We start from the raw sequence: 164,711 nt of genomic DNA on the forward strand, positions 1-164,711 counted from the left end.
TGTGCAGAAGACGTTTCAGCGCCCGGTCCGCGGAAGCGGCCGGCGCCGATGGGTGGTCGTATAGGCCCCGATTCTCGGGCCGTCAACTCCTTCGTGAAAATCGTGCGACAGGCCGATCGGTCGGATGAGCCGGGACGGGTGGGATGGTCGGCCGGGGTCGCACGAGCACAGCCAGATGCGTGGCGATGATGCGCCCGCAGGTGCGAGAGCGCTTGACGCGTGGCGGCAACTTACGGAGAACGCCCCGGCCTCCGACGAGCGGATTAGGCCGATCGGTCGGGTTCCCGGGCCGCAGCGAGGTCCCACGCGAACGATGCTCTGCGGAGGAATCGCTCTGTCGCACTCCCATCATCGACCGGCGATCCACCGGCCCGTCCTCACGCTCGGAAAAGATGCGCGGGCGCGGATCAAGCATCAGAGACCCCTGGTGCTCTGGCTGACCGGCCTGTCGGGCGCCGGCAAATCGAGCATTGCCGACCGGGTCGAGCAGAAGCTCTGGCGATGCGGCTGCCACACCATGCTGCTCGACGGCGATGCCCTGCGATCCGGGCTCAACCGGGACCTTACCTTCTCGGACGCAGCCCGGGCGGAGAACATCCGCCGGACCGCGGAGGTCGCCAGGCTGATGCTGGAAGCCGGCCTGATCGTGATCTGCTCCCTCATCTCGCCGTTCCGGCGCGAGCGGCTGGAGGCGCGCAGACTGTTCGGTGCGGACGAGTTTCTCGAGGTCTTCGTCGACGCGCCCCTCGAGGAATGCATGCGGCGCGACCCGAAGGGCCTTTATGCCCGTGCGGTCGCGGGCGAGATTCCCGACTTCACCGGCATCTCCTCGCCCTACGAGGCGCCCGAATCACCCGAGATCCACCTGCGGACCGATCTCGACGACGTCGACACCCTCGCCGAGCGGGTTCTGGATGCGCTGCGGCAGCGGGGTGCCATCGCCCGCACCGCATGAGGCGACTGCGCGGGACGCGCTGGTCCGATACCGCCTCGCGACTTATGTTGCAGCGCAGCATGCCCGCGAGAATGGGAGCGAAGCGATGGTCGAACTGGTCCCCGTGGCGGAGGCGGCGGGTTTCACGGCGGGTTGCCTCGCCATCCATGCCGCCCGGGACTGGGCCGAGGCCCTGACGCCTGTCCTGGCCTACCTTGTCTTCGCCCTGGCGGTGTGTCTCCTGATCGTCGCCGGCATCCAGCACGCGGACGATCCGGACCAGCTCGTCGCCATGATGACCCAGGCGATGGCGACCTACTGAGGCGCCGCGCTCAGGCGGCCGGGGGCGGTTCCGCGGCCTTCGCCTCCTCAGCGCATTTCAGGCAGAGCTGGCGCTTGGCGAGCAGGGCCGCGACGGCGTACATGCCCTCGAAGCTGACGACGTGGCCGCATTCCAGCACGTTGAGCACCCGCTGATCGGGATGATCGCGCTCCCCTGACGGATAGCAGCGGATCGCCGTCACGCGGCGCATCGGGATCTCAGCCTGCATGGCGATGCCCTGGAACCTCTTCTCGGGGCGGCGGGGACCGCGACCCACGGCGCCCGGGCTCCGTGCCCGGGTCGTGCTGGCCGCTCCATAGCATGGACCGGGCCGGGACGCATGGGGTTAGGCCTTCGGGTGGGGTCGGGACCCTGGGCCGGTCAGGGGATGGCGCGCCTCGCGGTCGGCCCTGTGGCGGTCGGGCCGCCTGGGTCCGTCCGCCGGCTCAGCTTGTGCTCGCGACAGGATGGCGTAAGAGTCCGGCCTCCCGACGTGCCTCAAGGGGAAGGCACATTCTGTTTTTTCGAGAGTCCCGGTGCATGGCGAGTGACGGGTCGATCCGTGAGGCGCAGGAAGCCGGGAATGGCCGGGCCGAGCTGCCGTACCGGCTGCGGCAGCAGGCCCTGATGGGCGCCTTCGCCCGCATGGCCCTGCAGACCCGCGACCTCGACGCCCTGCTGCATCGCGCGAGCGAGCTCTGCGCGGAGGGACTCGGCGCCGCATGCTGCCAGGTGCTGGAATACCGTGCCCGCGACCACGCCTTCGTGATCCGGGCCTGCACGGGCCTCGAGCCCGACCGGGTCGGGACCGAGATGACGGCGGCCGACGAGGCGACGCCGGCGGCCTACGCCTTCCGCACCGGTGCCGGGGTGCTGGCGAACGGCCTTCGCCCCGGCACCGGCGCCGCGCGGGACGGCGCGCGGCTCCACCGGCCGGACGCGCAGCTGCCGCAGGTCCTCGCGGCGGCCGATCGCTGCCACGCCGTCAACGTGCCGATCGCCCTCGGCGACGAGAGCCGGCGCGCCTACGGCGTGATCGAGGCCTGGGGGACCGAGGGACAGGGCTTCGACCGGTCGGATCAGGAATTCCTCGCCGGCTTCGCCGGGCTGATCGGCATCGCGGTCGAGCGCCACCAGGGCGATGCGCGGCTGCGCGACGCCCTCGACCATCAGGTGCAGCTGACCCGGGAGATGAGCCACCGGGTCAAGAACAGCCTCGGGGTGGTGGCCGGCCTGCTGCGGCTGCAGGCCCGCGACGCGCATTCGGACGAGGTGCGCCACGCCCTCGAGGATGCGGGCGCGCGGATCGCCACCGTGGCGGAGGTGCACGATCATCTCTGGCGCGGCATCCACCAGGTCGGCATGGTCGACCTCGCGGATTTCCTGCGCGAACTGGTGGCGAAGCTCCAGGAGGAGGCGCCCGGCCACGCGCTCGCCTGCGAGGCGGACCCGAAGGTGATCAGCGCGGACCAGGCGATCCCGATCGGGCTCGTGGTCAACGAACTGGTGACCAACGCGGTCAAGCACGCCTACCCCCAGGGCACCGGGCCGGTGCGGGTGAGCCTGGCGGTGCGGGCGGACGGCCTGCGCCTCCGCGTCCGCGACGACGGCGTCGGCCTGCCGCCGGGCTTCGAGGTGTCGACGCGCCAGCGCTCGCTCGGCCTCAAGATCATCGGCAGCCTGATCCGCCAGCTCGACGGGTCCTTGAGCACCGTGGCGGACGGGCCGGGGGCGGAGTTCGTGCTCGACATCCCGCTGGCCTGAGCGCTCGCCCGGGCTCCTGTCGACGACAGCAGGACAGGCCCGCCGCCTCGCAATCCGAGGCGGCGGGCCTGTCCCGGTCGCGGCGGGGCGCCTCAGCGCTTGCCGAGCAACTCCATCGGCGTGCGGTAGGTCTCGCGCGCCGTGACGATCGAGGCCGCCGCGACCGCCGCCGTGGCGGTGACGAAGGCCGCGACCGGGACCCAGCCGGTCGGGCCGGTGCCCAGCAGCGCCGCGCTGATGACCGGGGCGAAGCCGCCGAGGGCGAAGCCGATCTGGGTGCCGATCGCCATGCCGGACAGCCGGACCTTGGTGTCGAACATCTCGCCGTAGAGCGACGGCCACACCCCGTTGGCGGCGCTGTAGACGACGCCCGAGAGCAGGATGCCGAAGCCGAAGATCAGCGGCAGGTTGCCCTGGCTGATCGCCCACATGTAGGGCCAGATCAGCGCCGCGGAGCCGAGCGCGCCGACGATGAAGACCGGGCGGCGCCCGATGCGGTCGGACAGCGCCGCGAAGGCGGGAATCGCGCCGAGCGCCACGACGTTGGCGAGGATCAGCACGGTCAGCATCGTCGACCGGTCGATCTGCATCGTGTTGACGGCGTAGGACAGGGTGAAGACGCTGAAGATCGTGCTCACCACCGAGACGAGCGCCGCGAAGATCACCCGCAGCACGTCGGCCCACTGGGTGCGGAACAGGATCGCGACCGGCAGGCCCTCCGTCTCGGGGGCGTGCGCCTGCTGCTCCTTCTCGAAGACCGGGGTCTCCGGCAGGGTGCGGCGGACCCAGAAGCCGACCGCGACCACGACGGCGCTGAGGAAGAACGGGATGCGCCAGCCCCAGGACAGCATCTGGGCCTCGGGCAGCTGCGTGACCGGCAGGAACACCAGCGTGGCGAGGATCAGCCCGGCCTGCGTGCCGCTCAAGGTGAAGCTGGTGAAGAAGGCGCGCCTGTCGGCGGGCGCGTGCTCGAGGGTCATCGAGTTGGCGCCGGCCTGCTCGCCGGCCGCCGAGATGCCCTGGAGCAGGCGGGCGATGACCAGCAGGATCGGCGACAGGATGCCGAGCTGGTCATAGGTCGGCAGGCAGCCGATCATGAAGGTCGAGAGGCCCATCAGGAGCAGCGTGAAGGTGAGCACCTTCTTGCGGCCGAAGCGGTCCCCGATATGGCCGAGCGCCACCGCGCCGAGCGGCCTTGTGATGTAGGCGACCCCGAAGGTCGCGAACGAGGCGATCGCCGCCGCCTGCGGGTTGTCGGGCGCGAAGAACAATTTCGGGAAGATCAGCGCCGCGGCGGTGCCGTAGATGAAGAAGTCGTAATACTCGACCGCGCTGCCGATCCAGCTCGCGAGCGCGGCCTTCCTGGGGGTTTTCACGGTCTCGGGCTCGGCGAGCACCGCGCCGGTCACGGGGAAGACGGAGGAGGTCATCGGGCGTTTCCTGCGGGAGGGGAGAGAGAGGACGAGGCCTGTTGGCTCAGGCGGCTGTGCTGGGGGCGGTCTGCCCGAGTTCGGCGAAGTGCCGGAGCATCCGCTCCGGGTTCGGGGTCAGGCCGGTGATGAGCCGGAACGCCTCGACCGCCTGGAACACCGCCATGCCGCCGCCGTCGAGGGTGCGGCAGCCGATCCGCCGGGCCTCGCGCAGGAGCGCGGTCTCGAGCGGGAAGTAGACGATCTCGGCGACGAACAGGCCGGGATGGAGGTCTTCCGCCGGAAGCGGCAGGCCCGGATACTTGTCCATGCCGGTCGGCGTGCAGTGGACGAGGCCGTCGGCCGCCGCGACCTCGGATGCCAGATCGGTGCAGGCCCGCGCCCGGCCGGGGCCGAAGCGCTCGCACAACGCGGCGGCAACGGAGGCCGCGCGCGCCGGGTCGATGTCCGACAGGACGAGGTCCTGCACGCCGAGGGTCAGGAGGGCGTGGGCCACCGCCGCGCCGGCGCCGCCGGCGCCGAGCTGCACCACCCTGTTCAACGCCACATCCGGCAGGCCGCGCCGGAACGCCTCGGCGAACCCCCACCAGTCGGTGTTGTGGCCGATGCGCTTGCCGTTACGGAGCACCACGGTGTTGACGGCGCCGAGCGCCGCCGCGTCGGGCGACAGATCGTCGAGGTGCGGGATCACCGCCTGCTTGCACGGATGGGTGATGTTGAGGCCCGAGAAGCCCATCCGCTCGGCGGCCTGCAGCAAGGCGGGCAGCGCCTCCGGCCCGAGGCCCAGGCGCTCGAGGTCGATGGTCTGGTAGAGCAGGCGCAAGCCCTGCGCGTCGCCCTCGTGCTCGTGCATCGCCGGCGTGCGGGAAGCCTGGATGCCGCTCCCGATCAGGCCGGCCAGGATGGAGGGACGGGCAGCGCCCATGGCGCGGGCTCCTCTCGAAGGTGCGTTCCTCGGATGGCGCATTTGCATCGCGCTTGAATCCAAATGTACGAACCAGTACGTTCAAGTCAACCCGAAAAAGCGGCGGGCCATGGGGCCGCCGGTGCGGGCTCGACGGAACCGGCCCCATTTGCGATGGAGAGCCGGCGGTCACGGAGGGGGAGAGCACGATGAGGAAGTCGATCGCCACGGTGTCGTTGAGCGGCACGCTGATCGAGAAGCTGGAGGCGATCGCGGCGGCGCGCTTCGACGGGGTCGAGATCTTCGAGAACGACCTCCTGTTCCACACCGGCGCCGCCCGCGACGTGCGCCGCTACGCCTCCGACCTCGGCCTCTCGATCGACCTGTTCCAGCCGTTCCGCGATTTCGAGGGCGTCTCGGACGAGCAGCTGACGCGCAACCTCGACCGGGCCGAGCGCAAGTTCGACCTGATGGAGGAACTCGGCGCGCCGCTCGTCCTGGTCTGCTCCAACGTCGGCACCGAGGTGTCGGACGACGACGCCCGGATGGCCGATCAGCTCTACCAGCTCGCCGAGCGGGCGGCGAAACGAGGCCTCAAGATCGGCTTCGAGGCCCTGTCCTGGGGCACCAAGGTGCGCACCTACGACCGGGCCTGGCGCATCGTCGAGCGGGCGAACCACCCGCATCTCGGCCTGATCCTCGACAGCTTCCACACCCTCGCGCTGCCCGACGACTGGTCGGGCATCGCCGGGCTGCCGGGCCAGCGGGTGTTCTTCGTCCAGCTCGCCGACGCGCCGCGCATCGGCATGAACCCGCTGACCCTGAGCCGCCATTTCCGCTGCCTGCCGGGCCAGGGCGACCTCGACGTGCCGGGCTTCCTCCAGGCGGTGCTGGCCTGCGGCTATACAGGCACGATCTCGCTCGAGATCTTCAACGACGACATGCGGGCCGCGCCCCCGCGCCAGACCGCCGCCGACGGGCACCGCTCGCTGCTGTTCCTGGAGGAGCGGGTGCGCCGCACCGAGGAGGCGGCGGCACAAGGCCCCTCCCCTGCCGGTTCTCCCATCAAGCGGCCCCGCCGCCGGGTCGAGCTGTTCGATCCGCCGCTGCCGCCGGCGATTTCCGGCCACCGCTTCATCGAGGTGGCGGTGGACGAGCGCTGCGAGGGGGCGCTGGCGCATCTGCTGGGTCAGCTCGGCTTCACGCGGCTCGGCCGGCACCGCAGCAAGGCGGTGACGCTCTACGGCCAGGGCGAGATCCGCATCGTGCTCAACCGCGAGCCGGATTCCTTCGCCTCGTCCTACTTCCTGATGCACGGCCCCTCGGTCTGCGCCCAGGCGATCGCTACCGACGACGCGCTGGCGGCCCTCGGCCGCGCCGAGGCCTACGGCGCCGCCCGATTCGGCGGGCGGATCGGGCCGGACGAAAATTCCTTCCCGTCGATCCGGGCGCCGGACGGCAGCCTCATCATCCTCACCGATCCCCAGACCGGGGGCGATTTCGAGCGCGACTTCGTGATGGAGGAAGGCGCCGAACCGGCGGGCCTGCTGACGCGCGTCGACCACGTCGCGCAGGCCCTGCCCGACGGCCACCTCGATTCCTGGGTGCTGTTCTACCGCGCGGTCCTCGGCCTGGAGCCGGAGGACGCGGTGGTGCTGCCCGACCCCTACGGGCTGGTGCGCAGCAAGGCGATGTCGAACGCCGAGCGCACCATGCGGCTGCCGCTCAACATCTCGGAGAGCCGCAACACCGCCACCGCGCGCCTCGTCACGAGCTTCGCGGGCGCCGGCGTGCACCACATCGCGCTCGCCACCGACGACATCTTCGCGGCGGCGGAAGGCCTGAAGGCCGCCGGCGTGACGCTGCTGCCGATCCCGGCCAACTACTACGACGACGTGGCGGCCCGCTTCGGCCTCGACGACGCGCTGATCGCCCGGATGCAGAGCTTGAGCATCCTCTACGACCGGGTCGGCGAGGGCGAGTTCCTGCACCTCTACACGACGCCGTTCGAGGAGCGGTTCTACTTCGAGATCGTGCAGCGCAAGGGCGGCTACGACCTGTACGGCGCGCCGAACGCGCCGGTGCGGATGGCGGCGCTGGCCGCGTTGCGGGGGCCGAACCTGTCGCAGGTGCTGCGGTAGAACTTGGTCTCGGCCGTCGAAGACTTAGCGCGATCCCCCTCTCCCGTCTGGGAGAGGGGTTGGGGGATCGAAGAGCCCGCGTGAGGATGGCTCGGCGTCCGAAGTGTTCCGAAGTGTTCCGAAGTGTCGAGCCGGGCGGTGGCACGGTTCGATCTTCTTGCGGAAGCCGAGCCACCCTGCGCGGTCTTCGATCGCCCCTACCCTTCTCCCGAACCTTGCAGCGATACCGGGCAAGCCCGGCATCGCCTGGAGAGGGGATCCCGCGATTTACCGGATTCGTGTGTTTGTTCGACGAAGCGAATCTAAGCGCTCAGTTCTTCTTTTCGTCCGCCTTCGGCGCCGCCGCGGTCTTCTCGATCTTGGCGCCCTCGCGCAGCTTGGTGATGATGTCCTGCTGCGTCTTGCGGGTGAGGTAGGCCTCGACCTGCTCCTTCATCTCGTCGAAGCTCGGCACCGGCTTGGTGCGCTTCTCCTCGACCTTGATGACGTGCCAGCCGAACTGGGTCTTGACCGGGTCCGAGAGCTTGCCGGCCTCGAGCTTGAAGGCCGCGTCGGCGAAGGGCGCGACCATCCGCTCCTTGGTGAACCAGCCGAGATCGCCGCCCTCGGCCTTGGAGCCGGGGTCCTTCGAGGTCTCGGCCGCGACCTTGGCGAAGTCCTCGCCGCCCTTCAGGCGCGCGGCGATCTTCTTGGCCTCGGCCTCGTTGTCGACGAGGATGTGGCGGGCATGCACCTCCTCCTCGGGCTTCATCGCCTTGACGGTCTCGTCGTAGAGCGCCCGCTCGGCCTGCGGCGTCACCGCCTTCTTGGCCTCGCGCTCGAGGTACTCGTCGAGGAGGAGCTTGTCGCGGAAATAGGCGAGCTTGCGGACGAAGTCGGGGTTCTCGCCCACCTTGGCCTTTTCGGCCGCCTGGGCGCCGATCTTCAGGTCGACCATGTAGTCGACGAGCAGCCCCTGCTTCTGCGCCTCGTCGACGCCGGGCAGCGACAGGGCCGGGTCGTCGGCCGCCACCGCGAGGTCGCCGGCGGTGATCGACGCGCCGTTGACCTTGGCCACCACCGTGTCTGGCGACGGGGCGGCGGTGGGAGCGGCGGCAGGCGCCGGCGCTTGCGCGAGCGCGGCGCCCGGCAGGAGTCCCGGCACGAGGAGCCCGAGGGCGAGCGCGCCGTTGCGCCAGAGGGGGGAGAGGGTCGGCATGGCGTGATCCTTGAAGCCCGATCCTTGGGGCCCGTGCGCGAGGTCGGTTGAAACCGGCGGACAGGTGGCAAAGATCGGCCGACAAGACAAGCGGCGTGCACGCCGCAGCGGCAAGGCCGGGGCAATCGACGTCCCCGCGGATCGGCGACCCGCGGGGGGTGAGCGCTCAGAAGCCGGTCGAGGCGACCTCGACCCGGTCGCCGCGGCGGGAGAACGCCACGGAGGCGGCGGCGCCGTCGCGGGTGCCGGGCACCGAGAAGCTGACGACCTGGTCGGAGGCGAGCGTCGTGACGACCCGCAGCGGCGTGGCCGCGGCGGAGTCCGTCGGCGCCAGGGTGGCGACGACCCGCAGGCCGTCCTTCTCGATCGTGTAGTAGGCCGAGCCGCGCACCGGCCCGAGATCGAGGCTGTGGGCCTGGCGCGGACGCAGCTCGGAGGCGCCCGCCATGGTGGCGAGGGCGAGGCCGAGAGAGGTGAGGGCGAGGAGACGCATCGGTGGTCCTGGGGGTTCTGTCCGGCGCGGGGAGCGCGTCCGGAAAGCCGGGATTCGCCGGGAGCCGCCAGTATGGACGCGCCATGCTGCGCCGCAATAGAAACATTTTGCAATGCAGCAATGTCAGCAGGAAGGATTGTTTCACTCCGGGGCCGGGACACCGCACGGTCACCCCTGCCGGCCCGTGACCTGCACGGGCCCTGCCCTACCTGCCGGGCGAACCGCCCGCCACACGCGAGCCCCGCATGAGCACCTACCGCTTCGACAGGCTCCTCGCCCCGCATTCCGTGGCGCTGGTGGGCGCGAGCGCGCGGCCGAACGCGTTCGGCGCCGCGATCCTGCGCAACCTGCGCGAGGCCGGGTTCAGGGGACCGATCTGGCCGGTGAACCCGCGCCATCACAGCGTCGACGGCGAGAAGGCCTTCGCCGCCCTCGCCGACCTGCCCGAGCCCGCCGACCTCGTGGTGATCGTGACGCCGCCCGAGACGGTGCCGGACGTGGTCGAGGCGGCGGGGCGCCGGGGCTGCGGCGCGGCCTTGGTCATCACCACCGGCCTCGGCAGCGGGCCGGCTTCCCTCGCCGAGGCCGCCCGGGCGGCCGCCCGCCGCCACTCCCTGCGCCTCGTCGGTCCCGACAGCATGGGGCTGGCGATGCCGGGCGCGGCGCTGAACGCCAGCCTGCTCGCCCGGGCGCCGCTCGCGGGAGACCTCGCGCTGATCTCGCAGTCGCGCACGGTCGCGGCCGGCATCGTCGCCTGGGCGCAAGGACGCGGCACCGGCTTCTCGGGGATCGTGTCGCTCGGCAACGCGCTCGACGTCGACATCGCCGACTGCCTCGACCACTTCGCGGCCGACGTCCACACCCGGGCGATCCTGCTGTCGATCGGCACCGTCGCGGATGCGCCGAAATTCATGTCGGCGGCCCGGGCCGCCGCGCGGGCAAAGCCCGTGGTGGTGCTGCGCTCCGGCCGGCACGACGGCGCCCGCATCCTCGACGGGCGCGCCGCCACCCATACGGGCATTCTCGCCCGCACCGACGCGGTGTACGACGCCGCGTTCCGCCGCGCCGGGCTCTTGCGGGTGCAGGACCTCGACGAGATGTTCTCCGCGGTCGAGACGCTCGGGCGCCAGCGTCCCTTCCCGGGCCGGCGCCTGGCGATCCTCGCCAATGGCCGCGGCGTCGGGGCGATCGCGGTCGACCGGCTGATCGACCTCGGCGGCACCCTGGCGGGGCTCTCGGGCGAGACGCGGAGGCGCCTGGCCGCCGCGGTGCCGGGGACGGAGCCGGAGGCCTGGCGCAACCCGGTCGATATCGGGGCCGATGCCGACGGGCCGCGCTACGCCGCGGCCCTGGAGGCGCTGATCGCCGACCGCGACAACGACGCGGTTCTGGTCATCAACGTGCCGACCGCCCTCTCGGGCGGCAGCGCGGTCGCGACCGAGATCGTCGAGGCCGTGAGGCGCGGCCGCAAAGGGAGCTTTCGCGCCCGGCCGGTCTTCGCCGTGACGGTGGGCGACGAGGTCGCCGGCGAGATCCTGAGCCGGGCCGGCATCCCGCGCTTCGCCACCGATGCCGACGCGGTCGAGGGCTTCACCCATCTCGTGCGCTACCGCGAGGCCCAGGACGACCTCACCACCACTCCGGCCGTGCTGCCGGACGACCTCGTGCCGGATGCGGGTGCGGCCCGGATGATCGTCGAGGGCGTGCTCGCCGAGGGGCGGACCTGGCTCGACCCGCGCGAGATGGCGGACCTGCTCTCCGCCTACGGCATCCCGACCCAGCCGGTGACCCTGGTGCCCGACGCCGATGCCGCGGCGGAGGCGGCCTGGCCGATCATCGCGGCGGGCGGCACGGTGGCGCTCAAGCTCGTCTCGCCGGACGTGGTGCACAAGTCCGATGTCGGCGGCGTGCGCCTCGGCCTGTCGAGCGAGGCGGCTGTGCGGGATGCCGCGGCCGAGATGCTGGCCCGGGTCGCCGCGGAGCGGCCGGAGGCCCGGGTCACCGGCTTCGTCGTCCAGGCGATGCTGCGGCGCACGCAGGCCCGCGAGCTGATCGCCGGCCTCGTCGACGACCCGGTCTTCGGCCCCGTGGTGGTGTTCGGCCGCGGCGGCACCGCCGTCGAGGTCATCGACGACCGGGCGCTGGCGCTCCCGCCCCTCGACCGGCGGCTCGCCGCCGACCTGATCGGCCGCACCCGGGTGGCGCGCCGGCTCAAGGCCTATCGCGACGTGGCCGCCGCGGACGAGGCGGCGGTCGCCCTGGTGCTGGTCAAGCTCGGCCAGCTCGCCGCCGACCTGCCGGAGCTGCGCGAGCTCGACATCAACCCGCTGCTCGCCGACCGCGACGGCGTCATCGCGCTCGACGCCCGCGCCGCCGTCGCGCCCCTGCCGCCGGAGCGCCGCCGCGACGCCGGCACCGGCCCGAGCCACGCCCGCTTCGCCGTGCGCCCCTATCCGCGCGCCTGGGAACGCCGCATCGACCTCGAGGGCCAGGCGATCCTGGTGCGGCCGGTGCGGGCGGAGGACGAGGGTCTGTTCGAGGCCTTCTTCCGGCAGGTGAGCGCCGAGGACCTGCGCCTGCGCTTCTTCGCGCCGGTGCGCGACTTCAGCCACGCCTTCCTGGCCCGCCTGACCCAGCTCGACTACGCCCGCGCCATCGCCTTCGTGGCGATCGAGGAGGCGACCGGCACGATGATGGGGGCGGTGCGCCTCCACGCCGACGCCAACCACGAGACCGGCGAATACGCGATCCTGGTCCGCTCCGACCTCAAGGGCCTCGGCCTCGGCTGGTCGCTGATGGGGCTGATGCTGGACTGGGCGCGGGCCGAGGGCCTGAAGGTGGTCGAGGGCCAGGTGCTGCGCGAGAACACCACCATGCTGGCGATGTGCCGCAAGCTCGGCTTTACGGTAAGGACCGACCCGTCCGATCCCGACCTGATGCTGGTGCGCCGCGCCCTCACGCAGGAGAGTGCCGCGCCCGAAGCCTGAACTCTCCCCGCATGCGCGACACCCACCCCCTCGACATCGTCTCCGGCCTGCTCCTCACCGCCGCCGCCGGCTTCGTCGACGCCGTCGGCTTCCTGCGGCTCGACGGGCTCTACACCTCGTTCATGAGCGGCAACTCGACCCAGTTCGCGGTCTCGCTGGCGCAAGCGGGCCATCCGGTCGCCTGGGAGATCGGCCTCCTGTTCGTCGCCTTCCTGGCCGGCGGGTTCACCGGCAGCCTGGTCTCGCTGCGCCTGCCGGGCCGCTGGGGTTCGGCCGCGGTGCTGGGCCTCGAGGTCGGGCTCCTCGTCGTGGCGCTCTCCACGGTGCTCAGCCCGGCTTTCCAGGGCCCGGCGGCGGCGCTGCTCGCCGCCGCCATGGGGGCGCAGAACGCGGCGCTGCGCCGGAGCGCGGGCTTTCGCCCTGGCGTCACCTTCGTGACCGGCACCCTGTTCAGCCTGAGCCACACCCTCGCCCAGGCCGCGACCGGGACCGGGCCGGCCTTCGGGTGGGTGCCGGATGCCTGCACCTGGCTCGCCCTGGTGGCCGGGGCGGTGGCGGGCGGCCTGGCGTACCGGGGCTACGGGCTCGAGGCACTGGTGGTGCCGGTGATCGGGGTCGGGCTGGTGCTGGCGCTGGCGGTGGGGCGGGCGGTGCGGACGGGGGCGTGATCGACAGCTTTCCCATCCCGAAAGCCGTTTGATAGGCTTTCATCGACAACCGCTCCCACCCGCGACCCCATCCTGAGGTCGCGGGTGGGAGAAGCCGAACGACGCCGGTGGGACGGGCATTGGACGACGATCATCTTTCCCCATCGCGATGCCCCGCCGCGGCGCCCCGCGGCGTCGTCCACCTCCGGCGCGACCGCGCCACCGGCATCGAGGCGGTGACGGCCCGGTTCCTCGGCCACGCCTACGACATGCACCACCACGACGAGTGGCTGGTCGGGGTGACGCATGCCGGGGTGCAGGACTTCTATTGCCGCGGCGCGCGCCGGCAGAGCACGGCGGGGCGGGTGATCCTGATCGAGCCGGGCGAGCGCCACGACGGGCGGGCCGTGACCGAGCCGGGCTTCCGCTACAGCATGCTGTACCTGCCGCAGGGCTGGCTGCGCCGCGCGATGGGCGGCAGCGATGCCGGCCTCGGCTTTCGCCGCACGCTCGCCGACGACCGGCGCCTCGGCGGGGCCATCCGGAATGCCTGCCATGCGGTGTTCGACGCCGCGTCGCCGCTCGGGACCGACGCGGCCCTCGACGATCTCGCCGCCCGGCTGCGCCGCCACCTCGGCGCCGCGGCCTCCGCCCCGGCACCCGAGGGCGACCCCGTAATCGCGGAACGGGCGATGGCCTTCCTGCGCGCCCACACGGCGACCGCGTTCGGCCTCGACGACCTCGCCCGCGCCGCCGGCGCCGCCGACCGGTTCCAGCTCGCCCGCATCTTCCGCCGGCGCTTCGGCACATCGCCCCATGCCTGCCTGGTCGAGCTGCGCCTCGCCCAGGCCCGGGCGCTCCTGCGCGCGCAGGTGCCGCCGGCGGAGGCCGCGCTCGCGGCGGGATTCGCCGACCAGAGCCATCTCGGCCGCTGGTTCCGGCGTGCCTACGGGCTCACGCCTGCCGCCTACAGATCCGGGCGCACGAACGTTCCAGACGTCGCCCTCGGGCTCGGCTAGGCCTGCGCGGATCACCCGCAGGGAGCCTCGACGATGTTCGACACCAAGGTGGCCATCCTGGTCCGCGAGGACCTGGCCGTGTGGCAGAAGCTGAACGTCACCGCCTTCCTGGCGACCGGCATCGCCGGCGCGGCGCCCGAGGCGATGGGCGAGCCGTATCTGGATGCCGCCGGCCGCCGCCATGCCCGGCTGCTGGGCCAGCCGATGCTGATCTTCGCCGCGAGTGCCGAGGTGCTGCAGCGGGCCTGGCAGCAGGCGATCCAGCGCGACCTCACCCGCAGCGCCTATGTCCGGGCGATGTTCGAGACCGGCCACGACGCCGCCAACCGCGAGGTCTTCCGCGCCGAGCCGGCCGACGCGCCCGACCTCGTCGGCCTCGCCCTCCACGGCCCGAAGAAGGACGTCGACAAGGCGACGAAGGGCGCGTCGCTGCATCCCTGACGGGCCGAGGCCACGCCGACGGCCGGCACCGGGACGGTGCACCGGCAGGCGCGTCCGCCGCGTCGTCTCGGGTCCCGGCGGCGGAACCTGGATGACCAGCAGGGCGGCAAGGGGCAAGAGGGCGAGCGGAAGAGTGGAGCGCAAGAGAGGCGAGGGAGAGCGACAGCCCTATGCGCCGTCGCGAGCGGGGAGAGCGGGCCCGATGTGCAACCGCGCCCGCCGCATTGTAGGCTCGCCCCCGAACCCCGGTCGGCCACGAGGAACGCCCCCAGCATGCGCAGAACGCGAGGACGCACGCTCGGCCGCCGCGTCCGCGCGGCGCCGCTGCTCGGCGCGGCGCTGCTCGCAGGCGGGGTGGCGGCGCAGGGCATCCCGGTGCCTGAGCGTCGCTCCGGCTTCGACCAGATGGCCCCCGAGACGCGGGCGATGCAAGCCGACGACACCGCCAATCCGGGTATGCTGTGGGTGCAGGACGGGGCGGAGCTGTTTGCGCGGGCCCCCTCCCCCGCTGCGCCCGCCTGCGCCGGCTGCCACACGGAGGCGGCGATGCGCGGCGTCGCGGCCCGCTACCCGGCCTGGGACGAGGCGACGGCCCGGCCGGTCGACCTCGAGGGGCAGGTCAACCTCTGCCGCACCCGCCACCAGGCGGCGACGCCGCTGCCGCGGGAGGGACGCGACCTCCTGGCGCTCACCGCCTACCTCGCCAACCTCTCCCGCGGGCTGCCCGTCGCGCCCCCGTCCGATCCCCGCCTCGCACCCGCCCGTGCCGAGGGCAAGGCGCTGTTCGAGACGCCGATGGGCCAGCTCGGCTTCTCCTGCGCCGCCTGCCACGATGCCCATTGGGGCCGGCGCCTCGGCGCCAGCACGATCCCGCAGGGACATCCGAACGGCTATCCGCTCTACCGGCTCGAATGGCAGGACCTCGGCTCGCTGGAGCGGCGCCTGCGCAACTGCCTCACCGGCATGCGGGCCGAGCCGTTCACGCCCGGATCGCCCGAGGCGGTGGCCCTTACCCTCTACCTGATGCAGCGCGCCGCGCCCCTGCCCGTGGAGAGCCCGGCCGTGCGTCCGTGACGGTGGCGGCGCGGGATCCGCGCGCGTATCCTCGCAGGCTCCGGGAGGCTCCGCATGGCGCAAGACCACGACTCGCACGATCGCCACGACCATCATCATCACGACCATGACCACGACCACCCGCACGGCAGCGAATTGTCGCCGATGGACCTGCGGGTGCGCGCCCTCGAATCGATCCTGGTCGAGAAGGGTTACGTCGATCCGGCCACCCTCGACACCCTGATCGAGACCTACGAGACCAAGGTCGGGCCGCATAACGGCGCCCGGGTGGTGGCGCGGGCCTGGGTCGATCCCGCCTTCAAGGCGCGCCTCCTCCAGGATGGCAGCGCGGCGATGCGCGAGCTCGACGTCGGCGGGCGGGGCGGCGAGCACATGGTGGTGGTCGAGAACACGCCCGAGGAGCACAACCTCGTCGTCTGCACCCTGTGCTCCTGCTACCCCTGGCCGGTGCTCGGCCTGCCGCCGGTCTGGTACAAGTCGCCGCCCTACCGGTCCCGCGCCGTCATCGACCCGCGCGGGGTGCTGGCCGAGTTCGGCACGGTGCTGCCGGCCGAGACGCGGATCCGGGTCTGGGATTCGACCGCCGAGCTGCGCTACATGGTGCTGCCGATGCGCCCGCCCGGCACGGAAGGCCTCGACGAGGCGGCGCTCGCCGACCTCGTCACCCGCGATGCGATGATCGGCACCGGGCTCCCGCTGAGCCCCGACCAGGGGGCACGCGCATGAACGGCGGACAGGATCTCGGCGGCATGCAGGGCTTCGGGGCGCTCGGCCTCGAGGCGGACGAGCCCCGGTTCCACGCGCCCTGGGAGCGCCGGGTCTTCGCGATGGCGATGGCGATGGGGGCCACCGGCACCTGGAACCTCGACGCCAGCCGCGCCGCCCGCGAATCGCTGCCGCCCGGCGAGTACCTGACCTCGAGCTACTACCGGATCTGGTTCCGGGCGCTGGAGAAGCAGGTGCAGCAGCACGGCCTCGTCGAGGCCGGCGAGCTCGCGGCCGGCGCGGCGATGACGCCGCCGGCCCCGATCGACCGGGTGCTGAAGGCCGAGGAGGTGGCCCCGCTCTTCGCCCGCGGCTTCCCGAGCGACCGCCCGGTGGAGACGCCCGCCCGCTTCGCGGTCGGCGACGAGGTGCGGGCCAAGGTCGTCAACCCGGCCGGCCACACCCGGCTGCCGCGCTACGTCCGCGGCCGCACCGGCCTCGTCGAGCGGATCCACGGCGGCTTCGTCTTCCCGGATTCGAACGCCGCCTTCGCCGGCGAGGCGCCGCAATGGCTCTACACCGTGCGCTTCTCCGCGATCGAATTGTGGGGCGAGGACGCCGATCCGGGCCTGACCGTCTCGGTCAACGCCTTCGAGAGCTACCTCGAGCCGGCCCGGGCGGTCGAAGGGACCTCCCGCGCATGAGCCGCCCGCCGGAAAGCCCGGTCTTCGCCGCCCCCTGGGAGGCGCAGACCTTCGCGCTCGTCGTGTCGCTGCACGATGCCGGCCTGTTCACCTGGTCGGAATGGGCCGCGGCCCTCGGCCGGGCGGGCGACCGGACGGCGGATTACGCGCTCTGGCTCGAGACGATCGAGGGGCTGATCGCCGCGCGCGGACTCACCAGCCCGGCCGCCCTGGAGGAGCGCCGCGCCGCCTTCGCGCGGGCGGCCGCGGCGACGCCGCACGGGCAGCCGATCCTGCTGGAGAACGATCCGGGGGCGTGAAGCCGACGATCTTGTCGAGCCTGACCGCAAGTCGGGCCGGCGCTTCCACAACTCACGACGTCATCCCGGGGCCGCGCAGCGGAACCCGGGATCCACAAGCGCTGACCCCCAAGTATGAAGCGGACCCCATTTCACCTCTTTCCCCAACGTCGGCGGTTATGGATCCCGGGTTCTCGGCTGCGTCGAGCCCCGGGATGACGTTGTGGGGTGGATATGTGGCGGTCGCCTTGTCCGCTTTCGTCACCGAATGGTTATTATCGTGCTGCCCGCCGCAGCGACACGGTCGCCAGCGCCGCCAGGTCCTTCTCGCCGTCGCCATGCGCGAGCGCATCGAGGAGGCTGTCGCGCAGGACGCTCGCCAGCGGCATCGGCACCCGGGCGGCTTCCGCCGCGGCGAGCGCCAGGCGCACGTCCTTGGCGCCGAGCGCGAGGCCGAAGCCGGGGGGCTCGTAGCGGCCCGCGGCGATCGACGCGCCGTAGTTCTTGTAGACCGGGGCGGCGAAGATCGTGTTCGTCAGGAGGTCGAGGAGGTCGGCGGCGCTCACCCCGTGGGCCTGCGTCAGGGCGGCGGCCTCGCCCATCGCCTCGATCGCCGCGACGATCATCATGTTGCCGGCGAGCTTGACCGCGTTGGCCCGGGCCGGCGCCTCGCCGAAGCGCCAGGTCCTGGCTCCCATGGCGTCGAAGAGCGGCTGGGCGCGGGACACCGCCTCGTCCGGGCCGGCCGCCAGGATGTTGAGCTTTCCCGCCTCCGCGACGTCGGGCCGGCCGAACACCGGAGCGGAGACGTAAGCCACGCCCGCCCGGCCGTGCACGGCGGCGAGTTCCTCGGCCAGCGCGACCGAGATGGTGCTGGTGCCGATATGGAGCCCGGGCCTCTCGCCCTGGTCGAGCAGCCCGCCCTCGACGATCACGGCGCGCAGGGCCGCGTCGTCGGCGAGCATCGTCACCGCCGCGTCGCCCCGGAAGGCCTCGGCCGGGGTCGCCACCGGCTCGGCGCCGTGGGCGCGCAGGGCCTCCGCGGCCTCGCCCGAGCGGTTCCAGACCCGGACCCGGTGGCCCGCCCTCACCAGGTTGAGGGCCATCGGCCGGCCCATCCGGCCGAGCCCGAGAAATCCGACATCCATCGCCACACGCTCCCCATCCTTCGGGTTGGGGAGGAGATATGGCGGTAACGCGCGGCGTCAGGCCCTCACACGCCCAGCAAAGCCGCCTTCTCGACACCGAGCACGCCGGCGATCTCGCCGAGGGCCTTGTGCTCCAGCTCGCTGATGCCGCCCTGGTCGGCGACGTCGGCGGCGATCAGGAAGACGTCCTGGCGCTGCTCCAGCGGGCGGTCGGCGATGGCGCCGACGAAACGCAGGTTCTCGACCCGGCCGGCCCGGCTCTTCGCCCGGGCGATCGCCTCGTGCAGCTCCTGCTCCAGCTTCAGCACGCTGTAGGACTTCTGCAGGATCGGGTTGTTGCTGAGGTCCTTGAGCGCCGTCTCGATCTCCTCTTCGTCGATCTCCTGATCGGCCAGGATCACGGTCGCGGCCGCCGAGCAGGCGGCATGGAGGAAGGCGATGTCGCCGGCATAGGACATGACGACCCGGCCGAACCGGGAGAAGGCATCCTGAAACAGCCCCATGACACGTCCTTAGGTGAAAAGTCCTTCGGGCCGGGTGGAGCCGGTCCCTCGTCGCGGCAGATCTGCCATCGATGCATGGACGCGCGCCCAACGACAAGTGCAGCACAACCGCGCCCCACCGCCGGAACGGCCGAGCGTGCCGGCTCTGCGCAGAAAAACCCGGGGGCGTGCTCCGCCCGACACGCTGCCGCGCCGCACCGGCGATCATCCCGGCGCGGGTCGGACGGCAGCTCGCGTGACGGAGGGGCTTGCGGGGATGCCCTACATGGCGATGACCTGGCGGATCGCCTCGCCGCGGTCGAGCCGGTCGAAGCCCTCGTTGATCTGGTCGAGGGTCAGGGTGCCGGTCATCAGCTTGTTCACCGGCAGGCGGCCCTGGCGGTACAGGGCGATGTAGCGCGGGATGTCCCGGGCCGGGACGCAGGAGCCCATGTAGCTGCCGCGCACCACCCGCTCCTCGCCGACGAGGCCGACCGGCGGCAGGGTGAAGGTGTGGTTCGGGTTGGCGAGGCCGGCGGTCGCCGTGGTACCGCCGCGGCGGGTGATCCGGTAGGCGGTGTCAAAGGCCTTGACCGACCCGGCCATCTCGAGGGCGTAATCGACGCCGCCGTCGGTGGCGTCGCGGATCGCCGCCACCGCGTCGGGGTCGGAGGCCAGGAAGGCGTCGGTGGCGCCGAGTTCGCGGGCGATCCGGAGCTTGTCCTCGGACAGGTCGACCGCGACGACGCGGCCCGCCCCGCAGGCGACGGCCCCGATCAGCGCCGAGAGGCCGACGCCCCCTAGGCCCACCACCGCGACGGTCTGGCCCATCTTGACCTGGCAGGTGTTCACCACCGCGCCGACGCCGGTCATCACCGCGCAGCCGAACAGGGCCGCCTCGACGAGCGGCACCTCGGGGTCGATCTTCACGATCGAGCGGCGCGAGATCACGGCATATTCGCCGAAGGCCGAGACGCCGCTGTGGTGGCTCACCTCGGCGCCGTCGCAGCGGATGCGCTTGGCACCCGACAGCAAGGTGCCGCGGGCATTGGCGGCGTTGCCGGGCTCGCACAGGGCGCCCCGCCCCTCGCGGCAGGGTGCGCAGCCGCCGCAGGTCGGCACGAACGACATCACCACGTGGTCGCCGCGCTTGAGGTCGGTCACGCCGGCCCCCGGCTCCTCGACGATGCCGGACGCCTCGTGCCCGAGCGCCACCGGCACCGGCCGCACCCGGTCGCCGTTGATGACCGAGAGATCGGAGTGGCACAGCCCGGCCCCGGCGATCTTCACCAGCACCTCGTCCGGGCCCGGCGGATCGAGCTCGATCGTCTCGATGCGGAGCGGCCGGGTCTCGGCGTAGGGCCGCGCGACGGGGGCGTGGTGCAGCACGGCTGCGCGAAAGCGAAGGGACACGATTTATCCTCCCGGCGGGGCACGTCCGGCGGCCCCGTGCCGGATCAGGCTGGCAGCGGTGCCGCGGCCGGTCAACCGGCCTCCTGAACGCAAACGAACCCCATCCTTATCGTTCGTGCTGACCATAGCACAACCTTGATTAGGATATCAAAAACCACCTTGATTCCAATCTGTTGAAAAATGTAAATTATCCAGTAAATCTCCTTGAGGACCTGACATGACAAAGAAACAACTTAAAACAAGATGCGCAATAGTTATTTTCTATCTCCTGAGCTTAGTTGTGCTGGCAATCATAGATAAAACCAGCTTTTCTCGCGCTGTCTATGGACATTTGAGTGGAGAAATTTATGTGTTTATGAAGGAATTTTCTTCGATGTTAATCGCGGCAGCAGCAGCGTATCTTGCGTATTGCTTTTCTCGAAGGCAAATTTTTATTGCCTCGCTAAGAGAATTATGGAAGATGTCGGTAGAGGCTAAAGGCAAATTATTACAATATACCCACTTACAGTCGCCGACACAGAAAGATTTCGGTGAAGCATACACCGCAATATCAAGCACGATTGATAACATGAGATCAGTTTATAGAAACGTAAAAGAATCTGACGAGCGCGTGGGCTTATTTCCTTTTGAGGCGCTGCACGACATGAGAAAATCGCTTGAAAGAATTGGATTTATAAATGTCACATGGGCCATTAGGAAAAATGAGAGACAAAATATTATTCAAGCCTGGAATTCGTTCAGATTTGTATTTCTAAAGGAATTCCAAGCACCTGAGCCGACCTACTCGATAACCAAAAGAAATTCAAAGGATCCAAGGAAGATAGACTAGAATAGTCATAAAAATTGTAAAGTCAGTCGTCGCACGCGCCGGCCTGCCAGAACGGGCGGCGCGCCTCGGCCAGCGCCTCGCGGCGGGTGAGGCCCACATCCGCCAGGGTCTCGTCAGTCAGGAAGGGCAGGTCGTGCCCGAGGCGGCGGCGGGCGGTCCAGCGCCGCAGCCAGCGCCGCAGGATCGCGATGCCGGAGAGATGCGGTTCGTGCGCGCGGCTCACGGTCGGCTTCCCCGGCGAGCCCGCGACGCGGTGCAGCGGGAACGGGATGACGGTGGCGGCCACGACGAGTCTCCTCCTGTGTCGGACGCTCCCCTGCTACCGGACTGGGTCTGCTCCGTATATTGAGTTCTTCAGCGCGCTTCGTGCGCGACGCTCACGAAGGGGACCATGCGCCACCTGCCGCCCCTGTCCGCGCTGCGCGCCTTCGAGGCTGCGGCGCGCCTCGGCTCGATCACCCGGGCGGCGGACGAGCTCGGGCGCACCCACGGGGCGGTGTCGCGCCAGGTGCGGGCGCTGCAGGACCATGCCGGCACCGCCCTGTTCGAGAAGGCCGGCACCGGCCTGCGGCTGACGCCGGCCGGCGAGGCGTTCCGAACCGTTGTGGCGGGGGTGCTCGACGACCTCGAGCGCGGCTACCAGCGCCTGCGCGATGCCGGGCGCGGCCCGACCGTCCACCTCGCCTGCGGGGCGACCTTCGCGATGCGCTGGCTGGTGCCGCGCCTGTCGGGCTTCTACCGCGAGCGGCCGACGGTGCAGGTGCGGCTCTCGATGACCTCGGCCCGGGAGATCCGCGACGAGGGCGCCGACCTGGTCCTGACCTGGGACCGGCTCGCCCACCCGATCCGCGACGAGGCGCGGGCGATCCGCCTCGGCGACGTGGCCTTCGGGGCGGTCTGCGCCCCGGATCATCCGGCCCTGGCGGATGGAGGGCGGCTCCTCGCCGGGACCCGGATCGGCCACGACTACACCCCGCATTCCTGGCCGGCCTGGGAGGCCGCCTCGGGCTGGCGCGTCGTGGCGGAGCGGGAGATCGCCTTCCCGCATAACGGCCTGTGCATCGAGGCCGCCCTGTCGGGCCTCGGCATCGCCCTGGTCGAGCGGCTCCTGGTGCGCGACGACCTGGCGGCGGGCCGGCTCGTCGCGCCTTGCGGCTTCCACGTCTTTCCGGACGGCTTCGCGGTCCTGCCGGCGGCCGACCGGCCGCTCTCCCCCGCCGCCGCGGCCTTCGTCGACTGGCTGCGGCGCACGCTGGCGGCGGAGGGCTCAGCCTGATGAGCCCTCCGCCCCGGAGGGCAGGGCGCGCTCAGCCCGTGGCCCGCCGCAGGAGCCGGCCGTGGATCCCGTCCGGCACACCGCCGTCGCGCTCGGCGAAGCGGCGCGCCTCGTCGGGCGGCAGCGGCCGGCTGAACAGGAAGCCCTGGACCTCGGTGCAGCCCTCCTGGCGGATGCGGGCGAGCTGGTCCGGCGTCTCGATGCCCTCCGCAGTGATGCCCATGCCGAGCCGTTCGCCGATGCCGACGATCGCCCGCACGATCGCGGCGGCGTCCGGGTCGTGGATGTCGCTGATGAAGGAGCGGTCGATCTTGATCTTGTCGAAGGGGAAGCGGCGCAGGTAGCTCAGGGACGAGTAGCCGGTGCCGAAATCGTCGAGCGCGATGCGCAGGCCCATGGCCCGCAGACGGTGCAGGGTGGCGAGGCCGTGCTCGGACTTCGTCATCAGCACGCTCTCGGTCACTTCGAGCTTGAGCCGGCACGGGGGCAGGCCCGACAGTGCGAGTGCCTGGATCACCGCCTCCTCGAGCCCGGTGCGGAACTGCAGCGCCGAGACGTTGACCGCGACCCGCACGTGGTCCGGCCAGGTCGTCGCCTCGCGGCAGGCCTCCCTCAGGGCCCAGGCGCCGAGGGGCACGATCAGGCTGGTCTCCTCGGCGACAGGGATGAAGTCGCCCGGAGGGACCGGGCCGCGCGACGGGTGCTGCCAGCGCATCAGCGCCTCGAAGCTGGTCACGCGGTTCGTCGTCAGGTCGATCACCGGCTGATAGACCAGCCGGAAGTCGCCGCGCCGGATCCCGTCCTTCATGTCGAGGGCGAGCTGGCTGCGGGTGGTCGCGCGGGCCTGCGCCCCGGCGTCGAAGACCCGGTAGGTGCCGCGGCCGGCGGCCTTCGCCTCGTAGAGCGCGATGTCGGCGCGCTTGAACACCTCATCGGCGGGGGTGCCGTCCTCCGGGTGCATCGCCACGCCGACGCTGATCCCGGCATCGACCGCGATCCCGCCGAGGTCGATCGGCTCGGCCACCGCGCGCACCACCCGGTCCGCGAGGGCACCCGCCTCGTCCTGTCCGGACAGGCCCGACAGGATGATCGCGAACTCGTCCCCGCCGCGGCGCGCGACGAGGTCGGCGTCGCGCAGGGCGCCCCGGATCCGGTCGGCGACGGCGCAGATCAGCCGGTCGCCGGCCGGGTGCCCGAGGGCGTCGTTGACCGCCTTGAACCGGTCGAGGTCGCAGGCGAGCACCGCCCGGGCGCGGCCCGCCTCCGGGGGTGCGGCCAGGCGCTCGCGAAAGAGCACCCGGTTGGGCAGGCCGGTGAGGTCGTCGTGGTGCAGCATGTGGGCGATGCGCCTCTCCGCCTCGCGGCGATGCGAGACGTCGATCAGCGTGCCGACCACGCGCTCGGGGCGGCCCTGCGCCGCACGCTGCACGATCCGTCCGCGCACCAGCACCCAGCGGGCCGCGCCGTCGGGACCGCGCAGGCGGATCTCGCATTCCAGGCTCTCGGCCGCGCCCTGCAGGTGCTGGCGCAGGGCCGCGACCATCCGGGCGCGGTCCTCCGGATCGGCGATGGACCGGAAGGCCCCGAGGATCCGGGAGCCGCCCCCGAGCGCGGCGCGCCACTGGTCCGAGATCCAGATGTCGCCGGTCGGCAGGCTCCAGTCCCACAGGCCGTCGCGGCCGCTCTCGAGGGCGAGCGCCAGCCGCTCCTCGCTGAGGCGCAGCCGCGCCTCGCGCGTCCGCAGCACCTCCTCGGCGAGGCGGCGTGCGGTCACGTCGAGATGGAGGCCGACGCAGCGGACCGGCTGCCCGGTACGATCGTCCAGCACGGCGCGGCCGCGGGACTGGATCCAGCGGTGACCGCCGGGCGTATCCGGGCAGCGGACCCGGAAATCGACCGAGAAGGAACGGCCCTCGGCGAGGCCGGCCTGGATGGCGCCCCACACGGCCGGCAGGTCGTCGGGAACGAGGCGGGCCTCCCACTGCGCCACCGAGATCCGGACGGGCGCCTCGGCGGCCGCGGGCGGCACCGGGAGGCCGTGCATCCGCGCGCCCTCGGGCGAGAGGTGGGCGATGCAGCCGCCGGCACCAAAATCCCACTCCCACGCCGCGGCGCCGGCGGCGTCCTGGGCCAGGCGCAGGAGCTTCGTGGTTTCCTCGAGATGCTGGCGCGCCGCCGCGAGGTCGTCGACGTCGAGCGCCGTCGCCAGCCATTCCCGGCCGGCCGGCCCGTCGCCGATCGGCCGCAGCGACAGCAGGTGCCATCGGACCATGCCGTCGCGGTCCCTCAGGCGGCAGCGCAGGGTCTGCGGCTGGCCGCCGTCGCGCGCCTCCCGCCAGGCCCGCGCCACCGCCGGGTCGTCGTCAGGGTGCGCGTCCGGATGCCATAGCGCGGACGGCCCGGGCGGGGCGGCGGGGACCGGGCAATGCGGGTTGGCGTAGACCGCAGCGCCGGTCTCCCGCGACAGGATCCAGATCATCTGCGGCAGCGCCTCCGCGAGGACCCGGTGGCGGCGCTCCTGCTCGGCGCGCCCGGATTCGGCGAGGGTGGCCGCCCGCTGCGCCGCGCGCATCCGGAGCAGGACCAGCGCGGAAAGCGCGGCCCCCAGCCCCGCGAGGGCGGCGAGCAGCGCCACCTGCTCGGTGACCAGCCACCCGAGGACCCCGCTCGCGTCCTCAAGGATCGTCCGGCTCGGGCTCTCGCGCGCCTGCTCCTCCGACAGGATGGAGCGGTGCACGACGATGCCGCAGACCAGGAGGCCCGGCAGCACCAGCCCGAGGGCCGAGGCGAATGCCACGTTGAGGAGCGGAACACGCGTTCCCCGCTTGTGACCCGTGCCGAGCATCGCCCCTGTCCCCGTGACTTCCCGGCGGGGCGCGGACGCAGGCGAGGGCGTGCGCGGAATCCCCTGGTTTCACCCCGTGGAACGCCCGCGGCCCGAAATCAGCCGAGGCGCTGCCGTGCCTTGTCCTAAGGACATACATGACAAAAAGGGTTCACGAGTGGTTTATGACGCTGCTGCCGCTGGATGTCGACCGAGCAGCGTCGGCGTTCTCTCCCAGAGGATTTCGCCTGGGAAAAAGGATGCAGCCCGCGGTAATGTATGCATTTATTCCGGATCGACGCCCCGCCGCGACCTCTCCTGCATGGCCACGAGCCTGCACGGGTGCGGCCTGCCGCGACCGGCCGTCCTGACCGGCGGCCCGTGCGTCAGGCCGTGCCGCCGCTCTGGCCTCGGCCCTGCGCCGACCTGCCGCAGCGACGCCGGACGGCGACTTCCCCGTTCCGTACGTGCGGCAAGTATCCGCACGCGTTGCGCGAAAGACACGGCGCCGGATACACCTGACCCAAACGGCCTAGATTGCCTAATTTTTGAGCAAACGCACAACAAATGGTTTTGCCACGATGCCGCCATACTGCCAGCTTGGCCGCAGTTGGACCGAGGACTCTCTCCCAGTGGCAATGCGCTTCACCCTCAGCAGCCTGACCGTCGCCCTGCTGTCGTCCGGCTTCGCCCACGCCGCCGACCTGGCAGCCCCGGCCCCTGCCCCGGTGGCCGTTGCCGAGCGTTGCAAGGCGACCCTGTCGCTGCCGGCCTATGGCGGCGTGATCAAGCCGAACCCGAACCCGACCTGCTTCACGCTCGGCGGCTTCGGCGACATCTATGTCGGTGGCGCGATCACCGGCTACGCCTACACCCAGAGCAACCCGTTCCCGTTCTCGGCGGCGCCGCTGCCGAGCGACCGGGCGGCGCGGGTGGACTTCACCAACATCCAGGGCTGGATCCAGAAGGCGGACGGGCCGTTCCAGTTCTACGTCCAGGCCGGCGCCTACGCGATCCCGGCCCTCGGCTTCGTGAACTACAGCGCCCTCGACCAGACCGACCTGCTGTTCACGCCGCTGCCGGTCGCCTTCGGCAAGTACGTGTTCAACGACAACTGGTCGATCCAGGGCGGCCGGATGCCGACCCTGATCGGCACCGAGGCGCCGTTCACCTTCCAGAACCTGAACATCTCCCGCGGCCTCCTGTTCAACCAGGAGAACATCATCAACCACGGCGTTCAGGTGAACTACAGCGACGGCCCGTGGTCGGCCTCGGTGGCCGGCACCGACGGCTTCTTCTCCGGCCAGATCAGCTGGCTCACCGGTGCCGTCACCTACAAGCTCGACGACAACAACAGCTTCGGCATCAACGGCGGCCTCAACCTCGACCGCACCAACGTCCTCACCCGCAGCCTGCGCTATCAGTTCGCGACGCCGCTGTTCCAGCAGAACAGCGGAATCCTGTCGATCAACTACACCTACTCGAACGGGCCGTGGACCATCACGCCCTACTTCCAGTACACGAACGTCGCGCGCGACAACAAGATCGGCATCGTCCAGGGCGCCTCGACCTATGGCGGCGCGGTCCTGGCGAGCTACGCCTTCACCGACAACTTCGCGCTCGCCGGCCGCGTCGAGTACATCACCCAGACGGGCGACAAGCTCCTCGGCGGCACCAGCCTGCTCTATGGCGCGGGCAGCTCGGCCCTCTCGTTCACGGTCACCCCGACCTTCACGTTCGACCGCTTCTTCGTGCGCGGCGAGTACTCGCGGGTGCAGCTCTACGACATCACCCGCGGCGACCTGGCTTTCGGAACGCTCGGCACCGGCTTCGGCCGCACCGGCAACCGCAACTCGCAGGACCGCTACATGATCGAGGGCGGCATCACCTTCTGACGGCCTTCCCCCTCCTTCAGCGTTCTTCTCGCACCCGCCCGGTCCCCACCGGGCGGGTGCTCCGCTGTGCGGGAGGCTTGCGCGGGAGCCGCGGGCGGCTACAGACCGGACGCGATCCCCGCGGAGCCCCCGATGAGCTTCCTGCCCGACACCCCGACGCTCTTCGCCTATCTCGCCGCCTGCCTGGTGCTGTTCGTCACCCCCGGTCCCGACATGAGCCTGACGCTCGCCCGCACCATCGGGTCGGGCCGGCGCGCCGGGATCGTCACGGTGCTGGGGACGAGCCTCGGGACCCTGGTCCACACGCTCGCGGCGGTGCTCGGCATCTCGGCGGTGATCGCGGCCTCGGCCACCGCCTTCACGGTGCTGAAGGTGGTGGGCGCGCTCTATCTCGCCTGGCTGGCGATCGACGCGCTGCGGCGCGGCTCTGCCCTGACGGTGCGGGCCGAGACGGTGCGGGACGGGCTGTGGCGCACCTTCTGCCTCGGGCTCGGCGTCAACCTCACCAACCCCAAGGTGGTGCTGTTCTTCCTCACCTTCCTGCCGCAATTCGTGCGCGCCGACGCGCCCGACCCGACCGGGCAGCTCGCCTTCCTGGGCCTCGCCTTCGTGGGCCTGTCCTTACCCCTCGGGGTCCTGATGGTTCTCGGCGCCGCCCGCGTCACCGGCGCGCTCCAGGCCCGGCCGCGGCTGATGCGGGTCATCGACTGGCTGTTCGCCGGGCTGTTCGGGACCTTCGCGGCGCGCATCCTGCTCACGGTGCGCTGACGCCTCACGCGGCGCCGGCGGGATTCGCCGTCGCGACGAGGCGCAGATGGGGCGCGGCCGCCGGCCGTGCCTCGGCGCGGCAGGTCCGGTTGCGGCCCGCGGCCTTGGCCGCGTAGAGCGCGCCGTCCGCTGCCCGGTAGAGATCCGCCAGCGAGCCGGAGGGCGTCGCCTGGGCGAGCCCGATGCTCACCGTCAGGGCGCCGGCCAGGATGCCGGCCGAGCCGACCGACAGGGCGGCCACCTCGGCGTGCAGGCGCTCGGCAACCCGCACCGCCCCCTCCTCGTCGGTGTCCGGGAGGATCACGCCGAATTCCTCGCCGCCGATCCGGCAGACGAGGTCGTGCGGCCGGTGGATCGCCGCCGACAGACTGCCCGCGAGCCCCCGCAGGATCTCGTCGCCGACCGCGTGGCCGTAGCGGTCGTTGAACCGCTTGAAATGGTCGGCATCGACGATGAGCAGGGCGAGGGGCCGGCCGCCCAGGCGGGCCGCCCCCTCCCAGGCCTGCTCCAGCTCCCGGTCGAAGCGGCGGCGGTTCGGCAGCCCGGTCAGCCCGTCCGTCATCGACAGCCGGGCGAGCTCCGCCTCGACGGCCCCGCGGCGCCGCAGCTCCCGCCCGAACAGCAGCGCGAGCAGCACCGCGAGCCCGCAGAGGGCGAGCAACGCGGCGCCGATCATCAGCGCCTTGGCGCGCCAGCCCGCCTCGATCTCCTCCGTGCTGAGCCCGATCGACAGGACGAGCGGCAGGTCGCCGACCTGCGTGAAGGTGAACAGTCGGTGCACGCCGTCGCGGTCGGTCCGCGCGGCGAAGCGCCCGCTGCCCTCGCGCAGGAAGCGCCGGAAGGTCGAAGCCCCCGAGACGTCCGCCCCGACATCGCGGACGTCGTAGGGGTAGCGCATGATCCGGGTGCCGTCCCGGCGGATCAGGTTGATGGCGCCGTCCCGCCCGAGGCCGATCGTCTGGAGCATCTGGGTGAAGTGGGAGAGCTTCAGCGTGCCGACCGCGACTCCGCCGAACGAGCCGTCCGGCTTGGCGATGCGCCGGCTGAAGGCGACCGAGTAGGCGCCGGACATCCGCGACTGGTACGGCTTGCTGATGTAGAGCCCAACATCCGGGTCGCGCTGGTGGACCTGGAAGTAGTCGCGGTCCGCGAAGCTGCCGCCGGCCCCCGACGGATAGCGCGAGTTCAGGATTCCCCTCCCGTGCTCGTCGAACAGCACCAGGATGCCGAGGCCGTCGGCGGTCACGACCCGGTCGAACAGGACCAGCTGCTTCACCGGGTCCGGCGCCCCGTCGAGGAGCGGGCTCTGGACCTTGGCGATGATGCCCTGCAGCGCCAGGTCCATGATCTCGACGTTGCGGGCGATGTCGCGCTCGATCACCCGCAGGAGGTTCTGGGAGGTTTCCTCGGCCCTGCCCCACATCTCCCGCCGCAGGTCGTAGAGCATGAAGCCGGAGACGAGCAGCATGCCGAGGGGGGCCAGCACGCCGAGCCCGATCCACACGCGGACGGTCTGCAGGCCGGCAAGGAGGCGGCGCGGCAACGGCATCGGCGGAGTCTCTCGGGCAGGTGCAGGTCTAGGCGCCCATCTCACACCGGCAAGTCTGAACAGGACTTTCACGGATCGCGCATCGGCGCGCTTCTTCACAGCCTCGACACGCCATGACAGGGTCTAACGGACGCGATCGCTAACGCGGACTTGCCGGGGCGGCCGGGTTTCGATCCATCGCCGGGCCCGCGGCGGCGAGTCATACCGCCGCGCCTTCGAACGGACTCGGTCGCAGGCGCTGGATAAGCCCGAACGGGTTCGAACCGACAGGCGCCAGGACGTCAACGCCGCGGTGCGGCCCACATCGTCGCCGGCCCGCGCCCGGCGAAGCGGCCGGCGGCGAGCCAGTAGACGAGGCCCGCGATCCCGCCGGCGCAGAACAGCAGGGCCGTCACCCGCCCCTCCCCGGTCCCGGCCGGCCCGCCGGCGCCGCGCATCAGCCAAGGCAGGAGCGCAGTCAGCAGGCCGGTGGCGCCGCCGTACCAGGCGAGCGCGCGCCAGCCCAGCACCTCGCCGACGACGGCGTTGAGGGCGGGCGGCACGGCGACGAGGAGCAGGATCGCCCGCCCGAGGCTCAGGGCGCCCTCGATCATGGCGGGATCGGGCGGGTAGCCCTCCGCCAGATCCGACAGCACCGCTTCGAGCCCCGAGAGCCCGAGGGTGCCGAGGAGGTCGCGCAGGACCGGGTCCATGACGACGCCGATTCCGAGGGCGAGGGCGCCGCAGGCGATCGCGATCAGGAGCGCGGTCGCGACCGCGATCAGGCGGCCGAGGGACATCGCTCAGTCGTCGTCGTGGGCGGCGGCGTAGACGCCCTCGGCGCCGATGCCCTCTTCCAGCATCAGCCGGGCGCGGGCACGCAGCTTCTCGGTCTCGCTCTTGAGCTGGCCGCAGGCCGCCAGGATGTCGCGGCCCCGCGGCGTGCGCACCGGCGAGGCGTAGCCGGCATTGAACACGATCTCGGAGAACCGCTCGATCCGCTCCCAGTCCGAGCACTCGTACTTCGAGCCGGGCCAGGGGTTGAACGGGATCAGGTTGATCTTGGCCGGGATGCCCTTGAGCAGGCGCACCAGCTCCCGCGCCTCGGCGTCGGAATCGTTGACGCCCTTCAGCATCACGTACTCGAACGTGATGCGGCGGGCGTTCGAGACGCCCGGATAGTCGCGGCAGGCCTGGAGCAGGTCGCGGATCGGGTACTTGCGATTGAGCGGCACCAATTCGTCGCGCAGGTCGTCGCGCACCGCGTGGAGCGAGATCGCCAGCATGGCGTTGGCCTCGAGGCCGAGACGCTCGAATTGCGGCACGACGCCGGAGGTCGAGACGGTGATGCGCCGGCGCGACAGGCCGAGGCCCTCGTGGTCGCTCATCACGCCGACCGCGTCGATGACGTTGTCGACGTTGTAGAGCGGCTCGCCCATGCCCATGAACACGATGTTCGAGACGAAGCGCGAGCCGTCGACCGGCACGAAGGCGCCCTTCGGCGGGGTCCTGCCCGGCCAGTCGCCGAGGCGGTCCCGGGCGACCACGAGCTGCGCGACGATCTCCTGGGCCGAGAGGTTGCGCACCAGGCGCTGCGTGCCGGTGTGGCAGAACGAGCAGGTCAAGGTGCAGCCGACCTGCGACGAGACGCAGAGCGTGCCGCGGTCGTTGGCCGGGATGTAGACGCACTCGATCTCGGCGCCGCGGTTATGGTCGTGCCGGCCGGTCGGCGGCATGCGGATGAGCCACTTGCGGGTGCCGTCGCGCGACACCTGCTCGCTCACCACCTCGGGGCGGTCGAGGGTGTGGATGCCGGCGAGCTGACCTTTCAGCACCTTGCTGACATTGGTCATCTCGTCGAAGGACGAGGCGCCGCGCACGTTGATCCAGTGCCAGAGCTGGCCGGCGCGCATGCGCTGCTCGCGCTCGGGCACGCCGATGGCGGCGAGCCGCCCCTTCAGGGCCTCGCGGGTGAGGCCGACGAGGGAGGTCGGTCCGGTCGCCTGCAGCGCCTCGGGACGGATCTCGGGCGCCTTCTCGATCGCCGGGGCGGGAACGGCGCGATCCCCGCGCCGGGCGGTGTCGAACGACGCCGTCGCCATGATACTCTCGACCTTCGAATGAAACGGGTATCGGGCGCATATAGGGGCAATCGGGCCGAAACGCGATGGGCCTGCGCCGAATCCCGTGAAAACCGAGGGTGCCAGGAGACGAGGAGCTGCGCCCGTCCGTCTTCACGCGGCTTGCATGATCGCACCGATGAGAGCGATTGCGCCAGCCGTGGCGCTGAACGGTTGCCGCGAGAACATCATCTCCGCCGGACCGTCGCTGCAGGCACGGAGGATGAAATGGCCGGTCTGCGAGCCGATGGGCTGGCGCAAGGGGAAGACGCGCGCCAGCATGCGGGCATTCTCGATGTCGCCGTGAGGCGCGAAGCGGATGGAGATCCGATCGTCCCCTTCGATGTGAAGAACACCGGCGCATACCGAAAAATCAACCGCCAACGCAATGATCTTTGAAAATCCATCGGTCGATACAATAATTGATTCCCCTTCCGAAACAAGCAAGATCTTGCAGGACAGCAAGTCCGTCCGCCTGAGAGTCACCGGCGAGGAAGCGTTTTGAAATTCGTCGGCGCCAATGAAGAAGTTTTTCTTTGTACATTTCCTGCGAGGAGTCATGTTTCTATGTTTTAAATTTTCCACAATAAACGCTGAGAGAAGCTCCCCCAGGTGAAATGCCACATCTCCTCGCAAGTGCGGGTCGTCATGGTACAGGGAGTCTTCGCTGCACCCTTGCGTAAGCGCCAATTGCTCCACAACGGATTGGCCATCGAAGCACGGGATGCCGTAATCGAAGGCGAGCGATGCGTAAAGCGTCCTCAGATCGGCGAGGATCTGTGGCGCACCTCGGAAAGGCATCAGGAACAGGATTGGCTGGCAGCGCCGTTCCTCCAGGAATTCGATGGCTTCCGACAGCACTTGGCGGACCCGATCGAGCGACGTCTCTCCAAACCGTAGCGCCGCCGCGTCGTTGCAGGCAAATTCCAGAACACAGACATCGTACCTGAATCGCTCGCCATGTCTTCGGAACACGAAAAGCTCGGACGTCGACATTCCCACCGAGAAATTCGAAAAGGATGCGAAGCGTGTGCAGGCCGCGAGCGCACTGGCATAGCCGCCGTGGTAGACGCCGTTCGATGTGCCGACAAGGGCGACATCCGGGCGTTGATCATGAAGGCTCTCTGACATGCTCAACGCCGACGCTAACGATTGCGACCGAGAACATGAGGGCAGCCTGCGCCGGAGCAGGCTTCAGGAATGATCCCTGCCACCAGGTCGGTTCGAACCTGATTGAAATCACCGCTCGTCCAGATGTCCCGCGGGCTGGCCTCGCCGAGACGTCCAACCGGCTTTGTTGCCCAGCAGCACGGAAAGACGTCGCCATCATAGGTGGTGCGGAACTCCTTCCAGGGCTGATCACATCGGATCGAGCGGTCGTTCCAGGGTATCCGGAGTTCGTCCCACCGGTCCGCCGGAAAGCCGTCGCTCCAGCGGGCGAAGCCGAGCGTCATGGTGAACAGGGGGAGGTGCCTGGACCGCGCTCGCTCATGCGCCTGATCGACGACGGTTCCCAGCACATCGAGATCAATCCCGTCGATCTGCTGCGAGGTGTAATCGAACGTCCAGTTCTCACGCTCGATGATCCACCTCGAGCCGCCGTCCTTGGGCAGATTGTTGAGCGTCCAGATCTCCACGAAATCGCACCCCAGATCCGCCGCACTATCAAGGACGTCCGGGATTTCGGCGAGATTCTCGTTCATCAGGGTCATCTGGAACCCGATGAGGGGGTAGCGCCGCCCTCCCCGATTGCGCTCCTTGATGAGGGTCCCGACCCTGTCCCGCATGTCCGAGGCATGCACGCCCCGTATCCGGAACAGGACATCCTCGCTGGCGCCGTCCAGAGAGAACCGGATTCGCCTGATCCGGGACGCCAGCAGCCGCTCCGTGTTCCGTGCGTTGAGGAGCGTACCGTTGCAGTTGAACGAAATGACGAACTGCTCGTCGCTCGCATGTCGATCGTAAGGAAACTCAGCCAGGAAATCCCAGAACGTGTCGCTGAGCATCGGCTCACCGAGTCCGGTCAATTCGATCAACTTCGCGTCGGAAATAAATCCGGACAGCTTTCCAAGCATATCCGCACTGAAGTCTTTCTTCTCGACGCGCCCCGTCGCATGGTAGCACATCACGCAGCGAAGATTGCATCGCGACGTGATGGTGATGCTGACGAATTGAGGCGTCGCTGAAACCGGGTCCGTGACGAGTGCGGCACTGTTCATGCCCATGCCCTCATGCATGATCGAGCCTTGTGCCGCGCAGCCGTCCTCAGACCCGTGCTGATCCGGTGCGTTGCCGATGAGGATCCGGTGATGAAGAGTCCTGCTGTAGTCCTCTCGACCTGACCGGGTCGGAGGCTACTGCATGATGACCGCTCTGGGAAGCCGGAAGGCCAGGTTCGGAAAGGTGACGGACGTTGACGCTAAGTCATACGACCATGGTGCGCTGGCCCGTGGGTGTCGGCGGCTCGCCGAAGACCGTCGCTGTGCTCCCTGCGGGGCGACACGACCTTCTGCCTGCACGAAGTCGGCCCTTCCCGACCTTGCCCCGGCTTGCGGATCCTGGATGAGTCCAGGATCTTTCGGGGAAGGGGAAGACGCGCACGTCATCGGGCTGCCTGCGAGGCGCTCGACTTGCCACCGGGTGGGCATCCGGTCCCATGTGCTTACCCAGGCCCCGCCCTACTTGCACTCCTCCCGGGTGCGCTTCATCGCCTCGCCGAAGCCGTCGAGGGCGTATTCGTCCGTCGAGGCGTTGCCGCGCTGGGAGACGGCCTTGACGACGACCTTCTTGCCCCGGCCCATCTCGGCCACGACCTTGCTCTCGTCGGCCGGGTTCTGGACCCAGGCGTTCGAGCCTTTCACGACGAGGGCGTAGCGGGCGGAACCGATCGCCAGGCTCGGATCGGATGCCGTCGAGGCCGGGGCCGGCACGGCGCCGTTCGCCGCCGCGGTGGTGGTGGCCTGGTTGCTGCCGGGCTTGGGCGCGAAGCCCAGCATCACCGCGACCTCGTTGTTCACCTTCTCGCCCTTGCGCACGGTGACGAACAGGTAGGCCGGATCGCGCTTCAGGCTCTTGGGCAGGCGCACCTGCGGCTGGCTGATGGCGTAGCAGATCCGCGCCTTGCCCTCGCCGGCGGCGAACACGTTCCAGTCGCCGAAGGTGCCGATCGGGCTCGCCTGGAGGCTCGGAGGCGCGGCCTCCGCCTTGGGCTTTGGCCGGGCGTCGGCGGGCAGGACGAGGAGGAACAGGCCGGCGGCGGCGAGGAGGGATGCGCGAATCATGCGGGCACTCTAGTCGCGGGTGGTGCGCTTGCCCACCCGATCGCCGGAAAATGCGGCGAAATCAGTGGGCTACGCACCAATTCATCGAATTGCTGCAATGCAGGAATGACCCGGGCCTCCGCCTGGGGCATGGTCCGGGCCGGAAACGCACGCTGAGAGGCCGCGACGATCGCATGACCGCCCCGTCACCCACCGCCGAGTCGTCGTCCGCCGGATCCTCGTCCGGGCTCCCGGAGACCATCCCGGTGCGCGAGGCCCACCGCTTCCCGACCGAGGCGCTGGAGGCCTTCCTCGCCCGGCAGGGGCTGGGGGCGATGCGCGCGCTGCACCAGATGCGCGGCGGGCAGTCGAACCCGACCTTCCTGGTGCTGGCCGAGGCCGGCGAGTACGTGCTGCGCAAGCAGCCGCCCGGCAAGCTCCTGCCCTCCGCCCACGCGGTCGACCGGGAGTTCCGGGTGCTGCAGGCGCTGGCCCGCACCGACGTGCCGGTACCGCAGGCGGTGGCCTACTGCGCCGATCCGGCCGTCATCGGTACGCCGTTCTACCTGATGGAGCGGCTGCACGGCCGGGTGTTCTGGGACCCGACCCTGCCGGAGCTGCCGCGCGAGGAGCGGGCGGGGATCTATGACGGCATGAACGAGGCCCTGGCGCGCCTGCACCTCGTCGACCCGGCGGCGATCGGGCTCGCCGATTTCGGCCGCGCCGGCAACTACTTCCAGCGCCAGACCGAGCGCTGGTCGAAGCAGTGGGTCGCCTCGAAGACCCGCGAGAACGTCGCCATCGACCGCCTGGCCGAGTGGCTGCCGGCCCACATGCCGCCGGACGACGGCGAGACCCGGATCTGCCACGGCGATTTCCGCCTCGACAACATGATCTTCCACAAGACCGAGCCGCGGGTGATCGGCATCATCGACTGGGAGCTCGCGACGCTGGGCCATCCGCTCGCCGATCTCGGCTACAACTGCATCGCCTACAACACCGCCCCGACCGCCTATCGCGGCATGCTCGGGCGCGACCTTCAGGCCATGGGCATCCCCAGCCAGGACGCCTACGTGGCCCGCTACTGCGCGCGCACCGGGCGCCGCGACGGCATCACGCCGTTCCACGTCGCCTTCGCGCTGTTTCGCCTGGCGGTGATCCTCGAGGGCGTGCTCGCCCGCTCCAAGGCCGGCAACGCCTCGAGCGACGAGGCGAGCGAGAAGGGCGCGCTGGGCATCGCGCTGGCCGAGCGGGGCTGGGAGGTGGCGCGGAGCCAGGCTTGACGGAAGATCGTCACCCAGGATATCCGTCGGCCCTCAGCAGAAGGACGAAGACGATGGTTCGCGCGCTCGCATATCCGGGGTTCTCCAGGCGGTGACGTGAGCGCACGCTTTTTCGTCTTCAGGCAACCCCGACGGCGCGAGCCCTCGGGGTTTTTCTTTGCCCGAAGACGGGGTCGCGCCTCCCGAGAGAAGAGGAGAGGTCATGACCACGCATTACGTCCAGTGCGAGCTGTCCCGTCACCGGCTCGTGCAAGTCACGTGGCTTCCGGAGCGCTTCGCCCGTGAGGGCCGCTTCGTGAAGCTCAAGGAGGAGGGCGGCTGGCAGGACGGCTGGCGGGTCGTCACCGCCTATCCGGGCGCGCGGCTCAGCCACGACGTGCTGATGGAGCGCAGCCAGGACTACAAGCGCACCCGCGCCGCATCCGAAATCTGAACCCGCGGGCCGTCCCCGGACAGCCCGTGGCGCCGGGCTCACCCGGCGGCGCCGGCTTCCCGCTCCCGGCGCCGCCGCAGGCGGGTGACGCCGTAGATCGTCGCGAGCCTCAGGCGGGCGGAGCGGACCGGGGGCGCGCTGCGCTCCGCCTTCACCGCCGCGATGGTGCGGAGCGCCGCCGCGACGGAGCGCTCGAGAGCGGCGGTCTCCTCGCCGCGGATGGTTCGGCCGGGCTGCATCCGGAACTCCCCTCCTGCTGTGCCGTGACCGGAGTTGAGCCGGACAATTCGGCACCGGCGGGGCCGGACCGTGGCGGGCGCCGGCCTTATTCACACGTCTTGCGGCTGACGAGGCCGGAGCAGGTGCCAACGGTTAAGCTGTACAGCGCCGCTCCGGCGTAGGCTGCGCGGCACTGTTCACTGCGATTTCAAGATGAATGCCCTCCCCTCTCCCGTGTGGGCTTGCCGATTCACACGTCGCCACTGAAGGCTGACACGGTGTGAAGGCGTGCACTTTCCCCTACCCCTTGTGGGGAGGGGCCAGGGGTGGGGGTGGTGCCGAACGAAGCTCGCGCGCTACGCGGCACCACCCCCACCTCCAACTCCTCCCCACAAGGGGGAGGAGAGGCGCGCTACCTTTGAGGGCGAAGCTTTCAGACAGCGATGTGAATGCGATAGCCCGTGTTGGAGAGGGGATCCCGCGACTGCTTCTTATCAGCGCAAGTCAGACGCCACCCGCATCACACCGCCGACACCATCGGCCAGGCCGCCGAGGCCGCCGCCGCGACGTCGAACAACCCGTCCACGTTCTCGCGCCAGAGCGAGAACGCGGTGGGCGGGCTCAGCGCCAGGACGGCATGGACCTCCCGGCCGCCCGCGCTGAACTCGGCGCCGAGGCGCCGGGCCAGTGCCCGCATCGGGCGGTTGCCGGACAGGCAGCGCAGGTGGAGGCGGTGCATGCCGCCGTTGCGGGCGGCCTGCGTCAGGCGGGCGCCGAGGGCGTGGCCGAGGCCGCGCCCGCGGTGTCCGCGCGCCACAGCGAAGGCGAGTTCCGCCTCCGTGGCCGCGCCGGCGGGGCGCAGTTCGCCGACGCCCCGCAAGGCTCCGTCCGTGAAGGCGCCGAAGACCAGGCCCTCGGCGACGAGGGCACGGGACGCGTAGGCGGCCGCCGCCGTCTCGCTCACCGCCCCCATGAAGCGGTCGAAGCGGGACTCAGGATCGAGGCCGCGAAACAGCGCGACGAGCGCGGTGCTGTCGCTCGGCCACAGGCGCCGGACCAGGGTGCCGGCAGGCGTGTTGAACGCGTGCGAGTAGGGCGCTTGCATTCTCGAGGTGCACTCCGGGCAGGGGGCTGCACATCCTCGAACGTTCCCTCATCCCGGCCGAGGGCCGGGATTGTGCAATGCAGCAGACGGTATGCCGTTCCGATGCTGCGATGCGCAACGGCCGTGCCGTCGGCGCATGCCATCGCCATGATCTCACCGCATTGCGCGGTCCGGCCCACCGCGATAAGCCCCTCGGCGTGACGCAAAGCCCCGCTTCCGCCGCCCGCTTCCCGGTCGCCGCCCGCTACGACGCCTTGGTCGAATCCGGCGCGATCGAGCGCGATCCCGCCCAGACCGACCTCGTCGCCCGCCTCGACGGGGTGATCCGCGACCTCGCCGAGGTGCCGCCGCCGTCGAGCCCCGGCCTCCTCGGCCGGCTGTTCGGGCGCCAGCCGGAGCCGGTGGCGGGGCCGCGCGGCCTCTACGTCTGGGGCCTCGTCGGCCGCGGCAAGACGATGCTGATGGACCTCTTCCACGAGGCCGCGCCGGGACCGAAGCGCCGGGTCCACTTCCACGCCTTCATGGGCGACGTGCACGAGCGGATCCACCGCCACCGCCAGGCGGTGAAGCAGGGCACCGCGCGGGGCGACGACCCGATCGCGCCGGTGGCCGAGGCCCTGGCGGCCGAGGCGCGCCTGCTCTGCTTCGACGAGTTCACCGTCACCGACATCGCCGACGCGATGATCCTCGGGCGTCTCTTCACCGCCCTCTTCGCCCGCGGCGTGGTGATGGTGGCGACCTCGAACGTCGAGCCCGACCGTCTCTACGAGGGCGGGCTCAACCGCGCCCTGTTCCTGCCCTTCATCGACCAGCTCAAGGAGCGGGTCGCCGTGGTGCGGCTCGATTCGCGCACCGATTTCCGGCTGGAAAAGCTCGGCGGCAGCCCGGTCTACCACGTGCCGGCGGACGAGGCGTCTTCGCAGGCGCTCACGAACGCGTTCCGGGCCCTGTCCGGCGCGCCGACGGGGCGCCCGACGACGATCCAGGTCAAGGGCCACGACGTGGCGATCCCCGAGGCCGCCGGCGGCGTCGCCCGCTTCACCTTCGCGGATCTCTGCGCCCGGCCGCTCGGTGCCGCCGACTACCTGGCGCTCGCCGAGCGCTTCCACACCGTGATCCTGGAGGACATCCCGGTCATGGACATGCCCCAGCGCAACGAGGCCAAGCGCTTCATCATCCTGGTCGACGCGCTCTACGACACCCGCACCAAGCTCCTGGCCTCCGCGGCCGCCGAGCCGACCGGGCTCTACCTCGCCGATTCGGGCCGCGAGGCGTTCGAGTTCGAGCGCACGGTGTCGCGCCTGATCGAGATGCGCTCGGAGGAATACCTCGCCCTGCCGCACGGCCGGCCGGACTCGGAAGCCTCCGGCAGCACGACCGGGCTGGTGGAGACGTAACCGCTCTGGCATGCTTCCGAGTATGGAAGCCGTCCCGGCACTACGGAATGTCGTCGTTTATCTGGTCGGTTTCGCCGGCGTCGGCAAGCTGACGACGGCCCTCGCGCTTGCGAAGCTCTTCGACGCACGAGTCGTCGACAATCACTGGATCAACAACCCGATTTTCGGCCTGCTCGACACCGATGGGGTGACGCCGCTGCCGGCCGGCGTGTGGGACCAGGTTGCGAAGGTGCGGAGTGCCGTTCTGGAGACTATCGCGACGCTCTCGGCGCCGGGCGCGAGCTTCATCTTCACCCATGAAGGCTACGACGGCGATCCCGAGGACCACGCGATCTACCGGGCCATGGCCTCGACGGCGGAGCGGCGTGGTGCCCAGTTCGTGCCGGTCCGCCTCCTCTGCGAGGTGCGAGAGCATGCCCGCCGCATCGTGCTGGCGGAGCGCGCAGTGCGGCTCAAATGCGTCGATCCCGACGTGGCGATCGCCGCCCATCGCTCGGCGTCGCCACTTCGCAGCGGGCATCCGAACGAACTGACCCTCGACATTTCCGCTTCCGCTCCGCACGAGAGCGCCGCGCGTATCCTCTCCCATATCGAGGCCATCGCGGGCGGGACGCAGTCCTGACCTCGGCGCAGCGCGCCCTCGCCCTCTTCGCGAGCTGCGACGCCCCGTCTCATCTCGGCTGGTTGCGCGCCCTCGCCCATGGGCGCAGGGCAGGGCCTTACGGACAAGCCTGGGAACCAAGACAAATGACCACCTCCCCTCTCCCGACCGACGTCTCGCCGGAGCGCGCCGTCGCGGCGATCTCGCGCTGGCTCGCGGTGGAGAGCCCCACGGACTCGGCCGAGGGCGTCAACCGGATGATGGACCTCGTCGCCGAGGAGGCCGCCAGCTTGAGCCTCGCCGCGGAGCGGGTGCCGGGCCGCGACGGCTTCGGCGACAACCTGGTCCTGCGGGCCGGCCCGCGCACGACCGAGCCCGGCATCCTGGTCCTCTCCCATCTCGATACCGTGCACCCGGTCGGCACGCTGGCGAGCGACCTGCCCGTGCGGGTCGAGGGCGACCGGCTCTACGGCCCGGGCGTCTACGACATGAAGGGCGGCGCCTGGCTGGCGCTCCAGGCCTTCGCGGCGGCGGCCCGTGCGGGGCGGGTGCGGCGTCCCCTCACCTTCCTGTTCACCAGCGACGAGGAGACCGGCTCGCAATCGACCCGATCGCTGATCGAGGATCTAGGACGGACCAGTGCCGCCGTGCTGGTGACCGAGCCCGGCCGCGACGGCGGCAAGGTGGTGACCGGGCGCAAGGGGGTCGGGCGCTTCGACGTCCACGTGGAGGGCCGCCCTTCGCACGCCGGCACCCGCCACGCCGACGGTCGCAACGCCATCCGGGAGGCCGCCCGGCTGATCCTCGAGATCGAGGGCCTGACCGATTATTCCCGTGGCGTCACCACCACGGTCGGGGTGATCGCCGGCGGCACCGCCGAGAACGTGGTGCCGCAGCATTGCCGCTTCGCCGTCGACCTGCGGGTCGTCACCGCCGCGGACGGGGAGGAATACGCCGGCCGGATCCTGGGCTTGCGCGGCGCGGAAGACTTTCGCGTCACCGTCACCGGAGGCATGAACCGGCCGCCCTACGATTCGGGGGCCGGCGCCGGGCTCTACGCCCATGCCAGGGCGCTCGCCCGGGACGAACTCGGCCTCGATCTCGGCGAGGTGCCGCTCACCGGCGGCGGCTCGGACGGCAACTTCACGGCAGCGCTGGGCATCCCGACCCTCGACGGGCTCGGCATCGACGGGGACGGGGCCCACACCCTGCAGGAATACGCCCTGATCTCCTCGATCGCGCCGCGCATGCGGCTGATGCAGCGGCTCTTGGAGACGCTGTGAGGATCCGGCGCGGCGCGACCTTTCGCGCCCGCCCCGCGTTGCCGGCCCGCGCCCTGCACGGATGCGGGACCGCCACGGATGGCAGGCGAGCATGATCAAGCGCGACAATCCCTGGATGACGCTCTCGCGGGAGCGCCGCTACGAGGACCGCTATCTCGGGGTCGACCTCGACCAGTTGCGCCACGAATCCGGCCGCGAGCACCCGCACGTGGCGCTACGCTTCAAGGTGTTCGGCGTGGCGGTGCTGCCGGTCGATCCCGCCGGGCGGGTCAGCCTGATCGGGCAGTACCGCTACGTGCTCGACCGCTTCACCTGGGAATTGCCCCGCGGCTCGGGCCCGGTCGCCGACGACGCGCTCGCCACCGCCCGGCGCGAACTCGCGGAGGAGACCGGCGACGAGGCGGAATCCTGGCTCGAATTGCTGCGCCTCGACGCCTCGCCGGGCATCTCGAGCGAGCAGGTCCCGGGCTTCGTCGCCTGGAACCTGCGCCGCGGCCCGGCCCATCCCGACCCGCAGGAGAGCCTGCGGGTGCGCCGCCTCCCCTTCGCCGAGGCGGTGGGCGAGGCGCTGGCGGGCGCGATCACCGACGGGCCGAGCGTGGCGCTGCTCCTGTGCCTCGCCGAGCGGGCGCGGCGCAGGGACCTGCCGGAGGATCTGCTGGGCCTGCTGGGGACATAGGCCCGGGGCTCCCTTGAGCCCGGGCCTCACCGCGCCGCCAGCTCCCGCAGCAGCGCCTCGTGGAACCGGTCCGGCGCCTCGACCTGCGGCGAGTGGCCCAGGCCCTCGAACATGACGAGCCGCGCGCCCTTGATCCGCCCTGCGACCTCCGGCCCGAGCCGGTCGTAGCGCCCCAGCGTCTCGGCGAGCGCCGGCGCGGCCCGGTTGGCGCCCGGCGCCGTGCGGTCCTTGGTCCCGGCCATCAGGACCGTCGGCACGCGCAGGCGGTCGAACTCGTGCACCACCGGCTGGGTGAACACCATGTCGGAGGTCTGGGCCTGGTTCCAGGCCACGCGCTCGGCGCCGGGACCGGCATAGAGCCCGGCCTGCATCTCGACCCAGCGGTCGTAGTCCGGCTTCCACTGGCCGTTGTAGTAGAACTTGAGCTGGTAGGCCTTGATGCTGGCGGCGCTGGTCTTGCGCTCGGCCGCGTAGGCCGCGTCGATCGTCTGGTAGGGCACGCCCTTCTGGCGCCAGTCCTCGAGCCCGAGGGGGTCGACCATCACCAGCTGCTCGACGGCGTCCGGGAACATCAGGGCGTAGCGGGCCGCCAGCATGCCGCCCATGGAATGGCCGACGATGGTCGCCTGTCGGATCCCCAGCGCCGCGAGCAGGCCGTGGGTGTTGGTGGCAAGCTGCTCGAAGCTGAACTGCTAGGCGGCAGGCTTCGTCGACTTGCAGAAACCCACCTGGTCGAGGGCGAGCACCCGGTAGCCGTCTCGCGCCAGCACCCCGGCGGTGTCGCCCCAGGTCGCGGCGCAGAAGTTCTTGCCGTGGAGCAGCACGACGGTGCGGCCGTTCGGGCGCTCAGGCGTCAGCTCCATGTAGGCCATCGACAGGTCCTGGCCCTGCGACGCGAAGGCGTGGCGCTTGACCGGGTAGGGATAGTCGAAGCCCTCGAGTTCGGGGCCGTAGGAGGGCGCGGCCGCGGCGGCGGTCGCGGAGAGGAGGCAGGCAGCGAGGAGCGGCAGGCGCATCGGCAGGTCTCCGGAAGGGACGCGAAGCCCTTACAACGCGCCGCCGCCGCGGAGGCATGCGCGCGCCCGAGCCCGCGCTTGCGTTTCCGGCGGCAGGCCGCCATATAGGGCCCGGGAGGTTGGCGAGGGACGTTTCACTCGCCAACCGGGTCAGGTCCGGAAGGAAGCAGCCCTAACGAGACCGAGCGGGTTTTCGTCCAGCCTCCCACCTACCCTTTTCAGGAGCGCGTGCGCCCCCGAGCCTCGGGGGCCGCCCTCACGACCCTGCGACCGCATGGACGAGACCTCCGGCACGCCCTCGATCGACGAGCCGGGTCTCCCCGGGTTCAGCGCCGCTCCCCGCCCGCAGGCCCCCGCCTACCGGGTTCTGGCGCGCAAGTACCGACCCAAGGATTTCGACGACCTGATCGGCCAGGGCGCCATGGTGCGCACCCTGGCGAACGCCTTCGAGGCCGGCCGCATCCCGCAGGCCTGGATGCTCACCGGCGTGCGCGGGGTCGGCAAGACCACCACCGCCCGCATCCTCGCCCGCGGGCTCAACTACGCCCTGCCCGACGCTCCCGACGCCGGGCCGACGATCCGCCTGCCCCGGCTCGGCCTGCACTGCGCCGCCATCATGGAATCCCGGCACATCGACGTGCTGGAGATGGACGCGGCCTCGCATACTGGCATCGACGACGTCCGCCAGATCATCGACGGCATCCGGTACGCGCCGGTCTCGGCGCGCTACAAGGTCTACATCGTCGACGAGGTCCACATGCTGTCCGAGAAGGCGTTCAACGCCTTCCTGAAGACGCTTGAGGAGCCGCCGCCGCACGCGAAGTTCGTCTTCGCCACCACCGAGATCCGCAAGGTTCCGGTCACCATCCTGTCGCGCTGCCAGCGCTTCGACCTGCGCCGGGTCGAGGCCGGGGCGCTGATCGCCCACCTGCAGAAGATCTGCGACGCGGAAGGCGTCGCGGCCGAGGCCGAGGCGCTCGCCGCCATCGCCCGGGCGGCGGAGGGCTCGGTGCGCGATTCGCTCTCGCTCCTCGACCAGGCGATCGCCCACGGCGCCGGCCGCGTCACCGCCGGGACGGTGCGCGACATGCTCGGCCTCGCCGACCGGGCCCGGGTCGTCGACCTGTTCGAGGCGGCGATGCGCGGCGACGTGCCGGCCGCCTTCGCGGAGCTGCGGGCCCAGCACGAGGCCGGGGCCGACCCAGGCGTCGTGCTCTCCGATCTCGCCGAGTTCACCCACCTCGTCACCCGCCTGAAGCTCGCGCCCGATTCGGCCCGAACCGATACCTCGCTCAGCGAGGTCGAGCGGGTGCGCGGCGGCGACTTCGCCGACCGGCTCTCGGTGCGCGCCCTGTCCCGCGCCTGGCAGATTCTGCTCAAGGCGATCCCCGAGGTGCAGACCGCGACCCGGCCGCTGGCCGCGGCCGAGATGGCCCTGGTGCGCCTGATCTACGCCGCCGACCTGCCGACGCCGGACGAGGCGCTGCGGCAGATCAAGGAGGGCGGGAGCCTCGGCCTTCCGGCCCGGGCGCCGGCGGCGGCTGCGCAGGCGGCTGCGCCGGTGGCGCAGGCGATGCGGGAGCTTCCGGCGTCCGCGCCCGTCGCCGCCCTTCGACCGGCGATGGCCACGGCGCCGGCCCTGGCGCGCAGCCTGCCCGATGCGCCCCCGGCCGAACCGGTCCGCCCGGACCCGCCGCCGCGCCCGACCCTGGTCCAGCCTGCCCCGGCCCCGAAACCGGCTGCCAAGGCCGAATCCGGCCCGCGCCTGCGCCGGTTCGAGGACATCGTCGCGCTCGCCGACGAGCGGCGCGACATCGGTCTCAAGATGGCGCTCGAGCGCGACGTGCACCTGGTGCGGTTCGAGGACGGCCGCATCGAGTTCCGCCTCGCCGAGGGCGGTCGGGCAACGCTCGCCAACGACCTCGCCAACGCCCTGAACGCCTGGACCGGCCGGCGCTGGGTGGTGGCCCTGTCGCAGGAGCCCGGCGAGGCGACCCTCGACGCCCGCGCCAAGGCCGCGGTCGCGAGCCGCCACCAGGGCGCCGCGAGCCATCCGCTGGTTCAGGCGGTGCTCAAGAACTTCCCGGGCGCCCAGATCGTCGACGTGCGCGACAAGACGCCGGAGCCGCCGGCCCTCGACGAGGCGCCGCCGCCCGAACCCGACGACGCGGACCCGTAGCCGCGCGCCGGCCGGCACCCCACATCTGTCAGGATCTCTCTCACACCGCGAGGACGCCGCCATGGACATCATGGGACTGATGAAGCAGGCCCAGGCCATGCAGCAGAAGATGGCCGACCTTCAGTCCGAACTCGACACCGTCCAGGTCTCGGGCGCCTCCGGCGGCGGCTCCGTCTCGGTGACGATGACCGCGAAGGGCGACGTGAAGGCCCTCACCCTGGATCCCTCGCTGCTGGTGCCCGACGAGAAGGAGATCCTGGAGGACCTGATCGTCGCGGCGCTCAACGACGCCAAGGCCAAGGCCGAACGCGCGGCGCAGGAGCGGATGCAGGAGCTGACCAAGGGCCTGCCGCTGCCTCCGGGCATGAAGCTGCCGTTCTAGCTCCCTCCCCTCCCCACAACTTGCAGTGATCCCGGGCAAGCCCGGGATCACCTGGGGAGGGGAAATCGCGCATCATTCTCAAGACAGGGCCCGAGTGTCATGCCCCAGGCCGTCGCGGGCCCCGAGATCGAGCGGCTGATCCAGCTCCTGGCCCGCATGCCCGGCCTCGGGCCGCGCTCGGCCCGGCGGGCCGCCCTCCAGCTCATCAAGAAGCGCGAGACGCTGCTGGCACCGCTGGCCGACGCCATGCGGGTCGCCGCCGACCGGATCGTAGTCTGCCACGAATGCGGCAACGTCGACACGCAGGATCCCTGCACCATCTGCCGCGACCCGAGCCGCGACCCCACCATGCTGGTGGTGGTGGAGGACGTCTCCGACCTCTGGGCGCTCGAGCGCTCCGGCGCCGTGACGGCGCGCTACCACGTGCTCGGCGGCGTGCTCTCGGCCCTCGACGGGGTGCGGCCGGAGAACCTGAACTTGAGCCGTCTGGTCGAGCGGGTGAGCGCACCGGCCATGCGCGAGGTGATCCTGGCGCTCAACGCCACGGTCGACGGCCAGACCACCGCCCATTACGTCACCGAGCTCCTGACCCACCTGCCGATCAAGGTCACGCGGCTCGCCCACGGCGTGCCGGTCGGCGGCGAGCTCGACTACCTCGACGAGGGCACCCTGTCGGCGGCGATCCGGCAGCGCACGGCGTTCTAGCCGCACCGCGTCATCGGGTTTGACCCCGCCGACACGAGCCCCTATCTCCCGGAACCATGCGGGCGCGCCGCGGCGCCCGGTTCCCCTTGCATTCTGGCCGTCCCATGACCATCCGTCGTCTCGTCCTCCTGCCGGACGCTCAACTGCGCCAGATCTCGGCGCCGGTCGGCACGATCACAGGCGACGTGCGGAAGCTCGCGGCCGACATGCTCGAGACGATGTACGACGCCCCCGGCGTCGGCCTCGCCGGCATCCAGATCGGCGAGCCGGTTCGCATCGTCACCATCGACACCTCGAAGGAGAAGGAGGAGCGTAAGCCCCTCGTGCTCCTCGACCCCGAGATCGTGTGGTCGTCGGAGGAGACCCGCCCCTACGAGGAGGGCTGCCTGTCGATCCCCGAATACTACGCCGAGGTCGTGCGGCCGGACCGGGTGCGGGTGCGCTTCCGGACCCTCGACGGCGAGACGGTGGAGCAGGAGGCCGACGGGCTGCTCGCCACCTGCCTGCAGCACGAGATCGACCACCTCAACGGCGTGCTGTTCATCGATCACCTGTCGAAGCTCAAGCGCGACCGGGTGATCAAGAAGTTCGCCAAGGCGGCCAAGCGCGAAGCCGCGTAACCGACCATGCCCCTCAAGGTCGTTTTCATGGGCACCCCGGACTTCGCGGTGCCGACGCTGGCCGAGATCGTCGGCGGCGGCCACGAGGTCGTGGCGGTCTATACCCGCGCGCCCGCGCCGGCCGGCCGCGGCATGGCCCTGCGGCCCTCGCCGGTCCAGGCGCTGGCGGAGAAGTTCGGGTTGCCGGTGCTGACGCCCAAGACCCTGCGCAGCGAGGAGGCGGCCGAGACATTCCGCGCCCACGGCGCCGACGTCGCGGTGGTGGTGGCCTACGGCATGATCCTGCCCCAGGCGATCCTCGACGCGCCGCCGCTCGGCTGCCTCAACCTCCACGCCTCGCTGCTGCCGCGCTGGCGCGGCGCCGCGCCGATCCAGCGCGCCGTGATGGCGGGCGACGAGGAGACGGGCGTCGCGGTGATGCGGATGGAGCCCGGCCTCGATACCGGCCCGGTCGGCATGCTGGAGCGGGTGGGTATCACCCCCGACATGACCGCCGGCGAGCTGCACGACCGGCTGATGCCGCTCGGCGCCGACCTGATGGCCCGGGCGCTGGGCGCGCTCGAGCGCGGCAACCTGCAGTTCCGGGCGCAGAACCCTGAGGGCGTCGCGTACGCCCACAAGATCACCAACGAGGAGGCGCGGCTCGACTGGGCGCAACCCGCGAAAGCCCTGCACGACCGGGTGCGCGGCCTGTCGCCGTTCCCGGGCGCCTACCTGACGGCCGATCTCGGCCGCGGGCCGGAGCGGGTGAAGGTGCTGCGGGCGCGACTCGCCGACGGGTCGGGCGAGCCCGGCACGCTCATCGACGCCGCCGGCACGGTCGCGGTCGGCGAGGGCGCGCTCCGCCTCGTCACCGTGCAGCCGGCCGGCAAGGGCGCGATGCCGTTCGAGGATTTCGCCCGCGGCCGGCAGATCGCGCCGGGCGCCCGCCTCGCCTGATGCCCCGCTACAAGCTCGTCGTCGAGTATGACGGCACCGCCTTCGCCGGCTGGCAGCGCCAGGCCGCCGACCGCTCGGTGCAGCAGGCGCTGGAGGAGGCGATCGCCCGCTTCGTCGGCGGGCCGGTGCGGGTCCACTGCGCCGGGCGCACCGATGCGGGCGTGCACGCGACGCACCAGGTCGTCCATCTCGACCTCGACAAGACCTGGCGCACCGACACCGTGCGCGACGCCGCCAACGCGCATCTGCGGCCGGAGCCGGTGGCGGTGATCGCGGCGGCCGAGGTCGGGCCGGATTTCGACGCCCGCCACTCGGCGATCAAGCGCCACTACCGCTACCGCATCCTCAACCGCCGCTCCCCGCCGGCGCTCACCCGCGGCTTCGTCTGGCACGTGCCCTGGGCCCTCGACGCCGCCTTGATGCACGAGGCCGCGCAGCTGATGCTCGGCCGGCACGATTTCTCCGCCTTCCGGGCGGCGGAGTGCCAGGCCAACAGCCCGGTGCGCACCCTCGACCGGCTCGACGTGACCCGGGAGGGCGAGGAGATCGTGGTGACCACCGCCGCGCGCTCGTTCCTGCACCACCAGGTGCGCGGCATGGTCGGCACCCTGATGCTCGCCGGCGGCGGCCGGCTCACGCCGCAGGGCGTGCGCGACGTGCTCGATTCCCGCGACCGCACCCGCTGCGGGCCGCTCGCGCCCTCAGGCGGCCTGACGCTGATCGGGGTGGATTATCCGGCCGAGTTCGGCTAACGTTGCGTCAGCTCGGCACGCTTGGCCAGCTGGGGCGTTTCTGACATCGTTGGCCTGCCGGACCAAACCGCCGACCATGACCGCCATCGCCTTCGATACCTATGCTCTGGTCCGCAGGCTCACGGCGTCCGGCCTGTCGGAGGACCAGGCCGAGGCGATCACAGGTGCGTTGAAGGATGGACGCGAGTCGGATCTGGCCTCGCTCGCGACCAAAGCGGATTTGCAGGCGAGCGAGATCGCGCTGAAGGCGAATCTGCGGGAGACCGAGGCCGCGCTGAAGACGGATCTGCGGGAGGTCGAGGTTTCGCTCAAGACGGACCTGCGAGCGACCGAGGTTCGGCTGGAAGCGAAGATCGCGGACCTCTCCCACCGGCTGGATCTCGGCATGGCGGCTGGCAGCGCCGACCTGAAGCTCCTCGAACAGCGGATGACCGTGAAGCTCGGTGCACTGGTGGCGGCCGCGGTCGGCATCCTGATCGCCGCGATACGCTACCTGCCACCCGCCGCGCACTGAGAGCGATATCCCGACGCCGAGTGACGTCACACCAGGGCGTGTGCCCCGCCGGCGATGCCGGCGATGAGCCCGAAGCAGGCGAGCGTGACGAGCGCTGCGGCGGGGCCGGCCAGGCCGAGGATCGCCCGGGCGGCGCGGGCGTGCAGCCACAGCATCACCACCACGAAGGCGCCGGCATCAAGCGCCGCGAGGCCCGGCGTGGCGAGATCGAGGAGCAGGAGGCAGCCCGGCAGCGCCAGGGCGGCGAGGCCCGCCGCCAGGCACCAGTTGGTCACGACCACGAAGGGCACGTAGGCCCGCGTGCGGTTCAGGCGGCGCAAAACCGCGATCATCGCCAGCGGCACGGCGAGGAAGCCCGCGACCACCGCCGCGAGCACCGACGCGGTGACGTGATCGAGCTGGAACGGCGCGGAGCCGGCCCCGCGCTCCAGGGCCAGCGCCACCGTGACCGCCGGCGCCGTGAGCCAGATCGCCCCGAAGGAGCGCCAGAAGCCGCGCTCGCTCACGTCGAAGTGGCGCAGGGCGTCCGGCCGGCGGCCGATCAGGCCGGCCGTACCGCGCAAGGAGCGGGTCACCTCGTCAGCGCTCACGAACATCGGCGGCCTCCGGTGGGTCGAGGCCACAAGATTCAACTTTCGTCTAATGCCGGTCAAGCCTGATACGGGGCATCGGCCGATCGAGGAAAATAGGTATCGAGCACCCGCCCGTAGATCCTGGCCAGCCGGTCGAGATCCGCCACCGCCACCCGCTCGTCGACCTGGTGCATCGTCTGCCCGACGAGGCCGAACTCGATCACCGGGCAGGCATCCTTGATGAAGCGGGCATCCGAGGTGCCGCCCGTGGTCGAGAGTGCCGGGCGGCGGCCGGTCTCGGCCGCGATCGCGTCGGAAACCTGCTCGACGAAGGCGTCCGGCGCCGTCAGGAACGCGACCGAGTTGGTCGGGCGCACGTCCAGGCTGTAGCGCACGGCGTTGCCGGCCGCCGCGGCGAGACGCCGCTCCAGCTCCGCCGCCAGGGTCTCGGGCGTCCAGAGGTCGTTGAAGCGGATGTTGAAGGTCGCCCGCGCCTCGGCCGGGATCACGTTGGTCGACGGGTTGCCGACATCCATCGTGGTGAATTCGAGGTTCGAGGCGTCGAAATGCGCCGTGCCGGCATCGAGCGGCGCGGCGAGGAGCCCCTGGGCGAGGCGCATCAGGCCCGGGATCGGGTTCTCGGCCCGGTGCGGATAGGCAACGTGGCCCTGCACCCCGTGCACGGTGAGGTTGGCGGTGAGCGAGCCGCGCCGGCCGATCTTGATCATCTCGCCCAAGGCGTCGGGATTGGTCGGCTCCCCGAGCAGGCAATGGGCGAAGCGCTCGCCCCGCGCCCGCGCCCAGTCGAGGAGCTTGACGGTGCCGTTCACCGCCGGTCCCTCCTCGTCGCCGGTGATCAGGAACGCGATCGCGCCGCCGAAATCCGGCCCGCGCTGCCCGAGGAAGGCGAGGGTCGCGGCCAGCATGCAGGCGATGCCGCCCTTCATGTCGACGGCGCCGCGGCCGAACAGCTCCCCGCCCTCGATCTCGGCCCCGAACGGGTCGTGGCGCCAGGACGCCCCGTCGCCCGGCGGCACCACGTCGGTGTGGCCGGCAAACAGCAGGCACGGGCCCTCGCCGATGCGGGCATAGAGGTTCTCGACGTCCGGCGTGCCCGGCTCGGAGAAGACCGGCCGCTCGACCGTGAAACCGGCCTCGGCGAGGATCCCCGCGAGAGTGGCGAGCGCCCCGCCCTCGTGCGGCGTCACGGAGGGGCAGCGGATCAGCGCTTGAGCCAGGGCGACGGGGGAATGGGCGAGAGGGAGGTGGGGATCGGTCACGGCGTGCATCCGCGGCAAGTCGAGCAACTGTCGCCGCGAGCGGTAGCGCCGAATGCCGCCGATGAGAACCGCCGCATGCGCGGCCCATCCTCCGAAGGACTTCCCGGCGGCCGGTATCTCGCTTAACCAGTGCCGGATGACCGCGCTCAGCCCCGACGAGATCGAACGCTACGCCCGCCACATCGTGCTGCGGGAGGTCGGCGGCCCCGGCCAGGTCCGGCTCAAGGCGGCCCGGGTGCTGGTGATCGGGGCCGGCGGCCTCGGCGCGCCGCTGATCCAGTACCTGGCGGCGGCCGGGATCGGCACGATCGGCATCGTCGACGACGACGCGGTCTCGCTCTCGAACCTGCAGCGCCAGGTCATCCACGGCACGCCCGATATCGGCCGGCCCAAGGTCGAGAGCGCGGCCGAGGCGGTCGCCCGGCTCAACCCCAACGTCCGGGTCGAGACCCACGCCACCCGGCTGACGCCGGAGAACGCGGAGGCACTGATCGGCGACTACGACCTCGTCGCCGACGGCTCGGACAATTTCGCCACCCGCTACGCCGTCTCGGACGCCTGCTACCGCGCCCGCCGGCCCCTGGTGACGGCGGCGCTCGGCCAGTTCGACGGCTCGCTGACCACGATCCGCGCCCACGAGACCGGGCCGGACGGCCGGCCGAACCCGACCTACCGCTGCCTGTTCCCGAGCCCGCCGCCGGCCGGCTCGGTCCCGACCTGTGCCGAGGCAGGGGTGCTCGGCGCGCTGGCCGGCCTGATGGGCTCGCTGATGGCGCTGGAAGTCGTCCGCGCCGTCGCGGGCTTCGGCGAGCCGCTGGTCGGCCGGCTGCTGATGGTCGATGCCCGCTCGCTGCGCTTCGAGACGCTGGCTTACGCCTGGGATCCCGGCAACCCGTTGAGCGGGACGGAGACCTAACGCATCGGCGGCAGCGGCGGCAGGGCGGCGAAGCCCTGCTCGACCTTGCCGAGGCAGCACTTCTTGAACTTCTTGCCGCTGCCGCAGGGGCATGAATCGTTGCGGCCGACGTCGCGATAGGGGTTGCGCTCGGGGATCGGGACTCCGTCGTCGTCGAGGTCGGGCAGGTGATCCATGGCCCCTTCGCGGGTATGGTCGAGCGCACCGATCAGGTCGTCGAGGTAGTCGATCAGCAGATCGTCGAAGCGCTCGCGGCTCTTCGGCCGCAGACGCGCTTCCTTGAGGGTCTCCTGCACCGTCTCCCAGCTGACGACGCGGCCGGCGTTGCGGCCGTCCTTGCGCGCCGCCTTGAGACGGGGCACGAGGTCGTCGAAGCCGAGCAGCGCGACCGTGTCCTCCCAGCCCTGCCAGACCTCCTCCGCGTCGGGCAGCGCCAAGCGCTCGTCGTCGAAGCGGACCAGGAAGGCTTTCACCGCCTCTCGGTCGATGCGTGCGTCGGCCGTCAGCAGCGCCAGGGCGTGGAAGAGCTGCATCCGCGCGAGGCCGGCGGGCGCCTCGCCGGCGATGGCGGCAAGCAGGGCGTCGGCGTCGCCGTCGAAGCTGCCGGCGACGAGGCTCGCCAGGGTGTTCGGGTAATCCTCCCCAAGGGCCGCGGATATGGCGTCGTCGTCGCGGCGCAGGAGGCGCATCAGGGGCGCGTGGATCCGGGTGTCCCGGGCCGAGGCCAGGACGTGGATGCCCCAGAACAGCAGGCTCCGCTCGGGCTCGGTCAGCGCCTCGCCTTCGCCGTCGGCGGCGCGGACGAGGATTGCGACCACCGGCTCGGCGATGGATTCCGGCGCCACCAAGGCGCGCTCCAGAGCCTCCTCCGGCAGGTAGGTCGCGGCCGAAAGCTCCCGGATCAGATCGGTATCCGCCATGCCCACCTCCTCCTCCGCTGATCCGGCGTCGTGCGGCGCGCCGCCGGTACGTGTCGGCCTCAACCCCGCAGGGTCGCGCCGGTCTTGCGCGTCACCTCGGCGACGATCTTCTGGCTCACCGCCTCGATCTCGGCGTCGGTGAGGGTGCGGTCCGTCGGCTGCAGCCGCACCGCCACGGCGACGGACTTCTGGTCCTCGCCGATCCCCGGACCCTCGTAGACGTCGAACACCTCGATCCCGGTAACGAGGGTGCGCTCGGCGCCCTGCGCCGCCTTCAGGATGTCGCCCGCCGCGACGGCGCGCGAGACCACGAAGGCGAAGTCGCGGGTGAGCGGCTGAAAGTCCGGCAGGCTCGCCGCCGGCTTCATCTTGGTCGGCCGGTGCTTCGGGAGCGGCAAGGCGTCGAGGGTGATCTCGCACACCACCACCGGGCCCTTCACGTCGAGGGCCTTCAGCACCCGCGGGTGCAGTTCGCCGAAGAACCCCACTTGGTTGCGCGGCCCGAACTGGAGCGTGCCGGAGCGGCCGGGATGGAGCCAGTCCGGCCCGCCGGCGACGACCTGCAGGCCGCCGGTCGGCACGCCGAGGGCGGCGAGCAGCGCGAGCGCGTCGGCCTTGGCCTCGAAGGCGTCGACGGGCCGAGCCGTGCCGTCCCAGTGCCGGCCGGCGCCGCCGTGGCGGGCGGAGCCGCGGCGGAGCGCCGTCGCCTTGGTGGTCTGGCCCTCCGGCTGGTCGGAGGCGAAGCACTGCCCGACCTCGAACAGGGCGACGTCGCCGTATCCCCGGTCGGCGTTGCGCTGCGCGGCGCGGGCGAGGCCCGGCACCAGGCTCGGGCGCATGTCCGAGAGGTCGGCGGCGATCGGATTGGCGAGCGCCAGCTCCGGCCTGCCGCCGCCGAACAGCGTCGCGTCGTTGTGGGCGATGAACGACCAAGTCACGGCCTCGACGAGGCCGCGGGCCGCAAACTCGCGTTTGGCGAGCCGCGTGCGCTTCTGCATCACGGTCAGGACCGGGCGGATGACGGTCGCCTCGATCCGCGGCAGGGGCTTGGGCTCGATCCGGTCGAGGCCGGCGATGCGCACGATCTCCTCGACGAGGTCGGCCTTGCCCTCGACGTCCGGGCGCCAGGACGGCGGGAGCACCTTGGCCCGGTCGCCCGAGCCGGCGACGTGGAAGCCGAGCGCCTCGAGCGTCACCTTCATCTCCGGCCGCGGCAGGTCGAGGCCGGAGAGGCGCCGCACCTCGGTCCACGGGAAGTCGACGATGCGGTCGGTGTCCGGCACCTCGCCCGACACGACAGCCTCGCTGGGTGAGCCGCCGCAGAGGTCGAGCACCATCCGGGTCGCGAGATCGAGGCCCGGCAGCGCGAAGGCCGGGTCGACCCCGCGCTCGAACCGGTAGCGGGCATCCGTCACGATGCCGAGGCGACGCCCCGTGCGGGCGATGGTGAGCGGGTCCCACAGGGCCGATTCGATCAGCACGTCGGTCGTGCCCGCGTCGCAGCCGGAATGCTCCCCGCCCATGATGCCGGCGATCGATTCGACCCCGGCCTCGTCGGCGATGACGACCGTGCCGTCGTCGAGCCGGTAGGTGCGCCCGTCGAGGGCCAGCACCTCCTCGCCGTCGCGGGCGCGCCGCACGGTGAGGTTGCCCCTCACCTTGGCGGCGTCGAAAACGTGAAGCGGCCGGCCGCGGTCGAAGGTAATGTAGTTGGTGATGTCGACGAGCGCATTGATCGGCCGCAGGCCGATCGCGGTCAGGCGCCGGCGCATCCACTCAGGCGAAGGCCCGTTCGTCACGCCCCGCACCAGCCGCAAGCCGAAGAGCGGGCAGAGATGATCGTCCTCGCGGGCGAGGTCGCGGGTGACCGTCACCGGGCAGGCCCCGTCCCCGCGCACCGGCGGGGTGTGCTCGCGCCGCAGGGTGCCGATGCCGGTGGCGGCGAGGTCGCGGGCGATGCCGTGGATGCCGGTGCAGTCGGGCCGGTTCGGCGTCAGGTTGATCTCGATCACCGGATCGTCGAGGCCGGCGAACGCCGCGTAGGGCTGGCCCACCGGCGCGTCGGCGGGCAGGTCGAGGATGCCGTCGTGATCGTCCGACAGGCCGAGCTCGGCACCCGAGCACAGCATGCCGCGGCTCTCGACGCCGCGGATCACGCCGACCGACAGGGTGATGTTCTTGCCCGGCACGTAGGTGCCGGGCGGCGCGAACACGCTGCGCATGCCGGCCCGGGCGTTGGGCGCGCCGCAGACGACCTGCACGGGCGCGCCCTCGCCGGTATCGACGGTGCAGACCCGCAGGCGGTCGGCGTTCGGGTGCTGCTCGGCGGTGAGGACGGCGGCGATGCGGTAGGGCGCGAGCGCCGCCGCCTTGTCCTCGACGCGCTCGACCTCCAGGCCGATGCGGGTCAGCGTCTCGACGATCACGTCGAGGGAGGCGTCGGTGTCGAGGTGGTCCTTGAGCCAGGAGAGGGTGAACTTCATCGGGGCTACCTCTCGGCTCAGGCGAGCCGGGTCTTCGTGATGAGGAGGACGGCCAGGCGGCGGCACTGGTCGTCGTCGAGGGTTTCGAGGTCGGCGATCGTCTTGCGGGCGCGGGCGACGGCGTTGCGGGTCACATCGCGACGGACATCGAGGCTCGGCGGGCTGTAATCCGCCAGGTGCCGGCGCTCCTGCAGATCGGCGAAGGCAGTCCCGATGCCGGCAATCACCGAGCCCAGCTCAGCCGCCTCGCGCCCCGACAGGCGCCGCCGGACCTGGCCGTGATCGAGCAGCCGGTAGATCGGCTCCATCACCGCGGCGTCACGCCGCCACAGGCCGAGCGAACGGGTGCAGACGAAGCAGAGGCCGTGAAACACGGCGTAATAGGCACCGCTGACGGCGCGCCGCATCGCCGCCTTCTCCAGGTTGCGGCGCCCGCGCTGCTCGGCCAGGGCATCGGCGAGTTCCAGGAGGTCGTAGACGAGGGAATTGCCCAGGCGTGGCATCAGGCGTTCTCTTCCTCGTCCCACTCATCCTCGTCGTCGTTCCCGAGGGGCTCGTCACCTGGATATCGGAATTCGAGATAGGGGAAGCGCTCCTCCCCCTTCGCGAGCAGAGCCATCCGAAGCGCCGCATGCGCGGCGTTGGATTCGGCCCCGCCGGTCACGCCCGAGCCAGGCTTGAAATGGGCGGTAACGAACAACGACGGCTCGTCGGCGTGGTTGTAGCCGGCGCGCAGTTCGGCCTGCTCATAGCCGGAGGCGGCGAGGTACTGCGTGAGGACCTCGTCGGTGATCGCTAGAATCTCGCTCTCAATCATGATGCGCCTCTCGGGGCAAGCCGCCTCGTTTACGTAGACGCCTCTGGACGGTGACGTCAGCCGGTCAGGCCACCGACCAGGCTCGGGATGTCGAGGGGCCGGAAGCCGTAATGCTCGAGCCAGCGCACGTCCGCCTCGAAGAACGGGCGCAGGTCCGGCATGCCGTATTTGAGCATCGCGATCCGGTCGATGCCCATGCCCCAGGCGAAGCCCTGCACGCTGTCCGGGTCGAGGCCGCAATTGCGCAGCACGTTGGGGTGGACCATGCCGCAGCCGAGGATCTCGAGCCAGTCGTCGCCCTCGCCGAAGCGGATCTCGCCGCCCTTGCGCGAGCACTGGATGTCGACCTCGGCCGAAGGCTCGGTGAAGGGGAAGAACGAGGGCCGGAAGCGCATCTTGACGCTGTCGACCTCGAAGAACGCCTTGCAGAACTCCTCCAGGATCCACTTCAGGTGGCCGATATTGGCCTGGCGGTCGATCACCAGGCCCTCGACCTGGTGGAACATCGGGGTGTGGGTCTGGTCGGAATCGTGCCGGTAGGTGCGCCCAGGGCAGATCACCCGGATCGGCGGCTGCACGCTGCGCATGGTGCGGACCTGCACCGGCGAGGTGTGGGTGCGCAGGAGCTTGCGCTTCCCGTCCCGGTCGGGCCGCAGGAAGAAGGTGTCGTGCATCTCGCGGGCCGGATGGCCCTCGGGGAAGTTGAGCGCCGTGAAGTTCAGCTCGTCGGTCTCGACGTCCGGCCCCTCCGCGATCGAGAAGCCCATATCGCCGAAGATCGCCGTGATCTCGTCCATCACCTGGGTGATGGGGTGGATGCGCCCGCGGGTCTCCGGGCCCTCGCGCACCGGCAGGGTCACGTCGATGCGCTCGGCACTGAGCCGGGCCGCGAGCGCCGCCTCGGCCAGGGTCTCGCGGCGCGACTGGATCGCGCCCTGGACCCGGTCGCGCAGTCCGTTGATCAGCGGGCCCTGCTCCTTGCGCGCCTCGGGCGACATCGCGCCGAGCGTCTTCAAGAGCTCGGAGACGGCGCCCTTCTTGCCGAGGGCGGCGACGCGCACGCCTTCGAGGGACGCCTCGTCGGCGGCGCCGGCGACCTGCGCCAGGAGATCGGTTTCGAGGCTGGTGAGATCGGTCATGGTCTGCTCAATCGGGGCTCAGCCGATGCCCTGCAACGCGCCGCCCCGCTCCGTCAACCCGGGCGGGGGACCGGCCTTCGCAACGCAAAACGGCCCGCGAGGGCGGGCCGTGCTGTCCGGTCGCGGGGGACCGGAGGACCCGCGCCGGGCGCGGGCCGTGAGGCTCGGGCTTCAAGCCGCCTTGACGAGCTCGGCCGGCAGCGCCGACTTGGCCTTCTCGACCACGGCCACGAAGGCCGCCGGCTCGTGGATGGCGAGCTCCGAGAGCGCCTTGCGGTCGACCTGGACGCCGGACTTGGCGAGGCCGTCGATGAAGCGCGAATAGGTCAGGCCGTGCGGGCGGACCGCCGCGTTGATGCGCTGGATCCACAGCGCGCGGAAGTTGCGCTTCTTGTTCTTACGATCGCGGTAGGCATATTGCATGCCCTTCTCGACCGCCTGCTTGGCGATGCGGATCGTGTTCTTGCGCCGGCCGTAATAGCCCTTGGCGGCCTTGAAAACCTTCTTGTGCTTGGCGTGGCTGGTCACGCCGCGCTTGACGCGGGCCATGGTGATCTCCTGGGGGTTCTACGAAACAGAGTGGCGGGGTGAAGCGTATCTCTGACGAAAACGCCGCGCGTCAGCGGGCGTTCGGCAGGAAGTACTTCTTCACGTTGGCGGCATCGCCCTCGAACAGGGTGGTCGTGCCGCGCAGGTTGCGGATCTGCTTCGTGGTCCGCTTGATCATGCCGTGGCGCTTGCCGGCCTGGGCGTACATGACCTTGCCGGTCCCGGTGATCTTGAAGCGCTTCTTGGCGCCCGACTTGGTCTTCAGCTTGGGCATTTTGCTCTCCTGACGCGAACTCCACCGGGGATCCGCCACGGGCGGGCCCCGACGATCGCGCTCGATCGAAGGTGTGGAGCGACACGAACCGCCACGGCAGCCCTCACGGCCGGGCGGGTCGGCGAGGCGCGCGCTATAACAGAGACGTGAGCAGACCGCAATCGCCGCCTCGCGGCGCGGTTGATTCCTGTGCGGGTCGGGAACAGGCAGGTTCCGGCGATGGCGTTGTGCGCCGCACCGGAACCATAAGCGTGGGAGCGCGGTTTCGTTCATGTCCCGCTCAGGCCCGATCCTGCTTGATCCCCGCCAACGTTGACCTGCCACCGTCTGGCGTCTCAGGAGATTTCGTCGTGCGCATTGCCCAGGTAGCCCCTCTCGCGGAGGCCGTTCCGCCGAAGTTCTACGGCGGCACCGAGCGTGTCGTCTCCTGGCTCACGGAGGAGCTGGTCCGCCAGGGCCACGACGTCACGCTGTTCGCGAGCGGCGACTCGGAGACGAGCGCCAAGCTCGTCGCCTGCTGCCCGGAGGGCCTGCGGCTCGCCGGCATCCGCGACCACGTCGCCAGCCACCTCGCGATGCTCTACCACCTGCGCCGGCGGGCGGACGAGTTCGACGTCATCCACTTCCACATCGACCTCCTGCAGTACCCGCTGTTCGAGGACCTGAACCACAAATGCGTCACCACCCTGCACGGGCGGCTCGACGTGCCGGACTTCATGCCGGTCTACCGCACCTTCACGGGCATGCCCCTGGTGTCGATCTCCGACCACCAGCGCGGGCCGATGCCCGAGAACGCGAACTGGCTGCAGACCATCCATCACGGCCTGCCGGCGGAGAATTGCCGCTTCTCGGCCACCCCGAAGGACGGCGGCTACCTGGCGTTCCTCGGTCGCATCTCGCCCGAGAAGCGCCCCGACCGGGCGATCGAGATCGCCAAGCGCTCCGGCGTGAAGCTGAAGATCGCCGCCAAGGTCGACAAGGCTGACCAGGAATACTGGGACGAGGTCATCGAGCCGATGACCCATCACCCCCTGGTCGAGTATATCGGCGAGATCAACGAGGACCAGAAGCACGAATTCCTCGGCAACGCGCTCGCCCTCGCCTTCCCGATCGACTGGCCGGAGCCCTTCGGCCTGGTGATGATCGAGGCGATGTCGGCCGGCACGCCGGTGATCGCGTGGCGCAACGGCTCGGTGCCCGAGGTGATCAAGGACGGCGTCTCGGGCGTGGTGGTCGAGTCGATGGACGAGGCGGTCGCCGCGGTCGAGACCTGCAAGGCGATGAGCCGCGAGGGCGTGCGCCGCTACTTCGAGACCCGCTTCACCGCGAGCGTGATGGCCCGCTCCTACGTGGCCGCCTACGAGTCGCTGCTCGCCGGCGACCTCGACGCGATCAAGATCCCGGGCCTGACCATCGGCGCCCCCGCCGCCCTCAACGGCGCGGCCAACGGTGCTGCGCTGCGCCCGACCCTCCGGGCGGTCTGATCCCGGCGGTCTGATCCCTGACACCCGTCGACGGACGAAAGGCCCGGCCCTCGCAAGGGGGCCGGGCCTTTCGTTTGTGCGGCGCCTGCCTGAAATCCGGGCCGCCGGGATAACGGATACCCCTGGCACATGCCGCACGATGGCCCACATTCGCTCTAGCGTGGAGCCGGTCTTCGCGAATCGCAGCGGGGAACCGCGCGCCGGCCTGCCGCGTGGACCACCCCGAGATCTCGCCCCCGATCCCCGCGACGCCGCGCGGGCCGAATGCCCAGGAGAGAACCCGTGCCGATGGTCGCGACCGCCCCCGACGACGAGACGCTGCCGCAATACCATATCGAGGCCCAGACCTCGCTGGTCGAGCGCCAGCTGCGCTCGCTCAAGCACGGCGACGCCTTCGCGGTGCTCGACAGCTACGGCGACATCGGCGTCTTCCCGGGACCCGAGGGACTGTACTTCCAGGACACGCGCTTCCTGTCGCGCCTGGAGCTGACCGTCGAGGGCCAGCGGCCGATGCTGCTCGGCTCGGTGGTGCAGGACGACAACGGCGCCCTCTCGGTCGACATGACGACGCCGGACATCCGGCTGGATGCCGGCGACGAGACCAGCATCCCGCGCGAGATCATCGCCCTCGACCGGACCAAGTTTCTCTTTCGCGGCACCTGCTACGACCGCATCGGCCTGCGCAACTACGACACCAAGCCCCGCCACCTGCGCGTCTCGCTGGCCTTCGACGCCGATTTCCGCGACCTGTTCGAGGTGCGCGGCAGCGACCGCGAGAGGCGCGGCCGGCGCAGCGTCGAGGTGACCGCCGCCAACGAGGTGACGTACCGCTACGACGGGCTCGACGGGCGCCGTCGCACCACCCGCCTGCGCTTCGGCCCCAAGCCCGCGCGGCTCGAGGCGCACAGGGCCGAGTTCGAGGTCCGGCTCTCCCCCGGCGGGCGCGCCTCGATCTTCGTGCGCGCCGTGTGCGACACGGTCGATCTCAGCCGGGAGGGCCAGGCGGTGGCGGCGGTGGGCAGCGCCCTGCCGTTCACGGCCGCCGCCTATCCGAGCCCGCGCCGCGAGGAGGGTCATCCGAAGGGCGAGGGCATGACCTTCGCGCTCGCCTACCGCGACGCCCGCCGCGACCTGCGCAAGGCCACCGCCAACATCACCACCATCGAGAGCTCGAACGACCAGTTCAACGAGGCCGCCTGCCGGGCGACCGCCGACCTGTACATGCTCTTGAGCCGCACGCCGAACGGCGTGTACCCCTATGCCGGCATCCCCTGGTACAGCACGGTGTTCGGCCGCGACGGCATCATCACCGCCATGATGACGCTGTGGATCGATCCCGAGATCGCCAAGGGCGTGCTGCGCCACCTCGCGGCGACGCAGGCGACCACCGTCGACCCGGCCGCCGACGCCCAGCCCGGCAAGGTGCTGCACGAGACCCGCAACGGCGAGATGGCGATCCTCGGCGAGGTGCCGTTCCGGCTCTATTACGGCACCATCGACGCGACGCCGCTCTTCGTCATGCTGGCCGGGCAGTACTACGAGCAGACCGGCGACCGGGCGACGATCGCGGCGATCTGGCCCAACATCCTGGCGGCGCTGAAGTGGATCGACGATTACGGCGACCGGGACGGCGACGGGTTCGTGGAGTATGCCCGCGAGACCGAGAAGGGCCTGGCCAACCAGGGCTGGAAGGACAGCCACGACTCGATCTTCCACGCCGACGGCCGCATGGCCCAGGGGCCGATCGCGCTCTGCGAGGTGCAGGGCTACGTCTACGCCGCCAAGCGGGGCGCGGCGAAGCTCGCGCTGCTCATGGGCGAAGGCGTCCTGTCGGAGCGGCTGAAGGGTGAGGCCGAGCGGCTGCGCAAGGCCTTCGACGAGAAGTTCTATCTGCCCGAGATCGGCACCTACGCCATCGCGCTCGACGGCGAGAAGCGCGCCTGCGCGGTGCGCTCGTCGAATGCCGGCCACGCGCTCTTCACCGGCATCGCCTATCCGGAGCGGGCCGAGAGCGTCGCCGCGGTGCTGATGTCGAAGGACGGCTTCAACGGCTGGGGCGTGCGCACCATCGCCAGCGGCGAGGCGCGCTACAACCCGATGTCGTACCACAACGGCTCGATCTGGCCGCACGACAACGCGCTGATCGCGCTCGGCCTCGCCCGCTACGGCCTGAAGGCCGAGGCCGCGCGGGTGTTCGAGGGCCAGCACGGCGCCTCGCTCTACCAGGAGGGGCGGCGGCTGCCGGAACTCTTCTGCGGCTTCATCCAGCGCAAGCAGCGTGGGCCGACCAACTATCCGGTCGCCTGCAGCCCGCAGGCCTGGGCGGCGGCGGCGCCCTTCGCGTTCCTGGCCGCCTGCCTCGGGCTCGAATTGCGCCACGACCGCAACCGGGTCCGCTTCCGCGACCCGATCCTGCCGGCCTTCCTGGACGACGTGCTGATCCGCAACCTGAAGCTCGGCGACAGCCACATCGACCTGCTGCTGCACCGTCACGGCAATGACGTCACCGTCAACGTGCTGCGCCGGACCGGCGACGCGCAGGTCGTCCTGCTGAAATAGCGTGCTGCCGAAGCAGGCAAGCGATGGGCCGGGACATGCCCGGCCCTTCGATGCTCCGTCCGCGCGAGACATGACCGCTCGCGCCTCGGAGCTCCCCGTGATCCGCGTCCCGGAATCCGCCGCCGCGCCCCCGCGCGGCGGGCGCCGTCGCGTCAGCGCGGCGCCAGGATCATGATCATCTGGCGGCCCTCGAGCTGCGGCTCGCTCTCCACCTTGGCGACTTCCTGCGTCTCGGCCTTGACGCGCTCGAGCAGGCGCAGGCCCAGATCCTGGTGCGCCATCTCGCGGCCGCGGAAGCGCAGGGTTACCTTGACCTTGTCGCCTTCCTCGAAGAACCGCTGCACGGCCTTCATCTTGACGTCGTAGTCGTGCTTGTCGATGCCGGGCCGGAGCTTGATCTCCTTGACCTCGACGGTCTTCTGCCGCTTGCGCGCCTCGGCCTGCTTCTTCTGCTCGTTGAAGCGGAAGCGGCCATAGTCGAGAAGCTTGCAGACCGGAGGCACGGAGTTCGGCGCGATCTCGACGAGGTCGAGGCCCGCCTCCTCGGCAACCTGCAGCGCCTCGAAGAAGCCCATGACGCCGCGGTTCTGACCGGTATCGTCGATGAGCTGCACCTCGCGGACGCCGCGGATGTCACGGTTGGCGCGCGGCCCGTCTTTCTGCGGGGCCGGCATGGCTCTCATAGGTCTGCGAATGGCTGGAATCTCCTCAATCACGTCGTCCGGCGGCGGCCCATGGACCGGGCGCTCCCGGTCCCGAACCACCGCGCGGGCATACTCGGGTTAACGGTATCACCTTGGCGAGATCGTCCAATTTGTCAACTCGCCGAGGCGTGTCCTGGTTGCGGGGGAGGCGGGAGCCGGGCCCGGGGGACGCCTCCCCGATGTCTTCCAGCGCCGTGAGGGAGGGCGCTGCGGCCGCCTCAAGGCCCCTCTCCTGCCGGAGCCGGCGTGAGCAGGTCGGCATAGACCGCCAGGGTGTCGGCCAGCATCAGTTCGAGGGAGAAATGCGCCTCGACGTGGCGCCGGGCGCGGCGCACCAGGGCGTCGCGGGCGCTGGCGCCGAGCTGAAGCGCCTCCGCGACGGCGCCGGCCAGAGCCCGAGGATCGCCGGCCGGGACGCGCCAGCCGGTGCGCTCGGCGGCCGGGACCTCCGGCGGGGCGAGCACCGTCTCGGGCACGGCGCCGAGGTCCGACACCACGACCGGGGTGCCGAGGGCCTGGGCCTCGACCGCCGAGCGGCCGAAGGCCTCGGGCTCGGTCGAGGGCACCGCCACCACCGAGGCGGCCCGGAAGGCCGCCGGCATGTCGGCGCAATGGCCGACCCGCCGGACCTGCCCGGCGAGGCCGTAGGCGGCGATCATCGCGTCGAGCTCGCGCACATAGGCGGTGCGGCCTTGCGGATCGCCGGCGAGCACCACCGTGAAATCGGCGAGCCCCTCGTCGCGCAGCGCCGCCGCCGCCTCGATCAGGATGCGGTGGCCCTTCCAGGCGGTGAGCCGCGCGGCGAGCAGCACCACCCGCTCGTGCGGCGCGACGCCCCAGGCCCGGCGCAGGGCCTCGACCCGCTGCGGCGAGACCTGGGACGGGGCGAAGGCGGCGAGGTCGGTGCCGCGGTGGATCACCCGCACCCGGTCGCCGGCGACCTGCGGAAACAGGCGCCGGATCGCGTCGGCGGTGAAGTGGGAATTGGCGATCACCACGTCGCCGCGGGCCATCACCGAATTGTACAGGAGCTTGGCCGGCGAGCGGCCGGCATAGCTGCCGTGATAGGTGGTGACGAAAGGCAGGCGCAGCCGCCGCGCCGCGCCCAGGGCCACCCAGGCCGGCGCGCGGGAGCGGGCGTGGATCAGCTCGACCCGCTCCGCCCGGCAGATGCGCATCAGCCGCCCGACATTGAGCGCCATCACCAAGGGATTCTTGGCTCGGGCCGGGAACGGCACCCAGGCGCCGCCCTTGGCCTGCAACTCGCCCACCAGGCGGCCGCCCTCGGTGGCGACGAGGGCCCGGGCGCCCGCGCCCGCCAGGGCCGCCGCGACGTCGACCGCGGTCCGCTCGGCGCCACCGGCCTCGAGCTCCGGGATGATCTGCAGCACGGTGCGACCCGCCAGCGGGTGGCTCGCGGCCGGGAACGGCGTGGCCTGGCTCGACGGCATGGGACTCCGGGTCAGTGTTCTGATCGCAGCACTCGCGGCGTGACGATGCCTGCTCCGCGCAGGAACCAATTTTGGCAGGAACCCCTGTCGGTCGGCGGGCCGCCGGCCAGATATCGCGTCTCTGTCCGTCGGCAACCGCCGGTGTAGAAGCCGGCCTGTCCGATCCGCATCGGGACGTCCATCAAGGTCGCCCGGCCTTGTTGCGGATCGGTAAACCTTGGGCGCCACCCGCCCACGACCAGGGCGGGGGCCGGAATAACGGGGATAACGACATGCCAGAGCCGGTACGCCCACCCGCCACGATGCTGACCGTCCGGGGACGCCGCCTCGCGACACTAGTGCGGCCGGGGGCCGGCCCGCCGGTGGTCTGGCTCGGCGGCTTCCGGTCGGACATGCGCGCCACCAAGGCCGAGGCCCTGGATGCCTGGGCGGCGGCCGAGGGCCGCGCCTTCGTGCGCTTCGACTATGCGGGTCACGGCGAATCGGAGGGCGCCTTCGCCGATTGCACGATCTCGGACTGGCTCGCCGATGCGGAGGGCGTGATCGGCGCCCTCGCGCCGCACCGCCCGGTGCTGGTCGGCTCATCGATGGGCGGCTGGATCGCGCTCCTTGCCGCGAGGCGGGTCCGCCCCGCCGGCCTGGTGCTGATCGCCCCGGCGACGGACTTCACCGAGGCGCTGATGTGGGAGCAGTTCCCGGAGGAGATCCGCGCTCAGGTGATGCGCGACGGCGTCTGGCGGCGCGAGTCGCAATATTCGCCGGAGCCGACGCCGGTGACCCGCGCCCTGATCGAGGACGGGCGGCGCCACCTGATGCTCGACGGCCCGATCGACCCGGGCTGCCCGGTGCACATCCTGCAGGGGATGGCCGATCCGGACGTGCCGTGGCGCCACGCCCTGCGGCTGGTCGAGCGGCTTCCGGAGACAGGCGTGGTGCTCACCCTGATCAAGGAGGGCGATCACCGCCTCTCCGGCGCGGCCGACCTCGACCGCCTGGTCGCGGCGGTCGAGGGGATCGCGCCTCGCGAGGGCTGAAACCTATCGGGCGGTTCAGTGCACGCTGACCGCCTGCAGGTCGTGCGCCCAGGCATTGGCGAAGGCCGCGTCGCGGCTGTCGGTGAGCAGGATCGGGGCGCCGCTCGCCGAGAGCAGGGCGAACAGGTCGATGCCGGGGGTGAGGTCCGGGGCCTGCGGGAAGAGGCGCTTGACCTCCTCCGAGCGCATGGCGCGGACATAGGCGACGTGGCCCTCGCCGAGGGCCGCGAGCGCGGAAGGGTCGAGGGTCTGGTTGGTGTCGGACATGGGATGCGCCCTCCTCTCAAAGGCAGCAGGACGGTGATCGGCCAAGCCCCGAAGCGGCCCGCCGACCGGTGTGAAGGGGATATGGGGACGGTCAGTCGCCGTCGCGCGCGCCGATGTCGATCCGTCGCACGATGCGCTCCGGCTCGGGCCGGGCGAGGTCGATCGAGAGCAGGCCGTTCGACAGGTCGGCCCCCAGCACCTCCATGCCGTCGGCGAGCAGGAAGGCGCGCTGGAACTGCCGGGCCGCGATGCCCCGGTGCAGGAAGGTCCGGCTCTTGTCGTCGGCCTGGCGGCCGCGGACGATGAGCTGGCTCTCCTCGAGCGTCACGTCGAGCTGGTCGCGGGTGAAGCCCGCCACCGCGAGGGTGATCCGCAGCCGCTCCGGCTCGCGTTCGGTGCGGGGCAGGCGCTCGATGTTGTAGGGCGGGTAGCCGTCATTGGCCGCCTTCGCGACGCGGTCGAGCGCCTGCTCGATCTCGTCGAAGCCCAGCAGGAACGGATGCCCGAACGGCGATGGACGCGTCATGGTCTCGGCGAAGCCCTGTTGCGAAAGGCACTTCGGTCAGGTCCGGGCCCGCTGACGCAGCGCCCGTCGAGGCCGACCGCAACTCCGTCGGCTCCGGTCGAGATATGAGGGGCGGGAGCCGGCCCATCAAGGGGCGGCCGGTCTATCGCTGCATCGCCCCGGTGAGCCGCTGGCTGATGCGCTCGCGCAGGGCGGTCGGCAGTTCGAGGTCGATGACGCGCCAGGTCCAGCCGCGCAGGCGCAGGCGCAGGCGGAAGCGGTTCTCGATCGATCGGTCGGGCGGGTAGCTCACCACCATGCCGCGGAAGCCCCGGGGCTCGGCGGTGCGGAACAGGGCGAAGAGCTGAGCCGGGCTCGCGGCGTGCAGGCCGAGATGGTCCGTCCCTTTCCCGGCGTCCCGCGCGGCCCCGGTGACCTCCGGCCCGGACTCGCCCTGACGGGCGAGGCCGGCGCGCACCGGCCAGCCGTCGTCCAGGAGGTCGATCAGCGTCTCGGGCGTGACGAGAGATTCGACCAGCGGCTCGGCGAGCGCCCCGCTCGCCTCGGTCAGGATGGCGCGATCCCGGGCCGACAGGTCGCGGCGGGCCGCGATGGCGTCGACCGCCGCCGCCAGGGCCTGCTTGGTCAGCGACAGGCGCAGGGTGCGGAAGTTCACGCGCTCGGCCACGGCCGCCGCGTCGTGGGCCTGCACCGCCAGCGACAGGCGATAGAGGGCGACGTAGGGCGAGATCCCGTAGGCGATCCACATCAGCAGGACCGCCAGTCCCGAGAGCCACCAGCGCGTCATGCCGCGCCGCCGGCGGGGTGAAGGGGAGAGTCGGTCACGCCGGGCGTGCGAGATGCGCGAAGGCCGCGATCACCTGCTCGTAGACCGGGCGCTTGAACGGGATGACCAGTTCCGCGAGGTTGGCGAGCGGCTCCCAGCGCCAGCCATCGAACTCCGCCTTGTGGGCGCCGCCGCCCGGGCGCAGGATGTCGATCTCGCGCTCGTCGCCCTCGAACGCGAAGGCGAACCACTTCTGGGTCTGGCCGCGGTAGCGCCCCTTCCAGGGCTTGCCCGCCGCGAAGGTCGGCAAGTCGTAGGAGTACCAGCCCGGCGCCTCGGCGAGCAGGCGCACCGAGGCGGGGGCGACGTTGGTCTCCTCGTAGAGCTCGCGCAGGGCCGCCTCCCGCGGCGCCTCGCCCTCGTCGATGCCGCCCTGCGGCATCTGCCAGGCATGGGCGCCGAGATCGGCCGAATCGTGCCGCCGGTGACCGGCGAAGACCAGCCCGTCGCGGTTGAACAGGGCGATGCCGACGCACGGCCTGTAGGGAAGGCCTGCGAGCGCGGCCTCGGGGCGGTGAAGCGATGCCATGCCGCGACCTTAGAGCAAATTCCCGCCGAGGGGACCGCGGGCACGACGAAAATGCGCCCGCTGCGCGGGAGCCGCCCATGCGCGGACGTCACGGCGCCGCGCGCAACGCCCGGCTCGCCGGCACCAGCAGGATGCCGCGGGATTCGAGGTCCCGCGACCAGCGGGCGATGCGGTCGATCGAGAGCGGCAGGGCGGTGGCCGATCCCAGCGCGAAGCCCGACTTGCGCGCCGCTTCCTCCAGGCGGGCGAGCTCGCGGTCGATGGCGTCGGGGCGCGGCACCGCGTCGACCACGATCTCGGCCCGGGCCACCGGCGCCTTGGCCTTGCGGCCGACCTCGCGGGCGAGGGAGCGCGGCGAGGTGCCGTCGTCCAGGAAGCCGAGGCCGCGGGCGCCGATCTCGCGCAGGACCGGCTCGAGGGCGGCGGCCTCGCCGGTGAGGCGCGCGCCCATGAAGTTCATCACCCCGACCGCCCCGGGCACCCGGGCCAGCACGAAGGCGAGGCGGTCGAGATTCTCGGCCGGCTTCGACCCCGCCAGCAGGGTCTGGGGCCCGGGATCGTTGTCCGGATAGTCGAACGGCTCCATCGGCGCCTGCACCAGCACCTCGTGCCCGGCCTCGCGCGCGCGGGCGGCGCTGCGGGCGACGTCGGCGCCGTAGGGCGCGAAGGCGAGCGTGATGGCCGGGGCCAGGCGCTGCACCGCGTCCTGAGTCGCGGCCTGGCCGATGCCGAGGCCGGAGACCACGAGCGCGATGCGCCCCGCCACCGCCCCGCCCCGCTCCAGGCCCGCCGCCTCGGGGCGGGCATAGACGTCGAGGGGCCGGGCGCCGTCCGGCCCGACCTTCGGCAGCACCCCGTAGCGGCCGCGCTCGGCGAGGCGCGGATCGGGCGCGGGCGCGAGCTGCACCGGCCCGCTGCCGGGGACCCGAATCACCACCGAGTTCGGCGCGCCGGTGCCGTCCGGCCGGTTCACGGCGACGCCGGAGGCGCGCTCGACCTCGCCGGCGCTGCGGCTCGCCGGATCGGGTCGCGGGGCGGGGGCCGGCTCGGGCGGAGGGGTGATCGGCGCCCGGACCTCGATCGGGGCCACGGCGTGGGGCTCGCCCGCGAGCGGATCGTCGGCGAGCACCAGGAAGGCGGCGAGCGCGACGATGCCGGCGCCGAGGCCTGCGGCGGCGAGCACCCGGGGCCGGAGCGCGGCGCGCCAGCGCACGGCGCGGGCTTTCGCCTCGTCCCGCAGCCCGAGGGGACGGGTCAGGATGGTGTCGGACGCGAGCGGCACTGGCGTGAGGTCCCGCGACCGTGTCACCGCGCAAAAAGCGGAAGGCCCGCGGCGCCGGTCGTTCGACCGGTATTGCGGGCCTTCGTGGTTAATGCAGCGTTAAAGCCGGCACCCGATCAGTTCGGGTTCGGGACCGCCGACTTGGCGGTGTTGGCGGCACCCTTCTGCACGCCGTGCAGGAAGTCGACGGCGGCGATGAGCTGCTTGTCCTTGGCCGGGTCCGGCGGGACGTAGGCCGAGGAGCCGCCGCGCTCCTCGGTGTCCTTCTGCTTGAGGTGGCCCTTCAGGCCGGCCTCGCCCTTGGTCTCGTCCTTGCCCTTCAGCTCCTCCGGCACGTCCTGCAGCACCTCCTGGTCCGGCTCGATGCCCTTGGCCTGGATCGAGCGGCCGGACGGGGTGTAGTAGCGCGCGGTGGTGAGCCGCAGGGCGCCGTTGCCGCCGAGCGGGATGATCGACTGCACCGAGCCCTTGCCGAAGGAGCGGGTGCCGAGCACCGTCGCCCGCTTGTGGTCCTGGAGCGCGCCGGCGACGATCTCGGAGGCCGAGGCCGAACCGCCATTGACCAGCACGACGACCGGCTTGCCCTTGGTCAGGTCGCCGGACTTGGCCGAGAAGCGCTGGGTCTCGTCCGGATTGCGGCCGCGGGTGGAGACGATCTCGCCGCGGTCGAGGAAGGCGTCGGAGACCATCACCGCCTGGTCGAGCAGGCCGCCCGGGTTGTTGCGCAGGTCGATGATGAAGCCCTTGAGCTTGTCGCCCGGCAGGTCGTTCGAGATCTTCTCGACCGCGGCCTTCAGGCCGTCGAAGGTCTGCTCGTTGAACTGGGTCAGGCGGATGTAGCCGATGTCGCCGCCCTCGGTGCGCGAGCGGACCGGCTTGATCCGGATCAGGTCGCGGTTGAGCGTGACCTCGATCGGATCCTTGGCCTCCTTGCGGGTGATCTTCAGCTTCACCGGCGAGTTGACGGGCCCTCGCATCTTGTCGACGGCCTGGTTGAGGGTCAGGCCCTGGACCTGGTCGTTGTCGATCATCGTGATGATGTCGTTGGCGAGCAGGCCGGCGCGAGCGGCGGGCGTGTCGTCGATCGGGGTGACGACCTTGATCAGGCCGTCCTCCATCGTGACCTCGATGCCGAGGCCCCCGAACTCGCCCTTGGTCTGGACCTGCATGTCACGGAAGCTCTTGGCGTCCATGTAGCTCGAATGCGGGTCGAGCGAGGTCAGCATGCCGTTGACCGCCGACTCGATCAGCTTCCCCTCGTCGGGCTTCTCGACGTAGTCGGTGCGGATCTTCTCGAACACGTCGCCGAACAGGCTGAGCTGGCGATAGGTCTCGGCCGAGGCGGCGACAGCGCTCGTGCTCGAGAGCAGGTGGGTCTGGGTCGCCACCGTGGCCGTCCCGGCGCCCAGGACGGCTCCGAACAGGACGAGGGAAACTTTGCGCATTATCCGCGAACCTTCTCGCTTGACCCTCTGGCCCACCAAGGATCCGGGTCGATGGAGCCACCGTCTTTCTTGAACTCGACGTACAGGACGGGATCGTTCCGCCCGCCGGCTCCTGCCGAAGGTGCGGAGCCCGTGTCTCCCATCACGGCGACCGGCTCCCCCGCGAGCACGAACTGACCGACCTCGACGTTGATCTGGTCCATGCCCGCCAGGAGGAGATAGTAGCCGTCGCCCGCGTTGATGATCAAGAGACGACCGTAGGAGCGGAACGCCCCCGCATAGGCCACCCAGCCGTCGGCCGGAGAGGACACGACGCCGCGCGGGCGCGTCATGAGCGATATGCCGCGGCTCGTGCCCCCGGTCCCGTCGGGGCTGCCGAAGGTCCGCACCACCTCGCCGCTCACCGGCCGCGGCACCAGGCCGCGCACCTGGGCGAAGGGCACCTTGGGCGCCAGCCGGGCGGGATCGCGCAGGGCCGCCGCCGCGAAGCGCTCGCGGGTCTCGCGGCTCTCGGCCTCCACCGCCTGCTTGGCGGCCTCCTTGGCCGCCTCCTGGGCGGCGCCGGCGGCGCGGCGGGCCGCCGTCAGGTCGCCGTCGAGGCGGTCGACCAGGTCCTTGAGGCTGCGCGCCTGGCCGGCGAGGCCGTTCGCGCGCTCGCGCTCGGCGGTAAGCCCGGTCTCGGCCTCGCCGAGGCGGGCCTGGCGGGCCGCGATCAGCGCGGTCAGGCGCTGGCGCTCGGCGGCCCAGCCCTTAATGTCGGCGCGCAGGGTCTCCTGGTCGGCGGCGATCAGGCCGCGCAGGCGCACCAGCTCGGCGAGGTCGCCCGCCAGGGTCTCGGCCTCGCCCTGCAGTTCGGGCACCACGGCGCCGAGCAGCATCGAGGTGCGGATTGCAGCCAGCACGTCCTCGGGCCGCACCAGCACCGCCGGCGGCGGGCGCCGCCCCATGCGCTGGAGCGCCGCCAGCACCTCCGCGATGACGCCGCGGCGGGCCTCGAGGGAGCGGCGCAGCGCCGTCTCGCTGCCCGCCATGGTCCGCAGCCGGTCCTCGAGCTCGGAGATGCGGCCCTCCGCCTCCTGCGCCTTGCGGGTGGCGTCGAGCAGGGCCTGGTTGAGGCGGGCGCCGTCGCCCTTGATCTCCGCCACCTCGCGCTCGAGCTTCGCCCGGGACTCGGTGCTGGCCTGGAGCGCGCTCTCGATCGCCCGCAGGCTCTCGGCCCGCCGCTCCTTCTCGGCCTGGGTCTTCGCCAACGGATCGGCGGCCGGGTCGGGGCCGCCCTGGGCGCGCGCCGGAAGGGCGCCGACGAGCAGGGCGGCGAGCAGGGCGGGGAGGAGCGCTCGGGTCACGGGGCGCCGCGGTGATAGGGGTGGCCGGAGAGAATCGTCATCGCCCGATAGAGCTGCTCGAGGGCCAGGACCCGGACGAGGCCGTGCGGCAGGGTGGCGGCCCCGAAGGCGAAGACGAGGTCGGCGCGGGCCCTGACACTAGGATCGAGGCCGTCGGCGCCGCCAATCACGATGGCGAGACCGGGCCGTCCGCCGTCGCGCCAGGCGCCGACCTGCGCGGCGAGGTCGGGGCTCGTCACCGCCCGGCCGCCCTCATCGAGGACGAGGGCGGCGGCCCCCGATGGAATCGCCGCCAGGATCGCGCCCGCTTCCTCGGCGCACCGGTCCGGCGCCCGCCGGGCCCGGCTCTCCGGGATCTCGGTCAGCTGCACGGCCGAGAAGCCGAGGCCGCGGCCCAGCGCGTCGGCGCGGCCGCGATATTCCTCGGCGAGATCGCGCTCCGGGCCGCGCTTGAGGCGGCCCACCGCGACGAGGGCGAGCCGCATGGCGGCGTGTCCGTCCTTGCGGGTTGGGACTCAGCCGGCGAGGCGGTCGGCCGGCCGGTCGGCGCCCCAGATCTTCTCGAGATTGTAGAAGTGGCGCACTTCGGGCCGGAAGATGTGGACCAGCATGTCGCCGGCATCGATCAAGACCCAGTCGCAGGCCGGCATGCCCTCGACCCGCGGATTGCCGAAGCCCTTGTCCTTCAGCTCCTGGATCACCCGGTCGGCGATGGAGCCGACATGGCGCTGCGAGCGGCCGGAGGTGATGATCATGGTGTCGGCGATCGAGGTCTTGCCGACGAGGTCGATCTCGACCGTCTCCTCGGCCTTCATGTCCTCGAGGCAACCGAGGGCAACCGACCTCATGTCCGCGGCCTCGGTCGCCTGCGCCGGGGCTTCAGCGGGAAGCTCGGTGTGGCGAGCTTCGTGAGAGATTGCTTCGTTCAGTGCCGACCCCTGTCGATGAGGCACCTTCTGGCGCCACGAGGCGTGAATTGCCCGCGGCGCGCCCGCGGCGCCGATGCCGTATGCTTACGACAGTGGCGTGCCGGTGCCGGATTTTCAAGCTCGCCCTGCGCAAATCGCGGATGGCCGCGCGGCTCACGCTCGAAAGACCGAAGGTTTCGCGGCGGCGCGCAGGGCCGTCGAGGACAGGCCGGAGCGCGGGCCGTGCAGGAAGACCCAGGCCGGGGGGGCCCGCCCGGCCAGGGTGGCGGCGGCGGCCTCGTCGATGCGGGCGCGCGCGAGCGCCCGGGCGGCGGGCGAGGCCATCGCCGCGAGCGTGTAGCCCGGCCGGTCGATCACCGCGAAGGGCATCCTCTCGGCGATCTCGCGCCAGCCGCGCCAGCGGTGGAAGCTCGCCAGGCTGTCGGCGCCCATGATCCAGACGAAGCGGACCTCCGGATGCCTTTCGGTCAGCCAGGCCAGGGTCTCGCGGGTATAGCGAACGCCGAGAGCCGCCTCGAAGTCGGTGACGGCGATCCGCGGATCGCGCGCCATCGCGCGGGCGCCCTCGGCCCGGCGCGCCGCCTCCGGCAGGTGGCTGCGGTCCTTGAGCGGGTTGCCGGGGCTCACCAGCCACCAGACCCGATCGAGGGCGAGGCGCCGGAGCGCCAGCCGGCTGACATGCCGGTGGCCGGCATGGGCCGGGTTGAACGAGCCGCCATAGAGGCCGACCCGCAGACCCGGCGCGAGGGGCGGCAGGCGCACGATCACGCGCGCGGGCCCGGACCGTGTCCCGCCTCAGGCCGTCACGGCCGGATCTGCCCGGTGCCGCGGACCCGGTACTTGAAGGTGGTGAGCTGCTCGACGCCGACGGGCCCGCGGGCGTGCATGCGTCCGGTGGCGATGCCGATCTCGGCGCCGAAGCCGAACTCGCCGCCATCGGCAAACTGGGTCGAGGCGTTGTGGACGACGATCGCCGAATCGACCTCGGCGAGGAAGCGCTCGGCGGCGTCCCGGTCCTCGGTCAGGATCGACTCGGTGTGGTGCGAGCCGTAGGTCTCGATGTGGTCGATGGCGGCCTCGAGCCCGTCGACCACCCGCACCGAGATGATCGCGTCGAGATACTCGGTGCGCCAATCCTCCTCGGTCGCGGGCGCCACCCGCGCATCGGCAGCCTGGACGGCGGCATCGCCGCGCACGGCGCAGCCGGCCGCGATGAGGTCGCTCACCAGGGGGCCGAGATGGGTGCCGGCGCAGGCGCGGTCGACGAGAAGCGTCTCGGCGGCGCCGCAGACGCCGGTGCGGCGCAGCTTGCTGTTGCGCACCACGCCGCGCGCCATGGCGAGGTCGGCCGCCGCATGGACGTAGACGTGGCAGATGCCTTCGAGGTGGGCGAAGACCGGCACCCGGGCCTCGTCCTGCACCCGGGCCACGAGGCCCTTGCCGCCGCGCGGCACGATCACGTCGATCGCGCCGTCGAGCCCGGTCAGCATGGCGCCGACCGCCGCCCGATCCTTCGTCGGGACGAGCTGGATCGCGTCCCCCGGCAGGCCGTGGCGGGTCAGCCCCTCGATCATCGCCGCGGCGATCGCGGTGGCGCTGCGGTGGCTCTCCGAGCCGGCGCGCAGGATCGCGGCGTTGCCGGCCTTGAGGCAGAGCGCGCCGGCATCCGCCGTGACGTTGGGCCGGCTCTCGAAGATCACCCCGACGACGCCGAGCGGCGTCGCCACCCGCTCGATCGTGAGGCCGTTCGGCCGCTCGTAGGTGGCGAGCATGCGCCCGACCGGATCGGGCAGGCCGGCGATGCTCTCGACGGCCTCGGCGATCGCCGCCACCCGGGCCGGATTCAGCGCCAGGCGGTCGAGGGTGGCGGCCGGCAGGCCCTTCGCCGTCGCCTCCGCCATGTCGGCGGCGTTCGCCGCGAGGATCGCGGGCGCGGCGGCCCGCAGGGCAGAGGCGGCCTCGCGCAGGGCCGCGTCCTTGGCCGGGCCCGGAACCACCGCCATCCGACGGGCGGCGGCGCGGGCGCGCCGGCCGATCTCGCGCATCAGCGCGGCGACGTCCTCTTGGGAGGCCTCTTGTCGGGAGGCCTCTTGGCGGGGCTTCAGGCTCAGCACGGACACGGTCGTCATCCTGGCCGCCGCAGCGACCCACTGTCTCGGAGGGGTGACCGTCATGCCACGGCGGGCGGGCGGGCGACAAGGGTGTGGGTCGGGCGCGCGACGGAGATGCCGGGCGCTGCCCGGCGCCGAACGCTGCCGGCCTCGGTCGCACGCCCGGACGGCCGCGCGCGCAACTGTTAGATCATAGTCTAGTTAGAACTTGTCGCGCGCCGTGATGTGTGAAATTTGCAACCTCACTGTTGAGAACACGTTAGAAGTACGACTTGTGCGCTTGATTGGCGACCTCAAGTGAGATCTATTTTCTTCACCGCCATGAGAAGCGGCCTGGGAGTTATCATGACAATCAAGAAGATCGGCGCGGCGATGATGATCGCCGGCAGTGTCGGCGCGTGCGGCAGCATCACGCGAGGCACGACGGAGCCGATAACATTCGTATCGGAACCGTCCGGTGCATCGATGAAGACAAACATGCAGTATGCCTGTGCGGCGACTCCTTGCACGCTTGAAGTCGAGCGCTCGGACGAGTTCGTGGCGACCTTCACCAAACCCGGCTATCAGCCGCAGTCGATTCCAGTGAAGACGAAGATCGTCACGAAGGGCGCGGCGGGGTTCGCAGGGAACTTGCTGGCCGGGGGCGTGATCGGCATGGGTGTCGACGCCTACACGGGCGCCGCGATGGACCACGAGCCGAACCCGGTCATCGCCCGGCTGCGCCCGGCCGGGGGCCTGCGGCGAGGCCCGGCCGCGAACGGCCCGGGCATGTGACCGGCGCGGACCGGCGCGCCCACCCGGGGAGGGGCGCAGCCGCCGTCAGGTGTCCATCTTGAGGGCGGCGATGAACGCCTCCTGCGGGATCTCGACCTTGCCGAACTGGCGCATGCGCTTCTTGCCCTCCTTCTGCTTGTCGAGGAGCTTGCGCTTGCGGGAGATGTCGCCGCCGTAGCACTTGGCGGTGACATCCTTCGACAGGGCCCGGATGGTCTCGCGGGCGATGATCTTGCCGCCGATCGCCGCCTGGACCGGGATCTGGAACAGGTGGCGCGGGATCAGGTCCTTCAGCTTCTCGCACATCGCCCGGCCGCGGCTCTCTGCGCGGGTGCGGTGGACCAGCATCGAGAGCGCGTCGACCGGCTCGGCATTGACCAGGATCGACATCTTGACGAGGTCGCCCTCGCGATAATCCGAGATGTGGTAGTCGAACGAGGCGTAGCCCTTCGAGATCGACTTCAGCCGGTCGTAGAAGTCGAACACTACCTCGTTCAGCGGCAGGTCGTACACCACCATGGCGCGCTTGCCGACGTAGTTGAGGTCGATCTGGGTGCCGCGCCGGTCCTGACAGAGCTTGAGCACGCCGCCGAGATACTCGTCGGGCGTCAGGATCGTGGCGCGGATCCACGGCTCCTCGATGGTGTCGATCTTCATCACGTCGGGCATGTCGGCCGGGTTGTGCAGCTCCCGCTTCTCGCCGTCGGACATGTTGAGGTGGTAGACTACGCTCGGCGCGGTCGAGATCAGGTCGAGGTTGAACTCGCGCTCGAGACGCTCCTGGATGATCTCGAGGTGGAGCAGACCGAGGAAGCCGCAGCGGAAGCCGAAGCCGAGCGCGGCGGAGGTCTCCATCTCGTAGGAGAACGAGGCGTCGTTGAGCCGGAGCTTGCCCATCGCACCGCGAAGGTTCTCGAAATCGGCGGCATCGACCGGGAAGAGGCCGCAGAACACCACCGGCTGCACCGGCTTGAAGCCCGGCATGGCCTGCTTGGTCTGACGCTTGTCCTCCGTGATGGTGTCGCCGACGCGGGTATCGGCAACCTCCTTGATCGAGCCGGTGAAGAAGCCGACCTCGCCGGGGCCGAGCTCGGCGACGTCCTGCATCTTCGGCCGGAAGACACCGAGGCGCTCGACGCCGTAGGCCGCATCCGCCCCCATCATCCGGATCGTCATGCCCTTCTTGAGCACGCCGTCGACGATGCGCACCAGCACCACGACGCCGAGATAGACGTCGTACCAGGAATCGACCAGCAGCGCCTTCAGCGGCGCCGAGCGGTCGCCCTTCGGCGGCGGCAGGCGGGTGACGATCGCCTCCAGCACCGCCTCGATGTTGAGGCCGGTCTTGGCCGAGATCGGCACCGCATCCTTGGCGTCGATGCCGATCACCTCCTCGATCTGCTCCTTGACCCGGTCGGGCTCGGCCGCCGGCAGGTCGATCTTGTTGAGGACCGGGACGATCTCGTGGTTGGCGTCGAGCGCCTGGTAGACGTTGGCGAGCGTCTGCGCCTCGACGCCCTGCGAGGCGTCGACGACGAGGAGCGAGCCCTCGCAGGCGGCGAGCGAGCGCGACACCTCGTAGGCGAAGTCGACGTGGCCGGGAGTGTCCATCAGGTTGAGGACGTAGTCGCGCCCGTCCTGCGCCTTGTACTCCAGGCGCACGGTCTGCGCCTTGATGGTGATGCCGCGTTCCTTCTCGATGTCCATCGAGTCGAGCATCTGCTCGCTCATGTCGCGCGCCGCCACTGTCCCGGTGATCTGGATCAGCCGGTCGGCGAGGGTCGACTTGCCGTGGTCGATATGGGCGACGATCGAGAAGTTGCGGATGTTGTCGATGGGGGACGCGGTCATCGTGTGGCTGTCTCCGGCGCACAGGCGCGGCGATGCGCGTGGCGCACGGCGTAAGGGAAAAGTCGACGGGAGATAGCAGCGGCACCCCGCCGCGCCAAGACGGCGGCCGGACGCACGGGGCGCTACCTGGGTGGCCGCCGGGTACCGCGCTCAGCAGTGGCCGGCGACGGGCCGGCGACCCCAGCCAATCTCATTGATGTGTCTCAGACGAGGTGACCCCCGCCGAGTCATTCCGGGCTCCGCTGCGCGGCCCCGGAATGACGATGGAGGATGTGAATGCCACCGGCTCGATCGATGGCGCTTCTCGACGCCTCACGCCCTCAGCCGGTCCGCCACGTCCTCCGCCAGCGACAGGCTCGAGGTCAGCCCCGGGCTCTCGATGCCGAAGAGATGGACGAGCCCCGGCAGCCCGTGCTCGGCCGGGCCGTCGATGAGGAAGTCGGCGGCCCCCTCCCCCGGGCCGGACAGCTTCGGGCGGATGCCGGCGTAATCGGGCACCAGCGCTCCGTCCGGGAGCGCCGGCCAGTAGCGCCGGATCGCGGCGTAGAAGAGCGCGCCGCGGCCGGGATCGACCTCGTAGTCGGGGGCGTCGATCCACTCGACGTCGGGGCCGAAGCGCATCCGGCCGGCCAGATCGAGGGTGAGGTGGATGCCGAGGCCCCCCTCGACGGGAGCGGGGTAGATCAGGCGGGTGAAGGCCGGGCGGCCGGTGCAGCCGAAATAATTGCCCTTGGCGAGCACGAGGCGCGGCACGCGCGCCTCGGGGTAGCCTTCGGTGACCCGGGCGAGCCCTTGCGCCCCGAAGCTCGCGGCGTTGACGACGGCGTCGACCGTGATCTCCTCACCGTCGCCGAAGCGCGCGACCCAGCCCTCGGGCGCGCGGGTCAGGCGGTCGATCCGGGTGTTGAAGGCGAGCGCTCCGCCCGCCCCCTCGATGTCGCCCTGGAGCGCCAGCATCAGGGCGTGGCTGTCGACGATACCGGTCTCGGTCGAGAGGAGCGCCGCATTGCAGGCGAGGTTCGGCTCGAGCCGCCGGGCCTGCGTCCCGTCGAGGAGGGACAGGCCCTCGACCCCGTTCTCGAGCCCCTGCGCGTGGATCGCCGCGATCTTGGCGCCCTCCGGCTCGGTCGCAGCCACGATCAGCTTGCCGATCTTCGCATGCGGCACGCCGTGGCTCTCACAGAAGGCGTAGAGCCGGCGCCGGCCCTCGACGCAGTGGCGCGCCCGGAGCGACCCGGTCGGGTAGTACATCCCGGCATGGATCACCTCGGAATTGCGCGAGGACACGCCGGTCCCGATGCCGCCCTCCGCCTCCGCCACGATCACCTCGTGGCCGCGCAGGGCCAGTTCCCGACCGATCGCGAGGCCGACCACGCCGGCACCGACGACGAGCACCATCATCGGCCGCTCCTCCGTTTCTTCGTTCTGTCCTACAACAAAAAAGGCCCCTCTCCGGGGAGAGGGGCCCTCGCGGTCATCGCGCGGCAGCGGTTACGCCGCGATCGACATGGTCGGCTCGGCGGCCCGCACGTCGGCGTCGACATGGGCCTCAAAGCGCTTGAAGTTGCTCTGGAACATCTCGACCAGGCTCTTGGCGGTCGCCGCGAAGGCCGCCTTGTCCTGCCAGGTCTTGACCGGGTACAGGATGTGCGGCTCGACGCCCGGCACCGAGGTCGGGACCGCGAAGCCGAAATACGGGTCGCGGCGGAAATCCGCCTTGGCGAGCGAGCCGTCCAGCGCCGCGGTGAGCAGCCGCCGGGTGACCCGGATCGGCATGCGCCGCCCGGTGCCGACGCCGCCGCCGGTCCAGCCGGTGTTGACGAGCCAGCAATCGACGTGGTGGCGGGCGATCAGGTCGCGCAGCAGGTTGCCGTAGACCGAGGGGTGGCGCGGCATGAACGGCGCGCCGAAGCAGGTCGAGAAGGTCGCCTCCGGGCCCTTCAGCCCCTTCTCGGTGCCGGCCACCTTGGCGGTGTAGCCCGAGAGGAAGTGGTACATCGCCTCGGCGCCGGTCAGCTTGGCGATCGGGGGCAGCACCCCGAAGGCGTCGCAGGTCAGCATGACGATGTTCTTCGGGTGCCCGGCCTGGCCGGTGGCGCTGGAGTTGCTGATGAAGGGCAGCGGGTAGGCGCAGCGGGTGTTCTCGGTGCGCGAGGCGTCGTCGAAATCCGGCTGGCGGGTGACCGGGTCGATGACGACGTTCTCCATCACGGTGCCGAAGCGCTCGGTGGTGGAGTAGATCTCGGGCTCGGCCTCCCGCGACAGACGGATGGTCTTGGCGTAGCAGCCGCCCTCGAAGTTGAAGATGCCCTTCGGGCTCCAGCCGTGCTCGTCGTCGCCCAGCAGCGTGCGGTCCGGGTCGGAGGACAGCGTGGTCTTGCCGGTGCCCGACAGGCCGAAGAACAGGGCCGAGTCGCCCGCGTGGCCGACATTGGCCGAGCAGTGCATCGGCATCACGCCCGCCTTCGGCAGGACATAGTTCAGGTAGGTGAAGACCGACTTCTTCATCTCGCCGGCGTAGGAGGTGCCGCCGATCAGCACGATCTTGCGGGTGAAGTCGACCGCGATGACGGTCTCGGTGCGGCAGCCGTGCCGGGCCGGGTCCGCGCGGAAGCTCGGCAGGTCGATGATCGTCAGGTCCGGCACGAAGGTGGGAAGCGTCTCGCGCTCCGGCCGGATCAGCAGGTTGCGGATGAACAGCGAGTGCCAGGCATATTCGGTGAAGACCCGGGCGCGCACGCGGTGGCCGAGCTCGGCGCCGCCGACGAGGTCCTGGGCGAAGAGTTCACGCCCCTCGGCATGCGCCAGGAAGTCCTCCAGCAGGGTCTCGAATTGCGGCCGCGTGATCGCGCCGTTGTTCTCCCACCAGACCTCGTTCTCGGTCTCCGCGTCGCGGACCACGAACTTGTCCTTGGGCGAGCGGCCGGTATGGATGCCGGTCTCGGCCACCAGGGCTCCGCCCGCCGCGAGCTGGGCCTCGCCGCGCTGCAGCGCGTGCTCGTAGAGGCTCGGTGCCTCGAGGTTCCAGTTGACGCGCTTGAGGTTGCGGAAGCCGATCTTGTCGGCGCCGAACGCCTCGTTGAATACGCCGATGTCGTTCACGCCTGCTCCTCCTGGCGCCGACCTGATGAAGCCGGCCGGCTGCCGGCCGCGATCGGGCCGGTGACTGAAAGCTCACGTCCGGTCCGGCGACCGCGCCTGTCCTAGCAGGTCGAGCGCCCCCGGGCCGAGGCCGATCAAGTCGACCTCGACGGGCTGCTTTAGTAGGTGGCGAAACTTCACGGTTCAATCGAATTCGTTTGGCGCGGCCGTGACAAGGCCGACTTTGTGTCAGGACCCGGCGTCAGGAGCCCGGGGCGGACCGGGCCGCGGCGGCCATCGCCACGAGGGTCGGGCGCAACGCGGCGGGACTGGCCAGCCGCTCCGGGAACGTGACCCGGGCTGTGCGCTCGCCGGCCGCGAGGTCGAGCCCCTCCGGGTCGAACCCGGTCAGCCGCCACGGCCCGGGCTCCTCGCCGGCAAGCTGCGTGGCGTAGAGCGCGACGGCGTCGGCATGGTCCTCGTTCATGTGGGCGACGGCGCCGGGCTCGGACTCCGCCAGCGCCTCGAGCCCGGAGAGATCGGTGAGGAGTTCGGCCGCGTTCAGCGTGGCGGCCCGCGCGAAGCCGCCGTTGAGGTGCCCGGCCTGGGGCAGCAGGCGGAAGAACGCGAAGTCGGGGAAATCGGCGTAGAGCGCCGCCTTGGGGTGGCGGGCCAGGAAGCGGGCCCGGACCCGCGGCTCGTCGCTGCGCTCCGCCGTGCCCGTCACGGTCAGGCGCGGATGGGCGAGGGGATCGCCCTTGCCGCCCGGGCTGAGCAGCAGGGAGCAGCGGGCATCGGCCTCGAGGTTGAGGGTGTGAGCCGAGAGCCGCGAGAGCAGCAGGAGCGGCGTTCCGTCGACGTCGGTCGCCACGGTGACGAGGGACGCGAAGGGCGCCCCGCCCCCGCGCTCCAGGGTCGCGAGGGCGCCGGAGCGGGTCTTGCGCAGGAGCGCCTTGGCGAGGCCGATCGCGTCGAACGGGGCCTCGGCGGCCGGCAAGGGCGCGGCCTGCTTCCTGTCTCCCTCCGCCATGCTCGCCCCTCCCCTCGTGCCGGTCGTCGCCGCACCCTGGCGCCGGTGCGGCGGCCCGTCCAGACCGCGCGGCGCCGCGCCCCCCAACCCGGGCACCGACGAGCGGCGGGGGATCCCGGGTTCTCGCCTTCGGCGGGCCCCGGGACGACACGGAGTGTCGGCGACGGGATCGTCTCTTCCGAGATGGGCTGCGTCTGATGGCGCGCCGCCCTCGCCGCGCGCCATCCCGCCCTCACACCCGCATCGGCATCAGCACGTAGAGCGCCGGCGCCCCCTCGCGGTCCTGGATCACCGTCGGCGAGCCCGGGTCGGCGAGGCGGAAGAGCGCGGTGTCGCCGTCGAGCTGGGCGGTGATGTCGAGGAGGTAGCGGGCGTTGAAGCCGATATCGAGGGCGCTCGCCTCGTAGTCGACGTCGAGCTCCTCCGTCGCCGAGCCCGAATCCGGGTTGTTGACCGAGAGCGAGAGGCGGCCGTCGGTCATCGCGAGCTTCACCGCCCGGCCGCGCTCGGAGGAGATCGTCGAGACGCGGTCGACAGCCTTGGCGAACTGGTCGCGCTCGACCGTCAGGCGCTTGTCGTTGCCGGTCGGGATGACGCGCTGGTAGTCCGGGAAGGTGCCGTCGATGAGCTTCGAGATCAGTGTGACGCCCGACGAGAAGCTGAACCGCACCTTGGCGGACGAGATCTCGACGCCGACGGTCTCGCCGCCATCCTCGACGAGCTTCTGGATCTCCGCCACGGCCTTGCGCGGCACGATGATGCCCGGCATGCCGCCGCTGCCCTCCGGCGCCTCCATCTGGACGCGGGCGAGGCGGTGGCCGTCGGTGGCGACCGCCCGCAGCTTGAGCGAGCCCTCCGCGTCGATGGTGTGGAAGAAGATGCCGTTGAGGTAGTAGCGCGTCTCCTCGGTCGAGATCGCGAACTGGGTCTTGTCGATCAGCCGCTTGAGGTCGGCGGCCGGCAGTTCGAAGCGGTGCGGCAGCTCGCCGGCGGCGAGATCCGGGAAGTCGGCCTCCGGCAGGGCGCCGAGGGTGAAGCGCGAGCGGCCGGAGCGGATCAGCATCTGGCCGGTCTCGCCGCTGGTCTCGAGGGAGACCTGGGCGCCGTCGGGCAGCTTGCGCACGATGTCGTAGATGACGTGGGCCGGCACCGTGATGGCGCCGCCGTCGACCACGTCCGCCGGGATCGTCTCGGTCACCTCGATGTCGAGGTCGGTGGCCTTCAGCTGGAGGCCGTCCGGCCCGGAGCGCAGCAGCACGTTCGACAGGATCGGGATCGTGTTGCGCCGCTCGACGACGCGGTGCACGTGGCCGAGCGACCGAAGAAGGGCCGCGCGCTCGACGGTGACTTTCATCAGGGTGATCCGTGTCTCAAACGACCGGCCTCCGCTGAGGCCGGCAAAAGCAACCGTGGCCCCGTGCGGTGCACGGGAGCGGAACTTTGGCGAAGGCGCTCCCCGAAGGCAAGCCGAAGGGGCTCGGCCCGCTCACCGGCCGAACCCCGTCGTCTCAGTCCTGGAGCATCCGCTTGAGCAGCTCGACCTCGTCGCAGAGCGCCGTGTCCTCGCCGATCGCCTTCTCGATCTTGCGCACCGCGTGCAGCACCGTGGTGTGGTCGCGTCCGCCGAAGCGCCGGCCGATCTCCGGCAGCGAGCGCAGGGTGAGCACCTTCGACAGGTACATCGCGATCTGGCGCGGCTTGACCACCGCGGCGGTGCGGCGCTCGGACAGGATGTCGGAGCGCGAGACGTTGTAGCGGCTCGCCACCAGCTTCTGGATGTCCTCGATCTTGACCCGCTTCGGCTCCCGGTTCTTGACGAGGTCGCGGATCGCCGTCTCGGCGGTGTCGAGGGTGACGGGCGCGCCGGTGAGGGTGGCGTGGGCGAGCAGCCGGTTGACGGCACCTTCGAGGTCGCGGCCGTTGGCGGTGATGGCCTTCGCGACGTACTCGGCGACCGCGGGACCCACCTCGAAGGTCGGGTGCGTCGCCCGCACGGCTTCGAGGCGCGATTGCAGGATCGAGGCCCGCAGCGCCTCGTCGAGGGTGCCGATCTCGACCACCAGGCCGCCGGCGAGGCGCGAGCGCACCCGTTCGTCGAGGGCTTCGAGCTCGGTCGGCGGCCGGTCGGCCGCCACCACCACCTGGCGCCCGGCATCGATGAGGGCATTGAGGGTGTGGCCGAACTCGGCCTGGATCGAACGGCCCTGGATGAACTGCACGTCGTCGAGGATCAGGACATCGATCGCCCGGAGCTTCTCCTTGAAGGCGAGCGCGCTCTGGGTCTTCAGCGCATTGACGAAGCCGTACATGAACCGGTCGGCGGTGAGGTAGATCACCCGCCGGCCGGCATTCTTCACGGCGTGGCCGATACCGTGGAGGAGGTGCGTCTTGCCCAAGCCCACGCCGGCGTGGAAGTAGAGCGGGTTGTAGAGGGCCGGACCGCCGTCGTGACGGGCGACCCGCTCGGCGGCGGCGTGCGCCAGCGCGTTCGAGCGGCCGACCACGAAGCTCTCGAAGGTCAGGCGCGCATCGAGGGGGGCACCGCCGAGCTCGCCCTCGGGGGCGCTGCCGCGGGCGGCGCGCTCCGGCTCGGGGATGTCGACCGCCGGGCCGGGGGACGCGGCGGGGCGCGGGGCTGGCTTCACCACCGAAGCGGGTCCGGGCCGGGCCGGCGCCATCGCGCCGCGCACACCGACTTCCAGGCTCTCGATCCCGTCGGCCTCGCTGCGGAAGGTGGCGAGCACCCTGTCGAGGTAGTGCGATTCGATCCAGCTCTTCAGGAACCGGGTCGGGACGGTGAGGCGGGCGACGCCGCCCGAGACGTCCTGCAATTCGAGCCGGGCGAACCAGCTCGCGAACACGTCCTCGCCGAGCTCCGCCCGCAGGCGGCGCTTCACCCGCTGCCAGGCTCCGGCGATCTCGCCGCTGCTGCGGCCGTCGTCACCGTTGCCGCCCCGGCCGGAGCCGACTCCTTCCGCCAAGCTGCCGTCCACACGCATGACTGGTCCCTTCTCGGCCCGGTTGCGGCTGCCCGCTCCCGGCCCGTACGCCGATACGCTTTCTCGCCGCGGCCTCGGACGGAGGCCGGGCACCCGGGTCGAAGGTCGGGAAGTCAACTCCCCCGGGCCTTTTTCCCGCGCTTCGCCCCGGTCTATCAACAACTGGTCTCGTTTCTCTTAAAGGGCCCGGGCCCTGAATTCCGCGTGGCGACGCCGTGGGTTGGCGCGTCGCGCGGGTTCGTCCGGGCGTTGCGGCGCCCGGAGGCGGATCCGGTCGATCGAGAGCGGGGCGAGACCCGCGCGAAGGGCGGGCACAGGAGAAAAACTAGGCCGTCCGGGGGACGCTTCGCAACAGGAACGATCGCCGGCAGGGTGAACCGATCGTTACACGGTTCGCCCACCCACGCCCGGTCCACAGCCTGTCCGGCGGCAAGACGCTGGAATCGTGACCGTTTCGTTGAAGCGCGCGTGCGGCCTACGAAAGAGCCGTGCGGGCTCAACGGCTTGTCGAGAGCGGGGAGGGCCCCGGGGACAGGCCGGTGGAAACCGCCGCCGTGTCGTCCGCGCACTTGACAGCGTCCGCCGGCGCTTCGGGCCAGGGCAGCACCGTCAATTCGGGCCAGAGCGCCCGCATCCGCGCGGCCTTGGCCTCGTAGGCGGGCCGGTTGGCGAGCACCGGGTTTGCTCGCACCACCAGCCCGAACAGGTCGGAGAGGCCGAAGGGCGCGGCGATGGTGAGGGTGTCGTCGGGCTCGAGCCGCACGCCGACGGCGTGCACGACGGCCGCGTAGCGGGCGAGCGCCGCGTCGGCGCTGGCCACGGGCGGATAGGGGCTGCCGAAGCGGGCCTCGAACCAGAAATGGACCCGGGCCTGGTTGCGGATCTCGACCGGGCCGATGCAGGCGGCGAGCGCGGGGGCGGCCCGGCGCAGGACCGCGTCCTCGGCCTCCCAGGATGTGTCGCTGTCGAAGTAGATCAGGTCGTAGTCGCGGATGCCGTGCCGGCGGGGACGGCCGGTCAACGCGTTCCAGACCGTCTGGTAGAGGCAGCCGGCGACGAGGCGCCATTGCGGCAGGGCGAGGGAGCGGGCGGCGTCGAGCAGCCGCATCAGGTCCGGGTCGGCCCGGACGATCGCCGCGAGGCGACGCCGGTGCGCGGCCTCGTCGGCCGTCATGCGCCGGAATGCTCCGCCCGCCCGGCGCTCATGTTCCGGTATATTCCGCCCACGACATCGGCGTCTCGAACACCTTGACGGAGGCCAGCAGCGGCAGCGCCGGCCGGGTCTTCTCCCAGATCCAGACCGCGATGTGCTCGGCGGTCGGGTTCTCGAGGCCCGGCACCTCGTTGAGGCAGTAATGGTCGAGGCGGTCGAGCACCGGCGCGAAGGCGGATTCGACGTCGAAGAAATCGACGACCCAGCCGGTCTGCGGGTCGACCGGCCCGTCGAGGGTCAGCTCCACGCGGTAGGAATGGCCGTGCATGCGGTGGCAGCGATGGGTCGGAGGCACGTTCGGCAGCCGGTGCGCCGCCTCGAACGTGAAGGCCTGGGTGATCTTCATCTGGGGTCGGGTGTGGGGTTTCCGTGGGCAGCCCCATAGCATCGATGGTCCGGCGGGCGAACCCTCAGGGGATCCCGATCAGCTTGTGGGTCTGCAGGCTCAGGCGCCAGCGGGCGTCGCGCAGGCAATGGGCCACGGCGGCCTGCGTGTTGGCGATCCGGTCGGGGCCGTCCATCGGCTGGAGCCAGAGGTGGCGGAAGTCGAGCTCGGCCAGCGCGTCCGGGTCGAGGCCGGCCTGGGGATAGACGAGCTTCAGCTCGTCGCCGCGGGTGAGGCGCAACGGCGCGCCGGCCTTGGGGCTGACGCAGACCCAGTCGATCCCCGCCGGCGCATCTTGCGTGCCGTTGGTCTCGACGGCGCATTCGAAGCCGCGCGCCCGCACGGCGGACAGGAGCGCCGCGTCGAGCTGAAGGAGCGGCTCGCCGCCGGTGAACACCACGTAGCGCCGCCCGCGGGCCCCGCCCCAGCACCGCTCGATCGCGTCGGCCAGGGCCTCGGCGTCGGGAAAGCGCCCGCCGCCCGTGCCGTCGGTGCCGACGAAATCGGTGTCGCAGAAGCGGCACACGGCCTCCGCCCGGTCGGCCTCGCGCCCGCTCCACAGGTTGCAGCCGGCGAATCGGCAGAACACCGAGGCGCGTCCGGCCTGGGCGCCCTCGCCCTGGAGGGTGTGGAAGATCTCCTTGACGGCGTAGCTCATGATGTCGGTCGCCGGACGCCGCCTCTCGGCGTCGCGCGCGTTGCTCCCTGTCGTTCCGGACGGTCGTCCCGCCGTGTCAGATGGGGATCGCATCCGCAAGCGCACCGGGCGCAGGGCCGTTGCGCGCCTGTGGACGGGCCTGGGGACGGACCGGGGAGTGCCGCCTGCCATGCTCCCGCCACGGATGGTGCGTTCATGGGGACGTCGCGCGATGCTGTCAAAAGCGTCGCCGTTGCCCTACAATCACGGTCGGTCCGCCGTGCGGTGCCGGGGGCGGCGCGACCGGACGCCCCGATCAACCGGGGCCGGACGGTCGCGGGAGGCGCCGCGGGGCGCCACCGGCACGACGGGAATCCATCCGAATGCTCACACGTGCGCTGCTGCCGCGCCTCGCAGGACGCCTTCTCGGCTTCGGCGCTGTTCTGGCCGCCGGGACGGCGGGGGCGGTGACCGCGCCGATGCTGGTCGTCGACGTCGATTCCGGCAAGGTGATCTACAGCCAGGGCGCCACCGACCCGTGGTACCCGGCCTCGATCACCAAGCTGATGACGACCTACGTCGCCCTCGACATGGTGCGCCAGGGCCGCGCCTCGATGGACCAGCTGCTCACCATCTCGGAGGCCGCGGCGGCCGAGCCGCCCTCCAAGATGGGCTTCAAGCCCGGCACCCAGCTCACCCTCGACAACGCCCTCAAGATCATCATGGTGAAGTCGGCCAACGACGTCGCCTGGGCGATCGGCGAGAATCTCGGCGGCTCGATCGACGGCTTCGCCGGCCTGATGAACGACACCGCGCAGCGCCTCGGCATGCGCGACAGCCGCTGGACCAACCCCAACGGCCTGCCCGATCCGCGGCAATGGACCTCGGCCCGCGACATGGCGATCCTCGGCCGGGCGCTGCTGCGCGACTTTCCCGAGAACCGCGACCTCTTCTCGATCTCGGCGATCCAGTTCGGCCGGGCCGTGATGCCGAACCACAACGGCCTGCTCGGCCGCTACGCCGGCGTCGACGGGATGAAGACCGGCTTCATCTGCTCGGGCGGGTTCAACGTGGTGGCGAGCGCCAACCGCAACGGCCGGCGCATCATCACGGTGGTGATGGGCCAGCCGAGCGCCCGCGAGCGCGACCTGAAGGCCGCCGACCTGTTCGATTACGGCTTCGGCCAGTCCACCTTCGGCTGGGGCGGCCAGACGCTCAACGACATGCCGGCCTCGGCCAACGCGACGCCGCCCGACATGCGGCCCTATATCTGCGACAAGCGGCGGCCGATGCCGACCGATTCCGACTCCTCGGCGCTCACCGCAAGCGCGGCCGCCGCCGGCGCCAATGCCGACAACGCCAACGCGCAGCTGATGGCCGCCGGCGCGCCGCCCTCATCGGCCCTGGCCTTCGCCACCATGAACAGCGCGGCCCTGCGCAACCGCGCCCTGCCGCCCCGCGCGCCGCTGCAGCCGGTGCTGGTCTGGACCGGCCGCGACCCCGCCGAGAGCGCCATCGCGGCGGCCGACGAGGCCGCCCCGGTCAAGCCCGCCCGGGTGAGGGTGGCCAAGCCGCAGAAGCCCGCGCCGAGCCGCGCGATCGCGGCGACCGGGGCCACCGTGCCGCAGCCCAAGCTCCTCGCCCGCCAGAAGCCCGCGGCTCCGGCCTCCGCTTCCGCCTTCGCCTCCACCGGCCCCGCCACCGCGGTGATCGCCGAGTCGAAGGGCCACAAGGCGGCGAAGCCCGCCGCGAAGGCGGCCAGGGACGGAACCAAGGACGTCAAGACGGCCAAGCCCGCCCCGAAGGCCGAGGCGAAGCCGGCCCAGAAAACCGCCGCCAAGGCGACGGCGCGCAAGAAGGACGACTGAGCCGGTGGCCGACGCCGCGGCGCCGGTCCTCTGCCCGGACGACATCCTCGCGTATCGTCACAGCCGCACCCGCTTCGTGCCGGGGCAGGGTCTTCTCCTCGATGAGGCCTATCGCCTCGCGCACCTGCCCCTGGTCTCGCCCGACCACCCGGGCGTGATCCCGTGGCGGGAGGGGCGCTTCTACGAGCGCGGGCGCCATCCCCGGGTCGTGTCGCTGGTGCTGCCGATCCCGCAAGCGGCGCTGGCCGCGGCGCCGGCCTATGCCGCGCTGGAGCGCGACCTGCGGGAGGCGCCCTTCGCGCGCAAGATCGCCTGGGACGTCGCCGCCCGCCGCGGCGAGCGCCTGCACGCCACCCTGTGCGGCTCCCTGGCGATCGGGCCCGATGCGGTGCCGACCCTCACGCCCGAGCAGCAGGCGGGGCTCGCCGCCCTCGGCCCGGTCGCGGTCGAGCTGCGCGGCCTGTTCTCGGGCAATGTCAATGTCGGCCGGCTCTACCTGCGGGTCTATCCGGAGGCCCGCGACGGCGCGGACGTGCTGGCGGCGATCCAGCGGATCATGGGCCGGCCGGAGACGGGGCTCTACGTCGTCGGCCTGCACGCTCTCACCGACGATCTCGATCCGGCGGAGGCCGCGGGTCTCGCGGCGATGATCGACCGCTGGTGGGACCGGCCGATCCTGCGGCTCACCATCGACGCGCTCTGGCTGCTCTGGGCCACCGACGACCTCGTGCTCGACGGCGGTGTGCTGGCGCGGGTGCCCCTGACGATGGAAGCGGCGCACCGGGATTGACGTTCCGCGGGCGGATGCGCAGTTCGCGCTCATCGCCCGACGGGACCACACCCCATGACCGACATCCCCGGCCGCCCCGCGCCGATCCCGCTCACGATCCTCACCGGCTTCCTCGGGGCCGGCAAGACCACGCTGCTCAACCGGCTGCTTCGCGCGCCGGAACTCGCCGACACGGTGGTGATCGTCAACGAGTTCGGCGAGGTCGGGCTCGATCACCTGCTGATCGAGACGGTGGACGAGGGCATGATCCTGCTCGGCGCCGGCTGCCTGTGCTGCACCGTGCGGGGCGACCTGATCGCGACCCTCGAGGACCTGCTGCGCAAGCGCGACAACGGGCGGATCCAGCCGTTCCGCCGGGTGGTGATCGAGACCACCGGCCTCGCCGATCCGGCGCCGATCCTGCACGCGCTGCTCTATCATCCCTACGTGGCGATGCGGTACGCGCTGCAGGGCGTGGTCACGGTCGTGGACGCGGTCAACGGGGCCGGCACCCTCGACACCCATCCGGAGGCCCTGCGCCAGGTCGCGGTGGCGGACCGGCTGGTGGTGACGAAGGCCGACCTCGCCGGGGACCGGTCCGAGCAGTTGCGAGCGCGCCTCCGGCAGATCAACCCGGGGGCGCCGGTGCTGGGCCCGGACGCTCCGGCGGCCGACCTGCTGGCCGGGCTGTTCGACCCGGACGGCAAGGTCGCTGACGTGCGGGCCTGGCTCGGGGCGGAGGCGGCGCAGCACGATCACCATCATCACGGGCACCATCACCACGACGTCAACCGGCACGATGCGGCGATCCGGGCCTTCCACCTGGTGAGCGAGGCGCCGGTGCCGCGGGCGGCCTTCGAGATGTTCCTCGACCTGCTGCGCTCCGCCCACGGCCCGAAGCTCCTGCGCCTGAAGGGGCTGGTGGCGCTCGCCGACGATCCGGGCCGGCCGGTGGTGGTGCACGGCGTCCAGCACGTCGTGCACACCCCGGCCATCCTGCCGGCCTGGCCGGACGGCGACACCCGCTCGCGGCTGGTGCTGATCGTGCGCGACCTCGACCCGGCCTTCGTGCGCCGGCTCTGGGACGTTTTTCTTGGCCGGCCGGTGCTCGACGCGCCGGACGCCGCGGCGCTGACCGCCAACCCGCTGGCGATCCCGGGGAGCTGAGCCAGCCTCGCACCGGGGCAGATCTCGGCCGGCACGGGTCTTGGACCGTCCGGATCGGCGCGGCCGCTGGGGCCGCGCATCCGTCCCGTTTCGGGACGGACGATCCGGAACGAGGCGCGATGAGCACTCCCTTCACGCTGATCCAGGGCGGCCTGGCGGCCGCCATGTCCCTGCGGGCCGAGCTGCGCCATCCCTCCTCCCTGCGCGAGCCGGAGGTCGAGGCCTGGCGCAGCCTGATGGCCCGCGCGGTCGAGCCGAGCGTCTACGCCGATCCCGACTTCACCCTCACGATGGCGCAGCACCTGGCGGACGGCCAGACCCTGGCGCTGCTCCTCGTCTGGCAGGACGGCCTGCGCGCCCCGACCCTGCGCGGCGTGCTGCCGCTGCGCCTGCCGGCGCGCCAGGGCCTGGCAGGGCAAGCGCAGGTGTGGCGCCTGCCGCTCGCCGGCACCGCCGAGGCGGCGGTCGATGCCGGCCACGCCGTTGCGGTGCTGCGGACCGCCCTCGACCACCTGCGCCAGTCGCGCCTGAGGCTCGTCGACCTGCACTGGCCGGATCTGAGGCCGGACGCGCCGCTGGCGGTGGCCCTCGGCGAGGTCGCGGGCAGCACCGGGCGGCGCCTCGCCATCGGGGCGCAGGGTCCCGCCGGGCCACCGGCGCCGGTGCCCCCGCCGCTGCCGGCGGGCCGGACCTCGCTCGAGCGGGTGCGCGATCCGGTCCGGCTGCGCGACGCCGTGGAGCACTTCCTGATCCTCGACGCCCGGCGCGGCCCCGGGAGCCTGCTCGGCGACCCGGCGGCGGCGACGGCCTTCCGGGTGGTGACGCGGCGCTTCGCCCATCGCCGGCAGGCCTGCGTCGACCTGGTGCGCCGGGACGGCGAGGTGGTGGCGGCCGCGATCCACCTCGCGACCGGGCGCCACGACACGATCTGGCGCCAGGCTGGCCTGCGCCTCGCCGGGGAACCGGCGGCGCCGACCTCCGCCGGGCGCGTCGAGGCGGTGGTGACGGTGGAGGCCGAGGCCGTCACCCGGACGCCGCGCGCGCCCACGCGCCTGCGCCGGCTGCTGCGCCTGCGGGCCTGATCTTGCGGGCCTGATTCGGAGGGACGTCCCGCGGCGCGGGACGACGCCGCTACTCGTCCTCGCCGAACCGGTTGGCGAGGAGGGCGGCGATCGCCGCCATGCAGGCATCCTGGTCGGGCCCGAGGGCGGTGACCCGGATGCTGGTGCCCTGGGCGGCCCCGAGGGTGAGCAGGCCCATGATCGAGCGCCCGCCGACCGTCTCGCCGCCGCGGCTCACCGTGACCTCCGAGCCGAACTTCTCCACCGTCTGCACGAACTTGGCCGAGGCCCTGGCGTGCAGGCCGCGCCGGTTGATGATCGGCAGGTCGCGGGCGCAGGCGCCCTCCGGAACCGGCGGAAGCTCGCCGTCCTCGTCGTCTGTGTCGGCAAAGGGCATCATCGGCGGTGGTACCTGCCCGGAACCGGTTAGGACCGGCTGTCCGCCCGTCGTCCGGCTCTCGCGCGCATCGGGAGTCACGGCCCGATACGGTAATCGGGCCGCGGCAGAAAGCTAGAGCGGGCGGCCGCGAAGGCGAGGGGGATCCGGCGGCCTATTTGCCGGCCAGCACGCGCGAGGCGACGTTGATGTACTTGCGGCCGGCTTCCTGGGCGTGGAGCACCGCCTCGCCCAACGATTCCTCGTCGCGCACGCTGGCGAGCTTGATCAGCATCGGCAGGTTGATGCCGGCCACCACCTCGACCGAGCCGCCATTCATGCAGGAGAGCGCGAGGTTCGAGGGCGTGCCGCCGAACATGTCGGTCAGCACGACGACCCCCTCCCCGGAATTCACCCGGGACACCGCCGACATGATGTCCTTGCGACGGACCTCCATGTCGTCCTCGGGGCCGATGGTGATCGTCTCGAGCTGATCCTGCGGCCCCACGACGTGCTCCAGCGCGGCCTTGAATTCCGTCGCGAGCAGGCCGTGGGTGACGAGCACCATTCCAATCATCGACACGAGTTCCGACGCCCCGTTGGAGCCGAGCCGCCATTTTGTGCAGCGCAAAGGCGAGCGCAAGAGCAATGCGGCGAAATCCGCATCATCCGGTCATCATCATGACACGGAGGCGGCGCCAACGCCACAACACCGTGCTGGCCCGGCCCGGATCCGGCGACAGGATCACCCTCGGGAGCGCCGCACCCTGGAGGAAAATCGTCTCCTGCCCCTCCGACGGCAGCCGCGGCGCCGCCTCCGCGAGGTCGACGACGAGGCGCACCACCGCCGAAGGCACCGCCGCGTCAACGGCTTGCAGGCCCAAGCCCCGGATTTCGAGGAGCCCCGCGACGGCCGGATGCGGAGCGGCGACCAGGCGGCCATGACGCTGCGTCAGGACGACGCGGTCGTCCCCCACGAGGCCGGCGAAGGCGCCCGACATAGCGCCGAGGTCGAGGAGTTCACGCACCAGGGTCGATTTGCCGCTCCCCGCCGCGCCACGAATCAGGATCCCGTCCTCCCCCAGGACCACGCAGCTGGCATGCACGGCCCCCACCGCCCTAGCGGCTCTGGGCCGGGATGCGGACGATGAAGCGGGCGCCGAGCACTGTCGGCTCGCCCTCCTCGTCGAGGGGCCCGAGGCGGTTCTCGGCCCGGATGGTGCCGCGATGCGCCTGGACGATCTGGCGCGAGATCGAGAGGCCGAGGCCCGAATTCTGGCCGAACCCCTGCTCCGGCCGGTCGGTGTAGAAGCGCTCGAAGATCCGCTCCAGGGCGTGGGCCGGGATGCCCGGGCCGTCATCCTCCACCGTGAGCTCGACGGCGTTGCGCCGGCGCCGCAGAGCCACCCGGACGCTGGCGCCTTTCGGCGAGAACGAGCGGGCATTGTCCAGGAGGTTGTTGACCACCTGGCCGAGCCGGCTGTCGTGGCCGAGGATCGCGAACGGGTCCTCGGCGCCCGAGGGCGCCGGCTCGACCGCGAGGTCGATCACGGCGTCGCCGCGGCGCCGGCGCTCGTTGGCGACCGACACCACGGTGGTGATCAGCTTCCTGAGGTCGACCCGGCCGGCCTCGGCGCGGGCGAGCTCGGCGTCGAGGCGCGAGGCGTCGGCGATGTCGCTGATCAGCCGGTCGAGGCGCTTCACGTCGTGCTGGATGATCTGCATCAGCCGGCCGCGGGACTCGTCGGTCTTGGCCAGCGGCAGGGTCTCGACGGCGCTGCGCAGCGACGTGAGCGGGTTCTTCAGTTCGTGCGAGACATCCGCCGCGAAGTTCTCGATCGCGTCGAGGCGGCGGTAGAGCGCCTGGGTCATGTCCCGGAGCGCCCCCGAGAGGTGGCCGATCTCGTCGGTGCGCCGCGTGAAGTCGGGGATCTCCTGGCGCGCCTTGATGCCGGTGCGCACGCGCTCCGCGGCCTCCGCCAGCCGCCCGACCGGGCCGACGATCTGGCCGGCGACCAGCATCGACAGCACCACCATCACGAGCGCCGCGATGATGAAGACCTGCAGGAGGGAGAAGCGCTCCGCCGCGATGATCTTGTCGATGTCGCCTTCCTGGGTCGAGAGCAGCAGGGCGCCCCGAACCGTGCGGCCGCGCTGAATCGGCACCGCCACCGACACGATGGTCTCGCCCGGGCTGTTGCGGCGCACCAGCGTCCCGCGGGCACCGGCGAGCGCCCGCTGCACCTCCGGCAGGGTGCGGCCGTCCGCCGGGCCCGGATCGTCGGAGGACGGTGCGCGGCCGAGGCCCGGCACATGCGCCCGCACCGCGTTCCAGGCCTGCTCGATCAGGCTCGGGCGCTCCTTGCGCAGCGGCGGCGGGTCGCGGCTGAGGTCGCCCCGGATGTAGAGGCCGCGCGAGTCGATCAGCATCGTGCCGTCGCGGTCGTAGACCCGGGCCCGGGTGCCGGTCGGCGTGATCAGGCGGCGCAGGAGCGGGGCGACCCGCTCCGGGTTGAGGGAGAATTCGAGGCCGGACGGCGTCTCGTCGCCGAAGGCCCCGCCCTCGCCGGCCTGGAGTTGGAGCAGGCGGTCGGGGTCGATGGTGATCGCGTCGGTGTCGACGGTCGCCGAGGACGCGATCGCGCCCGCGATGATGTCGCCCTGCGTCAGCAGGCTCTGCACCCGGGCCTCGATCAGGCCCTGGCGGAACTGGTTGAGGTAGAGGAATCCGAGGAGCAGCGCGATCAGCCCGGCGAGGTTCAGGACCACGATGCGCCGGGTCAGGCTCGAGGCGAAGCGCTGCGCGATCCAGCGCCGGACCGCCCGCGGCCCGAACGGCTCGCGCGCGGCCTCCGCGTCCGGGTCGATCTCGCTCGCCGGTTTCAGGGTCGCGCCGCCGAGGAAGCGGCTTCTGCCGCCAAAGAAGCGGCTTCCGCCGCCAAGCAGGCGGCGCACGGCGCTCAGGGCCGATCCATCGCTCACGCCAGCAAGTCTCTTACATTTCCTTGAAGCGGTAGCCGACGCCGTACAGCGTTTCGATCATGTCGAAGCTGTTGTCGGTCACCTTGAACTTCTTGCGCAGGCGCTTGATGTGGCTGTCGATGGTGCGGTCGTCGACGTAGACCTGGTCGTCGTAGGCCGCGTCCATCAGGGCGTTGCGGCTCTTCACGACGCCGGGGCGCTGGGCGAGCGCCTGCAGGATCAGGAACTCGGTCACGGTGAGCGTCACCGGCTCGCCCTTCCAGGTGCAGGTGTGGCGCTCCGGGTCCATCATCAGCTGGCCGCGCTCGAGCGAGCGGGCGGCGGCGGCCTCCGCCTCCCGGGCCGAGGCGCCGGGCCCGGCCTCCTTGGCGGCGAAGCGGCGCAAGACCGCCTTCACCCGCTCGACCAGCAGGCGCTGCGAGAACGGCTTCCGGATGAAGTCGTCGGCGCCCATCTTGAGGCCGAACAATTCGTCGATCTCCTCGTCCTTCGAGGTCAGGAAGATCACCGGCAGGTCGGATTTCTGGCGCAGGCGGCGCAGCAGCTCCATCCCGTCCATGCGCGGCATCTTGATGTCGAAGATCGCGAGGTCGGGCGGCGAATGCTTCAGGCCGTCGAGGGCGGAGGCACCGTCGGTGTAGGTCTGGATCCTGTACCCCTCGGTCTCCAGGGCGATCGACACCGAGGTGAGGATGTTGCGGTCGTCATCGACGAGGGCGATGGTCGGCATGGGCATTCCCTGGGGCGCGGGCGTCGCCGGCAGGACACACCGTCCGTGCTGAACGCCACCCGACTGGAACCGGTCCTGGCCTGGCGGACCGTGAGGCCCGGCAGATCTCGGGCGCCGCGAGTCCTCGACCAGTCTGGCTCGCCGGGATTGGGGCGAACCAAGAAAGACTGGACAGTGGCCGCAGCGCCACGATTCTGACTTCCTTAAGACCAACGCGCCGAAAAAGCGAGCACCCGTGGCGAGGCGGCCACAAACCGCCATGGGCAGGACATGGCGGCACGCGTTCCGCCTCATCTCGACGCGTCGGCGGTCATGGATCCCGGGTTCCGCCGCGCGGCCCCGGGATGACGGAAACCCGTTCGATTCATAGAAGCCAGCCTGTCCGGGCGACATCGTCAGGGACTCCCGCTCGCCGCCGCGGTGACGACGTCGCACGCGAGTGATCCGGCTCGGGAGGCGAAGCCGCGCCAGACAGGCTGCGCCTGCGCGCGCTGCGGGACACCGCACCGCGGCCGGTCACGCCCATGACATCGCCGGCCTGCGCCCCGACCTGTGATATGGCCCGGAGATGACCGAGCCCGACCCCTTGCGCGTCACCCGGCTGATCGCCCGCGACTTCCGCAACCACGCCGATCTCGACCTCGCGGTCGGCCGCCGCTTCGTCGCCCTGGTCGGGGAGAACGGGGCCGGCAAGACCAACATCCTGGAGGCCCTGTCGCTGTTCGCCCCCGGCCGGGGCCTGCGCCGGGCCGACTTCCCGGTCATGGCGCGCGAGGGCGGGGCCGGCGGCTTCGCGGTGTCCCTGACCCTGGAAGGCCCCAACGGCGACCACCGCATCGGCACCGCCTGGGAGCCGCCGCGGAGCCGCGACGAACGCGGGGGCCGGCTCTGCCGCATCGACGGCGCCACCGCCCCCTCCCCGACCGCCTTCGCCGAGCAGCTGCGGGTGGTCTGGCTCACCCCCGACCTCGACGCGCTGTTTCGGGGCCCCGCCGGCGACCGGCGCCGCTTCCTCGACCGTCTGGTGCTCGCCGTCGATGCCGGCCACGGCGCCCGGGTGAGCGCGATGGAGCGGGCGCTGCGCTCGCGCAACCGCCTGCTGGAGGAGCGGCCCGACGACGGCCCGTGGCTCGACGCCGTCGAGCGCGAGGTGGCGGAGCTCGCGGTCGCGGTGGCGCTCGCCCGCCGCGAGACGGTGGAGCGCCTCGACAGCCTGATCCTGTCGACCCGCGACGAGGCCTCGCCCTTCCCCTGGGCCGGGGTGCGGCTCGAGGGCGACATCGACGACCTCGTGGCGGTCTGGCCCGCGGTCGACGCCGAGGACCGCTTCCGCGCCACCCTGCGCCAGAACCGGTATCGCGACCGCGCCTCCGGCCGGACGCTCGCCGGCCCGCAGGCCTCCGACCTCGTGGTGCGCCACGGCCCCAAGGACGTGCCCGCCGCCACCGCCTCGACCGGCGAGCAGAAGGCGCTGCTGATCGGCCTTGTGCTCGCGCATGCCCGCCTCGTCACCGGGATGAGCGGGCTCGCGCCCCTCGTCCTCCTCGACGAGGTCGCGGCCCATCTCGACCCCCGCCGCCGCGCCGGTCTGTTCGACGCGCTCGAAGCCCTGCCGGGCCAGGTCTGGATGACCGGGGCCGATCCCGTGCTGTTCGGCGAGCTGGGCGGGCGGGCGGACCTGGTGCAGGTGGCGGAGGGGGCGATCAGGGTGGCCGCGTCGTGACGAAGCAGACTTGCGTCGGCAGGCCGCACGGTACGCGACAATGGGGGTTTGAGGCAGCGTCAGCCCCTCCTGCCCGCGACCTCATCCTGAGGTGACGGCGATCAGAGATCGCGCGCGATCGAAGATCGCCTGCGATCTCTGATCGACGGCCTCGAAGGAGGCCTCCAGAAGTCTGTGCGATTCTCGGAGCCCACCTTCGAGGCTGCAGCAAGCGGCGGCACCTCGGGATGAGGTTTGAGGGTCGGAGGCCCGTCACTGCCGAATGACTGGCCGCGTCGTGTACCGTACCATGCAATTCTGCTTGGCGCTCAGGGCGTTCGCCGGCCGGGATCCCGCCCTCAATAGCCCCGCGCCACGTCCACCGCGGCCGGGATCCGGCCAGTCTCGCGATAGGCCCGCACGTTGCCGGCGACGACGGCTGCCGCGCTGGCCGGGGTGGTCGGGCCGGAGATGTGCGGCAGCACGGTCACGCCGGGATGGCGCCACAGGGGGGAATCCGGCGGCAGCGGCTCGGCGTCGAACACGTCCAGCACCGCGTGGGAGAGGTGCCCGGCATCCAGGGCGGCCAGGAGCGCGTCGGTCGCCACGATCGGCCCGCGGCCGAAATTGATCAGGCCGGCGCCCGGCTTCAGGGCGGCGAGCCGCGCGGCGTCGAGGAGGCCGCGGGTGGCCGCGGTGAGCGGCAGCAGGCAGACGACGATGTCGCTCGTCGCGAGCAGCGCCGGCAGGCCCTCCGGGCCGGTGAATCCCGTCACACCCGGCGGCAGCGCCTTGACCGAGCGGCTCCAGGCCGCGACCGGGAAGCCCGCCTGCACCAGCCGCTCCGCCGCCGCGCTGCCCAGCACCCCGAGGCCGAGGAGCCCCACCCGGATCTCGGCCGGCGGGCGGTAGGCGAGCTGGCGCCAGATCCCGGCCTCCTGCTGGCGCCGGTAGGCCGGCATGTCGCGCTGCAGGTAGTAGGTCCAGGCCAGCACCGCCTCCGCCATGGTGCGGGCGAGTTCGGGATCGACCAGGCGGACGATCGGCACCGCCCCCGTCCCGAGGTCGCGCACCAGGCGCTCGACCCCGGCCCACAGGCTCTGGATCCAGGCGAGGTTCGGCAGCAGCGCCACCTCGGCCGGATCGGGATTGGCCACGATCGCGATGCGGGTCGCCTGACGCTCCGCCTCCCCCAGGGTCCGGAACGGCCGGATGGTCTCCTCGGGCAGGGCCTGCGCGAGGGCGGCGAGGAAGTCGGCCTCCTCCTGCGCGTCGAGGGTGCCCAGGAACGCGATCGGCTCTCTCATCGGGCTCACCGGCCGAGGACGCGGGACAGGCGCTCGACCGCCTCCCGGGCGAGGCCCGGGCTGATGGCGAAGCACAGGCGGATGAACCCCTCCCCCTCCGGCCCGAAGGCGGTGCCGGGCGCGACGCCGACCTTGGCCTCGCCGAGGAGCCGGAAGGCGAGGTCGAGGCTGGTCTCCTGCGGCCGGGGCGTCCCGGGGCCGGCGACCCGGGCCATCAGGTAGAAGGCGCCCTCCGGCACCGAGACGGTGACGCCGGGCAGGCGCGACAGGCCGGAGACCAGGATCTCGCGGCTCTCGGCGCAGCGCCCCACCATCTGGCGGATGAAGCCGTCGCCCTCCTTTAGCGCCGTGATGGCGGCGTGCTGGATGAAGGTCGGGATCGAGGTGGTGTTGTACTGGCCGAGCTTGGCGAAGGTGGGCGAGAGCCCACGCGGGCAGATCAGCCAGCCGGCGCGCCAGCCGGTCATCGCCCAGTTCTTCGAGAAGGTGTTGGTGACGATCAGCCGGTCGTCCTCGGTGCAGATCTGCAGGAAGGACGGCGCGATGGCGTTGCCGTAGGTGAAGTGGGCGTAGACCTCGTCGGAGATGATCCACAGGCCGCGCTCCCGCGCGAGGTCCCGCAGGGCCTTCATCTCGGAGAGCGGCATGATCCAGCCGGTCGGGTTCGAGGGCGAGTTGACCACGACGGCGCGGGTGCGCGGGGTGATCGCCGCCGCGATGTCGGCGAGCGGCAGGGCGAAGCGCCCATCGGCCTGCACCCGGTACGGCACCGTCACCGGCACGCCGCCGGTGATGCGCACCGCCTCTCCGAGATTCGGCCAGGCCGGCGACGGGATGATGATCTCGTCGCCCGGCTCGAGCAGCGCCTGGGCCGCCTGCATGATGGCGTTCATGCCGCCGGCGGTGACGGCGAAGCGCTCGGGCGGCATCGCCACGCCCCAGTGGCGGGCGTGGTAGGCGCTCAACGCCTCGCGCAGGCGCGGCAGGCCGAGCGAGGTGGCGTAGCGGGTGTGGCCGGCCAGCATCGCCTGGTGGGCCGCCTCGACGATGAAGGGCGGCGTCGGCAGGTCGCCCTCGCCGATCCACAGCTTGACCACCTCGGGATCGTCCCGGCCGCGATCGGCGACGAGGCCGATCTGGCTCGTGCCGACGCCGCGCATCCGCGGCGACAGCGCGGCGGAGAGGTCCGGCAGGGTGGTGTCGGCGATGCTCATCGGTGGCTCGGCCCTCGTGCGGCGCCCGGGCGGCGGGCGGCAAGCGTGTCGGTGCTCCTCCATACCAAAGCCGCCGCGGGGCGCGAGCGCCGTCAGCGCATGAGGCCCGAGCGTCGTCAGCGCGGCGCGGGGACGCCGACGCCGCGCAGGATGCGGTCGGCCCCGAAGGCGGCGGCCATCGCGTGCTCGGGCCCGTCGAGCGCGAGACCCGGCCGGTCGGGGTCCTGCCGCTCGCCGGGCCGCGGCACGTGATCGTGGACGAGGACGGGATCGAGGTCGGGCTCCTGCGCCAGCACGGCCTCGATCAGCGGCCGCTCGTCCCGCTCCGGGGCCCCCAGGGCCTGACGGGCCGTCATGCTGAGCACGCGCACCCGCCCGCCCCGCCGGCGCATCGGGCGCGCGGCGATCAGCGTGGTGCTGGAACGGTCGAGGCCCTTGGGCAGGCTGGTGTAGGCGAGCCAGGCGCCCGGCCGCCAGGTCCAGGCCAGGGGGCCGACCCCGATGAAGTCCCGGGCGCGCACCAGCCCGCGCCGTTCGCCGTGCCAGAGCGCCACCGCGAAGTCGCCGTCGAGGCGGCCCACGCCTTCGGGGCGCTGGCGGGCCTTCCGACGCTCGTGCTCGCCCGGCGCGCCTACGGGCTGGCGGGGGTGCTGGCGGGGGCGACCGCGCGCTTCCACGCTTCGATCGCCGACGATCTCGCGGGCCTCAAGGCACTCAGGATGCGGGGCGCAGAGGAGGACCGGGGCGCCGCGTTCCGGACGCGGCGGAGGCCGACCTCCACCGCGTCCTCGATGAGGCCGCCGCCGGCTTCGTGGCCCTCCTGCCGGAGGGCCTCGAGACCCGGGTCGGCGACCGCGGCACCCGCCTCTCGGGCGGGGAGCGCCAGCGCCTGATGATCGCCCGGGCCCTCTTGCGCGAGCCCGACTCCTCGTCCTCGACGAGGCCACCAACGCCCTCGACGCCGACTCGGAGGCCCTCGTCCTGGCGAGCTTCCGGCGGCTGGCCGAGCGGATGACGATCCTGGCGATCGCCCACCGCTCCGGCGTGATCGCGGCCGCCGACCAGGTGATCGCGGTCGAGGCGGCCGGATCCGGCGGATCGATCACCGAGTCAGGCCGGCCGACGGCGCGACGCCGGTCCCGGAGGCGATGCACACGCGCGCCTGAGCGGGGCGAACGGCGCGCTACCGCGTGATCTGGTGGGGAGAGATCGGGTCGCTCGCCGGGAAGGTCTCCTCGATCGCCTCGTCCAGCAGGCGGTCCTGCCGCTCCGCGAGGTTGTCCCCGGGCCTGCGCCTGCCCGGCGCGGAGGCGGCGGCGAGGTCGGCTCGCGGGCGGCCGCGGGCGAGCCCGCGATCACCCCATCCGCGCTCCGGGCTCCCCCGGAGGAGACCGAAGCGCCAGGCCAGCAGCCCCGCGCCGAACGCGGCCAGCCCGACGGCCGCCACGAGGGCGATCTCGCTCGGTCCGGTGGCGCCCGGCCGGCTCCGCCCCCCGCTCCGAAGCGCCTGCCCCCGTGCCCGCACGAAGGCCGTGGCGGCCTCGTCGATCTCGCGGGCCGAGAGCAGCCGCTGGGCCGTCGGCAGGAGGTCGTGGACGTGCCGGTGCAGATGCTGATCCACCAGGTACGTGGCGTCCTCGAACGTGTTCAGCCACCCCGGCCGGCCCCCACGGGCGGATCGCGCGAGGTCCGCGAGCCGCGCCGTCGCCTGGTCGTGCCCACCCCGGAGATCGTCGACCAGGGCCCGGGCCTCGGGATGTCGGCCGAGCACCGTCATCAGGCTGGCTTCGACCGCCGCCTCATGCACCCGCAGCTCGCCGAGAAGATCGGACAGCAAACGCTCCCGACTCCGCACCACACCGGGACCGTTGAGCGCGTTCGGGATCTCACGGATGAGCTGGTTGATGTTCGCGTGGTCGCGTTCAATCAGTCGCCAAATGTCCATGCAGCACCGCCTTTCATTGTGGCCTGCCAACTCGCACCAGTCTCGGGGCGTTCCCTCATGGCCTCTCGATTGGCGATCCACCGCCGCGCCCTGCGCCGTCGGATCCGGGCACAAGGAGGCCTGGAGCCCCCGACCTCGGCCGATGCGCAGTCTCGAAACCTGCCCACGGCCAAGATGACCGGCCGCAAGCGGCGCGACTCGACTTGCGTGCAACAGGATTTCGCCAGACGACATCAGTGAAGGCCGAACCGATCGAGCAGCCTGTGCGTTCGAAGAGCCTGCTTCGCATGTCGCGGAAGCGAGAGTGAACGGGAGAACGTCCAATGAGGAAGGTCGCCGCCGTCAGTGCCGCCTTGATCGTGCTCGCGGGCCCGGTGCTCGCGCAGGGCCGTCCGCCCGGGAGCTCGTCGGCGGCCTCCGGCAATGCCGAGGAGAACAACAAGCCGCGCTCCAACTCCGCCGGCGGCGGCGGCGGTGGAACCGGGGGCCGGTAGACGGATCCGCGCGGAGCCCGATCGTTCCGCGCGACCATGGCGCCGGGCGACCGCCCGGCCCCGGGCGGCCGGGCATCATCCCGCCGGCCCCGGTACCGGGGCGGTCGTCGGAGCGGCAGCGACACGAACGCGCGGCAAGCGGCAGACACGAGGCAGACGGCCGTCCTGCACCTCCGCTGCCTCCTGCGATGCGGTGACGGCTCCTCGGGCGAGCGCAGCCGTCACACGACATCCGATTGATCGCTCCGCGACGCGGAATTCGGCGTCGCTCAGGCGTGCGGAGCGAAGCTCCGCCGTCGCGGGCTGGTGAGACCGGATCCGAACGTCATCGTCAGGATCCGGTCTCACTCCGGCTCGGGGGCCGGCGGATCGGTCTCGGCCGGATCGGACGTCACCGTGCCGTCCGGGGTGACCTCGGCCCCGGGCGGTGGCGGCGCGATGCCGGTCGGATCGGCGGCGGGTGGGGTTCGGGAGTCGGGCGACGTGCGCTCCTTCGGCATGCTGACTCCTGGATCTCGATTGGCTGCATGATCTCGACAGGCCGGTGCGCCAGGCGCGGCCGCCGACCGTTTCGCGCCGGCTGCGCCCCTCGGTCCGGATCAGCCGGGACTGAACAGGGCCGCATAGACGACGAGGGCGACCACGATGGCGATCAGGGACGCCCCCAGGAGCGCGGGCCGCACCCGGTTCGTCGTCCGCTCAGGCTTGTGACTCGGCGGGGCCATGGCGCGTCTCCTGCGGGCGTCACGGCCCAACGCTTGATACTCCCTATGAGTTTCCGAGGTCGGTCTTCCGCGAGGCCGGAACGGTCCTAGCCGGGGCGCATTGGCCTCAGGCGAGACGCTCTCATCTCGCGATCTCCTCGACGACACAGCGCCCGCCCTGGTCCGAACCCATGGCGGGCGCTGCGCGTCCGGGAAAACGTTCGACACCGCCCCTGCCGCCTCGGAACGATGCGCGTCCTGCCGCCTCGGAACGATGCGCTGCACCATGCATTATTGCATTGCACCATCGCGGAGGGTCCGCGGTGCTGCAGCCCTCCTAGGGCGTTTCCTCCCTGACTGGGGCCGCTCTCCGGAGCGGCCCTTTTTTCATCCGGTTCGAAGGCCCGGTCCTTCGCGACGGCGCGGTTGGCAGCAGCCGTCGATCGACCTCATCCGGCCGATGACGGTCAGGCCAGGAACATCCGTCTCATGCCGGAACGCTTTCGCGCAGAGCGCGCGTCCGCGAGCAGGTCAGGCGCGCGCGTCTCGTCCCGCGAGCGACGGCGCCGCAGTACACGGCGGTTCGATTCCGCGGTATGGCCGATGAAGCCCGCCCGTACCGGATGGGCGCCTCTCTGCGACTGATGCGGGCACATGGTGCACGACGATTCTCATCTCCGATTCGAGCTGGAGGAAATCGCGCCCGGCGAGTTCATCATCTCGGTGGTCTGGCGCGAGAAGAAGCTCGGCTCGCTGTATCTCAGGGGCGACCGGCACGAGGCGACCACCTTCCTCGAAGCCGCGCGCCGGCGCATCGTGCTGTCCATCACCGGCGACGCGCCGGCGGATATCGACGGCCAAGTCAAGCGCGAGCTCCTCGACCTGAGCCGCAATCTTCACAACCCGCGCGGCTAGGCGCCGGCGTGCGGCCCGGCCGCACCGGTTCCCCGTCGCGAGCGGCGCCGATGCCGAACGGCGTGCGGTGACCCCGGGAAGCGCCGGACCACCCGCTTTCACTCGGCCGCGCCGTCCTCCTGCCGCGGCACGCCGGTCCGCCGCCGCCAGCGGGCATCGATGGCCCGGTCGATGACGCCGCCGACCAGGAGCGTCGCCAACAGAAAGACGGTCCCGAGCGCCAGCGGCCGGTACGCGCCGAGGCCGCAGGCGATGCCGAGCGCGGCCGTCACCCAGATCGCCGCGGCGGTGGTGAGGCCGTGGACCCGGCCCCGGCCCTCGGCCTTGACGATCACGCCGGCGCCGAGGAAGCCGATGCCGGTGATCGTCCCCTGGATCGCCCGGCTGGCATTGGCGTCGGTCCCGTCGCCGGAGAAGCCGGACCCCGCCAGGGTCACGAGGGCGGCCCCGAGCGCCACCAGGGAGAGCGTGCGCACGCCCACGGGCTTGGCATGCATCTCGCGGTTGATCCCGACCAGCCCGCCGGCGACGACCGCAGCGCCGAGGCGCAGGCAGATCTCGGTGGTCGGCAACATCGGCAGCGCGCTCCATCGCTGGAACCGGCCCTCGGCGGGACCGGACCTGCGCCCGCGATCCCCCTCCGGCATCGGAGCCCGGGCCGGGCGCGCCAGCCTCCCCGGACGGGTCTTAACGAAGCGTGTGGCCCTGCACCGGGTCGGGGACCTGCGGGACACCGTTCGCCCGGCCTCCTGTCATCCGGTATGCCGAATGAAGCGTTCGCCCGAAGCGCGGGCATTTACGCGATCTCAATCATCGGGAATCAACAATAGGCCCGAGATTTTCCACGTCCCGGCGCGCCGCGCGGGCGGACCTGCGAGCCGGATATGGCCGGGAAACCTGCGGACCACCGCGACGTCCATATCGGCAGCCTCATCGAGGAGCGCCGCCTGCGCGCCGGCCTGAGCCGCGAGGCCCTGGCCGTCCCGCTCGACGTCTCGCTCTCGCAGCTCGGCAAATACCTGAAGGGCGCCAACCGCCTGAGCGCCACCGACCTGGACACCCTGGCGCGCGTGCTCGGCGTCCCCGTCGGGTTCTTCTTCGAGGCGATGCCGGGACGCGAGCCCCTGGCCCCGGGCCTCAGCGACCGCCCGCAGGCGCACCTGGAAGCGGGCGCGGGCTGGACCGGGTTCGCCGACGCGGTGGCGCGGGCGGCCGACACGCATCTCGACGAGGACCGCCGCCGGACGCTGGGCAGCATCGTCCGGGCCGTCGACCGCGCGCTCGCGCGGCAACAAGCGTTCGATAAAGAGAACGACTCCGGCTCATCGGATTGACGTTCGGGATTCCGGCTGCCAGAACCCGGGCGAACACCGTGTCGGGCAGGATCGGCCGCAGCGCGCCGCTCGACGTGACCCTGGGGGCTTCGCAACCTATGCCGCGTTCAAACTACCTGTTCACGAGCGAGTCGGTCTCCGAGGGCCATCCGGACAAGGTCTGCGACCGCATCTCCGACACCGTGGTCGACGCCTATCTCGCGGAGATGCCGGAGGCCCGCCTCGGCGTCGAGACCCTGGCGACGACCAACCGCATCGTGATCGCCGGCGAGGTGCGGGGGCCCGACACCGTCACCTTCAGGGACCTCGAGGAGCTGACCCGCGCCGCCGTCAAGGACATCGGCTACGAGCAGGACGGCTTCCACTGGAAGAACAACGACGTCGCCATCTACCTGCACGCCCAGTCGGCCGACATCGCCCAGGGCGTCGACGCGGCCGGCAACAAGGACGAGGGCGCGGGCGACCAGGGCATCATGTTCGGCTACGCGACCGACGAGACGCCCGCCCTGATGCCGGCGCCGATCTACTACGCCCACAAGATCCTCAAGGACCTGGCCGACGCCCGCAAGGCGAAGCAGGGCGCGGCGGCCAAGCTCGGGCCGGACGCCAAGAGCCAGGTCACCGTGCGCTACGCCGACGGCCGCCCGGTCGAGGCGACCCAGATCGTGCTCTCGACCCAGCACCTTGACGAGTCGCTCGATTCGGTCGCGGTGCGCGAGATCGTCGAGCCCTACATCCGGGCGGCTCTCCCGGAGTCCTGGGTCACCGACGGGACGGTGTGGCACGTCAACCCGACCGGCAAGTTCGTGATCGGCGGTCCGGACGGCGATTGCGGCCTCACCGGCCGCAAGATTATCGTCGACACCTACGGCGGCGCCGCGCCGCATGGCGGCGGCGCCTTCTCGGGCAAGGATCCGACCAAGGTCGACCGCTCGGCGGCCTATGCGGCGCGCTACCTCGCCAAGAACGTGGTCGCGGCCGGCCTCGCGCGCCGGGCGACGATCCAGCTCGCCTACGCCATCGGCGTCGCCAAGCCGCTGTCGATCTACGTCGACCTGCACGGCACCGGCGAGGTCGACGAGGCCAGGCTCGAGACGGTGCTCGGCCAGCTCGTCGACCTGTCGCCCCGCGGCATCCGCACCCATCTCGGCCTCAACAAGCCGATCTACGCCCGCACCTCGGCCTACGGCCATTTCGGCCGCGAGCCGGAGGCCGACGGCGGCTTCTCCTGGGAGCGCACCGACCTCATCGGCCAGCTCAGGAGCGCCCTGGCCTGATCCGCCGCCCCGCCCGCGACGAGGGCCCGGCCCGATGGCAACGCGATCGGGCCCTCTGTCCTTGATCTGCCGTATCGTCGGCGACGAACCGGCCACCACTTCGCCGGACGACACTCCAGCGGGGCGCCGGCACGCCCCCCCTCGCACCGGGACATCATGGACGACCACGACACGGACCCGGGCAGCGAGCGGAGCCGCGCCTTCTACGGCCGGCGCAAGGGCAAGCGCCTGCGGCCGGGCCAGGAGGAGCGCCTGGCCGAGCTCCTGCCGCGCCTGCGCCTGCCGGAGGCCGGCCTCCTCGACCCCGCCGCCCTCTTCCCGCGGCCCGTGGCGGAAACCTGGCTCGAGATCGGATTCGGCGGCGGTGAGCACCTCGCCGCGCAGGCCCGGCTCAATCCCGGTACCGGGATCATCGGGTGCGAGCCCTTCGTCAACGGCGTGGTGAAGCTGCTGCGCACCCTCGACGACGAGGCGATCGACACCGTCCGTCTCTGGGACCGGGACGCGATGGAACTGCTGCCGCGTCTGCCCGCCGCCAGCATCGGGCGGGTCTTTCTGCTCTATCCCGATCCCTGGCCGAAGCGCCGCCAGCGCAAGCGCCGCTTCGTCTCGGACGAGGCGCTCCGCGAGATCGCCCGGGTGCTCAAGCCCGGCGGCGCCTTCCGCTTCGCCTCCGACATCGACGACTACGTCGGATGGACGCTGGTGCGCGCCGCCCGCTGCCCCGCCCTGCGCTGGACCGCGACCCACTCCGCCGACTGGACCGCGCCCTGGCCGGAATGGCCCGGCACCCGCTACGAGGCGAAGACCACCGCCGAGGGGCGCCGGCCCACCTATCTCACCTTCGAGCGTGTGTGAGCGGCGCGCCCGCTCCTGTCGCGTCGCTCCTGTTGCGTCATGGCGCCCCGTGATAGGCCCGGGCCATGACCGCCGTCGCCTTCGGCACCCTGAAATTCGCCCGTGCCCTGCGGGAGCGGGCCCACCCACCGCCGAGCAAGCGGAGGGGCTGTCGGAGGTGATGGGCGAGGCCGTCCAGGCCAGCCTGCCGATGTGGACCGACCTGCAGGGCCTCGAAGCGTGGGCGAGGGCCGAATTCGCCGCCGTCCGGGCCGAGATGAAGGCGGAGTTCGTGGCCGTCCGGTCCGAGATGAGGACGGAGTTCGCGGGCGTTCGGGCCGAGATGAAGCTCCTCGAGCAGCGGATGACGATCAAGCTGGGTGCCATGCTGGTGGCCCTCGGCGGCATCCTGATCGCGGCGATCCGCACCATGCCGGCCCGCTGAGCGGAGCGTTGCGGCCGGCGCGTGCTCCGGCGCACCGGGCGCGAATGGCCGAACTTGCCGGCAGACGTGCGGGAAGGCATGGTTTCGCCCGGAAACCGCCAAGCCGAGCCGGGCGGCGCCTGTCGGCTCGAGGCCTCGCACCGGGGAGCGGGGGCGAGCACCCGCCCCTCCGTCGCCCCCTCCGCCGATCACCAGGATTGAGCCGCATTGGACCAGAGGCCCGACGCCGCTTCCGGCCTGCCGGACGATCTCCTCCCCCGCTTCGCCTTCGAGGGCGCGCCGGTGGGTCTCGCCTGCCTGATCGGGCCGGAGCGTCGCATCGCTGCCGCCAACCCGGCCCTCTGCGCGGCGCTGGGCGTCGCGCCCGGAGACCTGGTCGGCCGCCGCCTCGCCGACCTCGACCACCCGCTGAGCCCCGGATCCGGTCAGGATCTCCCGGGCCGGGATGTCGCGGGCCGGGATCTTCCGGGCGAAGCCTGCTGGCGCCGCGTCGACGGGTCGCCCGTCTGGGTCCGGCTGCGGACCGGGCCGGAGCGGGACGGCTGCCGGATCGTCGCGGTCGAGGTCGCCGAGGGCGGCGCCCGGGCGGAGCAGACCCGCCTGGCGCTGGCCTCGGCCGGCCTTGGCGAGTGGAGCTGGAACCCGGCCGACGGGCGCATCACCCTGTCGGACCGGGCGGCCGCGATCCTGGGCTACCCGGCCGGCGCGACGCCGACCTGGCCCGCGCTGCAGGACGCGGTCGCCCGCGACGACCTCGAGCGGATCCGGGCCACGGTGCAGGACGCGGTGGCGAAGGCGATCCCCTACGCCGTCGAGATGCGCTTCCGCCGCGCCGGCGACGGCCAGGAGGCCTGGATCTCCGCCCGCGGCCAGGCGACCGTGGCGCCGGACGGCCGTCTCACCGGCATGATCGGGGTGCTGCAGGACGTCACCGCCCGGGAGGAGGCCCGCCGGGCCCTTCACGACCGCGAGCAGCGGCTGCGGGTCGCGACCACGGTGGCGGCCCTCGGCATCTTCGAGTGGCACGTGCTCGACGACCAGTCGCTCTGGGAGAACGAGCGCATGTGGGAGATCTTCGGGCGCCGGCCGCAGGACGGCACGATCAGCATGCGGGAGTTCTTCCGCACCGTGGTCCACCCGGAGGACAAGGCCGAATTCCGCCGGGCCGTCACGGCGGCGCTCCACAGCGACGGGGTGCTGCACGCGACGGCGCGCATCCGCCGCGCGGCGGACGAGGCCTCCGGTCCGGAGTCCTGGCGCACCATCGAGATGGCCGGCCGTTTCGAGCGCGACGGGCCGGCCGGCCTGCCGCGGCGCCTGATCGGGGTCGTGGCGGACATCACCGGCCGGCGCCTCGCCGAGGAGCGCCAGTCGCTGCTGATCCGCGAGCTGCACCACCGGGTGAAGAACACGTTGGCGACAGTGCAGGCCATCGTCGGCTCGACCGCCCGGACCGCGTCGAGCATCGACAGCTTCTACGAGGCCTTCGTCGGCCGCATCATGTCGCTCGCCCACACCCATTCGGTCCTCACCGAGGATGTGTGGCAGACCGCATCCCTGCGCGGCCTGCTCGAGAACGAGCTGCGCCCCTACGCGGACGGGGAGATGCGGCCCGACACCGGCGGGCGGGTGGAGCTCGACGGGCCGGCGGTCGACCTGCCCTCCGAGATCGCGGTGCCGATCGGCATGGCGATCCACGAACTGACCACCAACGCCGCCAAGTACGGGGCGCTGTCGAACCGGGCCGGCCGGGTGCGGATCCGCTGGAGCCTCGAGCCCGGGGCGGATCGCCCGCGCCTGCGCTTCCACTGGCAGGAATCCGGCGGCCCGACGGTCGCGCCGCCGACCCGCCAGGGCTTCGGCTCGCGCCTGCTGCAGCGGGTGCTGACGACTCAGGTCCAGGCCGAGGTCGAGACCGACTACGCGCCCGGCGGCCTCGCGCTGACGATGCTGGCGCCGCTGCCGCTCCGCAACCCCGCCCTCAACCCGCTGGCGACGCTCTGAGCCGAAGCCGACCCGGCGGGCTTGCATCCGCACGCCGATCCAAGGCGCTCGATCGGCCAGGAAAGCCTTGGACAGGAAAGCCTTGGATCGGAGAAGCGGCGCGGGCCCGCGGCAGGGATCGGGCACGGGATCGATGAAGGCGGTGCCGGTCGTGCGCAGGTGGGAGATCGCCGCCGGCATCGAGGGCGGCTGCGGCGAGGCTGAAACCGCGCCCGCCGTCCGCTCCTGTTCCTGCGCATTGCCCTGAGATCGCATCGCCAGGACCGACAGCGATCCACTCGGCTCCCGGCCCCGTCGCGCCCGAGCGGACCGCCACCGGACTCCGACCTGGGCGAGAACCGCGGAGGATCGTCCGGTGCCGCAACGGGGCGAGCGCTCAGAACTGCACCCCCCGGGTCAGCGCGCCGTCGACCACGAGGTTGGTGCCGGTGACGAAGCTCGCGGCCGGGCTCGCCAGGAACACGGCCGCGCGGGCGATCTCCTCGGGGCGGGCCATCCGGCCGGTCGGGTTGAGGCGCAGGGCCTCGGCGAACAGGGTCGGGTTGCCCTCCTCGATCCGATGCCACACCCCGCCCTCGAAATAGGTGTTGCCCGGCGACACCGTGTTGGCGCGGATGGTCTTGCCCGCGAGCTGGAAGGCGAGGCCTTGCGCGTAGTGGATCAGGGCCGCCTTGAAGGCCCCGTAGGGCCCGGCCGCGAAGTCGATCTCGCGGCCCGACACGCTCGAGATGATGACGATCGATCCCGCCTTCGAACGCTCGAGGAACGGCATGCCGGCCTCGACCGCCGCGACGGTGCCCATGATGTCGACCGAGAAGCCGGAGCGCCACGCCGCCTCGTCGGCGCCGACCGCGAGGGCGCTGACATTCGGCACCAGGATGTCGAGGCCGCCGAGTTCTTCGCCGGCCTCGGCGATCCAGGCCTTCAGGGCGCCGGAATCGGCGACATCGACGGCGCGGCCCGTCGCGGCCACGCCCTTGGCGCGGAGGGAGGCCACCTTGGCGGCGACCTCCTCCGCGTTGCGGGCGCAGAGCGCGACGGCGGCGCCCTCCTCGGCCAGGAGATCGGCGATGGCGCCGCCGATCCCCTTGGTTCCGCCGGTGACGAGGGCGCGTAGCCCCTTGAGCCCGAGATCCATGGTGGTCTCCTGTCAGGCGAGAGCGATGTCAGGCAAGAGCGACGTCAGGCGAGAGCGACGTCAGGCCAGCGCGATCGACTTCGCGATCGAGGCGCCGAGAGTGTATTTCGGATCGACCATGTTGCCGAGGCGAACCCGCCCGCACTGGGTCAGCAGCATGTAGGCGTCGATCTCCTCGAAGCCGAAATCGCTGGCGAGCCAGCGCACCAGCTCGCGATAGGCGATGCGGGCCGCGTCCTCCATCGGCCGCGACGAGCCGATGGTCATGAAGAACTCTTCCGTCTCCAGGCGCGGCCAGCGGATCGTCCAGCCCTTGATGAGGTCGATCTGCACCGTGGTGTGGGTCGGGTGCTCGACCGCGACTCCGCAGAGCTCGCCGTCGCCTTGCGCGGCGTGGCAGTCGCCGAGATAGAGCAGCGCGCCCTTGGTGTTGACCGGCAGGTAGATCACCGCGCCGACGCCGATGTCGGGCAGGTCCATGTTGCCGCCGTAATAGTCCGGCTGGAGCGAGGAGATCGCCTCGATCTCCGGCGAGGTGCCGATCGTGCCGATGAAGGGCTGGTAGGGCAGGCTGATGCGGTCGTTCCAGCGCACGCCGGTCTCGGCCGTGACCTCGAGCTTGCGCACCCGCTCGGGCAGCGACGGGTTGAGGAGCGCGGTGTCGGCCGTCGCGACGAGGCCGCCGAACTCGGGCATGATCAGCGTGGTGCCGCAGGGCTGGGGGCCGCGCGGACGGATCGACTTGATGGCGACGGCGAGGCAGTCGCCCTTCTCGGCGCCGTTGACGTAGATCGGCCCGTTCTGCGGGTTGAGGTAGGGGAAGTTCAGGATCTTGGTCGGGCTGTCGGTCTCGTGGCGGATCATGCCCTCGAAGGCGTCGTGGGTCTCCACCGTGACGACGGCGCCGGGATCGACGGTGAGCACCGGATCGACGAAGGGCCCGTAGACGTAATGGTAGCGGCCCTGCTCGGCCTCCGTGATGGTGTGCTCAAGGCCCGCCTTGCCCTTGGCCACGCCCTTCTTCGCCATGATCGACTGGTCGAGCCACTGCATGGTCGTCTCTCCCTCTTCGTCAGATTTCGTGCGGTTGCCTTGTGCCGTCCATACTACCCGCGACCTCATCCTGAGGTCGCGGGTGGGAGGAGCGGATGCGCGTGCGCGGCGTGTCTGCGACATCGTCCCTCACACCGCGAGATGGCGCCGCACCAGGTCGCGGTCGTCGAGGTCCCGCGCCGTCAGCTCCGCGACGATCCGGCCCTTGTCCATGACGTAGCTGCGCTGGGCCATGGCGCGGATCAGGTCGATGTTCTGCTCCACGAACACCACCGTCACCCCGGTGCGGCGGTTGAGCTCGACGAGGGTGCGGCCGATCTCCTGCACCACCGAGGGCTGGATGCCCTCGGAGGGCTCGTCGAGCAGGATCAGGGACGGGGCCCCCACCAGCACGCGGCCGATCGCGAGCTGCTGCTGCTGCCCGCCCGAGAGGGTGCCGGCGCGCTGGCCCCGGCGCTCGCGCAGGATCGGGAACGGGCCGTAGGCGCGCTCGATCTCGAAGGGCGTGCCGGGGGGAAGCAGCGAGGCGCCGACCGCCAGGTTGTCGGCGACGCTCATGCGGGGAAAGACGTCGCGGCCTTGCGGCACGTAGCCGATGCCGAGGCGGGCGCGCCGGTGGGCGGCGAGGCGCTCCACCGCCTCCCCCCTGAAGGCGATGCCCCCTGCGGCCGCCGGCAGGAGGCCGATCAGGCTGCGCATCAGGGTCGACTTGCCGACCCCGTTGCGGCCGATCACCGCCACGATCTCGCCCGGCCGGATGCTGAGGTCGACCCCCTGCAGCACCGGCTTGCCGCCGTAGCCGGCCCTTAAGCCCGCGGTCGAGAGCAGCGCGTCAGGCATCGGCTGTCCTCCGCGGCGCCTCCGCCTCCCCGAGATAGATCGCCGCGACCGCCTCGTTCGCCACGATCTCGTCGGTGGTGCCCTGCGCGAAGATGCGCCCGACATGGAGCACGGTGACCCGCTGGGCGATCTGGCGCACGAAGGCCATGTCGTGCTCGATCGCCAGGATCGCGACGCCGTCGCGGTTGAGGGACTGCACCATCTCGCCCGTGGCGAAGGTCTCGGCCGGCGACATCCCGGCGGTCGGCTCGTCGAGGAGCAGGAGGCGGGGCTTCAGGCTGATCGCCATGCCGATCTCGAGCCACTGCTTCTGGCCGTGGCTGAGGGTGCCGGCCCGCTCGCCCGCGGCGTCGGCGAGGTTGAGGAAGGCGAGGAGCCGCCGGATCTCGGCCCCGAGGGAGGCGCCTTCGAGGTGGTGCTGGAGCGCGATCTCGAGGTTGTGGGCGACGGTGAGCCCCGGGAAGATGCCCGGCACCTGGAACTTGACGCTGAGGCCCCGGCGCACCCGCTCGAAGGGCTTCAAGGCCGTGATGTCCTCGCCGCGGTAGAGAACCTGGCCGCGCTCGGGCCGGTACTCGCCGATGAGCAGGCGGAAGAACGTGCTCTTGCCCGCCCCGTTCGGCCCGATCAGGCAGTGGACCTCGCCCTCGCCGAGCGCGAAGTCGATGCCGTTGGTGACGTGCAGGCCGCCGAAATGCTTGTCGAGACCGCGGGTCTCCAGGATCGCGGTCATCGCGCGGGGGCCTTTCTGCCGAGGCGCGACAGCCCGCGCATCAGCCCGACGACGAGGCCTTCCGGGGCGGCGAGCACCACCACGACGAGGAGCAGGCCCATCACCACCAGCGCATACTGGCTGCCGTAGATCGTCAGCGCCTGGAAGCCGCCGAGCACCGCGAGGGTGCCGACGAGGGTCGCCGTGAGGTCGCCCCGTCCGCCGACCGCGACCCAGATGACGGGCAGCGCCGCGGCGGTGAGCCCCATGCTGGAGGGCGTGATGTACTGGCCCCAGGCCGTGTAGAGCGTGCCCGAGAGGCCCGCGAGCGCGGAGCCGATCACGAAGGCGCCGAGCTGGTAGCGGCGCACGTCGTAGCCCAGCATCTCGGCCCGCTCGGGGTTCTCGCGGATCGCCACCAGCACGTTGCCGAAGCGGGCGTTCACCAGGATCCGCAGGGCCAGGTAGGTGACGACGAGGAGGCCGAGGAGCGCGTAGTAGAGCGCGACGTCGGGAAACAGCACGAGGTCGCCGTCGAGCCACGGCACGGTCAGGGGCGGCATGCCGCTCATGCCGTTGTAGCCGTTGAGGCGCGCCGCCCCGATGCGCCATTCGGGCCCGGCGGTCTGCGCCATGAAGCGCTCCATGGCGAGGGTCACCGACAGGGTGATGATGCCGAGGAAGACGCCGCCGATCCGGCCGAAGAACAGGAAGTAGCCGAGCAGGCCGGCGAAGCCCGCCGAGAGCGCCACCGCCAGGACGACGGCCGCCAGCGTGAAGCCGTAGGCCGCCCCGACATTGAGCGTGAGCACGCCGTAGGCGTAGCCCGAGAGGCCGAAGAACGCGGTCTGGCCGAAGCTCAGCGCGCCGCCGTAGCCCCAGATCAGGCACAGGCCCAGCGCCATGAACACCCAGCAGAAGAAGTAGGCGGTGTTGCCGACGGTGTAGCCGTCGGCGAACCACGGATAGGCGACCGCGAGGCCGAGGGACCCGGCGAAGGCCGTCCAGAAGGCGGGGCCGCGGCCGAGGGTCTGCGGCCCTTCGAGCCGGCGCAGCAGGCGCAGCATCATCCGCTCCTCAGGCCCGCTCGCGCAGGATCAGGCCGGAGATGCCCCGCGGCAGGACCCGGATCACCAGGATCACCGCGACGAGGAGCCCGATCTGGCCGAAGAGCTGGCCCTGCCACGAGGTGAGCGCCGCCCGCACCGCGCCCAGGACCAGGGCGGCCGGCGCCGTGCCGAGGAAGATGTCGGCGCCGCCCACCACCACGGTGACGAAGGCCTCCATGATGAAGGTCGCGCCCATGGTCGGCACGATGGTCATCGTCGGGGCGTAGAGCCCGCCGGTGAGGCCGGCGAGCGCCGCACCGATCCCGAAGGTCAGCGCGTAGACCTTGCGGGTGTCGACCCCGAGCGCCTCGGCCATGTGCGGCACCTGGATCGTCGCCCGCGCCAGCGTGCCGAAGCGGGTGGCGTTGAAGGCGAGGTAGAGCCCGGCGAGCACCGCGAGGGCGGCCAGCATCAGCACCACCCGGTAGGTCGAGTAGGAGTAGCTGCCCAGCGTGAAGCTCCCGAGCGGCGTGCCGACGCCCGGCATGCTGGAGCCGAGCACGATCAGCGTCCCTTGCGTCGCCGCCAGGCTGACGCCCCAGGTCGCCACGATGGTGTCGAGGGGCCGGCCGTAGAGATAGCGGATCACCAGGCGCTCCAGCACCATGCCGACCGCGCCGGCGGCGAGGGCGCCCGCCAGGATCCCGGCCGGCAGCGGCAGCCCGGCGCGGGTCGTCGCCACGGTCACGTAGGCGCCGCACATGATGAACTCGCCGTGGGCGAGGTTGATGACGCCCATCATGCCGAACACCACCGCGAGGCCGCAGGCGGCGAGCACCAGGAACGCGAACGCGTCCCCGAGCTGGTAGAGGAAGGCGAAGGCCGTATCGAGGAGGACCATGCGGGAGCCGTTTCAGGAGAAATATGTTTTCCGGTGATCTGCCCGACGACGTGTGGAGCGCTCTCCCCTCTCCCGTGTGGGAGAGGGGCCGGGGGATCGAAGATCCCGCGTGAGGGTGCTACGGTTCTGATTAGAACTCAGACCGTCGTGCTCGCAGCTTAATGGTCAGAGCACGACCCAGAACCGTAGCACCCTCGCGCGATCTTCGATCGCCCCTACCCCTCTCCCACACCTTGCAGCGATACCAGGCAAGCCTGGTATCGCCTGGAGAGGGGATCCCGCGCTTTACTCGGCTCGGAGCAGATCAAACGGCATTCGCATGAGCCGGGGGCTAGCCCCGGTAGAAGCGGTCACGGCTTGGGCGGGTTGCTCGGGGTGTACTGCGCCATCGGGTCCTTCTTGGTCAGGTCGCAGCCCGCCTGGCCGAGCCAGTACGGCTTGATGTCGGTCCAGGTCTTGGGAAACGAGATGGCGTGCTTCTCGTCGACCTTGGCGAGGTAGATCGTGTGCGAGGCGTGCTGGCTCTTCGGGTCGATGCAGACCCGGCCTTCGGGGGCGTCGACGCAGACGTCGCCGGCGGCGATCACCTTGCGGAGCTCGGCGCGTTTCGTCGAGCCGTTCGCCCGCTCGACCATCTGCTTGTAGAGGTAGACGGCGTGGTAGGAGTTCTCCGCCTCCTGGTTGACGTAGGGCTCGTTCGGGAACTTCGCCTTCCACTTGGCCAGGAACGCCTTGCTCTGCGGCGTGTCGACCTCCTCGATGTAGTTGGTCGTCACGTACATGTTGGCGAGGCTCGGCGGCTGGAAGCGCTTGTGCTCGTAGCCCTGGCCGACATTGACCGAGGAGCCCATCGGCACCTTCAGGTTCGCGGCCGCCGCCTGCTCGTAGTACGAGGCCTGGGCGGTGCCGACGAGCAGAGTCATCAGGATGTCGGGCTTCGCTTTCTGGATATTCTGGATCGTCTGCGAGAACTGCGACACGCCGAGCGGGATGAACTCCTCGCCGACCATCTCGCCGCCGTTCTCCTTGACGATGTTGCGCACCCACTCGGCCGAGATCTGGCCGAAATTGTAGTCGGCCGCGATGGTATAGACCCGCTTGCCGAACTTCTCCATCATCCAGGGGATCAGCGTCGAGAATTGCTGCTCGGGCACGGCGCCGGTCACCACCATGTGGCCGTCGCAGACGCCGCCCTCGTACTGGTTGTTGTAGAAGGCGAAGCCGTCGAGCTGGTCGACGATCGGCCGGTAGGCCTCGCGCGAGGCGGAGGAGAAGCCGGCGAAGACCACGTCGACCTTGTCGCGCTGGAGCACCCGGCGCATGAATTCCTGGTAGCGGGTGTTATCCGACTGGGTGTCGTAGATCACGAGGTCCAGCTTGCGCCCGGCGATGCCGCCCGCCGCATTGATCTCGTCGGCGGCGAGCTGGATGCCGTGGACCTTGCCGATGGTGGCGACCGCGAAGTCGCCGGACTGGTCCTCGAGCACGCCGAGCTTGATCGGGTCGGCGGCCTGCGCGGTGCCGCCGAGCACCAGGGCGGCCGCGAGGGCGGTCAGGCGGGATCCGTGGCGGGGTCTCGACATGGTGGACGTCCTCGAGCTGGGAGTGGTCACGTGCCGGGAGCGGTCACCCGGCGTTGGCACTTGGGGCGTTGGCACTTGGGGCAAGGTCACTTGGGGCAAGGTCACTTGGGCAAGGCGGCCCGGCGCTGCGGCGCCGGCACGTCGGGGCGGGCCCGGACCAGGGCCTCGCAATACTGTTCGAGCGGCAGGCGGGCCCGCATGCTGTCCCGTCTCAAGGCTTCGAAGGCCGCGTCGTCGTCGAGGCCGCGCTCCTGCATCACCCGCAGGATCGCCTTGACGACGTGGCGCCGTCCGCGCCGGCGCTCCTCGTGGCGCGCCAGCTGCTCCTCGAGCGCGCGGCGGCGCTGGTGCTCGTTCACCGTGAGGTAGAGGGCGGCGTAGACCGAGGCGCCGTGGATCGGCTTGCGCAGGAGACCCGTCGCGCCGAACTGGAGCAGGCTCCTGAGCCGGCTCGGCGCCTCGACCCCGACGAGACCCAGCACCGGCACCGGCGGCAGGTCGGAGACGGCGCTCGCCGCCATCCCGGGCAGCGGCAGGTCGCCGTCGACGATCACCAGGGCGCGCTCGGGTTCAAGCTCCGCCCAGGCGAGCTGGGGGGCCTCGTCCGCCCTCAGGATCGACGCGACGGTCAGGCCGAGCTTCATCAGCGTCGCCACGAGCGTGTCGCTCACGGTCGCCGGCGCGATGATCAGGTAGGCCTGCATCCCGCTGAAGTTCTGGATCAACCACGGTCCGGTCATGACGGCACCACCCGCAGGCGCGGGCGCCGGAGCACCGGGACGATCCGGGGGGCACTGCGCACCAGGTAGGGGTCGGGCGCGACGGGGGCCGGTGCCTCGCCCAGGATCGTGAAGCGCGCCGCCGCCGTGGAGAGGCCGATGCGCGGCGTCAGCGCCGCGTGGAGCGTGGTCTCGTCGAGGCGCACCAGTCCCTGCGGCGCCTCGAAGGCGACCTCGCAGGCGGCGCGCCGCAGGGCCGCGACCTCCTCGGTGCCCGCCCGCGCCAGGGCCCGGGCGAGGAGGTGGACGGCGATGTAGGCGGCCTCCGTATCGGCCGAGGGCGTCGGCCCGCCGGGAAAGCGCGCGGCGTACGCCTCCGTGAAGGCGCGGTTGCGGGGCGTGTCGATCGACGAGAAGTAGACGCTCGAGCTGAGATGGCCGTCGACGGCCTCCGGGCCGATCGCCTCGAGTTCCGGCTCGGCGAGGCTGCAGCTCGCCACCGGGATCTCCCGCGCCTGATCGATGCCGCGCTCGCGGCAGGCGCGGCGCAGCTCCTGAAAGAACCGGTAGGCCGAGATGCCGATCAGCGTGTTGAACACGAAGTCCGGTCGCGTCGCCAGGATGGTGTCGATCACCTGCCCGAACTCGGTCTCGCCGATGGCGAAGTAGCGCTCCGCCGCGACCCGCCCGCCCGCAAGCGCCAGGGTTTCGCGCAGGATGCGGTTGTTCTCCCACGACCAGATGTAGTTCGATCCGATGCAGAAGGCGGTGCGGTCGCCGCGGGCGAGCAGGTGCTGGACCAGGGGCACGATGTGCTGGTTGGGGGAAGCACCGGTGTAGACGACGTTCTCGGAGGTCTCGAATCCTTCGTAGTGCGACGGGTACCACAGAAGGCCGTCATGCTTCTCGAAGATCGGGATGATCTCCTTGCGGCTCGACGAGGTGTAGCAGGCGACGACATGCCGGATCCCGGCCCGCAGGAGCTGGTCGGCACCGGCGGCATACCCGGCGATCTCGCCATTCGGGTCCACGACCTCGGGCTCGAGGACGACCCCGAGGTGTCCCGCATTCACCTCCTCGACCGCCAGGACGGCGCCATTCTGCATCGCGCGTCCGACGAGGCCGTAAGGCCCGGTGGTGGAGAACAGGATGCCGATGGGGCGTCTGTCAGTCATCGGTGCCTCTGGAACGCAAAAAGCCCGCCAGCGCGGAGCGCTGCGGGCTGCATTGCCGGACGGGAGGGGGCCATATGGCGCCGGATTGGGCATCTTTGCCCTGCGCCTCAAAAACAGGCTCGGACGTTACGCCGACGATGTCAAGCCGGTTTCTGCGCAGCGCGGCGACGCCATGGGTCGGCGCGATCCCTCGATCGCGTGCCGGTCCGGTCGCCGGCTCCAGGGCGATCATCCGCGACGGATCCGGGACCTGAGCGGTCAGGGCGTCGGCTCGCCCACGCGACACGCCCCACGGGGTCTTGCCGGGGCGCAGGCCTTCCGCCCACGCCGTCCTGCGCTGAGCGGGTGGGACGGACAGGCCCTGCGCTCAAGCCACCACCGTCGTGTACCGTGCGACGACGGTTCGGCCGGGCGGCATGGGGTTGGTGATGGGGCGAGGCGAGGACGACGACAGGCAGGCGAACCGCGCCGTCACGGGACGGACCCGGGTCCGCCTCCGGCACTTTTCCCGGTCGCTGCCGATGTCGCTGCTGCGGGCCCGCGAGGCGGTGATGCAACATTTCCGTGCCTCGTTGCGGCACCACAATCTGACCGAGCAGCAATGGCGGGTCCTGCGGGCGCTCACCACCGTCGAGGCGATCGAGACGACCGAACTGGCTTACGCCACCTTCCTCCTGCCCCCGAGCCTGTCGCGCATCGTCCGCGACCTCGAGGAGCGGGGGCTCGTCGCGCGCCGCAGCGCCGAGACCGACCTGCGCCGCGCGCTCGTCTCGATCAGCCAGGAGGGCATGCGGGTGATCGAGACGGTCTCGCCGGAATCCGAGTTGATCTACGGCCGCATCGCCGACGCCTTCGGAAGCGAGCGGCTGGCGCTGCTCCAGGATCTGCTGCGCGAGCTGGAAATCTGCCTGACGGACCTGCCGGGAGGTGCGGACGCCGCCGGATCGGAGGCGGGTGCGCCCGCTCCCGGCAGCCGACGGGAATAGGGCCGCGGGCCGGTTGCGAAGAGATGATTAACACGTTAAGTTAATCCCGGTTCCGGCTGCGCCGACGGGAGATCGGCGCGGGCTGCGGGGAGGGCGCCGTGCCGCACATCATCGTCGAGTACTCGGCCAATCTCGAGCCGGCGGTCTCGCCCCGGCGGCTCGTCGACGCCCTCCACCGGGCGGCGCTCGACACCGGCGTCTTCCCCATCGGCGGGCTGCGCACCCGGGCCGAGCGGCGCGACGTCTACGCGGTGGCCGACGGTGATCCCGACAACGGCTTCGTCGCGGTGCTGGCGCGCATCGGCGAGGGCCGCGACGCCGAGACCCGCGGGCGCGTCGCCCGGGCCCTGATGGACGTACTCGAGGCCGAGACGGCCGAGGTCTTCCGCGGGCGGGGGCTCGGGCTCACCGTCGAGGTGCAGGAGATCGACGGCACCGGATCGCTCAAGACCAACAACCTGCACGAGCGGATGGCGCGCAAGGACCGGGGAGAGGCCGCGTGAACCGAGCCCTCGATCCGACGCTCGCCGCGAATCTCGCGAAGGCCGAGCACGCCATGGCGCGCTTTCGCGAAGACGTCGTCCCCCACCTCATCGCGGGCGAGCGGGTGACGGGGAGCGAGACCTTCGACACCCTCGATCCGACCACGAACGGCCGGCAATGCACGGTCGCGGCGGGCGGCGCGGCCGAGATCGACCGGGCGGCGCGGGCCGCGGCCGACGCCTTCAGGGCCTGGCGCGACGTGCCGGGCGCCAGACGCCGAACGATCCTGCACGCCATCGCGGACGCGATCGAGGCCCGCGCCGACGAGATCGCGCTGGTCGAGAGCGCCGATTGCGGTCAGCCGATCCGCTACATGGCCAAGGCGGCGGTACGCGGCGCCGAGAATTTCCGGTTCTACGCCGACCGGGCGCCGGACGCGCAGAACGGCCTGTCGCTGCCGGACGTCGACCACATCAACTACACGATGCGCCAGCCGATCGGGCCGGTGGGCGTGATCACGCCCTGGAACACGCCCTTCATGCTCTCGACCTGGAAGATCGCCCCGGCGCTCGCCGCCGGCTGCACGGTCGTCCACAAGCCGGCGGAATGGTCGCCGCTCTCCGCCGTGATCCTGGCCGAGATCATGGACGACACGATCCGCCGGCACGGCGGACCGGCGGGCGTGGTCAACCTCGTGCACGGCCTCGGCGAGACCGCCGGCAGGGCGCTGACCGAGCACCCGGCGATCAAGGCGGTGGCGTTCGTGGGCGAGACCACGACCGGTTCGCACATCATGGCGCAGGGCGCGGCCACGCTGAAGCGGGTCCATTTCGAGCTCGGCGGCAAGAACCCGGTCATCGTCTTCGACGACGCCGACCTCGACCGGGCGCTCGATGCCGTCCTGTTCATGATCTACTCGCTCAACGGCGAGCGCTGCACCTCGTCCTCCCGCGCGCTGGTCCAGCGCTCGATCTACGCCGACTTCTCGCGCCGGGCCGCCGAGCGCGCGCGGCGGATCCGCATCGGCCATCCCCTCGACCCGGCGACCGAGCTCGGGCCCCTGATCCACCCGCGCCACGCCGAGAAGGTGCTGTCCTACCCCGCCCTCGCTCGCCAGGAGGGCGCGACGATCGCCTGCGGCGGCGGTCGGGCCATGGAGGGCGCCGGCAACTACGTCGAACCGACGCTCTACGTCGAGGCCGCCGCCGCCATGCGCATCGCCCAGGAGGAGATCTTCGGGCCGGTGCTCACCATGATCCCGTTCGCGGACGAGGCGGAGGCGATCCGCATCGCCAACGACGTCCGCTACGGGCTCGCCGGCTACATCTGGACGCGGGACGTCGGACGCGCGCACCGGGTCGCCCGCGACCTCGAGGCCGGGATGGTCTGGGTCAACTCGGAGAACGTGCGCCACCTGCCGACCCCGTTCGGCGGGGTGAAGAACTCCGGCATCGGGCGCGACGGCGGCGACTATTCCTTCGACTTCTACATGGAGACGAAGAACGTCGCGGTCGCCTTCGACAGCCACAAGGTCCCGCGTCTCGGCGCCTGAGCATCATTCCGCCGGTCGCGAACGACCGGTGCCGAAGCGGTCACCGGTCCGGCGGCGATGTCGATGCAACACCAAGAACCCAAGCAGAATCGCGCCATGCAACGCTGCTTTGGGCCGCCGTGCCCGCCCCGTCGTCAGCGGCCGCCCGCCAGAGGCGGTCCAGGAGGATCCGCCCCATGCCCGTGCCGGCCCCGGTGCTCGCCCCGCCCTTCCACGTCGTGCGCCTCGGCCACGTCGTCCTGACCGTGCGCGACCTCGGCGCCGCGAAGGCGTTCTGGGCCGACACGCTGGGCCTCCAGGTGACGGAGGAGACCGGGACGCGCCTCTACCTGCGGGCGATGGAGGAGCGCGGCCATCACTGCGTCGTGCTGGAGCGGGGCGAGGCGCCCGCCGCGCGCCACCTCGGCTTCAAGGTCTTCTCCGAGGAGGATCTCGATCGCGCTCACGCCCATTTCCGCGACCGCGGCCTCGCGGCGGCGTTCGTCGAGGAGCCCTACCAGGGCCGGACCCTGCGCACCGTCGACCCGCTCGGCGTGCCGCTCGAGTTCTATTTCCGCATGGAGAAGCTGCCGGCGGTCCACCAGACCTACGCGCTCTACCGGGGCGTGAAGCCCCTGCGCATCGACCATGTCAACTGCTTCTCCGACGACGTCGACGCCTCGGTCGCGTTCTACAACGAGCTCGGCTTCCGCGTGACGGAATACACGGAGAACGAGGACCGCTCGCGCCTCTGGGCTGCCTGGATGCACCGCAAGGGCGGCGTGCACGACATGGCCTTCACCCACGGAATCGGGCCGCGGCTGCACCACGTGGCGTTCTGGGTCTCGCACCCGATGAACATCATCGACCTCCTCGACCTCATGGCGACCACCGGCTACGTCGCGAGCATCGAGCGCGGTCCCGGACGTCACGGCATCTCGAACGCGTTCTTCCTCTACGTGCGGGATCCGGACGGGCACCGCATCGAGATCTACTGCTCGGACTACCAGACCATCGACCCGGATCACGAACCGATCCGCTGGGACCTGCGCGACCCGCAGCGCCAGACGCTCTGGGGGGCGCCGGCGCCGAGGAGCTGGTTCGAGGAGGGCACGCCCTTCGCCGGCACGCCGGCCCGCCAGCCGTCCTACGCGGCCTCGCCGATCGTCGCCGGGTGACCGCCATGCTGGACGACGCCGTCGAGGCCTTCGCGCAGAGCCTGTTCGAGGCCGAGCGGGACCGGCGCCAGACCCGCGCCCTCTCGATCCTGCATCCGGAGGCGACGCTCGACGACGCCTACCGCGTGCAGGAGGCCTTCGTCGCCCGGAAGGTCGCGGCCGGCGGCCGGATCCGGGGCCACAAGATCGGCCTGACCTCCCGGGCGATGCAGGCGGCGGTCGGCATCGACCAGCCGGATTCCGGCTACATCCTCGACGACATGGTCTTCCCCGACGGCGGGGTGGTGCCCGGCGGACGCTTCATCGGGCTGCGCGTCGAGGCGGAACTCGCCTTCGTGCTAGGGCGCGACCTCTCGGGGGCGGATTGCACCCTGTTCGACGTGCTCGACGCCACCGCCTACGTCACGCCGGCGCTCGAGATCCTCGACACCCGCATCTTCCGCGCCGATCCCGAGACGGGTGCCGGGCGCAGGGTCGTCGACACCGTCGCCGACAACGCCGCCAATGCCGGCATCGTGACCGGCGGCCGGCCGTTCCGGCCGGGCGATCACGACCTGCGCTGGATCGGGGCGATCTGCGCGAAGAACGGCGCGGTCGAGGAGACGGGCCTCGCCGCCGGGGTGCTCAACAATCCGGCATCGGCGGTCGCCTGGCTGGTGAAGCGCTTCGCCGGCCAGGGCCGCGGCCTCAAGGCGGGCGAGATCGTGCTGGCCGGCTCCTTCATCCGCCCGATCGAAATCGGGCCGGGCGACACGATCACCGCCGATTACGGCCCGTTCGGCACCGTCTCCTGCCATGTCGGATGAGGCCCAGTTTCGGAGGAGGTCCATGAAGTTCGTCACCTTCGAGAGCGGCGGCGCCGTCTCCTACGGCCTCTGGCAGGAGGAGGGCGGGAGGACCGGCGTCGTCGACCTCGGCCGCCGCCTGCCCTACCCGACCCTCGACGCGCTGATCGCCGCCGAGGCCGTGGCGGAGGCCGCGGCGTTCGCCGGCACGCCGCCCGACCACGCGGCCGGGGCGGTCCGGCTCCGGCGGCCATTGAGCGCGTTCCGGAAGTGCTTCTGCGTCGGCGTGAACTACCCGGACCGCAACGCCGAGTACAAGGACGCCTCGGACCTCCCGCCGTATCCGAGCCTGTTCATCCGCTTCCCCGAGAGCTTCTCTGGGCCCGACGCCCCGATCCTGCGCCCGCCGGAGAGCCGGCAGCTCGACTACGAGGGCGAGATCGTGCTGGTGATCGGCAGGGCCGGACGGCGCATCCGCGCGGCGGACTGGCGCGACCACGTCATGGGCTACACCCTCGCCAACGAGGGCACGCTGCGCGACTGGGTGCGGCACGGCAAGTTCAACGTGACGCCCGGCAAGAACTGGGCGTCGTCCGGGTCGCTCGGCCCCTGGATCGTGACCGCCGACGCGGTCGACGCGGAGCGCCTGCGGCTGGTGACCCGGGTCAACGGCGAGGTCCGCCAGGACGACACCACCGCGCGGCTGATGTTCCCGTTCGGCCGCATCCTCGAATATGTCTCGACCTTCTGCACGCTCGAGCCCGGCGACATCATCCTCACCGGTACGCCGGCCGGCGCCGGGGCCCGCTTCGACCCGCCGCGCTTCCTCGTGCCGGGCGACGTGGTCGAGGTGGAGGTCGGGGGCATCGGCCTGTTGCGCAACACCGTCGCCGACGAGGCCCCCTGATGGACCGCAGCCCAGGCGCCCTGCGCCGCATGACCGGCGGAGCGGCGATCGTCGAGGCGCTCGCGGCGAACGGCGTCGACACCGTGTTCGGCCTGCCCGGCGCCCAGATGTACCCGCTGTTCGACGCCTTGAAGCAGCGCGAGGCTGCGATCCGCACCGTCGGGGCGCGGCACGAGCAGGCCTGCGGCTACATGGCCTTCGGGTATGCCCGCTCGACCGGCCGGCCGGGGGTCTACGCGGTGGTGCCGGGCCCCGGCGTCCTCAACACCACGGCGGCGCTCTGCACCGCCTACGGCACCGGCAGCCCGGTCCTCTGCCTCACCGGCCAGGTTCCGACCGCCTTCCTCGGCAAGGGGCGCGGCCACCTGCACGAGCTGCCCGACCAGCTCGGGACGCTGCGCTCGCTCGTGAAATGGGCCGAGCGGATCGAGCGCGTCGAGGACGCGCCGGCGGTGATCGACGAGGCGTTCCGCCGGATGCTGTCCGGCCGGCCCGGCCCGGTCGCCGTCGAGATGGCCTGGGACGTGATGGCGGGCGCGGCCGAGGTCGCCCCCCTGCCCGCTTCACGGCCCGACCGGCGCCCGGTGCCCTGCGGCGAGGCGGTCGCCCGTGCCGCGCGGCTCCTCGCCGCGGCCGAGCGGCCGATGATCCTCGTCGGCTCGGGCGCCCAGCACGCCGGTGCGGCGGTGCTGGCGCTCGCCGAGGCCCTCGACGCGCCGGTAGGCGCCTTCCGCGGCGGGCGCGGGGTCGTGGACGAGGACCACCCGCTCGGGGTTTCGTCCTATGCCGCGCGCCTGCTCTGGGACGACACGGATGCCCTCGTCGGCATCGGCTCGCGCCTCGAGATGCCCTACATGCGCTGGGCCGGGATGATGCGCCTGATCGACCGTCCGGAGACGCCTCCGCTCGTGCGCCTCGACATCGACCCCGTCGAGTTCGAGCGCCTCGTGCCGGAGGTCGGGATCCTGGCCGATTCCGAGGACGGCGCCCGGGCGCTTCTCGCGGCGGTGCGGGCGTTCCCCCGCCGGGACCGGCCCGACCGGCGGGCGGCGATCGCCGCGGCGAAGGCGCGGGCCAGGAGCGCGGTCGAGGCGGTGCAGCCGCAGGTCGCCTATCTCGACGCGATCCGCGCCGTGCTGCCCCGCGACGGGTTCCTGGTGCCCGAGCTCTCCCAGCTCGGCTTCGCCACCTATTTCGGCTGGCCCGTCCACGAGCCCCGCACCTACGTCTCGGAAGGCTACCAGGGCACGCTCGGCTTCGGCTTCCCGACGGCGCTCGGGGTCAAGGTCGCCCATCCCGGCCGCGCCGTGGTCTCGGTGACGGGCGACGGCGGCTTCCTGTTCGGCGTGCAGGAGCTGGCGACCGCGGCCCAGGAGCGGATCGGGCTCGTCACGGTCGTCGTCAACAACGCGTCCTACGGCAACGTGCTGCGCGACCAGCAGACCGGGTTCGGCAACCGGATCATCGGCTCGGTCCTGGAGAATCCGGATTTCCTGCTCCTGGCGAAGGCCTTCGGCGTCGCGGGGGCGGCGGTCTCCACGCCGGACGGTCTCGCGGCGGAACTCAGGCTGGCCTTCGACCGGCCCGGGCCGACGCTGATCGAGGTCCGGGTGCCGCAGGGCACGGAAGCCTCGCCCTGGCCGTTCATCCATCCCCCGGCCCGGCCCGCCTGAGGCCGGCCGATGCGCGAGTGATACGACATCCGGACGATTGCGTCCGGAATTCGTATCGGAGCCTGTTTGGTTGTCGAGAACGGCATCCCGTCGGTCCCATCCATCCCATCCACGACCTCATCCTGAGGTGCCGGCGATCGAAGATCGCGCACGATCGTCGATCGCGGACCGAGAGGAGCCTCGAAGGAGGGCTCCAGGAATCTCGGAGACATCGGGAGTGACCCGCTCCAGGTTCGGCAGGAGGGGCGTTGCCGATCGGCGCGAGTAGGCGACAGGGGGCGTGCCGCGCCGCCGCCTCCGCCAGGCCCATCCGCGCATCGGACGCGCCACCAGACGGCACGCGGACACGATCCCGTCCCGGGCGAGCTGCGGCCAGACCTCCCCTGCGCCGCGGACATGCCCTGCGCCGCGGACGTGGACGCTCGCCCCGAACACGCACGAAGGCGTGTCCTGGCGCCACCCCTCCCGTAGGCCGACTGCCCGGCGGCCCTCGATACGCCCTTGGGGAACGCCCGCACCTTGGAACGGTTGTCGGGTATGCCGCCCGGCCGGGGCCGTGCGCCCCCTCTCGGCGCGCGCCGATGCCGGGCCCCTCATCCAGGAGCGATGGCCCAAGCCCATGCTGAGCGACAGCGGCACCTCCGCCCTACCGGACACGCTTCCGGTCACCCTCACGATCAACGGGCAGGAGCGGCAACTCCAGGTCGCGCCCTGGACCACGCTCCTCGACCTCTTGCGCGAGGACCTCGACCTCACCGGCACCAAGAAGGGCTGCGACCACGGCCAGTGCGGCGCCTGCACGGTGATCGTCGACGGCAAGCGCATCAATTCCTGCCTGGCGCTGGCGGTGCAGAAGGACGGCGCCCGCGTCACCACCATCGAGGGCCTGTCGACCGGCAGCCTCCACCCGGTCCAGGCAGCGTTCCTGGAGCACGACGCCTTCCAGTGCGGCTACTGCACGCCGGGCCAGATCATGTCGGCGGTGGCGCTGATCGAGGAGGGCCGCGCCCGCTCGCGCGAGGAAATCCGCGAGCACATGAGCGGCAACATCTGCCGCTGCGGCGCTTACACCAACATCGTCGACGCCGTCGAGGACGTCCTGAAGACCAAGGCGTCGTCGTTGCGGGAGGCCGCGGAATGAACCGGTTCGCCTATACCCGCGCGGGCACCGTGCAGGAGGCCGTGCAGGCCCTCGCGGCCGATCCGGCGGCGCGCTTCATCGCCGGCGGCACCAACCTCGTCGACCTGATGAAGTACAACGTCGAGCGGCCCGGCCGCCTCGTCGACATCACCCGCCTGCCGCTCGACGAGATCGTCCAGCACGAGGGCGGCCTGCGGCTCGGCGCGCTCGTGCCCAACGCCACGGTGGCCTACGACCCGCTGGTCAACGAGCGCTACCCGCTGCTCGCGAGCGCGCTGCTCGCCGGCGCCTCGCCGCAGCTGCGCAACGCCGCCACCACCGGCGGCAACCTGCTGCAGCGCACCCGCTGCTACTATTTCTACGACGAGGGCACGCCCTGCAACAAGCGCCAGCCCGGCAGCGGCTGCCCGGCGATGACGGGTGTCAACCGCATCCACGCGATCCTGGGCGCCTCGGACCAGTGCATCGCCACCCATCCCTCCGACATGTGCGTGGCGCTGGCCGCCCTCGAGGCGGTGGTGCAGGTCGAGGGGCCGGATGGGCGCCGCGCCATTCCCTTCGCCGATTTCCACCGCCTGCCGGGTGACGAGCCGCAAAACGACACCACGCTCCGGCACGGCGAGATCGTGCTCTCGGTCGACCTGCCGGACGAGGACTTTTCGAAGCACTACACCTACCTGAAGCTGCGCGACCGGCTGTCCTACGCCTTCGCGCTCGTCTCGGTGGCGGCAGCCCTCGAGATGGACGGCGACACGATCCGGACGGCCCGCCTGGCGCTCGGCGGCGTCGCCCACAAGCCCTGGCGCAACGCCGAGGCCGAGGATCGTCTCGTCGGCCGGCCGGCCAATCCGGAGACGTTCCGCGAGGCCGCGGACGTGATCCTGGCCGAGGCCCGGCCCTACACCCACAACGCCTTCAAGGTCGAGCTGGCGCGGCGCGCCATCGTGCGGGGCTTGAGCCAGGCCGCCGCCGGCACGCCCCAGTCCCAGACCGACAAGCGCATCGCCTGAGGTATCCCATGGCCACCCCATCCCGCGTCGTCGGCACCGCCCAGAGCCGGCTCGACGGTCCCGCCAAGGTGACGGGCGCCGCGAAATACGCCGCCGAGTTCACGGCCCCCGACCTCGCCCACGGCGTCGTGGTGTCGAGCGCCATCGCCAAGGGCCGCATCACGGCGATCGACACCAGCGCCGCCGAGGCGGTGCCGGGCGTCATCAAGGTGTTCACCCACGAGAACCGGCCGCGCACCGCCTGGCTCGACTACAATTACCGCGATCAGGTCGCGCCGCCCGGGTCGCCGTTCCGGGCGCTGAACGGCCCCGAGATCGTCTATGGCGGCCAGCCGGTGGCGCTGGTGGTGGCGGAGAGCTTCGAACTCGCCCGCTACGGCGCGACCCTCGTCAGGATCGCCTATGCCGAGGACGTGCCGAACACCGACCTCGAGAAGAACCGCGAGGCGGCTTACGTCCCGCCGAAGAAGCGCTCCGGCATCAAGCCGCCGCCGGACCCGCGGGGCGACGCCGCCGGCGCCTTCGAGGCCGCACCGATCCGGCTGCGCCAGGAGTACAAGCAGGCGATCGAGCACCACAACCCGATGGAGCCGCACGCCTCGACCGTGGTCTACGAGGGCGAGGGCAAGCTCACCATCCATGACAAGATCCAGGGCGTGAACAACACGCAGGGCTACGTCTGCAGCGTGTTCGGCCTTAAGCCCGACGACGTGCGGGTGATCACGCCTTACGTCGGCGGCGGGTTCGGCTCGGGTCTGCGGCCGCAATACCAGCTCTATCTCGCGGTCTCGGCCGCCCTCGACCTCAAGCGCTCGGTGCGGGTGGTGCTGACCCGCGACCAGATGTTCACCTTCGGCTACCGGCCGGAGACCTACCAGACCGTGGCGCTCGGCGCGGACGAGGACGGCCGCCTCCAGGCCCTGACCCACGACGCGGTCGCCGGCACCTCGACCTTCGAGGATTACCAGGAGGCCGTCGTCAACTGGTCGGGCCTGCTCTACCACTGCCCGAACGTCACGCTCGATTACAAGCTCGCCAAGATCGACACCTACACCCCGGCCGACATGCGGGCGCCGGGGGCCGTCACCGGCATCTTCGCCCTCGAATCGGCGATGGACGAGCTGGCCTACGCCACCGGAATCGATCCCCTGGAGTTGCGGCTGCGGAACTACGCCGAGCGCGACGAGGGCGAGGGCAAGGACTTCACCTCGAAGGCCTTGCGCGCCGCCTACCAGCAGGGCGCGGCGCGATTCGGCTGGAGCCGGCGTAAGGCGGAGCCGCGGGCGATGCGCGACGGGCGCGAGCTCGTCGGCTGGGGCATGGCGACCGGCGTGTGGGAGGCGATGATGATGCAGTCGAGCGCGAGCGCCACGCTCACGCCCGACGGCAGGCTCGACGTCGCCTGCTCCACCGCCGATCTGGGTACGGGCACCTACACGATCCTCGCCCAGATCGGCGCGGATGCGCTGGGCCTGCCCCTCGACCACGTGACGACCCGGCTCGGCGACACGGCGCTGCCCGAGGCGCCGCTCGCCGGCGGCTCCTGGACCGCGGCCTCCTCGGGCGCCGCCGTGCAGGCGGCCTGCCGCAAGGTGGCCGAGACTCTGTTCGGCTACGCCCGCGGCCTGCCTGAGTCGCCGCTCGCCAATGCCGACCTCGCCCACGTCACCTTCGCGGAGGGCGAGATCCGGCTCCAGGCCGATCCCTCCCGCAAGGTCTCGATCGCCGAGGCGATGCGGGCCGGCGGCGTCGACAGGGTCGAGGCGACCGGGTCGGTCAAGCCGGACATGCTCACCACCACGCGCTACGCCGCCTACACCCACTCGGCGGTCTTCGCCGAGGTGAAGGTCGACGAGGAGCTCGGCGTGGTGCGGGTGACGCGGGTGGTGAGCGCCATCGCTGCCGGCAGGATCCTCAACCTCAAGACCGCGCGCAGCCAGATCCTCGGCGGGGTGGTGATGGGGATCGGCGCCGCGCTGGAAGAGGAGTCGATGCTCGACCACAGCCTCGGGCTGTTCATGAACCACAATCTCGGCGAGTACCACGTGCCGGTGAACGCCGACATCCACGACATCGAGGTGATCTTCGTCGACGAGCCCGACGACAAGGTCAGCCCGCTCGGCGTCAAGGGCCTGGGCGAGATCGGCATCGTCGGCACCGCCGCCGCGGTGGCGAACGCCGTCTACCACGCCACCGGCAAGCGCATCCGCGACCTGCCGATCACCATCGACAAGATCATCGGCTGACCCATCTTGGCCGTTGAGAGGAGCAAGGGGCGGGGCCTTCGGGTCCCGCCCCTCGCGTTTGCGACGGGAGCACGACCATGGACGTCAACAGCGTCGCCGCCGGCGAGGTCGAGATCACCTACGAGGCCTCGGGGCCCGACATGGGCCAGCCGGTGCTGCTGCTGCACGGCTGGCCGGACGACCCGCGCACCTACGACGCTGTGGTGCCGAAGCTCAACGCCGCGGGCTGGCGCACCATCGTGCCCTACTGGCGCGGCTGCGGCCCGACGAAATTCCTGAACCCGGAGGCTCCGAGAACCGGCGAGACCGCGGCGCTCGCCACCGACATCCTCGCCTTCATGGACGCGCTCGGCTTCTCGCGCCTGCCGATCATCGGGCACGATTGGGGCGGGCGCGTCGCCTACCTGCTGGCGGCGGCCCGGCCGCAGCGCGTCGCCTCGATCGCCGCCCTCTCGGTGCCCTGGGCCCCCGGCCGGATCGGCGTGCCGCCGCTGCCGCAGGTGCGGGCCTTCTGGTACCAGTGGTTCATGAACACCGAGCCGGGCGCCGCCTTCGTCCGCGAGAACCCCCTCGCCTTCGCCCGCGAGCAATGGGTGGCCTGGGGCCCGCCCGGCCCGTGGTTCACCGACGAGACCTTCGGCAGGACCGCCCCGTCGTTCCAGAACCCGGACTGGGCGGCCGTCACCCTCAACTTCTACCGCTCGCGCTGGGGCGCCGACGCGCCCGACCCGCGCTTCGCCGCGCTGACCCGGGAGGCGGAGGAGGCGCGCAGCATCGCGGTGCCGACCCTGGTGATCCATGGCGGCGCCGATGCTTGCCTGCTGCCGGCCTCCTTCGCGAGCCAGGACCAGCACTTCACCGGAGCCTACCGGCGGCTGGAGCTCGACGGCGTCGGCCATTTCCCGACCCGGGAGGCGCCCGATCAGGTGGCGGAGGCGCTGCTGACGCATCTGGGCGAGGTCGGGCAGCACTGACGGCTCGCGGCCGGGTCAGCCCTCGGGCGGCCGGGCCCGCATCCGCTGCGCCAGGAAATCGACCAAGACCCGCACCCGTGCAGGCATGGCGGTGCCGCCCACGAAGACAGCGTGGATGCTTTCCCGGTCCTGCGGATTGTAGGCTTCGAGCAGAGGGACGAGCTGCCGGGTCGCGACTTCCTCGCCGATATGGAAGGTGCCCACCCGGGTGATGCCGATGCCCTGGACGGCGAGCTGCACCAGCGTCTCGCCGCTATTGGCGGTGATGTTGCCCCGCACCGCCATCAGGACGTCGCGCCCTTCCTCCCGGAACGGCCAGCCGGGCTCGACGCGCCGGAAGCTGAAGTCGAGGCAGTTGTGCCGCGCGAGATCGGCCGGGACCCGCGGCACGCCGGCCCGGGCGAGGTAGGACGGGGCCGCGACCACCATGCGCCCGGTCTCGCCGAGGCGGCGGGCGGTGAGCGGGCTGTCGGCGAGCGGCCCGAAGCGGATCGCGACGTCGACCCGGCCGCCGAGCACGTCCGCGACCTGATCGCTCAGGTCGATCTCCACCGTGATCTCGGGATGGAGCGCGACGAACTCCGCCAGCAGCGGCACGACGACCAGGCGGCCATGGGCGGTGGCGGCGCTGACCCGGACCTTGCCGCGGGGCGAGGCCTGGTCGGCGAGGGTGCTCTCCGTCTCGTCGAGATCGGCGAGGATGCGGCGTGCCGCCCGGGCATAGGCCTCGCCCTCCGCCGTCAGGTGCAGGCGGCGGGTCGTCCGCACGATGAGCCGCACGCCGAGCCGCGCCTCGATCCGGGCGACGATGCGGCTCACCGCGGAGGGCGTCAGGCCCAGGGCGCGGGCGGCGCCCGACAGGCTGCCGGCCCGCACCACGGCGGCGAAGACCGCCATCTCCCCGGCGCGATCGGGCGCATCCCGCGGCATTCGTGACTCCGGCGCACAGATCCTGGTCCGGGACACTGGCTACCGCCGAGGCATTCCGTCAAGACAATGCCGGCCCGGAACAACCGGGGAGCCTCCCATGACGATCAACCCACCCCTGCTGGCGCTCGCGATCGGCGCGTTCGGCATCGGGGTCACCGAATTCACCCCGATGGGCATGCTGCCGGCCATCGCCGGCGACCTCGGGGTCTCGATCCCGGCGGCCGGCCTCCTGGTCACCGCCTACGCCCTCGGCGTCCTCGTGGGCGCGCCCGTGATGACGCTGCTCTTCGCCCGCACGCCGCGCCGCACCCTGCTGATCGGGCTGATGGGCCTGTTCACCCTCGGCAACCTGCTCTCGGGGCTGTCCGGCGGGTACGGCACGCTTCTGGCGGCGCGGCTCGTCACGTCCTTCAACCACGGCGCCTTCTTCGGCGTCGGCGCGGTCGTGGCGGCCGGCGTGGTGCCGCCGCAGCGGCGCGCCTCCGCGGTCGCCGCGATGTTCTCCGGCCTGACCGTCGCGACGGTCGGCGGCGTGCCCCTCGCGGCCTGGATCGGCGAGACCCTGGGCTGGCGCCTCGCCTTCCTGGGCATCGCCGGGATCGGCCTCGTCGCCATGGTGGCGTTGCGGCTCTCGCTGCCGCCGCTCCCGGTGGCGGCGGGCTCGGACATGCGCCGGGAGCTGCGCGCCCTGCGGAACGGCCCGGTCCTCGCCGCCCTGCTGCTGACCGTGCTCGGCGCGAGCGCGATGTTCACGGTGTTCACCTACATCGCGCCGATCCTGCGCACGGAGACCGGGGCGGGCCCCGGCTTCGTCACCGCGATGCTGGTCGTCTACGGGCTCGGGCTCGCCCTCGGCAACTGGCTCGGCGGCCGGCTGGCGGACCGCTCCCTCGACGGGACGCTTCTGGGCTCCCTGGCGGCCCTCATCGGGCTCCTGGTCCTGTTCGCGGCAGGGATGCGCTCCGAGATGGCGGCCGTGCCGCTGATCTTCCTGTGGGGCGTCGCGAGCTTCACCATCGTCCCGCCGCTCCAGATGCGGGTGGTGAGCGCGGCGGCCGACGCCCCGAACCTCGCCTCGGCGATGAATGTCGGCGCCTTCAACCTCGGCAACGCGGTCGGGGCCGCCCTGGGGGGCGGGGTGATCGATGCGGGCCTCGGCTATCCGGCGGTGTCGCTGGCGGGCGCCGCCGCGGCGGGCTCGGCGCTGGCTCTGCTGCTGGGGCTGCAGCGCGCAAGGCCGCAGCCGCGGCCGGAAGCGGCCCGCGGCTGACCCGGTGACGTGAGGGGATCCGTGGCCCGCTTCTTGAACGGCCTCGGGTCCCCCGACCCCGGAGCGCATCGTGGATCCGACCACCCTTCTGGCCTTCGCCGCCGCCTTCCTGGTCTTCGCCGCGAGCCCCGGGCCCGACAACATGACCATCGTCGCCCGCACCCTGTCGCACGGGCCCGCCGCGGGCCTCGCTTACGGGGTCGGCATGGTGGCCGGCATCCTGGCGGTCCTGGTCCTCGCCGCCGGCGGGCTCTCGGTCCTGGCGCAGGAGATGGGGGCGGTGATGACGGTGCTGCGCTATGCCGGTGCCGCCTACCTGGTCTGGGCCGGGCTCCGGCTCTGGACCGCCGAGCCGGTCCTGCCGGCCGACCGTGCGGACGGAAGGCGGCCCGGCCTCGCGGCGGGATTCGTCACCGGCCTCGCCCTCAACCTCGGCAACCCGAAGATGCCGCTGTTCTACCTCGCCCTGCTGCCGAACGTGGTCGGGGCCGCGCTCGCCCCGGCGCAGGTCGCGATCCTCGCCGGAATCATCCTGGCGGTCGAGGCGCTGGTGATCAGCGGCCACGTGCTCCTGGCCGGCCGGCTGCGCCGCGTCCTTCGCACCCGCGCGGCTTTGCGGCGGGCGAACCGCGTCGCCGGCGGGGTGATGGTCGGGGCCGGCCTGGCGGTCGTCGCGGCGCGCTGAAGCCCTGTCCTTTTTCGTCCGCTTCCGGTCCGGCCGTGGCCTTTCGGCGATTCGGGGGGCGCCTATCCTGGCGCCGTCCCACCCGCTAAGGATCATCCCATGCCGGACACCGCCCTCATCGTCATCGACGTCCAGGACTCCTTCCGCCACCGCCCCTACTGGGACGAGGCGGATCTCCCCCGCTTCCTCGACCGCCAGCAGGCCCTGATCGACGGCGCGGTGGCGAAAAACGTCCCCGTACTGCAGGTCTTCCACGTCGAGGAGCAGGGGCCGTTTTCCCTCGCCTCCGGCCATGTCCGCACCCTGGAGCCGTTGCGGATCGCGCCCGATGCCGTGTTCCACAAGCGCCGCCACAGCGCGCTCGTCGGCAGCGGGCTCGAGGTCTGGCTCAACCAGAACGGCATCCGCCGGCTCCTCGTCAGCGGCATCCGCACCGAGCAGTGCTGCGAGACCACGACCCGCCACGCCTCCGACCTCGGCTACACGGTCGATTACGTGGCGGAGGCGACCCTGACCTTCGCGATGACCGACGCTGCCGGGCGGCGCTGGAGCGCCGAGGAGATCCGGGCCCGCACCGAGCTGGTGCTGGCCGGCCGCTTCGCCCGCATCGCCACCGTCGAGGAGGCGCTCGCCGGCCCGGCCGTCCGCCTCGCCGCGTGAGCACGCGGACCGACATCCCCGTCGTGGTGGTGTGCCCGCCGCGCACCCTGCTCCTCGACGTGGCCGGCCCCGTCGAGGTGCTGCGCAAGGCCAACCTGATCCAGGACCGGGTGCGGTTCTGCGTCAGCCATGCCGGGCCCTCACCGGAGGTGACGTGCTCGATCGGGCTCGGGCTCACGGGCCTCTCGCCCCTGCCCGCGCCGCTGCCGGAGGGCGCCATTGTGGTGCTCGCCGGCACGGCGGAGCTGGTGCTCGGCGACCCCTCGCCCCCGGGCGAGGCGGAGCGGGCGGCGGAGGACGCGATCGTCGCCTGGCTGCGGGCGACCCTCCGGCCCGGGCACCGCCTGGTCTCGATCTGCTCCGGCGCGCTGCTCGCCGCCCGGGCCGGGCTCCTCGACGGGCATGCCTGCACCACCCACCACGCGGCCTGCACCGAGCTTGCCGCGCTCGCCCCCGCGGCCCGGGTGCTGGAGGACCGGCTGTTCGTCGAGGACGGCGAGCGCCTGACCAGCGCCGGCATCACCGCCGGCATCGACCTGATGCTCCATCTCGTGGCGCGCCTCGTCGATCCGGCCTGCGCGGCCGCGGTGGCGCGCTACCTCGTGGTGTACCTGCGCCGGGCCGGCAGCGACCCGCAACTCTCGCCTTGGCTCGACGGGCGCAACCACCTCCACCCGGCGATCCACCGGGTGCAGGACGCCGTGAGCGCCGACCCGGCCCGGGCCTGGAGCCTGGAGACCCTGGCGGACATCGCCGCCACCAGCCCGCGCCACCTCTCGCGGCTGTTCAACCGCCATGCCGGGATGAGCCTGCCCGATTACGTCAACGCCTTGCGGGTGGCGCTGGCCCGCGATCTTCTCGCCCGGACCCGCCTCGACATGGAGAGCGTGGCCGAGCGGGCGGGCTTCGCCTCGCCGCGCCAGCTGCGCCGGGCCTGGTCGCGCCGCCACGACCGCCCGCCGAGCGCGATGCGGGAGGCGCGGTAGAGGTTCGGGGCCTGGCCGGGACGAGGGGCGCGAAACCCTGCCGGTCAGGGCTGCCGCGCCACGGTGGGCGCGGCTGCCGGAGAGGCAGGGCGTCCCGCGGCAGAGAATGGCGCGCCGCTCCGATCCACAGGCCTGCACGGCCCAGATATGTGTTCCGTTCCGTCGCGTGCGCGAGGACACATCGCGGCGATGCGCGGCCTCCTATATCTCGATCACCGCAACAGAGGCGGGCCATGAACGCCGGCCCGTCGATTCAAAGGAGACTGAATACCATATGAAGACCCGCATCGCCGCCGTCGCCACCGCGCTCGTCCTTGGCGTCGCTCCGATCTCGTCCGCCATGGCATTCAGCGCCAACTCCCCCGCCCGCCCATTCTGGAGCCAGACCGTCGAGGGCCGGGACGTCGAGACCACCGGCTCGCTCGGCTCGGCCAATACCAGCGTGCCGTTCTACGGCGCCTGCCCGATGAGCTCGGCCGCCGAGGGCAACGCCAACCAGCAGAACTTCCCGGTCAAGCAGTACGGCCAGACTGCCGGCGGGTACCGCTGCTGAGGGGGCCGGCGATGAGCGAGATGCGCTTTCTGCGCGCCGTGTCCTACGGCATGATCGGGGTTCTGGCCGGCGGCCTCGCCATGACGGTCGTCGGCACCGCCAACGCCCTGATGAACATGTAACGCCGATGAAGGGCCGCCCGGGAGGGCGGCCCTTGTCGCGTCGAGCCGCGCTGTCCTGGGCGCCCACGACCGTCACCGTCACCCGAAATACACACTCTCGACCGAACCGTAGGCATACCCGGAAATCGCCGCAAACCGCCGCCACAGCTTGAGCCCGACGGCACGAGGCTTTCGTCGGTCCCGCGCCGTCCCGTCCGATGCTGCGTCGGCCGGCAAGTTTGGCACTTCGTTAAGCACTCACTCGCATCCTCGCGCAAACACCCTTTCGGAGATTTCCAGCGTGCGCGCTCTGACCTCATACGGCCTTCCGCGCCTCGGCGCGGGCGCGGCGCTCGTCGCCGCCCTCTTCGTCGTCGCCCCCCAGGCCCAGGCCCGCGACAATGTCGGCGCGGCGATCCTCGGCGGCGCGGCTGCGGGCGTGCTCGGCGGCGTCGCGGCCGGTGCCATCATCAACGGTGCCCAGGCCGCCCCCCCGCCGCCGCCGGCCTACGTCGTGCCGCCGCCGCGCCGGGTCTACGTCGAGGAGCCCGAGACCGTGATCGTGCGCCCGCGCCGCGGCCCGATCTGCCATTTCGAGCGCCGCAAGGTGTGGCTCGACGACGAGTCCTTCACCTACAAGCGCGTCGAGGTCTGCGAGTAATCGCGCAGCACCGCAAGGTTTTCAGGGGCCGGCACCCGGGGACGGGGCCGGCCCGTCTCACGTCTTGACCCCGTCCTTCACCAGGATCCAGTCCTCGATCACCACGGCGTCGAGACCGGTGGTGGCGAACATCAGGATCGCGTCCTCGGCGGTGTGGAGGATCGGCTTGCCCATCACGTTGAAGCTGGTGTTGAGCAGGATCGGCACGCCGGTGCGCGCGGCGAAGGCCCGGATCAGGGCGGCGTAGGCGGGGTTGCGCGCCTCGGTCACGCTCTGGAGGCGCCCGGTACCGTCCTCGTGGACGACCGCCGGCACCCGTGCGCGCATCTCGGGCCGCCACACCAGGGTGCGCTCCATGTAGGGGCTGTCCTGGTAATCCTCGAACCAGTCCGGCCCGGCCTCGGCCAGGATCGAGGGCGCGAAGGGCCGGAACGCCTCGCGGTACTTCACCTTGGCGTTGAGAGCCGCCTTGGCGTCGGCCGGGCGCGGGTCGGCCAGGATCGAGCGGTTGCCGAGCGCCCGGGGCCCGAACTCCGCCCGCCCCTGCACCCAGCCGACGAGGCCGCCGGCGGCCAGGATGTCGGCCGCGGCCTGCGTCACGCCGTCATGCCCGAGATGCCTGAGGCGCGGCTCCCAGCCGACCATCCGCTCCAGCGGCTCGGTCGAGACGCGCGAGCCGAGATAGGGCGTGGCGAGGGCGCCCGGCCCGGTCCAGTCCGGGTTGTCCTCCTGGAAGGCGAGCCAGGCCGCTCCCAGCGCGTTGCCGTCGTCGGCGGGCGCCGACGGCACGTGCAGGCGCCGGAAGCCGGAGCGTTGAAGCAGCTTCCCGTTATAGGACGAGTTGAGCGCGCAGCCGCCGGTGAGGACGAGGTTCTCGTGGGGGCTGAGCCGCCACGCCTCGGCGACGAGCACGTCCATCATCTCCGAGAAGACCGCCTGGCCGCAGGCCGAGAGGTCGGCCCAGCCCTCGGCCTCGGCCTCGGCCGGGCGGCGGGCCCGGATCTCGTCCGCCACCGCCTGGACGGTGGCGGCGTCGGAGAAGCGCAGGCGGCCGCCCTCGACCCGGTAGAGCCGGCGCAGGAGCCCCATCAGGTCCGGGTCGGGCCGGCCGTAGGGGGCGAGCCCCATGATCTTCCACTCCTCGCCCTTGGCCTGGTCGAACCCGGCGAGGTCGGTGACGAAGCCGAAGAAGAAGCCGATCGATTCGCGCCCGCGATGGCGCTTCACCTCGATCAGCCGCCCGGCCTCCATCCGGTAGATCGCCGAGGCGCCGGTCTCGCCCATGCCGTCGACGACGAGGCAGGTGGCGTCCCGGAACGGCGAGCCCCACAGGCCATAGGCCGCATGCGTCAGGTGGTGGGGGTAGCGCCGCAGACCCGCGATCGTCGAGCGGCCACCATGGGCCCGGTCGAGGCCGAGCAGCGTGCCGTAGCCGGCGCGGCCCTGCGCCAGGCCGAGCTCGGCGATGAAGGTGCGCTCGGCCCGCTCCGGTACCAGCGAGCGGTTGAGGGCGGGGGAATGGGCCGCCAGGGCTTCGAGCCCGAAGGCGCCGGCCGCGGCCTGGCCGGAGAGGTAGCGGCTGAAATCCGGCCCCCAGGTCGTGGCGACCACCAGCTCCGCCCCGGGCGGTAGGTGGGCCTCGAGCAGGCCCGCCATCCGGGGCGCCGAGTCCGGCTCGCAGTTCGGGGCGCGCTTGTACTGCAGGTAGCGCTCCGTCGCCTCGGCGAAGAGCACCGCGCCGTCCGGCCCGACCAGGGCGAGGGCCGGGTCGTGGAAGGTGGTGGCGAGGCCGAGATAGTAGCGCATCGGATCAGGGAGCTTGGTCACGCCGCCGCTCTAACAGTGCCGGCCCGTGCTGTCAGGTCGGCAGCAAGCGTTGCGCGGGCGCATCGGGGCAGGGTCCCGCTGCGTGATCGCGGCGGATTTCGCCCGCGTCTCCGCTGCCGATATGCTAGCGCAGTCATCGGGGTACGGCCCGCCGGGCCGTCGGACGAACAAGGGGCGGCGCTCTCCTCGCGGGGCGGCACGGACAGCACGGTGCGCGACATCCTGACCGCCCTGGCGGGCCTCGTCATCCTGATCCTCGCCGCGGCCCTGGTCGCGCCGCCCTTCATCCCGTGGGAATCCTACCGCGCCGGGTTCGACGCGGCGCTAAGCCGGTCCCTCGGGGTCGAGGCGCACAGCGACGGCCGCCTCGAGATCCGCCTGCTGCCCTCGCCGCGCCTGCGGGTCGACCACCTGGTGCTGGCGACGGGGCGCGACCGGCCCTCCCTCGACGCGCGCTTCGTCAAGGCGGAGATCGCCCTCACCCCGCTCCTCTCCGGCGAGATCCGCTTCACCGAGACCCGGATCGGCCGCGGCGAGGTCACCCTGCCGATGACCGAGGCCGGCAGCTTCCGGCTCCCGCCCGGCCTCGCCGAGGCCGTGGGCGGAGAGCTGGCGGTCGAGGACCTGCGGGTGAGCCAGCTCCTCGTCACCACCCGGGTGGCGGCGACCGGGCGCACCGACCAAGTCTATGCCGAGAACGTCCGGCTCTCCGCGCCGCGCCTGTCCGGACCGTGGCGGGCGGAAGGCAGCGTCGAGACGGTGCCGTTCCGCCTCTCCACCGGCGCTCCCGGCCCGGACGGGACCGTGCCGGTGAAGCTCGGCGCCGGCGGCGACACGGTGCCGCGCCTCGATCTCGACGCCCGATTGAGCGTCGCGGCCGACCCGGACGGCGGCGGGGTGCCGGAGGCGAGCGGCACCGCCCGCCTGGTGGTGGGACCGCCGGCCCAGGTCGCCGGGGCCGGCCTGCCGTTCTCGGTCCAGGGCGGGTTCAAGGCGAAGGGCCGCCACGCGAGCTTCGACAGCGTGAGCCTCGAGGTACCGGGCGAGGCCCCGTTGCGCGTCGCCGGCCGCGGCAGCCTCGACCTCGCGGCGGCCCGGGCGGCCCTCACCCTCGAGGCCCGCCGCCTCGACCTCGACGCCTTCCTGACGAGCGCCACCGGCCAGGCCCTGATCGGCCGCGGCCTCGCGCCCGCTTCCCTGCCCGGCACCCTCGCCATCGAGATCGCGGTCGACAGCCTGGTCCTCGCCCGGGAGGAATGGAGCGGCGCCAGCCTCGGGGCCCTGCTGCGGCCCTCGGGGGCGGTCTCGCTGCGCCGGCTGTCCGGCACGGCGGCGGGCGCGATGCGGCTGGCGCTCACCGGCGACGTCACGCCGAGCGGCGGCATCTCGGGCCACGTCGCGGTCGACGCCCCCGCCTCGGACCGGCTCGCCCGCCTCCTCGACCACCTCGGCCTCGGCGGCCCGCTCAGCGGGCTACTCGACGGGCGGCCGTTCTCGGCCGAGGCCGATGTGGCGGCGGCCCTGCCGGTGCTCTCGCTGCGCAACGCCCGGGTGGCGCTCGGGGGTGCCAAGATCACCGGCAGCGCCCGCTACAGCCCGACCGGGCCGGACGTGCCGCGCCCGCGCCTCGACGCGCAGATCGTCGCCGATGGTCTCGACGTCGCGGAGTTGCCGCCGATGCGCGGCGCGATCGCGGCCCTGCAGGACCACGACGTCGGCCTGACGCTCCAGGCCCGCGACCTGCGCTACGGCCCGACCGGCACCCGCACCGGCGAGATCGCCGCGAGCCTGCAATCCGAGGGAGCGGCGCTCCGCCTCGACAGCCTGGAGGTGCGCGACCTCGCCGGCGCCCAGGCCAGCCTCTCGGGCCGGATCGGCGCCGACGGGGCCGGGCGCATCGCCGGCCGGGTGAGCGCCCCGGTGGCCGCGCCGCTGATCGACCTCGTCTCCCGCACCTTCGTCGACGAGGCGCGGGTGCTGCCGGCCTTCCTGCGCGACGGCCCGGTCGCCCTCGAGGTGACGCTGGAGCGGGAGCCGGGCGCGGTCGAGGACGGCCGCCTGCGCGGCCACGCCCGCGGCAGCGCCGCCGGCGGCCGGCTCGGCCTGTCCGTCGCCGCCCGGGCCGGGCGCCTCGACAGCCTCGACGCGCGCCTCGACGGCGTCGCCTCCGGCCGCTGGCTCGGCCGGCCGGACGATCCGGCGCTGGCATCCCCCGCGAACCTGCGCCTCGGCGGGCGGCGGGCGGAGGCGAGCGCACCGTTGAGCCTGACCCTGGACGCCGAGATCGCCGGGGCGGCGATCGGCACCAGCCGTCCGCTGCTGCTGCCCGCGGCGGGGGGCCCGGTCCAGGACGGCGCGCTGACCCTGGCCTCCCCGGACCTGCGGCCGCTCGCGGGCCTCCTCGGCCGGGCCGCCGCCCCGCCCGACCCGGTGCCGGCGCGGCTGACCCTCGGCCTTAGCCGCAGCGGCGAGATCCCGCGCCTGGCACTCGCCGGCACGGTGGCGGGCACGGCGATCGACGCGACGCTGACCCGGAACGCCACCGGCGACGTCGCCGGCAGCGTCGCGCTCGAGCGGCTCTCCCTGCCCTGGCTCACCGGTGCCCTGGGGCTGAATATCGGGGCGGCCTCCGCCGGCACCGAGAGCTGGGCCGCCGCTCGGTTCGCCCCCCCCGCCGTGCCACCGGTGACCGGACAGGTCGCCATGACGGTACGGCGGCTCGACCTCGGCCGCGGCCTTGCGGCGGACTGGGCGCGGTTCGGCCTCGGGCTCGGTGCCGACGGGCTCAGCCTGCGCGAGTTCGAGGCCGGCCTGGCGGGCGGGCGGCTCGCCGGCAGCGCCACCCTGGCGCGCCAGGGTGGCCAGGCGACGCTGTCGGCGGAGGGAAGCCTGACGGCGGCGGCGCTCCCGACGCTCACCGGGGGCGAGGCCGTGCGGGGCCAGGTCAGCCTGCGCCTGCGCCTCGGCGCGGCGGGCGACAGTCCGGCCGCCCTCGTCGGCAACCTCGCGGGCAGCGGCGGCCTCGAACTCGCCGGGCTGACCCTGCGCGACCTCGACCCGGCGGCGGTGCAGCGGGCGCTCGCCCGGCTCCTCGCCGAGGAGGATCCGCTCCGGGCGGGCCGCGTCGAGCGGGTGGTGTCGGAGGAGTTCGACCGCGGGCCGCTGGTGCTGGCCGGGCCGGTCGCGGTGCCGGCCTCGATGGTCGGCGGCACCCTGCGCACCGGCACCCTGACCCTCGATCTCGGCCCGGCCTCCTGGTCCGGCCTGGTCCAGGTCGACATGAAGTCGCTGCGCCTCGACGCCCGCGGCACCCTGACCGCCACCACGACGCCCCGGGCCTGGACGGCGCCGGCCCCGACCCTCGGTCTGGCGCTCGCCGGCCCGCTCGCCCGGCCGCAGCGCGAGCTCGACCTCGTCCCGCTCAGCAACGTCCTGGCGGCGGTGGTGCTGCAGCGCGAACTCGACAAGATCGAGACGGTGGAGGCGGACCGGAACGAGCTCGCCCGCCGCCGCAGCCGCCTGGAGATGGACCGCGCGCGGACCGTGGAGGAGGCGCGGCTTGCCAAGCAACGGGCGGAGGAGGCCGCGAGGGCCGCCGAGGCTGCCCGCGCGACGGAGGCCGCGCGTGCGGCGGAAGCCGCGCGCCAGAAGGCGGAGGAGGAGGAGGCGTCGCGCCGGCAGGGCAGCGGGGTGCCGGAGACGGGCAGTCCGTGAGGTGGTCGGCCAGGCCTAAAGGCCGGTGACCTCGGATGTCCGGCCGGCCCGTGAGCGCCGTCCACGAACGGCGAGACGGGTCGCTCCGGCTCTCCGACCATTTCCTCCTCCCTCGACGGGGGATGGAAGGGTCGGATCGTCACGTCGACGCTCCGTCACGCGACGCCCTCCTCGCGTCTCCGCCTTACGGGCTGCCGCCGGCCGCGCCGTTGCCGCCATTGCGGCCGAATTGCGGGACCGCCCGGGTCTGCTGCTCGGCGTTGCCGGCGGCGGCCGAATCGTCGACCGCGGTGCTGGCGCCGGTGCGGCCGGGGATCACGTCGACGGCGCCCGGGCCGCTGTTCGTCGCTCCGCCGAGGCTTCCGGTCGCCCCGGGATCGACCGGGCTGACGATGACCGGGCGGGCACCCGGAGCCGCGCCGGGAGGCAGCGCGCCGGGAGGCGCCACGACGTTCTGCGCGAGGGCGAGCGTCGGCACGCCGCAGGCCAGGGCGGCCAGTGCATATTTCAGCATGATGTTCCTCTGAGATCGCGGGAGAACCCCCGTTGGCCAGTCAAACCGCGCCAGCCTGCGATGTTTCACCAAAATACACGTGATTCCGATTTTCGGTTTACCTATGTCAAGCAGGCTGTGGCGGAGCGCGGCGCTTCCTCCTGCGCACCGACACGGCGCGATCGCGACCCTGGCGGCTCGGTTCCGTCCGGCGGCACGGCGTGGTAGCGAGGCTCCCGCATCGTCCTCGAACCCGCCGCGCTTCGCATGAACCCCATCTTCGCCGACCTGCCGACCACCGTCTTCGAGGTGATGTCGGCGCTCGCCCGCGAAACCGGCGCCGTGAATCTCGGCCAGGGGTTTCCGGACGATCCGGGCCCGGCGGACGTGCGCGCCAAGGCCGCCGAGGCGGTGGTGGAGGGCTGGAACCAGTACCCGCCGATGATGGGGCTGCCGGAGCTGCGCCGGGCGATCGTGCAGCACTACGCCCACTGGCAGGGGCTCGTCCTCGACGCGGACACGGAGGTGATGGTGACCTCCGGCGCCACCGAGGCGCTCGCCGGCGCCCTGATGGCGCTGATCGAGCCCGGCGACGAGGTCGTTCTGTTCGAGCCGATGTACGACGCCTACCTGCCGCTGGTGCGCCGGGCCGGCGGCGTGCCGCGCTTCGTCACCCTGACGCCGCCGCACTTCCGGCTGACCGAAGAGGCGCTCGCCGCCGCCTTCTCGCCGCGCACGAAGGTTGTGCTGCTCAACAACCCGCTCAACCCCGCCGCCACCGTCTTCCCGGACGAGGACCTGGAACGGCTCGCCGCCTTCTGCCGGCGTCACGATGCCGTGGCTGTGTGCGACGAGGTCTGGGAGCACGTGGTGTTCGACGGCCGCCGCCACCGGCCCCTGATGGCGTTCCCGGGCATGCGCGAGCGCACGGTGAAGATCGGCTCGGCGGGCAAGATCTTCTCGCTCACCGGCTGGAAGGTCGGCTTCGTGATGGCCGCCCCCCACCTCATGCGGGGCCTCGCCAAGGCGCACCAGTTCCTCACCTTCACCACGCCGCCGAACCTCCAGGCCGCGGTGGCCTACGGTCTCGCCAAGGACGAGTCCTACTACGAGGGCATGCGGGTCGACTTCGCCCGCGCCCGCGACCGCTTCGCGCAAGGCCTGCGGAGCCTCGGATTCAGCGTGCTGCCCTCGGCCGGCACCTACTTCCTGAACCTCGACATCGCGCCGCTCGGCGAGAGCGACGACGTCGCCTTCTGCGAGCGGCTGGTGCGGCAGCATGGCGTCGCGGCGATTCCGGTGAGCGCCTTCTACGTCGACCAGCCGGTGCGCACCATCGTGCGGTTCTGCTTCGCCAAGCGCGACGACACCCTCGACCGGGCGCTGGACCGCCTCGCCGGCCTGGCGCCGGGGCGCGCGGCCTGATGCGGGGCCTCCTTGTTGAACCGCAGGGGCGGGGCCACATCCTGGGGCATGAGCACCACGCACACGCTCCGGAGCCCCGGGATGACCTCTTCGCAGACGGCCGGCCGCGTCCCGCCCTTCGGGGCCGGCTCCTTCGGCCAGGGTGGCGAGTTTCAGGGCGGCAGCTTCAAGGAAAGCCGCTTCCCGCAGGACGATCCCTTCGGCCTGCGCGCCAGGGCCGGACAGGCCAAGGGAGGCCAGGGCTTGGCCGGCTCGACGCCCGAGCAGGTGATGGCGCGCCTCGATCTCCTCGCCCACGTCCTCGATTCGGCGATCCTGCTGCCCGGCAACCGGCGCATCGGCCTCGACGCGATCGTCGGCCTGATCCCGGTGATCGGCGATGCGATCACCACCGCGATCTCGTCCTACATCGTCTGGGAGGCCCGCCGCCTCGGCGCGCCGCGCTGGCTTCTCGCCCGCATGGCGGCGAACGTCGCGATCGACGGCGTGGTGGGCGCGGTGCCGCTGGTCGGCGACCTGTTCGACGCCGCCTTCAAGGCCAACCGCCGCAACGTCGCGCTGCTGCGCCGGCACCTCGAGCGCAGCGGGGCGCTCAAGCCCAGCGTGATCGACGTCACGGCGACCCGCATCGACTGACGCCGGGCATCGCGCCGGGGGATGCCGCATGAACCAGCGCCCCCCGACGCCCGAGCTCGACGCGATCCCGGTCACCTCGCCGGCCGCAGGGCCGGCGAGCCTGCCGCTCCCGGGACCTGCCGGCACCGGGCGGCTGTCGCCGCTCAACCGGCGGCGGCTGGCGAATTTCAAGGCGAACCGGCGCGGTTACTGGTCGTTCGTGCTGTTCTGCCTGCTGTTCGTCGCGAGCCTCTTCGCCGAGTTCATCGCCAACGACCGGCCGATCGTCGCCTCCTACAAAGGCGAGATCCTGTTTCCGATCGTGGTCGATTACCCGGAGGAGAAGTTCGGCGGCTTCCTTGCGCGCACCGATTACCGCGATCCGGTGATCGCCAAGGAGATATCCCAGAACGGCTGGGCCGTCTGGCCGCCGATCCGCTTCTCCTACAACACCCACAACCTCGACCTTCCGGTGCCGGCCCCGGCGCCGCCGACCTGGCGCCTGTCGGACGACCAGTGCCGCGCCGTGGCGCAGAAGACCGGCGGCACGACCTGCCGCGACATCGAGTGGAACTGGCTCGGCACCGACGACCAGGGCCGCGACGTCGTCGCCCGGCTGCTCTACGGCTTCCGCCTCTCGGTGCTGTTCGGGCTCACCCTGGCGCTGGTCTCCTCGGTGATCGGGGTGCTGGCCGGCGCGGTGCAGGGCTATTTCGGCGGCTGGGTCGACCTCGTGTTCCAGCGGGTGATCGAGATCTGGACCGCGATCCCCTCGCTCTACCTGCTCATCATCATCTCGTCGATCATCACGCCGAGCTTCTTCGTGCTGCTCGGCATCCTGCTGCTGTTCTCCTGGGTGTCGCTGGTCGGGGTGGTGCGGGCGGAATTCCTGCGCGCGCGCAACTTCGAGTACGTGCGCGCGGCCCGGGCGCTCGGGCTCTCGAACGCCCGCATCATGTTCCGCCACCTCCTTCCCAACGCCATGGTGGCGACGCTGACCTTCCTGCCGTTCGTGCTGAACGGCTCGATCACGACGCTCACCTCGCTGGACTTCCTCGGGTTCGGCCTGCCGCCGGGCTCGCCCTCCCTCGGCGAGATGCTGGCCCAGGGCAAGGCCAACCTGCAGGCGCCCTGGCTGGGCCTGACCGGCTTCGCGGTGATCGCCGTGACGTTGAGCCTCCTGATCTTCGCCGGCGAGGCGGTGCGGGACGCGTTCGACCCGCGGAAGACCTTCCGGTGACGCCGCCGCTCCGGCAGGCCCGGAGCGTCTACTCGCCGGAGCCGTACCAGGTGAAGTGCTTCTTCACCGGCTCGATCACCTCCCACGTGCCCGAGAAGCCCTTCGGCGTTACGAAGGCGTCGCCCGCCCGGTAGGTCCGGGCAGAGCCCTCCGCGTCGGTGACCACGACGACGCCCTCGAGGAGCTGGATGAACTCCGCCCGGCCGAAATCGATGCGGAACTTGCCCGGCTGGCAGGTCCAGATGCCGGCGGCGAACAGGCCGTCCGGGCTGGTATAGACGTAGGTCGCGGTCTGGACCGGGTTGCCCGAGAGGATGTGCGAGCGCGGCGGCAGGTAGGCCTCGGCCGGCGGCTGCACCTTTGGGAAGTCGCTGTTCGTCTGGACTGGCCCGTCGAGGAGGCGCGGCGCCGAGCGCTGCACGAAGGGAAACGCGCGCAGCACCGGCACGACGCTCAAGTAGGCCAGCATCGGCCCCGACATCGTGACGAGTTGCTTGATGATCCCCATGACGTCCCCCGAGCTGGCATTCGCGGGCCGCGATGGCCCCTGCATCGATGGGGACACGAAACGCCATCGCGCTTAAGGGAAAGCTGAGCCGGATGCTCGGATGCGCGGCAACCCGGCTTCGGCCGTCGGAACGGTTAAGCAGCCCTTCGCGCGACGTCGGGATCGGGCCTCTCCGACGCGCGGCCGCTCGCACACAAGCCTGCGAGTTCTGGGAATAGAAACATCGGGGCCGTTGGCGGCCGCGCCCGGGCGGGCTTACATCGCGGATGCGGTGTGAGGTCGACGCCATGGCTGCTGTCTCGTCCTGGTTGCGGCGCCTGGGCCAGGGCCTGGCCCTCGCCGCGGCCCTGTCGGGAGCCGCCGCGGCGGCCACGGCCGGCCCCCTGGCCTGGCCCGCCGGGCGCGACCTGGTCGACCAGACCGGCGCCGCCGTGGACGAGGCCCGCTTCGCGGGCCGGCTGCGCCTGATCTATTTCGGCTACACCCGCTGCCCGGACCTCTGCCCCACCGCCCTGATGACGCTGACCCAGGCCCTCGACGACCTGCCGCCCGCCCTGCTGGTGCGGCTGGTGCCGGTGATGGTGGCGGCCGATCCGGAGCGGGACGGCCCGGCGGTGCTCGCCCGCTACCTCGACACCTTCCACCCCGCCATCGTGGCGGTCACCGGGCCGATCGCGGCCATCGACGCCCTCGCGGCCGCCTACGTCGCGCCGATCCGGCGGCACGACGGGATCGTCGACCACCCGGGCGACTTCTTCCTCGTCGGGCCGGCGGGCGACCTCCTGGAGCGGCTGCCTTCCGCGACGACGACGCCGGAGGCGCTCGCCGGGGCGCTGAAGGTCGCCCTGGAACGCTGACGCTCTGCTGCATCGCAAAGCATTCTTTGCGGCGCAGCAAGCAGTCACAATGTCGAGATCTGATGATGCGGTGCAACCGCCGCACCGCCCGGGGTTGACGCGACCGGCAGCTCGGCTACTCATAGAGAAAATCGTAAGAACAAAGAACGTTTCCACCGGGAGGTGAAATGGCTCGAGCAGGAGAACGCGCGCAGGGTCTCGACCGGCGCAGCGTGATGATGGGGGCTGTTGCCTGCTGCGCGGTGGGGAATGCCGCCTATGCGGGACCGGAGGATGCGCTGCCGCAGAAGGGCGACCGGCTGGTGATCGGCGACGGCGCGAAGGCGGGCCAGCCGGTCACCCTCGAGGGCCTGCCGGTCGGCGGCGAGCTCGTCGAAGCGGTGGCGGTCGATGCGCAGGGGGTCAAGCGCGAGGGTTCGCGCTTCGCCAAGATCATCCTGGTCCGCGTCGCGCCCGACGAGGTCGCCGAGAGCCAGCGCGCGCACGCGGTCGACGGCGTCCTGGCGCTCTCGGCCATCTGCACCCACCAGGGCTGCACCATCTCCGGCTGGAGCCACGAGACGAAGCGCCTGAGCTGCTTCTGCCACCATTCCGAGTTCCTGCCGGCCGAGGGCGGCCGGGTCGCCAAGGGGCCGGCGCGCAAGCGCCTGCCGGTGCTGCCGCTCGCCAAGGGCGAGGGCGGAACGCTGATGGTGGCCGGCGGCTTCACGGCCAAGCCGGGACCCGGCCCCGCCTGAGCGGGGCTTGGCCCGCCTGAGCGGGGCTTGGCCTGCCTGAGCGGGATTTGGCTCCGCCTCGGCGGGGCCCAGGACGGCGGCGCCCCCGTGCCGCCGACGACGACCGAGCCCCGCGCAGCAACGACGCGGGTCCGGACAACGAGGTCACCAGGGTTTGAGGAAATGCCGGGCCGGCCCGCGCCTGCCCCCGCCGTGAGGAGAGCAGCATGTCACGTCTCGTTCGAGCCAGGGGCTGGCTGGCCGCCGTCGCGCCCTGCGCCGTCGCGCTGGCGCTCGCCGTCGGCCCGGTCCAGGCCGGTCCCGTCGACTACAAGCCGGTCACCGACCAGCGCCTCGCCAACCCCGAGCCCGAGAACTGGCTGCAGTACCGGGGCAACTACCAGAGCTGGGGCTACTCCCCCCTCGACCAGATCACCGCGAAGAACGTCACCAAGCTCGTCCCGGCCTGGAGCCTGTCGACCGGCGTGAGCGAGGGCCATCAGGCCCCGCCGATCGTCAATAACGGGGTGATGTTCGTCTCCACCCCGCAGGCCCAGGTGATGGCGATCAACGCCCGCACCGGCGAGATCCTGTGGCGCTACCAGAAGGAGCTGCCGCCGGAACTCTCCCAGCTCCACCCGACCAACCGCGGCGTCGGCCTCTACGGCGACAACGTCTACGTGACGACCACCGACGCCTGCGTGGTGGCCCTCGGCGCCACCACCGGCAAGGTGAAGTGGGAGAAGTGCGTCGCCCCCTGGCAGGACGGCTACTACATGACGCTGTCGCCGCTGGTGGCGAAGGGCAAGATCGTGGTCGGCGTCTCGGGCGGCGAGTACGGCGTGCGCGGCTTCATCACGGCCCTCGACTCGGAGACCGGCAACGAGGCCTGGAAGACCTACACGGTGGCGGGCCCCGGCGACCCGGCGGCCGAGACCTGGAAGGGCGACACCTGGAAGACGGGCGGCGGCTCGGTCTGGATCCAGGGCAGCTACGACCCGGCGGCCAACCTCGCGTATTTCGGCACCGGCAACGGCGGCCCCTGGACGCCGGATTCGCGGCCCGGCGACAACCTCTACACCTCGTCGGTCGTCGCCCTCGACCTCGACAGCGGCAAGATCAAGGGCCACCACCAGTACCACTGGAACGACGCCTGGGACTGGGACGAGGTCTCGGCGCCGGTGCTGGTCGACATCGAGCGCGACGGCAAGAAGATCCCGGCCGCGATCCATGCCGGCCGCAACGGCTACCTCTGGACCCTGGAGCGCAGCAAGGACGGGCCCCTGAGCTTCGTCGACGGCAAGCCGTTCGTCTACCAGAACGTCTTCTCGTCCCTCGACCTGAAGACCGGCCGGCCTGCTTACAACCAGGACAAGATCCCGGGCATCAACCGCCGCGCCGCCTTCTGCCCCGGCCTGTGGGGCGGCAAGGACTGGCCGCCGGAGGCCTACAACCCGAAGACCGGCCTGTTCTACATCCCCTCCAACGACAACCTGTGCTCGGAGCTGGCCGGCGCCCAGGCCGGCACGCGCAAGCCCGGTGAGCTCTATATCGGCATCCCGATCGACGAGGTGCTGAACTCGCTGCGCCTGCGCGACGGCGTCGACAAGTCGAAGCCCTTCGCCATCGGGGCGATCCAGGCCTGGGATCCGAAGACCGGCAAGCGCGTGTGGCAGCACGACTTCCCGGATTCGGCAAACTGGGGGCCGCTGCTCACCACCGGCAGCGGGCTGATCTTCGCCGGCGGCACCAGCGACCGCAAGTTCCGGGCGCTGGACGGCACCACCGGCAAGGTGCTGTGGGAGACCCGGCTCAATTCCGGCGTCACCGGCGTGCCCTCGAGCTACATGATCGACGGCATCCAGTACGTCGCGGTCCAGGCCGGCTGGGGCGTCGACGCCGAGCGCATGCTGGCCGGCATCAACGCGGTGCTTCCCGAGGAGCGCCGGGTCAGCGTCCTGCCGCAGGGCGGGGTGATCTGGGTGTTCCGGGTCATGGGCGAGGAGGCGGCGGCCAAGTGATCGGCCAAGTGATCGGCCAAGTGACGGTCCGTCGTTCGATAGTGAAGCCGGGGCTGCGTCTCGCCGCCCTGGCGCTCGCCGCCGGTCTCCTCGGGGGACCGGCGGGCGCGCAACCCGCACAGGACGGGGCGGCCACCGCCGCCCTCCCCTCCCAGCCCGACGCGCTCGTCGCCTACGTGACGACGGCCCTGCGCGAGCACGATCTCTCCGCCTTCGAGCGGCTGGTGAACTGGACCGGCACGCGGGCACAGAGGAAGCGGCTGACCCTCTACCAGATCCGCTCCGGCTTCGGCCGGGCGATCAAGGCGGCGGCGCTCGAGCCGATGCCGGAGGACGGCCTCGCCGAGGCGACCTCCCGCGGGAGCCTGAAGGCCAACATGCCGGTGACCGACCGGCTGCGGGTGACGTTCGACGAGCAACCGGTCGAGGGCGACGCTCCCCCCACCAGCGTCTTCCTGATCGGCCGCGAGGGCGGCACCTACCGCATCGCCCTGCTGGTCCCGACCGGGCCACCAAAGGGCAAGTGATCGGGGCAAGTGACCGAGGCAGCGAGGAGAGGTCGGTCCGCGCTTGACCGCGGGCCCCGGGTGGCGCAAGCGTTCGGAATTATAATTCCACCGCCCCGAGGATTCGCCCCATGGATTTCACGCTCTCCCCGCGCATCGAGGAGTTCCGCGCCCGCATCGCGGCTTTCGTCGAGAGCGAGATCCTCCCCGTCGAGGCCGACCGCAGCACCTGGGACGAGCACGAGAATATCGGCCCGGAGGCGCTTGCCTCCCTGCGCGCCAAGGCCAAGGCCGCCGGGCTGTGGTGCCTGCAGCTCAAGCCCGAGACCGGCGGCCAGGGCCTCGGCAAGGTCGGCATGGCGGCCTGCTACACCGAGATGAACCGCTCGATCTTCGGGCCCGTGGTGTTCAACTCAGCCGCCCCCGACGACGGCAACATGATGGTGCTGGAGGCTCTCGGCACGCCCGAGCAGAAGGCGCGCTGGCTCGCGCCGATCGTCTCGGGCGCGGTGCGCTCGGCCTTCGCGATGACCGAGCCGCATCCCGGCGGCGGCTCCGATCCCTCGATGATCCGCACGAGGGCCGAGCGCCAGCCGGACGGGTCGTGGCGGATCACCGGGCGCAAATGGTACATCACCGGCGCCGAGGACGCGGCCCACTTCATCCTGATCGCCCGCACCTCGGACGATCCGCGCTACGGGCTCACCGCCTTCCTGTTCCACCGCGACCAGCCGGGCTGGGAGATCGTCCGGCGCATCCCGATCATGGGTCCGGAGGAGCATGGCGGCCATTGCGAGCTCGCCTTCGACGGGCTCACGATCAAGCCCGAGGACGTGCTCGGCGGCGAGGGCAAGGGCCTGAAGGTGACCCAGGTCCGCCTCGGGCCGGCCCGGCTCACCCACTGCATGCGCTGGCTCGGGCTTGCCGGCCGCTGCGTCGAGATCGCGCAGGAGTATGCAGCCAAGCGCGAGGGCTTCGGCGTGCGGCTGGCCGACCGCGAGAGCGTGCAGCTGATGCTCGGCGGGCTGGCCATGGACATCGAGATCGGCCGCCTCCTGGTGATGCGCGCGGCCTGGGAGCTCGACCAGGGCCGCTTCGCGCGGAAAGAGGTTTCGATGGCGAAGGTCCACGTCGCCAACACCCTGCACCGGGCGGCCGATATCGGCATCCAGATCAACGGCGCCCGCGGCTACTCCAAGGACACGGTGCTGGAGTGGATCTACCGCTACGCCCGCCAGGCGCGTCTCGTCGACGGCGCCGACGAGGTCCACCGCATGGTGCTGAACCGCCACCTGGAATCGGAAGGACGCGGCTTCTTCGCATGGCCGACGGCGCATTCCTGAGCGGCGCCGTCCGGGCGAGGTTGTGGTAGGGCACTCCCCTCCCGCTACCCTCGCCCCCGAGTCGCCGATGCCCGCTCTCCATCCCGACGTCCAGGCGCTGCTCGTGATGCTGCGCGCCGCCAACGCGCAGCCCCTCGAGGCGCTGCCGCCCGAGGCGGCCCGGCGCAGCTACCTCGCCGGGCGCCGGGCGCTGCAGCCGCCGGCGGACCCGGTCGCGGAGATGCGCGACCTCGCGGCGCCCTCCCCCGCCGGACCGGTGCCCCTCCGGCTCTACCGCGGCGAGGGCACCGAGGCCGGACAAATCCTGCCCTGCCTCCTCTACCTGCATGGCGGCGGCTGGGTGCTCGGCAACATCGAGTCGCATGACTGGGTCTGCCGGCGCCTCGCCAACCTGACCCGCGCCTGCGTGATCGCGGTCGATTACCGGCTGGCCCCCGAGCACCCGTTCCCGGCGGCGGTCGAGGACGCGGCCGCGGCCTTGGCCTTCGTGGTCGAGCGGGCCGATGGGCTCGGCGTCGACCCGGCGCGGCTGGCGGTCGGCGGCGACAGCGCCGGCGGCAACCTCGCGGCGGTGCTGGCGCTGATGGGCCGCGACGGCACCCTGCCGCGGACCGCCATGCAGGTGCTGCTCTATCCGTCCCTCGATCTCGGCCTGACCAGCGAGGGCTTCGAGCGCATCACCGAGGGCCAGCCCCTCACCGCCGCGACGATGCGCTACTTCGTCGACCATTACGCCCCCGACCCGCGCGACCGCGCCGACTGGCGCGCCTCGCCGGCCCGGGCCGCCAGCCTCGCCGGCACGGCGCCGGCCCTGGTGCTGACCTGCGGCCACGACCCGCTCTGCGAGGAGGGCCGGGCCTACGCCCACCGCCTCGAGCGCGAGGGCGTGCCGGTCACCGCGCTCCACCTCTCCGACCAGACCCACGGCATCCTGACGATGAGCCGCGCGGTGCGGACCTCCGCGACGGTGCTGGCCTTCGTGGCGGAGGCCTTGCTCGAGCGCTGGAGCCTCGGCGCTCCGGAGGGCGGGCGCGGCGGTCGGTGACGGGTCACATCGGCCCGCGGCAGGGCTTATCGGGGTGGCGGGATCTCACGGACCGTGAACGGGTCGGGCGCGGTCCGTCGGGCACGCCACCGCCGGTTCCAGCGTGCCCCGGTAGGCGACGATCAGTCCGACGAGCGGCGCCCGGATCGTGACGTCGAAGGCGAACCGCCCGTCGATCTCCGTCTCGAAGGTCTCGCCCGTCGGCAACAGGGAGCGCGGCATCGGAATCCCGAGGATCGACCATCGCCGGGTGACGAAAACGAGCCGCTTCCCGTCGCGGACGAGGGCGATCGCCACGGCGACGACGCCGAACCGCTCGACCAGCAGGTACCGGTCCCGTCCCGTTCCGGCCGACTGCACCGACGCGAAGGTCTTTTCGCCGATGGTCCGCGTCCACCGCTCGCCCCCGTGCTCCGGCGAGACGATAACCGTGACTGGGGCGTTGCGTGCCGTATCCGGGAACCCGATCGTCGCGCAGAGGAGGCGGGCGACCAGGCCGGTTCCCCGCCGGACGCCCGCCGAGCCGGTCCAGCGACGGGATCCGGATCCCTCGTGGAACGCGCTGACCGGGGTGGGCAGCGTATCGAGGGCGGGCCCGAGAATGCCGCGATAGAGCGAGCCGCCGCCAGTGTCGTCCCGGAACCCGAAGACGATCGCGCGGCGCGCGAACGACGCCTCGTAATCCTCCAGTTCCAGGGCACGGACCGCCGAGCGGGCACCGGGTGCGGGCCGCTCCCCCCGCAGCCGCTTCCGGATCAGCGCCTCGATCGCCATCGAGGGGATCAGCGGGCCGTCGTCTCCCTCGGCCAGGAGATGCCAGCTGCGCACGACGTCGCGCCCGCCCAAGCGCCCGCGCACCGACACGACCATGCCGCCGCGATGCTCGCCGAACCGCAACCGGTTCAGCACCGCGTGAAAAAGCGGCGCGAAGGGCGTGAAGGCCGGCAGCCCGAACCGCGCCCGCGCCCTGGCCAGGAGGTTGAGCACCCGGTGCAACGCGTCCGGCACCGGCCCGGCCCCCATCCAGATGTCGGTCATCGCGGGATGCTCGGGCGGAAGCACCTGCAGGTCCGGCACGTCGACGAGGGAGAAGCGCAGGTTCCTCAGCGGCAGATATCCAGGCACCGCGACCGTGAAGCGGCGGCTCTCCGTCAGGCCCCGGGCCTCGACCGGCCGGCCGCCGCGCAGAAGCCGCACGGGACCGCCGGCACAGCCCGCCACGGCGCGCATGACGTTGAGACCGATCCCGGCATGGGGCGAGGGGGCGACGCCGCCCTCGACGGTCCGGATCTCCATGTCCGCCGCTACCTTGCGCAGGACGGCCGCGGTGAGCACCGGAAAGCTGCTGACGCCGGAGAGGATCGCGACGCCGGCCGCCCTCGCCTCCTCGTCGAACCGGGATACGCCGGCGACGAAATCCGCCCCGTCGGCGAAGTCGAGGTAGTCGACGCCCGCCGCGATGCAGGCTTCGATCACGCGGTACGGGTCGGCTCCGTACTCCTGGAACGGGCCCGAGGCATCCACCACCAGGTCCGGCTTCCGGGTGCGACAAGTCTCGGCGATGTCGGCCCGGTCGAGGACGAGGGGCTCGACCCGCGCCGCCCCGCGATGCGCGGCGCAGAAGGCCTGCGCCCGCGCGAGGCTTCGGCCGCAGATGATCAGGTCGAGGACGGACACGTCCTGCAGGAGCCGGACCAGCCTGCCGCCGAAGACGCCGTACCCGCCGAGGATCAGAACTCTCATTGACGGGTCTTCCCGGCTGGCGTGCGGATCCCGGAGCGGCTCCTACAGGATGCGGTCCCGGAAGCGCTCGGGAGCGATCCAGCAGGTCGCCCGCCGGCCGAACAGGCGGTAGCGGTTCCTCGCGACGAACCGGTAGACGGGATCGCGCAAGGCGGCCGGCACGATCCGGAAGACCCGCGCCAGGCTCCAGGGAAACCCGAGCGTCGCGTAGATGTGCAGGATTGCATCGCTGTCCCGGCGCATCCGGTCGCCTTCGACGACGAGCAGGGTCGCGGGATCGCTCGGGTCCATGCCGTGGCGACGGTAGAGGGAGCGCCCGACCTCGCCCTGCATCGCGGCGAGACGAAACCTCGCTGCGTGATCCCGCTCCAGCACGAACCGGGCATTGGCCGAGCACAGCACGCACTCGGCATCGAAGAGGATGATGGGACCGGGAGAAGCCGTCGCCGCGCGGGCCGTCGTCGTCATGCGCGGATCGTAGCCGCGCCTCCCCGCGCGAGGGAAGCCCGCGCGGCGATCCCGGCCGAGGCCTTGTGCCGACCGGCTCGGTTCGCTCAAGCCTCGCGGGGCGCGCGCTTCGGTGCGGGCTTGCGGCGGGGCTTGATCGCCGGCTCCACTGCCGCGGGCTCGGGCGCAGGCTCCGCCTCGGGCGCCTTCGCCTCGCGGGTGATCATCTCCACCATGCTCTGCGGCAGGCGGACGAAGTGGCCGGTGCCATGGCCCGACCGGTCGAGGATCTCGGCGAAGACCGGCCGGTGCGGCTCGTGCCCGGCCTCGCCCAACGCACAGGGACGGCGCGGCAGGGCGCTCAGCTTCGCGGCGAGTTCCTTCGGCACCAGTGCGTTCACGCCTCACCCTCCCGTCGGCCGGACAGAGCGGAGATCTAGGACCGGCAGGGTTAACGATCGGCTGCCACGCTCGCGGCCGCGCCCGTGAAGGCGGCGTAGGAGCGGCGCAGCAGGGCGCCGTCGAGGTCGCGGCCGATCAGCACTAGGCGGGTGCGGGCCTCGCCCTCGGGCCAGGCGGCGAGGTGGCGCGGCGGGTGGACGAGGTGCTGCACGCCCTGGATCACCACCGGGGTGGCAATACCCTCGATCGCCACCAGGCCTTTGAGGCGCAGGATCCGCGCGCCGTGCCGGTTGAGCAGCATGCCGAGCCAGAGCCCGAACCGGGTCCAGTCCACCGGCCCGCTCTCGATCAGCACCGCCCCGACCGGGCCGTGCGGCGCCGCAGGCACGTCGGCGCAGAGCCAGCGCCGGGCGGCGGGCTCCCCCGTCGGATCGTCGGTGAGGAGCGCGGCCTCCGGCGCGTCGTCGAGGGTGAGGTCGGTGACCGGCGCCACCGGGTTGAGGGCGGAGAGCCGCGCCCGCAGCTCGGCGGCGGCCTCGGGCGTCGCGAGGTCGGTCTTCGACAGGATGAGCCGGTCGGCGCAGGCCACTTGGCGCACCGCCTCCTCGTGCGCGTCGAGGGTGCGGGCGCCGTTGACCGCGTCGACCACCGTGACGATGCCGGCCACCCGGAAGGCGTGGCGCAGGACCGGGTCGGCCACCAGGGTGGCGATGGCGGGCCCCGGATCGGCGAGGCCGGTGGTCTCGATCACCACCCGGCGGAAACCCGGCACCAGGCCGCGGCCGCGGCGGTCGTGCAGGTCGACCAGTGCCGCCTTCAGGTCGCCCCTCATGCTGCAGCAGACGCAGCCGCCGCGCAGCAGCGCCACCTCGCCCTGCAGCGGCTCGATCAGGAGGTGGTCGAGCCCGACCTCGCCGAACTCGTTGATCAGCACCGCCGTGTCGCGCAGGGGCGGCCATCGGAGCAGGCGGGCGAGGAGCGCGGTCTTGCCGGCACCGAGGAAGCCGGTGAGCAGGGTGACGGGCGTTCCCGCGCCGGGGGTCACCGCGCCTCCAGGGCGGCGATCACCGCCGGGTCGAGGGGGTCGCAGGGCCGCCCGGCGAGGCGCTCCGCCGCCGGCCACAGCGCGCCGAGATGGTCGACCACCGCGCTCCGCCCGGTGCGGCCCGACAGGGTGTAGCGATCGGCCCAGGGCGCGAGGCGCAACCCGTAGAGACCGAGCACCCGGTTGGCGGCCTCGGCCCGGGCCCGCCGCTGCGCCTGAGGCGGGGCCGACCGGACGACGCCGTCGCTCCAGTGATCCGGCGCCCCGAAGGCGCCGCAGAGGCCGCACATTGGATCGGGATCCCGGGATCAGGATTCCGGCCGCGCCGTCCCCTCGAACGGGAAGCGGCGGGAAAAATCCTCGGCGATCGCCTCCATCGTCACGAAGCGCACGCCGTCATGGGCCTTGAAGTGCTGGAACAGGCGCTCGTGCATCTGCAGCACGTGCGGCTTGCCCGATACGTCCGGATGGATGGTGATCGGGAAGACGGCGTAGTCGTAATTTGCATAGACCCAGTCGAACTGGTCGCGCCACATCTGCTCGATGTCGCGCGGGTTGACGAAGCCGTGGCTGTTGGGCGCCGCCTTGACGAACATCATCGGGGGCAGGTCGTCGAGGGTCCAGGAGGCGGGGATCTCGATCAGCCGGGTCTCGGTGCCGTGCTCGAACGGGCGCATCCAGGCCGAGGGGTGCTGCGCGTAGTCGATCTTGGTCCAGGACTCCCCCACCCGCACGTAGTAGGGGTGATGATCGTTGTGCATCAGCGAATGGTCGTAGCGGATGCCCTTCTTCTGCAGGAGCTCGTTGGTCTTGGGCCCGAACTCCCACCAGGGCGCGACGTAGCCCCGCGGCGGCTTGCCGGCGAGGTCGCCGATGAGCGCGACGCACTTGTCGAAGATCGCCTCCTCCTGCTCGGGCGTCATCGCGATCGGGTTCTCGTGGCTGTAGCCGTGCATCCCGATCTCGTGGCCCTCCGCCGCCACGGCCTTCATCTCCTCGGGAAAGGTCTCGATCGAGTGGCCGGGGATGAACCAGGTCGTCTGGATGCCCCATCGGGAAAACATCCGCAGAAGCCGCGGCGCCCCGACCTTGCCGGCGAAGACGCCTCGGGAGATGTCGCAGGGACTGTCCTCGCCGCCATACGACCCGAGCCAGCCCGCCACCGCGTCGACGTCGACGCCGTAGGACACGAAGATCTCTTTCGCCACGATCCGCCTCCCCGCCTGCCCGATGCGCCATCTGACAACCGGCCAAACCCCGGGGTCAAGCGTCGGTCACGCTCCCGCCAGGCACCCGCCCACCCGACGAAACCGGTTGACCGGACCCTGCCAATTCCCTAGAGCGTTGGCCAGCCGGAGACGTGGCCGAGCGGCTGAAGGCACTCGTTTGCTAAATGAGCAAGCCCCGAAAGGGGCTTCGAGGGTTCGAATCCCTCCGTCTCCGCCATCCAGCCCTAATAAGCTATTGAAGCGGCAAGCGAAATTTTCTGAGTCGCGACTGCTGCCCCAACTTTTACCCCAACTCTGAACGCGGTTTGCGGCGAACGCTGGCGAATGCGCTCGAATTAGGTGCACCACCCTGACGCTGCCATCAGCCTCAAAAGGGACCCACTCACTCCATTTTGGATCGGGCGCTTAACACGCCGATTGGCATCCGACCGGCCTCCGGATCAAACGCAGGGCCAGTGAAGCAATCCGGCGGCGCCCGCCCGAGGCCGCCCGCACCCCGCAGGCAACGACCCTGGGCACGCACCGCGGCTACTGCATCGCGAGACAACATGCTCCCGTTCCCTGCCGCTATCCCCCGCGCGCTTCCGTGAATGCTCGCCGGGATCCGGAGATCCGGCGCGCGAAAACCTTGAGCAGACCATCGCCTCGTGGCGTGCATCCGTCTGTGCTGTCCGCATCGGACGGGACACGTCATGACCTCAGTTGAACGACGACATACGGTGGTAGCGTCAGATAGCGTAAGCGACCCCGCGGCTCAGGAAGCCCACCGGTTTGGGCGCACGAGACAGGTAGTACTCCTCCAGTTCGGCAAGCGTGAAGCCGGCGGCTCGAAACGAGGCGGCCACCGGACGGATGAGGTTGCAACCGACTGCCAACGGGCGCCAGAGCGGGTTTAGCCTGTGCTGCCAGCGGGCGACCCTCGCCTCGGTCGATAGCCCGTGCTCCAGGAACAGCGCCCGGCCACCGGGACGGAGGACACGACGCACTTCCGACAGGCATAGCATCGGATCGTGGACGGAGCAGAGTGCGTAGGTAATCACCGCGGTATCGACACAGCCGTTCTCCAGCGGCAGGCTCTCCGCCGGCGTGCACCGGATCTCGACTGGGAACGTAGCCGCGCGCCGTTGCGCCTCGCCGAGCTTGAGGAACGACTCGTTAGGGTCGACGCCGATCACGCGCGAGACCTGGGCAGGATCGTAGAAGGGCAGGTTCAGGCCTGGACCGAAGCCGATCTCCAGGACCGTGCCCGAGGCGCGCGGCACGATCTTCTCGCGCTCGGCGCTGATGTCGGCCATCGCACAGAGGCAGCGCACGAGGCGGGGACCGATGTGCCGCTCGTAGAAGCTCATCCGCTCCTCCTGCCGAGTTCGGCTGCGCCTGCAAGTCGTTCCAGCGCATGCAAGGGGCCTTGCTACAAGTACATGTTATACCCCAATCGATCGGTGATGGAGCGCACATCCACGAACCCGCGCGCAGCGGGCGCACTCCGGCATGGATCAAGCCTGCGCCAGCTTCCCGGTTGGCTGGCGCACTACAATGACCTTCACCCTCATCGCGCGCTGGGCTACCGCTCGCCGCGCGAGTTCATCGCCCGATCAATCCAGGAGGCCCTATCCGGTCTTTAGGTGGCTACATCAACCTGTCACAAGTGCTCGTGCTGCGTGCCCAGCGGGACTTGGTCGAGCGCGAGGCGCAATTTGGTCCGGGGTCTCGCGTGAGGTTGCAACCACACAGCGGGCGACAACTTTTTGGACGGTTAATCACGAAATTTCGGAATACGCGCGGAGAAATCAAAATGGGCGGTCTCGGTAGCGGCCGATCGGGCGGCAGACCAACGGTCGAAAGTTCGCTTCACCTCACCATGAGCACACTGCTTACGGGCCGGCGGGATCGTCACGAATGGGGCGGCTGCCTGGAGTACTCGCGCAGCTACGGCTCAACAGGCCGCGTCGAGTACGCCATCCGGCTCGATCCCGAGAAGCGGATTGGTCGGCTCGTGGTCCGGCATAGCCTGCCGCTACCTTGGGGCGGCGTCGATGCGGTCGAGCCCTATGGGATCGAGTTGGAGGCCACGCCGCAGCCGCTCGGAGGGCTACGGTGGTGGTTCGTGTGCCCCGTGTCACAGCGGCGCTGCCGCCGCCTGTTCCTACCTTACGGGGCTCGGAAGTTCGGTGCCCGGCAGGCGTATCAGCTCGGCTATGCGAGCCAGCGGATGAGCCCACGTGACAAAGGAATTGAACGAGTACGCAAGCTGCAGAAGCGTATCGGTGGGGGCGACAACATATTGGCGCCGATCCCACCAAAGCCGAAATGGATGCGCTGGCGGACCTATGACCGGCACGTCACTATGATCGAGGAGGCACATCGGCCGGTGCTGGCCGCGAGCATGGCCGCCATAGAGAGGCTTGGGAGGCCGCAACGGTAGGTCGAGATCCGAGCTTCGGCAGACTGACGAGTGCACCTCCGACTGCTTGATAAATAACTCAGAGGAGATCAAAGCGCGCGAGCGAGACGGTTGCCGAGCTACTCGGGATATGCGCCGGCGGCCATTGGCCTCGCTGCATCACTACCAGACAGCTGAGCATATCACGCCGGCGACAAGACGCCCCTTGGGCTCCGCCATCGGCTGGACTGATCCCGAACGGCTCAAAATGACCCCTTGCAGACCTTCAAGCCTGCGAGCCCAGAACTCCGCTTGGTGGGAAGAAGCGGACCTATGAGCGGCGGCCACGACATCAGCAGCTACGGGCATATTAGCGACCGACGGGTAGCAGGCATGTCAGTGCGGTTCACTACGTGGTGGAAGACTATGGGTCCGGCTCTCGACGCGCACCGGCCTCGCAACCGACCTCCACCGTTGCACCTTCCGCTGCGCGCCCCGGTCGAGTTCGATAATTCCATCGAGGGACACGACCGGCGCGCGGAACGCGCGATTAATCAGCGAGTACGTTCCCGCTGAACATGCCACCGCGGAAAACCGGTGCGCCCTGATCGGTCACGAAGAGGACGAGGTCGACGTCGGAGCCGGCCAGCACCCTCCCGCCGTCCCCCTTGAGGTACGCCGTATCACCCGCCCGCAGCGTCAAGCCGCCGACCTCGACGTCGCCGCCGAAGACGTGGAGCAGGCGAACCGCATCGGGCGCCGGAAGCGGCGGCAGGGACAACGCTGCCCTGGCCGCAACATGCGCGTCGGAGACCCATGCCTGGGCTCGGACCTCCAGCGGCGCGCCCTCGGGCCCGGCGATGAGGCGCCACTTGCCGTGGCTCAACACCTCCCCGAAGTCGTGGAACTGGACCTTGGGTCCGAGGTCGGCCGCCCGCGGCCGCAGGAAGATCTGCAGTGCCTCGACCGGGCCGTGGTCCAGCATGCGCTCCTCGTGCTGGAAGGTGTGGCCGGCGTTCATCATCATCAGGCGCGTCGCCGTGATCTCCTCCGCGTTTCCGACCGTGTCCCGGTGGAGCATCCGTCCGGCCCGGACGTAGGTCAGGATTTCGTCGTCGCGGTGCGGGTGCATCCCGATGACGTGCCCGGGCGCCACGGTGGCGCGGTCGATCCGGCCGATGGCGCCTAGGCCGCTATCTCCGCCGCCGAGGCTCAGCCCGGGACGGATGATCTCGACGGCGAAGCCACGGGTTGGGTCACCCATGCGGTCGCCGCGTCTGAGCTTGGTCACGTCCATGGTCGTCGTCCTTTCTCGGTGGGCATCTCCTCCATGGAACGTAGCGTCGTCGTACCAGGGACGGTATCGTCCGATCCGGGTAAGCTCCGTCCCGGGAAGCGGAACGCGATGGACGTGGACGACCTGAGGACCTTCGTGGAAGTCGCCGACGCGGGAGGGGTCTCGGCCGCCTCACGCCGCCTCAACTTGGCGAAGTCGATTGTCAGCCGGCGGCTTCTGCGGCTGGAGGCCGAGCTCGGCACCCAACTCCTCGCCCGTACTACCCGGGGCGCGGCCCTGACCGAGGCGGGCACGACGTTCCGGGAACATGCGGCACGGATCTGCACGGAGGTAGACGCCGCGCTGGAGGCGGTCGCGGTTGGCGGCGAGCTCCGCGGCCTCCTGCGGGTTGCCGTACCCTCCACGTTCGGCCCGACGCACTTCGCGCCGGCCATCGCGGAGCTGACCCGTCGCCATCCCCAACTGCATATCAACTGCCGCTACAGCGACCGCTACGTCGATCTCGTCACCGAGGGCTTCGATTGCGGCATCCGGGTCGGCTACCTGGCGGATTCGAACCTGGTCGCGCGCCGCATCGGATCCTTCTCCGTGCGGCTGTTCGCAAGCCCGGACTATGTCGCCACGTACGGCGCCCCCGAGACGCCCGAGGACGTGCCCGGCCATCCCGCCGTGATGATCGCGACGGAAACCTGGACGTTCAGCGCCGGGGGCAAGCCGTTCCCGGTCCGCCCGACGGGCCGCTTCCGGGCCGACAGCGCGGTGGCCATCGCGGAGGCGACGGCCGCGGGTGCGGGTATCGCCGCGCTGCCCGATGTCATCGCGGAACCCTACGTCGCAGCCGGGACCCTGATACCGGTCATGCCGCGCTATGCGCTTCCCTCCATCGGGATGTTCGTCGTGCGCCCACCGGGGCAGCACTCCTCGCGCAAGGTTCAGGCGCTCACCGACCTGCTGATCGAGCGGTTCGGCCGATAAGGCCCCCTTGCAGCGACAGGTGCCGCCCTGGCAAGCGTTCCGGCGGCGTTCCGGTTTCAGGGACGCAGAGTGCCGGAAGTGGCGGCTAGTGGCCCTTCTCATGGAACGGCATCTTCATCGTGCCGGGTGGCTCCGAAGCGGGACCATCCCCACCGAAGGAGAGCACCATGTCCTACGAGAGATTGACCGCCGAGAACGCCGCCGTCCTGTTCGTCGACCACCAGACCGGTCTTGCCAACGGCGTGCAGACCCAGACGCCCGCGGACTTCCTGAACAACGTGAAGGCGCTCGTCACCATCGCCCAGATCTACAAGCTGCCGGCCATCGTCACCACCAGCGCGGCCGACGGCCCGAACGGGCCGGTCTTGCCGGTCGTCGCCCAGGGCCTGCCCGACGCGACCGTCGTGCACCGGCCGGGCGAGATCAACGCCTTCGACAACGCCGACTTCGCCGCCGCCGTGAAGGCGACCGGTCGGAAGAAGCTCCTGATCGCCGGCATTTCGACGGAGGTTTGCGTGGCCTTCGCCGCGCTCGCGGCCCGCGAGGCGGGCTACGACGTCTACGCGGTGCTGGATGCATCGGGCACCTGGAGCAAGCTCGTCGAGGAAGCGGCCGTCGCCCGCATGGTGCAGGCAGGCGTCGTGCCGATCACCTGGGTCGCGGTCGGCGCCGAGCTTCTTGGCCACTGGCAATCGGCCACCGGCGAGGCGCACGCCAGGCTGATGGGCGACCACCTGCCCTTCGCCGGCAACATCTACGCGAGCTTTCTGGCCGCCAAAGGTCAGGCGTGACCCGTTTCGAGGGACCCGGCCGTGCATCCCGCACCGGCCGGGCCAGTCAGGATGGATTGTTCCGCTCGCGACAACAATGAACTGCGGAGGTCGAGCATTCTCCCGACCCCCTGATCGCGTCACCTTGCCAATGTGGTTCGGGCTTCACCCGGACAGAAAGCAGGGAACGCGGTCATGAAGCTCTACCATCATCCCCTCTCGGGCCACGCGCATCGGGCCCGCCTGTTCCTCTCGTTGCTCGGCGTGCCGCACGAGGCGATTGAGGTCGACCTCAAGGCAGGCGCCCACAAGCGGCCCGAGTTCCTTGCCCTCAATCCGTTCGGCCAGGTGCCGGTCCTCGACGACGACGGAACCGTCGTCTCCGACTCGAACGCCATCCTCGTCTACGTGGCGCGCAAGCTGGGGCGGACCGATTGGCTGCCGGAGAATGCCGAGGGTGAGGCCGCCGTGCAGCGTTGGCTGTCGGTGGCGGCCGGCGAACTGGCCTACGGCCCGGCCGCCGCGCGCCTCGTCACCGTTTTCGGTGCCAATTTCCGGCCCGAGGAGGTGATCGGGCGGGCGCACACGCTGCTGGGCCGCCTGGAGGCGCATCTGACGGGCCGGGAATGGCTGGTTGGCGAGCGGCCCACCGTCGCGGACGTGGCGCTCTACAGCTACCTGGCGCGTGCACCCGAGGGCAACGTCGACCTCTCAAGCTACGTCAACGTCAACGCCTTCCTCCGCCGCATCGAGGCCTTGCCGGGCTTCGTCCCCTTCGTCCAGACGCCGGCCGGCCTCACGGCCGCGGCGTGACCCCGCTTGTTCGGGCGCGCCGGTGCGCGCGCCCGACCGAACCGGACGGGAGAGTATCATGAGCGACGGTCCGACCATCACGAAGTCCTCGCCCTGGCATCCGGGCGAGAAGGCCATCCAGCAGCAGGTCGG

The 164,711-nt window shown here is 71.5% G+C and carries 163 protein-coding genes, 1 tRNA gene, 1 other RNA gene and 2 pseudogenes; 81 read left to right on the forward strand and 86 right to left on the reverse strand.

The window, feature by feature from the left end; translation table 11 throughout:
• Positions 1-175 precede the first annotated feature (175 nt).
• The gene (cysC, locus tag EU555_RS21090; RefSeq protein ID WP_281041297.1) at positions 176-955 is read left to right on the forward strand and encodes an adenylyl-sulfate kinase; all 780 of its coding nucleotides are present in this window, start codon (positions 176-178) and stop codon (positions 953-955) included.
• A gap of 85 nt (positions 956-1,040) precedes the next feature.
• Positions 1,041-1,256, forward strand: coding sequence for a hypothetical protein (locus EU555_RS21095; RefSeq protein ID WP_135417211.1), 216 nt, complete (start codon positions 1,041-1,043; stop codon positions 1,254-1,256).
• A 10-nt stretch (positions 1,257-1,266) separates the two neighbouring features.
• Here EU555_RS21095 and EU555_RS21100 read toward each other — a convergent pair whose 3' ends face one another.
• Positions 1,267-1,533, reverse strand: coding sequence for a hypothetical protein (locus EU555_RS21100; protein WP_135417212.1), 267 nt, complete (start codon positions 1,531-1,533; stop codon positions 1,267-1,269).
• A gap of 263 nt (positions 1,534-1,796) precedes the next feature.
• Between EU555_RS21100 and EU555_RS21105 the strand changes: the two genes are divergently transcribed.
• Positions 1,797-3,020 carry a sensor histidine kinase gene (locus tag EU555_RS21105; protein WP_135417213.1) on the forward strand — a complete coding sequence of 408 codons (1,224 nt, stop codon included), beginning with the start codon at positions 1,797-1,799 and terminating at the stop codon, positions 3,018-3,020.
• A gap of 92 nt (positions 3,021-3,112) precedes the next feature.
• Here the strand turns inward: EU555_RS21105 and EU555_RS21110 are convergent, their stop codons facing one another.
• Positions 3,113-4,450 carry an MFS transporter gene (locus EU555_RS21110; RefSeq protein WP_135417214.1) on the reverse strand — a complete coding sequence of 446 codons (1,338 nt, stop codon included), beginning with the start codon at positions 4,448-4,450 and terminating at the stop codon, positions 3,113-3,115.
• A gap of 46 nt (positions 4,451-4,496) precedes the next feature.
• Positions 4,497-5,375: a shikimate dehydrogenase gene (locus tag EU555_RS21115; RefSeq protein WP_205820970.1), complete on the reverse strand. Its 879-nt coding sequence runs from the start codon at positions 5,373-5,375 to the stop codon at positions 4,497-4,499.
• Positions 5,376-5,563: 188 nt separating this feature from the next.
• Here EU555_RS21115 and EU555_RS21120 point away from each other — a divergent pair, with 188 nt between their 5' ends.
• Positions 5,564-7,495, forward strand: coding sequence for a bifunctional sugar phosphate isomerase/epimerase/4-hydroxyphenylpyruvate dioxygenase family protein (locus tag EU555_RS21120; protein ID WP_135417216.1), 1,932 nt, complete (start codon positions 5,564-5,566; stop codon positions 7,493-7,495).
• 310 nt (positions 7,496-7,805) lie between these two features.
• On the opposite strand, the gene EU555_RS21125 is transcribed toward EU555_RS21120, so the two are convergent.
• A complete protein-coding gene (locus tag EU555_RS21125; RefSeq protein WP_135417217.1) occupies positions 7,806-8,693 on the reverse strand; it encodes a peptidylprolyl isomerase in 888 nt (295 codons plus the stop codon).
• 166 nt (positions 8,694-8,859) lie between these two features.
• Complete coding sequence (locus EU555_RS21130; RefSeq protein ID WP_135417218.1) at positions 8,860-9,186, reverse strand: hypothetical protein; 327 nt, start codon at positions 9,184-9,186, stop codon at positions 8,860-8,862.
• Positions 9,187-9,431: 245 nt separating this feature from the next.
• Between EU555_RS21130 and EU555_RS21135 the strand changes: the two genes are divergently transcribed.
• The 8 genes from EU555_RS21135 to EU555_RS21170 all read left to right on the forward strand — a co-directional run bounded on the left by EU555_RS21135 (position 9,432) and on the right by EU555_RS21170 (position 17,062).
• On the forward strand, positions 9,432-12,173 hold the full coding sequence (locus tag EU555_RS21135) for a bifunctional acetate--CoA ligase family protein/GNAT family N-acetyltransferase (RefSeq protein WP_135417219.1): 2,742 nt from the start codon (positions 9,432-9,434) through the stop codon (positions 12,171-12,173).
• Positions 12,174-12,184: 11 nt separating this feature from the next.
• Positions 12,185-12,841, forward strand: a complete 657-nt coding sequence (locus EU555_RS21140; RefSeq protein ID WP_135417220.1) for a YoaK family protein — start codon at positions 12,185-12,187, stop codon at positions 12,839-12,841.
• Positions 12,842-12,960: 119 nt separating this feature from the next.
• Positions 12,961-13,839, forward strand: coding sequence for an AraC family transcriptional regulator (locus tag EU555_RS21145; protein WP_245524413.1), 879 nt, complete (start codon positions 12,961-12,963; stop codon positions 13,837-13,839).
• A gap of 33 nt (positions 13,840-13,872) precedes the next feature.
• Positions 13,873-14,280 (forward strand): DUF2000 domain-containing protein, encoded by a 408-nt coding sequence (locus tag EU555_RS21150; RefSeq protein WP_135417222.1) that lies wholly within the window; start codon positions 13,873-13,875, stop codon positions 14,278-14,280.
• A gap of 273 nt (positions 14,281-14,553) precedes the next feature.
• A complete protein-coding gene (gene soxA / locus EU555_RS21155; RefSeq protein ID WP_135417223.1) occupies positions 14,554-15,354 on the forward strand; it encodes a sulfur oxidation c-type cytochrome SoxA in 801 nt (266 codons plus the stop codon).
• A gap of 54 nt (positions 15,355-15,408) precedes the next feature.
• A complete protein-coding gene (gene nthA, locus EU555_RS21160) occupies positions 15,409-16,080 on the forward strand; it encodes a nitrile hydratase subunit alpha (RefSeq protein ID WP_135417224.1) in 672 nt (223 codons plus the stop codon).
• The gene (gene nthB / locus EU555_RS21165) at positions 16,077-16,763 is read left to right on the forward strand and encodes a nitrile hydratase subunit beta (RefSeq protein ID WP_205820971.1); all 687 of its coding nucleotides are present in this window, start codon (positions 16,077-16,079) and stop codon (positions 16,761-16,763) included. Before nthA ends, nthB begins: the two co-directional genes overlap by 4 nt.
• The gene (locus EU555_RS21170; RefSeq protein WP_205820972.1) at positions 16,760-17,062 is read left to right on the forward strand and encodes a nitrile hydratase accessory protein; all 303 of its coding nucleotides are present in this window, start codon (positions 16,760-16,762) and stop codon (positions 17,060-17,062) included. The genes nthB and EU555_RS21170 overlap by 4 nt, the downstream gene beginning before the upstream one ends.
• Before the next feature lie 254 nt (positions 17,063-17,316).
• On the opposite strand, the gene EU555_RS21175 is transcribed toward EU555_RS21170, so the two are convergent.
• From EU555_RS21175 to EU555_RS21185, 3 genes are all read right to left on the reverse strand, one after another.
• Positions 17,317-18,189, reverse strand: a complete 873-nt coding sequence (locus EU555_RS21175) for an NAD(P)-dependent oxidoreductase (RefSeq protein ID WP_135417226.1) — start codon at positions 18,187-18,189, stop codon at positions 17,317-17,319.
• A 65-nt stretch (positions 18,190-18,254) separates the two neighbouring features.
• The gene (locus EU555_RS21180) at positions 18,255-18,692 is read right to left on the reverse strand and encodes a tellurite resistance TerB family protein (protein WP_135417227.1); all 438 of its coding nucleotides are present in this window, start codon (positions 18,690-18,692) and stop codon (positions 18,255-18,257) included.
• Positions 18,693-18,953: 261 nt separating this feature from the next.
• Positions 18,954-20,084, reverse strand: a complete 1,131-nt coding sequence (locus tag EU555_RS21185; protein WP_167858626.1) for a zinc-dependent alcohol dehydrogenase family protein — start codon at positions 20,082-20,084, stop codon at positions 18,954-18,956.
• A 217-nt stretch (positions 20,085-20,301) separates the two neighbouring features.
• On the opposite strand from EU555_RS21185, the gene EU555_RS21190 reads away from it, so the two are divergent.
• Complete coding sequence (locus EU555_RS21190) at positions 20,302-20,913, forward strand: hypothetical protein (protein WP_135417229.1); 612 nt, start codon at positions 20,302-20,304, stop codon at positions 20,911-20,913.
• Between the two features lie 22 nt (positions 20,914-20,935).
• On the opposite strand, the gene EU555_RS37105 is transcribed toward EU555_RS21190, so the two are convergent.
• Positions 20,936-21,199, reverse strand: coding sequence for a DUF1127 domain-containing protein (locus tag EU555_RS37105; protein ID WP_245524414.1), 264 nt, complete (start codon positions 21,197-21,199; stop codon positions 20,936-20,938).
• A gap of 105 nt (positions 21,200-21,304) precedes the next feature.
• Here EU555_RS37105 and EU555_RS21200 point away from each other — a divergent pair, with 105 nt between their 5' ends.
• Positions 21,305-22,189: a LysR substrate-binding domain-containing protein gene (locus tag EU555_RS21200; protein WP_135417230.1), complete on the forward strand. Its 885-nt coding sequence runs from the start codon at positions 21,305-21,307 to the stop codon at positions 22,187-22,189.
• A 31-nt stretch (positions 22,190-22,220) separates the two neighbouring features.
• Here EU555_RS21200 and EU555_RS21205 read toward each other — a convergent pair whose 3' ends face one another.
• Positions 22,221-25,034 (reverse strand): sensor domain-containing protein, encoded by a 2,814-nt coding sequence (locus EU555_RS21205; protein WP_135417231.1) that lies wholly within the window; start codon positions 25,032-25,034, stop codon positions 22,221-22,223.
• Positions 25,035-25,645: 611 nt separating this feature from the next.
• Here EU555_RS21205 and EU555_RS21210 point away from each other — a divergent pair.
• Positions 25,646-26,908 (forward strand): porin, encoded by a 1,263-nt coding sequence (locus EU555_RS21210; protein WP_135417232.1) that lies wholly within the window; start codon positions 25,646-25,648, stop codon positions 26,906-26,908.
• Between the two features lie 132 nt (positions 26,909-27,040).
• Positions 27,041-27,676, forward strand: a complete 636-nt coding sequence (locus EU555_RS21215) for a LysE family translocator (protein ID WP_135417233.1) — start codon at positions 27,041-27,043, stop codon at positions 27,674-27,676.
• Between the two features lie 4 nt (positions 27,677-27,680).
• Here the strand turns inward: EU555_RS21215 and EU555_RS21220 are convergent, their stop codons facing one another.
• The 6 genes from EU555_RS21220 to EU555_RS21245 form a co-directional block, all read right to left on the reverse strand.
• The gene (locus EU555_RS21220; protein ID WP_135417234.1) at positions 27,681-29,225 is read right to left on the reverse strand and encodes a sensor domain-containing diguanylate cyclase; all 1,545 of its coding nucleotides are present in this window, start codon (positions 29,223-29,225) and stop codon (positions 27,681-27,683) included.
• Between the two features lie 281 nt (positions 29,226-29,506).
• The gene (locus EU555_RS21225; RefSeq protein ID WP_135417235.1) at positions 29,507-30,004 is read right to left on the reverse strand and encodes a hypothetical protein; all 498 of its coding nucleotides are present in this window, start codon (positions 30,002-30,004) and stop codon (positions 29,507-29,509) included.
• 3 nt (positions 30,005-30,007) lie between these two features.
• Complete coding sequence (gene rlmN, locus EU555_RS21230; protein ID WP_135417236.1) at positions 30,008-31,306, reverse strand: dual-specificity RNA methyltransferase RlmN; 1,299 nt, start codon at positions 31,304-31,306, stop codon at positions 30,008-30,010.
• Between the two features lie 132 nt (positions 31,307-31,438).
• Positions 31,439-32,455, reverse strand: a complete 1,017-nt coding sequence (locus tag EU555_RS21235) for a hypothetical protein (RefSeq protein WP_135417237.1) — start codon at positions 32,453-32,455, stop codon at positions 31,439-31,441.
• A gap of 14 nt (positions 32,456-32,469) precedes the next feature.
• Positions 32,470-33,561 carry a radical SAM protein gene (locus tag EU555_RS21240; RefSeq protein ID WP_135417238.1) on the reverse strand — a complete coding sequence of 364 codons (1,092 nt, stop codon included), beginning with the start codon at positions 33,559-33,561 and terminating at the stop codon, positions 32,470-32,472.
• A gap of 441 nt (positions 33,562-34,002) precedes the next feature.
• On the reverse strand, positions 34,003-34,605 hold the full coding sequence (locus EU555_RS21245) for an invasion associated locus B family protein (protein WP_135417239.1): 603 nt from the start codon (positions 34,603-34,605) through the stop codon (positions 34,003-34,005).
• A gap of 173 nt (positions 34,606-34,778) precedes the next feature.
• Here EU555_RS21245 and EU555_RS21250 point away from each other — a divergent pair, with 173 nt between their 5' ends.
• Both EU555_RS21250 and EU555_RS21255 read left to right on the forward strand, forming a co-directional pair.
• Positions 34,779-35,867, forward strand: coding sequence for a phosphotransferase (locus EU555_RS21250; RefSeq protein ID WP_135417240.1), 1,089 nt, complete (start codon positions 34,779-34,781; stop codon positions 35,865-35,867).
• Between the two features lie 202 nt (positions 35,868-36,069).
• A complete protein-coding gene (locus EU555_RS21255; RefSeq protein ID WP_135417241.1) occupies positions 36,070-36,300 on the forward strand; it encodes a hypothetical protein in 231 nt (76 codons plus the stop codon).
• 38 nt (positions 36,301-36,338) lie between these two features.
• Here EU555_RS21255 and EU555_RS21260 read toward each other — a convergent pair whose 3' ends face one another.
• Positions 36,339-36,539 carry a hypothetical protein gene (locus EU555_RS21260; protein ID WP_135417242.1) on the reverse strand — a complete coding sequence of 67 codons (201 nt, stop codon included), beginning with the start codon at positions 36,537-36,539 and terminating at the stop codon, positions 36,339-36,341.
• Between the two features lie 500 nt (positions 36,540-37,039).
• A complete protein-coding gene (locus EU555_RS21265) occupies positions 37,040-37,624 on the reverse strand; it encodes a GNAT family N-acetyltransferase (RefSeq protein ID WP_135417243.1) in 585 nt (194 codons plus the stop codon).
• 197 nt (positions 37,625-37,821) lie between these two features.
• On the opposite strand from EU555_RS21265, the gene zapE reads away from it, so the two are divergent.
• The 4 genes from zapE to EU555_RS21285 all read left to right on the forward strand — a co-directional run bounded on the left by zapE (position 37,822) and on the right by EU555_RS21285 (position 41,584).
• The gene (gene zapE / locus EU555_RS21270; RefSeq protein WP_245524415.1) at positions 37,822-39,021 is read left to right on the forward strand and encodes a cell division protein ZapE; all 1,200 of its coding nucleotides are present in this window, start codon (positions 37,822-37,824) and stop codon (positions 39,019-39,021) included.
• Between the two features lie 22 nt (positions 39,022-39,043).
• Complete coding sequence (locus EU555_RS21275) at positions 39,044-39,643, forward strand: P-loop nucleotide/nucleoside kinase family protein (RefSeq protein ID WP_205820973.1); 600 nt, start codon at positions 39,044-39,046, stop codon at positions 39,641-39,643.
• Positions 39,644-39,768: 125 nt separating this feature from the next.
• Entirely contained in the window at positions 39,769-40,905 is a 1,137-nt protein-coding gene (locus EU555_RS21280) for a M20 family metallopeptidase (RefSeq protein WP_135417245.1), read from the forward strand.
• 91 nt (positions 40,906-40,996) lie between these two features.
• Positions 40,997-41,584, forward strand: coding sequence for an NUDIX domain-containing protein (locus tag EU555_RS21285; protein WP_167858627.1), 588 nt, complete (start codon positions 40,997-40,999; stop codon positions 41,582-41,584).
• Between the two features lie 26 nt (positions 41,585-41,610).
• Here the strand turns inward: EU555_RS21285 and EU555_RS37110 are convergent, their stop codons facing one another.
• Positions 41,611-42,237 (reverse strand): alpha/beta fold hydrolase, encoded by a 627-nt coding sequence (locus EU555_RS37110; protein ID WP_342636493.1) that lies wholly within the window; start codon positions 42,235-42,237, stop codon positions 41,611-41,613.
• Positions 42,238-42,276: 39 nt separating this feature from the next.
• The gene (locus EU555_RS37115; protein WP_245524417.1) at positions 42,277-42,600 is read right to left on the reverse strand and encodes an alpha/beta fold hydrolase; all 324 of its coding nucleotides are present in this window, start codon (positions 42,598-42,600) and stop codon (positions 42,277-42,279) included.
• Positions 42,601-42,713: 113 nt separating this feature from the next.
• Here EU555_RS37115 and ffs point away from each other — a divergent pair.
• The 8 genes from ffs to EU555_RS21330 all read left to right on the forward strand — a co-directional run bounded on the left by ffs (position 42,714) and on the right by EU555_RS21330 (position 48,691).
• Positions 42,714-42,810, forward strand: an RNA gene (ffs, locus tag EU555_RS21295) — signal recognition particle sRNA small type.
• A gap of 64 nt (positions 42,811-42,874) precedes the next feature.
• A complete protein-coding gene (locus tag EU555_RS21300; protein WP_135417247.1) occupies positions 42,875-44,779 on the forward strand; it encodes a DNA polymerase III subunit gamma/tau in 1,905 nt (634 codons plus the stop codon).
• A 61-nt stretch (positions 44,780-44,840) separates the two neighbouring features.
• Positions 44,841-45,161 (forward strand): YbaB/EbfC family nucleoid-associated protein, encoded by a 321-nt coding sequence (locus tag EU555_RS21305; RefSeq protein ID WP_135417248.1) that lies wholly within the window; start codon positions 44,841-44,843, stop codon positions 45,159-45,161.
• A 99-nt stretch (positions 45,162-45,260) separates the two neighbouring features.
• The gene (recR, locus tag EU555_RS21310; RefSeq protein WP_135417249.1) at positions 45,261-45,866 is read left to right on the forward strand and encodes a recombination mediator RecR; all 606 of its coding nucleotides are present in this window, start codon (positions 45,261-45,263) and stop codon (positions 45,864-45,866) included.
• A gap of 104 nt (positions 45,867-45,970) precedes the next feature.
• Complete coding sequence (def, locus tag EU555_RS21315) at positions 45,971-46,486, forward strand: peptide deformylase (protein WP_135417250.1); 516 nt, start codon at positions 45,971-45,973, stop codon at positions 46,484-46,486.
• A gap of 6 nt (positions 46,487-46,492) precedes the next feature.
• A complete protein-coding gene (fmt, locus tag EU555_RS21320; protein ID WP_135417251.1) occupies positions 46,493-47,425 on the forward strand; it encodes a methionyl-tRNA formyltransferase in 933 nt (310 codons plus the stop codon).
• Positions 47,425-48,177 carry a tRNA pseudouridine(38-40) synthase TruA gene (gene truA, locus EU555_RS21325; RefSeq protein ID WP_135417252.1) on the forward strand — a complete coding sequence of 251 codons (753 nt, stop codon included), beginning with the start codon at positions 47,425-47,427 and terminating at the stop codon, positions 48,175-48,177. The genes fmt and truA overlap by 1 nt, the downstream gene beginning before the upstream one ends.
• Positions 48,178-48,253: 76 nt before the next feature.
• Positions 48,254-48,691, forward strand: coding sequence for a coiled-coil domain-containing protein (locus EU555_RS21330; protein ID WP_135417253.1), 438 nt, complete (start codon positions 48,254-48,256; stop codon positions 48,689-48,691).
• Between the two features lie 26 nt (positions 48,692-48,717).
• Here the strand turns inward: EU555_RS21330 and EU555_RS21335 are convergent, their stop codons facing one another.
• Entirely contained in the window at positions 48,718-49,287 is a 570-nt protein-coding gene (locus EU555_RS21335) for a hypothetical protein (protein WP_135417254.1), read from the reverse strand.
• 53 nt (positions 49,288-49,340) lie between these two features.
• The gene (gene dapE, locus EU555_RS21340; protein WP_245524418.1) at positions 49,341-50,543 is read right to left on the reverse strand and encodes a succinyl-diaminopimelate desuccinylase; all 1,203 of its coding nucleotides are present in this window, start codon (positions 50,541-50,543) and stop codon (positions 49,341-49,343) included.
• A 136-nt stretch (positions 50,544-50,679) separates the two neighbouring features.
• On the opposite strand from dapE, the gene EU555_RS21345 reads away from it, so the two are divergent.
• Positions 50,680-51,459: a HesA/MoeB/ThiF family protein gene (locus EU555_RS21345; RefSeq protein ID WP_135417256.1), complete on the forward strand. Its 780-nt coding sequence runs from the start codon at positions 50,680-50,682 to the stop codon at positions 51,457-51,459.
• Here EU555_RS21345 and EU555_RS21350 read toward each other — a convergent pair.
• The 7 genes from EU555_RS21350 to rpmI form a co-directional block, all read right to left on the reverse strand.
• On the reverse strand, positions 51,456-52,379 hold the full coding sequence (locus tag EU555_RS21350; RefSeq protein ID WP_135417257.1) for a DUF1186 domain-containing protein: 924 nt from the start codon (positions 52,377-52,379) through the stop codon (positions 51,456-51,458). The genes EU555_RS21345 and EU555_RS21350 overlap by 4 nt on opposite strands.
• A gap of 59 nt (positions 52,380-52,438) precedes the next feature.
• Positions 52,439-54,862, reverse strand: coding sequence for a phenylalanine--tRNA ligase subunit beta (gene pheT, locus EU555_RS21355; protein WP_135417258.1), 2,424 nt, complete (start codon positions 54,860-54,862; stop codon positions 52,439-52,441).
• 17 nt (positions 54,863-54,879) lie between these two features.
• Positions 54,880-55,365 carry a hypothetical protein gene (locus EU555_RS21360; RefSeq protein WP_135417259.1) on the reverse strand — a complete coding sequence of 162 codons (486 nt, stop codon included), beginning with the start codon at positions 55,363-55,365 and terminating at the stop codon, positions 54,880-54,882.
• Entirely contained in the window at positions 55,365-55,679 is a 315-nt protein-coding gene (locus EU555_RS21365; RefSeq protein WP_135417260.1) for a hypothetical protein, read from the reverse strand. Before EU555_RS21365 ends, EU555_RS21360 begins: the two co-directional genes overlap by 1 nt.
• A gap of 56 nt (positions 55,680-55,735) precedes the next feature.
• Positions 55,736-56,818, reverse strand: coding sequence for a phenylalanine--tRNA ligase subunit alpha (pheS, locus tag EU555_RS21370; protein WP_135417261.1), 1,083 nt, complete (start codon positions 56,816-56,818; stop codon positions 55,736-55,738).
• Between the two features lie 171 nt (positions 56,819-56,989).
• On the reverse strand, positions 56,990-57,367 hold the full coding sequence (gene rplT / locus EU555_RS21375; protein WP_135417262.1) for a 50S ribosomal protein L20: 378 nt from the start codon (positions 57,365-57,367) through the stop codon (positions 56,990-56,992).
• Between the two features lie 70 nt (positions 57,368-57,437).
• Complete coding sequence (gene rpmI, locus EU555_RS21380; RefSeq protein ID WP_007561407.1) at positions 57,438-57,641, reverse strand: 50S ribosomal protein L35; 204 nt, start codon at positions 57,639-57,641, stop codon at positions 57,438-57,440.
• A 350-nt stretch (positions 57,642-57,991) separates the two neighbouring features.
• Between rpmI and EU555_RS21385 the strand changes: the two genes are divergently transcribed.
• A complete protein-coding gene (locus tag EU555_RS21385; protein WP_135417263.1) occupies positions 57,992-59,125 on the forward strand; it encodes a glycosyltransferase family 4 protein in 1,134 nt (377 codons plus the stop codon).
• A 288-nt stretch (positions 59,126-59,413) separates the two neighbouring features.
• Positions 59,414-61,684 carry an amylo-alpha-1,6-glucosidase gene (locus EU555_RS21390; protein WP_245524423.1) on the forward strand — a complete coding sequence of 757 codons (2,271 nt, stop codon included), beginning with the start codon at positions 59,414-59,416 and terminating at the stop codon, positions 61,682-61,684.
• 152 nt (positions 61,685-61,836) lie between these two features.
• Here EU555_RS21390 and infC read toward each other — a convergent pair whose 3' ends face one another.
• The gene (gene infC, locus EU555_RS21395; RefSeq protein WP_245524424.1) at positions 61,837-62,358 is read right to left on the reverse strand and encodes a translation initiation factor IF-3; all 522 of its coding nucleotides are present in this window, start codon (positions 62,356-62,358) and stop codon (positions 61,837-61,839) included.
• Between the two features lie 248 nt (positions 62,359-62,606).
• On the reverse strand, positions 62,607-63,839 hold the full coding sequence (locus EU555_RS21400; RefSeq protein WP_135417265.1) for a glycosyltransferase family 4 protein: 1,233 nt from the start codon (positions 63,837-63,839) through the stop codon (positions 62,607-62,609).
• A gap of 272 nt (positions 63,840-64,111) precedes the next feature.
• Between EU555_RS21400 and EU555_RS21405 the strand changes: the two genes are divergently transcribed.
• The gene (locus EU555_RS21405) at positions 64,112-64,873 is read left to right on the forward strand and encodes an alpha/beta hydrolase (RefSeq protein WP_135417266.1); all 762 of its coding nucleotides are present in this window, start codon (positions 64,112-64,114) and stop codon (positions 64,871-64,873) included.
• A gap of 15 nt (positions 64,874-64,888) precedes the next feature.
• Here the strand turns inward: EU555_RS21405 and EU555_RS21410 are convergent, their stop codons facing one another.
• The 11 genes from EU555_RS21410 to EU555_RS21460 form a co-directional block, all read right to left on the reverse strand.
• Entirely contained in the window at positions 64,889-65,140 is a 252-nt protein-coding gene (locus EU555_RS21410) for a BQ00720 family protein (RefSeq protein WP_135417267.1), read from the reverse strand.
• Positions 65,141-65,231: 91 nt separating this feature from the next.
• Positions 65,232-65,666: an Hsp20 family protein gene (locus tag EU555_RS21415; protein ID WP_060848394.1), complete on the reverse strand. Its 435-nt coding sequence runs from the start codon at positions 65,664-65,666 to the stop codon at positions 65,232-65,234.
• Between the two features lie 142 nt (positions 65,667-65,808).
• A complete protein-coding gene (locus EU555_RS21420; RefSeq protein WP_135417268.1) occupies positions 65,809-66,453 on the reverse strand; it encodes a DUF2939 domain-containing protein in 645 nt (214 codons plus the stop codon).
• A 34-nt stretch (positions 66,454-66,487) separates the two neighbouring features.
• Positions 66,488-67,021: an RNA pyrophosphohydrolase gene (locus tag EU555_RS21425; protein ID WP_135417269.1), complete on the reverse strand. Its 534-nt coding sequence runs from the start codon at positions 67,019-67,021 to the stop codon at positions 66,488-66,490.
• Positions 67,022-67,109: 88 nt separating this feature from the next.
• Positions 67,110-68,303: a divergent polysaccharide deacetylase family protein gene (locus tag EU555_RS21430; RefSeq protein ID WP_135417270.1), complete on the reverse strand. Its 1,194-nt coding sequence runs from the start codon at positions 68,301-68,303 to the stop codon at positions 67,110-67,112.
• 116 nt (positions 68,304-68,419) lie between these two features.
• Positions 68,420-69,748 carry a S41 family peptidase gene (locus EU555_RS21435; protein WP_135417271.1) on the reverse strand — a complete coding sequence of 443 codons (1,329 nt, stop codon included), beginning with the start codon at positions 69,746-69,748 and terminating at the stop codon, positions 68,420-68,422.
• A complete protein-coding gene (locus EU555_RS21440) occupies positions 69,748-71,094 on the reverse strand; it encodes a murein hydrolase activator EnvC family protein (protein ID WP_205820974.1) in 1,347 nt (448 codons plus the stop codon). Before EU555_RS21440 ends, EU555_RS21435 begins: the two co-directional genes overlap by 1 nt.
• Positions 71,091-71,579 carry a 23S rRNA (pseudouridine(1915)-N(3))-methyltransferase RlmH gene (gene rlmH / locus EU555_RS21445; RefSeq protein WP_135417272.1) on the reverse strand — a complete coding sequence of 163 codons (489 nt, stop codon included), beginning with the start codon at positions 71,577-71,579 and terminating at the stop codon, positions 71,091-71,093. Before rlmH ends, EU555_RS21440 begins: the two co-directional genes overlap by 4 nt.
• A gap of 30 nt (positions 71,580-71,609) precedes the next feature.
• On the reverse strand, positions 71,610-71,942 hold the full coding sequence (gene rsfS, locus EU555_RS21450; protein ID WP_135417273.1) for a ribosome silencing factor: 333 nt from the start codon (positions 71,940-71,942) through the stop codon (positions 71,610-71,612).
• Between the two features lie 234 nt (positions 71,943-72,176).
• Positions 72,177-72,791, reverse strand: coding sequence for a nicotinate-nucleotide adenylyltransferase (locus EU555_RS21455; RefSeq protein WP_135417274.1), 615 nt, complete (start codon positions 72,789-72,791; stop codon positions 72,177-72,179).
• 35 nt (positions 72,792-72,826) lie between these two features.
• Positions 72,827-74,143, reverse strand: coding sequence for a glutamate-5-semialdehyde dehydrogenase (locus EU555_RS21460; RefSeq protein WP_281041299.1), 1,317 nt, complete (start codon positions 74,141-74,143; stop codon positions 72,827-72,829).
• A gap of 336 nt (positions 74,144-74,479) precedes the next feature.
• Between EU555_RS21460 and EU555_RS21465 the strand changes: the two genes are divergently transcribed.
• On the forward strand, positions 74,480-74,908 hold the full coding sequence (locus EU555_RS21465; protein WP_245524419.1) for a translation initiation factor 2: 429 nt from the start codon (positions 74,480-74,482) through the stop codon (positions 74,906-74,908).
• A gap of 45 nt (positions 74,909-74,953) precedes the next feature.
• Here EU555_RS21465 and lepA read toward each other — a convergent pair whose 3' ends face one another.
• From lepA to queE, 9 genes are all read right to left on the reverse strand, one after another.
• Positions 74,954-76,759, reverse strand: a complete 1,806-nt coding sequence (gene lepA / locus EU555_RS21470; protein ID WP_135417276.1) for a translation elongation factor 4 — start codon at positions 76,757-76,759, stop codon at positions 74,954-74,956.
• 312 nt (positions 76,760-77,071) lie between these two features.
• Positions 77,072-78,160 carry an NAD(P)/FAD-dependent oxidoreductase gene (locus EU555_RS21475; protein ID WP_135417277.1) on the reverse strand — a complete coding sequence of 363 codons (1,089 nt, stop codon included), beginning with the start codon at positions 78,158-78,160 and terminating at the stop codon, positions 77,072-77,074.
• Positions 78,161-78,250: 90 nt separating this feature from the next.
• The gene (locus EU555_RS21480) at positions 78,251-79,861 is read right to left on the reverse strand and encodes a phosphoenolpyruvate carboxykinase (protein ID WP_135417278.1); all 1,611 of its coding nucleotides are present in this window, start codon (positions 79,859-79,861) and stop codon (positions 78,251-78,253) included.
• Between the two features lie 241 nt (positions 79,862-80,102).
• Entirely contained in the window at positions 80,103-80,870 is a 768-nt protein-coding gene (locus EU555_RS21485; RefSeq protein ID WP_135417279.1) for a HugZ family pyridoxamine 5'-phosphate oxidase, read from the reverse strand.
• 232 nt (positions 80,871-81,102) lie between these two features.
• Complete coding sequence (dnaN, locus tag EU555_RS21490) at positions 81,103-82,224, reverse strand: DNA polymerase III subunit beta (protein WP_135417280.1); 1,122 nt, start codon at positions 82,222-82,224, stop codon at positions 81,103-81,105.
• A gap of 154 nt (positions 82,225-82,378) precedes the next feature.
• Positions 82,379-83,869, reverse strand: coding sequence for a chromosomal replication initiator protein DnaA (gene dnaA / locus EU555_RS21495; RefSeq protein ID WP_135417281.1), 1,491 nt, complete (start codon positions 83,867-83,869; stop codon positions 82,379-82,381).
• A 496-nt stretch (positions 83,870-84,365) separates the two neighbouring features.
• Complete coding sequence (locus EU555_RS21500; RefSeq protein ID WP_135417282.1) at positions 84,366-85,043, reverse strand: nucleotidyltransferase family protein; 678 nt, start codon at positions 85,041-85,043, stop codon at positions 84,366-84,368.
• Between the two features lie 28 nt (positions 85,044-85,071).
• Positions 85,072-85,428, reverse strand: a complete 357-nt coding sequence (gene queD / locus EU555_RS21505) for a 6-carboxytetrahydropterin synthase QueD (RefSeq protein WP_135417283.1) — start codon at positions 85,426-85,428, stop codon at positions 85,072-85,074.
• Between the two features lie 64 nt (positions 85,429-85,492).
• Positions 85,493-86,125: a 7-carboxy-7-deazaguanine synthase gene (queE, locus tag EU555_RS21510; RefSeq protein WP_135417284.1), complete on the reverse strand. Its 633-nt coding sequence runs from the start codon at positions 86,123-86,125 to the stop codon at positions 85,493-85,495.
• Positions 86,126-86,487: 362 nt separating this feature from the next.
• On the opposite strand from queE, the gene EU555_RS21515 reads away from it, so the two are divergent.
• The 4 genes from EU555_RS21515 to EU555_RS21530 all read left to right on the forward strand — a co-directional run bounded on the left by EU555_RS21515 (position 86,488) and on the right by EU555_RS21530 (position 90,990).
• Positions 86,488-87,972, forward strand: a complete 1,485-nt coding sequence (locus tag EU555_RS21515) for a D-alanyl-D-alanine carboxypeptidase family protein (RefSeq protein ID WP_205820975.1) — start codon at positions 86,488-86,490, stop codon at positions 87,970-87,972.
• A gap of 4 nt (positions 87,973-87,976) precedes the next feature.
• Positions 87,977-88,762: a hypothetical protein gene (locus tag EU555_RS21520; protein WP_135417285.1), complete on the forward strand. Its 786-nt coding sequence runs from the start codon at positions 87,977-87,979 to the stop codon at positions 88,760-88,762.
• Between the two features lie 54 nt (positions 88,763-88,816).
• Positions 88,817-89,908, forward strand: a complete 1,092-nt coding sequence (locus EU555_RS21525; RefSeq protein ID WP_135417286.1) for a CobW family GTP-binding protein — start codon at positions 88,817-88,819, stop codon at positions 89,906-89,908.
• Between the two features lie 119 nt (positions 89,909-90,027).
• Complete coding sequence (locus EU555_RS21530) at positions 90,028-90,990, forward strand: GNAT family N-acetyltransferase (protein ID WP_135417287.1); 963 nt, start codon at positions 90,028-90,030, stop codon at positions 90,988-90,990.
• 49 nt (positions 90,991-91,039) lie between these two features.
• On the opposite strand, the gene EU555_RS21535 is transcribed toward EU555_RS21530, so the two are convergent.
• From EU555_RS21535 to EU555_RS21555, 5 genes are all read right to left on the reverse strand, one after another.
• Entirely contained in the window at positions 91,040-91,366 is a 327-nt protein-coding gene (locus EU555_RS21535; RefSeq protein ID WP_135417350.1) for an HPr family phosphocarrier protein, read from the reverse strand.
• Between the two features lie 154 nt (positions 91,367-91,520).
• Entirely contained in the window at positions 91,521-91,922 is a 402-nt protein-coding gene (locus tag EU555_RS21540; RefSeq protein WP_135417351.1) for a PTS sugar transporter subunit IIA, read from the reverse strand.
• A gap of 88 nt (positions 91,923-92,010) precedes the next feature.
• Positions 92,011-92,460, reverse strand: coding sequence for an HPr kinase/phosphatase C-terminal domain-containing protein (locus EU555_RS21545; RefSeq protein WP_167858628.1), 450 nt, complete (start codon positions 92,458-92,460; stop codon positions 92,011-92,013).
• 4 nt (positions 92,461-92,464) lie between these two features.
• The gene (locus tag EU555_RS21550) at positions 92,465-94,213 is read right to left on the reverse strand and encodes a sensor histidine kinase (protein ID WP_245524427.1); all 1,749 of its coding nucleotides are present in this window, start codon (positions 94,211-94,213) and stop codon (positions 92,465-92,467) included.
• 127 nt (positions 94,214-94,340) lie between these two features.
• Positions 94,341-95,057 (reverse strand): response regulator transcription factor, encoded by a 717-nt coding sequence (locus tag EU555_RS21555; RefSeq protein ID WP_048430384.1) that lies wholly within the window; start codon positions 95,055-95,057, stop codon positions 94,341-94,343.
• 568 nt (positions 95,058-95,625) lie between these two features.
• Here EU555_RS21555 and recF point away from each other — a divergent pair.
• Entirely contained in the window at positions 95,626-96,780 is a 1,155-nt protein-coding gene (gene recF, locus EU555_RS21560) for a DNA replication/repair protein RecF (RefSeq protein WP_135417288.1), read from the forward strand.
• A 338-nt stretch (positions 96,781-97,118) separates the two neighbouring features.
• Here recF and EU555_RS21565 read toward each other — a convergent pair whose 3' ends face one another.
• The 3 genes from EU555_RS21565 to EU555_RS21575 form a co-directional block, all read right to left on the reverse strand.
• Positions 97,119-98,066 (reverse strand): 2-hydroxyacid dehydrogenase, encoded by a 948-nt coding sequence (locus EU555_RS21565; protein ID WP_135417289.1) that lies wholly within the window; start codon positions 98,064-98,066, stop codon positions 97,119-97,121.
• A gap of 5 nt (positions 98,067-98,071) precedes the next feature.
• Positions 98,072-99,280: a pyridoxal phosphate-dependent aminotransferase gene (locus EU555_RS21570; RefSeq protein WP_135417290.1), complete on the reverse strand. Its 1,209-nt coding sequence runs from the start codon at positions 99,278-99,280 to the stop codon at positions 98,072-98,074.
• Positions 99,281-99,396: 116 nt separating this feature from the next.
• Positions 99,397-99,957, reverse strand: a complete 561-nt coding sequence (locus EU555_RS21575) for a class II glutamine amidotransferase domain-containing protein (RefSeq protein ID WP_167858629.1) — start codon at positions 99,955-99,957, stop codon at positions 99,397-99,399.
• A gap of 134 nt (positions 99,958-100,091) precedes the next feature.
• On the opposite strand from EU555_RS21575, the gene EU555_RS36670 reads away from it, so the two are divergent.
• Positions 100,092-100,295: an ATP-binding cassette domain-containing protein gene (locus tag EU555_RS36670; RefSeq protein WP_205820976.1), complete on the forward strand. Its 204-nt coding sequence runs from the start codon at positions 100,092-100,094 to the stop codon at positions 100,293-100,295.
• 168 nt (positions 100,296-100,463) lie between these two features.
• On the opposite strand, the gene EU555_RS37120 is transcribed toward EU555_RS36670, so the two are convergent.
• Entirely contained in the window at positions 100,464-100,901 is a 438-nt protein-coding gene (locus EU555_RS37120) for a hypothetical protein (RefSeq protein ID WP_245524428.1), read from the reverse strand.
• Between the two features lie 30 nt (positions 100,902-100,931).
• Positions 100,932-101,459, reverse strand: a pseudogene (locus tag EU555_RS37625) (hemerythrin domain-containing protein); the annotation flags it as partial.
• Positions 101,460-101,548: 89 nt separating this feature from the next.
• On the opposite strand from EU555_RS37625, the gene EU555_RS36295 reads away from it, so the two are divergent.
• Positions 101,549-101,719 (forward strand): hypothetical protein, encoded by a 171-nt coding sequence (locus tag EU555_RS36295; RefSeq protein ID WP_167858630.1) that lies wholly within the window; start codon positions 101,549-101,551, stop codon positions 101,717-101,719.
• A gap of 344 nt (positions 101,720-102,063) precedes the next feature.
• On the opposite strand, the gene EU555_RS36300 is transcribed toward EU555_RS36295, so the two are convergent.
• Both EU555_RS36300 and EU555_RS37505 read right to left on the reverse strand, forming a co-directional pair.
• Entirely contained in the window at positions 102,064-102,219 is a 156-nt protein-coding gene (locus EU555_RS36300) for a hypothetical protein (protein ID WP_167858631.1), read from the reverse strand.
• Between the two features lie 99 nt (positions 102,220-102,318).
• Positions 102,319-102,444 carry a hypothetical protein gene (locus EU555_RS37505; RefSeq protein WP_281041298.1) on the reverse strand — a complete coding sequence of 42 codons (126 nt, stop codon included), beginning with the start codon at positions 102,442-102,444 and terminating at the stop codon, positions 102,319-102,321.
• A gap of 633 nt (positions 102,445-103,077) precedes the next feature.
• Here EU555_RS37505 and EU555_RS21590 point away from each other — a divergent pair.
• Positions 103,078-103,338: a hypothetical protein gene (locus tag EU555_RS21590; RefSeq protein WP_135417293.1), complete on the forward strand. Its 261-nt coding sequence runs from the start codon at positions 103,078-103,080 to the stop codon at positions 103,336-103,338.
• 98 nt (positions 103,339-103,436) lie between these two features.
• On the opposite strand, the gene EU555_RS21595 is transcribed toward EU555_RS21590, so the two are convergent.
• Positions 103,437-103,913 (reverse strand): MgtC/SapB family protein, encoded by a 477-nt coding sequence (locus EU555_RS21595; RefSeq protein ID WP_135417294.1) that lies wholly within the window; start codon positions 103,911-103,913, stop codon positions 103,437-103,439.
• Between the two features lie 309 nt (positions 103,914-104,222).
• Between EU555_RS21595 and EU555_RS21600 the strand changes: the two genes are divergently transcribed.
• The 5 genes from EU555_RS21600 (at position 104,223) to EU555_RS21620 (ending at position 109,235) form a co-directional block, all read left to right on the forward strand.
• A complete protein-coding gene (locus tag EU555_RS21600) occupies positions 104,223-104,672 on the forward strand; it encodes a helix-turn-helix domain-containing protein (RefSeq protein ID WP_135417295.1) in 450 nt (149 codons plus the stop codon).
• Positions 104,673-104,770: 98 nt separating this feature from the next.
• Entirely contained in the window at positions 104,771-105,949 is a 1,179-nt protein-coding gene (gene metK / locus EU555_RS21605) for a methionine adenosyltransferase (protein ID WP_135417296.1), read from the forward strand.
• A gap of 156 nt (positions 105,950-106,105) precedes the next feature.
• Entirely contained in the window at positions 106,106-106,807 is a 702-nt protein-coding gene (gene trmB, locus EU555_RS21610; protein WP_135417297.1) for a tRNA (guanine(46)-N(7))-methyltransferase TrmB, read from the forward strand.
• 160 nt (positions 106,808-106,967) lie between these two features.
• A complete protein-coding gene (locus tag EU555_RS21615) occupies positions 106,968-107,231 on the forward strand; it encodes a DUF1640 domain-containing protein (RefSeq protein WP_135417298.1) in 264 nt (87 codons plus the stop codon).
• A gap of 207 nt (positions 107,232-107,438) precedes the next feature.
• A complete protein-coding gene (locus EU555_RS21620; protein ID WP_245524421.1) occupies positions 107,439-109,235 on the forward strand; it encodes a sensor histidine kinase in 1,797 nt (598 codons plus the stop codon).
• A 376-nt stretch (positions 109,236-109,611) separates the two neighbouring features.
• On the opposite strand, the gene EU555_RS21625 is transcribed toward EU555_RS21620, so the two are convergent.
• From EU555_RS21625 to EU555_RS21670, 10 genes are all read right to left on the reverse strand, one after another.
• On the reverse strand, positions 109,612-110,373 hold the full coding sequence (locus EU555_RS21625) for an SDR family NAD(P)-dependent oxidoreductase (RefSeq protein WP_135417299.1): 762 nt from the start codon (positions 110,371-110,373) through the stop codon (positions 109,612-109,614).
• Positions 110,374-110,433: 60 nt separating this feature from the next.
• Complete coding sequence (locus tag EU555_RS21630) at positions 110,434-111,426, reverse strand: acetamidase/formamidase family protein (protein ID WP_135417300.1); 993 nt, start codon at positions 111,424-111,426, stop codon at positions 110,434-110,436.
• A gap of 129 nt (positions 111,427-111,555) precedes the next feature.
• Positions 111,556-112,266: an ABC transporter ATP-binding protein gene (locus EU555_RS21635; RefSeq protein WP_135417301.1), complete on the reverse strand. Its 711-nt coding sequence runs from the start codon at positions 112,264-112,266 to the stop codon at positions 111,556-111,558.
• Positions 112,259-112,999, reverse strand: coding sequence for an ABC transporter ATP-binding protein (locus EU555_RS21640; RefSeq protein WP_135417302.1), 741 nt, complete (start codon positions 112,997-112,999; stop codon positions 112,259-112,261). Before EU555_RS21640 ends, EU555_RS21635 begins: the two co-directional genes overlap by 8 nt.
• The gene (locus EU555_RS21645; protein WP_135417303.1) at positions 112,996-114,048 is read right to left on the reverse strand and encodes a branched-chain amino acid ABC transporter permease; all 1,053 of its coding nucleotides are present in this window, start codon (positions 114,046-114,048) and stop codon (positions 112,996-112,998) included. Before EU555_RS21645 ends, EU555_RS21640 begins: the two co-directional genes overlap by 4 nt.
• 7 nt (positions 114,049-114,055) lie before the next feature.
• Entirely contained in the window at positions 114,056-114,928 is an 873-nt protein-coding gene (locus EU555_RS21650) for an ABC transporter permease subunit (RefSeq protein ID WP_135417304.1), read from the reverse strand.
• 350 nt (positions 114,929-115,278) lie between these two features.
• Positions 115,279-116,511, reverse strand: a complete 1,233-nt coding sequence (locus EU555_RS21655) for an urea ABC transporter substrate-binding protein (RefSeq protein WP_135417305.1) — start codon at positions 116,509-116,511, stop codon at positions 115,279-115,281.
• A gap of 101 nt (positions 116,512-116,612) precedes the next feature.
• Entirely contained in the window at positions 116,613-117,251 is a 639-nt protein-coding gene (locus tag EU555_RS21660) for an ANTAR domain-containing response regulator (RefSeq protein ID WP_135417306.1), read from the reverse strand.
• A complete protein-coding gene (locus EU555_RS21665; RefSeq protein WP_135417307.1) occupies positions 117,248-118,405 on the reverse strand; it encodes a transporter substrate-binding domain-containing protein in 1,158 nt (385 codons plus the stop codon). Before EU555_RS21665 ends, EU555_RS21660 begins: the two co-directional genes overlap by 4 nt.
• Positions 118,398-118,637, reverse strand: coding sequence for a hypothetical protein (locus EU555_RS21670; protein ID WP_135417308.1), 240 nt, complete (start codon positions 118,635-118,637; stop codon positions 118,398-118,400). Before EU555_RS21670 ends, EU555_RS21665 begins: the two co-directional genes overlap by 8 nt.
• A gap of 196 nt (positions 118,638-118,833) precedes the next feature.
• Between EU555_RS21670 and hpaR the strand changes: the two genes are divergently transcribed.
• The 11 genes from hpaR (at position 118,834) to EU555_RS21725 (ending at position 131,319) form a co-directional block, all read left to right on the forward strand.
• Entirely contained in the window at positions 118,834-119,391 is a 558-nt protein-coding gene (hpaR, locus tag EU555_RS21675; RefSeq protein ID WP_135417309.1) for a homoprotocatechuate degradation operon regulator HpaR, read from the forward strand.
• 98 nt (positions 119,392-119,489) lie between these two features.
• Positions 119,490-119,894 (forward strand): 5-carboxymethyl-2-hydroxymuconate Delta-isomerase, encoded by a 405-nt coding sequence (locus EU555_RS21680; RefSeq protein WP_167858632.1) that lies wholly within the window; start codon positions 119,490-119,492, stop codon positions 119,892-119,894.
• Positions 119,895-119,947: 53 nt separating this feature from the next.
• Positions 119,948-121,426: a 5-carboxymethyl-2-hydroxymuconate semialdehyde dehydrogenase gene (hpaE, locus tag EU555_RS21685; RefSeq protein ID WP_135417355.1), complete on the forward strand. Its 1,479-nt coding sequence runs from the start codon at positions 119,948-119,950 to the stop codon at positions 121,424-121,426.
• A gap of 176 nt (positions 121,427-121,602) precedes the next feature.
• The gene (hpaD, locus tag EU555_RS21690; RefSeq protein ID WP_135417311.1) at positions 121,603-122,583 is read left to right on the forward strand and encodes a 3,4-dihydroxyphenylacetate 2,3-dioxygenase; all 981 of its coding nucleotides are present in this window, start codon (positions 121,603-121,605) and stop codon (positions 122,581-122,583) included.
• Positions 122,584-122,588: 5 nt separating this feature from the next.
• Positions 122,589-123,389: a 2-oxo-hept-4-ene-1,7-dioate hydratase gene (gene hpaH, locus EU555_RS21695; RefSeq protein WP_135417312.1), complete on the forward strand. Its 801-nt coding sequence runs from the start codon at positions 122,589-122,591 to the stop codon at positions 123,387-123,389.
• Positions 123,390-123,411: 22 nt separating this feature from the next.
• Positions 123,412-124,275: a fumarylacetoacetate hydrolase family protein gene (locus EU555_RS21700; RefSeq protein ID WP_135417313.1), complete on the forward strand. Its 864-nt coding sequence runs from the start codon at positions 123,412-123,414 to the stop codon at positions 124,273-124,275.
• Positions 124,276-124,295: 20 nt separating this feature from the next.
• Positions 124,296-125,948, forward strand: a complete 1,653-nt coding sequence (locus tag EU555_RS21705) for a thiamine pyrophosphate-binding protein (protein WP_135417356.1) — start codon at positions 124,296-124,298, stop codon at positions 125,946-125,948.
• Positions 125,949-126,567: 619 nt separating this feature from the next.
• A complete protein-coding gene (locus tag EU555_RS21710) occupies positions 126,568-127,089 on the forward strand; it encodes a (2Fe-2S)-binding protein (RefSeq protein ID WP_135417314.1) in 522 nt (173 codons plus the stop codon).
• Positions 127,086-128,099, forward strand: a complete 1,014-nt coding sequence (locus EU555_RS21715) for an FAD binding domain-containing protein (RefSeq protein WP_135417315.1) — start codon at positions 127,086-127,088, stop codon at positions 128,097-128,099. Before EU555_RS21710 ends, EU555_RS21715 begins: the two co-directional genes overlap by 4 nt.
• Positions 128,100-128,107: 8 nt before the next feature.
• Positions 128,108-130,345 carry a xanthine dehydrogenase family protein molybdopterin-binding subunit gene (locus EU555_RS21720; protein ID WP_135417316.1) on the forward strand — a complete coding sequence of 746 codons (2,238 nt, stop codon included), beginning with the start codon at positions 128,108-128,110 and terminating at the stop codon, positions 130,343-130,345.
• 77 nt (positions 130,346-130,422) lie between these two features.
• The gene (locus EU555_RS21725) at positions 130,423-131,319 is read left to right on the forward strand and encodes an alpha/beta fold hydrolase (RefSeq protein WP_135417317.1); all 897 of its coding nucleotides are present in this window, start codon (positions 130,423-130,425) and stop codon (positions 131,317-131,319) included.
• A gap of 15 nt (positions 131,320-131,334) precedes the next feature.
• Here EU555_RS21725 and EU555_RS21730 read toward each other — a convergent pair whose 3' ends face one another.
• Positions 131,335-132,249, reverse strand: coding sequence for a LysR family transcriptional regulator (locus EU555_RS21730; protein ID WP_135417318.1), 915 nt, complete (start codon positions 132,247-132,249; stop codon positions 131,335-131,337).
• Positions 132,250-132,346: 97 nt separating this feature from the next.
• Between EU555_RS21730 and EU555_RS21735 the strand changes: the two genes are divergently transcribed.
• The 6 genes from EU555_RS21735 (at position 132,347) to EU555_RS21760 (ending at position 137,165) form a co-directional block, all read left to right on the forward strand.
• The gene (locus EU555_RS21735) at positions 132,347-133,519 is read left to right on the forward strand and encodes an MFS transporter (protein ID WP_135417319.1); all 1,173 of its coding nucleotides are present in this window, start codon (positions 132,347-132,349) and stop codon (positions 133,517-133,519) included.
• 70 nt (positions 133,520-133,589) lie between these two features.
• Positions 133,590-134,204, forward strand: a complete 615-nt coding sequence (locus EU555_RS21740; RefSeq protein ID WP_135417320.1) for a LysE family translocator — start codon at positions 133,590-133,592, stop codon at positions 134,202-134,204.
• A 99-nt stretch (positions 134,205-134,303) separates the two neighbouring features.
• Positions 134,304-134,864 (forward strand): isochorismatase family protein, encoded by a 561-nt coding sequence (locus EU555_RS21745; protein ID WP_135417321.1) that lies wholly within the window; start codon positions 134,304-134,306, stop codon positions 134,862-134,864.
• On the forward strand, positions 134,861-135,850 hold the full coding sequence (locus EU555_RS21750) for a GlxA family transcriptional regulator (RefSeq protein WP_135417322.1): 990 nt from the start codon (positions 134,861-134,863) through the stop codon (positions 135,848-135,850). Before EU555_RS21745 ends, EU555_RS21750 begins: the two co-directional genes overlap by 4 nt.
• 274 nt (positions 135,851-136,124) lie before the next feature.
• Positions 136,125-136,403 (forward strand): hypothetical protein, encoded by a 279-nt coding sequence (locus EU555_RS21755; protein WP_135412712.1) that lies wholly within the window; start codon positions 136,125-136,127, stop codon positions 136,401-136,403.
• Positions 136,404-136,805: 402 nt separating this feature from the next.
• The gene (locus EU555_RS21760; protein ID WP_135417323.1) at positions 136,806-137,165 is read left to right on the forward strand and encodes a hypothetical protein; all 360 of its coding nucleotides are present in this window, start codon (positions 136,806-136,808) and stop codon (positions 137,163-137,165) included.
• A 57-nt stretch (positions 137,166-137,222) separates the two neighbouring features.
• On the opposite strand, the gene EU555_RS21765 is transcribed toward EU555_RS21760, so the two are convergent.
• A complete protein-coding gene (locus EU555_RS21765; RefSeq protein ID WP_135417357.1) occupies positions 137,223-138,971 on the reverse strand; it encodes a carbamoyltransferase family protein in 1,749 nt (582 codons plus the stop codon).
• Positions 138,972-139,202: 231 nt separating this feature from the next.
• Here EU555_RS21765 and EU555_RS21770 point away from each other — a divergent pair, with 231 nt between their 5' ends.
• Entirely contained in the window at positions 139,203-142,706 is a 3,504-nt protein-coding gene (locus EU555_RS21770) for an AsmA-like C-terminal region-containing protein (RefSeq protein ID WP_135417324.1), read from the forward strand.
• Between the two features lie 184 nt (positions 142,707-142,890).
• On the opposite strand, the gene EU555_RS21775 is transcribed toward EU555_RS21770, so the two are convergent.
• Positions 142,891-143,220: a hypothetical protein gene (locus EU555_RS21775; protein ID WP_135417325.1), complete on the reverse strand. Its 330-nt coding sequence runs from the start codon at positions 143,218-143,220 to the stop codon at positions 142,891-142,893.
• A gap of 246 nt (positions 143,221-143,466) precedes the next feature.
• On the opposite strand from EU555_RS21775, the gene EU555_RS21780 reads away from it, so the two are divergent.
• From EU555_RS21780 to EU555_RS21790, 3 genes are all read left to right on the forward strand, one after another.
• Entirely contained in the window at positions 143,467-144,624 is a 1,158-nt protein-coding gene (locus EU555_RS21780; protein WP_135417326.1) for an aminotransferase, read from the forward strand.
• 81 nt (positions 144,625-144,705) lie between these two features.
• Complete coding sequence (locus tag EU555_RS21785) at positions 144,706-145,260, forward strand: DUF4112 domain-containing protein (protein WP_135417327.1); 555 nt, start codon at positions 144,706-144,708, stop codon at positions 145,258-145,260.
• Between the two features lie 28 nt (positions 145,261-145,288).
• Positions 145,289-146,479, forward strand: coding sequence for an ABC transporter permease (locus tag EU555_RS21790; protein ID WP_135417328.1), 1,191 nt, complete (start codon positions 145,289-145,291; stop codon positions 146,477-146,479).
• Between the two features lie 28 nt (positions 146,480-146,507).
• Here EU555_RS21790 and EU555_RS21795 read toward each other — a convergent pair whose 3' ends face one another.
• Complete coding sequence (locus tag EU555_RS21795; RefSeq protein ID WP_135417329.1) at positions 146,508-146,987, reverse strand: cupin domain-containing protein; 480 nt, start codon at positions 146,985-146,987, stop codon at positions 146,508-146,510.
• A gap of 287 nt (positions 146,988-147,274) precedes the next feature.
• On the opposite strand from EU555_RS21795, the gene EU555_RS21800 reads away from it, so the two are divergent.
• From EU555_RS21800 to EU555_RS21825, 6 genes are all read left to right on the forward strand, one after another.
• Complete coding sequence (locus EU555_RS21800) at positions 147,275-147,844, forward strand: SCO family protein (protein ID WP_167858633.1); 570 nt, start codon at positions 147,275-147,277, stop codon at positions 147,842-147,844.
• 167 nt (positions 147,845-148,011) lie between these two features.
• Positions 148,012-148,581, forward strand: a complete 570-nt coding sequence (locus EU555_RS21805; RefSeq protein WP_135417331.1) for a QcrA and Rieske domain-containing protein — start codon at positions 148,012-148,014, stop codon at positions 148,579-148,581.
• Positions 148,582-148,787: 206 nt separating this feature from the next.
• A complete protein-coding gene (locus EU555_RS21810; protein ID WP_135417332.1) occupies positions 148,788-150,581 on the forward strand; it encodes a PQQ-dependent dehydrogenase, methanol/ethanol family in 1,794 nt (597 codons plus the stop codon).
• 20 nt (positions 150,582-150,601) lie between these two features.
• Complete coding sequence (locus tag EU555_RS21815; protein WP_135417333.1) at positions 150,602-151,108, forward strand: hypothetical protein; 507 nt, start codon at positions 150,602-150,604, stop codon at positions 151,106-151,108.
• A gap of 110 nt (positions 151,109-151,218) precedes the next feature.
• Positions 151,219-152,430 (forward strand): acyl-CoA dehydrogenase family protein, encoded by a 1,212-nt coding sequence (locus EU555_RS21820; protein ID WP_135417334.1) that lies wholly within the window; start codon positions 151,219-151,221, stop codon positions 152,428-152,430.
• Positions 152,431-152,497: 67 nt separating this feature from the next.
• On the forward strand, positions 152,498-153,475 hold the full coding sequence (locus tag EU555_RS21825) for an alpha/beta hydrolase (RefSeq protein WP_135417335.1): 978 nt from the start codon (positions 152,498-152,500) through the stop codon (positions 153,473-153,475).
• 45 nt (positions 153,476-153,520) lie between these two features.
• Here the strand turns inward: EU555_RS21825 and EU555_RS21830 are convergent, their stop codons facing one another.
• From EU555_RS21830 to EU555_RS21855, 6 genes are all read right to left on the reverse strand, one after another.
• Positions 153,521-155,218, reverse strand: coding sequence for a saccharopine dehydrogenase family protein (locus tag EU555_RS21830; protein WP_135417336.1), 1,698 nt, complete (start codon positions 155,216-155,218; stop codon positions 153,521-153,523).
• A 42-nt stretch (positions 155,219-155,260) separates the two neighbouring features.
• Positions 155,261-155,686 (reverse strand): thiol-disulfide oxidoreductase DCC family protein, encoded by a 426-nt coding sequence (locus EU555_RS21835; RefSeq protein ID WP_135417337.1) that lies wholly within the window; start codon positions 155,684-155,686, stop codon positions 155,261-155,263.
• A gap of 86 nt (positions 155,687-155,772) precedes the next feature.
• Entirely contained in the window at positions 155,773-156,066 is a 294-nt protein-coding gene (locus EU555_RS21840) for a hypothetical protein (RefSeq protein ID WP_135417338.1), read from the reverse strand.
• A 50-nt stretch (positions 156,067-156,116) separates the two neighbouring features.
• Positions 156,117-157,112 (reverse strand): CobW family GTP-binding protein, encoded by a 996-nt coding sequence (locus tag EU555_RS21845; protein ID WP_135417339.1) that lies wholly within the window; start codon positions 157,110-157,112, stop codon positions 156,117-156,119.
• The gene (locus tag EU555_RS21850) at positions 157,109-157,402 is read right to left on the reverse strand and encodes a hypothetical protein (RefSeq protein WP_135417340.1); all 294 of its coding nucleotides are present in this window, start codon (positions 157,400-157,402) and stop codon (positions 157,109-157,111) included. Before EU555_RS21850 ends, EU555_RS21845 begins: the two co-directional genes overlap by 4 nt.
• 18 nt (positions 157,403-157,420) lie before the next feature.
• The gene (locus EU555_RS21855) at positions 157,421-158,320 is read right to left on the reverse strand and encodes a polysaccharide deacetylase family protein (protein WP_135417341.1); all 900 of its coding nucleotides are present in this window, start codon (positions 158,318-158,320) and stop codon (positions 157,421-157,423) included.
• Between the two features lie 146 nt (positions 158,321-158,466).
• Here EU555_RS21855 and EU555_RS21860 point away from each other — a divergent pair.
• A tRNA-Ser gene (locus tag EU555_RS21860) sits at positions 158,467-158,558 on the forward strand.
• 511 nt (positions 158,559-159,069) lie between these two features.
• Here EU555_RS21860 and EU555_RS21865 read toward each other — a convergent pair.
• Positions 159,070-159,690, reverse strand: coding sequence for a class I SAM-dependent methyltransferase (locus tag EU555_RS21865; RefSeq protein WP_135417342.1), 621 nt, complete (start codon positions 159,688-159,690; stop codon positions 159,070-159,072).
• A gap of 153 nt (positions 159,691-159,843) precedes the next feature.
• On the opposite strand from EU555_RS21865, the pseudogene EU555_RS37130 reads away from it, so the two are divergent.
• Together EU555_RS37130 and EU555_RS21870 are read left to right on the forward strand one after the other, a co-directional pair.
• A pseudogene (locus tag EU555_RS37130) lies at positions 159,844-159,966 on the forward strand (integrase core domain-containing protein); the annotation flags it as partial.
• A gap of 170 nt (positions 159,967-160,136) precedes the next feature.
• Positions 160,137-160,766, forward strand: a complete 630-nt coding sequence (locus EU555_RS21870) for a hypothetical protein (RefSeq protein WP_135417343.1) — start codon at positions 160,137-160,139, stop codon at positions 160,764-160,766.
• A gap of 508 nt (positions 160,767-161,274) precedes the next feature.
• On the opposite strand, the gene EU555_RS21875 is transcribed toward EU555_RS21870, so the two are convergent.
• Positions 161,275-162,021 carry a pirin family protein gene (locus EU555_RS21875; RefSeq protein ID WP_135417344.1) on the reverse strand — a complete coding sequence of 249 codons (747 nt, stop codon included), beginning with the start codon at positions 162,019-162,021 and terminating at the stop codon, positions 161,275-161,277.
• 108 nt (positions 162,022-162,129) lie between these two features.
• Here EU555_RS21875 and EU555_RS21880 point away from each other — a divergent pair, with 108 nt between their 5' ends.
• The 3 genes from EU555_RS21880 to EU555_RS21890 all read left to right on the forward strand — a co-directional run bounded on the left by EU555_RS21880 (position 162,130) and on the right by EU555_RS21890 (position 164,579).
• Positions 162,130-162,996: a LysR family transcriptional regulator gene (locus tag EU555_RS21880; protein WP_017482945.1), complete on the forward strand. Its 867-nt coding sequence runs from the start codon at positions 162,130-162,132 to the stop codon at positions 162,994-162,996.
• Between the two features lie 167 nt (positions 162,997-163,163).
• Entirely contained in the window at positions 163,164-163,787 is a 624-nt protein-coding gene (locus EU555_RS21885; protein WP_012321606.1) for an isochorismatase family protein, read from the forward strand.
• Positions 163,788-163,961: 174 nt separating this feature from the next.
• Positions 163,962-164,579: a glutathione S-transferase family protein gene (locus tag EU555_RS21890; protein WP_017482944.1), complete on the forward strand. Its 618-nt coding sequence runs from the start codon at positions 163,962-163,964 to the stop codon at positions 164,577-164,579.
• Positions 164,580-164,711: the final 132 nt, after the last annotated feature.

It is taken from the genome of Methylobacterium nonmethylotrophicum (assembly GCF_004745635.1).
GTDB classification, from domain to species: Bacteria; Pseudomonadota; Alphaproteobacteria; order Rhizobiales; family Beijerinckiaceae; genus Methylobacterium; species Methylobacterium nonmethylotrophicum.

Coding starts and splice junctions, on each gene's coding strand:
- EU555_RS21595 (WP_135417294.1), bottom strand. CDS start 103,913: ATGTTGCCGACCACCGAGATCTGCCTGCGCCTCGGCGCTGCGGTCGTC.
- EU555_RS21475 (WP_135417277.1), bottom strand. CDS start 78,160: ATGATGGTGCTCGTCGTCGGTGCCGGCGTGGTCGGCCTCGCGATCGGT.
- EU555_RS21180 (WP_135417227.1), bottom strand. CDS start 18,692: ATGGGGCTGTTTCAGGATGCCTTCTCCCGGTTCGGCCGGGTCGTCATG.
- EU555_RS21700 (WP_135417313.1), top strand. CDS start 123,412: ATGAAGTTCGTCACCTTCGAGAGCGGCGGCGCCGTCTCCTACGGCCTC.
- EU555_RS21400 (WP_135417265.1), bottom strand. CDS start 63,839: ATGCCGTCGAGCCAGGCCACGCCGTTCCCGGCCGCGAGCCACCCGCTG.
- EU555_RS21835 (WP_135417337.1), bottom strand. CDS start 155,686: ATGACGACGACGGCCCGCGCGGCGACGGCTTCTCCCGGTCCCATCATC.
- hpaD (WP_135417311.1), top strand. CDS start 121,603: ATGCCCGTGCCGGCCCCGGTGCTCGCCCCGCCCTTCCACGTCGTGCGC.
- EU555_RS21200 (WP_135417230.1), top strand. CDS start 21,305: ATGCGCCACCTGCCGCCCCTGTCCGCGCTGCGCGCCTTCGAGGCTGCG.
- fmt (WP_135417251.1), top strand. CDS start 46,493: ATGCCCCTCAAGGTCGTTTTCATGGGCACCCCGGACTTCGCGGTGCCG.
- EU555_RS21780 (WP_135417326.1), top strand. CDS start 143,467: ATGAACCCCATCTTCGCCGACCTGCCGACCACCGTCTTCGAGGTGATG.
- EU555_RS21525 (WP_135417286.1), top strand. CDS start 88,817: ATGACCGACATCCCCGGCCGCCCCGCGCCGATCCCGCTCACGATCCTC.
- EU555_RS21115 (WP_205820970.1), bottom strand. CDS start 5,375: ATGGGCGCTGCCCGTCCCTCCATCCTGGCCGGCCTGATCGGGAGCGGC.
- EU555_RS21600 (WP_135417295.1), top strand. CDS start 104,223: ATGGCCGGGAAACCTGCGGACCACCGCGACGTCCATATCGGCAGCCTC.
- EU555_RS21630 (WP_135417300.1), bottom strand. CDS start 111,426: ATGCAGTGGCTCGACCAGTCGATCATGGCGAAGAAGGGCGTGGCCAAG.
- pheT (WP_135417258.1), bottom strand. CDS start 54,862: ATGAAGTTCACCCTCTCCTGGCTCAAGGACCACCTCGACACCGACGCC.
- EU555_RS21850 (WP_135417340.1), bottom strand. CDS start 157,402: ATGTGCGGCCTCTGCGGCGCCTTCGGGGCGCCGGATCACTGGAGCGAC.
- recF (WP_135417288.1), top strand. CDS start 95,626: ATGACCGAGCCCGACCCCTTGCGCGTCACCCGGCTGATCGCCCGCGAC.
- EU555_RS21590 (WP_135417293.1), top strand. CDS start 103,078: ATGGTGCACGACGATTCTCATCTCCGATTCGAGCTGGAGGAAATCGCG.
- queD (WP_135417283.1), bottom strand. CDS start 85,428: ATGAAGATCACCCAGGCCTTCACGTTCGAGGCGGCGCACCGGCTGCCG.
- EU555_RS37505 (WP_281041298.1), bottom strand. CDS start 102,444: ATGGCCCCGCCGAGTCACAAGCCTGAGCGGACGACGAACCGGGTGCGG.
- EU555_RS21800 (WP_167858633.1), top strand. CDS start 147,275: ATGGCTGCTGTCTCGTCCTGGTTGCGGCGCCTGGGCCAGGGCCTGGCC.
- nthA (WP_135417224.1), top strand. CDS start 15,409: ATGGCGCAAGACCACGACTCGCACGATCGCCACGACCATCATCATCAC.
- EU555_RS21390 (WP_245524423.1), top strand. CDS start 59,414: ATGGTCGCGACCGCCCCCGACGACGAGACGCTGCCGCAATACCATATC.
- EU555_RS21190 (WP_135417229.1), top strand. CDS start 20,302: ATGACAAAGAAACAACTTAAAACAAGATGCGCAATAGTTATTTTCTAT.
- EU555_RS21265 (WP_135417243.1), bottom strand. CDS start 37,624: ATGCAAGCGCCCTACTCGCACGCGTTCAACACGCCTGCCGGCACCCTG.
- dnaN (WP_135417280.1), bottom strand. CDS start 82,224: ATGAAAGTCACCGTCGAGCGCGCGGCCCTTCTTCGGTCGCTCGGCCAC.
- EU555_RS21140 (WP_135417220.1), top strand. CDS start 12,185: ATGCGCGACACCCACCCCCTCGACATCGTCTCCGGCCTGCTCCTCACC.
- dnaA (WP_135417281.1), bottom strand. CDS start 83,869: ATGCGTGTGGACGGCAGCTTGGCGGAAGGAGTCGGCTCCGGCCGGGGC.
- EU555_RS21535 (WP_135417350.1), bottom strand. CDS start 91,366: ATGCCCTTTGCCGACACAGACGACGAGGACGGCGAGCTTCCGCCGGTT.
- EU555_RS21570 (WP_135417290.1), bottom strand. CDS start 99,280: ATGAGCATCGCCGACACCACCCTGCCGGACCTCTCCGCCGCGCTGTCG.
- EU555_RS21150 (WP_135417222.1), top strand. CDS start 13,873: ATGTTCGACACCAAGGTGGCCATCCTGGTCCGCGAGGACCTGGCCGTG.
- truA (WP_135417252.1), top strand. CDS start 47,425: ATGCCCCGCTACAAGCTCGTCGTCGAGTATGACGGCACCGCCTTCGCC.
- EU555_RS21225 (WP_135417235.1), bottom strand. CDS start 30,004: ATGTCCCTCGGCCGCCTGATCGCGGTCGCGACCGCGCTCCTGATCGCG.
- EU555_RS21485 (WP_135417279.1), bottom strand. CDS start 80,870: ATGGCGGAGGGAGACAGGAAGCAGGCCGCGCCCTTGCCGGCCGCCGAG.
- soxA (WP_135417223.1), top strand. CDS start 14,554: ATGCGCAGAACGCGAGGACGCACGCTCGGCCGCCGCGTCCGCGCGGCG.
- EU555_RS21820 (WP_135417334.1), top strand. CDS start 151,219: ATGGATTTCACGCTCTCCCCGCGCATCGAGGAGTTCCGCGCCCGCATC.
- EU555_RS21865 (WP_135417342.1), bottom strand. CDS start 159,690: ATGAGCTTCTACGAGCGGCACATCGGTCCCCGCCTCGTGCGCTGCCTC.
- EU555_RS21205 (WP_135417231.1), bottom strand. CDS start 25,034: ATGCTCGGCACGGGTCACAAGCGGGGAACGCGTGTTCCGCTCCTCAAC.
- EU555_RS21755 (WP_135412712.1), top strand. CDS start 136,125: ATGAAGACCCGCATCGCCGCCGTCGCCACCGCGCTCGTCCTTGGCGTC.
- hpaR (WP_135417309.1), top strand. CDS start 118,834: ATGGGGCGAGGCGAGGACGACGACAGGCAGGCGAACCGCGCCGTCACG.
- EU555_RS21785 (WP_135417327.1), top strand. CDS start 144,706: ATGACCTCTTCGCAGACGGCCGGCCGCGTCCCGCCCTTCGGGGCCGGC.
- EU555_RS21725 (WP_135417317.1), top strand. CDS start 130,423: ATGGACGTCAACAGCGTCGCCGCCGGCGAGGTCGAGATCACCTACGAG.
- queE (WP_135417284.1), bottom strand. CDS start 86,125: ATGAGCTACGCCGTCAAGGAGATCTTCCACACCCTCCAGGGCGAGGGC.
- infC (WP_245524424.1), bottom strand. CDS start 62,358: ATGCCGGCCCCGCAGAAAGACGGGCCGCGCGCCAACCGTGACATCCGC.
- EU555_RS21625 (WP_135417299.1), bottom strand. CDS start 110,373: ATGGATCTCGGGCTCAAGGGGCTACGCGCCCTCGTCACCGGCGGAACC.
- EU555_RS21645 (WP_135417303.1), bottom strand. CDS start 114,048: ATGATGCTGCGCCTGCTGCGCCGGCTCGAAGGGCCGCAGACCCTCGGC.
- EU555_RS21215 (WP_135417233.1), top strand. CDS start 27,041: ATGAGCTTCCTGCCCGACACCCCGACGCTCTTCGCCTATCTCGCCGCC.
- metK (WP_135417296.1), top strand. CDS start 104,771: ATGCCGCGTTCAAACTACCTGTTCACGAGCGAGTCGGTCTCCGAGGGC.
- nthB (WP_205820971.1), top strand. CDS start 16,077: ATGAACGGCGGACAGGATCTCGGCGGCATGCAGGGCTTCGGGGCGCTC.
- EU555_RS21710 (WP_135417314.1), top strand. CDS start 126,568: ATGCTGAGCGACAGCGGCACCTCCGCCCTACCGGACACGCTTCCGGTC.
- EU555_RS21410 (WP_135417267.1), bottom strand. CDS start 65,140: ATGTCCGACACCAACCAGACCCTCGACCCTTCCGCGCTCGCGGCCCTC.
- cysC (WP_281041297.1), top strand. CDS start 176: ATGCGTGGCGATGATGCGCCCGCAGGTGCGAGAGCGCTTGACGCGTGG.
- hpaE (WP_135417355.1), top strand. CDS start 119,948: ATGGCGCGCTTTCGCGAAGACGTCGTCCCCCACCTCATCGCGGGCGAG.
- def (WP_135417250.1), top strand. CDS start 45,971: ATGACCATCCGTCGTCTCGTCCTCCTGCCGGACGCTCAACTGCGCCAG.
- rlmH (WP_135417272.1), bottom strand. CDS start 71,579: ATGCGGCTCGCCCTCGTCGCGGTGGGCCGCCTCAAGCGCGGCCCGGAG.
- EU555_RS21810 (WP_135417332.1), top strand. CDS start 148,788: ATGTCACGTCTCGTTCGAGCCAGGGGCTGGCTGGCCGCCGTCGCGCCC.
- EU555_RS21435 (WP_135417271.1), bottom strand. CDS start 69,748: ATGCGCAAAGTTTCCCTCGTCCTGTTCGGAGCCGTCCTGGGCGCCGGG.
- EU555_RS36300 (WP_167858631.1), bottom strand. CDS start 102,219: ATGCCGAAGGAGCGCACGTCGCCCGACTCCCGAACCCCACCCGCCGCC.
- EU555_RS21365 (WP_135417260.1), bottom strand. CDS start 55,679: ATGATTGAGAGCGAGATTCTAGCGATCACCGACGAGGTCCTCACGCAG.
- EU555_RS21250 (WP_135417240.1), top strand. CDS start 34,779: ATGACCGCCCCGTCACCCACCGCCGAGTCGTCGTCCGCCGGATCCTCG.
- EU555_RS21555 (WP_048430384.1), bottom strand. CDS start 95,057: ATGCCGACCATCGCCCTCGTCGATGACGACCGCAACATCCTCACCTCG.
- EU555_RS21095 (WP_135417211.1), top strand. CDS start 1,041: ATGGTCGAACTGGTCCCCGTGGCGGAGGCGGCGGGTTTCACGGCGGGT.
- EU555_RS21640 (WP_135417302.1), bottom strand. CDS start 112,999: ATGACCGCGATCCTGGAGACCCGCGGTCTCGACAAGCATTTCGGCGGC.
- EU555_RS21285 (WP_167858627.1), top strand. CDS start 40,997: ATGATCAAGCGCGACAATCCCTGGATGACGCTCTCGCGGGAGCGCCGC.
- EU555_RS21885 (WP_012321606.1), top strand. CDS start 163,164: ATGTCCTACGAGAGATTGACCGCCGAGAACGCCGCCGTCCTGTTCGTC.
- EU555_RS21235 (WP_135417237.1), bottom strand. CDS start 32,455: ATGTCAGAGAGCCTTCATGATCAACGCCCGGATGTCGCCCTTGTCGGC.
- EU555_RS37115 (WP_245524417.1), bottom strand. CDS start 42,600: ATGCGCCTGCCGCTCCTCGCTGCCTGCCTCCTCTCCGCGACCGCCGCC.
- EU555_RS21870 (WP_135417343.1), top strand. CDS start 160,137: ATGGGCGGTCTCGGTAGCGGCCGATCGGGCGGCAGACCAACGGTCGAA.
- EU555_RS21245 (WP_135417239.1), bottom strand. CDS start 34,605: ATGATTCGCGCATCCCTCCTCGCCGCCGCCGGCCTGTTCCTCCTCGTC.
- EU555_RS21720 (WP_135417316.1), top strand. CDS start 128,108: ATGGCCACCCCATCCCGCGTCGTCGGCACCGCCCAGAGCCGGCTCGAC.
- EU555_RS21730 (WP_135417318.1), bottom strand. CDS start 132,249: ATGCCGCGGGATGCGCCCGATCGCGCCGGGGAGATGGCGGTCTTCGCC.
- EU555_RS21345 (WP_135417256.1), top strand. CDS start 50,680: ATGACCGCGCTCAGCCCCGACGAGATCGAACGCTACGCCCGCCACATC.
- EU555_RS21715 (WP_135417315.1), top strand. CDS start 127,086: ATGAACCGGTTCGCCTATACCCGCGCGGGCACCGTGCAGGAGGCCGTG.
- EU555_RS21175 (WP_135417226.1), bottom strand. CDS start 18,189: ATGGATGTCGGATTTCTCGGGCTCGGCCGGATGGGCCGGCCGATGGCC.
- pheS (WP_135417261.1), bottom strand. CDS start 56,818: ATGACCGATCTCACCAGCCTCGAAACCGATCTCCTGGCGCAGGTCGCC.
- EU555_RS21540 (WP_135417351.1), bottom strand. CDS start 91,922: ATGATTGGAATGGTGCTCGTCACCCACGGCCTGCTCGCGACGGAATTC.
- EU555_RS21875 (WP_135417344.1), bottom strand. CDS start 162,021: ATGGACGTGACCAAGCTCAGACGCGGCGACCGCATGGGTGACCCAACC.
- EU555_RS21415 (WP_060848394.1), bottom strand. CDS start 65,666: ATGACGCGTCCATCGCCGTTCGGGCATCCGTTCCTGCTGGGCTTCGAC.
- EU555_RS21665 (WP_135417307.1), bottom strand. CDS start 118,405: ATGACTGACAGACGCCCCATCGGCATCCTGTTCTCCACCACCGGGCCT.
- EU555_RS21275 (WP_205820973.1), top strand. CDS start 39,044: ATGGAAGCCGTCCCGGCACTACGGAATGTCGTCGTTTATCTGGTCGGT.
- EU555_RS21350 (WP_135417257.1), bottom strand. CDS start 52,379: ATGGCGGATACCGATCTGATCCGGGAGCTTTCGGCCGCGACCTACCTG.
- EU555_RS21830 (WP_135417336.1), bottom strand. CDS start 155,218: ATGAGAGTTCTGATCCTCGGCGGGTACGGCGTCTTCGGCGGCAGGCTG.
- trmB (WP_135417297.1), top strand. CDS start 106,106: ATGGACGACCACGACACGGACCCGGGCAGCGAGCGGAGCCGCGCCTTC.
- EU555_RS21670 (WP_135417308.1), bottom strand. CDS start 118,637: ATGATCGCCCTGGAGCCGGCGACCGGACCGGCACGCGATCGAGGGATC.
- EU555_RS21635 (WP_135417301.1), bottom strand. CDS start 112,266: ATGCCTGACGCGCTGCTCTCGACCGCGGGCTTAAGGGCCGGCTACGGC.
- EU555_RS21110 (WP_135417214.1), bottom strand. CDS start 4,450: ATGACCTCCTCCGTCTTCCCCGTGACCGGCGCGGTGCTCGCCGAGCCC.
- rplT (WP_135417262.1), bottom strand. CDS start 57,367: ATGGCCCGCGTCAAGCGCGGCGTGACCAGCCACGCCAAGCACAAGAAG.
- EU555_RS21655 (WP_135417305.1), bottom strand. CDS start 116,511: ATGTCGAGACCCCGCCACGGATCCCGCCTGACCGCCCTCGCGGCCGCC.
- EU555_RS21615 (WP_135417298.1), top strand. CDS start 106,968: ATGGGCGAGGCCGTCCAGGCCAGCCTGCCGATGTGGACCGACCTGCAG.
- EU555_RS21105 (WP_135417213.1), top strand. CDS start 1,797: ATGGCGAGTGACGGGTCGATCCGTGAGGCGCAGGAAGCCGGGAATGGC.
- rlmN (WP_135417236.1), bottom strand. CDS start 31,306: ATGGCGACGGCGTCGTTCGACACCGCCCGGCGCGGGGATCGCGCCGTT.
- EU555_RS36295 (WP_167858630.1), top strand. CDS start 101,549: ATGAGGAAGGTCGCCGCCGTCAGTGCCGCCTTGATCGTGCTCGCGGGC.
- EU555_RS21790 (WP_135417328.1), top strand. CDS start 145,289: ATGAACCAGCGCCCCCCGACGCCCGAGCTCGACGCGATCCCGGTCACC.
- EU555_RS21530 (WP_135417287.1), top strand. CDS start 90,028: ATGAGCACTCCCTTCACGCTGATCCAGGGCGGCCTGGCGGCCGCCATG.
- EU555_RS21805 (WP_135417331.1), top strand. CDS start 148,012: ATGGCTCGAGCAGGAGAACGCGCGCAGGGTCTCGACCGGCGCAGCGTG.
- EU555_RS21890 (WP_017482944.1), top strand. CDS start 163,962: ATGAAGCTCTACCATCATCCCCTCTCGGGCCACGCGCATCGGGCCCGC.
- EU555_RS21335 (WP_135417254.1), bottom strand. CDS start 49,287: ATGTTCGTGAGCGCTGACGAGGTGACCCGCTCCTTGCGCGGTACGGCC.
- EU555_RS21775 (WP_135417325.1), bottom strand. CDS start 143,220: ATGCTGAAATATGCACTGGCCGCCCTGGCCTGCGGCGTGCCGACGCTC.
- EU555_RS21300 (WP_135417247.1), top strand. CDS start 42,875: ATGGACGAGACCTCCGGCACGCCCTCGATCGACGAGCCGGGTCTCCCC.
- EU555_RS21120 (WP_135417216.1), top strand. CDS start 5,564: ATGAGGAAGTCGATCGCCACGGTGTCGTTGAGCGGCACGCTGATCGAG.
- EU555_RS21305 (WP_135417248.1), top strand. CDS start 44,841: ATGGACATCATGGGACTGATGAAGCAGGCCCAGGCCATGCAGCAGAAG.
- EU555_RS21735 (WP_135417319.1), top strand. CDS start 132,347: ATGACGATCAACCCACCCCTGCTGGCGCTCGCGATCGGCGCGTTCGGC.
- lepA (WP_135417276.1), bottom strand. CDS start 76,759: ATGACCGCGTCCCCCATCGACAACATCCGCAACTTCTCGATCGTCGCC.
- EU555_RS21420 (WP_135417268.1), bottom strand. CDS start 66,453: ATGACGCGCTGGTGGCTCTCGGGACTGGCGGTCCTGCTGATGTGGATC.
- EU555_RS21765 (WP_135417357.1), bottom strand. CDS start 138,971: ATGCGCTACTATCTCGGCCTCGCCACCACCTTCCACGACCCGGCCCTC.
- EU555_RS21425 (WP_135417269.1), bottom strand. CDS start 67,021: ATGGCATCGCTTCACCGCCCCGAGGCCGCGCTCGCAGGCCTTCCCTAC.
- rpmI (WP_007561407.1), bottom strand. CDS start 57,641: ATGCCCAAGCTGAAGACCAAGTCGGGCGCCAAGAAGCGCTTCAAGATC.
- EU555_RS21255 (WP_135417241.1), top strand. CDS start 36,070: ATGACCACGCATTACGTCCAGTGCGAGCTGTCCCGTCACCGGCTCGTG.
- EU555_RS21240 (WP_135417238.1), bottom strand. CDS start 33,561: ATGCATGAGGGCATGGGCATGAACAGTGCCGCACTCGTCACGGACCCG.
- EU555_RS21125 (WP_135417217.1), bottom strand. CDS start 8,693: ATGCCGACCCTCTCCCCCCTCTGGCGCAACGGCGCGCTCGCCCTCGGG.
- EU555_RS21280 (WP_135417245.1), top strand. CDS start 39,769: ATGACCACCTCCCCTCTCCCGACCGACGTCTCGCCGGAGCGCGCCGTC.
- EU555_RS21220 (WP_135417234.1), bottom strand. CDS start 29,225: ATGCCGTTGCCGCGCCGCCTCCTTGCCGGCCTGCAGACCGTCCGCGTG.
- EU555_RS21135 (WP_135417219.1), top strand. CDS start 9,432: ATGAGCACCTACCGCTTCGACAGGCTCCTCGCCCCGCATTCCGTGGCG.
- EU555_RS21260 (WP_135417242.1), bottom strand. CDS start 36,539: ATGCAGCCCGGCCGAACCATCCGCGGCGAGGAGACCGCCGCTCTCGAG.
- EU555_RS21170 (WP_205820972.1), top strand. CDS start 16,760: ATGAGCCGCCCGCCGGAAAGCCCGGTCTTCGCCGCCCCCTGGGAGGCG.
- EU555_RS21650 (WP_135417304.1), bottom strand. CDS start 114,928: ATGGTCCTCCTCGATACGGCCTTCGCCTTCCTCTACCAGCTCGGGGAC.
- EU555_RS21880 (WP_017482945.1), top strand. CDS start 162,130: ATGGACGTGGACGACCTGAGGACCTTCGTGGAAGTCGCCGACGCGGGA.
- EU555_RS21795 (WP_135417329.1), bottom strand. CDS start 146,987: ATGGGGATCATCAAGCAACTCGTCACGATGTCGGGGCCGATGCTGGCC.
- EU555_RS21565 (WP_135417289.1), bottom strand. CDS start 98,066: ATGAGAGAGCCGATCGCGTTCCTGGGCACCCTCGACGCGCAGGAGGAG.
- EU555_RS21825 (WP_135417335.1), top strand. CDS start 152,498: ATGCCCGCTCTCCATCCCGACGTCCAGGCGCTGCTCGTGATGCTGCGC.
- EU555_RS21130 (WP_135417218.1), bottom strand. CDS start 9,186: ATGCGTCTCCTCGCCCTCACCTCTCTCGGCCTCGCCCTCGCCACCATG.
- EU555_RS21515 (WP_205820975.1), top strand. CDS start 86,488: ATGCTCACACGTGCGCTGCTGCCGCGCCTCGCAGGACGCCTTCTCGGC.
- EU555_RS21330 (WP_135417253.1), top strand. CDS start 48,254: ATGACCGCCATCGCCTTCGATACCTATGCTCTGGTCCGCAGGCTCACG.
- EU555_RS21405 (WP_135417266.1), top strand. CDS start 64,112: ATGCCAGAGCCGGTACGCCCACCCGCCACGATGCTGACCGTCCGGGGA.
- recR (WP_135417249.1), top strand. CDS start 45,261: ATGCCCCAGGCCGTCGCGGGCCCCGAGATCGAGCGGCTGATCCAGCTC.
- EU555_RS21745 (WP_135417321.1), top strand. CDS start 134,304: ATGCCGGACACCGCCCTCATCGTCATCGACGTCCAGGACTCCTTCCGC.
- EU555_RS21660 (WP_135417306.1), bottom strand. CDS start 117,251: ATGACCGGACCGTGGTTGATCCAGAACTTCAGCGGGATGCAGGCCTAC.
- rsfS (WP_135417273.1), bottom strand. CDS start 71,942: ATGAGGTCGGTTGCCCTCGGTTGCCTCGAGGACATGAAGGCCGAGGAG.
- EU555_RS21360 (WP_135417259.1), bottom strand. CDS start 55,365: ATGCCACGCCTGGGCAATTCCCTCGTCTACGACCTCCTGGAACTCGCC.
- EU555_RS21500 (WP_135417282.1), bottom strand. CDS start 85,043: ATGACGGCCGACGAGGCCGCGCACCGGCGTCGCCTCGCGGCGATCGTC.
- hpaH (WP_135417312.1), top strand. CDS start 122,589: ATGCTGGACGACGCCGTCGAGGCCTTCGCGCAGAGCCTGTTCGAGGCC.
- EU555_RS21465 (WP_245524419.1), top strand. CDS start 74,480: ATGACAATCAAGAAGATCGGCGCGGCGATGATGATCGCCGGCAGTGTC.